General features: G+C 62.8%; 198 protein-coding genes, 2 tRNA genes and 2 pseudogenes (1 of these 202 cut by a window edge). 126 read left to right on the top strand and 76 right to left on the bottom strand.

Features of this window, described 5'->3' with window-relative positions; all coding sequences use genetic code 11:
• A protein-coding gene (locus CIT25_RS16680) for a CapA family protein (protein WP_095485643.1) crosses the window boundary here: on the bottom strand, positions 1–693 show its 5' portion. 435 nt of this gene lie to the left of the window's left edge; 693 of the gene's 1,128 nt are visible here — the first part of the coding sequence; its start codon is at positions 691–693; the stop codon falls past the left edge of the window.
• Between the two features lie 115 nt (positions 694–808).
• Between CIT25_RS16680 and CIT25_RS16685 the strand changes: the two genes are divergently transcribed.
• Positions 809–1,627 carry a phosphosulfolactate synthase gene (locus CIT25_RS16685; protein WP_095485644.1) on the top strand — a complete coding sequence of 273 codons (819 nt, stop codon included), beginning with the start codon at positions 809–811 and terminating at the stop codon, positions 1,625–1,627.
• A gap of 217 nt (positions 1,628–1,844) precedes the next feature.
• Here the strand turns inward: CIT25_RS16685 and CIT25_RS16695 are convergent, their stop codons facing one another.
• A complete protein-coding gene (locus CIT25_RS16695) occupies positions 1,845–2,741 on the bottom strand; it encodes an MBL fold metallo-hydrolase (RefSeq protein ID WP_206072955.1) in 897 nt (298 codons plus the stop codon).
• Positions 2,742–2,900: 159 nt separating this feature from the next.
• Here CIT25_RS16695 and CIT25_RS16700 point away from each other — a divergent pair, with 159 nt between their 5' ends.
• Positions 2,901–3,812, top strand: a complete 912-nt coding sequence (locus tag CIT25_RS16700; protein ID WP_095485646.1) for a LysR family transcriptional regulator — start codon at positions 2,901–2,903, stop codon at positions 3,810–3,812.
• A gap of 49 nt (positions 3,813–3,861) precedes the next feature.
• Here the strand turns inward: CIT25_RS16700 and CIT25_RS16705 are convergent, their stop codons facing one another.
• Positions 3,862–5,136, bottom strand: a complete 1,275-nt coding sequence (locus tag CIT25_RS16705; protein ID WP_245329876.1) for a hypothetical protein — start codon at positions 5,134–5,136, stop codon at positions 3,862–3,864.
• Positions 5,137–5,449: 313 nt separating this feature from the next.
• On the opposite strand from CIT25_RS16705, the gene CIT25_RS16710 reads away from it, so the two are divergent.
• Positions 5,450–5,716 carry a LysR substrate-binding domain-containing protein gene (locus CIT25_RS16710; RefSeq protein ID WP_095485648.1) on the top strand — a complete coding sequence of 89 codons (267 nt, stop codon included), beginning with the start codon at positions 5,450–5,452 and terminating at the stop codon, positions 5,714–5,716.
• A 363-nt stretch (positions 5,717–6,079) separates the two neighbouring features.
• Here the strand turns inward: CIT25_RS16710 and CIT25_RS16715 are convergent, their stop codons facing one another.
• Positions 6,080–6,622, bottom strand: a complete 543-nt coding sequence (locus tag CIT25_RS16715; RefSeq protein WP_095485649.1) for a dihydrofolate reductase family protein — start codon at positions 6,620–6,622, stop codon at positions 6,080–6,082.
• Positions 6,623–6,836: 214 nt separating this feature from the next.
• Here CIT25_RS16715 and CIT25_RS16720 point away from each other — a divergent pair, with 214 nt between their 5' ends.
• Positions 6,837–7,730, top strand: coding sequence for an HNH endonuclease (locus CIT25_RS16720; RefSeq protein ID WP_095485650.1), 894 nt, complete (start codon positions 6,837–6,839; stop codon positions 7,728–7,730).
• A 156-nt stretch (positions 7,731–7,886) separates the two neighbouring features.
• Here CIT25_RS16720 and CIT25_RS16725 read toward each other — a convergent pair whose 3' ends face one another.
• Positions 7,887–9,617: an adenylate/guanylate cyclase domain-containing protein gene (locus CIT25_RS16725; protein WP_095485651.1), complete on the bottom strand. Its 1,731-nt coding sequence runs from the start codon at positions 9,615–9,617 to the stop codon at positions 7,887–7,889.
• Between the two features lie 453 nt (positions 9,618–10,070).
• On the opposite strand from CIT25_RS16725, the gene CIT25_RS16730 reads away from it, so the two are divergent.
• The 7 genes from CIT25_RS16730 (at position 10,071) to CIT25_RS16760 (ending at position 18,574) form a co-directional block, all read left to right on the top strand.
• Entirely contained in the window at positions 10,071–11,108 is a 1,038-nt protein-coding gene (locus tag CIT25_RS16730; RefSeq protein ID WP_095485831.1) for a LacI family DNA-binding transcriptional regulator, read from the top strand.
• A 177-nt stretch (positions 11,109–11,285) separates the two neighbouring features.
• Complete coding sequence (locus CIT25_RS16735) at positions 11,286–12,527, top strand: ABC transporter substrate-binding protein (RefSeq protein WP_095485652.1); 1,242 nt, start codon at positions 11,286–11,288, stop codon at positions 12,525–12,527.
• Between the two features lie 375 nt (positions 12,528–12,902).
• Positions 12,903–13,829 (top strand): carbohydrate ABC transporter permease, encoded by a 927-nt coding sequence (locus CIT25_RS16740; RefSeq protein ID WP_095485653.1) that lies wholly within the window; start codon positions 12,903–12,905, stop codon positions 13,827–13,829.
• Entirely contained in the window at positions 13,829–14,686 is an 858-nt protein-coding gene (locus CIT25_RS16745) for a carbohydrate ABC transporter permease (protein ID WP_095485654.1), read from the top strand. The genes CIT25_RS16740 and CIT25_RS16745 overlap by 1 nt, the downstream gene beginning before the upstream one ends.
• A 24-nt stretch (positions 14,687–14,710) precedes the next feature.
• Positions 14,711–16,681, top strand: a complete 1,971-nt coding sequence (locus CIT25_RS16750; protein WP_095485655.1) for a glycoside hydrolase family 127 protein — start codon at positions 14,711–14,713, stop codon at positions 16,679–16,681.
• 110 nt (positions 16,682–16,791) lie between these two features.
• A complete protein-coding gene (locus tag CIT25_RS16755) occupies positions 16,792–17,955 on the top strand; it encodes a hypothetical protein (RefSeq protein ID WP_095485832.1) in 1,164 nt (387 codons plus the stop codon).
• A 7-nt stretch (positions 17,956–17,962) separates the two neighbouring features.
• Positions 17,963–18,574, top strand: a complete 612-nt coding sequence (locus tag CIT25_RS16760) for a hypothetical protein (RefSeq protein WP_245329877.1) — start codon at positions 17,963–17,965, stop codon at positions 18,572–18,574.
• On the opposite strand, the gene CIT25_RS16765 is transcribed toward CIT25_RS16760, so the two are convergent.
• From CIT25_RS16765 to CIT25_RS16775, 3 genes are read right to left on the bottom strand one after another with little or no spacing between them, the layout of a single operon-like run.
• Positions 18,571–19,011, bottom strand: coding sequence for a GtrA family protein (locus CIT25_RS16765; protein ID WP_245329878.1), 441 nt, complete (start codon positions 19,009–19,011; stop codon positions 18,571–18,573). The two genes, CIT25_RS16760 and CIT25_RS16765, sit on opposite strands and share 4 nt — an antisense overlap.
• Entirely contained in the window at positions 19,004–19,696 is a 693-nt protein-coding gene (locus tag CIT25_RS16770; protein ID WP_095485658.1) for a class I SAM-dependent methyltransferase, read from the bottom strand. The genes CIT25_RS16765 and CIT25_RS16770 overlap by 8 nt, the downstream gene beginning before the upstream one ends.
• Complete coding sequence (locus CIT25_RS16775) at positions 19,671–20,744, bottom strand: glycosyltransferase family 2 protein (protein ID WP_095485833.1); 1,074 nt, start codon at positions 20,742–20,744, stop codon at positions 19,671–19,673. The genes CIT25_RS16770 and CIT25_RS16775 overlap by 26 nt, the downstream gene beginning before the upstream one ends.
• Positions 20,745–21,091: 347 nt before the next feature.
• Here CIT25_RS16775 and CIT25_RS16780 point away from each other — a divergent pair, with 347 nt between their 5' ends.
• The 6 genes from CIT25_RS16780 (at position 21,092) to lpxK (ending at position 26,687) form a co-directional block, all read left to right on the top strand.
• Positions 21,092–22,435 (top strand): TldD/PmbA family protein, encoded by a 1,344-nt coding sequence (locus CIT25_RS16780; protein WP_095485659.1) that lies wholly within the window; start codon positions 21,092–21,094, stop codon positions 22,433–22,435.
• Complete coding sequence (locus tag CIT25_RS16785) at positions 22,422–23,228, top strand: 3'(2'),5'-bisphosphate nucleotidase CysQ (protein ID WP_095485660.1); 807 nt, start codon at positions 22,422–22,424, stop codon at positions 23,226–23,228. The genes CIT25_RS16780 and CIT25_RS16785 overlap by 14 nt, the downstream gene beginning before the upstream one ends.
• Before the next feature lie 76 nt (positions 23,229–23,304).
• Entirely contained in the window at positions 23,305–23,550 is a 246-nt protein-coding gene (locus CIT25_RS16790) for a DUF4170 domain-containing protein (protein ID WP_095485661.1), read from the top strand.
• A gap of 5 nt (positions 23,551–23,555) precedes the next feature.
• Positions 23,556–24,344, top strand: coding sequence for a lysophospholipid acyltransferase family protein (locus tag CIT25_RS16795; RefSeq protein WP_095485662.1), 789 nt, complete (start codon positions 23,556–23,558; stop codon positions 24,342–24,344).
• Positions 24,341–25,657: a lipid IV(A) 3-deoxy-D-manno-octulosonic acid transferase gene (gene waaA, locus CIT25_RS16800; protein WP_095485663.1), complete on the top strand. Its 1,317-nt coding sequence runs from the start codon at positions 24,341–24,343 to the stop codon at positions 25,655–25,657. The genes CIT25_RS16795 and waaA overlap by 4 nt, the downstream gene beginning before the upstream one ends.
• 1 nt (position 25,658) lies before the next feature.
• Complete coding sequence (gene lpxK, locus CIT25_RS16805; RefSeq protein WP_095485664.1) at positions 25,659–26,687, top strand: tetraacyldisaccharide 4'-kinase; 1,029 nt, start codon at positions 25,659–25,661, stop codon at positions 26,685–26,687.
• A gap of 25 nt (positions 26,688–26,712) precedes the next feature.
• Here lpxK and CIT25_RS16810 read toward each other — a convergent pair whose 3' ends face one another.
• Both CIT25_RS16810 and CIT25_RS16815 read right to left on the bottom strand, forming a co-directional pair.
• Positions 26,713–26,946 carry a DUF2093 domain-containing protein gene (locus CIT25_RS16810; RefSeq protein WP_027153867.1) on the bottom strand — a complete coding sequence of 78 codons (234 nt, stop codon included), beginning with the start codon at positions 26,944–26,946 and terminating at the stop codon, positions 26,713–26,715.
• 132 nt (positions 26,947–27,078) lie between these two features.
• A complete protein-coding gene (locus CIT25_RS16815; protein ID WP_095485665.1) occupies positions 27,079–28,005 on the bottom strand; it encodes a LysR substrate-binding domain-containing protein in 927 nt (308 codons plus the stop codon).
• A gap of 90 nt (positions 28,006–28,095) precedes the next feature.
• Here CIT25_RS16815 and CIT25_RS16820 point away from each other — a divergent pair, with 90 nt between their 5' ends.
• Complete coding sequence (locus tag CIT25_RS16820; protein ID WP_095485666.1) at positions 28,096–28,989, top strand: DMT family transporter; 894 nt, start codon at positions 28,096–28,098, stop codon at positions 28,987–28,989.
• A 70-nt stretch (positions 28,990–29,059) separates the two neighbouring features.
• On the opposite strand, the gene mutL is transcribed toward CIT25_RS16820, so the two are convergent.
• Positions 29,060–30,934: a DNA mismatch repair endonuclease MutL gene (gene mutL, locus CIT25_RS16825; protein ID WP_095485834.1), complete on the bottom strand. Its 1,875-nt coding sequence runs from the start codon at positions 30,932–30,934 to the stop codon at positions 29,060–29,062.
• Between the two features lie 84 nt (positions 30,935–31,018).
• On the bottom strand, positions 31,019–31,921 hold the full coding sequence (locus CIT25_RS16830; RefSeq protein ID WP_095485667.1) for a LysR family transcriptional regulator: 903 nt from the start codon (positions 31,919–31,921) through the stop codon (positions 31,019–31,021).
• A gap of 104 nt (positions 31,922–32,025) precedes the next feature.
• Between CIT25_RS16830 and CIT25_RS16835 the strand changes: the two genes are divergently transcribed.
• Positions 32,026–33,015, top strand: a complete 990-nt coding sequence (locus CIT25_RS16835) for a zinc-dependent alcohol dehydrogenase family protein (RefSeq protein ID WP_095485668.1) — start codon at positions 32,026–32,028, stop codon at positions 33,013–33,015.
• A 21-nt stretch (positions 33,016–33,036) separates the two neighbouring features.
• Here CIT25_RS16835 and CIT25_RS16840 read toward each other — a convergent pair whose 3' ends face one another.
• Positions 33,037–33,945: a LysR substrate-binding domain-containing protein gene (locus CIT25_RS16840; RefSeq protein WP_095485669.1), complete on the bottom strand. Its 909-nt coding sequence runs from the start codon at positions 33,943–33,945 to the stop codon at positions 33,037–33,039.
• Positions 33,946–34,036: 91 nt separating this feature from the next.
• On the opposite strand from CIT25_RS16840, the gene CIT25_RS16845 reads away from it, so the two are divergent.
• The 5 genes from CIT25_RS16845 (at position 34,037) to CIT25_RS16865 (ending at position 39,659) form a co-directional block, all read left to right on the top strand.
• Positions 34,037–35,587, top strand: a complete 1,551-nt coding sequence (locus CIT25_RS16845; protein WP_095485670.1) for a trimethylamine methyltransferase family protein — start codon at positions 34,037–34,039, stop codon at positions 35,585–35,587.
• Between the two features lie 41 nt (positions 35,588–35,628).
• The gene (locus CIT25_RS16850; RefSeq protein WP_095485835.1) at positions 35,629–37,278 is read left to right on the top strand and encodes an ABC transporter substrate-binding protein; all 1,650 of its coding nucleotides are present in this window, start codon (positions 35,629–35,631) and stop codon (positions 37,276–37,278) included.
• Positions 37,279–37,418: 140 nt separating this feature from the next.
• Positions 37,419–37,898 (top strand): DUF3828 domain-containing protein, encoded by a 480-nt coding sequence (locus tag CIT25_RS16855; RefSeq protein ID WP_095485671.1) that lies wholly within the window; start codon positions 37,419–37,421, stop codon positions 37,896–37,898.
• A 4-nt stretch (positions 37,899–37,902) separates the two neighbouring features.
• On the top strand, positions 37,903–38,463 hold the full coding sequence (locus tag CIT25_RS16860; RefSeq protein ID WP_095485672.1) for a hypothetical protein: 561 nt from the start codon (positions 37,903–37,905) through the stop codon (positions 38,461–38,463).
• 11 nt (positions 38,464–38,474) lie between these two features.
• Entirely contained in the window at positions 38,475–39,659 is a 1,185-nt protein-coding gene (locus CIT25_RS16865) for a mandelate racemase/muconate lactonizing enzyme family protein (RefSeq protein ID WP_095485673.1), read from the top strand.
• A 23-nt stretch (positions 39,660–39,682) separates the two neighbouring features.
• On the opposite strand, the gene queF is transcribed toward CIT25_RS16865, so the two are convergent.
• Positions 39,683–40,144, bottom strand: coding sequence for a preQ(1) synthase (queF, locus tag CIT25_RS16870; RefSeq protein ID WP_095485674.1), 462 nt, complete (start codon positions 40,142–40,144; stop codon positions 39,683–39,685).
• A 113-nt stretch (positions 40,145–40,257) separates the two neighbouring features.
• On the opposite strand from queF, the gene CIT25_RS16875 reads away from it, so the two are divergent.
• Positions 40,258–42,303 (top strand): oxidoreductase, encoded by a 2,046-nt coding sequence (locus CIT25_RS16875; RefSeq protein ID WP_095485675.1) that lies wholly within the window; start codon positions 40,258–40,260, stop codon positions 42,301–42,303.
• A gap of 141 nt (positions 42,304–42,444) precedes the next feature.
• Here CIT25_RS16875 and CIT25_RS16880 read toward each other — a convergent pair whose 3' ends face one another.
• Complete coding sequence (locus tag CIT25_RS16880) at positions 42,445–42,852, bottom strand: hypothetical protein (protein ID WP_095485676.1); 408 nt, start codon at positions 42,850–42,852, stop codon at positions 42,445–42,447.
• Positions 42,853–43,000: 148 nt separating this feature from the next.
• Between CIT25_RS16880 and CIT25_RS16885 the strand changes: the two genes are divergently transcribed.
• Together CIT25_RS16885 and CIT25_RS16890 are read left to right on the top strand one after the other, a co-directional pair.
• The gene (locus CIT25_RS16885; RefSeq protein ID WP_245329880.1) at positions 43,001–43,399 is read left to right on the top strand and encodes a MarR family winged helix-turn-helix transcriptional regulator; all 399 of its coding nucleotides are present in this window, start codon (positions 43,001–43,003) and stop codon (positions 43,397–43,399) included.
• Positions 43,400–43,424: 25 nt separating this feature from the next.
• Positions 43,425–43,665: pseudogene (locus tag CIT25_RS16890) on the top strand (type II toxin-antitoxin system Phd/YefM family antitoxin).
• Between the two features lie 14 nt (positions 43,666–43,679).
• On the opposite strand, the gene CIT25_RS16895 reads toward CIT25_RS16890, so the two are convergent.
• Both CIT25_RS16895 and CIT25_RS16900 read right to left on the bottom strand, forming a co-directional pair.
• Positions 43,680–44,348 (bottom strand): polysaccharide deacetylase family protein, encoded by a 669-nt coding sequence (locus tag CIT25_RS16895; protein WP_342587101.1) that lies wholly within the window; start codon positions 44,346–44,348, stop codon positions 43,680–43,682.
• A 139-nt stretch (positions 44,349–44,487) separates the two neighbouring features.
• The gene (locus CIT25_RS16900; protein WP_095485678.1) at positions 44,488–46,560 is read right to left on the bottom strand and encodes a putative bifunctional diguanylate cyclase/phosphodiesterase; all 2,073 of its coding nucleotides are present in this window, start codon (positions 46,558–46,560) and stop codon (positions 44,488–44,490) included.
• Positions 46,561–46,837: 277 nt separating this feature from the next.
• Between CIT25_RS16900 and CIT25_RS16905 the strand changes: the two genes are divergently transcribed.
• Both CIT25_RS16905 and tdh read left to right on the top strand, forming a co-directional pair.
• On the top strand, positions 46,838–48,025 hold the full coding sequence (locus CIT25_RS16905; protein WP_095485679.1) for a glycine C-acetyltransferase: 1,188 nt from the start codon (positions 46,838–46,840) through the stop codon (positions 48,023–48,025).
• A 52-nt stretch (positions 48,026–48,077) separates the two neighbouring features.
• Positions 48,078–49,112, top strand: coding sequence for an L-threonine 3-dehydrogenase (gene tdh / locus CIT25_RS16910; protein ID WP_095485680.1), 1,035 nt, complete (start codon positions 48,078–48,080; stop codon positions 49,110–49,112).
• Between the two features lie 62 nt (positions 49,113–49,174).
• Here the strand turns inward: tdh and CIT25_RS16915 are convergent, their stop codons facing one another.
• On the bottom strand, positions 49,175–49,852 hold the full coding sequence (locus CIT25_RS16915) for a suppressor of fused domain protein (RefSeq protein WP_245329881.1): 678 nt from the start codon (positions 49,850–49,852) through the stop codon (positions 49,175–49,177).
• On the bottom strand, positions 49,836–50,312 hold the full coding sequence (locus CIT25_RS16920; RefSeq protein WP_167391068.1) for a MarR family winged helix-turn-helix transcriptional regulator: 477 nt from the start codon (positions 50,310–50,312) through the stop codon (positions 49,836–49,838). The genes CIT25_RS16915 and CIT25_RS16920 overlap by 17 nt, the downstream gene beginning before the upstream one ends.
• 144 nt (positions 50,313–50,456) lie before the next feature.
• Here CIT25_RS16920 and hmgA point away from each other — a divergent pair, with 144 nt between their 5' ends.
• The 5 genes from hmgA to CIT25_RS16945 are packed head-to-tail and all read left to right on the top strand — an operon-like array spanning position 50,457 to position 54,515.
• Positions 50,457–51,770 carry a homogentisate 1,2-dioxygenase gene (gene hmgA, locus CIT25_RS16925; protein WP_095485683.1) on the top strand — a complete coding sequence of 438 codons (1,314 nt, stop codon included), beginning with the start codon at positions 50,457–50,459 and terminating at the stop codon, positions 51,768–51,770.
• Positions 51,767–52,663 (top strand): MBL fold metallo-hydrolase, encoded by an 897-nt coding sequence (locus tag CIT25_RS16930; RefSeq protein WP_095485684.1) that lies wholly within the window; start codon positions 51,767–51,769, stop codon positions 52,661–52,663. Before hmgA ends, CIT25_RS16930 begins: the two co-directional genes overlap by 4 nt.
• Positions 52,660–53,673 carry a fumarylacetoacetate hydrolase family protein gene (locus CIT25_RS16935; protein WP_095485685.1) on the top strand — a complete coding sequence of 338 codons (1,014 nt, stop codon included), beginning with the start codon at positions 52,660–52,662 and terminating at the stop codon, positions 53,671–53,673. The genes CIT25_RS16930 and CIT25_RS16935 overlap by 4 nt, the downstream gene beginning before the upstream one ends.
• 4 nt (positions 53,674–53,677) lie before the next feature.
• The gene (locus CIT25_RS16940; RefSeq protein ID WP_095485686.1) at positions 53,678–53,971 is read left to right on the top strand and encodes a hypothetical protein; all 294 of its coding nucleotides are present in this window, start codon (positions 53,678–53,680) and stop codon (positions 53,969–53,971) included.
• A gap of 4 nt (positions 53,972–53,975) precedes the next feature.
• The gene (locus tag CIT25_RS16945) at positions 53,976–54,515 is read left to right on the top strand and encodes a DinB family protein (RefSeq protein ID WP_095485687.1); all 540 of its coding nucleotides are present in this window, start codon (positions 53,976–53,978) and stop codon (positions 54,513–54,515) included.
• Here CIT25_RS16945 and CIT25_RS16950 read toward each other — a convergent pair whose 3' ends face one another.
• The 3 genes from CIT25_RS16950 to hppD all read right to left on the bottom strand — a co-directional run bounded on the left by CIT25_RS16950 (position 54,516) and on the right by hppD (position 56,300).
• On the bottom strand, positions 54,516–54,890 hold the full coding sequence (locus CIT25_RS16950; RefSeq protein ID WP_095485688.1) for a type II toxin-antitoxin system VapC family toxin: 375 nt from the start codon (positions 54,888–54,890) through the stop codon (positions 54,516–54,518).
• Positions 54,887–55,114: a type II toxin-antitoxin system Phd/YefM family antitoxin gene (locus tag CIT25_RS16955; RefSeq protein ID WP_095485689.1), complete on the bottom strand. Its 228-nt coding sequence runs from the start codon at positions 55,112–55,114 to the stop codon at positions 54,887–54,889. Before CIT25_RS16955 ends, CIT25_RS16950 begins: the two co-directional genes overlap by 4 nt.
• A gap of 70 nt (positions 55,115–55,184) precedes the next feature.
• Positions 55,185–56,300, bottom strand: coding sequence for a 4-hydroxyphenylpyruvate dioxygenase (hppD, locus tag CIT25_RS16960; protein ID WP_095485836.1), 1,116 nt, complete (start codon positions 56,298–56,300; stop codon positions 55,185–55,187).
• Positions 56,301–56,442: 142 nt separating this feature from the next.
• Between hppD and CIT25_RS16965 the strand changes: the two genes are divergently transcribed.
• On the top strand, positions 56,443–56,910 hold the full coding sequence (locus tag CIT25_RS16965; protein ID WP_095485837.1) for an Lrp/AsnC family transcriptional regulator: 468 nt from the start codon (positions 56,443–56,445) through the stop codon (positions 56,908–56,910).
• On the opposite strand, the gene CIT25_RS16970 is transcribed toward CIT25_RS16965, so the two are convergent.
• The 4 genes from CIT25_RS16970 to aztA form a co-directional block, all read right to left on the bottom strand.
• The gene (locus tag CIT25_RS16970) at positions 56,907–57,245 is read right to left on the bottom strand and encodes a protein tyrosine phosphatase family protein (RefSeq protein ID WP_095485690.1); all 339 of its coding nucleotides are present in this window, start codon (positions 57,243–57,245) and stop codon (positions 56,907–56,909) included. The genes CIT25_RS16965 and CIT25_RS16970 overlap by 4 nt on opposite strands.
• Before the next feature lie 234 nt (positions 57,246–57,479).
• Positions 57,480–58,400 carry a zinc ABC transporter substrate-binding protein AztC gene (gene aztC / locus CIT25_RS16975; RefSeq protein ID WP_095485691.1) on the bottom strand — a complete coding sequence of 307 codons (921 nt, stop codon included), beginning with the start codon at positions 58,398–58,400 and terminating at the stop codon, positions 57,480–57,482.
• A gap of 22 nt (positions 58,401–58,422) precedes the next feature.
• Positions 58,423–59,298 (bottom strand): zinc ABC transporter permease AztB, encoded by an 876-nt coding sequence (gene aztB, locus CIT25_RS16980; protein WP_095485692.1) that lies wholly within the window; start codon positions 59,296–59,298, stop codon positions 58,423–58,425.
• The gene (gene aztA, locus CIT25_RS16985) at positions 59,298–60,116 is read right to left on the bottom strand and encodes a zinc ABC transporter ATP-binding protein AztA (RefSeq protein WP_095485693.1); all 819 of its coding nucleotides are present in this window, start codon (positions 60,114–60,116) and stop codon (positions 59,298–59,300) included. Before aztA ends, aztB begins: the two co-directional genes overlap by 1 nt.
• A 216-nt stretch (positions 60,117–60,332) precedes the next feature.
• On the opposite strand from aztA, the gene CIT25_RS16990 reads away from it, so the two are divergent.
• The gene (locus CIT25_RS16990; RefSeq protein ID WP_095485694.1) at positions 60,333–60,677 is read left to right on the top strand and encodes a RidA family protein; all 345 of its coding nucleotides are present in this window, start codon (positions 60,333–60,335) and stop codon (positions 60,675–60,677) included.
• A gap of 164 nt (positions 60,678–60,841) precedes the next feature.
• On the opposite strand, the gene hutC is transcribed toward CIT25_RS16990, so the two are convergent.
• Both hutC and CIT25_RS17000 read right to left on the bottom strand, forming a co-directional pair.
• Positions 60,842–61,588, bottom strand: a complete 747-nt coding sequence (gene hutC, locus CIT25_RS16995; protein WP_095485695.1) for a histidine utilization transcriptional repressor HutC — start codon at positions 61,586–61,588, stop codon at positions 60,842–60,844.
• Entirely contained in the window at positions 61,585–62,937 is a 1,353-nt protein-coding gene (locus CIT25_RS17000) for a formimidoylglutamate deiminase (RefSeq protein ID WP_095485838.1), read from the bottom strand. Before CIT25_RS17000 ends, hutC begins: the two co-directional genes overlap by 4 nt.
• A 99-nt stretch (positions 62,938–63,036) precedes the next feature.
• Here CIT25_RS17000 and hutI point away from each other — a divergent pair, with 99 nt between their 5' ends.
• The 10 genes from hutI (at position 63,037) to CIT25_RS17055 (ending at position 83,535) form a co-directional block, all read left to right on the top strand.
• Positions 63,037–64,272, top strand: coding sequence for an imidazolonepropionase (gene hutI / locus CIT25_RS17005; protein ID WP_095485696.1), 1,236 nt, complete (start codon positions 63,037–63,039; stop codon positions 64,270–64,272).
• Positions 64,269–65,804, top strand: coding sequence for a histidine ammonia-lyase (gene hutH / locus CIT25_RS17010; RefSeq protein ID WP_095485697.1), 1,536 nt, complete (start codon positions 64,269–64,271; stop codon positions 65,802–65,804). The genes hutI and hutH overlap by 4 nt, the downstream gene beginning before the upstream one ends.
• A 220-nt stretch (positions 65,805–66,024) precedes the next feature.
• Positions 66,025–66,843, top strand: coding sequence for an N-formylglutamate deformylase (gene hutG / locus CIT25_RS17020; protein WP_095485698.1), 819 nt, complete (start codon positions 66,025–66,027; stop codon positions 66,841–66,843).
• 39 nt (positions 66,844–66,882) lie between these two features.
• On the top strand, positions 66,883–68,553 hold the full coding sequence (hutU, locus tag CIT25_RS17025; RefSeq protein ID WP_095485699.1) for a urocanate hydratase: 1,671 nt from the start codon (positions 66,883–66,885) through the stop codon (positions 68,551–68,553).
• 8 nt (positions 68,554–68,561) lie between these two features.
• Positions 68,562–69,149, top strand: a complete 588-nt coding sequence (locus CIT25_RS17030) for a HutD/Ves family protein (protein ID WP_095485700.1) — start codon at positions 68,562–68,564, stop codon at positions 69,147–69,149.
• Between the two features lie 246 nt (positions 69,150–69,395).
• Entirely contained in the window at positions 69,396–77,957 is an 8,562-nt protein-coding gene (locus tag CIT25_RS17035) for a glycoside hydrolase family 94 protein (RefSeq protein ID WP_095485701.1), read from the top strand.
• A 360-nt stretch (positions 77,958–78,317) separates the two neighbouring features.
• On the top strand, positions 78,318–80,090 hold the full coding sequence (locus CIT25_RS17040) for a glucan ABC transporter ATP-binding protein/ permease (RefSeq protein ID WP_095485702.1): 1,773 nt from the start codon (positions 78,318–78,320) through the stop codon (positions 80,088–80,090).
• Positions 80,091–80,188: 98 nt separating this feature from the next.
• Positions 80,189–80,950 carry a heme ABC transporter permease gene (locus CIT25_RS17045; protein WP_095485703.1) on the top strand — a complete coding sequence of 254 codons (762 nt, stop codon included), beginning with the start codon at positions 80,189–80,191 and terminating at the stop codon, positions 80,948–80,950.
• A gap of 216 nt (positions 80,951–81,166) precedes the next feature.
• The gene (locus CIT25_RS17050) at positions 81,167–81,847 is read left to right on the top strand and encodes an outer membrane protein (RefSeq protein ID WP_095485704.1); all 681 of its coding nucleotides are present in this window, start codon (positions 81,167–81,169) and stop codon (positions 81,845–81,847) included.
• Positions 81,848–81,903: 56 nt separating this feature from the next.
• On the top strand, positions 81,904–83,535 hold the full coding sequence (locus CIT25_RS17055; protein ID WP_095485705.1) for a tetratricopeptide repeat-containing sulfotransferase family protein: 1,632 nt from the start codon (positions 81,904–81,906) through the stop codon (positions 83,533–83,535).
• A gap of 34 nt (positions 83,536–83,569) precedes the next feature.
• Here the strand turns inward: CIT25_RS17055 and CIT25_RS17060 are convergent, their stop codons facing one another.
• Positions 83,570–84,628, bottom strand: a complete 1,059-nt coding sequence (locus CIT25_RS17060; RefSeq protein WP_095485706.1) for a D-TA family PLP-dependent enzyme — start codon at positions 84,626–84,628, stop codon at positions 83,570–83,572.
• A 138-nt stretch (positions 84,629–84,766) separates the two neighbouring features.
• Here CIT25_RS17060 and CIT25_RS17065 point away from each other — a divergent pair, with 138 nt between their 5' ends.
• Positions 84,767–85,453 carry a D-lyxose/D-mannose family sugar isomerase gene (locus tag CIT25_RS17065; RefSeq protein ID WP_095485707.1) on the top strand — a complete coding sequence of 229 codons (687 nt, stop codon included), beginning with the start codon at positions 84,767–84,769 and terminating at the stop codon, positions 85,451–85,453.
• Positions 85,454–85,494: 41 nt separating this feature from the next.
• On the opposite strand, the gene CIT25_RS17070 is transcribed toward CIT25_RS17065, so the two are convergent.
• Genes CIT25_RS17070 through CIT25_RS17090 form a run of 5 tightly spaced genes read right to left on the bottom strand, consistent with a single transcriptional unit; the run spans position 85,495 to position 90,485 of the window.
• Positions 85,495–86,805 carry an aspartate aminotransferase family protein gene (locus CIT25_RS17070; RefSeq protein ID WP_095485708.1) on the bottom strand — a complete coding sequence of 437 codons (1,311 nt, stop codon included), beginning with the start codon at positions 86,803–86,805 and terminating at the stop codon, positions 85,495–85,497.
• The gene (locus CIT25_RS17075) at positions 86,802–87,569 is read right to left on the bottom strand and encodes an N-formylglutamate amidohydrolase (RefSeq protein ID WP_095485709.1); all 768 of its coding nucleotides are present in this window, start codon (positions 87,567–87,569) and stop codon (positions 86,802–86,804) included. The genes CIT25_RS17070 and CIT25_RS17075 overlap by 4 nt, the downstream gene beginning before the upstream one ends.
• Complete coding sequence (locus tag CIT25_RS17080) at positions 87,569–88,891, bottom strand: type I glutamate--ammonia ligase (RefSeq protein WP_095485710.1); 1,323 nt, start codon at positions 88,889–88,891, stop codon at positions 87,569–87,571. Before CIT25_RS17080 ends, CIT25_RS17075 begins: the two co-directional genes overlap by 1 nt.
• Entirely contained in the window at positions 88,888–89,535 is a 648-nt protein-coding gene (locus tag CIT25_RS17085; protein ID WP_095485711.1) for a cysteine hydrolase family protein, read from the bottom strand. Before CIT25_RS17085 ends, CIT25_RS17080 begins: the two co-directional genes overlap by 4 nt.
• Complete coding sequence (locus CIT25_RS17090; protein WP_095485712.1) at positions 89,532–90,485, bottom strand: MurR/RpiR family transcriptional regulator; 954 nt, start codon at positions 90,483–90,485, stop codon at positions 89,532–89,534. Before CIT25_RS17090 ends, CIT25_RS17085 begins: the two co-directional genes overlap by 4 nt.
• A gap of 156 nt (positions 90,486–90,641) precedes the next feature.
• On the opposite strand from CIT25_RS17090, the gene CIT25_RS17095 reads away from it, so the two are divergent.
• The 9 genes from CIT25_RS17095 to CIT25_RS38460 all read left to right on the top strand — a co-directional run bounded on the left by CIT25_RS17095 (position 90,642) and on the right by CIT25_RS38460 (position 102,668).
• Complete coding sequence (locus CIT25_RS17095; RefSeq protein ID WP_095485713.1) at positions 90,642–91,808, top strand: NAD(P)/FAD-dependent oxidoreductase; 1,167 nt, start codon at positions 90,642–90,644, stop codon at positions 91,806–91,808.
• A 14-nt stretch (positions 91,809–91,822) separates the two neighbouring features.
• Positions 91,823–93,685, top strand: a complete 1,863-nt coding sequence (locus CIT25_RS17100; RefSeq protein ID WP_245329882.1) for a branched-chain amino acid ABC transporter ATP-binding protein/permease — start codon at positions 91,823–91,825, stop codon at positions 93,683–93,685.
• A gap of 32 nt (positions 93,686–93,717) precedes the next feature.
• The gene (locus CIT25_RS17105; RefSeq protein ID WP_095485715.1) at positions 93,718–94,890 is read left to right on the top strand and encodes an ABC transporter substrate-binding protein; all 1,173 of its coding nucleotides are present in this window, start codon (positions 93,718–93,720) and stop codon (positions 94,888–94,890) included.
• Between the two features lie 4 nt (positions 94,891–94,894).
• Positions 94,895–95,599: an ABC transporter ATP-binding protein gene (locus tag CIT25_RS17110; protein WP_095485716.1), complete on the top strand. Its 705-nt coding sequence runs from the start codon at positions 94,895–94,897 to the stop codon at positions 95,597–95,599.
• A 3-nt stretch (positions 95,600–95,602) separates the two neighbouring features.
• Entirely contained in the window at positions 95,603–96,484 is an 882-nt protein-coding gene (locus CIT25_RS17115; protein WP_095485717.1) for a branched-chain amino acid ABC transporter permease, read from the top strand.
• A gap of 364 nt (positions 96,485–96,848) precedes the next feature.
• The gene (locus CIT25_RS17125) at positions 96,849–97,478 is read left to right on the top strand and encodes an FMN-binding negative transcriptional regulator (RefSeq protein ID WP_095485719.1); all 630 of its coding nucleotides are present in this window, start codon (positions 96,849–96,851) and stop codon (positions 97,476–97,478) included.
• 29 nt (positions 97,479–97,507) lie between these two features.
• Complete coding sequence (locus CIT25_RS17130; protein WP_095485720.1) at positions 97,508–98,563, top strand: ornithine cyclodeaminase; 1,056 nt, start codon at positions 97,508–97,510, stop codon at positions 98,561–98,563.
• Positions 98,564–98,689: 126 nt separating this feature from the next.
• Positions 98,690–102,499, top strand: a complete 3,810-nt coding sequence (gene metH / locus CIT25_RS17135; protein WP_095485721.1) for a methionine synthase — start codon at positions 98,690–98,692, stop codon at positions 102,497–102,499.
• A complete protein-coding gene (locus tag CIT25_RS38460; RefSeq protein WP_365989408.1) occupies positions 102,486–102,668 on the top strand; it encodes an HK97 family phage prohead protease in 183 nt (60 codons plus the stop codon). The genes metH and CIT25_RS38460 overlap by 14 nt, the downstream gene beginning before the upstream one ends.
• A gap of 437 nt (positions 102,669–103,105) precedes the next feature.
• On the opposite strand, the gene CIT25_RS17140 is transcribed toward CIT25_RS38460, so the two are convergent.
• From CIT25_RS17140 to CIT25_RS17150, 3 genes are all read right to left on the bottom strand, one after another.
• The gene (locus CIT25_RS17140) at positions 103,106–103,300 is read right to left on the bottom strand and encodes a hypothetical protein (protein ID WP_245329883.1); all 195 of its coding nucleotides are present in this window, start codon (positions 103,298–103,300) and stop codon (positions 103,106–103,108) included.
• A gap of 1,060 nt (positions 103,301–104,360) precedes the next feature.
• A tRNA-Gln gene (locus CIT25_RS17145) sits at positions 104,361–104,434 on the bottom strand.
• Between the two features lie 547 nt (positions 104,435–104,981).
• Entirely contained in the window at positions 104,982–105,914 is a 933-nt protein-coding gene (locus tag CIT25_RS17150; protein WP_095485722.1) for a lysylphosphatidylglycerol synthase domain-containing protein, read from the bottom strand.
• Positions 105,915–106,416: 502 nt separating this feature from the next.
• Here CIT25_RS17150 and CIT25_RS17160 point away from each other — a divergent pair.
• The gene (locus tag CIT25_RS17160) at positions 106,417–107,796 is read left to right on the top strand and encodes a Ppx/GppA phosphatase family protein (protein WP_095485723.1); all 1,380 of its coding nucleotides are present in this window, start codon (positions 106,417–106,419) and stop codon (positions 107,794–107,796) included.
• A 306-nt stretch (positions 107,797–108,102) separates the two neighbouring features.
• Positions 108,103–108,798 carry an RlmE family RNA methyltransferase gene (locus CIT25_RS17170; protein WP_095485724.1) on the top strand — a complete coding sequence of 232 codons (696 nt, stop codon included), beginning with the start codon at positions 108,103–108,105 and terminating at the stop codon, positions 108,796–108,798.
• Between the two features lie 194 nt (positions 108,799–108,992).
• Here the strand turns inward: CIT25_RS17170 and CIT25_RS17175 are convergent, their stop codons facing one another.
• On the bottom strand, positions 108,993–110,411 hold the full coding sequence (locus CIT25_RS17175) for an MFS transporter (RefSeq protein ID WP_095485725.1): 1,419 nt from the start codon (positions 110,409–110,411) through the stop codon (positions 108,993–108,995).
• 409 nt (positions 110,412–110,820) lie between these two features.
• Between CIT25_RS17175 and guaB the strand changes: the two genes are divergently transcribed.
• Complete coding sequence (guaB, locus tag CIT25_RS17180) at positions 110,821–112,323, top strand: IMP dehydrogenase (protein WP_095485726.1); 1,503 nt, start codon at positions 110,821–110,823, stop codon at positions 112,321–112,323.
• Between the two features lie 25 nt (positions 112,324–112,348).
• Complete coding sequence (locus CIT25_RS17185; protein WP_164759332.1) at positions 112,349–112,888, top strand: hypothetical protein; 540 nt, start codon at positions 112,349–112,351, stop codon at positions 112,886–112,888.
• Between the two features lie 24 nt (positions 112,889–112,912).
• Here CIT25_RS17185 and rnd read toward each other — a convergent pair whose 3' ends face one another.
• The 3 genes from rnd to CIT25_RS17200 form a co-directional block, all read right to left on the bottom strand.
• On the bottom strand, positions 112,913–114,064 hold the full coding sequence (gene rnd / locus CIT25_RS17190; RefSeq protein ID WP_095485728.1) for a ribonuclease D: 1,152 nt from the start codon (positions 114,062–114,064) through the stop codon (positions 112,913–112,915).
• Between the two features lie 96 nt (positions 114,065–114,160).
• The gene (locus CIT25_RS17195) at positions 114,161–115,405 is read right to left on the bottom strand and encodes an MFS transporter (protein WP_095485729.1); all 1,245 of its coding nucleotides are present in this window, start codon (positions 115,403–115,405) and stop codon (positions 114,161–114,163) included.
• A 166-nt stretch (positions 115,406–115,571) separates the two neighbouring features.
• Positions 115,572–116,078 (bottom strand): DUF3280 domain-containing protein, encoded by a 507-nt coding sequence (locus CIT25_RS17200; RefSeq protein ID WP_095485730.1) that lies wholly within the window; start codon positions 116,076–116,078, stop codon positions 115,572–115,574.
• Between the two features lie 247 nt (positions 116,079–116,325).
• Here CIT25_RS17200 and CIT25_RS17205 point away from each other — a divergent pair, with 247 nt between their 5' ends.
• Positions 116,326–117,120, top strand: a complete 795-nt coding sequence (locus CIT25_RS17205) for a GNAT family N-acetyltransferase (protein ID WP_095485731.1) — start codon at positions 116,326–116,328, stop codon at positions 117,118–117,120.
• Between the two features lie 198 nt (positions 117,121–117,318).
• Positions 117,319–119,109 (top strand): aspartate--tRNA ligase, encoded by a 1,791-nt coding sequence (gene aspS / locus CIT25_RS17210; RefSeq protein WP_167391070.1) that lies wholly within the window; start codon positions 117,319–117,321, stop codon positions 119,107–119,109.
• Between the two features lie 81 nt (positions 119,110–119,190).
• On the opposite strand, the gene CIT25_RS17215 is transcribed toward aspS, so the two are convergent.
• Positions 119,191–120,381 (bottom strand): hypothetical protein, encoded by a 1,191-nt coding sequence (locus CIT25_RS17215; RefSeq protein ID WP_095485733.1) that lies wholly within the window; start codon positions 120,379–120,381, stop codon positions 119,191–119,193.
• A gap of 284 nt (positions 120,382–120,665) precedes the next feature.
• On the opposite strand from CIT25_RS17215, the gene parC reads away from it, so the two are divergent.
• Positions 120,666–122,918, top strand: coding sequence for a DNA topoisomerase IV subunit A (gene parC, locus CIT25_RS17220; RefSeq protein WP_095485734.1), 2,253 nt, complete (start codon positions 120,666–120,668; stop codon positions 122,916–122,918).
• 245 nt (positions 122,919–123,163) lie between these two features.
• Complete coding sequence (locus CIT25_RS17225; protein WP_095485735.1) at positions 123,164–124,384, top strand: AI-2E family transporter; 1,221 nt, start codon at positions 123,164–123,166, stop codon at positions 124,382–124,384.
• On the opposite strand, the gene CIT25_RS17230 is transcribed toward CIT25_RS17225, so the two are convergent.
• The 3 genes from CIT25_RS17230 to CIT25_RS17240 form a co-directional block, all read right to left on the bottom strand.
• Complete coding sequence (locus CIT25_RS17230) at positions 124,372–125,268, bottom strand: DMT family transporter (RefSeq protein ID WP_095485736.1); 897 nt, start codon at positions 125,266–125,268, stop codon at positions 124,372–124,374. The two genes, CIT25_RS17225 and CIT25_RS17230, sit on opposite strands and share 13 nt — an antisense overlap.
• A gap of 129 nt (positions 125,269–125,397) precedes the next feature.
• A complete protein-coding gene (locus tag CIT25_RS17235) occupies positions 125,398–126,162 on the bottom strand; it encodes an arginyltransferase (protein ID WP_095485737.1) in 765 nt (254 codons plus the stop codon).
• Positions 126,163–126,300: 138 nt separating this feature from the next.
• A complete protein-coding gene (locus tag CIT25_RS17240; RefSeq protein ID WP_095485738.1) occupies positions 126,301–126,771 on the bottom strand; it encodes an RDD family protein in 471 nt (156 codons plus the stop codon).
• A gap of 310 nt (positions 126,772–127,081) precedes the next feature.
• On the opposite strand from CIT25_RS17240, the gene sthA reads away from it, so the two are divergent.
• Positions 127,082–128,470, top strand: a complete 1,389-nt coding sequence (gene sthA, locus CIT25_RS17245) for a Si-specific NAD(P)(+) transhydrogenase (RefSeq protein ID WP_095485739.1) — start codon at positions 127,082–127,084, stop codon at positions 128,468–128,470.
• Positions 128,471–128,482: 12 nt separating this feature from the next.
• Here sthA and CIT25_RS17250 read toward each other — a convergent pair whose 3' ends face one another.
• Positions 128,483–129,154 carry an alpha/beta hydrolase gene (locus tag CIT25_RS17250; protein WP_095485740.1) on the bottom strand — a complete coding sequence of 224 codons (672 nt, stop codon included), beginning with the start codon at positions 129,152–129,154 and terminating at the stop codon, positions 128,483–128,485.
• Positions 129,155–129,358: 204 nt separating this feature from the next.
• Here CIT25_RS17250 and CIT25_RS17255 point away from each other — a divergent pair, with 204 nt between their 5' ends.
• Positions 129,359–130,591, top strand: coding sequence for an OpgC family protein (locus tag CIT25_RS17255; protein ID WP_095485741.1), 1,233 nt, complete (start codon positions 129,359–129,361; stop codon positions 130,589–130,591).
• A gap of 10 nt (positions 130,592–130,601) precedes the next feature.
• Here the strand turns inward: CIT25_RS17255 and CIT25_RS17260 are convergent, their stop codons facing one another.
• Positions 130,602–131,684 carry a LacI family DNA-binding transcriptional regulator gene (locus tag CIT25_RS17260; protein WP_095485742.1) on the bottom strand — a complete coding sequence of 361 codons (1,083 nt, stop codon included), beginning with the start codon at positions 131,682–131,684 and terminating at the stop codon, positions 130,602–130,604.
• Between the two features lie 145 nt (positions 131,685–131,829).
• Between CIT25_RS17260 and CIT25_RS36865 the strand changes: the two genes are divergently transcribed.
• Both CIT25_RS36865 and CIT25_RS36870 read left to right on the top strand, forming a co-directional pair.
• Positions 131,830–131,973, top strand: a complete 144-nt coding sequence (locus CIT25_RS36865) for a hypothetical protein (RefSeq protein WP_095485743.1) — start codon at positions 131,830–131,832, stop codon at positions 131,971–131,973.
• A 62-nt stretch (positions 131,974–132,035) separates the two neighbouring features.
• A complete protein-coding gene (locus CIT25_RS36870; protein WP_095485744.1) occupies positions 132,036–132,203 on the top strand; it encodes a hypothetical protein in 168 nt (55 codons plus the stop codon).
• Here the strand turns inward: CIT25_RS36870 and CIT25_RS17275 are convergent.
• Entirely contained in the window at positions 132,198–132,572 is a 375-nt protein-coding gene (locus CIT25_RS17275; RefSeq protein WP_095485745.1) for a DUF423 domain-containing protein, read from the bottom strand. The genes CIT25_RS36870 and CIT25_RS17275 overlap by 6 nt on opposite strands.
• Before the next feature lie 41 nt (positions 132,573–132,613).
• Positions 132,614–133,873, bottom strand: a complete 1,260-nt coding sequence (locus CIT25_RS17280; RefSeq protein WP_095485746.1) for a multidrug efflux MFS transporter — start codon at positions 133,871–133,873, stop codon at positions 132,614–132,616.
• A gap of 181 nt (positions 133,874–134,054) precedes the next feature.
• On the opposite strand from CIT25_RS17280, the gene CIT25_RS17285 reads away from it, so the two are divergent.
• The gene (locus CIT25_RS17285) at positions 134,055–134,720 is read left to right on the top strand and encodes a GntR family transcriptional regulator (protein ID WP_095485840.1); all 666 of its coding nucleotides are present in this window, start codon (positions 134,055–134,057) and stop codon (positions 134,718–134,720) included.
• Between the two features lie 85 nt (positions 134,721–134,805).
• Positions 134,806–135,039: a DUF982 domain-containing protein gene (locus CIT25_RS17290; protein WP_245329884.1), complete on the top strand. Its 234-nt coding sequence runs from the start codon at positions 134,806–134,808 to the stop codon at positions 135,037–135,039.
• 55 nt (positions 135,040–135,094) lie between these two features.
• Here CIT25_RS17290 and CIT25_RS17295 read toward each other — a convergent pair whose 3' ends face one another.
• Positions 135,095–135,253, bottom strand: coding sequence for a hypothetical protein (locus CIT25_RS17295; protein WP_023798419.1), 159 nt, complete (start codon positions 135,251–135,253; stop codon positions 135,095–135,097).
• A 204-nt stretch (positions 135,254–135,457) separates the two neighbouring features.
• Between CIT25_RS17295 and CIT25_RS17300 the strand changes: the two genes are divergently transcribed.
• Positions 135,458–136,429: a glycosyl transferase family 90 gene (locus CIT25_RS17300; protein WP_095485748.1), complete on the top strand. Its 972-nt coding sequence runs from the start codon at positions 135,458–135,460 to the stop codon at positions 136,427–136,429.
• 33 nt (positions 136,430–136,462) lie between these two features.
• On the opposite strand, the gene CIT25_RS17305 is transcribed toward CIT25_RS17300, so the two are convergent.
• Positions 136,463–137,506 (bottom strand): aldo/keto reductase, encoded by a 1,044-nt coding sequence (locus tag CIT25_RS17305; protein ID WP_095485841.1) that lies wholly within the window; start codon positions 137,504–137,506, stop codon positions 136,463–136,465.
• Positions 137,507–137,766: 260 nt separating this feature from the next.
• Between CIT25_RS17305 and ppk2 the strand changes: the two genes are divergently transcribed.
• Positions 137,767–138,687: a polyphosphate kinase 2 gene (ppk2, locus tag CIT25_RS17310; protein WP_095485749.1), complete on the top strand. Its 921-nt coding sequence runs from the start codon at positions 137,767–137,769 to the stop codon at positions 138,685–138,687.
• A gap of 238 nt (positions 138,688–138,925) precedes the next feature.
• Here the strand turns inward: ppk2 and CIT25_RS17320 are convergent, their stop codons facing one another.
• Positions 138,926–139,570: a dihydrofolate reductase family protein gene (locus tag CIT25_RS17320; protein ID WP_095485750.1), complete on the bottom strand. Its 645-nt coding sequence runs from the start codon at positions 139,568–139,570 to the stop codon at positions 138,926–138,928.
• A gap of 378 nt (positions 139,571–139,948) precedes the next feature.
• Between CIT25_RS17320 and CIT25_RS38465 the strand changes: the two genes are divergently transcribed.
• The gene (locus CIT25_RS38465) at positions 139,949–140,137 is read left to right on the top strand and encodes a transposase (RefSeq protein ID WP_095485842.1); all 189 of its coding nucleotides are present in this window, start codon (positions 139,949–139,951) and stop codon (positions 140,135–140,137) included.
• Positions 140,138–140,160: 23 nt separating this feature from the next.
• Here CIT25_RS38465 and CIT25_RS17330 read toward each other — a convergent pair whose 3' ends face one another.
• From CIT25_RS17330 to CIT25_RS17340, 3 genes are all read right to left on the bottom strand, one after another.
• Positions 140,161–140,634, bottom strand: a complete 474-nt coding sequence (locus tag CIT25_RS17330) for a nucleoside deaminase (RefSeq protein WP_095485751.1) — start codon at positions 140,632–140,634, stop codon at positions 140,161–140,163.
• A 193-nt stretch (positions 140,635–140,827) separates the two neighbouring features.
• On the bottom strand, positions 140,828–141,859 hold the full coding sequence (gene hemB, locus CIT25_RS17335; RefSeq protein WP_095485752.1) for a porphobilinogen synthase: 1,032 nt from the start codon (positions 141,857–141,859) through the stop codon (positions 140,828–140,830).
• Positions 141,860–141,957: 98 nt separating this feature from the next.
• Positions 141,958–142,779 carry a DUF2066 domain-containing protein gene (locus tag CIT25_RS17340; protein ID WP_095485753.1) on the bottom strand — a complete coding sequence of 274 codons (822 nt, stop codon included), beginning with the start codon at positions 142,777–142,779 and terminating at the stop codon, positions 141,958–141,960.
• A gap of 162 nt (positions 142,780–142,941) precedes the next feature.
• On the opposite strand from CIT25_RS17340, the gene CIT25_RS17345 reads away from it, so the two are divergent.
• From CIT25_RS17345 to CIT25_RS17370, 6 genes are all read left to right on the top strand, one after another.
• On the top strand, positions 142,942–143,985 hold the full coding sequence (locus CIT25_RS17345) for an enoyl-CoA hydratase/isomerase family protein (protein ID WP_095485754.1): 1,044 nt from the start codon (positions 142,942–142,944) through the stop codon (positions 143,983–143,985).
• On the top strand, positions 143,982–144,404 hold the full coding sequence (locus tag CIT25_RS17350; protein ID WP_095485755.1) for a DUF6163 family protein: 423 nt from the start codon (positions 143,982–143,984) through the stop codon (positions 144,402–144,404). Before CIT25_RS17345 ends, CIT25_RS17350 begins: the two co-directional genes overlap by 4 nt.
• Positions 144,405–144,660: 256 nt before the next feature.
• Positions 144,661–145,176 carry a transcriptional regulator LdtR gene (ldtR, locus tag CIT25_RS17355; RefSeq protein ID WP_095485756.1) on the top strand — a complete coding sequence of 172 codons (516 nt, stop codon included), beginning with the start codon at positions 144,661–144,663 and terminating at the stop codon, positions 145,174–145,176.
• A 197-nt stretch (positions 145,177–145,373) separates the two neighbouring features.
• Entirely contained in the window at positions 145,374–145,985 is a 612-nt protein-coding gene (locus tag CIT25_RS17360; RefSeq protein WP_095485757.1) for a DUF3800 domain-containing protein, read from the top strand.
• Between the two features lie 235 nt (positions 145,986–146,220).
• A complete protein-coding gene (locus tag CIT25_RS38110; protein WP_158302575.1) occupies positions 146,221–146,628 on the top strand; it encodes a protein kinase domain-containing protein in 408 nt (135 codons plus the stop codon).
• Positions 146,625–147,458, top strand: coding sequence for a protein kinase domain-containing protein (locus CIT25_RS17370; RefSeq protein ID WP_095485759.1), 834 nt, complete (start codon positions 146,625–146,627; stop codon positions 147,456–147,458). Before CIT25_RS38110 ends, CIT25_RS17370 begins: the two co-directional genes overlap by 4 nt.
• Before the next feature lie 195 nt (positions 147,459–147,653).
• On the opposite strand, the gene CIT25_RS17375 is transcribed toward CIT25_RS17370, so the two are convergent.
• Positions 147,654–148,130, bottom strand: a complete 477-nt coding sequence (locus CIT25_RS17375; RefSeq protein WP_095485760.1) for a hypothetical protein — start codon at positions 148,128–148,130, stop codon at positions 147,654–147,656.
• A 407-nt stretch (positions 148,131–148,537) separates the two neighbouring features.
• Here CIT25_RS17375 and CIT25_RS17380 point away from each other — a divergent pair, with 407 nt between their 5' ends.
• From CIT25_RS17380 to CIT25_RS17465, 16 genes are all read left to right on the top strand, one after another.
• Complete coding sequence (locus tag CIT25_RS17380; protein ID WP_095485761.1) at positions 148,538–149,791, top strand: L,D-transpeptidase family protein; 1,254 nt, start codon at positions 148,538–148,540, stop codon at positions 149,789–149,791.
• 106 nt (positions 149,792–149,897) lie between these two features.
• The gene (locus tag CIT25_RS17385; RefSeq protein ID WP_095485762.1) at positions 149,898–151,544 is read left to right on the top strand and encodes a Na+/H+ antiporter; all 1,647 of its coding nucleotides are present in this window, start codon (positions 149,898–149,900) and stop codon (positions 151,542–151,544) included.
• A 117-nt stretch (positions 151,545–151,661) separates the two neighbouring features.
• Complete coding sequence (gene glyA, locus CIT25_RS17390) at positions 151,662–152,975, top strand: serine hydroxymethyltransferase (protein WP_095485763.1); 1,314 nt, start codon at positions 151,662–151,664, stop codon at positions 152,973–152,975.
• A gap of 82 nt (positions 152,976–153,057) precedes the next feature.
• On the top strand, positions 153,058–153,642 hold the full coding sequence (locus tag CIT25_RS17395) for an invasion associated locus B family protein (protein WP_095485764.1): 585 nt from the start codon (positions 153,058–153,060) through the stop codon (positions 153,640–153,642).
• Between the two features lie 150 nt (positions 153,643–153,792).
• Positions 153,793–154,284 (top strand): transcriptional regulator NrdR, encoded by a 492-nt coding sequence (gene nrdR / locus CIT25_RS17400; protein ID WP_095485765.1) that lies wholly within the window; start codon positions 153,793–153,795, stop codon positions 154,282–154,284.
• Positions 154,285–154,286: 2 nt separating this feature from the next.
• Positions 154,287–155,417: a bifunctional diaminohydroxyphosphoribosylaminopyrimidine deaminase/5-amino-6-(5-phosphoribosylamino)uracil reductase RibD gene (ribD, locus tag CIT25_RS17405; RefSeq protein WP_095485766.1), complete on the top strand. Its 1,131-nt coding sequence runs from the start codon at positions 154,287–154,289 to the stop codon at positions 155,415–155,417.
• The gene (locus tag CIT25_RS17410) at positions 155,417–156,034 is read left to right on the top strand and encodes a riboflavin synthase (RefSeq protein ID WP_095485767.1); all 618 of its coding nucleotides are present in this window, start codon (positions 155,417–155,419) and stop codon (positions 156,032–156,034) included. Before ribD ends, CIT25_RS17410 begins: the two co-directional genes overlap by 1 nt.
• 340 nt (positions 156,035–156,374) lie before the next feature.
• Positions 156,375–156,869 (top strand): 6,7-dimethyl-8-ribityllumazine synthase, encoded by a 495-nt coding sequence (gene ribH / locus CIT25_RS17420; RefSeq protein WP_095485768.1) that lies wholly within the window; start codon positions 156,375–156,377, stop codon positions 156,867–156,869.
• Positions 156,866–157,366 carry a transcription antitermination factor NusB gene (nusB, locus tag CIT25_RS17425; RefSeq protein ID WP_095485769.1) on the top strand — a complete coding sequence of 167 codons (501 nt, stop codon included), beginning with the start codon at positions 156,866–156,868 and terminating at the stop codon, positions 157,364–157,366. The genes ribH and nusB overlap by 4 nt, the downstream gene beginning before the upstream one ends.
• Positions 157,363–158,583, top strand: a complete 1,221-nt coding sequence (locus CIT25_RS17430) for an MFS transporter (protein WP_095485770.1) — start codon at positions 157,363–157,365, stop codon at positions 158,581–158,583. The genes nusB and CIT25_RS17430 overlap by 4 nt, the downstream gene beginning before the upstream one ends.
• Positions 158,584–158,834: 251 nt before the next feature.
• Entirely contained in the window at positions 158,835–159,746 is a 912-nt protein-coding gene (gene osmF, locus CIT25_RS17435) for a glycine betaine ABC transporter substrate-binding protein OsmF (RefSeq protein WP_095485771.1), read from the top strand.
• 252 nt (positions 159,747–159,998) lie between these two features.
• Positions 159,999–161,165: an ABC transporter permease gene (locus tag CIT25_RS17445; RefSeq protein ID WP_095485773.1), complete on the top strand. Its 1,167-nt coding sequence runs from the start codon at positions 159,999–160,001 to the stop codon at positions 161,163–161,165.
• Positions 161,162–162,100, top strand: a complete 939-nt coding sequence (locus CIT25_RS17450; protein ID WP_095485774.1) for an ABC transporter ATP-binding protein — start codon at positions 161,162–161,164, stop codon at positions 162,098–162,100. The genes CIT25_RS17445 and CIT25_RS17450 overlap by 4 nt, the downstream gene beginning before the upstream one ends.
• The gene (locus CIT25_RS17455; protein WP_095485775.1) at positions 162,097–162,861 is read left to right on the top strand and encodes an ABC transporter permease; all 765 of its coding nucleotides are present in this window, start codon (positions 162,097–162,099) and stop codon (positions 162,859–162,861) included. The genes CIT25_RS17450 and CIT25_RS17455 overlap by 4 nt, the downstream gene beginning before the upstream one ends.
• 36 nt (positions 162,862–162,897) lie before the next feature.
• On the top strand, positions 162,898–163,080 hold the full coding sequence (locus CIT25_RS37525) for a DUF2165 family protein (protein ID WP_095485776.1): 183 nt from the start codon (positions 162,898–162,900) through the stop codon (positions 163,078–163,080).
• A 232-nt stretch (positions 163,081–163,312) separates the two neighbouring features.
• Positions 163,313–165,454, top strand: coding sequence for a sodium-translocating pyrophosphatase (locus CIT25_RS17465; protein ID WP_095485777.1), 2,142 nt, complete (start codon positions 163,313–163,315; stop codon positions 165,452–165,454).
• A gap of 416 nt (positions 165,455–165,870) precedes the next feature.
• On the opposite strand, the gene CIT25_RS17470 is transcribed toward CIT25_RS17465, so the two are convergent.
• Positions 165,871–166,413, bottom strand: coding sequence for an outer membrane protein assembly factor BamE (locus tag CIT25_RS17470; protein ID WP_095485778.1), 543 nt, complete (start codon positions 166,411–166,413; stop codon positions 165,871–165,873).
• A 114-nt stretch (positions 166,414–166,527) separates the two neighbouring features.
• Here CIT25_RS17470 and CIT25_RS17475 point away from each other — a divergent pair, with 114 nt between their 5' ends.
• The 7 genes from CIT25_RS17475 to CIT25_RS17505 all read left to right on the top strand — a co-directional run bounded on the left by CIT25_RS17475 (position 166,528) and on the right by CIT25_RS17505 (position 171,390).
• Positions 166,528–167,070, top strand: coding sequence for a ubiquinol-cytochrome C chaperone family protein (locus tag CIT25_RS17475; protein WP_095485779.1), 543 nt, complete (start codon positions 166,528–166,530; stop codon positions 167,068–167,070).
• A gap of 7 nt (positions 167,071–167,077) precedes the next feature.
• Entirely contained in the window at positions 167,078–167,626 is a 549-nt protein-coding gene (locus CIT25_RS17480) for a YceD family protein (protein ID WP_095485780.1), read from the top strand.
• A gap of 130 nt (positions 167,627–167,756) precedes the next feature.
• Positions 167,757–168,827 carry a phosphate acyltransferase PlsX gene (plsX, locus tag CIT25_RS17485; protein WP_095485781.1) on the top strand — a complete coding sequence of 357 codons (1,071 nt, stop codon included), beginning with the start codon at positions 167,757–167,759 and terminating at the stop codon, positions 168,825–168,827.
• A 9-nt stretch (positions 168,828–168,836) separates the two neighbouring features.
• Entirely contained in the window at positions 168,837–169,808 is a 972-nt protein-coding gene (locus tag CIT25_RS17490) for a beta-ketoacyl-ACP synthase III (RefSeq protein ID WP_095485782.1), read from the top strand.
• Between the two features lie 105 nt (positions 169,809–169,913).
• On the top strand, positions 169,914–170,237 hold the full coding sequence (locus tag CIT25_RS17495) for an integration host factor subunit alpha (protein WP_095485783.1): 324 nt from the start codon (positions 169,914–169,916) through the stop codon (positions 170,235–170,237).
• Between the two features lie 195 nt (positions 170,238–170,432).
• Entirely contained in the window at positions 170,433–170,975 is a 543-nt protein-coding gene (locus tag CIT25_RS17500; protein ID WP_095485784.1) for a MerR family transcriptional regulator, read from the top strand.
• A 76-nt stretch (positions 170,976–171,051) separates the two neighbouring features.
• On the top strand, positions 171,052–171,390 hold the full coding sequence (locus CIT25_RS17505; RefSeq protein WP_095485785.1) for a hypothetical protein: 339 nt from the start codon (positions 171,052–171,054) through the stop codon (positions 171,388–171,390).
• 55 nt (positions 171,391–171,445) lie between these two features.
• Here CIT25_RS17505 and CIT25_RS17510 read toward each other — a convergent pair whose 3' ends face one another.
• Positions 171,446–171,721, bottom strand: a complete 276-nt coding sequence (locus tag CIT25_RS17510) for a hypothetical protein (RefSeq protein WP_095485786.1) — start codon at positions 171,719–171,721, stop codon at positions 171,446–171,448.
• A gap of 282 nt (positions 171,722–172,003) precedes the next feature.
• Here CIT25_RS17510 and CIT25_RS37530 point away from each other — a divergent pair, with 282 nt between their 5' ends.
• The 3 genes from CIT25_RS37530 to CIT25_RS17525 all read left to right on the top strand — a co-directional run bounded on the left by CIT25_RS37530 (position 172,004) and on the right by CIT25_RS17525 (position 173,194).
• Entirely contained in the window at positions 172,004–172,462 is a 459-nt protein-coding gene (locus tag CIT25_RS37530; protein WP_245329885.1) for a helix-turn-helix domain-containing protein, read from the top strand.
• 180 nt (positions 172,463–172,642) lie between these two features.
• Positions 172,643–172,719, top strand: a tRNA-Pro gene (locus CIT25_RS17520).
• Between the two features lie 172 nt (positions 172,720–172,891).
• A complete protein-coding gene (locus CIT25_RS17525) occupies positions 172,892–173,194 on the top strand; it encodes a hypothetical protein (RefSeq protein WP_095485787.1) in 303 nt (100 codons plus the stop codon).
• A 262-nt stretch (positions 173,195–173,456) separates the two neighbouring features.
• Here CIT25_RS17525 and CIT25_RS17530 read toward each other — a convergent pair whose 3' ends face one another.
• From CIT25_RS17530 to CIT25_RS17550, 5 genes are all read right to left on the bottom strand, one after another.
• Positions 173,457–174,098, bottom strand: a complete 642-nt coding sequence (locus CIT25_RS17530; protein ID WP_095485788.1) for a peroxiredoxin-like family protein — start codon at positions 174,096–174,098, stop codon at positions 173,457–173,459.
• Positions 174,099–174,435: 337 nt separating this feature from the next.
• Positions 174,436–175,695 carry an O-antigen ligase family protein gene (locus CIT25_RS17535; RefSeq protein WP_095485789.1) on the bottom strand — a complete coding sequence of 420 codons (1,260 nt, stop codon included), beginning with the start codon at positions 175,693–175,695 and terminating at the stop codon, positions 174,436–174,438.
• Positions 175,692–177,227, bottom strand: coding sequence for an undecaprenyl-phosphate glucose phosphotransferase (locus tag CIT25_RS17540; protein WP_095485790.1), 1,536 nt, complete (start codon positions 177,225–177,227; stop codon positions 175,692–175,694). Before CIT25_RS17540 ends, CIT25_RS17535 begins: the two co-directional genes overlap by 4 nt.
• A gap of 91 nt (positions 177,228–177,318) precedes the next feature.
• Entirely contained in the window at positions 177,319–178,449 is a 1,131-nt protein-coding gene (locus CIT25_RS17545) for a glycosyltransferase family 4 protein (RefSeq protein WP_095485791.1), read from the bottom strand.
• A 5-nt stretch (positions 178,450–178,454) separates the two neighbouring features.
• A complete protein-coding gene (locus CIT25_RS17550; RefSeq protein ID WP_095485792.1) occupies positions 178,455–179,018 on the bottom strand; it encodes a polysaccharide biosynthesis/export family protein in 564 nt (187 codons plus the stop codon).
• Between the two features lie 359 nt (positions 179,019–179,377).
• On the opposite strand from CIT25_RS17550, the gene CIT25_RS17555 reads away from it, so the two are divergent.
• On the top strand, positions 179,378–181,570 hold the full coding sequence (locus tag CIT25_RS17555) for a GumC family protein (protein WP_095485793.1): 2,193 nt from the start codon (positions 179,378–179,380) through the stop codon (positions 181,568–181,570).
• 45 nt (positions 181,571–181,615) lie between these two features.
• On the opposite strand, the gene CIT25_RS17560 is transcribed toward CIT25_RS17555, so the two are convergent.
• Entirely contained in the window at positions 181,616–182,845 is a 1,230-nt protein-coding gene (locus tag CIT25_RS17560) for a GNAT family N-acetyltransferase (RefSeq protein WP_095485794.1), read from the bottom strand.
• 91 nt (positions 182,846–182,936) lie between these two features.
• Here CIT25_RS17560 and CIT25_RS17565 point away from each other — a divergent pair, with 91 nt between their 5' ends.
• Positions 182,937–183,992, top strand: coding sequence for a polysaccharide deacetylase family protein (locus CIT25_RS17565; RefSeq protein ID WP_095485795.1), 1,056 nt, complete (start codon positions 182,937–182,939; stop codon positions 183,990–183,992).
• 316 nt (positions 183,993–184,308) lie between these two features.
• Here the strand turns inward: CIT25_RS17565 and CIT25_RS17570 are convergent, their stop codons facing one another.
• Positions 184,309–186,132: an adenylate/guanylate cyclase domain-containing protein gene (locus CIT25_RS17570; protein ID WP_245329886.1), complete on the bottom strand. Its 1,824-nt coding sequence runs from the start codon at positions 186,130–186,132 to the stop codon at positions 184,309–184,311.
• Positions 186,133–186,615: 483 nt separating this feature from the next.
• On the opposite strand from CIT25_RS17570, the gene CIT25_RS17575 reads away from it, so the two are divergent.
• Both CIT25_RS17575 and CIT25_RS17580 read left to right on the top strand, forming a co-directional pair.
• Positions 186,616–187,212, top strand: a complete 597-nt coding sequence (locus CIT25_RS17575; RefSeq protein WP_095485796.1) for a tyrosine-type recombinase/integrase — start codon at positions 186,616–186,618, stop codon at positions 187,210–187,212.
• A gap of 256 nt (positions 187,213–187,468) precedes the next feature.
• The gene (locus tag CIT25_RS17580) at positions 187,469–188,776 is read left to right on the top strand and encodes a phosphatase PAP2 family protein (RefSeq protein WP_245329887.1); all 1,308 of its coding nucleotides are present in this window, start codon (positions 187,469–187,471) and stop codon (positions 188,774–188,776) included.
• A gap of 223 nt (positions 188,777–188,999) precedes the next feature.
• Here the strand turns inward: CIT25_RS17580 and CIT25_RS17585 are convergent, their stop codons facing one another.
• A complete protein-coding gene (locus tag CIT25_RS17585; protein WP_095485797.1) occupies positions 189,000–189,218 on the bottom strand; it encodes a DUF2842 domain-containing protein in 219 nt (72 codons plus the stop codon).
• Positions 189,219–189,370: 152 nt separating this feature from the next.
• Between CIT25_RS17585 and CIT25_RS17590 the strand changes: the two genes are divergently transcribed.
• Positions 189,371–190,462, top strand: a complete 1,092-nt coding sequence (locus CIT25_RS17590) for a COX15/CtaA family protein (RefSeq protein WP_095485798.1) — start codon at positions 189,371–189,373, stop codon at positions 190,460–190,462.
• On the opposite strand, the gene CIT25_RS17595 is transcribed toward CIT25_RS17590, so the two are convergent.
• From CIT25_RS17595 to speB, 3 genes are read right to left on the bottom strand one after another with little or no spacing between them, the layout of a single operon-like run.
• Positions 190,452–191,291, bottom strand: a complete 840-nt coding sequence (locus tag CIT25_RS17595) for an aminoglycoside phosphotransferase family protein (protein ID WP_095485799.1) — start codon at positions 191,289–191,291, stop codon at positions 190,452–190,454. The two genes, CIT25_RS17590 and CIT25_RS17595, sit on opposite strands and share 11 nt — an antisense overlap.
• Positions 191,292–192,224: an N-acetyl-gamma-glutamyl-phosphate reductase gene (argC, locus tag CIT25_RS17600; protein WP_095485800.1), complete on the bottom strand. Its 933-nt coding sequence runs from the start codon at positions 192,222–192,224 to the stop codon at positions 191,292–191,294.
• Between the two features lie 29 nt (positions 192,225–192,253).
• The gene (speB, locus tag CIT25_RS17605; protein ID WP_095485801.1) at positions 192,254–193,261 is read right to left on the bottom strand and encodes an agmatinase; all 1,008 of its coding nucleotides are present in this window, start codon (positions 193,259–193,261) and stop codon (positions 192,254–192,256) included.
• 404 nt (positions 193,262–193,665) lie between these two features.
• Here speB and CIT25_RS17610 point away from each other — a divergent pair, with 404 nt between their 5' ends.
• Positions 193,666–194,724, top strand: coding sequence for a glycerophosphodiester phosphodiesterase family protein (locus CIT25_RS17610; RefSeq protein ID WP_095485802.1), 1,059 nt, complete (start codon positions 193,666–193,668; stop codon positions 194,722–194,724).
• Positions 194,725–194,773: 49 nt separating this feature from the next.
• On the opposite strand, the gene CIT25_RS17615 is transcribed toward CIT25_RS17610, so the two are convergent.
• Entirely contained in the window at positions 194,774–195,646 is an 873-nt protein-coding gene (locus CIT25_RS17615; RefSeq protein ID WP_095485803.1) for an aldo/keto reductase family oxidoreductase, read from the bottom strand.
• 94 nt (positions 195,647–195,740) lie between these two features.
• On the opposite strand from CIT25_RS17615, the pseudogene CIT25_RS17620 reads away from it, so the two are divergent.
• Positions 195,741–196,650: pseudogene (locus CIT25_RS17620) on the top strand (LysR family transcriptional regulator).
• Between the two features lie 78 nt (positions 196,651–196,728).
• Here CIT25_RS17620 and rpsI read toward each other — a convergent pair.
• The 3 genes from rpsI to CIT25_RS17635 all read right to left on the bottom strand — a co-directional run bounded on the left by rpsI (position 196,729) and on the right by CIT25_RS17635 (position 198,375).
• Positions 196,729–197,211 carry a 30S ribosomal protein S9 gene (gene rpsI, locus CIT25_RS17625; protein ID WP_023717316.1) on the bottom strand — a complete coding sequence of 161 codons (483 nt, stop codon included), beginning with the start codon at positions 197,209–197,211 and terminating at the stop codon, positions 196,729–196,731.
• Between the two features lies 1 nt (position 197,212).
• On the bottom strand, positions 197,213–197,677 hold the full coding sequence (gene rplM, locus CIT25_RS17630; RefSeq protein WP_091591498.1) for a 50S ribosomal protein L13: 465 nt from the start codon (positions 197,675–197,677) through the stop codon (positions 197,213–197,215).
• A gap of 233 nt (positions 197,678–197,910) precedes the next feature.
• On the bottom strand, positions 197,911–198,375 hold the full coding sequence (locus CIT25_RS17635; RefSeq protein ID WP_095485804.1) for a PaaI family thioesterase: 465 nt from the start codon (positions 198,373–198,375) through the stop codon (positions 197,911–197,913).
• Positions 198,376–198,543: 168 nt separating this feature from the next.
• Here CIT25_RS17635 and CIT25_RS17640 point away from each other — a divergent pair, with 168 nt between their 5' ends.
• The 6 genes from CIT25_RS17640 (at position 198,544) to CIT25_RS17665 (ending at position 203,001) form a co-directional block, all read left to right on the top strand.
• Entirely contained in the window at positions 198,544–199,365 is an 822-nt protein-coding gene (locus CIT25_RS17640) for an enoyl-CoA hydratase (protein ID WP_095485805.1), read from the top strand.
• Positions 199,366–199,367: 2 nt separating this feature from the next.
• Positions 199,368–199,790 (top strand): VOC family protein, encoded by a 423-nt coding sequence (locus CIT25_RS17645; protein WP_095485806.1) that lies wholly within the window; start codon positions 199,368–199,370, stop codon positions 199,788–199,790.
• A gap of 10 nt (positions 199,791–199,800) precedes the next feature.
• Positions 199,801–200,583 carry an AAA family ATPase gene (locus tag CIT25_RS17650; RefSeq protein WP_095485807.1) on the top strand — a complete coding sequence of 261 codons (783 nt, stop codon included), beginning with the start codon at positions 199,801–199,803 and terminating at the stop codon, positions 200,581–200,583.
• Entirely contained in the window at positions 200,580–201,101 is a 522-nt protein-coding gene (locus tag CIT25_RS17655) for a CoA-binding protein (protein WP_095485808.1), read from the top strand. The genes CIT25_RS17650 and CIT25_RS17655 overlap by 4 nt, the downstream gene beginning before the upstream one ends.
• A gap of 247 nt (positions 201,102–201,348) precedes the next feature.
• On the top strand, positions 201,349–202,629 hold the full coding sequence (locus CIT25_RS17660) for an O-acetylhomoserine aminocarboxypropyltransferase (RefSeq protein WP_095485809.1): 1,281 nt from the start codon (positions 201,349–201,351) through the stop codon (positions 202,627–202,629).
• A gap of 21 nt (positions 202,630–202,650) precedes the next feature.
• Positions 202,651–203,001: a cupin domain-containing protein gene (locus tag CIT25_RS17665; protein ID WP_095485810.1), complete on the top strand. Its 351-nt coding sequence runs from the start codon at positions 202,651–202,653 to the stop codon at positions 202,999–203,001.
• Positions 203,002–203,018: 17 nt separating this feature from the next.
• Here the strand turns inward: CIT25_RS17665 and CIT25_RS17670 are convergent, their stop codons facing one another.
• Both CIT25_RS17670 and CIT25_RS17675 read right to left on the bottom strand, forming a co-directional pair.
• Positions 203,019–203,738 carry a transporter substrate-binding domain-containing protein gene (locus tag CIT25_RS17670; RefSeq protein WP_095485811.1) on the bottom strand — a complete coding sequence of 240 codons (720 nt, stop codon included), beginning with the start codon at positions 203,736–203,738 and terminating at the stop codon, positions 203,019–203,021.
• A 27-nt stretch (positions 203,739–203,765) separates the two neighbouring features.
• On the bottom strand, positions 203,766–205,016 hold the full coding sequence (locus CIT25_RS17675) for a cytochrome P450 (protein WP_095485812.1): 1,251 nt from the start codon (positions 205,014–205,016) through the stop codon (positions 203,766–203,768).
• A gap of 282 nt (positions 205,017–205,298) precedes the next feature.
• Between CIT25_RS17675 and CIT25_RS17680 the strand changes: the two genes are divergently transcribed.
• The 6 genes from CIT25_RS17680 (at position 205,299) to CIT25_RS17705 (ending at position 213,954) form a co-directional block, all read left to right on the top strand.
• The gene (locus CIT25_RS17680) at positions 205,299–206,402 is read left to right on the top strand and encodes an NAD(P)/FAD-dependent oxidoreductase (RefSeq protein WP_095485813.1); all 1,104 of its coding nucleotides are present in this window, start codon (positions 205,299–205,301) and stop codon (positions 206,400–206,402) included.
• Positions 206,403–206,739: 337 nt separating this feature from the next.
• A complete protein-coding gene (gene clpP, locus CIT25_RS17685; RefSeq protein WP_095485814.1) occupies positions 206,740–207,369 on the top strand; it encodes an ATP-dependent Clp endopeptidase proteolytic subunit ClpP in 630 nt (209 codons plus the stop codon).
• A 294-nt stretch (positions 207,370–207,663) separates the two neighbouring features.
• Complete coding sequence (gene clpX, locus CIT25_RS17690; RefSeq protein WP_095485846.1) at positions 207,664–208,938, top strand: ATP-dependent Clp protease ATP-binding subunit ClpX; 1,275 nt, start codon at positions 207,664–207,666, stop codon at positions 208,936–208,938.
• 287 nt (positions 208,939–209,225) lie between these two features.
• Positions 209,226–211,637, top strand: a complete 2,412-nt coding sequence (lon, locus tag CIT25_RS17695) for an endopeptidase La (protein WP_095485815.1) — start codon at positions 209,226–209,228, stop codon at positions 211,635–211,637.
• A 196-nt stretch (positions 211,638–211,833) separates the two neighbouring features.
• Positions 211,834–212,106 carry an HU family DNA-binding protein gene (locus tag CIT25_RS17700; RefSeq protein ID WP_006201846.1) on the top strand — a complete coding sequence of 91 codons (273 nt, stop codon included), beginning with the start codon at positions 211,834–211,836 and terminating at the stop codon, positions 212,104–212,106.
• A gap of 231 nt (positions 212,107–212,337) precedes the next feature.
• Complete coding sequence (locus CIT25_RS17705) at positions 212,338–213,954, top strand: glycosyltransferase family 39 protein (protein WP_095485816.1); 1,617 nt, start codon at positions 212,338–212,340, stop codon at positions 213,952–213,954.
• Between the two features lie 70 nt (positions 213,955–214,024).
• On the opposite strand, the gene CIT25_RS17710 is transcribed toward CIT25_RS17705, so the two are convergent.
• Positions 214,025–215,044 (bottom strand): aldo/keto reductase, encoded by a 1,020-nt coding sequence (locus tag CIT25_RS17710; protein WP_095485817.1) that lies wholly within the window; start codon positions 215,042–215,044, stop codon positions 214,025–214,027.
• 185 nt (positions 215,045–215,229) lie between these two features.
• On the opposite strand from CIT25_RS17710, the gene CIT25_RS36300 reads away from it, so the two are divergent.
• Complete coding sequence (locus CIT25_RS36300; RefSeq protein ID WP_158302576.1) at positions 215,230–215,370, top strand: hypothetical protein; 141 nt, start codon at positions 215,230–215,232, stop codon at positions 215,368–215,370.
• 6 nt (positions 215,371–215,376) lie between these two features.
• On the top strand, positions 215,377–216,120 hold the full coding sequence (locus CIT25_RS17715; protein WP_095485818.1) for a creatininase family protein: 744 nt from the start codon (positions 215,377–215,379) through the stop codon (positions 216,118–216,120).
• Positions 216,121–216,206 lie beyond the last annotated feature (86 nt).

The following is a 216,206-nucleotide window of genomic DNA, read 5'->3' on the forward strand; positions in this document are numbered from 1 at the left end:
GAGGTCGCCGGGCTGTTTTATGGCCTCCACGGATCGGGCGATCTGCGCGAGCGACCGGGCAGAGACATCCGCCAGCAGATTGATCCCTGGCTTGTAGGCTCCGGCTGCCCATGAAGCTGGAACGCCGCTCGTCTCGAGCGCGAAGCCGAACACGAGCACGCGGCCGCCGCCGGCCAGTTCGATGGCGGCAGGCGCCGCCGCCTCGTCCGCGTCAAGGCCGGCCCCGGCATAGGCGAGGCCGGCATGCCGGAGTGTGCCGAGGGTTTCGACGAGGCCAGGCTCATCCCAGTCGAGCACATGGTTGTTAGCGAGCACGCAGCAGCTAACCCGCGCCGCCGCCAGGCAGCCGATGTTGGCCGGGTTCATCTTGTAATTGATCCCCTTGGGCGCCAAGGACAGGCTGGTTGTGATGCTGGTCTCGAGATTGATGATGCGCGCATCGGGAGCTTCACGCTCCAATTCGCTGAGCGCATCGCCCCAGACATAGGCATCGTCGACCTTTCTCGGGATCGGGCCATTGATGCGTTCGGCAAGCTCGACATAGGTCGTCGCCGATTTGACATAGCGCTCGGACAGGTGCGGGTCGCCCGGATTGGCGAGGATCTGGTCCATCCCGCGCCCGAGCATCACGTCGCCGCACAGGAACAGTTTTGCGCTGCTTCGGGCGGCGGCATTGTTCGCGATCTGCGGCATCCCAGACCTCCTTCCCGCCAACAACCAGTGACGCCAAGGGTTCCAGCCCAATTTGCGCGGGATCGGATCGCGGGCCAAATCGCTAACGCAGGAGAACCGACCGCCGAGGCCAGAAATGCCCGACACAGCCTTCTCCTTCATCCCGCGCGCCGCACGCTCTTCCAAGCCGCGCAAGACCGGCCTGACCGAGATTCGCGGGCCTTATTACAGCGCCTATGGGCCGCGCCATCTGGCCGACGTACTGGAAATCATGGGCAACTGGATCGACGGCATCAAGTTTGCCGGCGGATCATTCGCCCTGATGCCGCCCGAAGCGGTGAAATCCATCAACAAGCTTGCGCATGATCACGATGCCTATGTGTCGACGGGCGGCTGGATCGAGAATGTCCTCCGCTTCGGCCCGGACGCCGTCGACCGCTACATCGAGGAAGCCAAGGCGCTGGGGTTCGACGTGATCGAGATCTCCACCGGCTTTATCAGCCTGCCCACGGAAGCGCTGCTGCGCCTGGTCGAAACCGTGAAAAAGGCCGGGCTCAAGGCCAAGCCGGAGCTCGGAATCCAGTTCGGGGCCGGTGGCGACACATCGGCCAAGGAGCTCGAAGCCGAAGGCACCAGGGATGTCGGCTGGCTGGTCGCACAGGCCAGGCGCGCCCTCGATGCCGGCGCCGACATCATCATGATCGAGAGTGAAGGAATCACCGAAAACGTGACCTCCTGGCGCACCGACGTGGTGGCCCGCATCATCAACGAGCTCGAGCTGGAGAAGGTGATGTTCGAAGCCGCCGACCCGGCGGTCTTCGAATGGTACGTCAAGAACTACGGCAACGAGATCAATCTGTTCGTCGACCACAGCCAGATCGTGCAGCTCGAGGCGCTACGCTCCGGCATCTGGGGAACCAAGAGCACCTGGGGGCGGATTCAGAACATTGGGTGAGGGGCGTTTGAGCGACCGCGAAGGGCAATCACTCCAGCTTTGCGCCGCCCCTCGCCCCTTGCCTTCTCCCCTTGTGGGAGAAGGTGGATCGGCGCGCAGCGTCGAGCCGGATGAGGGTTGTTGGACGGAGCGCCGTCCTTGCCAAGCTGGAGCACCCCTCATCCGACCGCTTCGCGGCCACCTTCTCCCACAAGGGGAGAAGGAAAGATTGCCGCCCTCAGCCCCACTTCATCTCGCCGGTGGCGACCTTGGAGCCGATGTCGAGCGCGACGCCCATGCCGAGGCCGGGGAAGCGGGCCTCCATGGCGCCCTTGAGCGCGGCCGCGTCCTTGGCCTTGGCCAGTTCTTCCTCGAAGGCAATGAGATACGCCTTGGTGTGCTCAACGCCCGACAGGTCGGTGGCGGCCTGCGGCGTCATGTGGCCGGGCACGACGATTTCTGGCTTGGCGGCAGCGATCTTTTCGAGATTGGCGAGCCAGGCGGCGCGCTGTTCTTTGCTCGGCGTGTCGGCGGTCCAGACATGCACGCCCGAAAAAATCATCACCCCGCCGAACACCGCATTCAGCGACGGCACCGAGAGATAGCGCCGGTTGGCGAGGCCTTCCGCGTCGACGATCTCGATGGCCTCGCCATCGACGGTGAGCGTCTTACCGTCGAACACTTCGGGGATGACGATATCGGCGAGCGCCTGCGGGCCGTTCTCCTTGAGCTGCGGCCCCCAAACGGCGATTTTCTTGTCGACGCTGCCGTTGATGGCGGCCACCGTCTCGGCTGCGGCGATCACCCGTGCCTGCGGGAAAGCCTCCTTGATCGGCTTGAGGCCGAAATAATAGTCCGGGTCGGACTGGCTGACATAGATGGTGGTCAGCGTCTTGCCGGTCGCCTTGGTCGCCTCGGCCACGGCTCGGCCGTCGGGGTAGGTGAAACCGCCGTCGATCAGCAGCGCCTCGGAGGCGCCGGTGATCAGCACGGGGGCGCGAAAGAAGCCGTTTTCCCCAGCCGGAAAATGTTTCCAGGAAAGTCCGCCAGCTGCATGGCCAAGCCCGGCGGGAGCGAAGACGGCGGCGGCGCCGGCGGCGAGGGTGGTTTTCATGATGGCTCTCCGTGTGAACATGGATGTCTCCTGGGGTTTGAAAATGCCGACTTCGGGCGGCTCCCGCGCAGCCTCGATCTTAGGAAGATGGCAAAGGTAGAATGCGTATTGAAGGCCAACAAAATAGACGTAATGTATGCCATTGCCTGACAATGAGGTCGCATTTGCCATGAGCCACGCATGAACCTGAACCGGCTGGCCTATTTCGCCGCGGTGGTCGATGCCGGCTCCTTCACGCGGGCCGCCGAGCGGCTGGGCATCACCAAGGCGGTCGTCAGCCAGCAGGTGGCGCGGCTGGAGCGCGATGTCGGAACGACGCTGCTGATCCGCACGACGCGGCGTGTCCATCCGACCGAAGCCGGCCGGACATTCCATGCCCGCTGCCTACAAGTCCTGCAGCAGGCCGAGGATGCCTTCGACGAGCTCGCGCAGGCGGCCACCGAGCCGACCGGCACACTGCGCATTGCGGCGCCCAACGACTACGGCACGTCGGCGGTGGTGCCGGTGGTCGCCGCCTTCAGCGCGCGCTATCCCGCCTGCCGGGTGGAGCTGACGCTGGGCGACGAGACGATCGACCTGGCTTCCGGCGGGATGGACGTGGCGATCCGCGTCGGCTGGCTGGCCGATTCCAGCCTGCAGGCGCGACGGATCGGCACCTTCCGGCAATTCATGGTGTGCGGCGCTGAGTTTGCCGGGCGCTTCACGGCCGGCGAACCGCAAGACCTTGCCGGGCTACCCTTCGTCGCCAACATGGTGCTGCGCGAACCGCTGCTATGGCAATTTTCGCGCGGCGACGCCGAGCATGAGGCCGTGCGCATGCAGGCAACGATCACCATCGACGCGACGCCGGCAGTGCTGGCGGCCGTCCGCGCCGGCGCCGGCCTGTCGGTGCTGCCGGATTTTTTGGTGCGGGATGAGCTGGCCGCAGGGCGGCTCGTCCACATCCTGCCCGAATGGCAGCTGCCCTCCGGCGGCATCTACACGGTCTACCCCGCCGCGCGCTTCCGGCCGCCCAAGGTGACGAGGTTTGTTGAGATGCTGATTGCGGCTGAGCAGAAGGAGGGTTTGGTCGGGGAGGGGAGCGCGCTGTGAAATGTCACGCGCGTTGTTGGAGGGATGGTCTTCGCTCAAGCCTGCCGGGTCAAATCGACTTCAGGTATTCGATCAGATCACTCTTTTCCTGATCGGTTAGGTCAAGGCTCAGATGACCGTCATAGTGCTCGACAACGTCATCGAGTGTGGCGAACCGCCCATCGTGGTAGAAACCGCCCTTGTGAATTTTCTCGATGTCCCAAAGGGCTCGCAGCGATGCCGTCCGGTAGCGCTCGTCCGGAGATCGCATCGCCTGGAAATCATCGATCCCTATCTCGTCGGCGGTATGCAGGTTCCAGCCCGGTTCCGTGAAGAGCGGTGGCACGTGGCAAGTGCCGCATTTGGCCTTGTCGTTGAAGAGAACCTCTCCTTTCTCCGCAGCGGCGCTGTCGAAGGCGCCCTCCGGCGGTTTCGGTGTCGGCAGCGAAAGTTGATAGAAATGGAGCGCCGGCAACTTGGCCGTAATCCGGTCCTGCTTGTCCTGCTTGTGGCCCTGCTTCGTTCGTGCTGCGACCGGATACTTCTCGGCGTCATCAAGGCGCGGATCGTAAAACACGCCTTTCCCGTGCATCTCGAGATTGCCCACATAAGCGTTCCAGTAGCTCACCGTGCCCCAGGCTCCGGTCCATGTGTGGTTGTTTACACCGGCCAATCCGAATGCCGCCGGATTGAGCGTGGCGGCCGTCTTGCCGTCCGGCCGGAATGCTTTGCCATCGAGGTTCAGTTCGGCATCGAACTTCCCGGGACCCCACGCCTCAACCGCCTTCTTCACCTCCGCTTCGGATATCTGCAGCATCTCGGTGAACGCCGTGAGATCAGGTGCGAGGGCAACGATCGCGCCGATATTCAGGTCACGGTTGGGCCAGCCGTCCAGCCGTTGTCCGATCCCGGGCGCATAGGCGTCATCGACGGTTGAATGGCACACCGCGCATTGGATGCCCACCGAAGTCAGCGTCTTTCCGTCCTCGGCGAAGAACCCGGTCACCCCGACAACGGCATTGGCTCTCAGCAGGACAAGCGTGCTCGCGGGATCTGCGAGGTCGACCGCGCCCTTGTTGAGCGCATCGGCCACATCCTTGGGAATGGCGTTCACATCGACCTTGAGGCCGAGTTCGAGGGCTTTCTGTGGGCTCAGGCCGGGTCCCGTGCCGCCCAGCTTCTCACCTGCGATTGCCTCGTGGAGTTTAAGTTTGCCGCCCCAGAAATCCTCGCTGCCGAAGGTGTCGAAGCGGAATGTCTCGCGACCTTCCTCGAGATATCGCTTGGCCTGCTCGGCGGCAGCGTTGTCGAAATCCTTCCCGCTTATTTTCTCTTTCGCGCTCATTTGAGCCGCGGCGGGGATCAAGCTTGAAGACAGGAGCAGAGCGAAAATTGTTGCTGTACCGTTGAAACGCAAGGGCATGTCACGTCCCTCCCAAAGACGATTGCCAATCGGCGGTCATCTTTGGTTCGCGGGCCTGAATTCCACGCGAAACGGAATGCAGCCGAAGCATTAGAACATTCTAAAACAAAAAAGGTTCCGGCGCCGATTGTCGAAAGGCTTCTCGACGATTCGTCAACCGCACGCCGGTCACCGGATGACCGCCGTGGCAGAGGTGGACCGGCATTCTCGCTTTTGACCGACGACACGGCTTTGAATGAGCCGGCTACCTATGCGCATGCAGGCCACGATCGCCATCGAAGCAACGCCGGCAGTGCTGGCGGCCGTCCGCGCCGGCGCCGGCCTGTCGGCGGATTTCCTGGTGCGGGATGAGCTGGCCTCAGGGCGGCTCGTCCACATCCTGCCCGAGTGGCGCCCTCCCTCCGGAGGCATCTACACGGTCTACCCCGCCGCGCGCTTCCGGCCGCCCAAGGTGACGAGGTTTGTCGAGATCCTGGTCGCGGCCGAGCGGGAGAAGGACTGAAGCTGGGAGGGGCGGGCGCTGTAAGGTTGGAGCGAGGCGCTGATGGCCGAAACGCTTCTCCCCCCTTGAGGGGGAGATGGCCGGCAGGCCAGAGGGGGCCGTCTCGCGTAATGCGCCAACCTCCACTGTCGCAAGAGAGGGAGGCCGCGCCCGGTCGAACCGACCCCTCATCCGGCCGCTTCGCGGCCACCTTCTCCCCGGCGGGGAGAAGAGAGAAGCGTCAGCGCTGGCTCCTCTCCCCTTGGGGAGAGGTCGGATAGTCCCGAATTGCCTTTCGCAATTCGGTTGGCAATCCGGGTGAGGGGGTACTTACCCATATGCGATAGCCCTGCTTGTGGGGGAGATTGGCTGTCATTGGCGCCATCACGACTTCGCCGTCACAGGCGCATACTCAAGCGCCACCACGCCGTTGCTGAATGGCGTGGCCGAAATCAGCGCGAGCGGCACTTGTTCGCCGGGCGGGAACAGCTTCTTGCCATGGCCGACGGCACCGGGGTAGCTGAGCAGCCTGACGCGATCGACCAGGCCATGGCGCAGCAATTCCTGCGCGACGCTGAGGCTGCCATGCACATAGATGTTGCCGCCGCTGCCTTGCTTCAGTTCCCTGACCGCTTCCGGCAGTGCGCCCGTCAGCAGCTCGGCCGGTTTCCAGTCGAGCGTCTTCAGGCTTGTCGACGCGACATATTTCGGCAGCGCGTTGAAGCGGTCGGCGAAGTCTCCGGTTTCATTGGGCCATGAGCCGGCAAAAATCTCATAGGTCGTGCGGCCCAGAAGCATGGCGCCGCTGTCGGCAAGCTCGTCCTCTTTGAATTTTTGCATTTCATCGTTCCAGGTCACGCCAGGCAATTTCTCGACCTCGGCGATGCCATCGACGCTGATGAATTCGGTGACGATAAGTTTTCTCATGGCGCTCTCCTTCTTCTGTCGGAGGACGGACGACGCGGGCCTTTTGCGACAGCTTGGTGAAAATAGCGCGGTCGCTTGTTAGCGGCTTTCCCTATTCGCCTCCAAAGGACCGATACCATGGGGAAAAGCTTCTCCGACCTGGACTAAGTTCCCAAGATCGGATTGGTGTTACATCTGAGGTAGATATTCCCAAAGAACGCATTGCAGGAAGATCATGGGATTCGGGGTCTTCATTCACCGCTCAGATTCGAGATACAACGACCGCCCCGCAGAGCAATATCAGTTTCCTCGCCCGTATCTGAGTCGCGCCGAAGCATGCGTCGGCGGCTGGATCATTTACTACGAGCCTAGCAAGGTAAACGATACCCGTGGCTATTACGCCGTAGCCAAAGTCCAACAGATCATTTCCGATCCTGTGACGCCTGATATGTACCTCGCTCTGATTGAGCCCGGCACCTATCTCGACTTCGTCAATCCTGTTCAATTTAACGGACCTAATGGTCTCGTTGAACGAGGCTTATTCAACGACCAAGGACGGATTTCCGGTCGCGCCCAAGCGGCCGTCCGCTCAATCAGTCCAGCCGATTTCAACCGCATCATCGATCTGGGCCTGGACACGAATGAGTTGTTGCTGCCGCGCGTTGATGAGGCCGGCACCGGCTTTCAGGATGAACAGGCGCCATTCGAGTTCGAGCAGAGCCGTGACCGCGTGAGCTATATCGGATCGCGAATTGTGCGGGACCGCATTTTCCGTCGCATCGTCCTGCGCGCCTATGATGAGCGCTGCGCGATCACGGGACTGAAGTTGATAAATGGCGGCGGCCGAGCAGAGGTTTCTGCCGCGCATATTCGACCGGTCGAAGCGAACGGTCCCGACGTCATCAACAATGGGATCGCGCTGTCCGGCACTGCACATTGGATGTTCGATCGCGGGTTGATCAGCCTATCCGATGACTTGGAAATCCTGATCTCGCGACAGGTCAACGACCTCGACAGCGTGCAAGCGTTCATAAACAAGACTCGCCGCGCACTTCCGCCGGGCCGACAGTTTGAACGCCCGCATCCTCATTTTTTGCAGTGGCACCGCGACCACTGTTTTAAGCAGTGAGGCGCCGCCGGCGTGGGAGCGTGTTGGTAGGTGGGTGGAACGGCCGCCTCTGGCCCTGCGCCGCCCGTCGTTCGGTCATGCCGCAAGGTCCGCATCGGGTGGGGGGCCGGTCTTTTGCCTATCCCCGATTGGATCTGGTTCGTAGTCACGGGCTGGCTACAGATGGGCAATACCGGCTTTCAGCAGTCCTTCGCGGACGTGCTGCGCATCAGCCTCCTGGGCATAGTGCAGGGTGGCGATAAATGAATCGAGGTCGAATTGGGGATCGAGCGTTCTGATCTTGGCTAGGTGCGCCGCGGCCGCGATTTCGTCGCCGAGCCAGCCGTAGCAGGCAGCGGCGAAAGCGTGCTGAACCGAGTCCATGGTTGACAGATGCATGAAAGCTTCGATCGCCTCGCCATATTGGCGCGCGGCGAAATGGGCCTTTCCCAGATGGCTCCAGAACCTCTCCGGGTGGTGCGGGTTCAACTGCATTGCCTTGCGGATCCATTCAATTCCCTCTTCCGGCCTCCCCAGCCACGTCAATAACTCGCCTTGCTGCACCACCACGAGGTCGTAATTGGGATTGAGGGCGAGGGCGCGCTCTTGATGGTAGCGCGCTGTGGTCAGCTCATTGTTGTTCACGTTCACTGCGGCGAGGATGCGGTGAACATCGGCATCGTTGTCGTCCAGCGCCAGCGCCCTGTCCAGCGCTGCCATGATGTCGTTCCAGACGGCATCCCTGTCTTCGCACCAGTTATGGACCCAGGCCTGGCCAAGGATACAGGCCCGCCAGGCATGGGCATGGGCATAATCCGGGTCGAGCGCGACGGACCTGTTTATCAAGGTTTGCGCGCGTTCATTATCCGCAATCGTGCTTCGGTGATGCAGCACCTTGGCAGCAAGCACACATTCATACGCGGCCATGTTTGCAGGTTTCGCCCGCGCGAGCTGGTCCCGCTGAGCCGCCTCGACACGACCGGGCAGCGTGGCTGCGATCGCCGCGGTCACCTCATCCTGAATCGCGAATATGTCATCCAGCTTCCGGTCATATTTGTCTGCCCAAATATGAGCGTCATTCGCCGTGTCGATGAGCTGAACCGTCACGCGCACCCTGTCGCCGATCTTGCGGACGCTTCCCTCCACCAGGTATTGGACGTCGAGTTTCTCGGCCACCTCGCGCACATTCACGGCGCGGTTCTTGTAGACGAAGCTGGAATTGCGCGAGATGACGAACAGCTCATGGTGGCGGGACAGTTCGGTGATGATGTCCTCGGTCAGTCCGTCCGCGAAAAATTCCTGCTCGGGGTCGCCGCTCATGTTGTCGAATGGCAGCACCACTATCGAAGGTTTCGAAATGGATCGCTTTGCCTCGACTTCTGGCAGGACAGCACTGTCAAACCCAATGCGATAGAGGCGAACCGGGCGGCTGATGTTCTTTAACGTCTTCTCGCCCAGGTCCTCCATGGCAATTTCGAGACGGTCGGCAATTTGGGTCGCCACCGCTGCGGTCACGCAGATACCGCCGACGTCGGCGAGTTGCTCGATGCGCGAGGCAATATTGACGCCGTCGCCGAAAATGTCGTCATCGTCGAAAATGATGTCGCCGAGATTTATGCCGATCCTGAATTCGATACGCCGTTCTTGCGGCACATCCGAATTGCGCCGTTTCATGCGCTGTTGGATTTCCACGGCGCACTTCACGGCATCGGTCACGCTCTGGAACTCAACGAGCATGCCGTCACCGGTGGTCTTGATGATCCGGCCCTTGTTCTTCGCGATGGCGGGATCGATCAGTTCTATGCGATGGGTCCGGAGGCGTGCGAGCGTGCCGGTTTCGTCGGCCTCCATTAGCCGACTGTAGCCCGCCATATCGGCAGCCAGAATTGCGGCTAGTCTCTGTTCCATCGCCTGAACCAAAAACCAAGCCTATCCTTCCTGGGCTGCCAAATCCAGCAGTTTGGGCTGGTGGCTGAATCAAGAAGTCTTCCTACCGCAGCAGTAGGAAAGGGCGGATCAGAACCTTCCGCCTTCCGCCAGGTGGCTGCGAACTCGATCGCATCAATGGCGGGAGGGATCCGCGCGGCGTCCCGGAAACGTCCGATATGAACACGGACCATAGTGGCTGCACTCGCTGACGTCTGCAAATGACGCAAAGCGATCGTGGATCACGGCACCTGGCAGAAATCTTAGACACGCCCAAAACCAAATCTATCCCTCTTGCCATCCCCACATCCTTCCCCTAATCTCCCTCTGAGAAAACCTTTTCCCAAACCGCCCGCACCGCTGACCTCACCAATCAGCGCCTCGCAGGCCAACAAGAGAAAACCTTTTCCCAACTAAGGAAATATGCCGCGCACCATGGCATCCGACGCCCAGCCAGTCTTCACCAAGCCAGTCACCCTCCGCGAGGTGGCAGCGCTCGCCGGCGTCAGCGTCGCCACGGCCTCAAAGGCGCTGAACGGGCAGGGGCGGATGACCGCCGAGACGCGCGAGCGGATTCGCGAGACGGCGCAGCGGCTAGGCTTTCGCCCGAACAGCCTGGCGCAGAGCCTGTTGCGCCGGCGCTCCTTCACCGTCGGCTTGTTGACCAACGACACCTATGGCCGGTTTTCGCTGCCGGTCATGTCGGGTATTTCGGATGCGCTGGTCGACAAGGGCGTCTCGGTGTTTCTCTGCAATGTCGAGGACGACCAGCGCCTCGGCCAGCTCCATGTCGATGCCATGCTCGACAAGCGCGTCGACGGCATCATCGCCACCGGCAAGCGCATCGATCGCCACCTGCCGGTCGACCTGTCCAATCTCGGCGTTCCCGTGATCTACGCCTTCACCCAGCCCGATCCCGACGCCATCGCTTTCGTGTCCGATGATGCCGGCGGCGCGCGCCTGGCGGTCGAGCACTTTTGGCGGCTCGGGCGCCGGCGTATCGCCCATGTCACCGGGCCGGCGAGCTTTGCGGTGGTGCATGCGCGGGCACAGGCCTATCGTGACGTGCTGACCGAAAAAGGCTTGCCGGTCATGGAACCATTGCTCGGATCGTGGTCGGAAGCGTGGGGTCACGAGGCGGTGAAGAAGCTCTTCAAGGGAAAGGGCGAAAAGCCCGATGCCGTCTTTTGCGGCAACGACCAGATCGCGCGCGGTGTCATCGACGCGCTGCGCGAGCGCGGGCTTGATGTGCCGGACGATGTCGGCGTCATCGGTTTCGACAATTGGCAGATCGTGGCCGAGGCAACCCGCCCGCCGCTGACCTCTGTCGACATGAACCTGGCGGCACTCGGGCGCGAGGCCGGTCTAACACTTCTTTCGCTCGTCGGCGGCGAACCCGCCGAGCCGGGCATCCGAAAACTGCCGTGCCGGCTGGTGGTGCGTCAGTCATGCGGCCGTCCGCCGGACGGCTGAGACTATGCATGTCGCCCAAAAGTGCGCAGCGGTTTTGGGATAACGACATGCATCAAACAGAAAATGCATGTCGCCCAAAAGTGCGCAGCGGTTTTGGGATCACGACATGCATCGAAGCGAAAAGCCGCCGCGCGGGGAGCGCGGTCGCAGGAAAACAGAACCATGAGGAGGAGAACCATGAGAACTATGATTGCCGGGCTCGCTATTGCCGCGAGCATCCTGAGCTTTCCGGCGGCCGCCGCCGAGACCGCCAACATCTGGGTTCGCGCAGACGGCTCGAACTTCATGCCGCGCATCGTCGATGCCTTCAACAAGGGGCATGAGAACCAGGTCAAGCTGGACATCATCCCCAATGCCGAGATCATCCCGAAATACGGCGCCGCCGCCGCCGGCGGCACAGCACCCGACGCGCTCTCGCTCGACCTGATCTACACGCCGTCCTTCGCTGCCGCCGGCCAGTTGGAGGACATCACCGACTGGGCGAAATCGCTGCCTTATTTCAACAGCCTGTCGCCGGCACACGTCAAAACCGGCACCTACAAGGACCGCATCTACGGGCTGCCGTTCTCCGCCGATAGTTCGGTGCTGATCTGGAACAAGAAGCTGTACAAGCAGGCAGGGCTCGACCCCGAAAAAGGCCCGACCAACTGGGCCGAGATCGAAGCCGCCGCCGAAAAGGTCAACGCGCTTGGCGGCGACATCAAGGGCTTCTATTTCTCCGGCAATTGCGGCGGCTGCAACATCTTCACCTTCACGCCGCTGATCTGGGCCTCGGGCGGTGACATCCTCACCGAGGACGGCTCGAAGGCGACGCTCGACAGCCCGCAGCTGCGCGGCGCGATCGACCTCTACCGCTCGATGGTCAAGAAGGATCTGGTGCCTTCAGGTGCGCAGACCGACACCGGCTCCAACTTCTTTGCCGCCTTCGCCGGCGGCAATATCGGCATCTCGCCGTCCGGCGCCTTCGCCATCGGCGCGCTGAACACGCAATACCCAGACATCGACTACGGCGTCACCTTCCTGCCGGGCAAGGATGGCGGCTGGTCGTCCTTTGCCGGCGGTGACAATTTCGTCGTCACCAAGGGCACCACGAAGGTCGCGGTGGTGAAGGAGTTCCTCGATTTCGCCTATTCGCTCGAAGGCCAGACCATCCTGGCGAAATACGGCAGCCTTCCCGTGCGCGGCGACATCGCCAATGAGGCGCTGAAGGACCTAGACCCGCGCTACAAGGTCGCCGCAGAGGCCATGGCCAAGGGCCGCACGCCCTATTCGGTGGTGTTCAACGATCTGATCAACTCCGCCAACGGTCCGTGGAACCAGATGGTCAACGAGGTCTTCTTCGGCGAAGACGTCGACGGCGCCATCGCCAATGCGCAGGAAACCATGCAGTCGATCATCGACTCGGCGCCGCAGCAGTAGACGCCGGCTACCTCCCCCTCGAGGGGAGGTCGGACCGCAGGTCCGGGTGGGGTCGTTGCGGCAGTGCTCGACGTTCTCTTTGCGTTGGCGCGCGTCAGAGACGACCCCACCCCCGGCCTTCGGCCGGACCCTCCCCTCGAGTGGGAGGGGGACGTAGCGCTAGTGGAAGAACAGGCATGAGTTCAATCGCAATAACCACCACCCGGCGGATGAGCGCCAGCCCCACCTCCCCCTTGAGGGGAGGTCGGACCGCAGGTCCGGGTGGGGTCGTCTGCGAAGTGCTCGACGTTCTTTTTCGTCGGCGCGCTGCACGCAGGACCCCACCCCCGGCCTTCGGCCGGACCCTCCCCTCGAGGGGGAGGGGGACGTAGAGCCATGACCACCATCGCAGCAACCTCCGCCCCAGCGCGTCGCCGCAAACTGGTCGGCGCCGGCCGTCGGCAGTGGATCGGCCTGCTCTATGTCGCGCCGGCCGTCGCCCTTGTCGTCGTCTTTTTCATCGTCCCGCTCGGCATGACGGCGTGGATGTCGCTGCACAACTGGCCGCTGATGGGCGAGCACTACTTAATTGGCCTCGATAATTACTGGGCGATCCTGCGCGATACCAGGTTCTGGAACGCGCTCAAATTCACCGGCTACTACACGGTGATCGTCACGATCGCGATCTTCGTCGTCGCCTTTCCGCTGGCGCTCTTCATCGAACGGCCGCGGCAGATGACCGGCTTCTACCGGACGTCCTTCTTCATGCCGGCCGTCATCGGTTTTGCCTCGGCCAGCCTGCTCTGGTCGTGGCTCTTGAATGTCGATTCCGGCCTGTTCAGCCCGGCCACCTTCGAGCTCGGCCTGACCGAAAAGAAGGTCAATCTGCTGGCGACCTTCCAGCCGGCCTTCTGGTCGATCATCGCCATGGTCGTCTGGAAGGTGGCGGGCTTCACCATGATCATCCTGATGACCGGCCTGCAATCCATACCGCCGGATCTGCAGGAGGCGGCGATGATCGATGGGGCAGGGCCGCTGGCGCGGTTTCGCGCCATCACCCTGCCGCTGATGCGCCGCACGCTGGCGCTGGCGCTGATTCTGTCGGTTGCCGGCTCGGTGCTCGCCTTCGACCAGTTCTACATCATCCTTCGCGGTGGGCCGCGCAACCAGACGCTGACCGCCGTCTATTGGATTTTCAACCAGTCATTCGTGTCGTTCAAGCTCGGCTATGGCGCCGCCCTGTCGATGGTCCTGCTGGTCATCCTGGTCGCGCTCAGCCTCATCCAGCTGCGGCTGCTGCGCCAACCCGAGGGAATTGACTGATGGCGCAGGCACGCAGCCGCAAACGACGCATCGGCATGCAGATTGCCGAGCACTCGACGGGCATCGTCGCCTCGTTGCTGTTCCTCGCGCCGATCGTCTGGACGGTGCTTTCGGCGTTCAAGCCGGCGCAGGAGTCGCGCCAGCCGCCGCTGCCGCCCTGGCCGACGACGGGTTTTTCGGTCGAGAACTACGCCACGCTCAACACCTTCGGCGATGGGCTGTGGCTGCCAGCGCAAAACAGCATCTATGTCTCTGTCATGACGGTGGTGCTGTCGGTGATCGTCAGCGTGCTGGCCGGCTACGGTTTCTCGCGCTTCCGCTTTCCGCTGAAGAACCTGCTCTTCGTCGTCATCCTGTCGACGATCATGATCCCGTTCCAGTCGATCCTGACGCCGATCTTCCTGGTGCTGACCAAGATCGGCCTGCACAACACGCTGACGGGACTGGTCTGCGTCTATGTCACGCTGCAGCTGCCGTTCTCGATCTTCATGATGCGCAACGCCTTCGACGCGGTTCCGCGCGAGATCGAGGAAGCCGCCCGCATGGACGGCGCCAACAACGTCACCATGCTCTTGAGGGTGATGCTGCCGCTGGTCTGGCCGGGCATCGTCACCATAGCGCTGTTCGCATTCCTCGGCGCCTGGAACGAGTTTTTGGCAGCGCTCGTGCTGATGACCGACCAGTCCAAATTCACGCTGCCGATCATGATGACGGCGCTTCAGTCCGGCCGCTTCGGCGCCATCGACTGGGGCGCGGTGCAGGCCGGCGTCACCGTTATGATGTCGCCATGCCTGGTGCTCTTCCTGTTGCTGCAGCGCTTCTACATCCGCGGCCTCATGGCAGGGGCCGTGAAGTGATCCCTATTCGAACGGAGTAAATTGATGACCGCATCGCAATCCGCTAAGCCGAAGCTCGCCTTCCGTCCGCTGCCGGTGCCACAGGTCGATATCAGGGGCTTTTGGGGCGACCGCGTCGATGCAGTCGCCACCAGGACCGCCGATATCCTCTATGACCGCTGCGTCGAGGCGCGCATGCTCGAGCAGATCGACCCGGACCGGCCATCGCCCGGCGTCGTCATTCCGTTCCACTCCCCATCGCCGGACGAGGCAGCCGCCGCCGGCAACGAGTTCACCGGCTCGACGGTGACGACGCAGATGTTCTGGGACTCCGATTGGGGCAAGACGATCGAGACCGCCGCCTATTCACTCTACCGCCGCCGCAATGACGATCTGGAGAAGAAGGTCGACGCCGTCATCGACATGTACGGAAAGCTGCAGCAGCCCGACGGTTATCTCTCCAGCTGGTACCAGCGCATCCAGCCCGGCTTGCGCTGGACCAATCTGCGCGATTGCCACGAGCTCTATTGCGCCGGCCATCTGATCGAAGGCGCGGTCGCCTACTACCAGGCCACGGGAAAACGCAAGCTGCTCGACATCATGTGCCGCTATGCCGACCACATCGCCGAGACGTTCGGTCCCGAGGCCGGCAAGAAGAAGGGCTATTGCGGCCACGAGGAGATCGAGCTGGCGCTGGTCAAGCTCGCGCGGGTCACCGGCGAGCAACGGTATATGGACCTCGCAAAGTACTTCATCGATCAGCGCGGCCTTGAGCCGCATTATTTCGACGAGGAGGCGCTGGCCCGCGGCGCGGACCCAAAAGCCTATCATTTCAAGACCTACGAATACAGCCAGTCGCACAAGCCGGTGCGCGATCAGGACAAGGTCGTCGGCCATGCGGTGCGGGCAATGTATCTCTATTCCGGCATGGCCGATATCGCGACCGAATATGGCGACGACACGCTGCGGGTGGCGCTCGACCGGCTGTGGGACGATCTCATGACCAAGAACCTCTACGTCACCGGCGGCCTCGGCCCATCGTCGCACAATGAGGGCTTTACATCAGACTACGACCTGCCCAATGAAACCGCCTATGCCGAGACCTGCGCTTCGGTCGGACTGGTGTTCTGGGCCAGCCGCATGCTCGGCATGGGCCCCGATGCCCGTTACGCCGACATGATGGAGAGGGCGCTCTACAACGGCTCGATCTCGGGCCTTTCGCTCGACGGCTCGCTGTTCTTCTACGAGAATCCGCTGGAAAGCCGGGGGAAGCACAACCGCTGGAAGTGGCATCGCTGCCCGTGCTGCCCGCCCAATATCGGGCGCATGGTGGCTTCGATCGGCAGCTATTTCTACAGCCTGTCGGACGACGCGCTGGCTGTCCACCTCTATGGAAATAGCACGGCTCGTTTCGATATCGCTGGCGGGCCGGTGACCTTGACCCAGACCAGCAATTATCCTTGGGACGGGGCAGTCTCGATCGCGATCGAGCCCGAGGCGCCGACCGAGTTCACCTTGCACCTGCGCCTGCCGGCCTGGTGCCGCAAGGCGGCGCTCAAGGTGAACGGGGAGGCAGTCGATCTGGATGATGTAACCAGCGACGGCTATGCCGCGATCCGCCGCGAGTGGCGCAAGGGCGATCAAGTCGAGCTCGGCCTCGAAATGGCGGCCGACCGGCTCTACGCCAACCCGCAGGTGCGCCAGGATATCGGCCGCGTCGCGCTAGCCCGCGGTCCGCTGATCTATTGCGTCGAGGAGACCGACAATGCCGGCCAGCTGCATCGCATCGCCTTGCCACGCACGGCAAACATCGAGGCGCGTGAGGAGCCGAACCTTCTGGGCGGCGTCGTGACACTCTCGGCAGTTGCCGAGAAAGAGGCCTCTGAAAACTGGGAAGACGGGCTCTATCGCACCGAACCGCCGGCAGTGGAGGAGACGAAAGTCAAAGCCGTTCCCTATTTCGCCTGGGACAACCGCGATCCCGGCGAGATGCTGGTTTGGCTGAGGAGTTCCTGATCCGCGACGCGGATCTTGAGCCGACGAAAGGCATTGTCTTGAATTTGCCGCCACTGCGCTAATTTAGAGGGGGAGAGTGGCGCCAGCCACTCGAATGGGTGGAGGCAGAGTTGGCGCTCGAAGATGTCGCGCGTCCGAGCGCCGGCGGTCGTTCTGTAGCCGTAGCCGTCGCGGCGGTGCCGCTCCTTTTCGTCGTCAGCGGGTTAGCCATTCGCTATGCGGCATTTGCTTCGGTATCGGACGAATCGGGTTTCGCGGCTTATGCCCGTGCGCTCTGCCGGTGGGATTGCGCCTGGTACATTGGCATCAGTGAACTAGGTTACGAACGCTTTCCTATTCCAAACCAAAGCAATGTCGGCCGCTGGGGCTTCTTTCCATTCTATCCGATGCTGGTGGCGGCGATCCGGATTGTTTTCCCTTTCCCGACGATACTGGTCGCCACCGTCACCTCCATTGTTTGCAGCTATGCCGCCTGCCTGGTGGCATGGCCGCTGCTGGAGAAGAACATGCGCGCCTACGTGCTGTATTGCGCCTTTCTGCTCAGCGGCCCGTTCTCTTTTCACTTCACGACGTTCCTGACCGAACCTCTTTTCGTGCTCCTGACCTCGTGCGTTTTTCTGGCGCTCAAGCGCTCCAGCTATCTGGCCGCGGGCGTTTTATCCGCGCTCCTGTCGGCGACGAGGCTGGTCGGGGTTCTCGTCGTATTTGCGACCGTCATTCAAATGCTCAGGGAGCACCGCGAGCACGGCGGATCGACGCTGTCCTTCCCGCGCTGGGTGCTTGGCCGGCCGGATCTGCTCGTCGCTATCCTCATCTCACCTGCCGGTTTGTTCGCTTACATCCTGTTTCTTTATCTTACGATCGGGGACGGCTTTGCGTTCTTGCATGTCCAGCGCGCATTTGGACGGGTAGCGGGCAATCCACTCGTCTTCTTATGGGACGGGCTCTCCGCCGTTCCGGCCACCGGCTGGCTGCCCACGGCGCCGCAATGGAGCGCGCTCGCCGCAATCGCCGGATTGGCGCTGTCGGCGGGCCTAGTGGCTCGCAGGCAATATGGCGCTGCGCTGTTCTGTGCGCTCTGCATCATCCTGCCATTGATCACCAACCTGGCCTCGATGGTCAGGTACGTCATTGGGCTTGCGCCTCTGACAATGTTGTTGGCCGTCCTGCTATCGGTGTCGAGGCTGACCTACCTAGCGGCTTTGGTTATTTTCCTGGGCGCCTGTTACTTCATGACTGCGGCGTGGATCGGGGGCTACCTTGCCCTGGTCTGACACGCTAGTGCCTTACAGACGCGCCGCCTGGCTCAGCGGCTACGCGTTCGCGGCGATTCTGGCCGGGTCCGAGATCGTCATCCTTGCGCTTGCTCTCAATCCGAACGTCAACGCCGACTATCGCGCCTATTACATCGATAAAACGACCACGTGCCTCAACCGCGATGCCGTCGGCAGCTACACACTTGGCGAGACGGTATCGTTCCGCAGCGACGGCGCCAAACGGGCAGCCAGCATGAAGGTCTGCGGCTGGTCGGGGTCGGCAGGCGACGGCACCCATTCGCTGGGCGAGACCTCGCGGCTTCGCCTGGAGATACCGCCGCTCGGTCACGGCTTGGCTGCCACGCTGCAAATGGCCGCCGTCATTCGGCCACCACAGATCACGCAGAGGGTGGTGATCTCGGTGAACGGGGTTCGGGCGCAGGCGGTGACGCTGTCTGGCAAAGAACCACGGATGGTTACGTTCATCATTCCACCGGCGGCTCTCGGCAAGACCGATACACTCGACATCGCCTTCGACTATCTCGACGGCATCCCGCAAACTCCGGCCGCCAGCAACATCTACAAGCGCTCCATCAAGCTGGTGTCGTTCCGGCTGGATGCTGTTGACACGGATTAGGTGGGGCGGTCGCCTTGCCGGCCGGATCTTCGCCGCGCAAAAACCCATCGGTCGAGCATGAGAAGATTGATCGCTGGAATAAGCAAGCAGGTAATCAGAACGGCAAAGATGGGCGACAGGCCGAGCTTCATGGTGAAAAGCGCCGGCACTGCGTAAGCCATGCCGAAGCCGGTCGCGGTCAGCAAGAGAAAACGCGCAGCTTCCGATCTGTGCGATCCGCTCGACATGAAAGTTACCGATTTGTGGGCGAGATAAGAAAACACGGCCGCCGCGGCGTAAGCCGCAAGCGACGCCTGGATGGGCGTGACGCCGATCCATTCCGATTTGATCAAGACGGTAGCCAGGACAGCATAAAGGATCGTCGCAGCGATGCCGACCAGCCCGAAGCGCGCCAGCAGCTTCAGCCCGGCACCGGCGGTCGAACGGCCCTTAGACATGCGCGCTGCACGCATACTGGGCCCCGAGCGGTAGAGGAGCAAGCAGGCGCTCGAGTCTTCTGGCGAAGGGCCTGGCCGAGGGCAGCAGCAGGAAATGCTCGGATCGGATATCCCGAAAACCCGTCTCCTGAAAGAGGGACCTTGCTTTGGCCGCGTTGAGCAGGACCGCGTCCTGGTCGAATGGACACCGCAACACCGCAAGACGCGTCAGCAGATTATAGGGATTGTGCTCGATGATGCAGGCGACGCCGCCCGGCCGCACGACGCGCCGCATTTCCCGGAAGAAATCGAGCCAGGAGACAGGCGGAACGTGATGGACGACGCAACTGGCGAAAGCCAGATCGAACGCGCCGTCCTCATAAGGCAGGCGCAGCGTGATGCACGCGTGATAGATCACACCTGGATTGTCCCGGCTGGCGCGCAGGATCGATTCCTCCGAGACGTCGCAGCCATCCAGGCTTTCGAACGCGCCTTCGAGATAAGGATGGAGCGAACCGACGCCGCAGCCGATATCCAGCGCCCGCACATTAGCCCCGCCCTGCCGAAGCCCTCGTTCGGCAACGAGACGCCGCAGCAGGTCGGCCTTGGCGATCAGAAAGAAGTCGTGCCTGAGGCCGGAAAACCGGATGGATCCTGCGACCGCCTCGCCATAATTTGATTTATAGCTGTCGAAGAGTTCGGCCATCAGCCGAGGCTCCATTCCTGGGTTTTCGAAGCGATCTTCGGCTCTCACCAAGAGGAGCGGCACGCATCGCCTTATCGAATCCGGTGACCCGATCGATCACGTAAAGCGGACGGCGTTTCACCTCGGCGTGGATACCGCCGACGTAAAGTCCGACCACGCCGGTCATGAAAAGATTGATGCCGCAAAGGAGCGACACGATCACCACGGTGGATGTCCAGCCGGCAATGATGCCGGTTTCAAAAATCCAGGCGAAGATGGCGTAAGCGCCGAACACTGCCGCAAGCGCGGAAATGGCCAATCCGCCCCACAGAGCCATGCGCAGCGGCTTCTCGGAGAAGCTGACGATGCCGTGAACGGCAAGGTGCATCATCTTCCAGAATGGGTATTTGGTCTGGCCCAGGGTCCGCGCCGGGCGTTCGAAAGGCACCGCCGTCTGCTTGAACCCCATCCAGGCGAACATGCCCCTGACGAAACGGTCGTGTTCGGGCATTTGCTTGAAGGTTTCCAGCGCCTTGCGGCCGACCAGGCGGAAATCGCCGACGTCGCGCGGGATGTCGACCGACGTCATTTTCTCCAGCAGGCGGTAGAAGAGACTCGCCGTAATGCGCTTGAACCAGGATTCGCCCTCACGCTTGACGCGGCGGGCATAGACGATCTCGAAACCTTCCTTCCACTTCGCCACCAGATCGAGAACCACCTCCGGCGGGTCTTGCAGGTCGGCATCCATGACGATGACTGCATCACCCGCAGCCGCGTCCATGCCGGCCGTGATCGCGATCTGGTGGCCGAAATTGCGGGAAAGCTCGATCAGCCGGAAGCGCGGCTCGACGGCGACCACGTTCCGAAGGTATTCGACGCTCCCATCAAGGCTTCCATCATCGACGAAGATCGCCTCAGCCTCTCCGTCCAACCGGCAGATCAGGGAGCTGATCCGCTCGATCAGTCGAGGCAGGACCTGCTCTTCATTGTATATGGGAAGGACCAACGAGTACCGTGGCGGCGACACGTTCACCGCAGTCCTGATGCTTTGGATCACAGAGTCTCGCATGCGGTTGAAAATGGAACGCAAGCTACAAAGTTCCCAAGGTACACAAGAAAATGCTAATTTAATGGTTCGGGTAGATGCCGATCATGCGTGGGAAAGGAGATAGGCGGCGTTACCGCGATCGACACGTCCGCATGTGATCGAGACACGACGTCAAAGGGGCTGTCGGCCGGTCCGAACCTGGCGCGAAGCAGTCTTTGAGGAACCTCTTCGGTCATGCCGCCTGAAGCCGATGTCCGCTGGCCGATCTATTCTGCTTGCCACTTCTGCCATTGCACAAGCCACATCGGAACAATAGATGGTGCGGAGCGGCCGCCACTTATGTCAGGCGGAAAAACAGGACTATGCGCATGACCGATACGCTGGACTCAGCGAAATTGACCGACCGCGTCGCGGCCCTGGTCGAAGCGGCCAAACGGGCCGGAGCCGACGCCGCAGACGCGGTTGCGGTGCGCGGCCGCTCGACTGGCGTGTCGGTGCGGCTTGGCAAGGTCGAGGGGACCGACGCGTCCGAGAGCGAGGATGTCTCGCTGCGCGTCTTCGTCGGCAAGCGGGTGGCGAGCGTCTCGGCGACCGCTGCCTCAGACCCGAAAGCGCTGGCCGAGCGCGCCGTGGCGATGGCCAAAGTGTCCCCTGAGGATCCCTATCAGGGCCTCGCCGATCCGGCCCTGCTGGTCGATAAGCCGCGCGACCTCGATTTGTTCGACGCGACGGAAGTTTCGGCCGACCAGTTGAAGGAAGCAGCGCTGGCCGCGGAAGCGGCCGCCCTTGCCGTCAAGGGCGTTACTAATTCGGCCGGCAGCGGCGCCAGTGCCGGGCTTGGCGGGTTGGTGCTCGCCACGTCCCACGGCTTTGTCGGCCACTATGTCGCGTCGCGCTTTTCGCGCTCGACCAGCGTCATCGCCGGCGAGGGCACCGGCATGGAGCGCGATTATGAATTCTCCTCGCGCCAGCATTATTCCGATCTCGACGCGCCTGAGGACATCGGCCGCAAGGCCGGCGAACGCGCCGCGCGGCGCATCGGCGCGCGCAAGGCGGCGACCGGCCCGGTCAATGTGGTGTTCGACCCGCGTGTCGCTCGCGGCATCGCCGGTCATCTCGCCGGCGCCATCAACGGCGCGTCCGTCGCGCGCAAGACCAGTTTTCTGCGCGACATGATGGGCAAGCAGGTGGCGGCGGCCGCGATCACCGTCACCGATGAGCCGCTGCGGCGCCGTGGCCAGGCGTCGCGTCCGTTTGACGGCGAAGGCATCGAGGGCGAAAGACTGCTCATGGTGGAGAAAGGCATTTTGAACCACTGGTTCCTGTCGACCTCGGTCGCGCGGGAATTGGGGCTGACCACCAACGGGCGCGGCTCACGCAACGGCTCCTCCGTCTCGCCATCGTCGACCAACCTCGCCATCGAGCCGGGCGAGCGGGCGCCCGAAGACCTCATCAAGTCGCTCAAATCAGGTTTTTACGTCACCGAAGTGTTCGGCCAGGGCGTCGATATGGTGACTGGCGAGTACAGCCGCGGCGCTTCCGGCTTCTGGATCGAGAATGGCGAGCTCGCCTATCCGGTTGCGGAAGTGACCATCGCCTCGAATTTGAAGACCATGTTCCTCAACATGGTTCCGGCGAGCGATCTCGATCGCAATTTCGGCACCGCCGCACCAACGCTGCTGATCGAAGGCATGACCCTTGCCGGAGCTTGACCAAGTCACCTCCGCCGATGCCCGCGAGGACTTGGCCCTGCTGCGCGACGCTGCCCGCGAGGCGGGCGTCATCGCCATGCGCTATTTCGGCAACAATCCGCAAGTGTGGATGAAGGGCGGCACCTCGCCGGTGAGCGAGGCCGATCACGCCGCCGACGCCTATCTGCGCGAGACCTTGCTTGCGGCACGTCCTGACTATGGCTGGCTCTCGGAGGAGACGGCCGACGATCCGGCAAGGCTTGCCGCCCGCCGCACCTTCGTCGTCGATCCAATCGACGGCACGCGCGGCTTTCTTGAAGGCCTTCGCACGTGGTGCGTCAGCGTCGCGGTGGTCGAGGACGGTCGCACGCTTGCCGGCGTGCTCGAATGTCCGGCCACGGAGGAGACCTATTGGGCGCTATCAGGTGAGGGGGCGTTCCTGAATGGCCGTCGCATTACCGTGCGCCGCCCGGCAGCGATGGTCGAAATCGGCGGGCCGAAGCCATTGGTCGGCCTGTTGCCGGCGGAATGGCAGGGCCGGCTGAACCGCGTGCCCTATATTCCCTCGCTCGCGTACCGGCTGGCGATGGTCGCCAATGGCATGCTCGACGCAACCTTCGTCAAACCCAACGCACATGACTGGGATATCGCCGCGGCGGACCTCATCTTGCGCGAGGCCGGCGGCGCATTGCTCGACCAGAAGGGCCGCGCACCGCGCTATGCCGGCGAAGTGATCAGCCACGGCGCCCTGGTTGCCGGCAGCGGCGAACTGCTCGCCGTCCTCTCCGGCATCATCGCCGGGCAGGACAGTTGAACATATCATCAATGGTTCCAAAGTCGGCGGCTTTGGTCTAGACCTGTCACAAACTCACGATATGTGAAGGACCGACATGACCGCGGAAGACGGAAAGAAGCAGCTTTTGCACCTGGTGTTCGGCGGCGAACTGAAGACGCTGGGCGGGACCGAATTCCGTGATCTCGACGCGCTCGACATCGTCGGCATCTATCCGGACTATCAATCCGCGCAGACGGCATGGAAGGCCAAGGCCCAGGCCAGCGTGGACAATGCTCATATGCGGTATTTCGTCGTTCACCTGCACCGGTTGCTCGACCCCGACACCAAGGCTGCCGATTGAAATCGATGGATCATGAAGCGGTGAAAGGATCGGCCACGAGGTCTGGAGTCAGGAGGCATCCTAGCGGCACCCCGCGGACATTCTGGCGCAAGATTCGCGAACCGCTGGCGCAATCGCGATTTGTCAAGAACGCCATCGCCAGCCTATTTGCGCAGTTCGTTCGTCTGATCCGCCTGACCAACCGCGTTGTCGACGGATCGGCGCAGATATCGGGTGGCGCTTACTCGCAATTCGAGCCGGGCATCATTGCGCTGTGGCACGGCCAGCATCTTCTGACCCCTGCCTACTACCCCAAGGGAAGGCCGCTGGTCGCCATGGTATCGCGCAGTGCCGATGCTGAGCTCAACGCGCTGATGATCGAGAAATTCGGTATCGAGGCGGTGCGCGGCTCGGGCGGACGCGAAGGCGCGAAGCATCTCGACAAGGGCGGCGCCAAGGCGCTGATTGCCCTGAAAAAGTCGCTCGCCACCGGCAAGAACGTCGCCATGATCGCTGATATTCCTCATGGCACGCCGCGCGACGCGGGGCTTGGCATCGTTCTCTTGGCGCGGCTCTCGGGCCGGCCGATCCTGCCCGCGGCAATCGCCACCAGCCGCCGTAAGGTGCTGGAGCGCAGCTGGGACAAGACCACGATCAATCTGCCGTTCGGCCGCTCGTCGATCGTCGTGGGAACGCCGGTGTTCGTTCCGGCCAATGCGGATGAGGCCGAAATGGAACGCAAGCGCCAGGAGGTCACGGCCGCGCTCAACGCCGCAACCGCCGAGGCCTATCGCCTCGTGGATGGCTCGAAATGAGCGGGCGCTGGGCGCGCACCTTCCTGACGGCGTATCGTTTCGCGGGCGCAGCCGCCTATCCGCTGATTGGTCCTTATGTTGCCTGGCGCACCTCCAGGGGCAAGGAGGACCGAATTCGCCGGCGCGAGCGCTATGGAATCGCCGGGCGCGAGCGTCCCGAAGGGCCGGTGATCTGGATCCATGCGGCGAGCGTCGGCGAGACCATCGCCGTCGTGCCGCTGGTCGAGAGCATCCTCGACTACGGCGTCAACATCGTGCTGACGACGGGCACTGTCACCTCCGCTCAGGTTGCCGACGAACGGCTCGGCGACCGCATCATCCACCAATATGTGCCGCTCGACCTCAAGCCGGCGGTCAGCCGCTTCCTCGACCATTGGCGGCCGGATCTGGCGATCATCGCCGAATCTGAGATTTGGCCGATGACCATCCTGGAGCTCGGCGCGCGCCGTGTGCCGCAAGTGCTGGTCAATGGCAGGCTATCGGACCGTTCGTTCAAATCCTGGAAGAAGCGCGCCAACATCGCCGAGGCGCTGTTCGAGAATCTCGCCCATGTCGTCGCCCAGTCGGAAATCGACGGCGAGCGCTTCCTCTCGCTTGGCGCCCGGCCGGTTACCGTATCCGGCAATCTCAAGGTCGACACGACGCCGCCGCCGGCCGATGAAAGGGCGCTGTACACGCTGAAACGCCAGATCGGCGTCCGTCCGACCTGGGCGGCAATCTCGACCCATGACGGCGAGGAAGTGGTCGCCGCCGAGGTTCACGCGATGCTGCACAAGCGTCACCACGGTCTTTTGACGATCGTCGTGCCGCGCCACCCCGATCGCGCCGAAGCGCTTGCCGCGCAGATTTCCGGGATGGGCCTGAAAGTCGCTCGGCGCAGCAAGGGCGAAAGAATCACCGCCGATACGGACATTCTGCTTGGCGACACGATCGGCGAGATGGGGCTTTATCTCAGGCTGACGGAGATTGCCTTCGTCGGCCGTTCGCTCACCTCCGAGGGCGGCCAGAATCCGCTGGAGCCGGCCATGCTCGACACCGCGGTGCTGGCCGGCCGCAATGTCCAGAATTTTCGCGAGACCTATCAGCGCCTGCTCGACAGCGGCGGTGCCAAGTTGGTGCGCGACCGCGACATGCTGGCCGGCGCCGTCAATTTCCTTTTGAGCAACGAGGTGGCTCGCCACGAAATGATGGCAGCCGGTGCGGCGACCGTCGACGAGATGCGCGGCGCGCTGGCGCTCACGTTGAAGTCGCTTGAGCCCTATATTCAGCCGTTGGTCGTCAAGTCGCGCCTCAAGGGCGCCAACGGCCGCTAAGGTGGCCAGCGAAGCGCCACCCTTCTGGTGGGAAGAACCGGACTGGCGCGCGCTGGCGCTGACGCCGCTGTCCGCGATCTATGCCCTCATTGCCGGCCGCCGCATGCGCTCGGCGGCGCGCGAAAAGGTCGAGGCGCCGGTGCTGTGTGTCGGCAACTTTACCGTCGGCGGCACCGGCAAGACGCCGGTGGCGATCGCGCTCGCCGGACAGGCCAGGCGCATGCATCTCAATCCCGGCTTCCTGTCGCGCGGCCATGGCGGCTCCTTCGCGCAGCCGCATGTCGTCGATCCGAATCACGACGCCGCCAAGCATGTCGGCGACGAGCCGCTGCTTTTGGCCGAGCACGCGCCGGTCGCGGTCACGCCGAACCGGGCCGCCGGCGCGCGTCTTCTGCTGGAAAAGCATGGCTGTGATTTCCTGATCATGGATGACGGCTTCCAGAGCGCGCGCATCCATATCGATTACGCGCTGGTCGTCGTCGACGCGCGCTACGGCGTCGGCAACGGCCGCGTCATTCCTGGCGGTCCGCTCAGGGCTGGTATCGTCGACCAGCTGGTTTTCACCAGCGCGCTGCTGAAGATGGGCGAGGGCCTTGCTGCCGATGCGGTCGTCCGCCAGGCGGCGCGCGCCGGCCGGCCGATCTTCGAGGCGCGTACACGGCCAAGCAGGACGGCGGGGCTGGTCGGCAAGCGATTTCTGGCCTTTGCCGGCATCGGTCATCCCGACAAATTCTTCGACACGGTCCGTGAGGCCGGCGGCCAAGTCGTGCTGACCCGGTCGTTTCCAGACCATCATTTCTATGGTGAGGACGAGCTTGCCGAACTGGCAACGACAGCGCGAGGTGCCGGACTTGCCCTCATCACCACCGCCAAGGACGCCGCCCGGCTGCGCCACGATGCTGCGCCTGCCGAGTTCCTCGGGCAGCTCGATGTGCTGGAAATCGACACCGTGTTCGATCCCGACCACGTGCCCGAACGCATCATCGACGAGACGCTGGATGCCTGGCGGCAGCGCAAGCTGAAGGGGTGACTTTGGAGCCGATCCGGAAGCTGGTTTAACGCCGGCTGCGCAATTCCGGATGTGCCTCGATCTCGCGGCGCAGCGAGGCCGCAGCACTCACATAGGGCTCCTGCCTGGCGACGCTCCAGTATTTGAGTTCATCGAGCGGGATGCTTTCGCCGGTGACCGCGCAACGCACGAAGGCGCCGGGGCTGGTCACCTGGAAGTCGCCGTCTAGGTAGCGGATACGGGCTTCCTTGCCGCCGGGGCCTTCGAAACGGTTCATCATGACATGGAGCCAAGGTTCATGACGATGTCATCGCCACAAATTGCCGGCAAGGTCAAGCTTGGAGCGAGACAAGATTGGGTTTAGTCGGCTCCGTTTCAGCCGAGCAAGCCGGCAAAGTGGATGCCTGGCATCCTACTGCTCAGCTACGATGAAATCCTCGATCTTTTCCGCCGCCAGCCCGGCCTGGAGCGCGATGCGCCGGGCAAGCTCGGCAGCGGCGGCGCGCGGTCGCCCCATAGGCCGGTCGAGCCAGTAGGATATCGGACTGAGAACCATGCGGTCGTCGACGGCGACGATGCGGCCTGACTTCAGTTGATGCTCGGTCATCGGTGGCCGTGCCAGCGCGATGCCGAGGCCGTGGGTGGCAGCATCGAGCACCAGATTGTAATCCTCGAAGCGCCGGTCCTGTGGGCGCGGGCGATAGTCGATGTCCTGCGCGGCAAGCCAGGCGCGCCAGGCCGAGGCGTCCGAATCGTTGATCAGCGGGAATTTGAGCATCCGGGCAGGGTCGCCACGACCGATCTCCTTGGCGAGGTCCGGCGAGGCGACGGGGAAAACGTGTTCCTCGAAAAGCTGCACCGAGACGCGGCCGGGGATACGGCCGCGGCCGCAGCGGATCGACAGATCGATGCCCTCGTCGGCAAGGTCCGCCTGGCGGATATCGACGTCGAGCACGATGCGCAGCTTGGACGGATTGTTTTCCAGCGCCGCCATGCGCGGCATCAGCCACAGCCCGCTGACCGAGGGGATCGAGGTCAGCCGCACCACGGCGGTGCCGCGCGGCTCGATCCAGCGGTCCGAATTGCTGGATATCAGCGCGAAGGCCTCAGTGGTGCGCAGATGCAGCCGGTTGCCTTCGATCGTCAGCGAGACACCGCGCGCGCCGCGATCGAACACTTTCAGCCCGAGCCAGTCCTCGAGCTTGGCGATCTGCCGGCTGACGGCGCCATGGGTGAGGTTGAGTTTTTCGGCGGCGGCCGAAAAGCTGCCCGTCCGCGCCGCGGCGTCGAAGGCGCGCAGGGTTTCGAGCGGCAGCATCGCATCTGAGCTGTGATCCATAGTCACAGCTGATCCTCGATCTGGTCGTTTGTCAACCGGCCAGGAAAGGCGTTTTGTGTGTTTGAGCATATGAAACGCGAGAGAAATGAAATGAGCGCCTGTACCGGAACGTTGAATTCGACACAGCGGATGGACACCCCGGCAGCCATTGCGGTGGCGTTGACGGTGGTCGGTTGGGCGTCCGCCTTCCCGGCGATCCGCGCGGGCCTCGCCGCCTTCGGGCCGCTGGAACTCGGCGCACTGCGCTTTGCCATCGCGGCGGTACCGGCGGCGATCTTCCTCGCCGTCAAGCGGCCGGCGCTGCCAAAGCTCCACGAGTTATGGCGCTTTGTCTTCGGCGGCGCCGTCTTCGTCGCGCTCTACACGGCAATGCTCAATTTCGGTGAGCTGACGGTTTCGGCCGGCGCGGCCGGTTTCATCATCAATGTCAGCCCGATCTTCACCGCCATCATGGCGATGGCGCTGCTCGGCGAACGCTTCTCAACCATGGCCTGGGCAGGCACAGCCATCTCCTTCGCCGGCATCGGCATCATTGCCATGGGCGAGGGGCAGGGCCTGCATTTCAACACCGGCGCGCTGCTCGTGCTGGGTTCAGCGCTGTGCTCGGCCGTCAACACCATCGTCCAGAAGCCACTGTTTGCCCGCCACCACCCGCTGACCATCGCCGCCTCCAACATGGTGCTCGGCGCGCTCTGCCTGGCGCCGTTCCTGCCGAACGCACTCTCGCAAGCAGCGGTCGCGGATACAGCCGGCCTTAGCGCCGTCATCTTTCTCGGCATAGTGCCAAGCCTCATCGCCTACGCCGCCTGGGCAACCGCACTTTCCCGGCTGCCGGCGGCGCGCGCCTCGAACTTCCTCTACCTGGTCTCGCCGGTGGCGACGCTGATCGGCTTCTTCTGGCTGGGCGAGGTGCCGACGCTGCTTGGCATTCTCGGCGGTGCACTGGCGCTCGGCGGCGTCATCGTGGTGAATTTGAAGCGCTGATTCAAAAGTTTGGAAGATTCACCTGATTCAAAAGAGCCGCTGAAGAGCGGCTCTTGTCGCATCCGCTGAGCTAGCGCCTCCCGAACAGCCGCTCGATATCAGCAAGCTTGAGCTCGATATAGGTCGGGCGGCCGTGGTTGCAGGTGCCGGAGCCCGGCGTCGCCTCCATCTGGCGCAGCAGCGCGTTCATCTCCTCGGGCTTGAGCAGGCGGCCGGAACGCACCGAGCCGTGGCAGGCCATGGTCGCGGCGATCCTGTCCAGCCGTTCCTTCAGCGTATCGACCGTGTCGTTGTCGGCGATCTCGTCGGCAAGGTCGCGCACCAGCTGCTGGACGTTGGTTTCGCCGAGCATCGACGGCGTTTCGCGCACGGCGACCGCACCCGGGCCGAAGCGCTCGACGGCGAGGCCGAAGCGGGCCAGCGTTTCGGAATGCATGGCGAGCCGCTCGGCATCCTCTTCCGGCAGGTCGACGATCTCCGGCAGCAACAGCATCTGCGACGGCACGGCGCGCGAATGCAGCGCGTTCTTCAGCGCCTCGTAGACCAGCCGCTCATGCGCTGCATGCTGGTCGACGATGACAAGCGAATCCCTGGTCTGCGCGACGATGTAGTTCTCGTGCACCTGGGCGCGTGCGGCACCCAGCACCGTGCCAAGCAGCGTCTCCGCCGTCTCAGTCTGTCCGGCACGCGCGTCGGCGCTGTGAAGCGGGCCGGCGTCGAACGCCGCTTGATCGTTTTCGCCGAAGCCGCCATTTCCTGGTTCGGTATTTTCAAACCCCATGTCCAGCGGCCGTTGCGGCGAGCGGGCCGGGTCGAAACCGGCGGAGCCGGAGGCACGGTAGGCCGCCTCGTAGCTGCGGTGGCCGTTGGCCGGTCCTGAATGGGCGTAGGACGCCGCGCCCGGCCGGAATGCCGCCATCATGCCGGCTGCCCCTGAAGTGGCGGCACGGATGCCGGCATTGGCCAATGCTTCGCGGATGGCGCCGACGATCAGCCCTCGCACCAATCCCGGATCGCGGAAGCGTACGTCGGCCTTGGCCGGATGGACATTGACGTCGACGATGGCCGGATCAAGCGTCAGGAACAGCACAGTCACCGCATGGCGATCGCGCGGCAGCACGTCGGCGAAGGCGCCACGGATGGCGCCGGCAATCAATTTATCGCGCACCGGCCGGCCATTGACATAGGCATATTGCTGCAGCGCGTTGGCGCGACTGAAGGACGGGATCGAGACGTGACCGGCCAGATGCACACCGTCGCGCACGGCGTCGATGGCGATGGCATTGGCCGGAAAGTCGGCGCCCATCACTTGCGCAACGCGGCGCAGCCGGCCTTCGGGGCTGTCGTCGGTCGCCGGCAGCTCCAGCGTCGAGCGGTCGGAACCGGCCAGCGTGAAGCGCACGGCGGGGAAGGCGATGGCAATGCGCTTGATCACGTCGCTGGTCGCCGAGCTTTCGGCGCGTTCGCCTCTCATGAATTTGAGCCGCGCCGGCGTGGCGAAGAACAGGTCGCGCACCTCGACCGTGGTGCCGCGATTGGCGGCCGCCGGCTTGACGGCGGACACGCGGCCACCCTCGATGCCGATCTCCGCGGCGCTGTCGCCGTTGGCCGTGCGCGAGCGGATCGACAGCCGCGCCACCGAACCGATCGACGGCAGCGCCTCGCCGCGAAAGCCGAGCGAGCGGATATCGTGAATGTTGTCGGCGAGCTTCGAGGTGCAATGGCGCGCGATCGCCAGCGCCAATTCCTTTTCCGGGATGCCCGAGCCGTCGTCGGTGACGCGTATCAGGTTCAGCCCGCCGCCGGCGGTGACGATCTCGACTCTGGCAGCGCCCGCGTCTAGCGCGTTTTCGACCAGTTCTTTGACCACGCTTGCCGGACGCTCGATGACTTCGCCGGCGGCGATCTGGTTGATCATCGTTTCGGAGAGCTGGCGAATGGGCATGAGGGCACTATAGGCGGATTCGCGGCCCATACGGGAGAGGTAGAATTAAGGAATCCGCGGCTTACCGCGAACGGACCGCGCTCTTCACGTCATGAGCCTGGGCAATCCAGCCGCCAGCGCGTCGACGGCAAGACGGACCTTCAGCGGCAAGTGAGGTGTCTGCAGCCATAGCGCATAGGCGTCGTAAAGAAATCCCGGCTGTTCCGGCAGCAGGGGGACAAGTGCGCCGGCCTGAATGCGCTCACGAACCAGCCAGTATGGCAGCCAGGCAAGCCCCATGCCGGCGGCCGCGACATCGGCGATCGCATCGAGGTCGTCGAGCCGCAAGCGGCTGACCGGCATGACCTCCAGTGCGGGCTGGCCATTGCGCGGAAACAGCCATGGTTGAACGACACGGCCCGAACGGCGGTAGATGATGGCCTGGTGGCTGCCGAGATCCCCTATCTGCTGTGGCCACCCGTGCATCTCGAGATAGGATGGCGACGCGCAGACGACCATGCGCTGTCGCGCGATGCGACGCGCCATCACGCCGGCCTGGTCTTCCAGATTGCCGGTCCGGATGGCAAGATCGCAGCCATCCTCTGCAAGATCGGCGAGGGGGTCGCTGAACGACAGGTCGAGTTCGAGCGAGGGATATTGCTGCGCCAGTTCCAGCAGGATCGGAGCAACACAGCGCCGGCCGAAATGCACGGGCATGATGACGCGCAGCTTTCCGCGTGGTTCGGAAAGTTGATCGGCCGCGAGCGCATCCGCGGCCTCGGCTTCAGCGATTACCAGCCGGCAGCGCTCATAATAGGCGCGCCCGAAGTCTGTCAGGCTCTGGCGGCGAGTGGTCCGGTTGATGAGGCGCACGCCCAGACGCTCCTCGAGAAACCGAACATGCTTGCCGACCATCGGTCCGGACAGGTCGAGAGCGGCAGCAGTCGCCGCGAACGAGCCCAGATCGACGGTTTTGACGAACACGGCCATGCTCGTAAGGCGATCCATATTCAAAACTCTCAGTTTCTACTGTTCTGCCTAGGCAGCAATTTATCTGCCAGGCGGCCGCTGGCATAGCCTATTCGGTTCAAATATTTTGGAGTTATGACCGGATGGCACGTGTTGTTCGTTTTCATGAGCATGGTGGTCCCGAGGTTCTGCGCATCGAGAATCTCGACATTCCCGCGCCCGGTCGGGGCGAGATCCAGATCCGGGTCAAGGCATTGGGCCTCAACCGGGCCGAGGCGCTGCTGCGTTCGGGCACTTATATCCAGACGCCGCCATTGCCTTCCGGTCTTGGCCTTGAGGCAGCGGGTGTCGTCGAAGCGGTCGGCGAAGGCGTAGACGGTTTTGCGCCAGGTGACGCCGTCAGCGTCGTGCCGCCATTGTCGATGGCCTGCTGGCCCGCCTATGGCGCGATTGCCACATATCCCGCCGAGCTCGTGGTCAAGCATCCGCCGTCGCTCAGCTGGGAAGAGGCGGCAGCCGTCTGGATGCAATATCTCACCGCCTATGGCGCACTGATCGACATTGCCAAGCTCGGCAGGGAGGACTTTGTCGTCATCACCGCAGCATCGAGCAGCGTCGGACTTGCAGCGATCCAGATTGCCAACATCGTTGGTGCGGCCCCGATCGCGGTCACGCGGACATCTGCCAAGAAGCAGGCCTTGCTCGAGTTCGGCGCAGCCCACGTCATCGCTTCAGCGAACGAAGACCTGGAGGCCCGGCTGAAGGAAATCGCCGGCCCGGACAACATCCAAGTGGTGCTCGACGCGGTCGGCGGCCCGATATTCGAGCCGCTGACGGCGGCGATGGCACGGGGCGGCATTCTCATCGAATACGGCGGCTTGAGCCGCGAGCCGACGCCGTTCCCGCTGTTCGCCGTGCTGGCCAAGACGCTGACGCTGCGCGGCTATCTCGTCCACGAACTCACTGGCGATCCAGCGAAGCTGGAGGCTGCCAAGGCGTTCATCCTCGACGGATTGATGTCGGGAGCGCTAAAGCCGGTAATCTCCAGGACCTTTCCGTTCGACCAGATCGTCGAGGCGCATCGCTTTCTCGAGTCGAACGAACAATTCGGCAAGATTGTCGTGACGGTTTGACCGGGCACTATCGGGATGGCCTCACGCCTGCGCGGCCAGCCAGTCCCGAACCTTGCGGGCATTGTCGCTGAGTTCGCGGTTCTTCGGCCAGATGATGTGGAAGCGCGTGCCGGTTCTCATCACATGGCTGGTGGCGCTCACCAGCAGGCCCGATGCCAGCAGTCGCTCGGCCAGATGCCGCCAGCCAAGCGCGATGCCTTGCCCCTCCATGACCGCCTGGATCACCAGCGCATAGTCGTTGATGCGCAAGCCTCGCCCGGCGTCGGCCTCCTTCAGGCTGGCCCCGGCGGAGTGAAACCACTCCTCCCAGCTCGCCGCCTCGCGAAACGGCTCCTCGAGATGGATGAGGCGGTGTGACGCCAATTCCTCGACGGTTTGCGGCAGGCCGAACTTCGCCGCATAGCTGGCGCCGGCAACGGGAAAGATTTCCTCGTCGGCCAGCGGCAGGCAATGATAGTCCGGCCACTCCCGTGGCTCGCCACCGCGCACAGCGAGCGGAATGCCCTCGGCGATGATGTCGAGATCGCGGTCGGCGGTCTGGATGCGCAGATCAATGCCCGGCAGTTCGTCGCGGAACTGCTGCAGGCGCGGCATCATCCAGAACGAGCCGAAGGCGGTTGACGCGGCAAGCGTCACATGGCCGCCGGTCGCCTGCTGGCGCAGGTCCTCGGCCGACTTGCGGATATGCGAGAGGCCGAGCGAGACGTCGGCGTGGAAACGCTCGCCGGCCTCGGTCAGGCTGACCTGCCGGTGGCGCCGCTGGAAGAGTTTGGCGCCGAGCTTTTCCTCCAGCCCGCGCACCGCATAGGAGACGGCGGCCTGCGTCATGCCGAGCTCGCGCCCCGCGGCGGTGAAGCTCGACAGCCGCCCGGCGGCCTCGAAGACGATCAGGCTGCCGGCCGATGGCAATAGGTGGCGCAGGCTTCGCATAAGCAGAGCTTATACAAGAGATCAGGATTTTCCAGCGTCACAGTCATATTTCGTCTCGCTAAGTTGAGTGCCTGGGGAGGATGGAGTGGTCATGAACGCACCGGCCGTTGAAGTGAGCGAACACACGAACCGCCGCAGCGGCGGCCGCCTGGGGCGCAAGGCGCTGCGGGGAACTCCCATGGCGTCATTTCCAACCTTGGTCCGTAAGATTCCGGTATACCAAATGGTCCCGGATGAGGCGGTGGAGCTGATCCACCAGGAGTCGCTCTCCATCCTCGAAGAAGTGGGATGCGAGTTCCGTGACGACGAGGCGATCGCGTTGTGGAAGGCGGCGGGCGCCGATGTCTCCGAGACACGTGTCCGCATCGACCGCGCTCTTCTAATGGAACTCGTCTCGAAGGTCCCGCCGGAATTCACGCTCAATGCGCGCAACCCCGAGCGTTCGGTGCGCGTCGGCGGAAACAACTCCATATTTGTGCCGATGTATGGGGCGCCTTACGTGCGTGACCTCGACAACAACAGGCGCTACGGCACACTCGCCGACCTCAACAATTTCCACAAGATCGCCTACATGGCGCCTGCGCTGCACTCGTCGAGCTCGGTCATCTGCGAGCCGATGGAAATTGCGGTGCCGAAGCGTCACCTCCACATCATCCATTCGGCGCTGAAGCACTCAGACAAGCCGTTCATGGGCATCGTGACCTCCAGGGAACGAGCCGAAGACACGATGGCGATGGCGGGCATCGTGTTCGGCGAGGACTATGTCCGAGACAATCCGGTGCTGGTGTCGATCACCAACTGCAACTCGCCGTTGGTCTGGGACGCCACCATGCTGGACGCGATGAAGGTCTATGCGCGCCACAACCAGCCGCTGATCCTGGCGCCCTTCGCGCTTTGCGGCGCCTCGACTTCGGCATCGGCCGTGGGAGCGGTCGCGCAGGTCAATGCGGAAGCGCTGGCAGGCATCGCCTTCACCCAGCTCCTGCGTCCGGGTTCGCCGCAGATCTACGGACAGTTCATGGTCACTGTCGACATGAAGACTGGTGCCCCCATGGGCGGCACGCCGGAGGCCGCCCAGATGATGTATCTGATGGGGGCACTGGCGCGGAAGTACCGGCTGCCCTGGCGTACGTCCGGATTCCATGTCGGGTCGAAGCTGAACGACGCCCAGGCGGGCTACGAGGCGAACATGCTGATGCATGCCGCCATCCTTGCCGGCGCCAACTACATCTGGCATTCCGCCGGCTGGCTCGAGGCCGGCCTGACCTGCGGCTATTCGAAATTTGCCACGGACTGCGAACAGCTTGTCGGCTGGTACAAGTATGCTGGCGGTCTCCCGTTCGACGATTTCAAGGAGGCGATGGCGGCGATCCGCGAGGTCGGGCCGCAGGGCCATTTCCTCGGCACCCAGCACACGCTCGACCATTTCGAGTCTGCCTTCTTCATACCGAGCATCATGGACTTCAATTCGTTCGAACAGTGGAAGGCCGAAGGGGCAAAGGACCACGATACCCGGGGGCGCGAGAAAGCGCGCAACATGCTCGCCGATTATGAGGAGCCGAAGCTCGATGAGGGCATCGCCGATGGCTTGAGAGATTTCATCGCGCAGCGCGAGGAGCGGCTGCCGGACAGCATTAGTTGATGCAACGGGCGAAGACCCAACGGGAACCACAGGGAGAAAAAATGGCACTCTTCAGAAGCAACGGTGATCGCGTGCCGAATGCGATCGAGGCGATGGGTGAGGATGTTCGCGCAGGCCGGATGGACCGGCGCGAATTTCTGGCGCTGGCAAGCGCCTTTGGGGCATCGACGGCCCTTGCCTATGGCATGATCGGCCTTGCCGTGCCTGAGCGGGCCTTGGCCGAAGAGCCGAAGAAGGGCGGGACGCTGCGCGTTTCGATGTCGGTGAAGGCACAGAAGGACCCGCGCACTTACGACTGGGTGGAGCTTGCGAACATTTCGCGCTGCTGGCTGGAGCCGCTTGTCCGCTACACGCGCGAATTCACTTTCGAGCCGGTCTTGCTCGAGAGCTGGGACGTCAACGACGACGCCACCGAATATGTGCTGCATGTGCGCAAGGGCATCACCTGGAACAACGGCGATGCTTTCAACGCCGATGACGTTGCCTACAATCTGACGCGCTGGTGCGAGAAGGAAGCCGCCGGTAATTCAATGGCCGCGCGCGTCGGTGCGCTGATCGATGCAAAAACCGGCAAGGCCAGGGAAGGGGCAATCACCAAGGTCGATGACAACACGGTCAAGCTGAAGCTGAACGAACCTGATATCTCGCTGATCCCGAACTTCACCGACTATCCGGCGCTCGTGGTCCATCGCAAATTCGATGCCGACGGCGCCGATCCAATCGCCAAGCCGATCGGCACCGGGCCTTTCGAACTCGTGTCTTATTCGGTCGGCCAGAACGCAATCGTCAAGCGTCGTGAGAATGGCAAATGGTGGGGCGGCGAAGCGCCGCTCGACAGTGTCGAATTCATCGACTACGGCACCGACTTCAACGCCTCGGTGAATGCATTCGACTCCGGCGAGATCGACGTCAATTTCGAGACACCCGCCGACTTCATCGACATCCTCGACAAGATGGGGCTGGAGAAATCGGAGGTCGCGACAGCGACGACCCTCGTTGCCCGGACCAACATCACGCACAAGCCCTACGATGACCAGCGAGTGCGCAATGCCCTGCAAATGGCCGTCGACAACAATGCCGTGCTTCAACTTGGCTACGCCGGGCGGGGCACCCCAGGTGAAAACCACCACGTCAGCCCGATCCATCCGGAATACTACCCGCTGCCCAAAAGGACGCGCGACGCGGCGGGCGCCAAGAAGCTGATGGCCGAGGCCGGACAGGCCGACTTCGAGCATGAACTGATCACCGTCGAGGACGATTGGCAAAAGAATACCGGCGACGCGATTGCCGGCCAGCTGCGCGAAGCCGGGATCAAGGTGAAACGCACGGTGCTGCCGGGGTCGACCTTCTGGAACGACTGGACGAAGTACCCCTATTCCATGACCATCTGGTACATGCGCCCGCTCGGCGTTCAGGTGCTGGCGCTCGGCTATCGCACCGGCGAGGCCTGGAACGAAACGGCGTATTCGAATCCTGATTTCGACGCCAAGCTCAAGCAGGCCCTCTCACTCATCGACGTGGAGAAGCGCCGCGAGGTCATGAAGGACGTCGAGCAGATCCTGCAGGATTCGGGCGTCATCATTCAGCCGTTCTGGCAGAAGCTGTACAGCCACATGAACAAGAAGGTGAAGAATTACGCTGTCCACCAGACTTTCGAGATGGATCTCCAGAACGTCTGGCTGGACGCCTGAGTTAACGCCCCAGGGCGCCTGAGTTAACGCCCCAGGCGCCTGAGTTAACGCTCAAGGGGAATTCATGGGCCGCAAAAAAGCCGGGATGCAGGATTCGTGGTATTGAACGGTTCCCACCACGAAAGCCTGGAGATTATCGGATGAGACTGACTGCGCTTGCCGCCGCCCTCTCGATCGCAGCGCCTGCGGCCGCTCTGGCCGGGCCGGCATCCAACGCGGTGAAGTTCTTCTACATGCCCGAGGTCAAATTCGAGGCCGACGCGCAATACCGCGACCGCTTCACCGAGCCGGTGACCAAGCTGTTCGACCTCAACGACCAGGCAAAGAAGAACAAGCCGGACGAGGTGCCTTGCATCGACTTCGCCCCCGGTCTCGACGCCCAGGATTTCGACGAGAAGACGGTCGCCAAGACGTTGAAGCTGTCTGAAGCAGTGGATGGCGATAGCGCCGAGGTGACGGCGACGTTCAACCTTTTCCCGGAAGGTGATGAATCCAAACGCGAAATGGTCTGGTCGCTCAAGAAGATCGACGGCCAGTGGAAGATCGCCGACATCACCTCGAAGACCAACGGCTGGACGCTGAGTGCGCTCGAATGCCTGGCTGGCCAGACTCCGGAGTGATGCCATGGCCCGCGCCCTGGCTCTGGCGACTGTGTGCCTGCTGGCGGCGGGGTTGAGCAGCGCCGCTGCTCAGGGCCTGTTCGGCGCGCCGCCCGCGAACGCGTCGGCCGACAATGCGGCACCTGCAACTCCGCCGGCCGCGTCTCAGCCGACTGACAGCGCCGCGGCCGCGCCGGTGCAGCCGGGTTCGCCAACGGCGGTGGTGAAGCCGTTTTACGAGCATGTCGGGCTCGAGCTCGATCCGGCCCAGCGCAGCCACTTCGCCGATCCGGCGAAGTCGGTGCTCGACAAGAGCGACGCGCTGCGGAAATCGGGGCAGGGCGAATGCCTCGATCCCAACATGGCGCTCGACAATGCGCAATACGACAAGGCCGAGATCGACAAGAGCCTGAAGACTATCGAAGCGGTCAATGGCGACGCGGCCAAGGTGGTCGTCGCCTTCGTCGTCGCCGGCAATCCGCACCGGCTGGAATGGAAACTCAAGAAGATCGACGGTGACTGGAAGGTCACGGACCTTCTGTCGGTGACCGGCGAATGGGCGCTCAGCCAATACCAGTGCGAGTGAGAAGGGAACCGATGAAGATCACCAACATCCGCGTCACCCATGTCAACGTTCCGCTAGACGCGCCGTTCTGGTGGACGGCCGGGCTTTATGGCGGCGCCTCGAAGTCGATCATCGAGGTCGAGACGGACGAAGGCGTGGTCGGACTGGGCGAGGCGCCATGGTGGCATTTCGGCGAGGTGATCAAGGCCGAGATCGCGCCGGCGCTGATCGGCGCCGATCCGCTCGACATCGCCGACTGCGAGGCGCGCTGCGTGCCGCCCTGGCAGATCACCGCCAACACCGGCGAGAATGCCGCATCCGTGGCGTTCGGAGCCGTCGAGCTGGCGCTGTGGGATATCAGAGGCAAGGTCTTCGGCATGCCGCTCTACAAGCTGCTTGGCGGCGCAGTGCGCAAGGACATTCCGTTTTCGGAGTATTTCGCCTTTCGTCCCGCACAGGACGGGGCGGGCGGCGAGATGACGCCCGACGCGATCGTCGACTATTGCCTGAAGATGCGCGAGCAGCATGGCTCGACCATCTTCGAAGGCAAGCTGATCATGGGCGATCCCGAGCTTGAGATCCGGACGGTGCGGATGTTGCGCGAGGCGCTCGGCGAGAAGGCACAGATCAAGCTCGATTCCAACATGCAGTGGTCGCTGACCACCGCGCGCTGGGTGCTGCGCGAGATCGAACCGTTCAACATCCGCAATTACGAGGATCCGGTCGCGACCTTCGAGGAGATGGCAGCGCTGCGCCAGCATTCGCGCATTCCGTTCTCCACACACATTCCCGATCTCAGACGAGCGGTCGCGCTTGGCGCGCCGGATTACTTCGTCTGCAACTTCGCAGCACTCGGCGGATTGTCGAGAACCCTGAAATTCATCGCCGCCTGTGAGGCGATGGGCAAGGGGTTCTGGTGCTACTCGAACGATCTCGGCATCATGACGTCAGCCTATCTGCATGTCGTGGCGGCGACGCCGTGGATCACCGAAGCATCGCAATCGCTGTTTGCCTGGCAGATCGGCGATGTCATCAAGGATGGTCCTTTCCGGCAGACCGGCAACACGGTGCGCGTGCCGGAGGGCGATGGACTGGGTGTCGAACTCGACCCAGCCGCGATGAAGCGCTGGGCGGGGCACTTCGCCGAGCACGGGCCCATGGGCCATTTCAGCGACCCGAACAATCCCGGCCGCTACCGGCGGCTGCCGCTCAACTGATGCGAGATCGATCGTTTCGAAACTCACCCGCGCCCGCGATAGGGTGCGACACCGGTGTCGGGCAGCCACGCGCCTTCCGGCGGCGCGCCGGTCTGCCAGAACACGTCGATGGGAATGCCGCCGCGCGGATACCAATAGCCGCCAATGCGCAACCACAGTGGTTTGGTCGCGGCGATAATGCGGCGGCCGATCATCACGGTGCACTCTTCGTGGAAGGCGCCATGGTTGCGAAACGAGGTCATGAACAGCTTGAGCGACTTCGATTCCACCAGCAGCGTGTCGGGCGCATAGTCGATGACGATATGGGCGAAATCCGGCTGGCCGGTGACCGGACAGAGCGAGGTGAATTCCGGGCAGGTGAAGCGGACGATGGCCGGCGGCCCGTCGCCGCGCGAAAATGGCACGGTTTCCAGGACTGCCGCTTCAGGGCTCCGTGGTGCCTCGACGTTGGTGCCGAGCTGAATAAGGTTCTTCGTATCGGTCATGGGCGGTTTCCTTACTGCATGTCGCCCAAAACTGCGCAGCGGTTTTAGGATAACGACATGCGAAAAACAAAAATTTGCCGCTCATTAGCACAATTTGAAACAGCAGGGCCACGATGACCAGCAACGATCCGCTTCTCCAGCCTTATCAGCTCAAACATTTGACGCTGAAGAACCGGGTCATGTCGACCAGTCACGAGCCGGCCTATTCCGAGGATGGCATGCCGAAAGAGCGCTACCGGCTCTACCACGCCGAAAAGGCCAAAGGCGGCATGGCGCTGACCATGACCGCAGGCTCGGCGATCGTCTCGCGCGACAGTCCGGCCGCGTTCGGCAATCTGCACGTCTATGACGACCGCATCGTGCCGTGGCTCACGGAACTCGCTGATGCCTGCCATGAGCATGACTGCAAGGTGATGATCCAGATCACCCATCTCGGCCGCCGTACCGGCTGGAACAAGGCCGACTGGCTGCCGGTGCTGTCGGCCTCACCGGTGCGCGAGCCGGCGCATCGCGCCTTCCCCAAGACCATCGAGGACTGGGACATGGAGCGCATCATTGCCGACTATGCCGCGGCCGCCCAGCGCTGCCAGGTCGCCGGCCTCGATGGCATCGAGTTCGAGGCCTACGGCCATCTGATGGACGGCTTTTGGTCGCCGGCCACCAACCAGCGCGATGACGATTTCGGCGGCTCGCTCGACAACCGCTTGCGCTTTACCGGCATGGTGCTCGACGCCGTGCGGGCGGCGGTCGGCGAAAGGTTCGTCGTCGGCATCCGCATGGTCGCCGACGAGGATTTCGAAAAAGGCTTGTCGAAACAGGAAGGCGTCGAGATCGCCAGGCGGCTGGCCGGCTCCGGCAAGGTTGATTTTCTCAACATCATCCGCGGCTCGATCGAAACCGATGCCGCGCTGACTAGGGTCATCCCGGTGACCGGCATGCGCGCCTCGCCGCATCTCGACTTCGCCGGCGAGGTCAGGGCGGCGACAAAATTCCCGACCTTCCATGCGGCGCGCATTTCCGATGTCGCCACCGCCCGCCATGCCATCGCCACCGGCAAGCTCGACATGGTCGGCATGACGCGCGCCCACATCGCCGATCCGCATATCGTCAGAAAGGTGATGGAGGGCCGCGAGCACGAGATCCGGCCTTGCGTCGGCGCCACCTATTGCCTCGACCGCATCTATGAGGGTGGCGAGGCGCTGTGCATCCACAATGCGGCAACCGGCCGCGAGGCTGATATTCCGCACATCATCCCGAGAACCGAGGGACCGAAACGGAAGGTGGTCGTCGTCGGCGCCGGTGCAGGCGGCCTGGAGGCGGCGCGCGTCGCGGCCGAGCGCGGGCATGAGGTCACGGTGCTGGAAGCGTCGAGCCAGGCCGGCGGCCAGGTGCGGCTGGCGACACAGAACCCGCGCCGCAAGGAGCTGATCGGCATCATCGACTGGCGGCTGGCCGAGCTCGACCGGCTCGGCGTTGAGATCCGCTACGACACCTGGGCGGAGAAGGACGACGTGCTGGCGCTGTCCCCCGACGTGGTGGTGGTCGCCACCGGCGGCCTGCCGCAGAACCCACCGCTGGTGGCAGGCGATAGCCTCGTCACTTCCAGTTGGGACATCATGGCCGGCAGCATCAAGCCGGCCGAAAACGTGCTGCTCTACGACGACAATGGCGGCCATCAGGGCATGGGCGCGGCAGAGCTGATCGCGACCGCGGGTTCGAAGCTGGAGCTTGTTTCGCCCGAGCGCTTCTTCGCCCCGGAAATGGGCGGCATGAACCACGTGCCCTATATGCGCGCCTTCCAGGAAAAGGGCGTGACCATCACCATCAACACGCGGCTGCGCTCGGTGCGGCGCGAGGGCAATCAACTGGTCGCCGAGCTTGCCTCCGACTTCGCAGACGGCTGGCGCGGCGAGCGGCGGGTCGATCAGGTGGTGGTCGAGCATGGCACGCTGCCGCTCGACGATCTCTATCTCGCACTGAAACCGCTGTCGAAAAACGGCGGCGCGGTCGACTACGAGCGGCTGGTCAGTGGTGGCGACATTTTTCCGGCACGCAATCCGCAAGGCGGTTTCGTGCTTTTCCGCATCGGCGACGCGGTCGCCTCGCGCAACATCCACGCCGCCATTTATGACGGCATCCGGTTCGGATTGCGGATCTGAGGATCGCTTTGGATTGATTGGTGGCGCGCAGCCGAACCGCCGTACGGAGAGCCACCAGGCACTTCAGTCCGATCTGCGCGCCGCGCACGCCGCCGGCTTGCGGCCGGACATCGTACGATCTTGTCAATTGCGGCTGGCCGCTCAAAACATCCTGGCGGTGGCCATGCAGAACACGGTGATGACCAGCAGCCCGCCGGCGATGCGTTCGCCTCGTGTCATCTTTGCGCGCAAATGGGTTTGCGTCGCGGCGTCGGCGCCGGCCAGTTGTCTGCTGGCGGAGCCGACGAGCGCGCCCTGAAGGCCGGCGGCAATCAGGGCTGTCACGATGCCCAGTGCCAGAACTTTCTCCATCGAGCCGAAAACGCCCTCATGGAAGAAATACCACAGCAGTATGCCGGTGAGGAACACCATGCCGGCCGCGCCCATTTGCGGCCGGAAGAATCGTTCCGCCCGGATATCTGGGTCGCGGCCAACCGCGATGGTGGTGCCGGCCCAGAACACGCCCGCCATGACGTGAAGGCCGAGGACGACGATGTAGACATATTGCATGATCGCTTTTCCTCCTGTGCCCGCCGCTGCCCCAAAGATTGGATATCAAATGATTAGATGTCAATGTATAAGACATGGGCCAGTTCCATCGACCTTTCCCTTGCTCTAGTGTCGGATCATGACGCCATTTGACCGCCCACCAGTCGGGATGAATCTTGCCCGGACCGCAAAGCTTGTCGCACAGGCCTTCGACGCCGCCTTGGTCGAGGCAGGCGGCACGCTGCCGGTCTGGGTCACTCTGTTGTCGATCAAGTCGCGCGAACTCGCAAACCAGCGCGAGCTCGCCGGCATGATCGGCATCCAAGGGGCGACGCTGACCCATCATCTGAACGCGATGGAGATGCAAGGACTGCTGACCCGGCGTCGCGATCCGGTGAACCGCCGGGTTCACCAGGTCGAGCTGACCGAGGCGGGCGAGGCGCTGTTCCTGAAATTGCGCATCGCCGCGTTCGCCTTCGACAAGCGGCTGCGGAAGGGGCTGTCCGACGACAGGCTGGCGGAGTTTGCGGAAGTGCTTGCGGCGTTGCGGGCGAATGTTGAAGGTTAGGAACGGACAGGCCTAGGACAATGCCATGCGCGAAATTCAGTTGAAGGATGCCAGTGCTGCTTTCAGCATTGGTCGATCAGGCGGTCGCGGGAGAACCCGCCATCATCATGCGACGTGGCCGCAGGCAGGCCGTGATCCTGTCATTCGAAGAATACGAACGGTTGGCGCGTATGCCGAGCTTCGGACAATTGCCGGCGACTTTTCCCGGTGATGACGACGATGTTCCGCCTCGTTCCGGCAAGCCGGCTTGCAATACTAGATCATAACGAGGAGAATCTGCTCAGCCGTCATAATCGGAGATCGCGCCGAAAGTGTAACCGCGCAGCTTCAGCGCTTTGATCAGGGCCGTCAGGTTCGCCTTGCCGTCGAACACGTTCTGGAACATCTCGTCATGCATCAGCAGGATCAGCTTGCCGGGCTTGACGAAGCGGCCGTAGCCGAACAAATGATCGATCTCGCTGACCAGATGGTCGATGGTCTGCACCGGCTCGCCGCTGTTTTCGTGAACCCATTCATGATCCCAGCCGTAGAGATAGAAGCCAGACGCGGCGACGAACTCATAGTCGGGATCCTCACGGCCCTCTTCGGCCAGTCCGAGTGAAGTGTCGTTCTTCGACATCGAGAGCAGCCTGAACACGTCGCGTCCCGGCAGCCGTGCATGGACCGACGGTTTCAGCCCCAGCGCCGCGTTGGCCTGCAGCATGTCGGCGACGACCCCTTCGGTGTCCCCATAGAAGTGCCGGTAGTGGTTGTATGCGTGGCTGTAGCTGTGGTTGCCGATCGTCACTAGCGGCATCCTCTTGGCGCGCTGCACCAGCGCCTTGTTGAGCGCGCTCGCCTGCGCATGCATGCCAACCATAAAGAGCGTCGCCGGAACCTGCTCGGCCTCGAGCACATCGAGAATGTTGTTGGTGCCGGTCAGCGGGCCATCATCGAAGGTGAGATAGATGGTGCGATCGGCGGCGCCTGCGGGAGAGCAAAAAACAGCACGATCAGCACGGCAAAGCGAAGCGGCACCAGCATCCGGAATATCCGTTTCCGATCACGACAAGCGGCCATTTCTGAGGAGGCTTGTCAAGGTTGGCGCCTTACGCCAGGCTTCCCCGTAGCACCGTCAGCCTGGCTTTCTTCGGTGCCCGCGCGACCAGCCATTCGCGTGCCTTGTCCTGCGGCATCGGGAAGGCGATGGAATAGCCCTGCACCTGGTCGCAGCCGATCGCCATCAGCGAGTCGAGCTCGGCTTCGGTTTCGGCGCCCTCGGCGACAATCGAGATGCCGAGGCCACGGGCGAGTTCGGTGATGGCTCTCACGATCTTGGTGTTGTCGCCGTTCTCATTGATGTTCTGGACGAAGCGGCGATCGATCTTCAGTCGGTCGATCTCGTTCGGGTTGACGTGGCTGAGCGACGCGTAGCCGGTGCCGAAATCGTCGAGCTCGAGATGGACGCCCGCGGCGCGAATATGCCGAAGCTTTGCCGCGATGCCGGTCTTCTCGTCGTCGAGGATGACGGATTCGACGATTTCCAGCGACAGTTTTTGTGGCGGCAGGCCGGCCTTTTCAAGCGTATCGAAGAGAAACGCGTCGAAATCGGGCTCACGCAGTTCGGAGCCGGACACGTTGACGGCGAGCCGTCCGAAGGCAACACCGGCGCGGTCCCACTCGGCCGCCTCGCTGATTGCCTTGGCGATAACGATGCGGCCGACCGCGGACATGAGGCCGCATTTCTCAGCGACGGGAATGAACTCGCCCGGTGCGATCATACCGCGCTCGGCATGTTTCCAGCGAACCAGCGCTTCGATGCCGCCGATCGTGCCGTTCGACAACGAAACCTGCGGCTGGAAGTAGACCTGGAACGCCTCCTCCGAGATTGCGATCCTGATGTCGCGCTCGAGCTGCTTGCGGTAATCGAGTTCATGCCGCAACTCCTCGGAGAAGAATGAGAGACTGCCGCCGCTTTGCTTCTTGGCGGCGTGGAGCGCGAGGTCGGCATGGACGAGCAGATCCTGCGCATTGTCGGCGTCGACCGGATAGACGGCTACGCCGGCGCTGGCGCCCGGAAGGATGGTAGTGCCCCGAAAAACGATCGGCTCGTTGATCTGCGTCAGCACGCGCCTGGCGACCATGTTGATATCCTCGGTGCCGCCGGCACCATTGAGGATCATCACGAACTCGTCGCCGCCGAGACGCACGCAGAGATCCGACGCCCGGCAGGAATCGCGCATCCGCTGCGCCGTCACCACCAGCACATAGTCGCCGGCAGCGTGGCCGAGAGTATCGTTGATCTGCTTGAATCGGTCGAGGTCGAGCTGGACCGCCGCAAGCCGTTCTCGCCGACGTTGCGCACCCTTGATCAGCGCTTCGAAATGGTCAGTCAGGAAGGTGCGGTTGTGCAGGCCGGTAAGGCCGTCATGCACGGCGATGAAGGCCATCGAATTGCGGGCATCGATCAGTTCGTGCGTCTTGCGCAGAATGGTGTTCGACATCGGCCTGAAGATGAAAAGTGCTACCAGCACGATGACGCCGATGGTGGTGTAGAACAGCGTTCGATGGAGATCGAGAAGTGTTTCCGATCGTGCGTCGGCATGGGCGCTGATGCGCTGGCCGAGTGCCGCATAGCCCGACAGGGTCGCATTGGCGATGGAAGCGTCGAGGTTGACGCGTTCGCCGCCGCCTTTGTAGCCGCCATTGTCGGCCATGCCGAATTGTGATTCAAACGCCGAAACCAGTCGTTCGCCGTTGGCGATGAGCCCGACCGAGAAGTAATCGAGATGAAACGGCTTGGTGAAAAGTACGCTTTCGACTGATTTTGGATCGAACCTTGCCGGTGACGCCGGGTCGGCGACGACCCGCTCGAGCAGAAGGTCGTAGTTCCTCTCGAACTCCGCCGTTGCCTGTTTGAACGCGGTGACCAGAGCCGGTTGTTGGTCACGCGAAGCAGCACCTGCCGCGTTGGCAAGGAAGACAATGCGTTGCGACAGCGTCTTTTGCATGCCGACAATGTCGAGCAGCGTGTCGTTGTGCCGTTGGGCAGCCATCATTTGCTGGAGAAGGATGAAGGAGGCCATCACCATGGCGGCAATGATCAGCAGCGCCAGCCAATAGCCGGCCTTGATCAACAGGACGAGCCTGCCCGAAATGGTTTGCGCCGGTTGCTGCGACATTTTCTGGGGCGGTCCCTCTCGCCGACAGATTTTTGGGTGCGAGAACCATTGGCTTGAAAATGTTAACAGCTTTGGAAGTCGACAGAGCGGCGATAGCGGTAGCGGTGGAAAGCTCGCGAAATGGTTATCGCGTTCTTTCGCGCCGCACACGCATTTGAGCATCCGCCGTTGGCGGCATTCTGGCCACTGGCCGTCGCGTCACCGAAACGGTCGCTTTTGCGGTGGATTTTTCGCCCGCGTGGGGCGACAGTCCATTCAATCTCAACAGGGCCTGGTCATGAGCGCGGCATTCCTCTCCCATATCGATAGCGAGCTTCAAGGGCTGAAATCTGCCGGCCTCTACAAATCCGAGCGGGTGATCACCTCGACGCAGTCGGCCGAGATCGAGGTGGGCGGCGAGAAGGTGCTGAATTTCTGCGCCAACAACTATCTCGGCCTCGCCGATAGTGCCGAATTGCGCGATGCGGCCAAGCAGGCACTCGACCGCTATGGTTATGGCATGGCGTCGGTGCGTTTCATCTGCGGCACGCAGGAAGAGCACAAGCAGCTCGAGGCGACGATTTCTGGCTTCCTCGGCATGGAGGACACGATCCTCTACGGCTCCTGCTTCGATGCCAATGGCGGCTTGTTCGAGACGCTGCTCGGCGAGGAGGATGCGGTCATCTCCGACGCGCTGAACCACGCCTCGATCATCGACGGCGTGCGGCTGTCAAAGGCGAAGCGCTTCCGCTACGCCAACAACGACATGGCCGATCTGGAATCGCGGCTGAAGGAGGCAATGGATTGCCGTTTTCGGCTGATCGCCACCGACGGTGTATTTTCCATGGACGGCATCATCGCCAATCTAAAGGGCGTTTGCGATCTCGCCGAGAAATACGACGCGATGGTGATGGTCGACGACAGCCATGCGGTCGGCTTCGTCGGCAAGAACGGCCGCGGCTCGGCCGAGCATTGCGGCGTCGAGGGCAGGGTGGACATCATCACCGGCACGCTCGGCAAGGCATTGGGCGGCGCATCTGGCGGCTACACATCGGGCAAGAGCCAAGTGGTCGACTGGCTGCGCCAGCGCTCGCGGCCCTATCTGTTTTCCAACACGCTGATGCCGGCGATCGCAGGCGCCTCGATCCGGGTTTTCGAACTGATCGGCAATGGCGACGCGCTGCGTCAGCGCCTCTATGCCAATGCGGCGCGCTTCCGGTCTGAAATGGGTAAGCTCGGCTTCACGTTGGCAGGCGCCGACCATCCAATCATCCCCGTCATGCTGGGCGATGCGACACTGGCGCAAGAAATGGCGGCGCGCATGCTGAAGCGCGGCATCTATGTCATCGGCTTCTCGTTTCCGGTGGTGCCGAAGGGCCAGGCGCGCATCCGCACGCAAATGTCGGCCGCCCATTCCAGCGCCGACATCGACCGCGCGGTCGAGGCGTTCGGCGCGGTCGGGCGCGAACTCGGTGTGATTTCCTGAACGGCCGGAACTGAAAAGCGATTCCGGATCAAGAGATTCAAGGGACAAAAGAATGTCGAACATGATGAAGGCGCTGGTCAAGGCCAAGGCCGAGCCGGGCATCTGGATGGAAGAGGTGCCGGTGCCGGAAATCGGCCCGAACGACGTTCTGATCAAAATCAAGAAGACCGCGATCTGCGGCACCGACGTCCACATCTACAATTGGGACCAGTGGGCGCAAAAGACCGTGCCGGTGCCGATGGTGACCGGTCACGAATTCGTCGGCACGGTCGCCGACTTCGGCGCGGCGGTGACCGAGTACAAGGTCGGCCAGCGCGTTTCGGGTGAAGGCCACATCGTCTGCGGCCATTGCCGCAACTGCCGGGCGGGCAGGGGGCATCTGTGCCGCAACACACTCGGCGTCGGTGTCAACCGGCCGGGCGCCTTCGGCGAGTATCTGGCAATCCCTCAGCACAATGTCGTGCCGATCCCCGACGACGTGCCCGACGAGATCGCCGCGATCTTCGATCCGCTCGGCAATGCGGTTCACACCGCATTGTCCTTCGATCTCGTAGGCGAGGACGTTCTGGTCACCGGCGCCGGGCCGATCGGTATTATGGGTGCGCTGGTGGCGCAGTGCGTCGGCGCGCGAAAAGTGGTCATCACCGACCTCAACCCGGTGCGGCTGGCGCTGGCGAAAAAGCTCGGCGTCCAGCATGTGGTCGACGCATCGAAGGAAAAGCTGCGCGACATCATGCCAGCTCTCGGCATGACCGAAGGTTTTGACGTCGGCCTCGAAATGTCGGGTGCGGCGCCCGCCTTCCGCGACATGATCGACACCATGAACAATGGTGGCAAGATCGCCATTTTGGGCATTGCGTCGACCGGCTTCGAGATCGACTGGAACAAGGTCATCTTCAAGATGCTGCATCTCAAGGGCATCTATGGCCGCGAGATGTTCGAGACCTGGTACAAGATGATTGCGCTGGTGCAGGGTCCGCTCGACGTCAGCGGGTTGATCACCCACCGCATCGGCATCGACGACTTCCAGACCGGGTTCGATGCGATGCGCAGCGGCAATTCGGGCAAGGTGGTGATGGACTGGTAGGCCAGCCATCTTCCGTCACCTGAATCGGGCGAAAAGCCTGAGGTTCCCCCGGTCATGCGTTCCTACACGCAGGATTTCCGTTCCGGTTTGAAGACATGTGGATAATCGTGCTCGTCGAGGATATCGAGGAACGCGTCCAATCCCTTTGTCTTGATGAAGTCCAACTCCATGCCGGAGATCAAATGGACGCAAAGGATCGCGACGTCATCGTTGTCGATGGTGAGCCCCTCCGCAATACGCTTGTCCGGCGCAATGATGGGCGTCAAGAACAGGAAAGTTCTGAATTCCGATCCCGACACAGGCGGCCATGGCATCGCAATGCGGTGGCCAAAGCCCAACCATGTATCGTCTATGAAGGGATACTCTGCCAGCCACCTTAGATTGCTCAGGATGTTCGTTTCAGGCTCGCGAACGTACCACATCAACTCAGCCCGTCGCTTGATGTCCTCGCCAGCGTTTGAAGGGACAGCCAAGCGCCGATCGCTCATGCCATTGGTCAGGAGTACAAAGCCGCCGCCCGCAGGATCGATGAGCGAGAAGTCTCGGCGAAACGCGAGAATCTCGACGCTGTCAGGCCCGTTGCCCGGGAAGATACGGTCGGGCTCACCAAGCTCTTCGATGTAGACCGATCGCCTGTGCAGGTTGTTGGAGCCACCGGATGCGGGCGGTTCACCGGCGAGAGATATCTTCGGAAGCCGAGCCATCTTCCATCCGCTCCTAATCTCAGTTTTTTCGTTCAATGTGATTAGCACCAACTTCGGCTTGTCCCAACCGGGCCTCCAGCGCCGCCACACCGCTAATAATCGCTGTCCGTTCCTCAGCGCTTAGCCTCGCCAGCAACTCCCGTTCGAACGCCTTCGCCAGCGGCACCATCTCGCGATAGGCGGCCAGCCCCGCTTTCGTCAGCGTCAAATGCTCGACGCGACGGTCGTTCTCGTCCGCTGTTCGCACCAGCCAGCGTCGCCGTTCAAGTTCTGCGACGGCGCGCGAAACCTTGGTCTTGTGCATGGCCGACTGCTCGCCAAGCTCCGTAGCGGTCATCGTGCCGTGCTGCCCGAGCCCGGCCAACGTGCGCCACTCCGGGCGCGTGAGGCCGTGACGGTCCTTGTAGACTCGCGAGAATTCGCGGCTGACGGCATCGGCGAGACGATAGAGCCGGTAGGGCAGGAAGCTTTCGAGTTCCAGGGTTTCCGGTTCCATGTTCGGCGTCCGCGCAGCATGCATTGCTGGTTGATGGTTACATTTTCAATGGTTACAAATGAAACCAGTTTGGTCAATCCAGAGCTGCCGCGTCCTCGTGGACGCGCAGAGGCCGCTCTGGCACTGTGGATTCGGGAGGAAACCATGGCCTTTTCCTACATGCCGGGGTTCGGCAACGACTTCGAAACCGAAACCCTGCCAGGTTCGCTGCCGCAAGGGCGGAATTCGCCGCAGCGACCGGCCTACGGCCTTTATGCCGAGCAATTGTCCGGCTCGCCCTTCACCGCTCCGCGCGGCACCAATGAGCGTTCCTGGCTCTATCGCATCAGGCCGAGCGTCAGGCACACCGGCCGCTTCAAGCCGGCGAGTTATCCGCTGTGGAAGAGCGCGCCCAATCTCGGCGATCACGAGCTGGCGCTTGGTCAATATCGCTGGAATCCGGTGCCAATGCCGAAGGAGCCGACCGACTTCATCGCCGGCATGCGCTCGATCACCACCGCCGGCGACGTGCTCGGCCAGACCGGCATGGCCGCCCATGTCTATGTTGCCAACCGTTCGATGGTCGACGATCATTTCTTCAACGCCGATGGTGAGTTGCTGGTCGTGCCGCAGATCGGCAGCCTACGCCTCGTTACCGAGATGGGCGTCATCGAATTGCGACCGGGCGAGATCGCGGTGCTGCCGCGCGGCCTCGTGTTCAAGGTCGAACTGGTCGATGAAACAGTGCGCGGCTATGTCTGCGAGAATTACGGCGCCAAGCTGACGCTGCCGGATCGTGGCCCGATCGGCGCCAATTGCCTGGCCAATCCGCGCGATTTCAAGACGCCTTGCGCCTGGTTCGAGGAGAAGGAAACGCCCTGCCGGCTGATCGTGAAATGGTGCGGGCAGTTTCATGTCACCGAACTCGATCATTCGCCGCTGGATGTGGTGGCGTGGCACGGCAATTATTCGCCCTATAAGTATGATCTTGCAACGTTTTCGCCGGTCGGCGCGATCCTGTTCGACCATCCCGATCCGTCGATCTTCACGGTGCTGACCGCGCCGAGCGGCGAGGAGGGCACCGCCAACATCGACTTCGTCATCTTCCCGCCGCGCTGGCTGGTGGCCGAAAACACGTTCCGCCCGCCTTGGTACCACCGCAACATCATGAGCGAGTTCATGGGCCTGATCCATGGCCAGTACGACGCCAAGGAGGAGGGGTTCGTTCCCGGCGGCATCAGCCTGCACAATCTGATGCTGGCCCACGGGCCTGACGCATCTGGCTTCGAAAAGGCCTCGCGCGCCGAGCTGAAACCGGTCAAGCTCGACAACACCATGGCCTTCATGTTCGAGACGCGATTCCCGCAGATGCTGACCCGCTACGCCGCCGAGGTTGAAACCCGGCAGGACAACTACATCGACTGCTGGGCCGATCTGAAGAAGCGCTTCAACGGCACGCCCGAGGGCGACTGGTCTTGAGCGCTGATCCAACGCGGCTGGTGCTGCTGGGCTCGAAAGGCGGCCCGGCGCTCCGGCCGGGCGGGCCGTGGCCGAGTTCATCGCTGCTGGAGATCGGCGGCCGCACCATCGTCGTCGATTGCGGGCTTGGCGTGACGCGTGGGCTGGCCGACGCCGGCACCAGCCTGAAGACGCTGGATCTGATCTTCATCACGCATCTGCATTCCGACCATGTGCTGGAACTCGGTCCGCTGATCCACACCGCCTGGACGGCGGGTCTGGCGACACCGGTCACTGTGTTCGGCCCGCCCGGCACCGGCCATTACTGGCAGCGCTTTTGCCAGGCGATGGAATTCGACATCGAGATACGCATCGCCGACGAAGGCCGGCCGGATATTCTCGACATGGTTTCGATCGTCGAGTTCGGCGAAGGCCGGGTGATGGAGGAGCGCGGCCTGAAGGTTTCAGCGCTGCGCGTCGACCACCCGCCGGTGACCGACTGCTTTGCGCTGCGTTTCGAGCATGCCGGACAATGCGTCGTGTTCTCCGCCGATACGGCATTCTTTCCGCCATTGGCCGATTTTGCCAAAGGCGCCGCCATCCTCGTCCATGAAGCAATGCTGGAAGAAGGCATCGAGCGGCTCGTCGCGAAAACCGGCAACGGCGCGCGGCTCAGAGAACATCTGCTCGCCAGTCACAGTTTTGCCGGGGAGGCGGGGCGCATCGCGACCAACGCCGGGGTCGGGCGACTGGTGCTCAACCACCTCATTCCGGCCGACGATCCCGAGATCGACGAGGCCGACTGGATCGCCGCCGTCAGGAAAACATGGGCGGGTGACTTGACGATCGCCCGCGACGGCCTTGTTGTGGCGTTAGGCGGCACCAAAGCCGCATCAGGAGAGGAAACCGCATGAAGCTTGCCACATTGAAGGACGGGTCGCGCGATGGGAAACTCGTCGTCGTCTCGCGCGACCTGACGCGGTTCACCGACGCCTCGTTTCTGGTGCCGACGCTGCAGGCGGCACTCGACGACTGGAGCCGGATCGCGCCGCATCTGGCCGCCATGGCGGAATCGCTGGAGAACAATGCGGTGCCGTCAGCGCGCTTTCACGAGCATGACGCCCATTCGCCGCTGCCGCGCGCCTATCAATGGGCAGATGGCTCGGCCTATGTGAATCATGTCGAGTTGGTGCGGAAGGCGCGTGGCGCCGAGATGCCGGCAAGCTTCTGGACCGATCCGCTGATCTATCAGGGTGGTTCCGACAGTTTCATAGCGCCACGTGATCCGATCCGGGCGACCGACGAGGCTTTTGGCGTCGACATGGAAGGGGAGATCGCCGTCATCGTCGATGATGTCCCGATTGGAGCAAGCCTGGATGAGACGCGGGCGGCGATCCGGCTGGTCATGCTGGTCAATGACGTCACGCTGCGCTCCCTAACTGCGCCAGAGCTAGCCAAGGGCTTCGGCTTCTTCCAATCAAAGCCGTCCTCGGCTTTTTCGCCCGTCGCGGTCACGCCGGACGAACTGGGCGAGGCCTGGGATGGCGGCAAGGTCAGCCTGCCGCTGCTGGTCGATCTCAACAGCAAGCCGTTTGGCCGGGCGAACGCCGGCGTGGACATGACCTTCGATTTTCCGGCGCTGATCGCGCATGCCGCGAAAACCCGGCCGCTGGCCGCCGGCACGATCATCGGTTCGGGCACGGTCTCCAACAAGCTCGACAGCGGCCCGGGCAAGCCTGTCTCGGTAAGGGGCGCCGGCTATTCCTGCATTGCCGAGTTGCGTATGATCGAGACCATCGAGGCTGGCGCGCCGAAAACGCCATTCCTTCGCTTTGGCGACACTGTGCGCATCGAGATGAAGGACAAGGCCGGCCATTCGATCTTCGGCGCGATCGAGCAGAAGGTCGAGAAATACGAGAGCTAGGACAATGACAGGCACGTCTTTCTATATGCTGTGCGGTGTCTGGGCCCCGGTCATGCTGGCGATCTTCATCCACGCGATCCGGCTGAGCTATCGCATCGAGGCGCGCTCCCCCGACCTGACCAACCGCAGCGGCTTTCCGCGCAACGCGATGATGTTCCACACCGTCACCAACATGAACGTCGCGCGGGATCAGGAGACGCAAGCCATGCGGCGGCGCATGAACCGGCTGCTGCTGATCGTTCTCGCCGGATTTGCGCTTCTCTGGGCGGGCGTGTCCTTGGTCCAGTCAGTGGAGTGAAGTCATGGACTTGCTGAACCATTTCCGCCGCATGGCAGCCAACAATCTCTGGTCGAACGACCGGCTTTATCGCGCCGTGCTGCAACTCAAACCAGGCGAATTCGAAGCCGAGCGCACCAGCTTCTTCCCATCGATCAAGGCAACGCTCAACCACATTCTGGCGGTCGATCATCTCTATCTCGATTTTCTCGAGGAGGGCGGCGTGGGTGCCGCCGCCCATGACGATTTCGTGCCCTTCGACCGAGCGCAGGCGCTGTTTGCCGCCCAAGTTGTGGCCGACCGGCGGCTGATGGCCTTTTGCGACCGTCTATCGGCCGACGATCTCGAGCGGCGCGTCATCACCGACCGGCGCGAGGACGGAAAAATACCGGAGCGCATCGGCGATCTGCTCGCCCACCTCTTCATCCACGATATCCATCATCGCGGCCAGGTGCATGCCATGCTGTCCGGCACGTCGGTGAAGCCGCCGCAGCTCGACGAGTTCTTCCTCGACTATGATCTGAAGCTGAGGAGAGCGGAGGTCGAGCGGTTGAACCTGGAATGATCAAACCAACGCAACGTCATAGGCTGAAAAATGCCGATCCGCAGTGACCAACGTCAGGCCTTCAATTTGAGCCTGTGCGATGAGCAGACGGTCGAAAGGATCGCGGTGATGGAGCGGCAAATGCTCAAGCCTCGCCGCGTGTAGTTCATTCACACTGAGGATCGGAATGCCGTTCGATCGCAAGATTTCCACTATGTTGCCTGTCAGCGTGACTTTGCCGAGCGATTTCTTGATGGCGATCTCTGCTACCGAGACGGCGCTGACGACCACATCCTCGCCCGCAAGAAAGATGTCGCGATGGTGGTCCGAAAGGCGTGAGTCTGCGTTGAGTACCCAAAGCAGAATATGAGTATCCACCAGATATTGGTGGCTCATTTAGTGTACTCGTCCCATTCGGGACCGAGTTCATCAAAATCATCCGATATTCGAATTTGGCCTTTCAGGGCCCCAAAAAGGCCCTTGCTCCCGCCAGCCCGGGCGGGCGCGCTCAAGGTCGCCACCACCTCTCCATGTCGCGTCAGATGGATCTCTTCGCCGGCCTGGGCGCGTTTCACCAACTCGGAGAGTTGGGCCTTTGCTTTTGCCATCGGAACATTCATGATCAGACCTCTTATGACCAGAATTTAGGTCATAACTGGTCAAACCACAAGGCACCCTCGGCCGAACTGGCTACGCCGCCTTGCCGTCCACCTTCAGCACACCGCGCTTGATCTGGTCCTGCTCGATCGATTCGAACAAAGCGCGGAAATTGCCTTCGCCAAAACCTTCGTCGCCCTTCCTCTGGATGAATTCGAAGAAGATCGGGCCGATCACGGTTTTTGAAAAGATCTGCAGCAGGATCTTGGTCGTGCCGCCATCGACCACGCCTTCGCCATCGATCAGGATGCCGTGCTTTTTCATGCGCTCGATCGGCTCGTCATGGCCGTGCACGCGGGCATGGGACATATCATAATAGGTTTCCGGCGGACCGGGCATGAATTTTAGCCCGTTGGCGGCCAGCCTGTCGGTGGCGCCGTAAATCTCGTCCGTGCCGACGGCGATGTGCTGGATGCCTTCGCCATTATACTTCTTCAGATATTCGGCGATCTGGCTGGTCTCGTCCTTGGATTCGTTGAGCGGGATGCGGATCTTGCCGCAGGGCGAGGTGATGGCGCGGCTGACCAGCCCGGTGATCTTGCCGTCGATGTCGAAGAAATGGATCTGCTTGAAGCCGAACAGGTCGCGGTAGAAGTCCCACCATTTGTCCATGTTGCCGCGATAGACATTGTGGGTGAGGTGGTCGAGATAATAGAAGCCGACGCCTTCCGGCTTCGGGTCGCGCGCGCCCAGCCAGTTGAACTCGGCATCATAGGCCGAGCCCTTCTCGCCATAGACCTCGATGAAATAGAGCAGCGAGCCGCCGATGCCGACGATTGCCGGCACGTCGAGCGCCTTGTCGGTGCCCTCATAGGGGGTGGCGCCTTTGGCAATGGCGTGGTCGAACGCATGCTTGGCATCGACCACTCGCCAGGCCATCGAGGCCGCGCAGGGGCCGTGCTTGTCGGCGAACTTCATTGCATGCGAGCCGGACTCGGCATTGACGACATAGTTGATGTCGCCTTGTCGCCAGACGGTGATGTCCTTGGTGCGGTGCTTGGCCACCGGCACATAACCCATGCGGGTAAAAAGCTCGGCGAGCTTTTCCGGCTCGGAATGCGCGAACTCGACGAATTCGAAGCCGTCCGTTCCGGCGGGGTTGGCCTTGCTGATCTTTGCGGGCGGCGCATCGTGCGGGAAGGGACCCATGGCATTGTCCTCCAAAAAGCTTGGCGTGGCCGGAAAGGCCATTTCGGCGCTATTATAGCGCGGAGCAGCTGCATGGTGCTTGCATTCAAACGCTTGAAATGATCAGATTATGCGGGAATTGTGCATGATCGAAGGAAACTTTATGGATGACGCGCGCGTTGATCAGTTTGACCGCAAGATAATGGCTCTACTGCAGAGCGACGCGCGGCTGACCAACAACGATCTATCGGAACGGGTGAACCTGTCGGCGTCGCAATGTTCGCGCCGCCGCCAGAGGCTGGAGGAGGACGGCTATATCAGGGGCTACAGGGCTGTGCTCGACCGCGACAAGCTCGGCTTCTCGCTGGTCAACGTCATCTCGGTGACGCTTGCCACCCACAACCGCGACAATGCACAGCGGTTCGGCGAATTGGTGGCGCGGCTGCCGGAGGTGCAGGAGGCGCACGCGCTGACCGGCGAGATGGACTACATCCTGAAAGTGGTGACGCCGGACCTGAAGTCGCTGTCGGAATTCGTCAACGGCGTGCTTCTGCCGCACGAATCCGTGCAGCATGTGAAGACGGCGATCGTGCTCGAAACGCTGAAGGAAACCGGCGCGCTGCCGATTTAACCCTTCGATTGCTGGATCAGCCCATAAAGGTTGGTGCAGCGTGCGCCGGAACGGCAATAGGCGAAGATCGGGCCTTCGAGTTCGTCGAGCGCCTCGGCTTGATCCTCGACATTCTCATGCGTGATCTGGCCGCTGATGACCGGGATGTAGCGGAAAGCGAGCCCGGCGGCTTCGACCGCCGCCTTGACACTGTCCGCCGAAGGCTGGCCGGGCTGCTCGTCATCAGGTCTGTTGCAGATGACGCTCTTGAAGCCGGCGGCCTTGATGGCGACGACTTCTTCGGGTTGGATCTGGCCGGAGACCGAATAGTCCTCGCTGATCTGACGATATTCCATGATGGCGTCCTCGCAATGTTCGATGCCTGCTGGCCAGGGGCGGAGTCTTGCCGCTCCCAGGCCTGGGCGGCAATCCGCGCAGAAAGAAATCCCTCTGCGCAGATAGACATTCTCATGCGGGAAATCCAGCCGGGCTACCTACGGCGCCGTGCGTCCTTTGGATGCGCAAAGGACGCTGTAGCACTTTGTTGCCCGCACGTGCGCAAGCCCCACCGAGCGAACGGCGTCGACCGCTCAGCTTCCGAGGATCGCGCCTTTGATCTGGGCGATGTTGTTGTGCATCAGGTCGATATAGGTCGAGGCCGGGCCGTCGGGTTGCGACAGCGCGTCCGAATAGAGCGTGCCGCCAACCTTGATGCCGGTCTCGCTGGCGATCTGCTCGATCAGCCGCGCGTTGGTGATGTTCTCGATGAAGACCGCCGCCGCCTTGTCCTGCTTCACCTGGCTGACCAGCTTGGCGACGTCGGCAGCGGAAGGCTCCGACTCGGTCGACACCCCTTCGGGGGCCAGGAAGGTGAGGCCATAGGCCTTCTCGAAATAGCCGAAGGCGTCATGCGAGGTGATGACGACGCGTTTCTCTTCCGGTATGGACTGGATTGCCGCTTTCACTTCGCCTTCGACCGCATCAAGCTTCGCTGTGTATGCGGCGGCATTGACCTTGTAGCTGTCGCAACCCTCAGCGTCGACCGTGCAGAAGGCATCGGCGATGTTTTTCACATAGATCTTGGCATTGGCGATCGACTGGAAGGCATGTGGATCGGTGTCTGCACCTTCAGCGGCGTCGGCATCGGCGAATTCGGGTTTGAAGTTGATCGGCGTGACGTCCTTGGTCAGAACGGCGATTGTCGCCTTGGTGGCGCTGGCGTCGACCAGGCGCTGCAGAAAGCCTTCGAAATGCAGGCCGTTGACCAGCACCACGTCCGCCCCAGCCATTGCCACCGCGTCCGCCGGGCTCGGCTCGTAGACATGGGCATCGCCATCCGGCCCGACGATGGTGGTCAGATTGATGCGGTCGCCGCCGACATTTTTGACGAAATCGGCGATGATGGTGAAGCTGGCGACCACTTTCAATGGCTCCGCGAGAGCCGCCGATGCACCAAAGGCGGTTAATGTTATAACGCTCATTGCCAAAGCGGCGCGGATCGATTTCAGCATGGACGGATCTCCTTTGTTGGGATCAGGCGGTTCTGTGGCGGTGATGGATGATACGGGCGCGCAGGATGCCGCGCGTGCCGAACAGGATCGAGGCGAAATAGACGACGCCTGCAGACAGGATGATCGCCGGGCCGGAAGGCAGCGACACGTGATAGGACAGAAGCAGGCCGGCGACGCAGGAGGCAAAGCCGATCAGCACCGCCAGCGCGCACATCGGCTCGACGCGCATGGTCCAGAAGCGGGCGGCGGCTGCAGGCAGCATCATCAGCCCGACCGACAGCAAAGTGCCGAGCGCCTGGAAGCCGCCGACAAGGTTGAGCACGACGAGGCCGAGGAAGATGAAATGCACCGGGCTGCCCAGCCGGCTGACTGAGCGCAGGAACAGTGGATCGAGGCATTCGGCGACCAGTGCCCGCCAGAAGATGGCGAGGCTGACCAGCGTGACCACGACGATGCCGCCGATCAGTGTCAGCGCTTCATTGTTGAGTGCCAGAACGGTTCCGAACAGCACATGCATGAGATCGACGCTGGAGCCGCGGATCGACACCATCAGCACGCCGATAGCCAGAGAAATCAGGTAGAAGGCCGCCATCGAGGCGTCCTCGCGCTGGATGGTGAAGCGCGAGACGGCGCCGGCGCCGAGTGCGACGATGATGCCGGCGATCAGGCCGCCGATGGTCATCGGCAGGATCTCCAGACCATAGAACAGGAAACCGGCCGCAGCGCCCGGCAGGATAGCGTGGGCCATGGCGTCGCCGGAAAGGCTCATGCGCCGCAGCATCAGGAACACGCCGACCGGGCAGGCGCCCAGCGACAGCATCAGCGATCCGACAAGCGCCCGCTGCATGAAGGCGAAATCGGCGAACGGAGCGATGAGAAGACCGTAGAGCGTGTCCATCATGCCGCCCTCGGCCCGGAACCGTGATTATGATCGTGCTGATGGTCGTGCCCAGGGTCATGAGCGTGATCACCGTGCTCATGGTTGTCGGGCTCGCACCAGGGCGCGTTCTCCTCCCAGGCTTCGTGGAAGCGGCGCGCGCGCAACAGGTTTTCCGGCCGCAGCGTTTCCTTGGTCTCGCCCCAGGCGATCGGCTGGCGTGCCAGCAGCAGCGTCTCGGGGAAATTCTGCCGCACCAGATCCAGATCGTGGACGACGACCATGATGGTGCGCTCCTCGCCATGCCAGCGCTTGATCATCGCGATCAGATCGCCGACCGTCTTGGTGTCGACGGCGTTGAACGGCTCGTCCAGCAGGATGAGGTCGGCATCCTGCAGCAGAACGCGGGCAAATAGCGTGCGCTGCAGCTGGCCGCCCGACAGCGTGTCGATCGGGCGCTTCTCGAAGCCGCCGAGGCCGACGGCCATCAGCGCCTGGCTGACCGAATCGTGATCTTCCTTGGTATGACGGCCGAGCAGCCCGCGCCGTGGCCACAGCCCGAGCGAAACCAGGTCGACAACCCTGGCCGGAAACGAGCGGTCGAGCTCCGACTGCTGCGGCAGATAGGCGGCGCGCACGCCGGGCTCGCGGACAACCGTGCCGGCCATCGGCTTCAACACGCCGACGATACCCTTCATCAGGGTCGACTTACCCGAGCCATTGGCGCCGACGACGGCGGTCAGCGATCCCCGGCGGATCGTGCCGTCGAGATGATGGATCGCCGGATGGCTGTTGTAGCCCAGCGTCAGGTCGCGGAAGGTCAGGCAGGTTTTGGTCATGTGACGATCCGTGGGGGCACGACTGGTACGGCGGCGGCGATTGGATATGTGATGTTATTACATTAGTCAACAAGTCAATCGGGCGGAATTGCGGCGACCGAGGCAATTTGCCCTGTGCTCTTTGGCGGTTGGCTCAAGAGGATTCGCTCGTGCAACCTTGCCCCCGGCGAACCGCGACTCTAAAGAGGCGCGACCCACAAAGGAAGGAAACGTCCCATGAGCATTCGTCGCATCGATGTAGGTCCGCGCATGAGCCAGATCGTCATCCACGGCAACACCGTCTATCTGGCCGGTCAGGTCGGCCAGCCGGGCGGAAACGTCGGCGCCCAGACACGTGACATTCTGGCGGCCATCGACGAATTGCTGGCCAAGGCCGGCACCGACAAGACCAAGATCCTGCAGGCGATCATCTGGCTGGCCGACATGAGCACCTTCGCCGAGATGAACGCGGAATGGGACAAGTGGGTGCCGCAGGGCCACACCCCGGCCCGCGCTACCGGCGAGGCCAAGCTTGCCGGACCGGAATATCTGGTCGAGATCATTGTTACCGCTGCGATTTGAGGCAGAGCGCTTTACCCTCCCCCTTGAGGAGAGGGTCGGCGAGTAGTCGGAGCGAAGCGTAGATTGCGAGACGGGTGGGGTCGGTGGGTTGCACCGACCCCACCCCGCGTCACAAAGTGCCGCCATGCGGCATTTGCTCCGCGACCCTCCCCTCGAGGGGGAAGCTAGCCCTGCGAGGGCGTGAACCGTGCGACCAGCGCGTGGCTCTCGGCCGCATAGGTGAACCGGACATGGGTGACCGGGTGCTCGGCGCTCCATGTCCGTCGCTCGACCACCAGGCACGGCGCACCGGGCTCGATGTCGAGCGCGGCCGCAATGTGCCTGTCGGCGGCGACTGCGCGAATGCGGTGCTCGGCGGCACTCCACGGCACGCGGGCAATCAGCCACGGCCCGGGCGCGATGGCATGAAATTCCTCGTCGGCGGCCTCGGCCACGGCGGCCAGGTTGATCAGCCGCTGTTCGTGGGCAAACGGCCGTTTGCCGGCGAAATGCCGGCATTCCAGCGCGAGCACCGGCCCGTTGGAGTCAAGTTCCAGCAAGGCGCGATCCTCCGCGCTGCTGCGCCTTTTATGTCGCGCCACACGCTCGTAGCGATAGGGCAGGCCGAGCGCCTCGACCTCGATCCTGATATCGTGGATTTCCAGTACCGCGGCTTGTGACTGCGGCCGCCGGACAAAGCTGCCGGAGCGGCGACGGCGCTCGATCAGCCCGGCCTTGGCAAGCTGCGACAGCGCCTTGTTGACCGTCATGCGCGAACATTTGTACTCGGCCGTCAGCTCGTGCTCGAACGGAATGCGGTGGCCGGGCGCCCAGGCGCCGGACAGGATCCGTTCGCTGATGTCGGACAGGATGCGCTGATGCAGCGAGACAGACTCGCCGACGTCCACATCCACTGCCTCGATTGTGCTCATGCCGAAAGCGCCGTCATCACCTTGCGAAAACGCTCGGCAATGGCATCGCGCCTTGCATGCCTGCCGCCGCTGACCAGTTTCTTGCCATGCACCCAGGCGCAATCGACCTTGGCGCCGTTGGCGAAGATCCAGGCGTCGAGCAGCGCATCGCCCGTCTTGCCGGCCAGCGAAGGGTGCTTGCCATCGAGCGAGACGAAATCGGCTGAGGCACCAGCGGCGATCCGCGAGGGGCCAGCACCAAGGGCGGCACTGCCGCCGTCGAGCGCTGCATCGAACAGCGCGCGGCCGGTCGAGCCGCCGGCGACCGCAAGCACATTGCGGGCGTGATGGGCGAGGCGCTGCGAGTATTCAAGCTGTCGCAATTCGTCCGGCAGGCCGATCAGCACGTTGGAATCGGAGCCGATGCCGAAGCGGCCGCCATGTCGTTTGAATAAGGGTGCAGCAAAGGTGCCATCGCCGAGATTGGCCTCGGTGATTGGGCAGAGACCGGCGATTGCCCCGCTTTTCGCCATGCCAATCGTTTCCACATCGGTCATGTGGGTGGCATGGATCAGGCACCAGCGCTCATCGACCTTGGCGTTGGCGAGCAGCCATTCGACCGGTCGCGCCCCCGACCAGGCAAGGCAGTCCTCGACCTCCTTCACTTGCTCGGCGATATGGATGTGGATCGGTCCGCCGGGCACCATTGCCGCGATGTTTTCCAATTCTTCCGGTGTCACGGCGCGCAGACTGTGTGGTGCGACGCCAACGACGCCTTGATTCAAGGCGCGAACGGATTCGCGGCATTTCTCAACAAGCCGCGAGAACCGATTCACATCGTTGATGAATCGCCGCTGGCCTTCATTCGGCGTAGCGCCGCCGAAAGAGGAATGCGCATAGAACACCGGCAGCAGCGTCAGCCCAATGCCGGTGTCAGCAGCAGCGGAAGTGATGCGTTCGGCCATTTCGGCGATGTTGGCATAGGGCTGGCCGTCACGATCGTGGTGGAGATAGTGAAACTCGCCGACGCGCGAAAAGCCGGCCTCCAGCATCTCGACATAGAGCTGCGCGGCGACCGCCTCGACCTGATCCGGCGTCATCGACAGCGCGAAACGATACATCACCTCGCGCCAGCTCCAGAAACTGTCGGCTGAAGGGCCACGCAGCTCGGCAAGGCCGGCCATGCCGCGCTGAAAGGCGTGGCTATGCAGGTTCGGCATGCCTGGCAGCAGGATGGCATGGCGTTCGTCGCCGGGCCGAGATGTGGTGTTCGGCTCGACCGTGGCGATGCGGCCATCACTGACGATGATCCGGGCATTGGAATGCCAGCCGTCGGGCAGAAGCACCTGTTCTGCAAAGATCGCCGTCACGTTTTTCTCCAAAATCCCATTTGGCAGTATGATCATAGCACTTGCAGCGCCTTTCAATATGTATATACATAATCGCCATCGATTGAAACGGAAAAGATCATGGCTGGAGAGAGCAAAAGCCGGGCAGGGGAGGTTCGCCTCTGGCGCAATGCGCGTCTGGCGACCATGGTTGAAAGTGCTACCGGACTGGGCATCGTCGAACACGGCGCGATCGCAGCACGCGATGGCCTGATCGTCTATGCCGGCCCGGAGGCCGACATGCCGGCAGCACTTTTCCAAGACTCCGAGATTGTCGATTGCGAAGGCCGCTGGATCACGCCCGGCCTGATCGATTGCCACACCCATCTGGTCCATGCCGGCAACCGCGCCAACGAATTCGAGATGCGTCTGGCCGGCGCCACCTATGAAGAGGTCACCAAGGCCGGTGGCGGCATCGTCTCGTCGGTCAGGGCGCTGCGCGCTGCCAGGGAGGACGAGCTGGTCGCCCAGTCGCTGCCGCGCCTCGATGCGCTGATCGCCGAAGGCGTCACCACCATCGAGATCAAATCGGGCTATGGCCTCGATCTCGAAAACGAGAAGAAATCGCTGCGCGCCGCGCGGCTCCTGGGCGAACATCGTCCGGTAACGGTGAGGACGAGCTTCCTCGGCGCCCATGCCCTGCCGCCCGAAGCGAAAGGCGACAAGGAAGCTTTTATCGATCTGGTCGCAAAGGAGATTTTGCCGGCGGTTGCTGCCGAGGGCCTGGCCGACGCGGTCGATGGTTTTTGCGAAGGCATTGCCTTTTCGCCCGAGCAGATTTCTCGTGTGTTCGACGCGGCGAAAGCAGCAGGCCTGCCGGTCAAGCTCCATGCCGACCAGCTGTCCAATCTGCACGGCGCCGAACTCGCGGCACGCTATGGCGCCCTGTCGGCCGACCACCTCGAATACACCGACGACGCGGGTGCGGCGGCGATGGCGAAGGTAGGAACCGTGGCGACGATCCTGCCCGGCGCCTATTATTTCATACGTGAGACCAAGAAGCCGCCGATCGGTCTGTTTCGCCAGCACGGCGTCAGGATGGCGGTCGCCACTGATTGCAATCCCGGCACCTCGCCGCTGACTTCGCTGCTGCTGACCATGAACATGGCGGCGACTTTATTTGGCCTGACCGTCGACGAATGCCTGGCCGGTGTCACCCGTGAGGCCGCCCGCGCGCTCGGACTTCTCGGACAAACCGGCACGCTGGAGGTCGGAAAATCGGCCGACCTGGCGATCTGGGATATTGGGCGCCCGGCCGAGCTCGTCTACCGCATGGGCTTCAACCCGCTGCATGCCCGCATCTGGAGAGGACAATGAGCCAACTCAAACTCAAGCCGGGCAACACAACCCTGGCCGACTGGCGCGAAATCTATCGTGGCGCCGTGCCGAAGCTAGACGCTGCCTGCCGACCGAAGATCAAGGCCAGCGCCGAAGCGGTTGCGCGGATCGTCGCCAAGGGTGAGCCGGTGTATGGCATCAACACCGGTTTCGGCAAATTGGCCAGCGTCCGCATTCCCGCCGCCGACCTCGAGACCCTTCAGCGCAACATCGTGCTGTCGCATGCCGCCGGTGTCGGCGAGCCGATGCCGGTTGCTGTTTGCCGGCTGATGATGGCGCTGAAGCTGGCCAGCCTGGCCCAGGGTGCCTCGGGCGTGCGGCCGCAGACTGTCGAACTGTTGGAAGCGATGCTGGCCAATGACGTCATTCCGGTGGTTCCGGCGCAAGGCTCCGTCGGCGCCTCCGGCGATCTCGCGCCGCTGTCGCACATGACGGCTGTCATGATCGGCGTCGGCGAGTGTTTCACCCCGCATGGCCGCTTCCCGGCCAAGGTCGCTTTCGTCTCGCACGGACTGGAGCCGGTGACACTCGCCGCCAAGGAAGGCCTGGCGCTGCTCAACGGCACGCAGTTCTCGACTGCCTATGCGCTGGCCGCCCTGTTCGATGCCGAAGTTCTCTATCAATCGGCGCTGGTTGCCGGCGCGCTGTCGACCGATGCTGCGAAAGGCTCCGACGCCCCATTCGATCCACGCATCCATCTCTTGAGAAAGCATCCTGGCCAGATCGAGACGGCGGAAGCGCTGCGCAATTTGATGGCCGGCAGTGCCATCCGTGAATCGCACCGGCTCGGCGACGAGCGCGTGCAGGATCCGTACTGCCTGCGGTGCCAGCCTCAGGTAATGGGTGCTGCGCTTAGCGTGCTGCGCCAGGCCGCCGACACGCTGGGCACCGAGGCCAACGGCGTCACCGACAATCCGCTGATCTTCGCCGAGGACGACACCGCACTTTCCGGCGGCAATTTCCACGCCGAGCCGGTGGCCTTCGCCGCCGACATGATCGCGCTCGCCGTCTGCGAGATCGGCTCGCTGTCGGAACGTCGCATTGCCATGCTGGTCGATCCGGCACTGTCGGGCATGCCGGCCTTCCTGACGCCGAGGCCCGGTTTGAATTCCGGCTTCATGATCCCGCAGGTGACGGCGGCAGCACTCGTCTCGGAAAACAAGCAGAAGGCCTATCCGGCTAGCGTCGATTCGATCCCGACCTCGGCCAACCAGGAAGACCACGTCTCGATGGCAGCACACGGCGCGCGCCGGCTGATCGGCATGGTCGAGAATGCGACGGCCGTCATCGGCATCGAATTGCTGGCCGCCGCGCAAGGTTGCGATTTTCATGCACCGCTGGCGTCGAGCGCAGAACTCGAGGCAGTGCGCAGGCTGGTCAGGGCTGAGGTGCCGCATCTCGACAATGACCGGCATTTTCACCCCGACATGGAAAAGGCCATCGCCATGGTGCGCAGCGGCGCGGCAGTGAAGGCGGCGGGCAAGGTGGCGCTGCCGGGAATTGCGTCATGAGAGCGCACACCTCGATAGGTCGCGATCCTTCGCGCCCCTCTCTGTCCTGCCGGACATCTCCCCCACTTGGGGGGAGATCGGATGTCACGCCGGCTTTCGCCAATCGCCAAGGTTGCAGGGTTGAGCGGGGCGCCAAAGCTGCCAATCTCCCCCCAAGTGGGGGAGATGTCCGGCAGGACAGAAGGGGGCGCCGTAGAGCTCCAACCCGCGGAGATCTCTCATGACCGCAGCCTCCTGGCTCACAGTCACTCAGGGCACGGCACCCCTGCTGGTCTCGATCCCGCACACCGGCATCGATCTCGCCGGTCTTGAGAACCGGCTGGTGTCGCCCTGGCTCGGCCGCCGCGACGCCGACTGGTGGATCGACAAGCTCTATGATTTCGCCGAAAGCCTCGGCGCGACGGTGGTGCACACGGCGATCTCGCGCACCGTCATCGACGTCAATCGCGACCCGTCGGGCGCCTCACTCTATCCCGGCCAGGCGACGACAGGTCTCTGCCCGACCGAGACCTTCGATGGCGATCCGCTCTATCGCGCCGGGGAAGAGCCGGGACCATCGGAGGTCGACGAGCGCCGCGAAAAATACTTTGTGCCTTACCATGCCGCCTTGCAGGCCGAGATCGACAGGCTGCGCGCCTTGCACCAGAAGGTCGTCCTCTATGACTGCCACTCGATCCGCTCGGTGCTGCCACGCCTGTTCGAGGGAACGCTGCCGGTGTTCAATCTCGGCACCAATGACGGCAAAAGCGCCGACCCGGCCTTGCAGGCAATGGTCGGCCAGATCCTAGCCGAAACCGGCGAGACCTTTGTCATCAACGGCCGCTTCAAGGGCGGCTGGATCACACGCCATTTCGGCCAGCCGCAAAACGGAGTTTATGCGCTGCAGATGGAGCTCTCCAACCGCGGCTATATGCGCGAGCCCGAAGGCAAGGGTGCGCCGGACAATTGGCCGGTATCCTACGATGCCGATTTTGCCGCGCCGATCCGCGTCACGCTGAAAAAGATCCTCGAAAACGCGATTGTCTGGGCACACGGCTGAACGCGCAACGCCGCATCTCATTCGAAAGGGACTGACGCCATGACCGATCCTCGCCACAACATCCGCGAAGTCCGCAGCCCGCGCGGCAGCGAGCTCAACGCCCGCTCATGGCTGACGGAAGCGCCGTTGCGCATGCTGATGAACAATCTCGATCCCGACGTCGCCGAAAACCCCAACGAACTGGTCGTCTATGGCGGCATTGGCCGAGCAGCGCGCACCTGGAACGATTTCGATCGCATCGTCGCCTCTCTGAAGACGCTTGGAGATGACGAGACGCTCCTGGTGCAGTCCGGCAAGCCGGTCGGCGTGTTTCGGACGCACACCGATGCGCCGCGCGTGCTGATCGCCAATTCGAACCTCGTGCCACACTGGGCGACCTGGGAGAAATTCAACGAACTCGATAAGAAGGGCCTGATGATGTACGGCCAGATGACGGCCGGCTCGTGGATTTACATCGGCACGCAAGGCATCGTGCAGGGCACCTACGAGACCTTCGTCGAGGCCGGCCGCCAACATTATGGCGGCAATCTCAGGGGCAAATGGATCCTGACCGGCGGGCTCGGCGGCATGGGCGGCGCCCAGCCGCTGGCCGCGGTCATGGCAGGCGCCTGCTGCCTGGCTATCGAATGCGATCCCGACCGCATCGATTTCAGGCTGCGCACCCGCTATGTCGACGAACGCGCCGACACGCTCGACGAGGCGCTGGAAAAGATCGAGCGCTGGACCAGGGCCGGCGAGGCGAAATCAGTCGGCCTGGTCGGCAACACCGCCGACATCGTGCCGGAACTGGTGCGGCGCGGCGTGCGCCCCGACTTGGTCACCGACCAGACGTCGGCGCATGATCCGCTCAACGGCTATCTGCCCAAGGGCTGGTCGCTCGCCGAATGGCGCGAGAAGCGCACCAGCGACCCGAAGGCGGTCGAAAAGGCAGCGCGCGCGTCGATGCGCGAGCATGTCGAGGCGATGGTGGCGTTCTGGAACGCCGGCGTGCCGACGCTCGACTATGGCAACAACATCCGTCAGGTGGCGAAGGAGGAAGGGCTCGAGAACGCTTTTGCTTTCCCGGGTTTCGTGCCGGCCTACATCCGACCGCTGTTTTGCCGCGGCATCGGCCCGTTCCGCTGGGCAGCCCTCTCAGGCGATCCCGAGGACATCTACAAGACCGATGCCAAGGTCCGCGAGCTGACACCTGGCAACACCCATCTGCACAACTGGCTCGACATGGCGCGCGAGCGCATCGCGTTCCAGGGTCTGCCGGCGCGCATCTGCTGGGTCGGTCTCGGCGACCGCCACCGGCTCGGCCTCGCCTTCAACGAGATGGTGGCGAAGGGCGAGCTCAAGGCGCCGGTGGTCATTGGCCGCGATCATCTCGATTCCGGCTCGGTTGCCTCGCCGAACCGCGAGACGGAATCGATGAAGGATGGCTCGGACGCCGTATCCGACTGGCCGCTGCTCAATGCGTTGCTCAACACCGCCTCCGGCGCAACCTGGGTGTCGCTGCATCATGGCGGCGGCGTCGGCATGGGCTTTTCGCAACATGCCGGCATGGTCATCGTCGCCGACGGCACACGCGAAGCGGCCAAACGCCTTGAGCGCGTGTTGTGGAACGACCCGGCGACCGGCGTCATGCGCCACGCCGATGCCGGCTATGACGTCGCCATCGACTGCGCCAGGGAGCACCAACTTAACCTGCCAGGCATCCTCGGCTGAGCCGCGCCTTGCGCATCCTCCGAGCAGCCGAATACCGGTCTATGCCCTGGAAGAACGGCGGCGGGGTGACGACGGAGATCGCCGTCTCGCCCGCAGGTGCTGCGCTCGATGATTTCGACTGGCGCGTCTCAATGGCGCGCGTCGAAAGCGGCGGGCCATTCTCCGCGTTTGCCGGAGTGGACCGAACCTTGGCCGTGCTGGAAGGTGAGGGGATTATCCTTGATATCGCCGGTCGCCCGGCGGCCACGGTGACCAAGGTTTCCGCCCCGCTTTCCTTTCCGGCCGATGTACCGACGCAAGCGGCGCTGATCGCCGGCCCGATCACCGATCTCAACGTCATGACGCGGCGCGGACGGATGACCCACACTGTCGAGCGCGTGGTGATTTCGGCCCCGACGGACATCCACTCAGCGGCCGATGCGACCCTCATCCTGTGTTTTGACGGCGAGATCACAATGGCCGGCGCGGCGCCTGTCCGCATCGGACCGCGCGACACGCTGTTGCTCAGTCCGGACGCCCTGAAACGGCGCCTGGAGCCTGCCCGAACGGCGACGCTGTTCGTGATCCGCATCGATCGCGTTGCTGCAAACGATTAACGCCTGTTTCGAAACATGATCGCAGCACCGGCGAAATATACCGTAAGCTCAAGTCCACATCACGAAAAAGCCCGAATCCTTCCGTCGATCAAGTCCCGACGGGAGCGAAGGGGTGAACGTCTGAAAGTTGTGGTGCGAAAACAAACTTTCGGCCCGTGTTTCGATGCAACCAATTGCATTTGAATCGGTTTTAGGGACATTGCCGTGGCGGTGACGCCGCTATGCGTCCCCCATACGGAATTTTCAATGAATATCCAGACGAACCCCACCCAAATGGAAAAGACGAGCGCGAGCTTCCCGGCCATCACCGAAGAGCCGATACGCTCCAATTTCCTGCCGGAAGAGCGCCTGCGCACGCTGGGTACAAGCCTCGCCGAGGGTGACGTCAAGGATCTGTTCGGCCTGGAGCCGTTCGATTTCCAGCCACGCGTCCGCGACAGCGCCAGCAAGATCCTCGAAGTCTACCGCTCGACCAATGCCGCGCAGGCGAGGGGCGAGACGATCACGCCGGCGGCGCAATGGTTGCTCGACAACAACTATCTGGTCGAGGAAACCATCTTCCAGGTCAAACGCGACCTGCCGCGCCGTTTCTATCGGCAGTTGCCGACCCTGAAGCTGTCCGACGGCGCCAGCGTGCCGCGCGCCCTTGCGCTGGCCTGGACGTACGTCGCCCATTCGGACAGTTCCGTCTCGGCGACCATGTTCAAGGCGATCGTCGAAGGCTTTCAGTCCGTCGAGCCGCTGAAAATCGGCGAACTCTGGGCGCTGCCATCGCTGCTGCGCTTCGTTCTGATCGAAAATCTTCGCCGGATCGCGGTCCGGGTCAATCGTACCCGGCAGATGCGCCAGATTGCCAACGAGGTTGCCGATCGCGTGCTGGCGATCGACGACAACGCCGACCGTCAGGCGATCCTGTCGAACTACGTAGCCCATGCGCAGGACACCACCTTCGCCACCCAACTGCTCTACCGCCTGCGCGACGGGTCGCAGAATGCCGGCAGGGCGCTGGAATGGCTGGAGGGCGAGCTTGAAGAGTCCGGCTCCGATGCCGAGGAAATCATCATCAGCGAGCATCGCACGCTGTCTGGTGGCAATGTAACCACCGGTAACATCATCCGCGGCCTCAGACTCATCAACGATATCGACTGGACGGTTTGGTTCGAAGGCGTCAGCCGCATCGACACCTTGCTGCGCGAGCGCACCGATTTCGCCGCGCTCGATTTCTTCTCGCGCGACCAGTACCGGACCGCGATCGAGGAATTGGCGCGCCGCTCCGATCGTTCCGAATTCCGCGTCGCCGAAAAGGCGATCGAACTTGCCGGCCACGCCGCTGTCGCCGATACTTCCGGCACCGGTCCGACCGCTCACACCGACGTCGGGTTCTTCCTGGTCGGCCCGCGCCGGCTGGAACTGGAAAAGGCGATCGGCTATCGGCCGACCGTCAGCGTCACGACCAAACGGGCGTTCCGCAAAACCGGATGGTTGGGCATTGTCGTGCCGGTGTTCGCGCTGACCGTCCTGCTTCTGCTCGTCTCCGGCAATGCCCTTGCCAATCTCGGCCTGTCCGTGCCGTCGATCGCCTTGATGCTGGCGCTGTTTGCCGTGCCGGCCAGCGAAGGCGCGCTTGCCTTCTTCAACACTGTCGTATCGTTGTTCCTCAAGCCGACGCGCCTCGTCGGCTACGACTACAGACGCGGCATGCCGCCCGAGGCGCGCACGCTGGTGGTGGTGCCGTCGCTGATCGGCTCGCGCGACGACGTCGAGGAAAACATCCGCAACATCGAAGTGCATCACCTGGCCAACACGGCGGACGAAATCCATTTCGCTCTGCTTTCTGACTGGCCGGACTCGAAGACCGAAATCGATGCCGCGGATATTGAGATCCTCCAATATGCTCGCGACGAGATCGCGCGGTTGAACGCCCGCTATCCCAGCGAAGGCGCGCCGCGTTTCTACGTCCTGCACCGCCGGCGGCTCTACAATGAATCCCAGGGCGCCTGGATGGGCTGGGAACGCAAGCGCGGCAAGCTGCACGAACTGAATCTTCTGCTGCGCGGTGACAGCGACACCACCTTCCTGCCGCTGGATGTGCCGTTGCCGGAAAACGTCATCCATGTGATGACGTTGGACGCCGACACACGCACCACCCGCGATGCCGTCGCCAGTTTGGTTGGCAAGCTTTGCCATCCGCTCAACCGCCCGCATTTCGATGTCACAAAGCGCCTTGTCACCGTCGGCTACACCATCCTGCAGCCGCGCATCACCGCATCATTGACCAGCGGCGACGACGCATCCTTCTTCCAGCGGGTCTTTTCCGCCAATCGCGGCCTCGATCCTTACGTCTTTGCCGTCTCGGACATCTACCAGGATGTCTTCGGCGACGGCTCCTTCACCGGCAAGGGCCTCTATCATGTCGACGCCTTCGAAGCGGCGCTGAAGGGCCGCATCGACGAAAACACCATCCTCAGCCACGATCTGCTCGAAGGGGCATTGGCCCGCGCGGCGCTGGTCACGGACGTCGAACTGGTCGAGGACTATCCGACCCGCTATTCGGTCGACGCATCGCGCCACCATCGTTGGGCACGCGGCGACTGGCAGCTTCTGGGCTTTCTTCTCGATCCGAGCTCTGGCGTGCCGGCGCTGTCGCGCTGGAAGATGGTCGACAATCTGCGCCGCTCGCTGACGCCGATCTTCTGGGTGATGGCGGCGATCGCCGGCTGGACGCTGCTGCCCTTCACACAGGCCGCGCAATGGCAGGCGCTGCTGATCCTCACATTGTTCATGGCGCCAACGTTCGACATCATCCACGCCATCCTGCCGAAAAGCGGCGACCAGACACCGCGCGGCCATTTCTCGGCACTGGCACGCGATGTTGTCTTCGGCACCGCCCTGGTGGCTCTGAAGATCGTGCTGATGGCGCATCTGGCCTGGATGATGGGCGACGCTATCATTCGCACGCTCTACCGCTTGTTCGTCAGTCGGCAGAACCTGCTCGAATGGCGCACGGCCTCGCAGGCGCACAAGAACGGCGACAATGATCTCGGCTCCTACTACGGCATGATGTATGGCGCGGTGATTATCGGCGTCGTCGGCCTTGCAATTCCCGTTCTGGCCGATTCCACCGGAGCTTTCGTCGCTTTCTTCTTCGCGCTGTTCTGGATCGGCTCGCCGGCCTTCGCCTTCTGGATCAGCCGCTCGGCCGAAACCGAGGATCGCTTGCGCATATCGGCGGCCGACATCCATGCGCTGCGCACGGTCGCGCGGCGCACATGGCACTATTTCGAGACTTTCGTGACGGCCGAGCATCACAATCTGCCGCCCGACAATTTCCAGGAAAGTCCGGCGCCCGTCGTTGCGCCCCGCACCTCGCCGACCAATATCGGGGTTTATCTCCTGTCGGTGATTTCGGCGCGCGATTTCGGCTGGATAAGCCTGTCCGACGCCACCACCCGCATCGACGCCACGATGTCGACCATCGAGAGCATGCCGCGTGAACGCGGCCATCTCTTCAACTGGTATGACACGACGACGCTGAAGCCGCTCTATCCGCTCTACATTTCCGCCGTCGATAGCGGCAATCTCGCCGGCCATCTGGTGGCGGTGGCAGCAGCCTGCGCCGAATGGGCGGAAGCGCCTGCGGTCCACCTTCAGGGCGATTTCGAAGGCATCCTCGATACGGTGACGATCCTCGACGAAAGCCTGGCGGAGTTGCCTGACGACCGCCGTCAGTTGCGGCCGTTGCGCCAACGGCTCGCCGATCGCCTCGACGGCATGCGGCGGGCGGTCGAATCGATCAAGGCACAGCCCGAGATGGCATCGATCCGCACCATCAACCTGGCCGTTCTGGCCGGCGAGATCCGCAAGCTCGCCATCGCCATCCATACCGAGGCCGCATCGACACAGAGCGACACCATCGCCGACTGGGCGGCAAGGCTGGAAGCCACCTGCGAGGCGCATGTTCATGACGCGCATAGCGACGACAATGCCGTCGAAGCCTTGCGGGCCAAGCTTCTTTCGTTGCGCGAGCGCACGCGCCGCTTCGCCTTCGAGATGGATTTCTCCTTCCTCATGCGGAAGGAACGCAAGCTCCTGTCGATCGGCTACCGGGTCGAGGAGCATCAGCTCGACGAAAGCTGCTACGACCTCCTGGCTTCCGAGGCGCGGCTGACCAGCCTGTTCGCCATCGCCAAGGGCGATCTGCCGACCGAGCACTGGTTCCACCTCGGCCGGCCGATCGTCGAGATCGGGTTCAAGGGCGCGCTGATGTCCTGGTCCGGCTCGATGTTCGAGTATCTGATGCCGCCGCTGGTGATGAAGGAGCCGCAAGGCTCGATCCTCAACCAGACCAGCAAGCTTATCATCAAGCGCCAGATCCAGTACGGCCGCTCGAAGAACGTGCCCTGGGGGATTTCGGAAGCGGCCTACAACGCCCGCGACCGCGAGCTGACTTACCAGTACACCAATTTCGGCGTGCCTGGGCTCGGCCTGAAGCGAGGTCTTGGCCAGAACACGGTGATTGCGCCTTATGCGACCGTGCTGGCGGCGCAGTTCACCCCGCGTGAATCGGTGCAGAACCTGGCCAGGCTGAGGCAGCTCGGCGCCCTTGGCCGGCACGGCTTCTACGATGCGGTCGATTTCACGCCGCAGCGCGTGCCGGAGGGCACCGATCATGTCGTCGTGCTGAACTACATGGCCCACCATTCCGGCATGTCGATCGCCGCCGTTGCCGACGCCATCTTCGAAGGACGCCTGCGCGATCGCTTCCACAGCGATCCGGTGATCGAGTCGGCCGAGTTGCTGCTGCAGGAAAGGGCGCCGCGCGACATCCCGACCGCCACCGTCAGGACCGAGGCCGACGAACGGTCGAAGGACGAAACGGAAGTCGAGAGCCCCGATACGCGCATCGTGCTCAACCCGCTCAAGGCGCTGCGTTCGACCAGCGTCATGTCCAATGGCCGCTACTCGGTCATGGTCACCGCGACCGGCTCTGGCTATAGCCGCTGGGGCGAGCTTGCGATCACGCGCTGGCAGCCGGACCCGACCGAGGATCGGCTTGGCTCTTATATCTTCCTGCGCGACGCCGGCACCGGCGACTGGTGGTCGGCCACCGCCGAGCCGAAGCGTGCCACCGGCGAAGAGGTGCAGACGCTTTTTTCGGATGACAAGGCGAGCTTTGTCAAATCGGTGGGATCACTGCGTTCGGAGGTCGAATGCATCGTCATCTCGGAAGGAAACGGCGAAGGCCGGCGGGTGACGCTTTACAATGACGGCCCGGTCGACCGGCATATCGAGGTGACCTCCTTTGCCGAACTGGTGCTGGGCTCAGAGGCATCCGATAACGCGCATCCGGCCTTCTCGAAAATGTTCGTGGAAACCGAGATCGCTGCGAATAACGGGGCGATCTTCGCCACAAGACGCAAGCGGGAAACGGACGAGCCTGACGTCACCCTGGCGCATTTCGTCACCGACCCGTCTGGGTCGACGCGCGACGCCGAGGCCGAAACCGACCGGCGCGCCTTCATCGGCCGCGGCCGCACCATCGTCGAGGCTGCCGCCTTCGATCTCGGCGCCAAGCTTGGCGGCCATTCTGGCTTCACGCTGGATCCGGTCGCAGCGCTTCGCCGACAGGTGCGCGTGCCGGCCAACAAGAAGATCTCGCTGACCTTCTGGACTGCCGTTGGCGCCAACCGTGCCGAACTCGAAGACGCCATTGCGCGGCTCGATCATCCGGAAGCCTTCGCCCGCCAGGCGATGCTCGCCTGGACCCGCTCGCAGGTGCAGACCCGTCATCTCGGTCTCAGCCTTGCCGATGCCGCCAATGTGCAGAATCTGGCGCGCTATCTGATCTATCCTGATCCGTTCCTGCGCCTTCCGGCCGAATCGATCGCTTCCGGGCTCGGTAAGCAGTCCGGCCTGTGGCCGACCAGCATATCCGGCGATTTTCCGATTTTCCTGGTCAGGATCGGCGATGTCGCCGACCTCGAAATCGTCGCCCAGGCGCTCCGCTTCCAGGAATATATGCGCGCCCGCGGCATGATGATCGACTTTGTCGTCGTCAACGAGCAGGCTTCATCCTACGTGCAGGACCTGCAACGGGCGGTCGAGACGCTGTGCGAAAACAGCCGCCTGCGCGGCAAGGAGCTTGGACCCCGCCAGCACATCTTCGCGGTGCGCCGCGACCTGATGGACGAGACGACCTACAAGACGCTGCTCGCCGTCGCCCGCGTCGTCCTGCACACGCGCAACGGCACCATCTTCGATCAAATCGAGCGCGCCGAGGCCGCTGCGCTGCAAGCGCGGGACGCCTTGCAACCGGCGGATGCAGCAGCGCTTCGTGAACCGTCTTCGCCGGCCCCGCAGGCGTGGGCTGCCCAAGCCTCGATCGAAGGCCGTGCCGACGGCAGCGGGCTCAGCCAGTGGAACGGTTTTGGCGGTTTCGAGGGCGACGGACGCCACTATGTCGTGCGCCTTGCAGGGCGGCTCACGACGCCGCAGCCCTGGATCAACGTCATTTCCAACACCTCGTTCGGTTTCCATGTTTCGGCTGAAGGCGCTGCATTCACCTGGAGCCGAAACAGCCGCGATTATCAACTGACGCCGTGGGCGAACGACCCGGTCACCAACCGGCCCGGCGAGGGCATCTATATTTACGATCATGCCAGCGGCCGGGCGTTCTCGCCGTTGGCCGCCGTGGTGCGCGATCCTGCCATGACCTACGAAACATGGCACGGGCAGGGTTTTTCGACCTTCCGTTCGACGCGCGGGCCGCTGTCGATGGATCTTACCCATGTGGTCGATCCTGTCGATCCGGTGAAAGTCTCCCGATTGCGAATCCAGAATTCCGGTTCGGTGCCGGCGCGCCTGCGCGTCTATGCCTATGCGGAATGGGTCCTTGGCAGCCATCGTTCGCGCACGGCGGCGACCATCGTTCCGTCCAGGGATGCTGAGACGGGCGCGTTGCTGGCGCAAAATCCCTACGGACTCGACTTCAGCGAGCGGGTCGCCTTCCTGGCCGCCGACAGCGCGGCTCATTCGGTGACGGCCGACCGCGGTGAGTTCATCGGCCGGCACGGCACCAGCGAACTTCCGCATGCCGTGCTCAACGGCGCCAGCCTATCGGGCCGCGTCGAGGCCGGCGATGATCCTTGTGCTGCAATTGCGCGCGACATCGACATCCCTGCCGGCGGCGACGTGACGCTGCTCTGGCTGCTCGGCGATGCAGCTTCTGCCGAGGAAGCCAGCGCCCTGGTGCAGCACCATAGCAGCAAAGATTTCGATCAGCGGCTGGCTGACAATGAACGCACGTGGCGAGGGTTTCTCGACACCATCCAGGTCGAGACGCCGGACAAGGCGCTCGACGCCATGGTCAACCACTGGCTGCCCTATCAGAGCCTTGCCTGCCGCATCCGCGCCCGCTCCGCCTTTTACCAGGCGAGCGGCGCCTTTGGCTTCCGTGATCAGTTGCAGGACACGCTGGCCCTGCTTGTCCATGATCCGAAACTGGCGCGCGACCAGATACTCAACGCGGCGCGGCGGCAATTCCCCGAAGGCGATGTGCAGCACTGGTGGCTGCCGCGCACCGAGGCAGGCGTCCGCACTATGATTTCCGACGACGTGGTCTGGCTCGCCCATGCCACGGCACGCTACTTGCTGGTGACCGGCGACACCGCGATCCTCAGGGAACAATTGCCCTTCATCGACGGGCCGCCGCTGGAAGAAGGCGAGCATGATGCCTTCTTCACCCCGGAGATATCGAAGAAGACCGCTTCACTCTATGATCATTGCGCGCGTGCACTCGACCTTGCCATCAAGCGCAGCAGCCCCGCCGGACTGCCGCTGATCCTCGGTGGCGACTGGAACGACGGCATGAACCGTGTCGGCGAGCACGGCAAGGGCGAGAGCGTCTGGCTGGGCTGGTTCCTGCTGAAGACGCTGGGCGACTTTGCGCCTGTCGCCAAGTCGGAAGGCGACACCAAGCGCGCGCAAGCCTGGACAAAACACGCCGACGTGCTGAAGCGAGCGCTGGAAAGCACGGCCTGGGATGGTGAATGGTATCGTCGTGGCAGCTTCGACGACGGCACGCCGCTGGGGTCGCGCGGTTCACAGGAGTGCAAGATCGACTCGATTGCCCAGTCGTGGAGTGTGCTGTCGGGCGAGGGCGATCCAGCGCGGTCGACGACGGCGATGCAGCAGGCGATGAAGATGCTTGTCGACGACGAGCTCAAGATCGTCAAGCTTTTCACCCCGCCCTTCTCCAAGACGGAAAAGGACCCGGGCTACATCAAGAGCTACCCGCCGGGTGTCCGTGAAAACGGTGGCCAGTACACCCATGCGGCGTCATGGTTCGTCATTGCGCTCGCCGAAATGGGGCGCACCGATGATGCCTACCGTTGTTTCTCGATGCTCAACCCGGTCAACCACGCGCTCGACGAGGCCGCTGCCGAGCATTACCGCGTCGAGCCTTACGTGGTCGCCGCCGATGTCTATGCCGGGCAAGGCAAGGGCGGCCGCGGCGGCTGGACCTGGTATACCGGCTCGGCCGGCTGGCTTTATCGCGCGGCGGTCGAAGGCATCCTCGGCATTGAGCGCAGGGGAGCGCGCATCCAGTTCAAGCCGAAACTCCCCAGCCATTGGGAGGGTTATGCGGCAACCCTCAAGGTGCTTGGGGCCGAGCTCAGGGTTCGCGTTGTCCGTGACGCCAAGGTCAAAGCCATCTCTCTTGAGATAGATGGTAAAAAGACGAAGGCTTCGTCTTTCGAACCGAAAGCCGGCGACAAGGCCGAAGTGGTCGTCAGGATACCGGCGTAGTTTCAAGGATTTGGAGCGTCTTTACACATCTTGGGGACGCGCGTTGTTTAAGGATGTTCTAGCAATTCTACCGCGCGTCAGCTTTCCGAAAAGCCGATGCAGGCTTTAGAAACTCATACATAACCATTTGCTGATTAAAATTGCGGCAGTGCTTGCGGCCTGCCATGATTTTGCCGTAAGGCTGACATTTTACCTTTTTTCTCAAACTGTTAGGTGATCACGACAGATTTCGCAGCGTCGCCATCTTTTGTTCGCGAATTGGGAACTGAAGGGGTACACGAGCATTGTTTCGCGACACGTCAACGGGTACGAGTCAGAAAATGATGCAGTGCACAATAACAATTTGCCGGAGTAGCTGAAGTGTCCCTTCTGCAAATCTACTGGAGAGCGCTCGGTTATCTCGCTGCCGACAGGAAACGCGTGGCGTTTATCTGCGGGGCGAACATCGCGCTTGCCATTATCGCCATCCTTGAGCCGATCATGTTCGGACGGGTGATCGATGCTATTTCGGACGGCGGCTCGGTCTTTTCGACGCTCGGCGTGTGGGCCGGTATCGGCGTCTTCAACGTCGTCGCCTTCGTTCTGGTGGCGCGCGGCGCGGACCGCTTTGCCCATGCACGGCGCAGCGAGGTCCTTTGCCAGTCATTCGAGCGCGTGATCACCATGCCGCTTGCTTGGCATCATCAGCGCGGCACCTCCAATTCCCTGCATACGCTTCTGCGCGCGGTCGAGACCTTGTTCAGCCTCTGGCTCGAGTTCATGAGGCAGCATTTGTCCACTGTTGTCGCGCTGGTTCTGCTGGTGCCGACGGCGATCAGCATGGATATTCGCATGTCGATGGTCCTGCTGGCGCTGGGTGCGCTCTACGTCGGAATCGGGCGGCTGGTGATGCGTCGTACCAAGGAAGGCCAAGCGTCCGTGGAGCGGCACTTTCACAAGGTGTTCGCGCATGTGAGCGACTCGGTCAGCAATGTCGCCGTGCTGCAGAGCTACAATCGCATCGGCCACGAAACCGACGCCTTGAAGCGTTATGTCAAGAATCTGCTTGATGCCCAATATCCGGTGCTTGACTGGTGGGCATTGGCCAACGCCCTGCATCGCCTGTCGTCGACCATTTCGATGATGGTCGTGCTGTTGATCGGCTCCTATCTGGTCATGCATGGCCAATTGCGTATCGGTGACGTCATAGCCTTTACCGGCTTTGCCACGCTGCTGATTGCCCGGCTCGACCAGATGTCGGCCTTCGCCAATCAGATTTCGGAAGCCAGGGCCAAGCTCGAGGAATTTTATCGCCTTGAGGACTCCGCGGCCGACGCCGCCGAGCCGGACGGGTTGCGTGACCTCGGCAACGTCACTGGTCATGTGCGTTTTGAAAACGTCAGCTTCGAATTCGCCAATTCGGGCCAGGGCGTGAACGACGTATCGTTCGAAGTTCACGCCGGCCAGACCGTGGCCATCGTCGGTCCGACGGGCGCAGGCAAGACCACGCTCATAAATCTTTTGCAGCGCGTCTTTGCGCCGTCCAGCGGCCGCATCCTGATCGATGGCATCGACACCCGCACGGTGACCCGCAAGTCGCTGCGCCACTCGATCGCCACGGTGTTCCAGGATGCGGGCCTGCTCAACCGCTCGATCGAGGACAATATCCGCGTCGGGCGCGCCGAGGCGACCTATGATGAGGTCCACGCTGCCGCCAATGCCGCTGCCGCGCAGGATTTCATCCTGTCGAAGAGCAATGGCTATGACACGGTCGTCGGCGAACGCGGCGGACAGCTTTCGGGCGGCGAGCGCCAGCGTATCGCGATCGCACGCGCCGTGCTGAAGGATTCGCCCATCCTGGTGCTCGACGAAGCGACCAGCGCGCTCGATGTCGAGACGGAAGACCGCGTCAAGGAAGCGATTGACGAATTGCGGCGCGGCCGCACCACCTTCATCATTGCCCACCGCCTGACCACCGTTCGCGATGCCGATCTGGTCGTGTTCATGGACAAGGGCAAGGTGGTCGAACTGGGTGGCTTCGCCGAACTGTCGATGCGCAATGGCCGCTTCGCCAGCCTGCTGCGCGCCGGCGGCTTGCTCAACGACGAGGAAGTCCGCCGCCTCAGCCGGACCATCACGGACGAGGCCGCCTGAGTTCTATCCCTTCTCCCACCTGTGGGAGAAGGGAAAGCCCCGCCTGCGACACCACCGCTCGATTGCCCCAAACGCGTCGCCGGTTTATGTAAAGCCGCATGAGTGACCTGACTTCACGCCTCAGCGGCTGGATGGATTTCGCCAACCCGACGCGCTTTGTCGGTTTGGCCGACAGGGTAGTGCCATGGCTGGCGACCATCGCCACACTCCTCCTGACCGCCGGACTCTATATGAGCTTCACGGCGCCGGAGGATTTCCAGCAAGGCATCACCGTGCGCATCATGTATATCCATGTGCCCTTCGCCTGGCTGGCCATGATGTGTTTCACGCTGATGGCGGTTTCCGCGTTGGGCACGCTGGTATGGCGCCATCCGCTGGCCGATGTCGCGCTGAAGTCGGCGGCACCCATCGGCGCCGTCTTTACAGCGCTCGCGCTGATCACCGGTTCGATCTGGGGCAAGCCGATGTGGGGCACCTGGTGGGTGTGGGATGCGCGGCTGACCTCGGTCTTCGTGCTGTTTCTGATGTATCTCGGCATCATCGCGCTGACGCGGGCACTCGACGATGCGGCGCGCGCCGCCTGGGCCGCCGCAATCATCACCCTGGTCGGCTTCATCAACATCCCGATCATCAAATTCTCGGTCGACTGGTGGAACACGCTGCATCAGCCGGCTTCGGTGTTCCGGCTCGGCGGGCCGACCATCGATCCCAGCCTGTTGCGGCCGTTGCTGGTGATGGCTCTGGGTTTTACCGTGCTGTTCTTCGCGCTGCATCTGATGGCGATGCGCACGGAAATCCGACGTCGCCGTGTCATTTCCATGCGCCGCGTTGCGGCCCGGCAGGCCGATAAACACCATTAGAGGCGCCTGACTTGGCCGTCATTTCACTCTAATTCGCCGACAACCACGTGTCTGCCGTCAACATTGTCTGTGACTGGCCGAAGTAGGCATGTTGCAATGCTGCAACAGCGATCTCTATAACCTCGATCCCACCCCGTTTTCACTGTTGACAGCTAAGCCATGCACCGGAAGTGATGCATTATATTTGCCTGTTAATTGTCGTGGGGGATTTTGTCGATGAAAGTGCGTCTGCTTGCCGGTGTCTCCGCAATAGCCTTGACGCTTGGCTGGAACTCAGCCAATGCCGCCGACGCGGCGGTCGAAGTTCCGGCGGCCCAGGATCTCTGGTATGTCACACTGTTTGGTGGCGCCAGCTTTCCGAATGACGTGAAAACGCATTCCGACACCTACAACAATGACTTTTCGATGGACTTCGACACCGGCTTCGTGATCGGCGGCGTCGTCGGTAAGCGGCTCAACGATGTGTTCCGCGTCGAAGGCGAACTGTCCTATGCGCGATACAAGGCGAGTACGTATGACGAGGGTATCTTTCACGGGTATCCGGCTGACGGCGATTTGTCCGCCACCTATCTGCTCGCTAACGTCTGGGCCGACGTTGCTCATTTTGGAGATGCCAAGCTCTATGTCGGCGGCGGCATCGGCGCCGCCTATGTGACCGCCGACACAACCTGGGGCGGTCACGAATATGGATACGGATCTGGTGGGTGGGGTTTTGCCGGCCAGGTGGGAGCCGGCGTCACTTACGCGCTGGCGCAGAATATCGACCTCGATTTCGGCTACAGGTTCAAGGCCGTCTCCGCCGTCGACTTCGATTCCTCCCGCGAAGGCGATGCTGTATTCTCGGACGGGAAGTTGAATTCCCACAATCTGCAGCTCGGCGTTACATTCAAATTCTGATTGCTTCGAATTCTTGCTGAAGGCTGACTGCCGTTGCAGGCGATTGGGGGTGAAGCATGCCGCTCTTGCCACGCCGGCAGCCTGTCGGTCTACCGGCCATGGTCCAGGACTTTCTCCCGGCCGCCGGCGAGTCGGCGCCGGAGACGTTGCAGCGCGGTATCGACCTGCAGCGCCGTAAGCGCTTTCGCGAAGCCGAGTTCTGCTATCAGACCGTGCTTCGCCGGCAGCCCAAAAATGCCATGGCGCTCAATCTGATGGGTACGCTGGCGATCGAGGCCCAACGAATTGAGACGGCCATCGACTTTATGAAGCGTGCGGTCAAGCTCGAACCGGGCAACGCCATTTTCCGCAACAATCTCGGCAACGCCTACAACCTGGTCGGCAACATCGAGCAGGCGCGCAAACAGCTGAAAAAAGCGATCGAGCTCGACGGGCGGCTTGTCGAGGCCTTATGCAATCTCGGCAAATCCTACCGGAGCCAGCTCGAGGGCGACATCGCCGAGGGTTTCTATCGCCGTGCACTGGCGGTCGACGGCCAGTCGCTGACAGCGCTTGTCGGCATGGGCGAGTTGCTCACCGACATGGGCCGGCAAGCCGAGGCGGTCGAATGCTTTGGCCGCGCCATCGCCATCGACAAGGCGAATGTCGAGGCGCTGTCCGGGCTGGCGCTCGCGCGTCGGGCCGTCAAGGGCGATCCAGCTCTGGCTTTGGTGCGGGGCCGCCTCGAACTGCCGATGACCACCGATCGCGAGCGGGTTATCCTGCATCACGCCGCCGGAAAAATCCTCAACGACCAGCGCGAGTATCGCCTGGCTATCCACCATTTCGCCCGGGCCAAGGCAATCTCCGGCAATGATTTCGACATTGCCCTGCACACGCGGCTCTATGACAGTTTCATCGAGACTTTCGACGCCGGTTTTTTCGAAGCGCGGCCAAAATTCGGCAATCCGTCCGAACGGCCGGTCTTCATTGTCGGTATGCCACGTTCAGGAACGACGTTGACCGAGCAAATATGCGCCAGCCATCACGATATCCATGGTGCCGGTGAACTGCCGACCATCCGTTCATTGGCCGGCGAACTTGGATTCGACCAGCTTGATCCGGCGATTTTCGCCAAGGCCATGGCGGCGCTCACACCGGCGAAGGCGAGGGAGCTTGGCTCGAAATATCTCGACCATCTCAACAAGCGCAACGGCAAGGCGGCGTGTGTCGTCGACAAGATGCCGCATAATTTCGAGCTGCTGGCTTTCATCAGCCTGATTTTGCCGAATGCCCGCATCGTCCACTGCAGGCGTGACCCGATGGACAATTGCACGTCCTGTTTCATGCACAATTTCTCCGATACCCACGGCTACAATGCCGATCTGACCAAGCTTGGGCAGTATTACCGGCAATATGATCGCCTGATGCGCCATTGGGCCAAGGTCGTGCCGCTTGCCATCCATGACATGCCCTACGAAAAAACGGTGGCTGATTTCGAGACCCAAGCCCGCGGATTGATCGGATTCCTTGCCGTCGAATGGGACGATGCGTGTCTTCGTTTCCACGAAACCGAGCGCACGGTGCGCACGCCGAGCCGCTGGCAGGTACGCCAGCCGATCTATTCGTCCTCGGTCGAGCGCTGGAAACTGTACGGCGATGCCCTCGATCCGCTGAGGGCTGCGCTGGGTCCGCTTGTCCAACCCTGATCCAAACGGTCGTTCGGTCCGAACGGCCTCGATCTCAGCTCATGCGGCCGCGTGCCGCCACCGGCAGCGTCTCCAGCACCCGTTCTCCGTCGACCAGATGCACCTCGTCGAACAGGTTGGTGACCACACAGCAATGGTCGGGCACGACGCGCACGCGCTCGCCGATACGCAGCCTGGCGTCGCCGGAAAGCGTGATGTTGCCGTGCTCCTCGCTGAGGCCGGTGACGGTGGCGCCCGGAACGCCGAGCAATTCGCCGAAATCAGGCAGCCCCAGTGTGTCGCTGGACAAGGCTTTGCTGCCGGCATCGAGGATGGCCCGTGTCGGCGTCGGATGGCTGACCACCGTCGACAGCACCGTCAGCGCGCAATCGTCGAGGCTTCCGACGCCTTTGGCGACCTGGTAGCGGTCGAGATAGATGTAGGTGCCGGGGCGGTACTCGGTGACGACGGAAGCCTCGCTTGAGCGCCACATATCCGGCGTGCCGCCGCTGGAGATGCGTTCGCAGGCAAGACCGGATGCAGCGAGCGCCTGGCGTGCATCGGCGAGCCATGCCTCAGCCTCGGCAGCGCGGCCTGCCGCGGGATAGGTCATAAGCCCGCCGAAGGCGAGCCCCTTGGCCTTGTCGATCTCTCTGGCCAATGCGACCGCCTCGCTGGCCGACTGGACGCCGCAGCGGCCCATGCCGGTATCGCATTCCACCAGCACCTGTAGCGGCTGGCCTGGATCGGTGAAGGTGGCGGCGAGACCCCCGAGCGTTTCCATGCTGTCTGATGTCACCGACAGCGTCACACGGCCGTGCAGCGCCTTGAGGCGCTCCAGCTTGGCCTTGCCCAGAATGTTGTAAGGGAGAAAAATGTCGGTGAGGCCGGCATCGGCCATCACCTCGGCCTCACCGATCTTCTGGCAGGTGATGCCAACCGCACCCGCTGCGATCTGCTTCTTTGCCCAGTAAGGCAGTTTGTGGGTCTTGATGTGCGGCCTGAGCTTCAGACCGTGCCGGTCGGCATGGGCCTGCGCCCGCGCGATGTTGGCTTCGGCGCGGGCGGCGTCGATCAGGATTGCCGGTGTATCGAGGTCATCTATGCTGCGCATGGATTATCACCCTGGGGATTTGCCTGGACTTATGGCCTTGATCGGCCCGGATGTCATGAGGCCAGCATGCGCTTTACGTCGACACCGGAGCGGTGTTCGGTTATGCGCTGTAGGCCCGCCTGAAGAAGGATCACGATCATGAAACGTTCAACCGTCAACGACATCATCCGCGATGCCGATGCCTTCATCCGCTCGTTCGGCTACATCATGCCGCCCTTCGCCTATTGGTCGCCGGAAGAGATGAAGGCGCGTCGGCAGGATTCGTCGGCCATCTTCTCCTCCCGGCTTGGCTGGGACATCACCGATTATGGCCAGGGCAAGTTCAACGAACTCGGCCTCTTCCTGTTCACCGTTCGCAACGGCCGCTATGAGGACATGAAGAAGGGCATGGGCATGCTCTATGCCGAAAAGATCATGATCTCGCGCAAGGATCAGCTGTCGCCGATGCACCGCCACAACATCAAGGCCGAAGACATCATCAACCGTGGTGGCGGCAGGCTGGTGCTGGAACTGTTCATGCATGATCGCGATGGCGGCATTGATCCGAAGGCCGAGGTATCGGTGCCTGTCGACGGAACCATCCACAGGCTGCCGGCGGGCGGGCTCCTGAAGCTCGACCCAGGCCAGAGCGTCACGCTTCTGCCGGGCGTCTGGCACGCCTTCTGGGCCGAGGGCAAGGATGTGCTGATCGGCGAGGTGTCGACCGTCAACGACGATCTTACCGACAATGTCTTCCGCGAACCGATCGGCCGCTTCGCAGACATCGACGAGGATGTCGCGCCGCTGCACCTCTTGGTGTCCGACTACGAGAAGTGGGTAGGGTAGCTTTTCCCAATGGCGGGCGCCGCCCTTCATCTGGCCCCCGCCTACCACATCATGAAGGAAGCGACGTCCGCGTCGGAGACCTTGCCTGCCATCACGTCGGCGATCGCCTGGTCGACGATGGCCACGCCCTCAGCCACCTCGTGCTCGGTCAGCGTCAGCGGCGGCATGAATTCGAGCACATTGGCCTTCAGCCCGACATAGGTGAAGGCCGCACCCAGTTCGTAGCCGCGATAGATGATCTTGGCCGTCGTCGTCGCCGCGACCGGCTCGCGTGTCTTGCGGTCCTTGACCAGATCGACACCGACGGCAAGGCCACGCCCGCGCACGTTGCCGATGATCTCGTGTTTTGCGCCGAGCGCCCGCAGCGCATCTGTAAACAGCGTGCCGACGCGCGCCGAGCGTTCGACCAGGCCTTCGCTGTCGATTGTTTTCAGCACAGCGTTGCCGGCGGACGTCGCCACGGGATTGCCGGCGGTCGTCTGCAGCGCGAAGGCCGGCGCGTGATCCATGATCTCCTTCGGGCCGACAACGGCCGAAAGCGGCAGGCCGCCGCCGATACCCTTGCCGAATACGACGAGATCGGGCGTCAGACCTTCGTGCTGGAAACAGTGCATCATGCCGCTGCGGGCCAGCCCAACCTTGACCTCGTCGACGACTATTCTGATGCCGTGCCTGCGGCAACGCTCTTGCAACGCTTTGAGGAAGCCGGGCGGCGGCACGATCAGCCCGCCATCCGACATCAGTGGCTCGATGAATACGGCAGCCACCTGATGCGGCGGGCAGGTGGTCTCGAACTGGTAGTCGAGGAGAGCAAGAACAGCCTCGGCGCTGAACTGCGGCCGGTACGGATCGGGGTAGGGGAGCAAAAGCACCCCTGGCCTCGGCAGCGTGTGGGTCATGGCGGTATGGCCGCTGATGCCCATCGAGCCGGAGAGATTGCCGTGATAGGAGCCGATGAAGGAGATGAAGCGCGAGCGGCCTGTCGCGGCCTGCAGAACGCGCACGGCGCAGTCATTGGCGTCCGACCCGGAATGGCCGAACCAGACGCGCCGTTCGCCGTTGCCCGGTGTGATCGCCAGCAGCCGCTCGGCCAGCGAAACTGCTGGTTCGTTCGGGTAGAGCAGGAGACTGGCGCCCGCCATGTCGCGGATCGACGCTTCGACCGCGGCGACGATGGCCGGATGGCCGTAACCGAGGATTGCCGGACCGGCCGAGCCGGACAGGTCGAGCAGCGAGCGGCCGCCTTCCTCGATCAGCCGATTGCCCTGGCCGCCGACGACGCTCAGCGGCGAGAAACGCAGCTTGCCGATTTGGGCGATGGTTGCCGCGTCGCGCTCGCGCAGATTGCTCATGACGCCTTCTCCTTCTGCTGCGCGGGCAAGGCGGCGGCCAGACGGTTCGCCCACGCCTCGATGCCGGAGCGGCTCGACAACAGATCCTGCCGGATCTCTATGAGAACGGCGGGAATACCGCGATCGTCGCCATGGATGGGCACCGCGTAGTCGGCGTCGCGGCTGATCACGTAAGGCACGTTCGCCCCGACATTGAGCGCGCCGTCGACACCTAGGCCGGCGAGGATCGCTTCGCCGAAATCGCCGGCGCGATCGTAAAGCACGCCGGCATGCCAAGGCCGGGAAATCCCGAGGAAGACCGGCGTGAAGCTGTGGATCGTCGCGATCCGCGTCGGCCTGCCGTCCTTCGCCCGGCGGTCGAGATGGGCGGCCACCTGGTCATGGAAAGGCGCGAACATGATTTCGGCGCGCCGTGCCCGCTCGGACGGATCGAGCCCGATATTGCCGGGAATGTCGGTGTCTTCGGAGAGCACAGGAATGCTGCCGCTCGTGCCCAGCGGCCGGTTGAGATCGATTAGCAGCCGCGAATAGCCGCTGAGGAAGGCAGGCGCATCGAGCAGCACCGACAGACGGCGCGTCACTTCGGCGGCGCCGATATCCCAGGCGATGTGACGTTGCAAATGGCTGATATCGAGCCCGAGCTGTCCATATTCCGCCGGAATGTGGTTGGATGCATGCTCGCACAACAGCACGATGTCGGAGCGGCCATTTTCGTTGAGCACGTCGACGGCAGCCGGCCACCCAGTTGCAAGCTGCGCAGCCATCAATAAAGCGTCCGGTAGAGGTCGCAGACAGCCACCGGATCGAGACCGGCAAGGCGCTCGGTCTCATGCCGCTTGAGGCCGACGAAGGTCTCGATGAAGACAGGCGCGAACCATCCGGTTACGGTGCTGTCGGCGGCGAGCGCGTCGAGCGCCGCCGGCAGGGTTTCCGGCAGGCGTATGAGGCCAAGCTTCTTGCGCTCCGCCTCGCTCATCAGCGTCGGGTCGCCGGTGACCAGCGGCGGCGTCGGCAGCTTTGCTTTCAGCCCTTCCAGTCCCGCGCGCACGATGGCCGCCAGTGACAGATAGGGATTGCCGGTGGCGTCGGCGGCCCGGTATTCGATGTTGTATTGCCGCGCCGGGTCGCGCCCGCCGATCGTCACCGTCGGGCAGATGCGCAAGGACGCCTCACGGTCGCGATCGGCAAGCCAGGTGTAGGACGAGCTCCAGCTATGCGGCTTCAGCCGGTAGTAGGATGACACGCTCGCCGCCGTCATCGCGGTGATACCAGGCAGATGGCGAAGCACCCCGGCACAGAAGGCGCCGGCCTGGCTGGAAAGGCCGCCCGGTCGTGCTGGGTCGTAGGTCGCCGGCTTGCCGGCCGCATCGACGAAGCTGAAATGGATGTGGACGCCGTTGCCGACGGCGTCGGGAGCGGCTTTCGGCGTGAAGCTGGCGCGCCAGCCGGCACTGCGCGCGACTTCGCGGGTGATTTCTCGGATGGCGACAGCGCGGTCGGCCGCGGCAAGCGCATCGGTTGGCTCGTGCGTCACCTCGAATTGGTCGGTGCCGAATTCGGCGATGACCACTTCGGGCGCGACGCCCGCTTCTTCCAGCGCCGCCATCAAATTGGGAGCAAACGGGTCGGCGCGGCGTAGCGCGGCGAACGACATAGAATGAGCTGGCGCGAAGTCGGCGTCGGCGATATGGAATTCATGCTCGAAGGCGGCGACGACGGAAAGCCCGGTTGCGGCCTTCAACTCCGCCAGCGCATCTATGAGCATGGTGCGTGTGCAGCCGACCCATGGGCTGCCGTCGAGTTCGACGATGTTGCCGGCGACCATATCGAAGGCTGTCGCCGATCCGGTCAGCACTGTCCGAAAACGGGCGTTGAGGTCAGGCACCAGCCGCACATCGCCGGAGGAGCCCCAGGGATTGGGATCGACGATGGAATTGAACGGCGTCAGCGACAGATTGGCCTGCAGCCAGCCGACGCCGGTGGCGGCGATCTTCTGCAGCTTGCTTTCGACGACCGAGCGGCCGCGCGTGATGGCGGAGAGATCGGTGGTGACGACGGCAACGAGCGGTTCGACGGTCGATGTCATGCAGGTTTTCCCAAGGCTTCGAAGCGGGCGGCTATGGTGGCGGTATCAGTGACCCAGCAATAGCCGCCAAACGCCTTGAGGGCACCATCATGGCGCTCCTGCGTGGCGGCCGCGCAGGCATCAGACACGCAGGTGACGAGGTAGCCGCGATCGGCGGCGTCGCGCACCGCCATGTCGACGCACTGGTCGGTCATGATGCCGGCAACGATCAGGTAACGCACGCCGAGGTTCTTCAAGACATAATCGATGTTGGTCGAGTTGAAGACGCCAGACGACGTCTTCGGCAGCATGATCTCGTCGCCGACCGGCGCCAGCGACGACACTGGCAGGCCTTCCGGCCGGCTGGGCGCGATATGGATCGGCGTCAGCTTGTGGTCGAGCGAGCAGTCGCGGCCGTCTTCCGTCAAGCTCTGGATGATGGTGTGGATCACCTCGACGCCATTGGCGCGGGCGGCCGCCAGCAGGCGTTCCTGGTTGGGGATCGTCTGCGACGCCGTCTGCCGGTAGAAATAGTGGTCAGGGCCGCGCTCCGGATGCGCCGGATCGGCGCCGGGCTCCAGCCAAACACGTTGCATGTCGACCAGAAGCAGCGCGGTTTCGCCGGCCCGGAAGGGCTCGTTTCGTTTTGGCAATGCCTGCGTCATGCTTTCTGGTCCTGCTTCACTGATTTGGATTGGACTGATTTAGGTTGGGCTGATTTGGGCCCGGGCATCCTGCGTGTCCCGGTTTCTTCGGGGCCGGCACTGTCGAGGGTCACGGCATTCGCATGCCGCACCTCCTCCAACTTTTCGATGCGTTCGCGGGCGCCATCGCTTAGCGTGGACACGATATCGGCGACCAGCGCCTCCATCTGCGCAATCGCCGGCGCCAGCGTGTCGTATGGGGAGGCGACTTCCAGCGGGCTGACGATGGTGACCTCGGCGAGATCGGCGATCGGCGACAGCCATTGATCGGTGAACAGCACGATGCGCACGTCGCGCGCCGCCGCCTGCCGGGTGTAGTCGATGACGTCGAACTGGTAGCGGCGATAATCGAAAACGACCAGCACGTCGCGGCGGCCAAGATCGGCCAGCGTGTCGAAGGCCTGTGCCGACAACGTGCCGAGGTCGCGCACACCCGGCCTGAATTGCAGCATGTAGCCGGCGAACATGCTGGCGATATGGCGGCTGAAACGGCCGCCGAGCATGACCGCCTCGCCCTTGGCTTCCATCAGCAAACGGGCGGCGCGCTCGTAACTCTGCAACGGCGTCAGGCTGACCGATTTCTCGAGCGCAGCACCGACCGAGCCGAGATAGGCGAGGATGGCGCTATCTTCCGCGCCTGTCGGCCGCTTGGCTTCCATCATAAGCAGGGGTGAATGCAGCCTGGCCTCGACTTCGGCCAGAAGCTTCGCCTGGAAGTCCGGAAAGCCATCATAGCCGAGCTTCACCACCAGCCTGACCACGGTCGGGTCGCTGACGCCGGCACGCCGGGCCAGTGACGAAGCGGTGCCGAGGCCGGAGGTCGGATAGTCGGTCAGAAGCAGCCGGACGATCTTTTCCTCCGACGGCGTCAGCGCAAAATCCCCGCGCATCAGAACATCGCGTATCGACATTGGCCTCCCCAAAATCGGTGTTGGGCTTACCTGCCTCGTTGTGTCGAGTTTATTACAGAGATTTTAATTTCGGTCAACAATGAAGAGATATTGACATAACCGGACGACTGGTCTTAGCTTTGTCGGAAAGCAGCCAAGAGACTGTGGGGAACAGCCATGCGGACTGGAAGCGACGTCATCGTCGTCGGCGCGGGTATCGTTGGATCGAGCGCGACCTATCATCTGGCCGCGTCCGGTGTCGAGGTGACGCTTGTCGAGCAGACGCACCCCGCCGGCGGGCCGTCCGGCAAGTCCTCGGCGCTGCTGCATGCCTTCTATTTGATGCCGGAACTGTCGCAGCTTGCCATTCGTGGCCGCGAGATCCTTGTGTCCTTGCCGGAGATATCAGGCGAGGGCTCCTTCGTCACCGAGATCGGCATGATGTGGGTCTGCGGCAACGACAATGAAGCGAGCTGGAAGGCCGCCGCCGAACGCATTCGCGGCGAGGGCGCATTGATCGAGACGCTGTCGCCACAGGCCTTCGCCAATGCCGCGCCCGGCTTTGCGCTGAACAATGTGGCGCTGGCGCTATGGGAGCCCGAGTACGGCTATGCCGACGCCTTCGGCGCAACCAATGCAATTGCCCGCGCCGCCAAGGCACGCGGTGCCAGGATCATGCAGAACAGCCTCGTCGAACGGCTTGTGAAAGAGGGCGACCGCATCAGCGGCGTCGCGCTCGCCGATGGAACGGTGCTGAAGGCCGATGCCGTGGTGCTCGCCGCCGGGCCATGGACGCGCCGGCTGCTGGCGACGGTCGGCCTCGATCTGCCTCTGCATGTCGAGCGCCACCCGATGGCCGTGCTCGACGCCGCCGGCAAGGCGCGCCAGGTCATGCCTTTCGCTTGGTGCGACGACATCTCCTGTAACTATGCGCGGCCCGACAATGACGGCGTCATTCTTGCCGGCACCTGGGCCGGCGGCGGCACCGGCTTGCGTCATGAGCACGCAGGCCGTCCGCGTTTCGTCGATAACCCCGACGACTACATGGAAGGCGTCGAGGAATCAGAATCGGTCGAGATCCTCGAGACCTTCGCGACGCGCGTGCCGGCGATGGCCGATCTTGGCATCCGCCCCGGCTATGCCGGGCTTTACGACATGAGCCCCGACGACCTGCCGGTGATCGGCGCCATGCCTGGCATCGACGGACTTTTCGTTTCGGCCGGCTCCTCGGGCCACGGCTTCAAGACCGGCCCGGCGGTCGGCGAAGCGGTGGCAAGACTGGTCACCGAAGGCGCCCAGCCGATCCTGGCACCGTTTTCGCCCAGCCGCTTCAAGGCCGCCTGATGGCGTCGGCGGCGATGAGCGAGGGCAGGGCGCGGTCGTTGATGCCGGCCGCGTTTCGCAACGCCTCAGCCGATGCGCTTTGCATGGTGGCGGTGCTGCTGCTGGCGGGGCTCATTGTCTTCTTCTTCGGCGGCGCCGCCATGCAGCGCGTCGTCACCTATGCCGCGATCATGCTGACGGCGGTGCTCGGGCTGCAGATATTCTCCGGCAACAGCGGCATCGTCTCCTTCGGCCACGCCGCCTTTGTCGGTCTCGGCGCCTATGCCACCGGCATCCTGACCATGCCGGCGGCGCTGCAGCGCACCGCGTTGCGCGACCTGCCGCAGTTTCTCGCTGGCTATGAACTCTCCTTCTTCGCCGCGCTCGCCGTCGTGCTGATCCTTGCGATCGTCATCGGCCTGCTGACCGGCACGCCTCTGCTCAGGCTGTCCGGATCGAGCGCTTCCATCGCCACGCTCGCCATGCTGATCATCGTCTACACGCTACTGGTTGCCGGACGCGAGATCACCCGCGGCAGCCAGCCCTTTTACGGCGTGCCGCGCGAGGTCGGTCTGTGGACCGCTATCGGCGTCGCTTCGGTGGCGCTGGTCGTGGCGAGGCTGTTCCGCGAGACTGCCTTCGGCCTTGCCACCCGCGCCGCCGCCAATGACGAGCGCGGTGCCGCCGCCGTCGGCGTCGATCAGCGCACCTCGCGGCTGGCCGCTTGGGTGGTGGGCGCGGTCGCCGCCATGGCCGCGGGCGCCATGATGGCGCAGTTCCTTGGCGCCTTTTCGCCGCGCGACTTCTATTTCGACCTCGGCTTCACCTTGCTGGCCATGCTGATCGTCGGTGGCATGAGCTCCTCGCTCGGCGCCTTTGCCGGCGTCGTCGTCACCATCGTCGTTATCGAGGTGGTGCGTCGCTTCGAAGGCGGCGGCGAGGTGTTCGGCCTGCATCTGCCGGTGCTGTTCGGCCTGACCCAGGGCGTGCTCGCCATCGCCATGATCCTGGTCATCTGGCGGCGGCCGACTGGCCTGTTCGGCGAGCGCGAATTGAACCTTTTGCGCCGGCCCGCCCGCCAAGTCGCGACTATCCCGGCTGCGCCGCTGCTGCATGCCGAGCGCGACCGGCTCACCGCCGATCATCTGTCGCGGCGCTATGCCGGCGTCGTCGCCGTCGACGACGTCACGCTCGCCTTCGACACCGATAGCATCACCGGCATCATCGGCCCGAACGGCGCCGGCAAGACGACGCTGCTCAACATGCTGGCCGGCGACGTCGAGCCGAGCGCCGGCAGCGTGTCGATCGGCGGTTCGGTGAGGCGGGCCTCGGCTTTCCGCTTCGCCCGCTCCGGCGTTGCCCGCACTTTCCAGAACATCCGCGTCTTCCCGCAAATGACTGTACTGGAAAATGTCGTGGTCGCCGCCCGCTCGGTCGAGCCCGATCTTGCCAGTGCCGAGGCGGCGGCAATGCGCGAGCTTTCCCGCATGGGCCTGGAGAAATTTGCCGATCAGCCCGCCGCCGGGCTCGCCTATGGCCAGCGCCGCCGGCTGGAGGTGGCGCGGGCGCTGGCGCTGAAACCGCGCTTCCTGCTGCTCGACGAGCCCGCCGCCGGCATGAACGCGGTCGAAACTGGCGAGCTGGTTTCCATCCTCTCGGCCGTCCGCACCGAGCGGCGCATCGGTGTCGTCCTGATCGAGCACGACATGCGGCTGGTGATGAACCTGTGCGAACGCATCGTCGTCATCGACCATGGCCGCGTCATCGCCGACGGCACGCCCGCCGAAGTGCAAAAGAACCCTGCCGTCATCGCCGCCTATCTCGGCAGCCGCACCGCCCGCGCCAAGACGGGACAAGAAACGCCCGCCAACGAAACACCTGCAAGTGAAACCGCATAGCCAACGATAACAAATCCAGAAGGAGAACCGACATGCCAAAGCTTTATCGCCTTCACCGCGCCGCCCTCTATGCAGCGGTGTTCGGCACGACCGTCGCCGTCGTTTCCACTGCTTCCGCCGAAGAGATCATCATTGGCGCCGCGACCGCGCAGACCGGCGGCCTTGCTCCCTACGACCAGCCGGCACTTGCCGGTCTGCGCATGGCGCTCGACGAACTCAACGCCAAGGGCGGTCTCGCAGGCAAATACACCGTCAAGCTGATCATCAAGGACACCCGCTCCGACACGGCGCAGACCGCCACCGTCGCCCAGGAACTGATCGACGCCGGCGCCAAGATCATGATCACGCCGTGTGACGCCGACCCCTCGATCTCGGCCGGCCAGCTCACCCAGCCGCTCGGCATTCCGACATTGACGCTGTGCGGCTCCGCCCCGGTGCTCACCGCCGCGGTCGGCGACGTCATGTTCGGCACCTATCCGGCCGACAATGTGCAGGCGACCGCGGTCGCCGACTTCGCCGTCGCCGAAGGCAAGAAGAAGGTCTTTCTCTTGACCTCGCCGGATTCCACCTACACGGCCAACCTGCCCGAATATTTCGGCAAGGTGTTTGAAAAGAAGGGCGGCGCTGTCGTCGGCCGCGGTACTTTCACCATGGGCCAGCCGGACTTCTCTGCCGAGATCACCAACATCAAGAGCCTCGCCGACCAGCCGGACCTGATCATGACGGCCGCCTACGAGCCTGATTTCCCGGCCTTCATCCAGCAATTGCGCGGCGCCGGCGTCACCATTCCGGTCTATGGCGCCGATGCCATCGGCACACCGACCATCAAGGGATTGGGCAAGCTGGTCGACGGCGTCGTCTACACGGCGGCCGGCTATGCCGAGCCGGGCAGCAAGCTGGAGGCCTTCAACGCCGCCTTCGCCAAATATGCCGGCCACGCGCCGGAATCGACCTATGAGGTGAATGGCTACGAGATCGGGCTGATCCTCGACCAGGCGGTCAAAACGGCCGGCTCCGATGATCCCAAGGCGATCCGCGACGCCATTGCCGGCCTCAAGGACTTTGACGGCATCACCGGCAAGATCACCTATGCCGGCACCGACCGCATGCCGCTGAGGCCCGTGGCGCTGATGCGCTATGAGGGCGGCGAGGGCAAGCACATCCAGACCATGATCCCCGACGCCGCCGACGTGCCGGCGCCGTGACATCATGCTGAGCGTCGAAGCCCTGAAAATACGTTACGGCGAAGTCGAGGCGGTGCGCCGCGTCGATCTCGCCGTCGACAGCGGCGAGATCATCGCGCTGGTCGGCGCCAATGGCGCCGGCAAGAGCTCGACGCTTGGCGCCATCGCCGGGCTGGTGCCTGCTGTATCAGGCAAAGTGGTCTTCGACGGCGTCGACATCACCGGCCTGGCGCCGGAGGCGATCGCCCGCAAGGGTGTGTCGCTGGTGCCGGAGGGCCGGCGCATCTTCGCTGGCCTGACCGTGGCCGACAATCTGCGTCTCGGCGGCGCGATGCACCTGCCGGCGACGGAGGCGAGGGCGCGCGAAGAGGAGATGCTGGAGCTGTTTCCGATTCTGCGGCGCTACCATCGCGTCAAGGGTGGCAATCTCTCCGGCGGCGAGCAGCAGATGCTGGCCATCGCCCGGGCATTGATGGGCAAACCGCGCATGGTGCTGCTCGACGAGCCGTCGCTCGGCCTTGCCCCGCAGCTGATCGACACCGTCTTCGACCTGATCGCCGAATTGCGCCGCAACGGCCTGACCATCCTTCTGGTCGAGCAGAACGTGGCGCTGGCGCTGGAGATCGCCGACCGCGCCATCGTGCTTGCCAATGGCGAGGTGGTGCTGTCGGGCACCGCGAAGGAGCTCGCCACCTCGGACCTTGTCCGCCAAGCCTATCTCGGAGCCTGAACCATGATCGCGCAGCAGATCATCAATGCGGTGAGCCTCGGCGGCGTCTATGCGCTGCTGGCACTGGGGCTGGCGATCGTCTTTTCCATCGTCGGCCTGATCAACTTCGCCCATGGCGAGCTGATGACACTGTCGGGCTATGCCTTGCTTGCCGCGCTGGTTTTCGGTCTGCCGTTTCCGGCGGCGGTGCTCGTCGCCGTGTCCTGCGGCGCGCTCGCGGCAGTTGCCATGGAACGCGTCGCCTTCCGGCCGATGCGCGGCGCCAGCGTCACCAGCCTGCTTCTGACCAGCTTCGCCGTTTCGAGCCTGCTGAAGGTCGTCTTCCAGAACGGCATCTCGGCCCGGCCGCAGGCCGTCGCCATGCCCAGCTGGATGACCGGCGCCTTCTCGTTCGGCGATTTCACCATCGGCGTCGGCCCGAGCATCTCCATCGTCGTCTCGGCATTGGCCCTGATTGCGCTGGAACTCTTCCTGCGCCGCACCGTGACCGGCACGGCGATGCGCGCCGCGGCCGAGGATTTCAATGTCGTCCGGCTGATGGGCATCCCGGCCAGCCGCATCATCGCCACCGCCTTCCTGCTCTCCGGCCTGCTGGCCGGGCTGGCGGCGATGCTGTGGGTGGCGCAGCGCGCTTCCGTCGATCCGCTGATGGGGTTCACCCCGGTGCTGAAGGCCTTCATCGCCGCGGTCGTCGGTGGGCTGGGCAGCCTGCCGGGCGCGGTCGCCGGCGGCTTCCTGCTCGGCATCATCGAAGTGCTGCTGCAGGCGACGCTGCCGGCAGCGGTCGCACCTTATCGCGACGCCATCGTGCTCTCCGGCGTCATCGCCGTGCTGCTGGTGCGGCCGCAAGGCCTGATCCCGGCGGTTCGCGTGCAGAGAAGCTAGTTCCTTAGTGCAAAAGTTCTGAAAGGTCGGATAGTGCTTACGTTGGCAGATCGCAAGCCTTGGAGATTGGCTGAAAACACCCATCGCTTCGTCATCCTGGGGCGGAGCAAGGAGCGAAGCGACGCGGCGCAGACCCCAGGATCCATGCCGCGACTTCAGAGCGCTGCTACGGTGCAGAATTCTGCTCCGCGGCGCCCTTCGGCCAAGATTACGGCATGGATCCCAGGGTCTCCGCGACGGAGCTCCGCTCCTGCTTCGCCCAGGGATGACGAAGTTGGAGAAGCCTCGGCCAATCCCGAACGTTGCAGATGGCCAGCACGGCAGCGACTGTCAAGATCACTCATGTCGAGGAACTAGCCCCATAATGTACACCAAGCCCGAATTCGCGCCGCTCTCGCAGGACGACGTCTTCGGCCTGATCGAGGCGGCGGCCTTCGCCACGGTGGTGACGTCAGGGCCGGAGGGACTCGTCGCCTCGCATCTGCCTATCGTGCTCGACCGAAAGCGGGGAGCGAACGGCACGCTGGTGTCGCATCTGGCCCGGCAGAACCCGCACAGCGCGTTGATTGCGGAGGGCCGGGAGACGATCGCAATCTTCCACGGGCCGCATGGCTATATCTCGCCGTCCTGGTATCCGCGCAACCCGGTGCGCGACAGCGCGCCGACCTGGAACTTCGCCGTCGTCCATTGCCACGGCCGGCCGGCGCCACTCGACGATCACGCCACCGCCCGGCACCTCTTGCGGCTTGTCGACGTGCTGGAAAAGGGCCGCGCCGACCGCTGGCGCATGCGCGAGCTCGGGCCGGGCGGCATGGAGCGGCGCATACCGCACATCCTTGGCTTCGACCTGCCGATCGAACGGCTCGAGGCCAAGTTCAAGATGGGGCAGGACGAGCGGCTCTACGACACCAATGCCGCGATCGGCACGCTGGAGCGGAGCGATCCGGCACTGGCGACGATGATGAAGGCGCACAACGCGCATCGCAAGGACTGACCGTCGCAGCAATGCGGGCAAGGACAAAAATGATCCCCAATCTCAACATCGTCCCTTTCGTCAGCGTCGACCACATGATGAAGCTGGTGCTGAAGATCGGGGTCGAGCGTTTCCTCACCGAGCTCGCCTTCTACATCGAGGATGATTTCCGCCGCTGGGAAGCCTTCGACAAGTCGCCGCGCGTCGCCTCGCACAGCGCCGAGGGCGTCATCGAGCTGATGCCGACCAGCGACGGCGAGGTCTATGGCTTCAAATATGTCAACGGCCATCCCAAGAACATGCGCGAGGGCCGCCAGACCGTGACCGCCTTCGGGATGCTGGCCGACGTCCACAATGGCTACCCCGTGCTGCTGTCGGAAATGACCATCCTGACCGCGCTGCGCACCGCGGCGATGTCGGCGCTCGCGGCCAAGCATCTGGCGCCACCCGGCGCTGACTGCATGGCGCTGATTGGCAATGGCGCCCAGGCGGAATTCCAGGCCCTGGCCTTCAAGGCCTTGCTGGGTGTGCGCAAGCTGCGCTTCTTCGACATCGACCGCTCGGCGACGGAAAAGTGCATCCGCAATCTCGATGGTTTTGGCTTCGAAATGGTCGCCTGCCGCTCTACCGAAGAGGCCGTCGAGGGGGCTGAGATCATCACTACCGTCACCGCCGACAAGCAGTACGCCACCATCCTCACCGACAACATGGTCGGCTCGGGCGTGCACATCAATGCGGTTGGCGGCGATTGTCCGGGGAAGACTGAACTGCATCGCGATATCCTGCTGCGCTCCGACATCTTCGTCGAATACCCGCCGCAGACCCGCATCGAGGGCGAGATCCAGCAGCTTGCTCCGGACCATCCCGTGACCGAGCTGTGGCAGGTCATCACCGGCGTCGTACAAGGCCGGCGCGACCCGGCCCAGATCACGCTGTTCGATTCGGTCGGCTTCGCCATCGAGGATTTCTCGGCGCTGCGCTATGTCAGGGACCAGCTGCGATTAACCGGCCTCTACCAGGAACTCGACATGCTGGCCGACCCGGACGAGCCACGCGACCTGTTCGGCATGCTGCTAAGAGCGGCAGTGGTGGCGAAGGCGGGTTAGGCGGCGGTGTAGCGCCGGCAGGCAGTACCCCTAGCGACAGGGGTGACAGCAGCAGCCGAATAGCGTATATTGACATAAAGATGTCTTTATGTGACTTAGGCGCGACTGTCGCCCCGAGGACGAAATATGTCGCAAAACCCATCATCGTTGGATGATTTATTCGGCCCCGTCGCGGCCAAGCCCGACGGTTCGGAAGTGCTTGCAGCACTGACGGCGGCGGCGCGCGAACGCATCCTCATCCTCGACGGCGCCATGGGCACGCAGATCCAGGGCCTCGGCTTCGATGAGAATCATTTCCGTGGCGACAAATTCGCGGAGTGCGCCTGCCATCAGCAAGGCAACAACGACCTTTTGATCCTGACGCAGCCCAAGGCGATCGAGGAGATCCACTATCGCTACGCCATCGCCGGGGCGGATATCCTTGAAACCAACACCTTCTCCTCGACCGCCATCGCCCAGGCGGATTACGGCATGGAGGACGCGGTCTACGCGCTGAACCGCGATGGTGCGCGGCTGGTGCGCAGGGCAGCGGTGAGGGCACAGCAGGAGGACGGCAAGCGTCGCTACGTCGCCGGTGCGCTGGGACCGACCAACCGCACCGCCTCGATGTCGCCGGATGTCAACAATCCCGGCTACCGCGCCGTGACGTTCGACGAATTGCGCCTTGCCTATGGCGAGCAGCTGCGCGGTCTCATCGACGGCGGCGCCGACATCATCCTGATCGAGACCATTTTTGATACGCTGAACGCCAAGGCGGCGATCTTCGCCTGCAACGAGATATTCATCGAGAAGGACGTGCATCTGCCGGTGATGATATCAGGCACGATCACCGACCTGTCCGGCCGCACGCTGTCCGGCCAGACGCCGACGGCTTTCTGGCACTCGGTCCGTCACGCCAACCCGTTCACGATAGGCCTTAATTGCGCGCTGGGCGCCAAAGCCATGCGCGCGCATCTGGACGAAATATCAGGCGTCGCCGACACCTTTGTCTGTGCCTATCCCAATGCCGGCCTGCCCAATGAATTCGGCCGTTATGACGAGAGCCCGGAATTCATGGCCGCGCAGATCGAGGATTTTGCGCGCGACGGATTGGTCAACATCGTCGGCGGCTGTTGCGGCTCGACGCCGGACCACATCCGCGCCATCGCACAGGCGGTGAAGAAATACCCGCCGCGCGCTGTTCCCGTCATCGAACCGAAGATGCGCCTGTCGGGGCTCGAGCCGTTCACGCTGACCGACGAAATTCCGTTCGTGAATGTCGGCGAGCGGACCAACGTCACCGGCTCGGCGAAATTCAGGAAGCTGATCACGGCCGGCGACTATGCTGCCGCGCTCGACGTCGCGCGCGACCAGGTCGCCAACGGCGCGCAGATCATCGACATCAACATGGACGAAGGCCTGATCGATTCGCAGAGGGCGATGGTCGAATATCTCAACCTGATTGCCGCCGAGCCGGATATCGCCCGCGTTCCCGTGATGATCGACAGCTCCAAATGGGAGATCATCGAAGCCGGCCTGAAATGCGTGCAGGGCAAGCCGCTGGTCAACTCCATCTCGATGAAGGAGGGCGAGGAAGCCTTTCTGCACCATGCGAAGCTCGTCCGCGCGTATGGCGCGGCGGTGGTCGTCATGGCCTTCGACGAGGACGGCCAGGCCGACACCAAGGCGCGCAAGGTCGAAATCTGCACCCGCGCCTACAAGCTTTTGACCGAGCAGGCCGGATTCCCGCCCGAGGACATCGTTTTCGATCCGAACATCTTCGCCATCGCCACCGGCATCGACGAGCACAACAATTACGGCGTCGACTTCATCGAAGCCGCACGGCAGATCACCGCGACGCTTCCCCATGTCCATATATCGGGCGGCGTGTCGAACCTCTCCTTCTCGTTTCGCGGCAACGAGCCGGTGCGCGAGGCCATGCATGCCGTGTTCCTCTACCATGCCATCCAGGCGGGCATGGACATGGGCATCGTCAATGCCGGGCAGCTTGCCGTCTACGACACCATCGATCCGGACCTGCGCGAAGCCTGCGAGGACGTCGTCAACAATCGTCAGCCGAAGGGCGGCGGCACCGCGACCGAACGCATGCTGGAACTCGCCGAACGTTTCAAGGGCACGGCGGGCAAGGAGGCGCAGGAACGCGATCTCGCATGGCGTGACTGGCCCGTCGAGCAGCGCATTTCGCACGCGCTGGTCAACGGCATCACCGAATTCATCGACCAGGACACCGACGAAGCGCGCTTTGCCGTCGAGCGCCCGCTGCATGTCATCGAAGGTCCGCTGATGGCAGGAATGAATGTCGTCGGCGATCTGTTCGGCGCGGGAAAAATGTTCCTGCCGCAAGTGGTGAAGTCCGCCCGCGTCATGAAGCAGGCGGTGGCGGGCCTGCTGCCGCACATGGAGGCGGAGAAGCTGGCGAACGCCGCCAATGGCGTCGAGACCGGCGAGCGCCAGACCGCCGGAAAGATCCTGATGGCGACGGTGAAGGGCGATGTCCACGACATCGGCAAGAACATCGTCGGCGTGGTTCTGGCCTGCAACAATTACGAGATCATCGACCTCGGCGTCATGGTGCCGGCGGCGAAGATCCTGCAGACGGCGCGCGAGCGGCAGGTCGACATTATCGGCCTGTCCGGCCTGATCACGCCCTCGCTCGACGAGATGGCGCACATGGCCGCCGAGATGGAGCGCGAAGGCTTTGACATTCCGCTGTTGATCGGTGGCGCGACGACCAGCCGCGTGCACACGGCGGTAAAGATCCATCCGCGCTATGCCAGGGGCCAGACGGTCTACGTCACCGATGCCAGCCGCGCGGTCGGCGTGGTGTCGGCGCTTTTGTCGAACGAGACCAAGGGCGGTTATGTCGACAATGTTCGTGCCGAATACAAGAAGGTAGCCGATGCGCATGCGCGCAGCGAAGCCGACAAGCAGCGCCTGCCGCTCGCCAAGGCGCGGGCCAATGCCCACAGGATCGACTGGTCGGCCTACGAGCCGCCGAAGCCTTCCTTCCTCGGCCTGAAAGTCTTCGAAGGCTGGGACCTGGCCGAGCTCGCGCGCTATATCGACTGGACGCCATTCTTCCAGACCTGGGAGCTGAAGGGGCGCTATCCAAAAATCCTCGACGACGAGGCTCAAGGGCCGGCGGCACGCCAGCTTTTCGAGGACGCCCAGGCGATGCTGAAAAAGATCATCGCGGAAAAATGGTTCGCGCCGAAGGGCGTGATCGGCTTCTGGCCGGCGAATACCGTCGGCGACGATATCAGGCTGTTCACGGACGATAAGCGATCGCAGGAGCTGGCGACCTTCTTCACGCTGCGCCAGCAACTAACCAAGCGCGACGGCAAGGCGAACGTCGCGCTGTCGGATTTCGTTGCGCCTGCCGACAGCGGCAAGGCCGACTATCTCGGTGGCTTCATCGTCACCGCTGGCATCGAGGAAGCGGTGATCGCCGAGCGCTTCGAGCGGGCGAACGACGACTACTCGTCGATCATGGTCAAGGCGCTGGCCGACCGTTTCGCCGAAGCCTTCGCCGAGCGCCTGCACGAGCGAGTGCGCAAGGACTTCTGGGCCTATGCACCGGACGAGGCTCTGGCGCCGGACGCGCTGATCGGCGAACCCTATCGCGGCATCCGCCCGGCGCCCGGCTATCCGGCGCAGCCCGATCACACGGAGAAAGCGACGCTGTTTCGCCTGCTCGACGGCGAGCGCAATGCCGGCGTCAGCCTGACCGAAAGCTTTGCGATGTGGCCGGGCTCCTCCGTGTCCGGCATCTACCTGTCGCATCCCGAGAGCTATTATTTCGGGGTGGCCAAGGTCGAACGCGACCAGGTCGAGGATTATGCGCGGCGCAAGGGCATGGCGCTTGCCGAGGTCGAGCGCTGGCTCGGTCCGATCCTCAACTATGTGCCGGCGCAGGGGCTGGATGCGGCCGCGTGAGCATAGTCGCAGACGGCCCTTGGGCTGGTTCGACGTCGAGACGCCAACCGGCTTGTCGTTTGGATTCATGGCCAGGGCCGAGGATTGGACAGAAACCTCAGGGCTGCCGCTTAGAACGCTGACCGGCATCGATCTGTTGGAGGTAGCGCTTACCGGCTTCCCAGCCTAACAAGCGACAGCGCAGCCTTGCGGCCTTTCGCCGTAGCAATGCTGCAACGAAGGTGCGCATGAAGATGGAGCTAGATCAGCGTGTGCGTGGTGTCCATTGATCGCATCGTCTTAGCTCCAGATGAACGCGAGGACGAAACCGGCAATAGCAATTGCCGAGATGACATTGGGCCATACGGCATCGTGGGCCGGTTTGGCTGGCTTGTACCTGTGCCCCGTGCGGGGCAGCAGGTCCGGATCGTAGCGCACGTGGCGCTTAAGATAGTATTTGATTGGCCGTTTCATCGCGGGCCTTGACCACCAGCGAGCTTAAGAGGAGGCGCTGTGCTGGCTGACCAAAAACTTGCGCTCAAGGCAACGGAATAGCATCATTCGAACGAACACTGTTCGTCATGACGAGTAGGGAAGTGAATGCGGTCGGCGCCGCTTTCAAAAAATCTAACCGCGCGTTCTGGCTTTCGGTTCTGGCGCGCTTTCCGACGGATTTTCAGTCAACTTTTCAGATCGCCGATCCCTTGCCAACAGGGACTTCTTTTTTCTCGCCGGCAGCTCATCACCCTCAGCGGTCGCGCGGCCATGCTTCGCGGCAATCGCATAGTCGGCTCTGTTCGTTCGATAGTCTTTTTTTTGCACAGCTATCTCCCGATTCAGAAGATTAACGCGGCATAGCGCCAGGCAGTTCCGAAGGTCGCTAATGTACAGCGACAGCACGCTTCGCTCTGGGGCGGCCCAGCGGCTTGGTTAGGGGGTGAGGCCGCTGGGCCTGACCAGCGAGTCTTCGGGGCGCGCGCTCGACTGGCTGTTTAATATTTTAGCTAAATCTAATGTAATCGAAACATGCGAACGAAGTACGCGGCGGCAATGGTCGACGTTCGGTGAGGAGACCCGCGCTAGCCCTTCAGCCTCATGCCCGGCCCGCCTCGAAATTACAAGCACAATCAGCAAGTAGGCGGTTTCGCATATCACGACTAGACTTTTAAGGCGAAAATGCCTTATGATTTCAATATCTTACAAGATATTGCTCTTGCGTCAGCTTCGATTCTCCGCCATGCTTTCTGGCGAGGGAAGGGTCACATGGGTCGACGCGGCGGCGGACCAGACCTTGGCCGGGGTGGCATAGCTATGTCCAAGGTCGAGACCTAAAAGCTTGCCGGCGATTTCCAGGTCGTCTCACACCACCGGCTGCCGGTGCCACTTCCGGCTTGGCTTTGTGAGAGCCGCAACCTGGAGACTTGCAAATGAACTTCCACGTAAACGCTGCCGGCATCGACGCCGACTGGCAATTCGAACTAGGGCATGGATCACACACCGCGACCAGCCCATGCCGTCGCTGGTGCTGTCTCGAGCGAAAGCCGGAAAGCTAGGAGATGTTTACGGCGTGCGCTCATTCGCAACCGTGGATCCGAATAGAGACAGGATGATATTGGGTAGTCTCAAGCCGATCGATGACGCGGCTTGGGCGGTTTGCTTGTTAACACCGGAATGGGCCGCCGAACTTGCGGCCTAGCTGGTGCGCGAAGCACCGGCAAACGACAAAACCCCGCTCCGACGGGAGTTTTTCATGTCGCCATGTTGCTATTGGCAGCCTCCGCTCATTACCAAGCCTTACAAATCAATGGCTTATGTTGCTGCCAATTCCAGCGCTAGCAACATGGTTTTTGGCGATTTAGGCAGCTAAGTGCTTGATTTTGTTTGGCTGGGGAACCTGGATTCGAACCAGGACTAACGGAGTCAGAGTCCGTGGGTCTACCGTTAACCTATTCCCCAGCAGGCGCGGTTGAAGAAAACCGCGCGGGCAGGGCGGCGATGGCGCCGCGCGTGCCTTGTAGCCGCCGCCGGAAAATAGTCAAGCCTGTGCCATGCTTCATTTGGGGCAATCGCGTCAGGTTTTTGATGCGTCCCTTACCCTTACACATTCCTCGACGAGACAGTGAAGCCACTGCATCGCTGCGTTCTTCGGCCACTGTAACGGCATGGATCCTAGGGTCTGCGCGACGTCGCTTCGCTCCTGCTTCGCCCTAGGATGACGAAAGGAGTGTAGTTTCGGCCAATCTCCAAGGTTGGAGATTTGCCATTAGCGTCAGCTTGGTTTGCGACCGGTGCTAATTTTCAACATTTGCGACTAGCCGTAAGCCAACACGCCTTCGTCATCCTAGGGCGGAGCAGGAGCGAAGCGACGTCGCGGAGACCCTAGGATCCATGCCGTTACCTCTGAGCGCTGCAGCGTAGAACGGCAGGGCCGCGCCTCACTCAGCGGCGCGGCCCTTCTTCCCCATTCTTCGCGCATCACCGTCTGAAACGATTGCCCGGCCTCTCACTTCCCACCCCGCCCGAGCTGCGAATGCTCGAAGAACAGCACGACGCCGAGCGCGATCACCAGCGGGATGATCAGGTAGAACAGCCGAAACACCAGCAGCGCGGCCAGCACGCCGACCGGGTCCATGTGCGACAGGCCGGCGAGGAAGACGACCTCGAACACGCCGAGCCCGCCCGGCGCATGCGAGATCTGCGCGATCGAGAACGACACCAGGAAGACGCCGAGCACGACGAAATAGCCGGGATTGCCTGATACGGGCAGGGCGAAGAAGATGATCGCCGCCGCTGCCAGAAGCTCGATCGGGCCGATCAGCAATTGCCGCGCGACGATCGGCAGGGCCGGATAATGGACCTGGAAGCTGCCGATCTTCAGCGGCCTGAGATGCAGCCAGCTGCCGAAGACATAGGCCGCCACCAGCAGCAGCATGATGATGCCCGCGGCAATCGTCAGGCCATGGTGCGGCGCGCCGGAAAACCGGTCGATAATCTCCGGCTCGAAGACCAGAACGAGGCCGGAGACGAGGATCGTCGACAGCACGAAGGTGATCCAGCAGATCGCTACCAGGACGCCGACATCCTGCCCGGTCAGCCCCCTTGTGCCATAGGCGCGATAGCGGATCACGGCGCCGGAGAACACCGAGCCGCCGATATTGTGCGACAGCGCGTAGGTGGTGAAGGAGCACAGGGTGACGAACAGCCAGGAGACTCGTCTGCCGATATGCAGGAGCGCTATGTGGTCGTAGCCGGCCAGCGACGCATAGGCGATGACCGAGCTCAGCGCGGCGAGCACCCAGCCGCGGGCAGGGATGGCGACGATGCCGTCCCAGACATCGTCGAGCGAAATGCCGCGCAATTCGTGCAGCAGCAGCCACAGCGAGAAGACGACCGCCGCAATGCCGACGACCGGCCAGAAATAGCGCCTCCAATTCATGACGTGACGATCATGCGTTGCAGCCCCGTTGCCCCTTTTTCGGTTCGCGTCGGGAAAACTGTCCGCGATTCCGAATGTTCCATCCCCGTCATTTAAGAAATGCCTTATCGAAGCCGGCTATTCAACCGGCAAGGCGTGTAGCGGAGGGAGAAGGAAAGCCTGGCGATCCTTCGCGCCCCCCTCTGTCCTGCCGGACATCTCCCCCACTTGTGGGGAGATTGGCCGCCACCGCCACTTTCGCCAATCCCCACCGTTGCAGAAATGGGCGGAGCGCCGAAGCTGCCAATCTCCCTCCTTGTGGGGGAGATGTCCGGCAGGACAGAGGGGGGCGCTGTCCCGCCATCATCGGGCCGAGCGGAGCGGCGAGACAATGTCACCCAAAATTCGCCCCCTGCGCTCTTGGTGATCCGGGCCGGCGCTGCTAGTCTGGCGGCAACTTAGAACACATGACAGCGCCTGCTGCGTCCGGTCTCCGGTTCGCGCGGCGCCGGAAGGAACTGAAGTGGAAGACCACGACACCGGCGCTGGCGCGCCGGATGTGGGCGTGTCCAGGGCTACGCCGCCGCCATCAGGCCAGGCAAGCCCATCCGCCGGCCGGCAGAATGGCCGCCCGGTGCAGCCTTGGTCCGGTCATGGACAGGCAGGCGACGCGCCCCAGCATCAGAATGGCCAGCAGAAGGCCAAGACCAGGAAGCGACGCAAACGCCGGCGCGGCCGCAAGGTTTTTGTGCGCGATGACGCTCAGCTCGCCGCGGCCGGACTGTCGGCGCCCGCCGCCACCGGCGCTCCAACAAGCCGTCCGCTCGAGGCGATCGTCGTGCCTTCGCCCTCAGCTGCGCCGAGCAGGCCGGAGCAGGATGTTCGCCGCCCGCCGGTGCAGGAACTGCCGGTGTTTGCCGCACTTGACCTCGGCACCAACAATTGCCGGCTGCTGGTGGCGGTGCCGACGCGGCATGGCCAGTTCCGCGTCATCGACGCTTTCTCGCGCATCGTCAGGCTTGGCGAGGGCCTCACCGCCAATGGCCGGCTAGGGCAGCCCGCGATGGACCGTGCGGTCGAGGCGCTGAAGATCTGCGGCGACAAATTGCGCAGCCGCAAGATCAGGAAGGCCCGGCTGATCGCCACCGAAGCCTGCCGCACCGCCGCGAACGGCGCCGAGTTCCTCGACCGCGTCGAGCGCGAGGCGGGTTTGAAGCTCGAGATCATCGACCGCCAGACCGAGGCGCGGCTGGCTGTGTCTGGCTGCGGCTCGCTGGTCGACCGCGACACGCAAGGCGTCGTCCTGTTCGACATCGGCGGCGGCTCCTCGGAAATCGCGCTGATCGATCTCACCGGCCACCGCTCGCCGAGGCTCGCCAACCATATCGTCTCCTGGACGTCGCTGCCGGTCGGAGTGGTTTCGCTGGCCGAGCGCTTCGGCGGCCGCACTGTCACCCGCGAGATCTTTGCCGCCATGGTCGAGGATGTGGCTGTGCGCCTGCACGCCTTTGACGGGCGCGACCGGCTGAGCCATGTACTCGCCAGCCCGAAATTCCATCTGCTCGGCACCTCGGGCACGGTGACGACGCTGGCCGGCGTCCACCTCGACCTCGAACGCTACGACCGCCGCCGGGTCGACGGGCTGTGGATGGACCGCGACAGCGTCGACCGCATGGTCGAAAAACTGGTCGGCTGGGACTTTCAGCAGCGCGTCGCCAACCCTTGCATCGGCGCCGATCGCGCCGATCTGGTGCTGGCCGGCTGCGCCATCCTGGAAGCGATCCGCGCGGTATGGCCGTCGGAAAGGCTGCGCGTTGCCGACCGCGGCTTGCGTGAAGGCATATTGAGCGAATTGATGGCCGACGACGGTGTCTGGCGCAACAGTGGACGTGGCAGCGCATGATCCCGAACCGAAGGACCGCGTCAGCGAAAAGTGGCAACCGGTTTTCTCGGACCCAAGCGGAAGCATTGCTTAGGTGAACAGTCGACCCCCACTCCGTCGAGCTTCGCTCGACACCTCTCCCCCGATCGACGGGGTAGAGGAAGGGCGCGAGCTTATGCAGGCTGGCGCCCTTCCTCTCCCTCCGGAGGGGGGAGAGGTGGCGCTGCGAAGCAGCGACGGAGTGGGGGAAGCCGTTCACGAAACGCGCAGCCGCCGAAAAACGGCCGCAACTCGGCGAGCGAGAAAACTCAAACAAGAAATCAAGCAATGACCAAGAAACCGGAAAAACCAGGCTCTGCCAGCATTCGCGTGCTGAAGACGCGGATCAAGAAGAAGAGCGGCCTGAAGGAATCGTCACGCCGCTGGCTGCAGCGCCACATCAACGATCCCTATGTCCAACGCTCCAAGGCCGACGGCTACCGCTCGCGTGCGGCCTACAAGCTGATCGAGATCGACGACAAGCACCATCTGCTCAAGCCCGGCATGAAGGTCATCGACCTTGGCGCGGCACCCGGCGGCTGGTGCCAGGTCGCCGCCGCGCGCACGAAATCGACGGCCGAACATCCGCATGTCGTCGGCATCGACTATCTCGAGATGGATGCGGTGCCCGGCGCGCCGGTGCTGTTGATGGATTTTCTCGATCCGCAGGCGCCCGAAAAGCTCGCCGAAACGCTGGGCGGCCGACCGGACATCGTTTTGTCCGACATGGCGGCGCCGACCACCGGGCATAAAAGGACCGATCACATCCGCACCATGTATCTGTGCGAAGTGGCTGCCGATTTCGCGCTGTCGGTGCTCAAGCCGGGCGGTCATTTTCTCGCCAAGACTTTTCAGGGCGGCGCCGAGAACGAATTGCTCGCCAGGCTCAAGCAGAATTTCCGCTCGGTCCATCACGTCAAGCCGCCGGCCTCGCGGGATGAATCCGTGGAGCTTTATCTGCTGGCGAAGGATTTTAAGGGATAGGGGCTTTTCCTTCTCCCCTTGTGGGAGAAGGTGGCCTCGCGAAGCGAGGTCGGATGAGGGGTGTTCCAGCTTGGCGCAAACTCTCGTATACATCGGCAAAATCGCCAACGCCGCATTCCGTCCAGCACCCCTCAACCGTCTCGGCGCTGCGCGCCGATCCACCTTCTCCCACAAGGGGAGAAGGGAAGGAGTTCTCAACTCCCCGGTGGGCCCACCTCCAGCGCCTTCGGCGCTGTCAGCCCGCCATATCCCGACACCGCGTTGCCGGCGTCCGGCGCCAGCCGCATGAATGACAGGGATGCGGCCGCCGATACGGCCGCGACGATGAAGAACGCGACGTGGAAGTCGCTTAGCGTCAGCGGCCCGCCATGGATTGTCGTCGACACTTCCAGGATGCCGCCGGCCAGCGCCACGCCAAGCGCGATCGACAGTTGCTGGAACACCGCGGCGATCGGCGTTGCCCTGCTGGTGTCGGCGGCCGAAATCTCGGCATAGGCAAGCGCGTTGATGCCGGTGAAGAACATCGAGCGGATGAAGCCGCCGACGAGCAGGGCGGCGAGGATCAGCAGATAGGGCGTTTCCGGCGTGAGCAAGCCGTTGATGGCGATCGACGCCGCCGCGATCAGCGAGCCGAAGATCAGCACACGGCGGAACCCGGCAACCCTGAAGATCAGCGCCGTGACGAATTTCATGCCGATGGCGACGATCGCCGCCACGAAGGTGATCATTCCCGATTGGAACGGCGTCAGCCCGAAGCCGATCTGGAACATCAGCGGCAAAAGGAAAGGCACGGCGCCGATGCCGATGCGGAACAGTCCGCCGCCGAGGACCGAGGAGCGGAACACCTGGTTGCGAAACAGATCGAGCGCCAGCAGCGGATTCCTGGCGTGGCGCGCATGCAGGAGGTAAAGCACCGCTGCTACCAGCCCGACCGCCACGGTGAGAAAGCCGGCAATCGGCGGCAAAGCGGGCAGGCTGACCACCGACAGGCCGAACACGATGCCCGATGCCGCCAGCCCGCTCAGCACGAAGCCGACGAAATCGAGCGGCGGCGTCTGCGCCGATTCGGTTTTCGGCAGGAAGCGGGTGGCGAGCCAGATGCCGATCAGCCCGATAGGCACATTGATCAGGAATATCCAGTGCCAGGTGAAATAGGTGGTGATGAAACCGCCGACCGGCGGCCCGACGAGCGGCCCGACCAACGCGGGAATGCTCAGCCAGGACATCGCGGCGACGAGCTCGCTTTTCGGCGTGGCGCGCACCAGCACAAGGCGTCCCACCGGCGTCATCATGGCGCCGCCAATGCCTTGCAGGAAGCGCGAAACCACGAAAGCCGGCAGCGAATTGGATACGGCGCAAGCGATCGAACCGACGATGAACACGGCGATTGCCGCGCGAAACACGTTCTTGGCGCCGAAGCGGTCGGCCATCCAGCCGCTGATCGGAATAAAGACCGCCAGAGAGACAAGATAGGCGGTCAGCGCCAGCTTGAGCGCGACCGGACTGGTCTGCAGGTCGACGGCGATCGCCGGCAGCGACGTCGCGATCACGGTCGAATCCATGTTTTCCATGAAAAGAGCGACCGCCAGGATAAGCGGAATGGTGCGGTTCATGGAACGCGTCCGGATTGAATGTTCACCGCCGATTGCTTGCCGGTCCCTCGGGGGCAAAGGAGTGGGCAGGCAGGGCGGTTACCACGGCATAGGTCGGCTGTCGCCTTACTTTGCCGTCACATTTGTGCGACCAGGGCAGCGGTGCCAGTCCGGAGCCCTGCGGAGAATGGCGCCGAAACAAAAAACCCGCCTCGGCGGCGGGTCGCTGGCGCAAATCAGCACCATGAATAAATTCCTAGCATAGTTGCCGTCACAAAGCAAGGGTCACGAGCCCGCATACGTGCACAAGCAATCGGCTTTTCATCGGCGACGGGACGTGTTACGAGCCAGCGCCAATCCTGAAAGGGAAGAAGACGAGTCGGCGCTGTCCATCCGGTCCAGCGCTTTTCATGCATTCCGAGGGCTGGCCATGGCAAAAATTATCGAAACGTCCACGGGCGCGTTGGCGCTGACCTTTGACGACGTGCTGCTTCAGCCGGGTCATTCCGAAGTCATGCCCGGCGAGACCGATATCCGCACCCGCATCGCCGGCGACATCGACCTGAACGTGCCGATCCTTTCCGCCGCCATGGATACCGTCACCGAGGCGCGCCTTGCCATCGCCATGGCCCAGGCCGGCGGCATCGGCGTCATCCACCGCAATTTCTCGCCGGCCGAGCAGGCCGAGCAGGTGCGGCAAGTGAAGAAATTCGAATCCGGCATGGTCGTGAACCCCGTCACCATCGGCCCCGAGGCGACGCTCGCCGATGCGCTGGGCCTGATGCGCACCTACAGCATCTCGGGCATTCCCGTGGTCGAGAATGGCGGCGCTGGCGGGCATACGGTCGGACGGCTGGTCGGCATCCTGACCAACCGCGACGTGCGCTTCGCCTCCGATCCGGCCCAGAAAGTTTACGAATTGATGACCCGTGAGAACCTGATCACGGTCAAGGAGAACGTCGATCAGGACGAAGCCAAGCGGCTCCTGCACCAGCACCGCATCGAGAAGCTGGTCGTGGTCGACAGCGACGGCAATTGCGTCGGGCTGATCACCGTCAAGGACATCGAGAAGTCGCAGCTCAATCCGCACGCCACCAAGGACGTGCAAGGACGCTTGCGCGCGGCGGCCGCCACCAGCGTCGGCGATGACGGTTTTGAGCGCGCCGAGCGCCTCATCGATGCCGGCGTCGACCTTCTGGTGATCGATACCGCGCATGGCCACTCGCAACGTGTCCTGGATGCGGTGACGCGGGCCAAGAAGCTGTCCAATTCGGTCCGCATCCTGGCCGGCAACGTCGCCACCGCAGAAGGCACGCTGGCGCTGATCGATGCCGGCGCCGACGCCGTCAAGGTCGGCATCGGGCCGGGTTCCATCTGCACCACCCGCATCGTCGCCGGCGTCGGCGTGCCGCAGCTTTCGGCGATCATGTCGGCGGTCGAGACGGCGCAGAAATCGGGCGTCTCGGTCATTGCCGATGGCGGCATCAAATATTCCGGCGATCTCGCCAAGGCGCTCGCCGCCGGCGCCAGTGCCGCCATGATCGGCTCGCTGCTGGCCGGCACCGACGAGAGCCCAGGCGAGGTCTACCTGCACCAGGGCCGCTCGTTCAAAGCCTATCGCGGCATGGGCTCGGTCGGCGCCATGGCCCGCGGCTCAGCCGACCGCTATTTCCAGGCCGAGGTGCGTGACACGCTGAAACTGGTGCCGGAAGGCATCGAAGGGCAGGTGCCTTACAAAGGACCTGTGTCCGGCGTTCTGCACCAGCTTGCGGGCGGCCTGAAAGCCGCTATGGGTTATGTCGGCGGGCGCGACCTTGCCGATTTCCGCGACCGCGCCACCTTTGTACGCATATCCAACGCCGGACTTCGTGAAAGCCACGCCCATGACGTCACGATTACCCGCGAAAGCCCGAATTATCCCGGCGGAGCCTGACCAGCTTGCGCGAAGCCTGACGGCAATGATGCTGCGGCTGTCCCGCCACGCCGCCGCACTCTGTTTCGTCTGCGTGGCGGTTTTCGTCGCCATGACGGCGATGGAGTTCCTGTATTTCCGCCAGTTGAGCGGTGGCCTGCCGTCGCTCGATTTGCGCTGGACCGGTTTCACCCCGGATGAAGGCATGGCCTGGCTGACGGCGCTCGGCCGGCGCGGCAGCGAGATCATCCTGGTCTGGCATTATCTGACCTTCGACCTCTTGTTCCCGGCGCTGCTGTCGCTGACGCTGGTCAGCCTGATCCTGGCCACGGGGCGGCGGCTGAAGAATTTCCGGGCGCTGTCCGCGCAGCTCCAGTCGCTGTTCGCACTTGTCCTGGTGCTGCCCTACACGCTTGCCGATTATGCGCAGAACTTCGCGGTGGCCCGCCTGCTCTCAGATTTCCTGTCGGCCAATCCGGATTCGCTGTCCTTCGCCTCGGCGCTGATCGTCACCAAATTCGCGCTTCTGGCGATGCCGGTGATCGTCATCGCGGTTTTCCACCTGGCCGGTCAGAGAAAGCGCTGAGCTTAGGGCCAGACAGGCTCAAGACTACAAATCGAACAGCGCGATCTTGCGCTTGTCGAACTTGATCGCGATCTCGCCGCGCACCAGTTTGAGCGCGGCCTCGCCGAACACGGCGCGCCGCCAGCCTTGCAAGGCCGGCACGTCGGCGGCCTCGCCCTCGGCGGCGATGCGGTCGATGTCGTCGCTGGAGGCCAGCACCTTCGAAGCGACGCCCTCCTTTTCAGCGACGATCCGCAACAGCACTTTCAGCAGTTCCGCGGCGGCATTGGAGCCTTCGGGCGGCTGAAAACTCTTCGGCAGCTTCGGCATGTCTTCCCTGGGCAAGGCAAGCGCGGTGTTGACCGCGCCAAGCAGCGCCGTTGCCGTCACCGAGCGTTCCCAGCCTTTCGGCGTGGTGCGCAGCTTGGCGAGTGCTGCCGCATCGCGCGGCGCCTGCTGCGCCACCTCGTAGATGGCGTCGTCCTTGAGCACCCGGCCGCGCGGCACGTCGCGTTCGCGCGCCTCGCGTTCGCGCCATGCGGCCACCGCTTGCACGATCGCCAGCTCCTGCGGCTTGCGCAGCCGCATCTTCAGCCGTTTCCAGGCGTCCTCCGGGTGCGGATCGTAGGTCTCGCGCGCGGTCAGAACTTCCATCTCCTCGTTCAGCCAATGGGCGCGGTTCTCGCGCACCAGCTCGGCGCTGAGGTGCTGGTAGACCTCGATCAAATGGGTGACGTCGGCAAGCGCGTAGTCGAGCTGCTTCTCGGAAAGCGGCCGGTGGCGCCAGTCAGTGAAACGTGAGGACTTGTCGAGCCGGGCGCCGGTTATCTTCTGGACGAGCTGGTCATAGGAGACGCTGTCGCCGAAGCCGCAAACCATCGCCGCCACCTGGGTGTCGAACACCGGATGCGGGACCAGATCGCCGAGATGAACGATGATTTCGATGTCCTGGCGCGCCGCATGGAAGACTTTGACGACGGCCTCGTTGGCCATCAGCCTGAAGAACGGCTTCAGGTCGATGTCGGGTGACAGCGGATCGATCAGCGCCGTCACGCCGGGCGCCGCCATCTGGATCAGGCAGAGGATCGGCCAAAAGGTCGTCTCGCGAATGAATTCGGTGTCGACGGTGACGAAATCCGACTTTTCGAACGCGGCAACAGCGGTCTCGAGTTCTTCTTGGGTGGTGATGACGTGCATCAAATCGCTTTTGGCAAAGGGTAAGGTCTCCTTCAATTTCAGCCGCGCGGGCTTTCGTCAAGCGGCAGCCCCGGGTTCAAGACGTATGGGCCGTCATCATTGCTTCGCAGGCCCATCGGAATCATCATTGCGCTTGGCCAGCCGGGCGAAGACCGTCGATGTGCGCAAAAGGCCGATGAAACGGCTGCGATGGCCGGCCGGCACGCCGGATCGCACCTGCATCCGGTACAGGATGACGACGACAAAGATGGCGTAGACGGTCGCGGTGAACACGAACAGCGCGCTTGGCCCGAAATACTGCATCGCCGTCGAGGCGGCAAACGGCCCGCCAATGGCGCCGAAGGAATAGAACAGCATCAGCGCCGCGTTGATCAGCACGAACTCGCCCTTGTCGGCGCGGTCGTTGGAGTGCGCCGCCGATAGCGAGTAGAGCGGCATGGCGAAGCAGCCGAAGATGAAGACGATCACGAAGTTGAGGGACGGGTCGCTGCGCGCCCAGAACACCAGTGCCAGCGATGCCAGCAGCGCGCAACACGTCGTCATCAGCAGCACGGAACGCCGGTCCCAGCGGTCGGACAGATAGCCGAGCGGGTACTGGATGATGGCGCCGCCGAAAATGCCGACGCTGACGAAGGTGACGACGTCGGTGACCGACATGCCGATCTGTTCGGCATAAACCGGCGACAATGTGCGAAAGGCGCTGTTGGTGACACCGACGGCGATGCAGCCGACGCAGCCGAGCGGCGAAATCCGCCAGACGCGGGCCAGGTCGAGCTTGACGTCTTCCGGCGGAGTCGGGTTGGAGCGGTCGCCGAGCGACACCGGCACCAGCGAGAGCGTGATCATGATCGACATGATGGCGAAGATGGCGAAACCGCCGGCGCCGAAGATCGGGATCAGGAACTGTGCGCCTGTGACCGAACCGATGTCGACCATCCGGTAGATGGCCAGCACCCGAGCGCGGTCCCTATTGGCGACCCCGGAATTGAGCCAGGCTTCCATGATGGTGAACAGGCCGGCGAAGCAGAACCCGCCGGCAAAGCGCACTGCGCACCACATAACCGGATCGACGACCAGCACCAAAAGCAATGTTCCCGCCGAAGCGATCGCCGCCAGCGCGGAGAAGGCGCGCACATGGCCGACGGCCTTCATGATGTGGGTTACGGCGAGGCAGCCGAGCAGGAAGCCGGCGAAATAGAACGTGCCCATCAGGCCGATGGTCGAGGCCGAAAACCCCTCCTGCGCGCCGCGCAACGCGATCAAGGTGCTCTGCAGTCCATTGCCGCCGAGCAGGATGCCGGCGGCAATAAGGAGTGGGATCAGCGGGCGCATGGAGGACATGAAGGAAGGCCTGTCGTTGATCCTTCTTGAACCATCGCCTGCGCCAATGCCAGCGGCAATTCCCGGCGATTAGCGGGCCAGCACCGGCAATCAGTATCTCAACTAGAATTTTGGCTTTGGGAGCGGTCTTTCGCACTCCCGACGGCGCACTGGGGTGGCTGTCCGCCTACCGCAGGATTCTGTTTGTCATCAGCCATCTCACGGAGCGGGGCCACGCGTAGTTCGGACCCATGCGAAGATCGGTAAAGCCTTGCAAAACAGCTTTCCCGGTTTCAGCGTCGAGGATGCGAATGAACATAGTATGCTCTGTTCGGTTGACGCGCGTCACGACGCCGAGCAAGGCAAGAGACGCGCCGTGCTCTTTAGCAATTTTGCCTTCACAGCCCCCGCAGTTGCGTAAGCCGTGCGGCGCACCCGCCTGCTCATCCCTCGCTGGCACATCAACGACTGTAAAACGTCCAGACTTGGAGAGCATGTCCTTCGCCATTTGTGCCGACTCGGACAGATAGCGCCTATCGTGTTCATCCGGGGGGATTATTCCTGCCCCAGCGCTCTTGTCCTCCAATTCGAAAGGAAACACCTCGATTGACATCGGCTTTGTCTGCTGAGCGTGCGCAAATGTGCAGGTGCCGACAAGCAGTGTCATCAGGACAGTCAATGTGCGAATGCGCATGGTAGTCCTCACATCAATGGACGGCCATTGTACACGGCTTGATCACCCTAATCACGATCAAAGCAGAAGATAGCAGTCGCCTTCCGTCAGCCGCGGCGCGTAGTCCGCTTCGGAACGGGCGATGCCGAAAATCTCCTGCGCGCCGCGCCATACCCTGAAGGAGCCGGGCTGGTTCCAGCGGGAACCAGCTTGGCTGTATTCTATCGTGCTTGCTATACTCCATCGGGCACGTCACAGGGGGCTTCCCATGTCAGGCTATTTCGGCACAGAGGTTCAGCAACGCCTGCAAGCTCAGGCTGAGGCGAGTGTCGACTTCATCAATGTGACCCCCGGCGCGTGCCAGACCGGGCGCACTATGGGGTGCGATGATCCCGACCGGTTCGGGTGGGAGCTGATCGACAAGATCCTCAATCGCGACGGCATCTGCGGCTTTCGTATGATACCAGCAAGCAAGGCGGATGAGCTCAAGTCGAGATTGGCCAAGGGGGGCTTCCGCTTCGATACCTGGGACGTTTTCTTGGCCGACCAGGCAAGTGCCCTGGCGGCGTCTGAGGCAATTATCGATCAGGGACTGCCCGACGGACTTCTCGATCAAGACAAGCCGACCGAGCCGGATGATGAGTATACGGCTCGCATCCAGGCGTTCATGGCGGCGTCGGGCGTAGTGCCATTTTCGGGGTCGCTGCTGGCCGGAACGGTGGGACCGGCGACGACAGTAGTGGTGGGCGACAAGACGGGTACCGTCGCGGCAACCGCGCATGGCTACTTGGCTCACAATTCCTACAGCACCTATCACCGATATGCGTGGGGTGGACTGGTTGCGGTCGCGCAATCGCAGAGGGGCCGAGGGCTCGGCAACCACATCAACGCTCGCATGATCGTCAGTGTGTTTCGCGATCTGCATGCGACGCACATCTATGAGCTCGTATCAGCCTCGAACGTACCGTCCCGGCGAATGGTGGAATCATGCGGGCTTCGTCGCGATCCCGCTGTTGTGTGTGGGGTTGCTACGCCTGGCGATAGTGCGCGCTTCACCCGCTGACCGCCATGGGCGGTCGATGTTGGATCGCAGCTTATTCCGAGCGATGATCGCGTAGGGCGAGAGCCGAAGTCCAACCTGAGATGCTGCCCTAGCGCCGTCTGCCTTGACAAAGGCGGCCTCTCATGTGCTTTTCGCGCAAATTTTCGGGCCAGGCCATCATGCCTTGGCCGCAATCAACATCCGGACTTACCAATGACAATGCATCGTTACCGCAGCCATACCTGTGCCCAGTTGAGGAAGAGCGACGTCGGCTCTTCCGTTCGCCTGTCTGGTTGGGTGCATCGCGTTCGCGACCATGGCGGCCTCCTCTTCATCGATTTGCGCGACCACTATGGCCTGACCCAGATCGTCGCCGATCCGGATTCGCCGGCCTTCAAGATTGCCGAGACCGTGCGCGGCGAATGGGTCGTCCGCGTCGACGGCGAGGTCAAGGCGCGTCTGGCAGAGACCGCCAACGCCAATTTGCCGACCGGCGAGATCGAGGTTTTCGCGCGCGAGATCGAAGTGCTGTCGGCGGCCAAGGAATTGCCGCTGCCGGTGTTCGGCGAGCCGGACTATCCCGAGGACATCCGCCTCAAATACCGCTTCCTCGACCTGCGTCGCGACACGCTGCACAAGAACATCGTGGCGCGCACGAAAATCATTGCCGAGATGCGCAAGCGCATGGGCGAGGTCGGCTTCACCGAATTCTCGACACCGATCCTGACCGCTTCATCGCCCGAAGGGGCGCGCGACTTCCTGGTGCCGTCGCGCATCCATCCCGGCACTTTCTACGCGCTGCCGCAGGCGCCGCAGATATACAAGCAATTGATCATGGTGTCGGGCTTCGACCGTTACTTCCAGATCGCGCCCTGCTTCCGCGACGAGGACCCGCGCGCCGACCGCCTGCCGGGCGAGTTCTACCAGCTCGACCTGGAAATGAGCTTCGTCGAGCAGGACGATATCCTGGCGACCATGGAGCCGGTGATGCGCGGCGTGTTCGAGGCCTTTGCCGCCGGCAAGCCGGTGACGCAGGAATTTCCGCGCATCGCCTATGACGTCGCCATGCGCAAATACGGCACCGACAAGCCGGACCTGCGCAACCCGATCGAGATGCAGGCCGTCTCCGATCATTTCCGCGATTCCGGTTTCAAGGTATTCGCCAACATCCTCGCCAACGACCCGAAGGCCGAAGTCTGGGCCATTCCGGCCAAGACCGGCGGCTCGCGCGCCTTCTGCGACCGCATGAATTCCTGGGCGCAGGGCGAGGGCCAGCCGGGCCTCGGCTACATCTTCTGGCGCAAGGAAGGTGAAAAGCTCGAGGGCGCAGGTCCGCTCGCCAAGAACATCGGCGAGGGGCGCACCGAGGCGATCCGCCAGCAACTCGGCCTTGCCGATGGCGACGCTGCCTTCTTCGTCGCAGGCGACCCCAAAAAGTTCGTCTCGTTCGCGGGCGCCGCACGCACCCGCGCCGGCGAGGAGCTGAACCTTGTCGACCGCGACCGTTTCGAATTGTGCTGGATCGTCGACTTTCCCTTCTTCGAATGGAACGAAGACGAGAAAAAGATCGATTTCGCCCACAATCCGTTTTCCATGCCGCAAGGCGGCATCGATGCGCTCAACGGCGAGGATCTGCTCGGCATCAAGGCGTTCCAGTATGACATGGTCTGCAATGGTTTCGAGATCGCCTCCGGCGGCATCCGCAACCACCTGCCGGAAACCATGGTCAAGGCGTTCGAGACTGTCGGGCTGGATCGCGAGACGGTTGAGGAGCGCTTCGGCGGCCTCTATCGCGCCTTCCAGTATGGCGCGCCGCCGCATGGCGGCATGGCGGCCGGCATCGATCGCGTCGTCATGCTGCTGGTCGGCGCCAAGAACCTGCGCGAAGTGACCATGTTCCCGATGAACCAGCAGGCCTATGACCTGTTGATGAGCGCGCCGGCGGAAGCCAGCCCGCAGCAGCTTCGCGAATTGTCGCTGCGCGTCGCGGTGACCAAGAAAGAGGTTTAAGAACCTCCCGCAACCGATTCTGTTGATTCACAAAAAAGCCCGGCATCGCGCCGGGCTTTTCGCTTCAAGGGACCGCTTCGGTCAGTCCTCGTTCGCCTTGACCGTCACGCCAAGCGTCTTCGTCAGATCCACCGGGTTGGACATGGCGCCTGCCATGATCAGCGCGAACGGCACCGCCGCCGGCGGCTCGGCCAAGATTTCGAGGCTCTGCGGATCGTCGAGATATTTGCCGACTGCAGCCGACACCTGCGCCGTCAATTCCGGATTATTGAGCTGTGCCATGCCGAAAGGCACGATCGCCTTGGCCTGGTTAGCGATATCCTTGCCGGACATGCCTTGCTGCTTGCCGACATAGTCCAGCACCTTGTTGGTCAGCGAATCGTCGTCGAAGCGGATCGAAGCGCTGTTGAACGAAAGCTGCTGCAAGACGCCGAGCATGGCCATGCCTTGCGCCGAATTGTCGGCGCCTTCGGGCTGGGCCGCCATCTTCTTCTGCGCCTCCTGCAGCGATTTGATGACGTCAAGCGTGTAGCCGCCGAGACCGAAGGTCATGCCGAGCGTTCCGGCATTGTCGACGGAGATGTCGTATTTCGACAGCTCCATCTTGCCGTCCGAAGGCTGCCAGGTGCCCGCCATTTCAAGGTTTCCGGTGATGTTCTGGTAACCGAGCGCGTTGATCACGTCCTTGGACTTCGGATCCTCGATCAGCGTCAGGTCGGCATTGAACTTCTCCGTCGTGCCGGAAAATTCCATCGCCTTGCCGTCGGCCGGCGGCGTGATCTCGATGGCAAGCCCGTCCATCGAGAAGGCGGTCTTGTCGGCAACCTTGACAGTCATGTTGTCGAGCTCTGCCGATTTGTACATCATCAGCGAGCCCAGCGGGCCCGTGGTGCCGTCGGCCGGAACCGTCATGTCGTGGATGATGAACGGGCTGAGGTTGAGCGTGACGCCGTCCTCGCTGTGCTGGAACGCCGCAGTCGAGACCGTTTCGATTTCATAACCGCCATTGGCTTCGGTCACGCCTTCAAGCGTGACGTCGCCAAGCTTGAGCGCTTCCTTTTCGGCCGCCGGTTTGACGGCGACGCCTTGCAGCACCATGCTGGAGGCATCGCCCGTCACCCCGGTCCATGAGATGTCGACGCCCTGGGCGGCGAGAGCTGCCTTCAGCCGGTCGGCGACCGCAGCATCCTGCGCGAAGGCCGCGTTCAGCGGCAGCGTCAGCAGGAAGGTCGAAAAAGCGAGCTTGTTGAGTGTCGAGCGTCTGATCGTCATCGCGGTTCCCTGAGCGTGTCCTGAGATTATTTTCAATTCTTTGCGCCGTCACCCTTCCGTGACGAACTGGACGGGAAAAAGGCGTTCTCCCGCACAATGGTCGAAAACCATGGCGAAAGGCAAATTCGATCCATCGCGCCCCCGATCCATCGCGCTTGCCATAGAGGGGGGATGTAACCAATTGATGTTGGTCGTTGCTGGAGTGCGTTCAGTTCGTGTTGCAGAAGGCGCCTCACATCCAAGCGCCTCTTGCCGCGAATCACCCGCTCGGCTAGTCCCAGCCCATGGGAAAAAGGCTTTTACCGCCTGGCGATGGCGGTGGCGACAACATCGAGCCGGTCGATCTGAAGAAAGCGCTGGAAGAGCGCTATCTCGCCTATGCGCTGTCGACCATCATGCACCGGGCGCTGCCGGATGTGCGCGATGGGCTGAAGCCGGTCCATCGCCGCATCATGCATGCCATGCGGCTGCTCAGGCTCAACCCCGACCAGGGCTTCGCCAAATGCGCCCGCATCGTCGGCGAGGTGATGGGCAAGTTCCATCCGCATGGCGACCAGTCGATCTACGACGCGCTGGTGCGGCTGGCGCAGGATTTCTCGATGCGTTATCCCCTGGTCGACGGCCAGGGCAATTTCGGCAATATCGACGGCGATAACGCCGCCGCCATGCGCTACACCGAAGCGCGCATGACCGATGTGGCGACCGAGCTGCTGTCCGGCATCACCGAGGATGCGGTCGACTACCGGCCGACCTACAATGAGGAGGACGAGGAGCCGGTCGTGCTGCCCGGCGCCTTTCCGAACCTGTTGGCCAACGGCTCGTCCGGAATTGCAGTCGGCATGGCGACTTCGATCCCGCCGCACAATGCCGCGGAGCTCTGCGACGCCGCGCTTCATCTGATCGAGCATCCCGATGCGCCGGTGACGACGCTGATGGACTTCGTTCAAGGACCGGATTTCCCGACCGGTGGCATCATCGTCGACAGCCGTGCCTCGATCCTCGAAGCCTACGAAACCGGTCGCGGTGGTTTCCGCGTCAGGGCGAAATGGAGCCAGGAGGACCAGGGCAGGGGCACCTGGAGCATCGTCGTCACGGAAATCCCCTACGGAGTCCAGAAGGCGCGGCTGATCGAAAAGATCGCCGAGCTTTTGATGGCGCGCAAATTGCCGCTGCTCGAGGACATCCGCGACGAGAGCGCCGAAGACGTCCGCGTCGTGCTGGTGCCGAAGAGCCGTTCGGTCGATCCCGGCATCCTGATGGAATCGCTGTTCAAGCTGACCGAGCTTGAAAGCCGCTTTCCGCTCAACATGAACGTCCTGTCGCGCGGCAAGATACCCAACGTGCTGTCGCTGAAGGGCGTGCTCAAGGAATGGCTGGATCACCGCCGCGAGGTGCTGATCCGCCGCTCCAGGCATCGCCTCGGCGAGATCGAAAGGCGGCTGGAGATACTCGCCGGCTATCTGATCGCCTATCTCAACATCGACGAGGTGATCAGGATCATCCGCGAGGAGGACGAACCCAAGCAAGTGATGATGGCGCGCTGGTCGCTTACCGACAACCAGGCCGAAGCCATCCTCAACATGCGGCTCAGGGCCCTGCGCAAGCTCGAGGAATTCGAGATCCGCAAGGAATTCGACGGCCTCACCACCGAGAAGAAGCAGATCGAGGCGCTGCTTGCGTCCGACGCCAGGCAGTGGTCGACGATCAAGTGGGAAGTCTCCAGCATCCGCGAGAAATTTGGACCGGAGACCGAGCTCGGCAAGCGCCGGACCCAGTTCGCCGACGCGCCCGAACATGACCTGACCGACATCGCCCATGCCATGATCGAGCGCGAGCCGGTCACCGTGGTCGTTTCGGAAAAGGGCTGGCTCAGGGCGATGAAAGGTCACCTGACCGACCATTCGTTGCTGACCTTCAAGGAGGGCGACAGCCTCAAGCTCGCCTTCCACGCCCAGACCACCGACAAGGTGCTGGTCTTCACCACCGGCGGCAAGTTCTACACGATCGGCGCCGACCGGCTGCCGGGTGGGCGCGGCCATGGCGAACCGATCCGCATCATCGTCGACATGGACAACGACCAGGACATCGTCACCGCCTTTGTCCATGATCCCAAGCGCAAGCTGCTCTTGGTGTCGCATGACGCCAATGGCTTCATCGTGTCGGAAGAAGAGGTCGTCGCCAACACCCGCAAGGGCAAGCAGGTGATGAACGTCAAGGCGCCCGACGAGGCCCAGCGTTGCGTGACCGTCGCCGGCGACCATCTCGCCATCGTCGGCGAGAACCGCAAGATGCTGGTCTTCCCGCTCGCCGAGATCCCTGAGATGGGTCGCGGCAAGGGCGTCCGCCTGCAGAAATACAAGGATGGCGGCGTCCTCGACCTCAAGACCTTCACGCTCGAAAGCGGTCTCTCCTGGCAGGATTCGGCCGACCGCACCTTCGTCAAGTCGCGTGAAGAGCTGATCGAATGGATCGGTGCTCGAGCCTCGGCCGGACGCATGGTGCCGAAGGGATTCCCGAGGACGGGGAAATTCGGGTAGCTGCTAATCTCCCCCCTCGAGGGGGAGATGTCGCCGAAGGCGACAGAGGGGGTCGGCACGTCCTGACGCGACCTCTTATTGTGGACTGAGGACGCCGGCGCTTTATGCGCGGCGACCCCCTCTGGCCTGCCGGCCATCTCCCCCTCAAGGGGGGAGATATCTAGACATTTGGAATGTCGTCACGATTGCTGCACTATGTCAGTGCATAAGTATCGCTACATGAGCCGTTTGGGAGAAATGGGCATTTGAAGGAAGCTAGAATTCGGAAACCGGAAGGCCAGCAGCGCCTGTTTGGCCTGTCGACGCCGCTCAGATCCGCCGTCATTCCGCCGCTGTCGGCGGCGCGCTGGCTCCTGGTGCTGATCGTCGCTGCCGGGGTCTATTTCTTTCATGGTTTCCTGGTCCCGGTACTGGCCGCGCTTGTCATTGCCTTTGCCAGTTGGCCGCTCTATCGGCGGTTGCTCGCTGGTGTCGGCGGCAACCGCACGATCGCCGCGACATTGGCGATCCTGTTCATCCTCACCTTCCTGGTGGTGCCGATCGCGTTCGCCGGCGCCTACGCCACCAACGAAGTCCGCGAATGGGTCGGCTGGGCGATCGAGACCAACCGCGAAGGCGCGGTGACGCCGCACTGGATCGCCACGCTGCCCGTGGTAGGCGAGTGGCTGAACGAGCAGTGGACGCGCAATCTCGGCCATCCCGGCGGCATCGGCGAACTGATCCAGCTGATCAGCGGCGCCAACATCGGCAGCATCTACCGCGGCGTGCTGGCTGCCGGCGGCAGCGCCTTCGGCCTTCTGCTGGCGCTGCTGTTCATGATGATCGCGCTGTTCTTCGCCTATCGCGACGGCGAGCATTTTGCCGGGCAGATCGACCGTCTCGGCGAACGCATCCTGCCGACCAGATGGGAGCGGATTTCGCGTGTCGTGCCGGCGACGATTTCCTCGACAGTGACCGGCATGACCATTATCGCCATCGGCGAAGGGGTGGTGCTGGGCGTGGCCTACTGGCTGGCCGGCGTGCCGTCGCCGGTGACGCTCGGCGCCCTGACCGGCATCATGGCGCTGATCCCCGGCGGCGCACCGCTGTCCTTCACGCTTGTCTCGATCTATCTCGCCGCCAGCGGCTCGCCGATGGCCGGGTTGGCGCTGTTCATCTGGGGGAGCGTCGAACTGTTCATCGTCGACAAGACATTGCGCCCTAAACTGGTCGGCGGCCCGATAAAGCTGCCGTTCCTGCCGACCTTTTTCGGCCTGATCGGCGGCGTCAAGACGATGGGCTTTCTCGGCCTGTTCATCGGCCCGGTGCTGATGGCATTGCTGGTCGCGATCTGGCGCGAATGGCTGCGCGAGGTGGAATTGGCCGACGAGCTTGCCCCCGCAGCGCCGGACGACCTGGAAGGTGCTCCGCCGCAGATCGATATCGTCGCGGAGCACGCCGCCGCGAGGAAGAGTCAGGCCGGGTGACTGACCGCAAGGGTGGCGCGGCGCCTGCGCCCCTCATGCAGCTGCCATAGCGAATGGGCGACCAGCGTGACGATGAGGATCGCGCCGCCGATCAGGCTGTTGCGCGACGGCGCTTCGGCAAAGATCATCCACATCCAGACCGGCGCCAGCACGGTTTCAAGCAGATAGAACATCGCCACCTCCGGTCCCGAAACATATTTCGGTCCGTTGGCGAGGCAGAAGAACGAGATCGGCATGATGACGGCGCCGTTGAAGATGATCCACCACGGCGCGTTCACCTGAAGGCCTTCGCCTGAGACCATGAACACCGCGACGGCCAGGGGCAGGATCACGCCGATCAGCGATGTGAACCCCATGTCCTTGCCGCTGGCGCGCGAGATGGTGATGGCCAGGGCGATGAAGAAAGCCGAGCACAGCGCCATGAGATCGCCGAACAGGTGCCCGGTGCCGATCGAATCGCCGACGATGATCGCGACGCCGAGGATCATGACCAGCATCGCGACCACGGTGACCAGTCGCGGCCGCTCCTTCAGAAACACCCAGGACAGCAGTGCCGCGAACACGGTGTTGAAGGCCAGGATGAAGACCAGATTGGCGGTCGTGGTGTAATAGATGCTGGTGACGAAGGTGACCGAGGTCAGTCCGTAGCATATTGCGACAACGAGCCCCGACCAGCCGGGGATGAGCTGCGGCGCGTTCCGGCTCAGCGAGCGCCAGACAGCCCAGATGACCAGCGCCGCGACCAAGGTGGTGCCGGTGCGCAGCAGGAGGATCGTCCATGCGCCGCCGTCGGCCAGGCGGATCAGTGGAATGTCGACGGTCAGCGTCAGGCCGCCAATGGCGGTGATGAGAAGGCCCTTCTGGTGATCGTTGTGGGACGACATGCGGCAATTCTCGCAATGAATGTGGAGGCAGGCGCAAAATTGGCCCAGCGTCTGTCCTTCCAGCCAAGCGGCCGAAAACCAGCAGCATCCTCCTTGAACAGTTTTAAGGATGATTGGCGGAAGGGCGGATCAGCGCGAAACCGCTTCGTGGTCGTAGCGTTCCCAGCCTTTGGGGCCGAGATGCTCCTGCGGCATGAAGCGCATCTTATAGTTCATCTTGCGCGAGCCGTTGACCCAGTAGCCGAGATAGACATGGGGCAAGCCCATCGCCCTGGCGCGGGCGATGTGATCGAGGATCATGAAGGTGCCGAGCGAGCGGTCCTCGAAGTCGGGATTGAAGTAGGAATAGACCATCGACAGGCCGTCGGCCATCTTGTCGGTGAGCGCTACCGCGATCAGCTCGCCCTGGCCCTTGCCGGTAATAAAGCTGTCGGGGCCGCGGCGCCGGTACTCGATGACCTTGGTGTCGACATGGGTGTCCTCGACCATCATGGCGTAGTCGAGCACCGTCATGTCGGACATGCCGCCGCGGCGATGGCGGGCATCGAGATAGCTGCGGAACAGCGAATACTGCTCGGTGGATGGTTGCGCGTCGTGCATGGCGCCGATGAGGTCTGAATTGTGCTGTATCACCCGCCTCATGTTGCGGCTGGCGGTGAATTCCTGGGCCAGGATGCGCACCGAAACGCAGGCACGGCAGGTCTCGCAGGCCGGCCGGTAGGCGATGTTCTGCGATCGCCGGAAGCCGCCTTGCGTCAACAGGTCGTTCATCTCCGACGCCTTGTCGCCGACCAGATGCGTGAACACCTTGCGCTCGAACTGGCCCTCAAGATACGGGCACGGCGACGGCGCGGTCAGGAAGAACTGTGGCGACTGGGTTGGATGCTGCGTCATCGAACCTTGGAAACACTCCTGCGAATCATCATACCTTTGGCGCGCGCAGCGAAAAATTCAACAGGATTGTGAAAGCGCGCCGAGCGGACGCCTTCACTTTGCACATAAACGCTCGCGGGAGACTCGCGAAAGCTGTCCTCAGCGGTCACTGCGGCTGACCACCGTGCCCAACAGCAGGTCGTGCAGCGTGCGCTTGCGGTCGGCAAACAGCGATACCAGAAGGACCAGCGGCGTCAGGATGACGTTGCCGGCCCAGAACAGCACCGAATGCACCACCGCCGTCAGCCCATCAATGCGGGTGCCGTCGAGGCGGTCGAGCCGGATGCCCATCATCTTCATGCCTGTCGTGGCCTGGTCGGTGCTGCCGAGCGTGTTCCAGATGTAGAGGATGGCGACGGCCGGCACGAGGACGGAAAACAGCATCCAGCCGAGGCCGAGCGTCAAGATCCCGAGGAAGAACACCAGGATCGCGAACGGAATGGTGAGCAGCGCGACGATGCAATAGTCGATGATGAAGGCGAGGACGCGCCGCGTGCGCACGCCGTCATAGGCCCTGATATCATCGAGCCTGGTGGTGATGATTTCGCCGTCGAGAACGCGCGCGTTCATGTCATTTCCTCGTAATCAGGCCCGGGATAGGGTGCGGGCCGCCTGGTGTTGAAATGGTGAAGTCTCGCGACGGAATCAAGATCGAGCCGTTTTCAGCCTGCGACCGGAAGCAGCGCCGAACCTAATGCATGTCGCGCAAAAAGTGCGCAGCGGTTTTGCGATAACGACATGCATAGAAACAAGGGCTTAAAGCGCGTCGCATGAATCCGTTCGAACGCGAGCGCTTTAGCTTGGATCGGTTGAATTTGCCGCGCGGATGGCGTTAGTTTGCTGCGGCGCAACATATCAGGCGGGCAAGGGACGGGGCGACATGGACTATGACATGCTGGTCATTGGCAGCGGCCCTTCCGGGCGCCGTGCCGCGGTGCAGTCGGCCAAGCTTGGGAAATCCGTTCTGGTGGTCGACAGGGGACGGCGTCTTGGCGGTGTTTCCGTGCACACCGGCACCATCCCGTCGAAGACGCTGCGGGAAACTGTGCTCAACCTCTCCGGTTGGCGCGAGCGCGGCTTCTATGGGCGCGGCTACCGGGTCAAGCAGGACATTTCGGTCGGCGACCTGATCGAGCGCCTGCACAAGACACTCGATCATGAAGTCGAGGTGCTGCAGCACCAATTCATGCGCAATACGGTCAAGAGCGCACGCGCCGGGGTCAAATTCCTCGGTCCCAACAGAGCGAGCCTGACGACGGAAACCGGCGACTATAGCGAAGTCGGTTTTGCGCATGCGCTGATCGCGGTCGGCACCCGCCCGCACCGGCCGCGCGACGTGCCCTTCGACAAGACCCGTATCTTCGACAGCGACGAGATGCTGGAGCTCGAGCGCCTGCCGCGCACATTGACGGTGATCGGCGCCGGCGTCATTGGCGTCGAGTACGCGACGATCTTTTCGGCGCTCGACGTGCCGGTGACGCTGGTCGAGCCGCGCAACACCATCCTTGATTTCGTCGACCGCGAGATCGTCGACGATTTCATCCATCAGATGCGCGACCGCGGCATGACCATCCGGCTGGGCAGTGCGATCAAGGAGATCGCCTCGAAACCCGACTATGCCGAGGTGACGCTTGCCGACGGCCGCACCATACGCTCGGAGATGGTGCTTTATGCCGCGGGGCGCACCGGCAACGTCGGCGCGCTCGGCCTGGACGTGGTCGGCATCGAGGCCGATTCCCGGGGCCGCATCAAGGTCGATCCGCAGACCTTCCGGACCAGCGCGCCGAACATCTATGCCGCCGGCGACGTCATCGGCTTTCCGAGCCTCGCCTCCACCTCGATGGAACAGGGCAGGGTGGCCGCCTGCCATGCCTTCGGCGTGCCCTTGCCGCCGCCGCCGGAAACCTTTCCCTACGGTATCTACGCGGTGCCGGAAATCTCGACCGTCGGCCAGTCCGAGGAGCAGGTGCGCGAGAGCGGCGGCGCATATGAGGTCGGCGTGGCGCGTTTCCGCGAGACCTCGCGCGGCCATATCATGGGCGTGAACACCGGCTTCCTGAAGCTTCTGTTCTCAATCGAAACACGCCGGCTGCTCGGCGCGCATATCGTCGGCGAGGGCGCGACCGAACTCATTCACATTGGCCAGGCGGTGATCAATCTCGGTGGCACCGTCGATTTCTTCGTCAACAACACCTTCAACTATCCGACGCTGGCCGAAGCCTACAAGATCGCCGGGCTGGATGCCTGGAACCGCATGGGGCGAGCGTAAAACCTTGGCTCATCAGTTCGCCTGCGCGACGGCGATTGCCAGGCCCGCCAGCCATTGCCTGACGATTTCAGCATCCCGATCGCCGATTTCATGGCTGGAGGCGATGGTGGGGGCCTCGACCTCGGCACCATGTGATTCGAGCAATGCGACCAACGCCGGCGCGAAGGGCGCGTAGGTGAGGTCGGCGGCACCTGCGATGATCAGCACGCGCGCTTTGGACAAGTCGGCTGGTGGAACGTCGTCGAGCACCGGCATCGGGCGCAGCAATGCTGCCCGTTCGATGAGGCCGGAATGCAGCAGCATCACGCTCGAAACCAGATTGGCGCCGTTCGAATAGCCGAGAAAAATCGTTCGGGAGAGATCGAGACCGTGGCGCTTCGCGGCCTCGGTGACGAAGCCCGCGAAAGCGTCCGCCTCGGTGCGGATGCTCTCCTGTTCGAAGCGCGTCGGCGTGACCCTCGCGAACCAGCGGAAACCGTCCTCCTGGGCGATGTGTCCACGGACCGCCACCAGCACGGCGCGCGGTGAGATTTGCCGCGCCAGCGCCACCAGCGTCGTCTCGTCGACACCGGATCCATGCAGCAGGAAAAGGCATTCGCCGCTCGAATCAACGGGTCGATAGAGCCGGTAGAAAAAGGCCAGATCGCGCCGCAAAATGCCATCTTCCGGAGGTTTTTCCGCCATAGTTCATCCCTTTGATTTCGTGATGGTTTTGTTCTTTTGCCGGCTTCAAAACGTAATATTTTCGGGCTCCTTCAAAGTTGATTGAACCGGGCGCATTTCAGTCCGTTTCTTTGCCGATATGCTCCAGCGGGAGGAATCGAAGCGGTGCGTCCGGCGGTCGCATCGATTGCCGGCATGAACAACCAGCTTTGAGGCCTTTTATCGATGACCGTGCCAAATTCACCGGATCGCGCTAAGCGTATCCGGGATATGCGTATCCCGGATACGCGTATCCAGGAGCGCGATACGCGTATTGACGTGTTCCGCGCTCTCGCTCTGCTGATCATATTTGTCGACCATGTCCCGGGGACGGTTTTCGAAACCCTGACCTACAAGAATTTCGGCTTTTCGGATGCTGCGGAGGCTTTCGTGCTGATCTCCGGCATGTCCGTCGCGCTCGCCTACGGCTCAAAATTCGAGCCCGGAAACCGGCTCATGGCGACACTGAAATTGTGGCGCCGCGCCGGTGTGCTCTATGTCGCCCACATCGTCACGACGATGGCGGTGGTGGCGATCTTCTGCGCGGCGGCGGTGTTCGCGAAGCGGCCGGACATGCTGATGCTGATCAACATCGAGCCATTGATCAGGGATCCGCAGCAAGCGCTGATCGGCATCGCCACGCTTGGCCATCAGCTCGGCTACAACAATATCCTGCCGGTCTATGCGGTGCTGCTGCTGATGGCGCCAATCTTGCTGCTGTTCATCAGCCACAGGCCTTTGGCGGCGCTGGCGATATCCGGAATTCTGTGGCTGGTTGCCGGGATCTACCAGATCGCCCCGCCGAACTATCCGGAGCCCGGCTTCTGGTTCCTCAATCCGCTGTCGTGGCAGTTCCTCTTCAACATCGGCCTGGCAAGCATGCTGCATATCAGGCGCGGCGGCACCATTCCGGTCAATCGCTGGCTGGTCGGCGCCTCGGCGATCTATGTCGCGGCGGCATTGGTCTGGGTGCACAGCCCGCTATGGGGGCAGGTGTCGTGGCTGAACCTGCCCGTGGTGCTGACCGGCTTCGACAAGACGTTCCTGTCGCTGCCGAGGCTGCTGCACATCCTGGCGGTAACCTACCTGATCGTGGCGTTTCCTTCCGTCTCGAACCTGTTCCGCACCGGCCGCGACCATCCGCTCGCCATATTGGGCAAACGATCGCTGCCGGTTTTCATCGCCGGCACGGTGCTCGCCATGGCGGCGCAGGTGATGAAGCTGATCAACCCGGGCGGCTTTGCCTACGACAGCTTGCTGATCGCCGCCGGCATCGCCATGCAGTTCGCGCTCGCCTATTACCTTGAATGGCTGTCGGGTATTGGACAATCCGGAAGGAGCAAGCCAGCCCGTAGCGAGGCGCCGCCTGTCCATACGTCCTTCGGTGGGGGAGCGATGGCGACAGGCATCAATCGATAGGCGTCCGGGCTCAAGCTGTTTTGGGCGGCGGCCCGGAAGATGCCCTGACGACAAGCTCGACGCCGAGCGTCTCGCGCCGCACCGTGCCGTCGAAATCGAGGATCATTCGTGCCGCCCGGCGGCCAATCTCGGCGATCGGCTGGGCGATCGTGGTGAGCGCAGGAATGGAAAGTGCGGCTTCAGGCACGCCGTCGAAGCCGACGACCGAGACGTCGCCGGGAACCGCGATGCCCCGCGCGGTCAGCCATTCGATCGCGACCATGGCCATCCGGTCCGACATCGCCAGGATTGCGGTCGGCGGCTCGCCGCCTGCGAAGATCGCCTCGAGACCAGCCCTAGTGCTGGCTTCGTCGTTTTCGGTCTCGTATACCGGAATCCCGGCGGTATCGACGCCGAACCGGGAAAGCGCCTCGAAATAGCCGACGAGGCGATCGCGTGTGCCGGTATAGGCGGCCGTCCGGATCTGCTCCGGCGAGACGAGACCGGTGCTGTCGTCGGCGAAAGGCAGCGCCAGAACGGCGAAGCGCCGGTGGCCAAGCTCGGCGAGATGCTGCGCTGCCAGGCGGGCGCCGGCGACATTGTCGACGCCGATCGCCGAGACCGTGTCATCCTCCGAGCCGAGTTCGAGCGCGACGAAGGGGAGCTTTCGTTCACGCGTCAGCTCGACGAGGCGCGGACCTCCCTCGATGCAGAACAGGATGAAGCCGTCGACCAGCGCGCTCTGGATGTTCCAGGCAAGTTTCTCCTCATTGCCGGCCGATACCAGCGCGATACCGGCGCCGGTGGCGTCACATGCCTCGGAAATCCCGGCCATCATCGTGCGGGCAAAGGGATCGTCGAAGAAATAGGACAGCGGTTCGGTCGTTGCGACGCCGATCGCGTTGACCTTGCCGGCGCGCAGCAGCCGGCCCTTGGGATCCGGACCCGCATAGCCCATCGCCTCGGCCGCTGCCTTGACCCGTTCGCGGACTTCCTCGCGCACGATCTCGGGACGGCTGAACACGTTGGAGGCGGTGCCATGCGAAACCCCGGCGGCCTTGGCGATGTCGGCCAGCCGGATGGGTCTTGTATTGCCTTCGGTGGATGACGCCATTTTTTTTTGCCTCCAGGCAGCTACCTAGCACCTTTGTTGGATCGATTCAAATTTTTGCTTGACATTGGCGCGGGCGGGTATATTTTTGAATCGATCCAAACGTTGCGCTAACCGTCGATTGGATCGATTCAGGAAGGAGAGTGCCATGCACCCCGTGAATTATCTGTTCGAAGACATCTACCGCAACGACTGGAGCAACACCTCGAATGCGATGACCAGGACACGTCGCGGCAGCGCCGGCCCATGGATCCGCGACCTGCGTTTTCTCGTGGAGCGCAAGCGGAGCTGATCGGCAGCGCTTTTTCGTGCCTGTCGATTGGATCGATTCAAATTGGAAAAGGGAGCCTTGCCATGCATCCGATCAAGCACCTGTTCGAAGATATCTATCGCAACTATTGGGGCATCTCGCCGGCCACGGATCGGCCGGAGCGGCGCCGCCTGACCAAGCCGGCCGCACGCAATCGCGACCTGCCGGTCCGGCCCGAACGCCGGCAGGATTTGCCATCGTCTGACTCATGAGCGCGGGCGCACCAGCGCCGAGGCCGCAATCGCCAGCCAGCCGGCGATGAGCAAGGTGCCGCCGATCGGCGCCGACATCGGAAAAAGCCGCGAGCCGAGGAAGTCACGGGCGAGGAGATCGCCGCAGAACAATACAAGCCCGACGAGAAGGATGAGGCTTGCGATTCGCAGGATACGGTTTGCGCCGACGAGACCGATTGCAAGAAAGACCGGCGCATGCATGAGCAGGAAGGACGCAACCGTTCCGACGAAAGCGCCGCCCAGATGCGCCGCCGCGGCGGACAGCGCCACGCCGGCCGCGCCGCACAGGCCGCCGACGAAGACGAGGATGCGGCCGCTGCCGCTTATTGGTTGCTCGGCCGTGCTCATGTCTCTGGTCTCCGTGGAGTAATGATGGCCCGCAAACGGTGTCACGACTTTCCAGCCTGCACCAGCATGTCGCGCGCGCGGCGCGACTGGACCAGCCAGTTATACACCGCTCCGCCCGCCAGCAGCACGGACGTGCCGAGAAACACCGCGCGCATGCCGAAATGACCGCCGACGAAGCCGCCGAGCAGCGGCCCGGCGACCTGTCCGACATATTGCGCCGAAATCGATAGGCCGAGCACATTGCCGCCGACGCCGTCCGGAACATTGTGCCGGATGACGCTGGTGATGCAGGGCAGGAGACCGCCAAGCGCTAGCCCCATCAGGAAACGCAGGCCGACGAGCTGCCAGCCCTGCGTGACGAAGGCTTGCGGGATCAGCAGCAGCGCCGAGACGGCAAGCGCCCCGATGATGACGTTCCAGTGGCCGACGCGGTCGGCGAGCTTGCCGAGACGCGAGGCCGACAGGATGGCGCCGAGTGCCGCCGCCGACATGACGACGCCGGAGGTCAGCGTTAGCAGGCTTTGGTCCTCGATGAGCTGCTGGACGTAGACCGTGATGATCGGCTCGATCGACATCGTGGCGAAACTCAACAGCATGCCGGTCACCAGCATGGCGACGACGGGGCGCTTGTCCTCGATTTGCGACCAGCCGCCTTTCTGCTTCTCAGTCGATGCTGCCTTGTCGGCTGTCGGGCGAGGATTCTCCTTGATGAGAAAAGTCGTTGCCAGGAACGCCAGGAAAATGACGCCGCCGGCGAGCAGGAAGGTGGCGCGGATGCCGATCAGGGGCGGCAGCGCACCGCCGAGCAGCGGGCCGACGAGAGCGCCGGCGGTGATTCCGGCCGACAGCACGCCGAGCGCCCAGCCGGACCGGTCCTTCGGCGTCTGCATAGCCACCAGGATGGTCGAGCCTGAGGAATAGCCGCCGGCGAAGCCGATCAGCAGGCGCAGCAGCACCAATTGCCAGACAGTTTCCACCATGCCGGTCAGCGACATGCAGACGGCCATGCCGAAACTGGCGCGCACCAGCATCAGCTTGCGACCGTAGCGGTCGCCCAGCCGTCCCCACAGCGGCGCCACCAGCGCGGCGGCGAAGAAAGTGGCGCCATAGGCGACGCCGGACCACTGCACAATAGCTGCGTGCCCCTCGGCGCCCAGCTGCTCGACATAGAGCGGCAGGAAAGGCAACAGCAGCGTCATCGCGACAAGCGTGCTGAACGAGCCGGCAAAGCACACGGCGAGATTGCGCCGCCAGTGGATGTTGTGGGTGCCTTGCTGGGCAGGGATGCTGTGTTGCGGCATGTCATGTCCTATCCGGGAAGCCAGTCGACGACTTGCTGCGGATACCATTTTGGGATACCAAGCTGGTATCCGTCATGGACGCAAGCCCGGCCGCTGTCAATGCGGCCCTCTCAAACGTGACCGGCAAACGATGGTAGGCGAGCCGATCGCCAGCAAAAACGGCCAGAAATCGGAAACCGCAATGTCGCAGATGCAGAATGTCGAAATTGGGCTTCGCGAGATGATCCTCGGCCTCGAGGTCGGTCCGGGCGAGCGGCTGACGGAACGCTGGATCGAAAGCCGCTTCGGCGCCTCGCGCACGCCGGTCAGGGCAGCATTGCTGCGGCTCGAGACGGAAGGCCTGGTCTGCCGCGACGGGCGTGGCTGGACGGTTTCACCCATCAATCTCGCCGAGCTCGAGCAGATCGCCGTCTACCGCGAGACGGTCGAGGTCGCGGCGGTCAAGCTGACTTGTGCCTTGGAGGACAGGAGCGCTGTCGACGTCATCGAGGCGATGCTGGACTCCTGCGACGCCGGCACCCCGCGCGAGGAATGGCACCGCGTCGGCATGGATTTTCACATCGAGCTGGCACGCCTGTCCGGCAATGAGTTCCTGTTCAGGGCGGTCCGTGATGCCATGACGCGCCTGTCGCGCGCCCGCTGGCTGGAGGTGCGCGACGAGGCGGCACTCGGCCGCGCCTGGGCCGAGCACCATGCCATTCTGGCAGCGGTGCGGGCTGGCGAAGCCGATGAGGCGGCACGTCGGCTTTCGGCCCATATCGTCGGCAGCCGCGACCGGCTGGTGACATCGCTGCACAACGACCGGCGCGGCCTGCGTGCCAGGGGATTTGCCGTCGTCGCGGCCTGATTGCCGAGGCAACCACTTTCGCCCTCGCTTCGCGGGCGCCGATGGCGTAAGAGCGGCGATGGAAAACAACCGATTTGAAACACCCGTGACCGTCAAGTCGGGCGCGGAGGGAACCACTCAGCTCTTGCGTACGGCCCGCGAGGCTTCCGATTACCTCCTCAACAACTGGCCCGGCAAGCGCAGTCCAAAGCATCGCGAAGCGCTGCAGGCCTGCCATGATGCGTTGGCCGGCGACAAACCGGCCATGATCGCGAGGCGCGCCTTCATAGCCGCCGCGCGCGAAGTGAACGTTTTCGTCAGCGACAAGGCGCCGGCCTGAAGACGCAGCGGGATTCCTAGGCCAAATCCGATCCGCCTCGCGGGCCGGATGCGTTTTACTCTGCCGTTTCCGTTTCGGTCTCGGAGGTGGTCTCGTCCTCGGGCTTCGAACGTTCCTTGGCTGCGACCTTGGCCGCCTGCTTTTCCGCCTTCTTGGCGGCCTTCTGCCGGTCGCGTTCCTTGCGTTCTTGGCCGTAATTCGGTGCTCGCGCCATATCTCTTCCTTTCGCAATGCTGAAGGTTGTTAGCCCTGCCTAGGAGCATTGGGCTGCAAACACAACACCGCAAAGGCCGATCGGCTCCATACATAGCCGGCAAGCCGGCTGCACGCGGTTCCGGGCTTGCAAGATGGCTGGCACAATGGTGTAGGAGAGACCGGGGTACAAATAACAAGCTCACCTGTTTTTACCAAGTGACCGATGGCCACGCTTCAAAGAAACGCACAGAAGCTATTCTACTATGCGCGCAATGCCATGCGCGATATCGCGCCGCAGGCGCTGTTCCGCCGCAGGCTCGCCGGGCTGCTCGATCGGGCCAGGCTTTCGGACGGGTCGATCCGCGCGCGTCTCAACTATTACAACAGGCTGCAGGACGCTTTCGCGCCGAGCGCCGATGCCGTGCCGGTCAGCCGGCTGCCGACAGACCGGAGCATGTATTACTACGACCTGAAGGAATTCACCCGCTATTTCGATCCCGATTTGCGCATCGACCTCGAATTCGGCGACGTCATCGAGGTGCCTGCGATGCCGTCGATCGTCAAGGATCGGCCGATCGCCGGCGACAACAGGAACGGGGTCCTGTTCAAGCTCAACAAGTTCCGCCACTTCCACATGCCCGCCGACGATGTTGCCTTCGCGGACAAGCTTCCGGTCGCCGTCTGGCGCGGCGAGCTCAACAATCCGATACGGACCTTGCTTCTGGAGGCCGCGCGCGATCTGCCCTTTTGCGATGTCGGCACGCCCAAACCGACGGCAGCGCCGGAATATCGCAAGCCTTATCTGAGCATCGATCAGCAGCGGCGCTACCGCTACATCATTTCGCTCGAGGGCAACGATGTGGCGACCAACCTCAAATGGATCATGAGTTCGAATTCGCTGTGCCTGATGCCGCCGCCGACATACGAGACATGGTTCGGCGAAAGCGAACTCGTGGCTGGTGTCCACTATGTGCCGCTCGAACCGGATTTCTCGGACCTCGCCGAGCGGGTGCAGCACCTCGAGAAGCATCCGCCTGAGGCCGAACGCATCGTTGCCGCGGCCAACGCCTATTGCCGCAAGTTCGCCGATGAGCGGGCCGAGCAGGCGATCTGCTTGCTCGTGCTCTACAAATATTTCGTGCTCAGCGGCCAGATCGAGCCCGACCCGGAGGTCTGGCGTTTTATCTCGGGCTAGCCCGCGGCGATCTTCGACCTGATCCGGACCCTGTCAGATAGCATCCCGGTCGAGGACCAGATCGGCCGGACCGAACCGGTCTTTTGCGGTGAACTGCTGGTGCCAATAGGGGTAGAGAACAGGAGGCCTGCTCACAGCGTCCAGGCGTGCGCGCTCATCGCTGGTCAGAGCTAGGCTGGCGGCAGAGATATTGTCCTTGAACTGCGCTTCGGTCCGGCCGCCGATCACCAGCGAGCTGATGGCCGGCCGGCCGAGCAGCCAGGCAAGCGCCACCTGCGCTGCCGACACGCCATGGTTCTTGCCGATATTGGCAAGCACGTCGACGATCCGCCACAGCCGGTCCTCGTCGCGGATCGGCGGTTCCTTCCAGCCGCTGAGCTGACGGGAGGTGGCCTGATCGCGGTGATATTTGCCGGACAGCAATCCACCGGCAAGCGGGCTCCACACCAGCACGCCAAGCCCCTGGTCGACCGAGATCGGCAACAATTCATATTCGGCTTCGCGCGCTTCCAGCGTGTAGTGGATCTGCTGGGTGACGAAGCGCGGCTGGTGCTGGCGATCGCTGATCCCCAGTGCCTTCATCACTTGCCAGCCGGAATAGTTGGAACAGCCGACATAGCGGACCTTGCCCTGGCTGACGAGCGTGTCGAGCGCGGCGATGGTTTCCTCGAGCGGCGTCGTGCCGTCCCATTCGTGCAGGAAATAGATGTCGATGACATCGGTCCTGAGGCGCTTCAGGCTTTTCTCGCACTCGCGGATCAGATGGTAGCGCGACAGCCCTTCGTCGTTGGGGCCATCGCCGATCCGCATGCGCGCCTTGGAGGCGATCAGCACATCGCCCTTGCGTTTGCCGCCGAGCGCTTCGCCGATGATCTCCTCCGAAAGCCCGTTCGAATAGACATTGGCGGTGTCGATGAGATTGATGCCGGAATCGATGCAGAGGTCGATCATCCGGCGCGCCTCGTCGAGATCGGTCTTGCCGACCGCCGAAAATGCGCCGGCGCCGCCAAAAGTCATGGTGCCCATGGTGAGCGTCGAAACCTTCAGCCCGGAACGGCCGAGAGTGCGGTTCTCCATGTCAGATCCTCGCAATTGCGTTGAGAAGGCGGTGCTTCGAAGGCTGCCCGAAGGAGCCTGGCATTTGTAGGACAAGTCGCGCGGCTTGTCGCCCATCCCATGGAGGGCGGATCGATCACATCTTACGGATTTGGGTGACCGGCGCACGAGCCGGCTGCAATAAAACCGTCATTGCCGGCCTGTATGCAAGTCGGCTCAAGGTGTTCGATCTCGGCCGGCAGGCCGGACGCCGACACGGGCGTGCACGCGGAGCAGCATAAATGACCGAAGCAAAACAGAATTCTCCTGCCAGGGATTGGCTGGAAGCGGAGCTAGCCGACACGCTCGACGAAGACTACGAGCTGGAAATGTCGGAACCCGCGCTGTCGCTGGAAATCGCCAAGATCTACAAGAACGCGCATCCGCCCTCGATGGATCGCATGCAGTATTTTCGCGACCTGATCACGCTGCAATCCGAATTGATCAAGCTGCAGTCCTGGGTGGCTTACCACAAGAAGAAGCTGGTGGTGGTTTTCGAGGGCCGCGACTCGGCCGGCAAGGGTGGCGTCATCAAGCGCATCACCCAGCGGCTCAATCCGCGCATCTGCCGCGTCGTAGCACTGCCGGCACCGACCGAGCGCGAGAAATCGCAATGGTATTTCCAGCGCTACGTCCCGCATCTGCCGGCAGGCGGCGAGATCGTGCTGTTCGACCGCTCATGGTACAACCGCTCCGGCGTCGAAAGGGTGATGGGATTTGCCGAACCGGATCAGGTCGAGGAGTTCTTCCGCGACGTGCCGGAGTTCGAGCGCATGCTCGTCCGTTCCGGCGTCACGCTGGTCAAATACTGGTTCTCCATCACCGACGAGGAGCAGCAGATGCGCTTCCAGATGCGCATCCATGATCCGATGAAGCAGTGGAAGCTCTCGCCGATGGACCTGCAGTCGCGCGTGCGCTGGGAGCAGTACACCAAGGCCAAGGAAGAAACGTTCGCCCGCACCAACATTCCCGAAGCTCCTTGGTTCATCGTCGAGGGTAACGACAAGAAGCGGGCGCGGCTGAACTGCATCGATCATCTCCTCAAGCAGATGCCTTATGAGGAGGTGCCGCACGAAGAGATCACGCTGCCCGACCGCGTCTTCAATCCCGAATACGAGCGCCAGGTGCTGCCGCGTGAGCTGTATGTGCCGGAGAAGTATTGATCATCTGGGACTGCTAAAGACCCGGACGGGCGGCATTCCTTCGCGCCCCCCTCTGTCCTGCCGGACATCTCCCCCACGAGGGGGGAGATTGGCAGCGTCGCCGACGGTGCCAATCTTGCAACGCTGATGATTGGCGAAAGCCGGCGCGACATCCGATCTCCCCCCGTGTGGGGGAGATGTCCGGCAGGACAGAGGGGGCGCGAAGGATCGCGGCGCAGAGGGCTGCGCCTCAGTGAGACTACGCGCGCTTGATGATGACGTGCGTGGCATTCGGCGTCGCGACCTGCTCGCTGCACCGGTAGCCGAGCTTGAGCATGTCGATGCCGGCAAAAAGGTTCTCGCCGGAGCCGAGCAGCATCGGCGATATCGCCAGATGCATGTCGTCGATGAGCTTTTCCCTGAGATATTGCCGGATCGTGGCGACACCACCGCCGAGCCGGACATCCTTGCCATCAGCCGCTGCTTTCGCCTTTTCCAGCGCTGAGTGGATACCGTCGGTCACAAAATAGAAGGTCGTGCCGCCCGCCATGACGATGGGATTCCGCGGATGGTGGGTGAGCACGAAGACCGGCACATGGTAGGGTGGATTGTCTCCCCACCAGCCTTTCCAGCTTTCATCCGGCCACTCGCCGCGGATCGGCCCGAACATGTTGCGGCCCATTATCCACGCCCCAACATTTTCGAAGCTGCGCGCCACGAACCCGTCGTCCGTGTCTGTGGTCCCGCGATCGTCGCCAGACATGTTGCGGAAGGTCCGGGTGCCGAACATCCAGTTGTGCAGGGCTTCCCCACCTACGCCCAGCGGCTCTTTCAGGTCCTGGTCGGGACCGGCGCCATAGCCGTCGATTGACAGGGTGAAAGCGTTGACGCGAAGCTTGGACATGAGTACCTCCCTCGAGACCAGTTGTGAAATGCAAGCAGTTGTTTTTAGCTATACTGATTGCATTTTGCAAGCGGTATTTTAAAATCTCCGCCGAGCGATGAGCGGCTTGTTTGGGCCAGCCGCGTCAGGACCGCAGCCAAGACGGGTGGTTGCAGCAGCAGTTGCTTGCGCCGCGATGCCTCGAGGATGCGTTTACGTCATCAAGCATGGCCTGCAATGGAAGGATGCGCTGCAGGCCTACGGGGGCAGATGAGCGGCCACAAAGGGGCACGCATGGTTCTCGATGCCCTGCCGCCCTGCCAAAGCCCTGATTGCGGATCGCGGTTATGACAGCGCCATTTCGCGAGGCTTTGTGGAACAAAGGCATCGAGCCTTAGCATCCCGTCGAGCCGAAGTCGGAAAGTCCCATATCCCTACGACAGGGCACTCTATCGCCAGCGCCACAAGGTCGAGAACCTCTTCGCCAAGCTCAGAGACCGGCGGCGCATTGCAACCCGATACGACCGATGCGCGCATACCTTCTTCTCGGCGATCTGCATCGCCGCAACCGTCATCTTCTCGCTCTAATCAGAGCGTCCTGAGCCGAGGCTCTAAGCCTTGCCCAGATGCTTTGGCCAGAATTCCTGGTGGACTTCGGCGGCTTCGTCTTCGAGGTTCGTCGGGCCAACCACAGTGACGATGCGCGCGCCGGTCTGCAACACCGCCCGGCTCGGCACGTTCAACCCGATCCCAGCGATCTCGCCCAGCCGCGCTTCGGAGCACGCAAACACCATACGCCCGACGCCCGACCAGTAAATCGCCCCGGAGCACATCGCGCACGGCTCGGTGCTGGTGTAGAGCGTGCAGTCAGCGAGAAAAGCAGCGTCGTAGTGCTGCGCCGCTAGTTTAACCAGGTTCATCTCGGCGTGGTTCGTCATATCGTGGCCGGTGAAGACGCTGTTTTCGGCGCGCAGGATTACTTCGCCGTCCTTCACCAGCACCGAGCCAAACGGTTCGTCGCCGCGTTCCATTGCGGATTTCGAGAGCGCAATTGCCTCGCGTAAAAACGGCTCGTGGCTTTCCATCAGAGTCTCCCAAAAAGCTAGAGTGGGATGATTGTCTTGAATCGGAGGGATTTCCAAGGGCTGCAGATCAGATTCAGTTAGGCGATCTGCATCGCCGCAACCGTCATCTTCTGGCTATGCGCACGGCCGACTGTTTGATCTCGGCCTTCAACATAGGATGAAGGCTGTCGCGTGTGGTGATGATTGCGAGTACCTACCCCTTCAGCATCGCCGCCACTTCGGGCGCGAAATAGGTGAGGATCCCGTCGCAGCCGGCGCGCTTGAAGGCGAGGAGCGATTCCAGCATCGCCTTGTCGCCGTCGATCCAGCCATTGGCGGCAGCCGCCTTGATCATCGAATATTCGCCCGACACCTGATAGGCGAAGGTCGGCATCCGGAATTCGTCCTTCAGCCTGCGAATGATGTCGAGATAGGGCAGGCCGGGCTTGACCATCAGCATGTCGGCGCCCTCGGCGAGATCCTGCTCGGCCTCGCGCACGGCCTCGTCGGAATTGGCGTGATCGAGATAATAGGTCTTCTTGTCGCCCTTGAGCAGGCCGGCGGTGCCGACCGCCTCGCGATAGGGTCCGTAGAAGGCGGAGGCGAATTTCGTCGCGTAGGACATGATCGCCACATCCTGAAAACCATTGGCGTCGAGCGCATCGCGGATGGCGCCGATGCGGCCATCCATCATGTCGGAGGGCGCGATGATGTCGGCGCCGGCCGCCGCCTGGATGACGGCCGCCGCCGTCACCTGTTCCACCGTCTCATCGTTGACGATGATGCCGTCGCGCAAGATGCCGTCATGGCCGTGCGAGGTGAAGGGATCGAGCGCCGCGTCGGTGATGATGCCGATTTCGGGCACCGCGTGCTTGATGGCGCGCGTAGCGCGGTTGATGACGTTTTCCGGATCGAGGATGTGCGAGCCGGTCTGGTCGCGCAGGCCGAGCTCGACATTGGGGAAGGTTGCGATCGCCGGAATGCCGAGCTTTGCCGCGCGCTCGGCCTCCTTGACGGCAAGGTCGAGCGACAGGCGGAAGACGCCGGGCATGGCGGCGATCGGTTCGCGGATATTTTTCCCATCGACGACGAAGATCGGCCAGATCAGGTCGTCGACGGAGAGCCGGTTCTCCTGCACAAGGCGGCGCGACCAGTCGGCCTTGCGCATGCGGCGCAAACGGCGGCTGCCGGTGATCTCGTCGACGCTGCGCGCGCCGGCAGGCTTTGCTGGGGTGAATTTGTTCATCGCCAAAACTCCGGATCGGCGGCTTTTACCACGAGCCTCCGCCGCTGACCAATGCGACACGATTGTGCCAGGCTGGCATCGCCTGGATATCGGTATACCTAATCCGGCTGACCGTTGCCGGACAGGACCTGCACCGCACCCCGCATGGCGACGCGGAACGCCTCGTCGAAACTGACGCCGCGCACTTGCCAGTGATAGGTCTTGCCGCCCGTGGCAAGCCGCCAGTCGGCGATCCAGCCCAATTCTTTGTCGCTCCAGACGATGCTACCGGCAAGCGCCTGGTCGGCGCCGACCTGTTTGGCGGCCTTATCCAGAGCCGCCATGTCCGTCTCGTGCAGCGCCTTGTCGTCAAGCCCGGATTCGGAGAGGTGTGACGCCTCGGGAAATGCGATCCGCATCGCCAGCGGGTCGGCAGCATTCACGAATGATTCGCGCATCGGTGCGCCGCGCTCATCGTCTGCGGTCAGCGCGAAATGCCTGGCGCCTCGCTCCGTTGCCAGAAAGATCGCCAGCTGCGGCCGCTCGGCAAGCCACGGCCGGCTGCCGAGCGATGCCAGCACCGGGTCGATCACGGCGGGTTTGTAGAGGCAAGTAAGATCGTGCGGCCGGTCATGCGTGCCCTGTTCGTCGTGGATCGGAATGCCTTCCATCCGGTCGCGGTAGCGGAATTCGGCAACGAAGCTGCCAGCCTTGTCGCGCAGTGCCGCCATCTCAGGCTTTTTCGGCAGCCGCTGATCGCCGGAGACCCTGACCAGAACCGCATCCAGGCAAGCCTTAAAACCGATCTGGCGGTTCTGCTCGCCTTGGCCGGTCACGATGGTCCGCGCGCTATAAAGGTCGTCATTGGCGGATGCAGGATGGGCAGTCGCGCATACCATCAGGCCGATCGCCGCAAGGGCAAGACGCAAAAATCCAGGCATGGTTCAACGTCCGGTTGGAAAGCCCGTCATCAAGATAGTCAATTCTAGCATCGGGCGCCGGCGGCGACCAAGGCGGCAGGATTGCACCGTTGGCATTGACGCACCCATGCGCCACGCTTTAGCACTTCAGTCCCGGCGGCGCGGGGGAGGGATTCTATCGCGATGGATTTTGGCGGCGGCGACGAGATCCGCTTCGAACGATTGGGCAAGGCTGGCGTCGTCACGCTGACGCGGCCGCAGGCGCTCAATGCCGTCACCCATCGCATGGTCAAGGCGCTCGACAAGGCGCTGCGCGCCTGGGAGCGGGATCATGAAATCGATGTCGTCGTCGTCAAGGCCGAGGGCAGGGCGTTTTCGGCCGGCGGCGACATCCTCCACGTCTACGAGGCCGGCCGGGCGGGAAAGCCGCCGGTCGATTTCTTCGCCGACGAATACCGGCTGAACGCCCGCATCGCGCGGTTCAAGAAACCCTATGTCGCGCTGATCGACGGCATCGTCATGGGCGGCGGCGTCGGCATCTCGTTTCACGGCTCGCAGCGCGTGATGACCGAGAACGCTCAATTCGCCATGCCGGAAGTCGGCATCGGCTTTTTCCCAGATGTCGGCGCCAGTCATCTCCTGCCGGACCTTGGCGGCAGCTTCGGCATGTATCTGGCCCTGACCGGAAACCGCATCCGCTATGGCGATGCTTTGTGGTCGGGCCTGGCGACGCATACGATCAAGGCGGAGGATCAGGCCGGCTTTCTCGATCGGCTGGCGGCGAGCGGCGATCCGGAATCGGTGCTGCGCGGTTTCTTCGTCCCGGCGCGGCGCGAGACGGACAGGCCGACGCTGGAAGCGATCGCCCGCCATTTCGCGCAACCGTCGCTGGGTGACGTCATCGGTAGCCTGGAACGAGCTGCTCAAACCGATGCGTTCGCGGCCAAGACGCTGGCGACGATCCGCACCCGCTCGCCGACTAGCCTGCATGTCGCCTGGCGTGAGATCAGCGCCGGGCTGACGCTGTCGATGGACGAGTGCATGCGTATGGAGTTCCGTATCCTCAACCGCATGCTTGCCGGCCATGATTTCTACGAAGGCATTCGCGCCGCTATCATCGACAAGGGCTCGACACCGCTCTGGCGGCCGGCAGGCATCGATATGATCAGCGCTGCCGATGTCGACGCCTATTTCGCGCCGCTCGGCGAACGGGAACTCGAACTGTGAGCGACGCCACGTCGAGACGCGTCGTGCTCCAGCCCTCGACGATCGAGATCATCTTCGCCTGGTTCCAGCGCGTCGTATCCGGCTACTGCCTGTTGTTCGGGATTTTGTACTGGATCCGGCTGATCGGCTTCTACCCCGGCCCGTTGTGGCGCTTCGACCTGATGCCGGTGCATTGGCAGGTGGCGGCGGTGATGCTCGCCGTCTTCTTTCCCTTCGCTGCCGCCGGCCTGTGGATGCTGGCCTCCTGGGGGCCGGTGATCTGGGTGATCTGCGCGGTGACCGAGACCGTCATGTATGCCGGCTTTCCCGAGCTCTTCGGCCACCGCCTGCTGATCGTCGCCTCGCATGCGGCGGTGGCGCTGCTCTACATCGTCTTTCGCGTGGTGATCTGGATGCAGAAGCGCCAGACCCGGCAATAGAGCATCGGACCGATGCTCAACAAGAATAGCGCCGCGCGTCCCATTGGACGCTCAAATTTCCGCCCGGAACCATTGGCTAAATCTTTAGGTTAATCATCCTTGTTCGGGTGACCCTTCGTTAAGCCTCTTTCGAAACCTCTTACCGGTAAGCTCTTGTTAGCCCTAGCGTTTAAGTCGAATTTTATGAGTATTCGATAGTGTCGCGATCAAGGTGAAAAACAAAAAATCACCAGGCGACAAACGAGAGGCAAAGGCAATGATCAATTCCCGTCCGGCGGCGAAGACCGCCAACGTATCCGATGACCGCCGCGAGGCGATCCGTTCGCTGTACATGGAATCGCTGCAGCTGGTGGAGCGCCTGCACCGCCGTCTGCTTGACGTGATCAAGGACGAATTCGACCGCAACGGCCGTTCCGACATCAACGCCATCCAGGCGCTGCTGCTCTTCAACATCGGCAATTCGGAGCTGACCGCCGGCGAGCTGCGCTCGCGCGGCTACTATCTCGGCTCGAACGTCTCCTACAATCTGAAGAAGCTGGTCGATCTCGGCTTCATCAACCACCAGCGCTCGCGCATCGATCGCCGTTCGGTGCGGGTCTCGCTGACGCCGAAGGGCAGCGAGGTGGCGGAAGTCGTCGGCGGCCTCTACGAGCGCCATGTCGGCTCGATCGAGCAGGTCGGCGGCATCAACACGGAAGAATTCAAGCAGATGAACCGCGCCCTGCAGCGGTTGGATCGCTTCTGGAACGATACGATTGCGTATCGGATGTGATTACGAAATGGCACGCAGGGGTATGAAGGTGCTGTAGGGCGCCCCTCGCGCGTGCCATTTGCATGCCACGACACCGTCTGTAATAGTCTCGCCCCACTTGGCGGGCTAGGCAAATGTACGTCGCATATTTCGACGAGGTTAAGCCGAACGAAAAGGAAGGCCAGCACCGATAGATCGTCGGTGGTATTGTCGTGGCCATGAGCAGCATCGCCGCGATCGAGGCCCAGTTGACCGAGCTGTCCCTGGAGGTCTTCGGCACCTCCGACCTCACCGCCGACACGGAATTCCACAGCACCTTCATTTACAGCAAGAAGGGCGGCTTCAAAACAATGGAGCCGGAGAAGCGGCTTTACGTTTTCGAACGCCTCGGCCAGATTTTGTCAGACAGGGAGGCCATCAAGAAGGTCTATGCCTGCATCAACACCGACAAGCTCTACGCTGGCACTAATGCCGCCGAACACGCGTTCATGCACTTCGTTGAGCGTGTGGACAACGTGATAGGCAAGGGCGGCTCCGCAATCCTGATAGGCGATCTTGACGACCAGCAGGCCAGAAACATGGTCTCAGAATTCTCCCGCTATCGGACGCGGGGTACAAATTCGAAGTACGGAAAGCTCATCACTCGGATCGTGGATTCTGTGCACTTCTGCCGGTCGCACCACTCCCGAATGATCCAATTGGCGGATGCCTACGTCTTCACCGTCAGCAACGGGTACACCAAGCGAACGGGTTGGTTTGCAGACGGATACCGGAAGGCGATGGCTGGTGCGGATTTGTGGCCGGATGGCTATAAGGAATGGCCGAAATAGATGCGCTGGGCGACGACGGTGGACGGATGGAGTTCGCGTGAGCGAAGAGTATGGCCTTCCTGAAGCTTTGGCGACAAATGGCCTGAGTTCTGCAACTATTCGCTAGCAGGCTACCGAAAGGCCCATCCGGAAGAGACCAATCTGGCCGACGATGATTTCGAATAGATAATTCATTGGACAACCGCGGTTGTCGCTAGCTTGGGCCTTTTGGACCTATTATTTTCTGGGCATGAGAATGCTTAAACGCCAAATAGCTGTTCAAACAACTTTCGGCGATTACACGCTCACCGAGACCCTCGGAGAGGGCGGTGCTGGGCGGGTATATGGTGGCGTTGACGAAAGCGGCAATGCAATAGCACTAAAGCTGCTGATCAACGTCACCACAGACAAACGCCGACGCTTCAGGAACGAGACAGCTTTTCTGGCGAAAAACACCCATCGCAATATCGTAAGCGTTATTGATTATGGGATGGGGACCGACGCGCACCTAAAAGGTCCATTCTATGTCATGCACCGCTACACGAGCAGTCTTCGGGAGCGGATGTCACCAAGTGTCAATCCTGCTCAGATCGTCGCACTGTTTTCTCAAATGCTGGATGGTGTTGAAGCTGCCCATATGCTCGGGCAACGCATCGAGACTTGAAGCCAGAGAACTTCCTATTTGACGCAGGCACCGGTCGGCTTGCGGTCGCGGATTTCGGCATCGCGAGCTTCACCTCCCAAGAGCTTTTGACGCTGGTCGAAACGAGCCCGCAGCAAAGGCTGGCCAACTTCAATTATGCCGCGCCGGAGCAGCGTCGCCGTGGAGCCGCAGTAGACGGCAGGGCAGACATCTATGCTCTAGGCCTTATGCTAAATGAGCTTTTTACGGGTGAGGTACCGCACGGCACTAACTACAAGCTCATCGGAGATGCATCGGCCGAGTACGCTTTCATGGACCCAATCGTGGCCAAGATGACCACGCAAAACCCTGACAGCCGGCCGAGTTCCATTGCCGTTGTAAAGGACCTTATCGAACAGAACCGACAGCTTGAGTTAAGTCGGCAGCGCCTCAGCGAGATTGCCAACACCGTTGTCTATGAGGGTGAGGTGACCGACCCACTTGCCCACGAGCCGCCGAAGCTCGTAGGCGCTACATGGGATGACGGCCTGCTACGCTTAACTCTTGATCGCCCTGTTCACCAAAAGTGGGTGAGCGCGCTTCAAAACATGGGCAACTATAGTTCGGTGATGGGACATGGCCCACACACGTTTCAGTTTTCTGGCCAAATGGTAACGACAAGTATGCCCGCACACAGCGTTCAACATGCCGTCGACCATTTTAAGACTTGGCTGCCCAATACCACCAAAACTCTCCACTACAACCTTTTGGCCGAGGCTAAGCGGAAGGCTTCCGAGGAGCGTGCGCGCTTGGAGCAAGCAAGACAGCAGGAAGAAACACGAATGAAGGTGAATTCTGCCATTCGCATTTAAGTGTGGAGCTTGGATGGCGTTTGGTTCTTCCCAAATATAGGTCTTGAACGGCTACCCTGTTTGTCCCAGGATGAACTGCATCGCCAAACTTTATGGTAGCGTTCTGGTGGAGCCACAGGGACAAGCACTAAGCCACGCGTTGCACACCGCCCTTTACTCTCGCCGCCCGCCGCGACGCCAGCGAGGTTGACGCCTTCACAATCCGTAATGAGCCATAACCCTTTCAGCCTCTCGGCGATGTTCGAAATTTGATTGGTAGAAATGGATTTCTGTCTGGTACGCGGGCCATTGCCCAGTGCGATGACGGAGCAAGTAGACAACTTCCGCCTCGATAGTCTCGATGTCACTCCCGCTCCGCATTCCTGCGTCGCGCCGTCTAACAGGGTCTACGTCAGCCCAAACATCGAGGTCGACCGCTGAACCTTCGTGTCTAAAGCGATAGCCGTAAAAGCCATTTTCGCCTGATGCCTTCCAGCCATCGCGCATTCTGGCGCCCATCGACCTGATGGTTGCACCAACGTAGATGGGAACCCCGTCTCGCGAAAAGATGTATAGCTTTGGATTTGCGCCAGAGGCGTTGCCGGCGAAGCGCGGCGTTCCGCGCTCGCATATGATCGAAGGTTTTTGAGGCGTGTAGACCACTTTGTATCGTAATGGCCCCTGCAAATTCATGCCTTCCTCCAATTCGGAGCAACCAATAGCATACGCGTTTCGCGCCCCCAACGACACGATCGCTTACCGGATACAAGGGATCCGACCGCTCGGGAGCTTGAAGCCGCGCCGAAGAAGCGCGGCCGGAAACAGCCAAGACCGGTGCCGAAAAGCACCGGTCTTTCCGTTTCATGAGGCCTGCCGATCCAAATCGCAGTCAGGGCCACGTTGCCGCCATATTCCCGGTGAAAGCGAGAATGCGGGTGATGTTGCGGCAAAGGCCAAGCATCTCCCTGAACGCGCGCCGCCCCCGTCACGTTCTCACGACCGAAGGGGCCATGGTTGGCTAATTGTTAACATTGCCAACTCTAGAGTACGGGCGGGATCGCCCGGTGAAGAGAATTGTTACAAGACTGTCTGGAGCGTACATGAGAACCAGTCGCCGTTTCTTCCTTTCCGGAGCCTCCGCGTTGGCAGCGACGATGCTTGCCGGTGGCGCCAGCGCGCAGGACGTGATCGGGGATATCCTGAAATCCTCGGGCCGCGGCAACTGGGACGACCAGTTCGACGCCCGCGCCAGCCAGGGCGGCAAGGTGGCTTCGACGCTGCCGATCGTCAGCCCGCAGACCGTTTCCTTTACCGAGCAGGCGATAGCGCAGTATCAGAATATCGTCGCGCAGGGCGGCTGGGAGCCGGTCCCGGACACCAAGAAATTGCAGCTCGGCGTCATCGACCCCGACGTGGTACCGTTGCGCAGGCGCTTGATGGTTTCGGGCGACCTGGCGCAGAGCGCCGGCCTGTCAGAGGCCTTCGATTCCTATGTCGATGCCGCGGTCAAGCGCTTCCAGGCGCGCCATGGCCTGCCTTCCGACGGGACCTTGGGCCAATATACCTATGCGGCGATGAATGTTTCGGCGCAGGTCCGGCTTGGCCAGTTGCAGACCAATCTGCAGCGGCTGCACGAGCGCGCCGGCACGCTGGGCAACCGTTATGTATTGGTCGACATCCCGGGCGCCCAGATCGAGGCGGTCGAGAACGACCGCGTCGTGCTGCGCCACACCGCCGTTGTCGGCAAGATCGACCGCCAGACGCCGATCGTCGATTCCAAGATCAACGAGATCATCGTCAATCCCTACTGGAACGCGCCGGTCTCGATCGTGCGCAAGGACATCATTCCGCTGATGCGGAAGGACCCCAACTATCTCAAGGACAGCAAAATCCGTCTGTTCGCACCGGATGGCAGCGAGGTCGATCCGCTGACCGTGGACTGGTCGACCGACGACGCCGAGAAATACCGCTTCCGCCAGGATCCGGGCGCCGGCAATGCGATGGCCTCGGTCAAGATCAATTTCCCGAGCCCGGACGGCGTCTACATGCACGACACGCCGCAACAGAGCCTGTTCGGCAAGATGATGCGCTTCGATTCCTCGGGCTGCGTGCGCGTCCAGAACGTGCGCGATCTCGTCACCTGGATATTGCGCGACACGCCGGGCTGGAACCGCCAGCATTTCGAGGCATCGATCAAGAGCGGCGAGAACATCCCGGTGCAGGTCAACAATCCGGTGCCGGTCTATTTCCTCTACATCTCGGCCTGGTCGACGGGGCCTGGTGTCGTGCAGTTCCGCGACGACATCTACGGGCTCGATGGAGCCAACGAGCTGCAGATCACCTCTGCGCTGTAAGCGACTGATCTTTTTACTGAAAGGCCGCCGCTGAGGGCGGCCTTTTTGTATCCGGCTGGAGGGCGCGCTTTGCGCCGGTCCGGAAAGCGCCGTTCGGTACAGGGCCATGCAAGTTGCCGTCTTCATCCTGGTCGTGCTCGGCTTCGTCGCCGTTTCCGGTGCGCTAGTCCGGCTGGTGCGGGTGCCGTTGCCGGTGCTGCAGATTGCCATAGGTGCTGCACTCGCTTGGCCGGTGCGCGGCATCCATGTCGAGATCGATCCCGAGCTGTTCCTGCTGGTGTTCATCCCGCCGCTTTTGTTCGGCGACGCCGTTGGCGTGCCCAAGCGCGAACTGCTGGCGCTGCGCGGCCCGATCCTCGACCTTGCCATCGGGCTCGTCTTCTTCACCATCGTCGGCTTCGGCTATGCCTTGCATTGGCTGGTGCCGAGCATCCCGCTGGTCGTCGCCTTCGCGCTCGCAGCGGTGCTGTCGCCGACCGACGCGGTAGCCGTCTCCTCGATCGTCGACCGGAACGTGGTGCCGGCGCGGCTGATGCATATTCTGGAAGGCGAGTCGCTGCTCAACGACGCGTCTGGCCTCGTCATGTTCCGCTTCGCCGTGGCAGCAGCGCTGACCGGCAGCTTTTCCTTCGCCGCCGCTTCGCTGAGTTTCTTCTACGCCGTTGCTGCCGGCATCCTGGCCGGCGTGGTGGCGGTGTTCGCCGCCGCCAAGGCGCTGCAATTGCTTAACCGCATCGGCGGTGTGCCAGCCGAGGCACAGGTGCTGGTGATGATCCTGATCCCCTTCATTGCCTATCTCGGCGCCGAGCATGCCGGCGCGTCCGGAATCCTGGCCGCCGTCACCGCCGGTGTGCTCACCAGTGGGTCCGGCATATTCCGCTATCTCGGGGTATCGGCGCGCATGCAGACCATATCGCTGTGGACGACGCTGTCCTTCGTCTTCAACGGTGCGCTGTTCATCCTGCTCGGCCTGCAGCTTCCCGACATCATCCGCCATGTGCCGCCTGAGCTGAGCAGCCGGCATTGGCTGATCGAGCCGATCCTGACTGTGCTGATCCTTACCCTATGCCTGATCGCGCTGCGCTTCCTGTGGATCTGGGTCGGTGACATCGCGGCACGCCTTGCCGCGCGATTTGGCAAGCGCAAGGCCGAGACGTTCGGCCTGCGCGTGCGGCTCGCCGGCTCGGTGGCGGGCGTGCGCGGCGCCATCACGCTGGCCGGCATCCTGTCGCTGCCGCTCGCCATGCCGGACGGCTCGCCGTTTCCGGCGCGCGATGTGGTGATCTTCCTCGCCGCGGGCGTCATCATCTGTTCGCTTGTCATCGCCAGCCTTGCCTTGCCGAAGATAGCGCGCGGGCTGGTCGAGCCGGGCGAGCATCCCGGTGCTGCCGAGGAACGCCTGGCGCGTGTCGGCGCGGCCAAGGCGGCGATCGCCCGCATCGAGAGCATCGCGGGGACACAAGACGGGGACGAAGGCGAGGTGCCCGGTGCCCGGCTTGCCGCTGCCGACAGCATCGTCGCCGGTTATCGGCGTCGCATCGCCGCCTCCGACGAGGCCGATGAAGCCCGCACCGAGGCCCGCGAAGCCGGACGGCTCGAGCTCGAAATGAGGCTTGCCGGCATCGAGGCCGAGCGCGCGGCCGTGCGCGCCATGTTTCGCAGCCGTGAGATCAACGACCATACGATGCAGGCGCTGTTGACCGAGATCACGCTTACCGAAGCCTTGCTGAAGGGCCGTCAGGCGAGGAAATAGCCGGCTCTTCGCCTTGCTGCCGCAATCCGGCCAGCAAATTTCGCGCCTCAAACGTGGCGGGGCGGAAGCAACTGTGTTAATGGCGCGGCAGACCCCCGGACGACAAGGATCTCAAGCATGGCAACAGCAGCGGCAGTGTCGAACAAATTCGAATCCTTCTTCGAAACCACGCTTGCCGATGCCGATCCGGAGATTTTCGGCGCGATCCGCAATGAACTTGGCCGCCAGCGCCACGAGATCGAGCTGATCGCTTCGGAAAACATCGTCTCCCGCGCCGTGCTGGAGGCGCAAGGGTCGATCATGACCAACAAGTATGCTGAGGGCTATCCGGGCAAGCGCTACTATGGCGGCTGCCAATTCGTCGACGTGGCCGAGGAACTGGCCATCGAGCGCGCGAAAAAACTCTTCGGCTGCAACTTCGCCAACGTCCAGCCGAATTCCGGCAGCCAGATGAATCAGGCGGTGTTCCTGGCGCTGCTGCAGCCCGGCGACACCTTCATGGGCCTCGACCTCAATTCCGGTGGGCACCTGACGCATGGCTCGCCGGTCAACATGAGTGGCAAATGGTTCAAGGTCGTTTCCTACGGCGTGCGCAGGGACGATCACCTGCTCGACATGGATGCGATCGAGAAGACCGCGCAGGAGACCAAGCCGAAGCTGATCCTGGCCGGCGGCACCGCCTATTCGCGCGTCTGGGACTGGAAGCGCTTTCGCGAGATCGCCGACTCGATCGGTGCCTATCTGATGGTCGACATGGCGCATATCGCCGGCCTGGTCGCCGGCGGCGTGCATCCATCGCCGCTGCCATATGCCCATGTGGTGACCACAACCACGCACAAGTCGCTGCGCGGCCCGCGCGGCGGCATGATCCTGTGCAATGACGAGGACATCGCCAAGAAGATGAATTCGGCCGTGTTTCCGGGCCTGCAGGGTGGTCCGCTGATGCATGTCATAGCTGCTAAGGCGGTAGCCTTCGGCGAAGCGCTGAAGCCAAGCTTCAGACTCTATGCCGAGAGCGTCGCCGCCAATGCCAAGGCGCTCGCCTCCAGCCTGCAGGAAACCGGCCTCGACATCGTTTCCGGCGGCACCGACAACCATCTGATGCTAGTCGACCTGCGTCCCAAGAACGCCACCGGCAAGCGCGCCGAGGCAGCGCTTGGCCGCGCCAACATCACCTGCAACAAGAACGGCATTCCTTTCGATCCCGAAAAGCCGTTTGTCACCTCGGGTGTGCGCCTCGGCACGCCGGCCGGCACCACGCGCGGTTTCGGCCAGGCCGAGTTTCGCGAGATCGGCAAGCTGATCGCCGAGGTGCTGGACGGGCTCAAGGCCGCAAATTCCGACGAGGGCAATGCGGCCGTCGAGGCCGCGGTGAAGGCGAAGGTGGCCGCGTTGACGGACCGCTTTCCGCTCTATCCATATCTCGGCTGAGCCCACGCAAACTGTCATCCCTTATCGGCCGTAGGAGAAGCACCGTTCCAGCGGGGACGGAGTCCGGACAGGAGCCCTGACGATGATGCAGATTTTCCGTGTCGCTGGTTTTGGCGCGTTTGGCGTGTTGGCGACATTGACCACCTTGCCGCTGTCCGCCGCCTTGGCACAGTCCGCGCCCACCCCGGCCGCACCTAAGACGGAAACCTTCGGCAAATGGTCCACCACCGTGGACGAGATCGATACCGGTGAGGATCTGCGCAAAACCTGCGTCGCCTCGACCGCCTTTCTCGACGCGAGCGGTACCAGCGGCACCCTCACACTCGCTATCTCGAACGGTGATGCACTGCCGCCCGATGGCTATCCGACCCTTGTCGTCGCCATGAAAAACAAGGACTTGCCGACTGGCGAGAACATTCCGGCGGTGTTCGGCGACAGCAACGGCAAGGTCAAGGCGACCGTCAATGCCCTTGCCGGCGGGAAGTGGATGTTGAACAACAAGACCGAGGTCAGTCTGGCGCTGCTGCGGGCCATGCGCCGCGCCAGCTCACTCGATGTCACCTTCGGCGACACGCCAGTCGCGACTGTATCGATGGACGGCTTCACCAAGGCCTATCGCAGCCTCGGCGTATCCTGTGGATTCCCGACCGGCGATGTCGCGCCGTAATCGGCCGGCGTTGCCGTCTGGCATGATGCTGGCAATTTTCCTCGCGCCTCGCTATCTCTGAGGCGCGAGAGGCCATCCCCGGTGCTTTGCCATCCCGACAAAAACCTCTAAGCCTTTCGCTCCACGAGAATCGCGAACAAAAGGCTCTCCATGCGCTGTCCCTACTGCCAGTCCGAAGATACGCAGGTGAAGGATTCGCGCCCCGCCGAAGATGGCGCGGCGATCCGCAGGCGGCGCGTCTGCCCCGATTGCGGCGGTCGCTTCACCACCTTCGAGCGTGTGCAGTTGCGCGACCTCGTGGTGGTGAAGAAGTCCGGACGCAAGGTGCCCTTCGACCGCGACAAGCTGCTGCGCTCGGTCGAGATCGCGGTGCGCAAGCGCAATGTCGATCCCGAGCGCATCGACCGCGCGGTGACCGGCATCGTGCGCCAGCTCGAAAGCTCGGGTGAGACTGAAGTCGCCTCGGGCGAGGTCGGCCGCCTGGTGATGGAGGCGCTGAAGTCGCTCGACGATGTCGCTTATGTGCGCTTCGCCTCGGTCTATCGCAATTTCCGCGAGGCCAAGGATTTCCACGACGTGCTGGGCGAACTGAAGGGTGACGAGCTCAAGGGTGACGAGCTCAAGGAAGAGGACGCCGGCTGAGCATGGCAAGGCCCGGGCGCAGTCAAGCCGAACAAGAGGTTCTTGATCGCCGCTTCATGGCGGCGGCACTCAGGCTGTCGCGGAAAAACGCCGGGCGGACCTCGACCAACCCTTCGGTCGGCACGCTGATCGTGCGCGACGACGGCACCGGGCCGATGATCGTCGGCACCGGTGTCACTGCTGTCGGTGGCCGGCCGCATGCCGAAACGGAAGCTCTGGCCGAGGCCGGCGAGCTGGCCCGCGGTGCCACCGCCTATGTCACCCTGGAGCCCTGCGCCCACCATGGCCGCACGCCGCCTTGCGCCAATGCGCTGCTCAATGCCGGAGTCACGCGGGTGGTTGGGGCTGCGAGCGACCCCGATCCACGCGTGTCCGGCAATGGCTATGCGATCCTGCGTGCCACCGGTGTCGAAGTGGTCGAAAAGGTGCTGGTGGCAGAAGCCGCCGAGCAAATGGCCGGCTATCTCACTCGATCTCTCAAGAAGCGTCCGGAAGTGATTCTGAAACTTGCACTTTCCAGCGACGGCAAGATCGGCATGGAAGGCGAGGGGCAGGTCTCGATCACCGGCGACATCGCTCGGCGCGAAGTCTATCTGATGCGGGCCGAAGCCGACGGCATACTGATCGGCATCGGCACGGCGCTGGAGGACGATCCGGCGCTGACGGTGCGGTTGCCGGGGCTGGAAAACCGTTCGCCGGCGCGCATCGTGCTCGATCGCCAGATCAGGCTGCCGGAGACGTCGAAACTGGTAGCCGGCGTCGACCGGGTTCCGCTCTATGTCGCCGCCTGTGCTGAAGCCGATCCGCACCGGCGGGCCGCGCTCGAACGCGTCGGCGTGCGCTTCATCGGCACTGAGACGTATGAAGGCGATATTGCGCTGCCGGAGCTGCTCGAGGACCTGGCCGCGCTCGGCATGGCGAGCGTGCTGGTCGAGGGCGGCGCCAAGGTGGCCAGGGCCTTCCTCGCCGAAGGGCTGGTCGACCGCATCGTGCTGTTCCAGGGGCCGGAGCCGATTGGCAAGGGCGGCATTGCATCGCCCATCGACGCCAGCCATATCCCGGCAGGATTTCGCAAATTGCGCGACATGCGTTTCGGCGAAGACAGTTACGCCGAGTGGATAAGGGATTTCTGATGTTTACCGGGATTGTCACCGATGTCGGCACCGTCGCTGCCGTCAAGCCACTGAGGGAAGGGGTCGGCTTGCGTATAGACACCGCCTATGACCCTGAAACAATCGCCATTGGGGCTTCGATTTCTTGCGGCGGCGTCTGCCTGACCGTGACGGCGCTGCCGGAAAGCGGCGCCAATGCGCGCTGGTTCGAGGTTGAGGCCTGGGAAGAGGCGCTCCGGCTGACGACAGCGGCTGACTGGAAATCCGGCGCCAGGATCAATCTTGAGCGAGCGCTGAAGATCGGTGACGAACTCGGCGGCCATATCGTGTCAGGCCATGTCGACGGCATGGCCGAGATCGTGGCGCGCGAGGAGGAAGGCGACGCCGTGCGCTTCACGCTGGAAGCACCGCGCGACCTGGCCAAGTTCATCGCCCCGAAAGGCTCCGTCGCGCTCGACGGCACGTCGCTCACCGTCAACAAGGTCGAAGGCACACGCTTCGACGTGCTGCTGATCCATCACTCGCTGACGGTGACCACCTGGGGCGAACGCCAGGTCGGCGACCCGGTCAACCTCGAGATCGACACCATGGCCCGCTATGCGGCGCGGCTAGTGGAGGCGGCGAAAGAGGGGCTTTAGAAATTTCTTCGCAACCCCGAGCGATAGCGGTAGACAGTCGTCAGGAGAACGGAACGGCTATGACTTCGCTTGAATGCCGACCTTTGCAGCTATCTGATCGGGACCGCCAGGTTTTCGTGGATGCTCTTCTCAAGCCGCAGCCGGTGAACGATCGTTTGCGCGACACGGTGCGCAGATATCGGCGGGCTACTTGCTCTCGGGAGGCGGGCTCTGAATTTGTCGGGCCGAAAGACTTGCCTCCGGCACGGCAGGAATAGCCGAGCGCCTAGCAACATTCCAACATCTTCGCTTGCGATCAAACCGGCTTCGGCCTAAGTCACCGGCGATCCCGGAGACATCTATGGCTGGCACATCCCAACACGGCAAAGCGTTCATTCGCCCGAAGAAGAAGGCCCACCTTCTTGTCATCGAGGCGCGCTTCCATGACGATCTTGCCGACGCGCTGCTCGAAGGCGCGACAACCGCGCTCGATGAAGCGGGCGCGACATACGATGTCGTCACCGTTCCGGGCTCGCTCGAGATTCCCGCGGTGATTTCTTTCGCGCTCGACGGCGCCGCCGAAGGCGGGCCAAGCTATGACGGTTTTGTCGCCCTCGGCACCATCGTGCGTGGTGATACCTATCATTTCGACATCGTCGCCAATGAATCGAGCCGAGCCCTGATGGACCTGTCCGTGCAGGAAGCGGTCTGCATCGGCAACGGCATCCTGACCACAGAAAATGACGAACAGGCCTGGACGCGGGCCAAACGCTCGGAAGGCGACAAGGGCGGCTTTGCCGCGCGTGCGGCGCTGACTATGATTGCCCTCAAGCAACAGTTGGGAGAGCGATCGTGAGCGAACCCGCATCACCCGGCCAGCCCGCGGCACGCCACGCCAACAAGCGCGGTGCTGCCCGTCTAGCCGCCGTGCAGGCGCTCTACCAGATGGATGTGGCCGGCAGCGGCGTCTTCGAGATCACCGCCGAATACGAGGCGTTCAGGCTCGGCAAGGAAGTCGACGGCGCCCTCTATCGCGAGGCGGACGCACAATGGTTTCGCGCCATCCTCGCCGGCGTCGTCGAGAACCAGAAAACCATCGATCCGATCATCCGCCAGGCGCTGACCGAGGACTGGCCATTGTCCAGGCTCGATTCGACGCTGCGCGCCATATTGCGCGCCGGCGTCTACGAGCTGATGAAGCGAGAGGACGTGCCGGTGGCTGTCATCGTTTCGGAATATGTCGATATCGCCAAGGCGTTTTACGAAGAAGACGAGCCGAAGCTGGTCAACGCGGTGCTCGATCGCGTGTCGCGCCGCGTGCGCGGCGAGGGGCGTGGCAAGGACGCTTCATGACGGCCATTGCTATCGCCGAGGCTGGTAGGGAAGCGCGTCGAACCGCGTTCATCCTTGCGGCCTCGCAGGCCATCATCGGCTCGGCCGCGCCTATCGCCATTTCCCTGGGTGCGTTGGCCGGACAACATCTGCTCGATGCGGACAAGTCGCTGGCGACGGCGCCGGTCACGGGCTTCAATGTCGGCGTGGCGCTCGGTTCCCTGCCGGCGGCAGCCATCATCCGCTGGCTCGGCCAGCGCGACGGTTTCATGGCCGGCACGATTATCACTGCGCTGGGTGGACTGGTCGCCACACTGGCGCTGTTCCACCCCAACTTCTGGCTGTTCGCCTTCGGACTGGCTGTGATCGGGGTGGGCGGTGCCTTCGTCCAGCAGTTCCGTTTCGCTGCCGCCGACAATGCGACGCCGGAGTTCAAGGCGCGCGCTATCTCCTTCGTGCTGGCCGGCGGCGTCGTCACCGCCATACTCGGGCCGCAGATCGTCATCTTCACCCGCGATCTGTTCTCGCCGGTGATGTTTGCCGGCTCGTTTGCATCCATCCTGGTGCTGGCCGCGGTCGGCGCCGCCATTCTCTCTTTGCTGCGCATTCCGGCCAAGGCAACTGGCAAAGTGGAGATCGCCGACAGCGACGCGCGGCCGCTCTCCGAGATCGTCACCAGGCCGCGTTTCGTTGCGGCGCTGTTTTGTGCCGTCGGCAGCTACGCACTGATGAGCTTCGTCATGACCGGCGCGCCGCTGGCCATGGTCGGCTGCGGCCTGTCGACGGACGATGCCACGCTCGGTATTTCCTGGCATGTCATGGCGATGTTTGCGCCGAGCTTCTTCACCGGGTCGCTGATCCACCGCTTCGGCGCCGAGCGGATCGTGGCGGCCGGACTGGTGTTGCTAATCGGCTGCGCCGTGGTGGCGCTGTCGGGCTTGGCGCTGTGGCAGTTCTGGACGGCGCTGATCCTGCTCGGCCTCGGCTGGAATTTCGGCTTCATCGGCGCCACCGCCATGGTGGCCGACAGCTATCGGCCGTCCGAGAAAGGCAAGGTCCAGGGTTTTCACGACTTCGTCCTGTTCGGCTCCGTCGCCTTTGCTTCGCTGATGTCGGGTGCGGTCTACAATGCCTGGGGCTGGGAAATGCTCAACTGGATCATCTTCCCTGTCGTCGTGCTGTGCTTCGTGGCTCTGGGCGCATTGAAGATGACGAGCGCGCGGCAGACCAGCGCATGACCCCGAACCGAAGGTTCGGAAAGGATCATGCGCAAAATCAAAAGTGCTACAGCGTCCTTGCGCGTCCAAACGGACGCGCGGCGCTGTAGTGACATGACGCTGTCGGGACGAGGCAGCAGCGGATTCACCCGCATCCGAACAAAATTATTGCGCCCATCCCCCCTCTTATGAAACCGTGTACCCCGACGGGGCATTGAAGCCATGCTCATATGCGGCAGCCGTAATCCGGTTCTCAGCAAGGGATTTGTGAAATGTTTTCAGTCAAGGTTCTGGCCGGCGCGGCACTGGCGCTCGGCATCACCGCGGCCTCGGCGAGCGCTCAAGTGGTCGTGTCGTCGAAGATCGACACCGAAGGCGGCGTGCTCGGCAACATCATCCAGCTGGTGCTGAACGCCAACAACATCCAGACCACCGACCGCATCCAGCTCGGCGGCACCCCTGTGGTGCGCAAGGCGATCACCGCCGGCGAGATCGACATCTATCCGGAATACACCGGCAACGCCGCCTTCTTCTTCGAAAAGGCCGACGATCCCGTGTGGAAGGATGCGGCGAAAGCCTATGAGACGGCCAAGAAGCTCGACTACGATGCCAACAAGATCGTCTGGCTGTCGCCGTCGCCGGCCAACAACACCTGGGCGATCGCACTGCGCAAGGATGTCTCCGAGACCAACAAGCTGGCGACGCTGTCCGACTTCGGCAAATATGTCTCCGGCGGCGGCCAGGTGGTGCTGGCGGCCTCGGCCGAGTTCGTCAATTCGGCCGCCGCGCTGCCGGCGTTCCAGACCACCTATGGCTTCACCCTGAAGCCGGACCAGCTGATCACGCTGTCCGGCGGCGATACGGCGGCGACCATCGCCGCTGCGGCGAACCAGACCAACGGTGCCAACGCCGCCATGGTCTACGGCACCGATGGCGGCATCGCGCCGTCCGGCCTGGTCGTGCTCGAAGACGATAAGGGCGTGCAGCCGGTCTACCAGCCGGCGCCGATCATCCGCGAGGCGGTGCTGAAGGAGCATCCTGAGATCGAGACGCTGCTGAAGCCGGTCTTCGCCAAGCTCGATCTCGTCACCCTGCAGGAACTGAACGGCCGCGTGCAGGTCGGCGGCGAGCCGGCCAAGGGCGTCGCCGAAGATTTTTTGAAGAAGAACGGGTTTCTGAAGTAGTCAGCCCGTTTGGAAAATGACGCCGGTGCGAGGCGCCCCCCTCTGGCCTGCCGGCCATCTCCCCCACACGGGGGGAGATTGGATGCACGCTCGGCTTCCGCCAATCGCCAACGGGGAAGATGGATCGGCGGCAATGAAGCTGCCGATCTCCCCCCAAGTGGGGGAGATGTCCGGCAGGACAGAGGGGGGCGCGACGGAGCACGACGGTCCTGACGTCAGGTCCTCAAGTCGCCGCCATCGCATAGGTACGTCATGACCATCCGCTTCGACAAGCTCGGCGTGGTCATCGCCGTGATCGTTGCCTATGCTGCTTTCGCGGCGCCCTTCGCCACCTTCCGCGCCAACCGCATCGTGCCAGGCGAGGCACGCTCGATCCTCGACGCTCTGCCTGCGGTGACAGGCCCGCTGCTGCTGGCAATCGTGCTTATCGCGGCGCTCATCGCGCTGTTGAAGACACCGCTGATCCTGCGCCTTGCCGCAAGTGTGGCCGCGCTTGCAGCACTGGCGCTGCTGATCGGGGTCGCCGGCAGCTTCCTGACGCCTGAGGGCAACACCTTTGCCCGCATCTCGCCGGCCTCGGGTTTCTGGCTGCTCATCTTCGCCTTTACGCTTTTGCTCGCCGATGTGCTGACAAGGCTGAACCTGTCGCCAGGGGCGCGGATCGGCGTGCTCGTCGTCGCGACAGCGGCGATCGGCCTGCTGCTGGTCTCGGGAAGCTGGAACAGCCTGTCGATCCTCAAGGAATATGCCAACCGTGCCGACAGTTTCTGGGCGGAAGGCTCCAAGCATGTGACGCTGGCGCTGGGGTCGCTGGCGGCGGCGGTGATCGCAGGCCTGCCGCTCGGCATTCTCTGCCACCGCGTCGAGAAATTGCGGGCCGGCGTGCTCAACGTGCTGAACATCATCCAGACCATTCCCTCGATCGCGCTGTTCGGCCTGCTGATCGCGCCGCTCGGCTGGGTCGCGACGCATGTGCCCGGCGCTGCCTCCCTCGGCATTCGCGGCATCGGCACCGCGCCCGCCTTCGTCGCCCTGTTCCTCTATTCGCTGCTGCCGGTGGTGGCCAACACCGTGGTCGGTCTTGCCGGCGTGCCGCGCGCCGCCAACGACGCCGCGCGCGGCATGGGCATGACCGAGCGCCAGCGCCTGTTCGGCGTCGAATTTCCGCTGGCTTTCCCGGTGATCCTCACCGGCATCCGCATCGTGCTGGTCCAGAACATCGGCCTTGCCACCATTGCCGCGCTGATCGGCGGCGGCGGCTTTGGCGTGTTCGTGTTCCAGGGCGTTGGCCAGACGGCGATGGACCTGGTGCTGCTCGGCGCCATACCGACGGTGGCGCTCGCCTTTGCCGCCGCCATCATCCTCGACGCGGTGATCGAGATGACCTCCACCAAGAGACGCGAGGCACAACCGGCGTGATCGAGATCGAAGGCATTACCAAGCGCTATGATGCGACAACGGTGGTCGACGACGTGTCGATGGTGATCGAGCCGCGCACCATCGCCGTCATCGTCGGCACTTCCGGTTCCGGCAAGACGACGCTGCTTCGCATGATCAACCGGCTGGTCGAGCCGACCGCGGGCGTGATCAAGCTCGACGGCGCCGACAACCGCTCGCTGCCCGGCTATGAGCTGCGCCGCAGCATCGGCTACGCCATCCAGGGCCACGGGCTGTTTCCGCATCGCACGGTGGCGCAGAACATCGCCACCGTGCCGGTGCTGCTCGGCTGGGACAAGGCCCGCATCAAGGCCCGTGTCGACGAGTTGATGACGCTCTACCAGCTCGATCCCCAGGCGTTCGGGCCACGTTATCCGCACGAGCTCTCCGGCGGTCAGCAGCAGCGCGTCGGCGTCGCCCGCGCCCTTGCCGCGGAGCCTAACGTGCTGTTGATGGACGAGCCGTTCGGCGCGCTCGACCCGATCATCCGCAACAAGGCGCAGGAGGATCTTCTGGCGATCCAGAAGCGCTTCGGCACCACCATCATCCTCGTCACCCATGACATGGAAGAGGCGGTGCATATGGGCGACAAGATCGCGGTGATGGATGCCGGCAAGCTGGTGCAATATGCCAAGCCCGCCGAGATCCTGGCGAGGCCGGCCAGCGCTTTCGTCGAGAGCTTGGTCGGTGCCAGCGAAAAACCGTTCAGGCTGCTGTCGCTCGGCCGCGTGCGCGACGCCGTCGAGAAGGGCGGCGCCGAGGGCGAGGCGATCCCCGGCGACGCCAGCCAGCGCGATGCGCTGGCTGAGCTCCTCTGGTCGGGCCGCCCGGCGCTGCCGGTGAAAGGCGCCGACGGCAAGCCGCTCGGCCGCGTGACGGTGGACGGATTGGTGAAGCGCGCGGCGAGGCCGGCATGAAAGAGGCTGGCTTAAAAGCTTGGCTTCCATCGCTGCTCAGGCTTGTCCTGGTGGTCTTGCTCATTGCCTTCGTGACCAATCCCGATTGGTTCGAGCCGCTGCTGAAGCCGCTTACCGAGAACAACGCGCCAGTGATCTACAACCAGGGAAGCCTGCTGTCGCTGACGCTGCTGCATCTGAGGACCGTGCTGATCGCCACGGTGGCCGCGACCATCGTTGCTGTGGCGCTCGCCATCCTGGTCACCAGGCCAGCCGGCGTCGAATTCCTGCCGCTGTCGCGCAGCCTGGTCAATATCGGCCAGACCTTTCCGCCGGTGGCGGTGCTGGCGCTTGCCGTGCCGGCCGTCGGCTTCGGCGAGAAGCCGACGCTGATCGCGCTGTTTCTCTACGGCCTGCTGCCGATCTTCGAGAACGCGCTGACCGGGCTGACGACGCTGCCTGTCAACGTGGTCGAGGCGGCGCGCGGCGCCGGCATGACCGGCTGGCAAAGGCTGGTCAAGGTCGAGCTGCCGCTCAGCGCGCCGATCATTCTCGGCGGCATCCGGCTGTCGGTGGTCATCAGCCTCGCCACCGCGACAATCGGCTCGACCGTGGCGGCCAGGACGCTGGGCGAGGTGATCATCGCCGGTCTGTTGTCGAACAACCTCGCCTTCATCCTGCAAGGCGGCCTGATCGTCGCCGCCCTTGCTGTGCTGATCTATGACGGGCTGTCGGCGATCGAGCGCTACACCGCGCGCCGCATGGGGCAGGGGACGGCGTAGCGCCTTGGGCGAAGTTCGTTCGCCCGAACGCGCCGGGTGATCGAGCGTCACCTCGAGCGTGGTGCCCGTCTCGCCCGCAATCCAGCGGCGGCGGACGATGGCGAAATCATACTGTCCAGCGTCTGGAACGGCCAGCAGAAGGCTTTCATGTTCTACATGACCATGCTGGCGGTGCTGATCTTCGTCGTCCAGCCGGACGGCGACCTGCGCAAAGGCTGACGACCGCCAGCCGTTTTCAATCGATCTAATCGGGCGGCGGCGCCGGCGGGCGTGTCGCCGCCCATAGCTTTTGGGCGAAAGCCGGGCAAAAACCGAACAATATCTTGACGTTCACTGCCCTGTTTCGCATAAGCCGGTGCGAAGGGAGCGGATTCCGCGCGCGGAATCCGCTCCCTGTCTCAACGGCCCAGGGAGGGGTTCTTTTGGGTCATCAATCGAGGAAAATCCGGCAATGACCATAATTTCAGCTGTCATCGCCTGCGGTCTGCTTTCAGTCCTTTACGCCATCTGGGCGACACGTTCGGTCCTCGCGGCCGATCAGGGCAATGCACGCATGCAGGAAATTTCCGCGGCCATCCGCGAAGGCGCCCAGGCCTATCTGGCGCGCCAGTACACCACCATCGCCATCGTCGGTGTCGTGGTCCTGCTGCTCGCCTGGTGGCTGCTTTCGATCACCGCCGCCATCGGCTTCCTGATCGGCGCCGTCCTGTCGGGCGCCGCTGGCTTCATCGGCATGCACGTCTCGGTGCGCGCCAATGTGCGCACCGCGCAGGCGGCTTCCAACAGCCTCGCTGCCGGCCTCGAGATCGCCTTCAAGTCGGGCGCCATCACCGGCATGCTGGTCGCGGGCCTAGCGCTGCTCGGCGTCTCGATCTACTACCTGATCCTCACCCACTTCATGGGCCTTCAGCCCAACGACCGTGTCGTCATCGACTCGCTGGTTTCGCTCGGCTTCGGCGCCTCGCTGATCTCGATCTTCGCCCGTCTCGGCGGCGGCATCTTCACCAAGGGCGCCGACGTCGGCGGCGATCTCGTCGGCAAAGTCGAAGCCGGCATTCCCGAAGACGATCCGCGCAATCCGGCCACCATCGCCGACAACGTCGGCGATAATGTCGGCGACTGCGCCGGCATGGCCGCCGACCTGTTCGAGACCTATGCGGTGACGGTGGTCGCCACCATGGTACTCGCCGCAATCTTCTTCGGCGGCACCGCCGTACTCGGCGCCACGATGCTCTATCCGCTGGCCATCTGCGGCGCCTGCATCCTGACTTCCATCGTCGGCACTTTCTTCGTCAAGCTCGGCTCCAACGGCTCGATCATGGGCGCGCTCTACAAGGGCCTGATCGTCACCGGCCTGCTGTCCATTATCGGCCTCGGCGTCGCCACCTCGGTAACACTGGGCTGGGGCGAGATCGGCACGGTCGCCGGCATGGCCATCACCGGCAGGAACCTGTTCATCTGCGGCCTGATCGGCCTTCTGGTGACCGGCCTCATCGTGGTGATCACCGAATACTACACCGGCACCGACAAGCGCCCGGTGAACTCCATTGCCCAGGCTTCGGTCACCGGTCACGGCACCAACGTCATCCAGGGCCTTGCGGTCTCGCTGGAATCGACGGCGCTTCCGGCGATCGTCATCGTCGGCGGCATCATATCGACCTACCAGCTCGCCGGCCTCTACGGCACGGCGATCGCGGTCACCACGATGCTCGGCCTCGCCGGCATGATCGTCGCGCTCGACGCCTTCGGCCCGGTCACCGACAATGCCGGCGGCATTGCCGAGATGGCCGGCTTGCCCAAGGAAGTGCGCCAATCCACCGATGCGCTCGACGCTGTCGGCAACACCACCAAGGCGGTGACCAAGGGGTACGCCATCGGTTCGGCCGGTCTCGGCGCGCTGGTGCTGTTCGCGGCCTACTCTAATGACCTGAAGTTCTTTGCCGCCAATGGCGACAAATATCCTTACTTCCAGGGCATGGGCGAAGTCTCCTTCGACCTCTCCAACCCTTACGTCGTCGCCGGCCTGATCTTCGGCGGCCTAATCCCCTATCTGTTCGGCGGCATCGCCATGACGGCGGTCGGCCGCGCGGCAGGCGCCATCGTCGAGGAGGTGCGCAAGCAGTTCCGCGAGGATCCGGGCATCATGGCCGGCACGTCGAAGCCGAACTATGCGCGTGCGGTCGACCTTCTGACCAAGGCGGCGATCCGGGAAATGATCATTCCGTCGCTGCTGCCGGTGCTCGCGCCGCTGGTCGTCTATTTCGGCGTGCTGCTGATCTCGGGCTCGAAGGCGTCCGCCTTTGCAGCGCTCGGCGCCTCGCTGCTCGGCGTCATCGTCAACGGGCTGTTCGTCGCCATCTCGATGACCTCTGGCGGCGGCGCCTGGGACAATGCGAAAAAATCGTTCGAGGACGGCTTCACCGACAAGAACGGCGTCAAGCATCTCAAGGGCTCCGAGGCGCACAAGGCCTCGGTGACCGGCGATACGGTCGGCGATCCTTACAAGGACACCGCCGGCCCGGCGGTCAACCCGGCGATCAAGATCACCAACATCGTCGCCCTGCTGCTGCTGGCGGTGCTCGCGCACGGCTGAGGCCGCTCAGAGCAATTCCAGGAAAAGTGTGAAGCGGTTTTCCGTCCGGAATTGCGCAAAAACAAAGAGATAGAGCGGTTCGGCGTTTCCGTGAAACGATGAACCGCTCTAGCCCCAGGGCCGAAATCCAGACCGAACCCGCGGGAGCGATCCCGCGGGTTTTTCATTTTTGAATGTTTCGCGTGGCCTGCGACAATGGCTGCTGCCTCAAAACGAAAACCCGCAGGATCGCTCCCGNAGACCGAACCCGCGGGAGCGATCCCGCGGGTTTTTCATTTTTGAATGTTTCGCGTGGCCTGCGACAATGGCTGCTGCCTCAAAACGAAAACCCGCAGGATCGCTCCCGCGGGTTTTCGGTCGCCTGAGATGTTGCTGCTTCCAAGGAAGCAAAAGAGAGGAAGAAAGGCCGAAAGGAATCAGCCGCCGGGCATGCCGCCGCTACCGCCGGGTAGGCCGGGCGCCAGCTTGCTGGCGCCGTTGATGATCTGGCTGAGGAAGTTCTGGTCCTTGCCGCCGGTCGGCGTGGTCCGCGAGATGAAGTCGAACACCTTGCCGTCCTTCAAGCCGTAATTGGCGATCTGGGTAACGCGCCCGTCCTCGCCGAAATAGACGGCCAGCACCTTCTGGTCGACCAGCCTCGGCTTGTCGAAGGCGACGTAACGCTTGCGCGTCTGTGAGATGTAGTAGAAGGCCTCGTTGTCGAAAGTCGCCTTCGTCGATGGCGTGCCGAGCGCCAGAAGCACCTGTTCGCGGCTTGAGCCGACCGGCACCAGGTCGATCGCCTGCTGGTCGATGACGTAGCCCTGCGTCAGCGTCTCGCTCGGATTGAGATCACCGATCATCTTCGACGAGTTGCAGGCGGAAAGCGCCGAAGCGACCACCAGCAGCGAGATCGCGCCGGCGGACCTTGACAAAGCGGGCCTGGGCAGAAAAGTCGACTTGAATTTCAGCGCGCGCAACTACAACTCCATTAGCTGGCCGCAACTTGCGCTGGGCCGCAAAACCGGTAAACCAGCTTGCTCGCCGATGCAACAAGGCCAATTCAACAAACGGTCCCCGGGAGACCACCCTCAATGTTCCAGCGCCTTTTTGGTCGCGAACGTCACGCCAACCGCGCTATCACCGAGGCGCTTTACGCACAAATCGTGGCAGCGGCGCGGCAAACCGTGTTTTATTCCGACTGGAATGTACCGGACACGCCGCTTGGCCGCTTCGAGATGCTGTCGCTGCACATGTTCCTGTTTCAGCACCGGCTGCGCGGCGAGGGCGGCGTTGCCGGGGAGGTCGCGCAGGTGCTGATCGACGAGTTCTTCATGGATGTCGAGCATTCGCTGCGGGAACTGGGCGTCGGCGACGTCGGTGTGCCGAAGCGCATGAAGAAACTGGCGAAGATGTTCTACGGCCGCACCGCCGCTTATGACGATGCGCTGGAGCGAAATGACCACGACGCACTTTCTATTGCCCTTGCCCGCAATGTCAGGCCCGATGCCGGCGCCTGGCCGCAAGCAACGGATCTGGCCGGCTACGTCGCCGATGTCTCCAGGCGACTCGCGGAACAGCCGACCGAATCGATTGTTTCCGGCACGGTGGCATTCCCCGTCCCCAAGACTATCTAAGGAAAAGATGAAACACGCCGATTCCCAGAGCCCTGTGTCCTTCGTGGCCAATGTCGCTCGGCTGCCGCAAAAGGGGCTGCCGGTGGTGATCGAGGCCGACGCCGCGCAACGCGCCGCGCTGGCGGGCGAGCACGAGTTGCTCTCGGTCGAGAACTACCACGCCGAACTCCTGGTGACGCCATGGAAGCGCAACGGCGTCAAGGTTAGCGGCCGCGTCGAGGCCGACATCACCCAGGCCTGCATCGTCACCCTCGACCCGGTCGCGGCGCATATCGACGAGGCGGTCGACGGGTTGTTTCTGCCGGAGCAGTCCAAGCTCGGGCGGCAGGGTTTCGAGGGCGGCGGCGAGATACTGCTCGATGCCGAAGGGCCGGACAGCCCGGAGACGTTTTCCGGCAATACGATTGATGTCGGGGCGCTTGCCGAGCAGTTCTTTGGACTGGCGATCGATCCCTATCCGCGCAAGCAAGGCGTTTCGATGGAGGCTGCCGACGATGCCGGGACTGAGGAAAGCGAATTCCAGCAAAAGCTGCGTTCCCTGCTGGGAAAATCCTGAAAAGCCGACCCAATCGGAGAAAGCCGGTTGTGCGGCAGCCCAAAAACGCTATTTTCGCCGAACCTTCGCGAGCCCCAAACCATTGCCAGCGCCAGGCGCTCGCTCAAGCAAACTGTGAGATGAATACCGCGTGATCAGGATTTCCATCGATGCCATGGGCGGCGATCACGGACCAAGCGTGGTCATCCCGGCGCTCATGACGGTCGCGACCCGGCGTCCCGACATCCGTTTCGTCATCTATGGTCGCGAGGAGGCGGTGCGCCCCGAGCTCGCAAAATTCCCCAAGCTGGCGGAAGTGAGCGAGTTCATCCATTGCGAGATAGCAGTCAGGATGGACGACAAGCCGAGCCAGGCGCTGCGCCATGGCCGCTGGAAGTCGTCGATGTGGAAAGCCGTCGAGGCGGTCAAGGCAGGCACCGCCGACGCCTGCATCTCGGCCGGCAACACCGGCGCGTTGATGGCGATGTCGAGGTTCTGCCTTCGCACCATGGCGACCATCGACCGCCCGGCGATCGCGGCGCTCTGGCCGACATTGCGCGGCGAAAGCGTGGTGCTGGATGTCGGCGCCACCATCGGCGCGGATGCGCATCAACTGGTTGATTTTGCCATTCTGGGCACCGGCATGGCGCGCTCGGTTTTCGGCATCGAACGGCCGAGCGTCGGCCTGCTCAATGTCGGCGTCGAGGAGATCAAGGGCCAGGAAGAGGTCAAGGAGGCGGGCCGCATGTTGCGCGAAGCCAACATGGCCTCGATGAACTACCATGGCTTCGTCGAGGGCGACGACATCGGCAAGGGCACGGTCGACGTGGTCGTCACCGAAGGATTTGCCGGCAATATCGCGCTGAAGACGGCGGAAGGAACGGTACGACAGATCGCCGGTTACCTGCGCGCGGCGATGAACCGGACGCTGATGGCTAGGATTGGCTATATGTTCGCCAAGGGCGCCTTCGATCGCCTGCGCGAGAAGATGGATGTCGGCCGCTCCAATGGCGGTGTTTTCCTGGGGCTGAACGGCATCGTGGTGAAAAGCCATGGCGGGGCCGATTCGGACGGCTTTGCGGCGGCGATCGAGCTTGGCTACGACATGGTGCGCAACAATCTGCTCGATCGCATCGAAGCCGACCTCGACCTGTTCCATGCGCGCAATCCGCATGCCCAGACATCTAGGAAATCCGACGTCGTTGCCGACGCAGAGGAATAGGAAAGAGCCTTGATCAGATCAGTCGTGCGCGGCACAGGCGCCGCGCTGCCCCGCCGCATTATGAAGAATGCCGATTTCGAAGGCATGGTCGAGACGTCTGACGAATGGATCGCCCAGCGCACCGGCATCCGCCAGCGCCATATCGCGGCCGACGACGAGACGACGGCTTCACTGGGCGAGGCGGCGGCGCGCGCGGCGCTGGCCAATGCCGGCCTGACGCCAGCCGATATCGACTTGATCGTGCTGGCGACGTCGACGCCCAACAACACCTTTCCGGCGACCGCTGTCGAGATCCAGAACCGGCTCGGCATGCATCACGGCTTCGCCTTCGACATGCAGGCGGTATGCTCGGGCTTCGTCTACGCGGTGACGACCGCCGACCTCTATATCCGTGGCGGCCTGGCAAAACGCGTGCTGGTGATCGGCTCGGAAACCTTCTCGCGCATCCTCGACTGGAGCGACCGCTCGACCTGCGTCCTGTTCGGCGACGGCGCCGGCGCGATGGTGCTGGAAGCAGGAGAGGGGGCGGGCAGCATTGCTGACCACGGCGTGCTGGCGGCCAGCCTGCGCTCCGACGGGGCCCACAAGGACAAGCTGTTCGTCGACGGTGGACCATCGACCACCGGAACGGTGGGCCATCTCAGGATGGAGGGCCGCGAGGTGTTCAAGCACGCGGTCGGCATGATCACCGACGTCATCGAGGCGACGTTCGCACAGGCCGGCATCACCGCTGAGGATCTCGACTGGTTCGTGCCGCATCAGGCCAACAAACGAATTATCGACGCTTCCGCCAAAAAGCTCGGGATAGCAGAGCAAAAGGTGGTGGTCACGGTCGATCTGCACGGCAACACCTCGGCTGCTTCCGTGCCGCTGGCTCTGTCGGTGGCCGTCGCCGACGGCCGCATCAAGAAGGGTGACCTGGTGCTGATCGAGGCGATGGGCGGAGGCTTCACCTGGGGCGCGGTTTTGGTTCGCTGGTAAGTTTGCCGAACTGACAGGTTCGGTCCTTGACCTTGCCGGATCAATTACTTAGGCTCTATCTTTGCTTGTATCGATTTATATTTTTGAGCTGATGGGACGGTTCGCATGGGGGGAAAGACACTTACGCGCGCCGATCTTGCTGAAGCCGTTTATCGCAAGGTCGGCTTGTCGCGTACTGAATCGGCCGAGCTCGTCGAAGCGGTTCTGGATGAGATTTGCGAAGCGATCGTTCGCGGTGAGACGGTGAAATTGTCGTCGTTCGCGACGTTCCATGTCCGCTCCAAGAACGAGCGCATCGGGCGCAATCCCAAAACCGGCGAGGAAGTGCCAATCCTGCCGCGCCGCGTGATGACCTTCAAATCATCGAATGTGCTGAAGAACCGCATCCTGCGCGCCCATCAGAACAGCAAGGCCAAGGGCAGCAAATAGCGCCTGCGCTTCAAAGCCCGGTTGAAAACGATCGCCCGCTTTTACGCCGGGCTTGAATATTGTTTCATAAACCGCTGAAATAAGGCCCGATTCGGCAGAACAAGCCGGATTGGAATGGTTCTTTGTTGAGCATGATCTTGCCCGAAAACCGATTCCCACCTTTCGGGATCATGCTCCAGCGTGAGGATTTCGCCCATGGACAAGAGCCCCGATGCTTTCCGCACCATCAGTGAGGTCGCAGAAGATCTCGACCTGCCGCAGCACGTGCTGCGTTTCTGGGAAACGCGTTTCAACCAGATCAAGCCGATGAAACGCGGCGGCGGCCGCCGCTACTACCGGCCGCAGGATGTCGAACTGATCAAGGGCATCCGCCATATGCTCTACGACCAGGGCTATACGATCAAGGGCGTGCAGAAGCTGCTGCGCGAGAACGGAAACCACTTCCTGGTCGCTATCGGCAATGGCGACATGGCGGCCGTCGAGGCGATCTCGCAACGCCGGCAGGCCGATGCGGTGCCGCTGACGCCGGCGGCCCAGCCGCGCGGCGCCGATGATGAGATGCTGGTCGGCGAGCCCAAGGTGAAACCCAGCCGGCGCTTTTTCGGCCTGGGCAAAACCGACGACGAAGGTCCGGTGCAGCCGGGCACGTCGAAACTCTCGCGCGACAATCGCGCTTTGCTGCAGGAAGCACTGTTCGACCTTCTGGAGTGCAAGCGCCTGCTCGATCAGGTGCGCTAAGAGCCGATCGATCGCCGGCAAAACCGGAACTGCTTCCGGAATCATGCGTTCCTCCCGGAAAGGAAGGAAGCATATCATGGTATCATTTTCGACCCTCTCCGACATCGACCTTGAAAAGCAGGTCGCGGCCCTCTCCAGGGAACTGGCGGCGCTGAGGAAAGCCGTGTCCAGGCGGGGCGGCGCCTACTACGAGGACGGGCGTGACACAGCGTCGGACTATTATTCGGATCTTGCCGAGCGCTTCAGCGAGGCGCTGCCTGTGATCAGGAGGCAAAGCAGGGTGATAGAAAAGACAGCCCGCGAGCACCCGGCGACAGCGGCCGCTGTCGGGCTGGTTGTGGTCGGCCTCGTTGCCAGCCTGCTCCTCAGCCGACAGCAGAAAACGTCGCGAGCGACGTCGAGATCGGCACGTTGAGGCAAAAGAAAGTGGCGGCCATCCCGCGGACAGCCGCCACTTTCGTCGAGGTGGATCAGCGGGCGAGCTTGAGCCTGTTGTTCGGGCTGACCTGGGCGGTCTGGCTGCATTTGCCGTAGACAGTGCCGTTGGAATCGGTGGCATCCGTGTATGTGCCCTTGCAGTCGAGCTGCAGCACCAGGCAATGACCCGCGCCCTTACAAACCGCGCCGCCGCCGCTCGGATGCGTGCCGTCGGCGAAGGCCGAGCTCGGAACGGAAATCGAGCTGAAGGCCGAGACGACGATGGCAGCGGCGAGCGACAGGCGCTTGAAGTTCGAGATATTGGTCATTTGAGCATTTCCTTCTCTTGGATCGAGGATCGCCGTCCTGGCGTCCTTCCGGTTGGGGACCGCCTTTCTTGGCGTCCATACCGTCTTGGTGCGGCTCGGAGAGGAAAGGTTCACGCGTCAGTTCAAAAAAATGGCAGCTGCTGACGCGTTCTGCGCTTGGGTCAAGCTCCCGCCTCTGTTTCGATCCTTCCAAAACGACTGGCGTGCCGGCGACAGTCACCTAACGAGCGAGCGGCTTAGTCGAAGAATTCGACGATCGGCCAGTCGAAGAACCTGATCGGGATGGCGCCCCGCGCCGGCGCCGCTGAGACTGATGCCAGGGCCGCGCCGGTCCGGCATCACGATGCCGTGACGGTTCCTTTGGTGCTTGGCAAATCGTTAATGACCGGGCATTGTCGCGGCCGTCCCAGGCAACATCATTATTTGATCAAACTCTTTCAGACCACGGAGTTGCCAATGTCCCAAATAGCAAAAAAAGAACCCTTCTCCGAACTGGCGGCAATCGAAGCTACGCCTGATCACAGCGCCCTCAGAACCATCCGGGAAACCAGGGGATACAGCATGGAAGAGCTGTCTCTGACGTGCGGCCTGGCGGTCGATGAGATCGCGGACATCGAGAACGGCAAGAATGCCGATCCATCGAAGCTTCGACGAATAGCCTCTGCGCTTAGGCTTCCGGAAAACGCGCTGATCAATACAGCCGTGCTGACACAATCCGCGGAAAGTCGACCCGCCTCATAGCAGCGACGCCAGAGCATCAAACCATACGAGCAAACGAGCGTGATTCTGGATTTGAAGATCCTGAGTGCTGACGACATGCAACAGAGCAGGAACTTCAAATCCATCGCGCCGGGCATCGGCGTGACGGCCGCCGAATTCGGTTGACCCGAACCGGGTTATCACGATACATCGCGACCGGTCCGGAGTGTAGCGCAGCCCGGTAGCGCACTTGACTGGGGGTCAAGGGGTCGTCGGTTCGAATCCGGCCACTCCGACCAATAAGCCCTTGAAAGATAAGGCTTATTTGAAATCCGGGAAACTAACCAAGACGCGAAAACGGAAAAATGGGCCCACTCTGGGTCCAGCACGGCAAGCCGCAAAGGCCAAATAGCCGCAGGCGCCAATTGGGGTCATGGTGACGATTCGGCCTCGCCGTGGCATCCTTGCGCCATGTCGACGCAAGCTCGCCTCCGCCCCGCCCCCGTCCCGAACCCGTTTTACAGCCCCGCCCATCGCGAGGACGCCAGCAACCCGCGCACGATCGCGGCCGCCGTCAATGTCCGCGAATCGGCAATCACGACGCTGGCCGTTCGCGGCGCGCTCGATGCGGCTCAGGTCGCGGCGGCCGAGCGGTTCCGAGCATTGTGGGAGGCCATGGGCGGCGCGGGCGTCTCCTCGATCGATCCGGGCCGCATCGTCGTCGATGGCGGCAAGGTGCCGGACGGGATTAGCCAGCGCCAGATCGCGGCCTGATGCTAAACTACCGCTTAGGGTGGAAACTTGCCGTATGCGCGCCTGTCGGAACGACGTGATTGCGGCAAGGAGCGGACGTCGCCCCGCCTATGCGGCTTGCTCACTCTAGCGTCGGGGCGGTCCGCAGACCGTTGAATCGAATCGCTACGAAGCCCACGGGCAGACCTTAGCCTCCTGCGCTGAGCATTTCGATGATTGTTAAATCCAAACACAGGACGGTGGCCGTCGAGCGAGTTTTCAGCAGCCCATTTCCGCAACCCTATTAATGTGCAACTTGGGAAGCTGCCGACATCAATTCCTCGGGATTCAGCGCTCTGAAGGTGTTGAGGCCATCCTCCAGAACTTCAGTGAAGTTCCAGCGTACGATGCCCGCCCGGTCGATTAGGAACTGACCGACAAGCTGCGCCTGGCTGGAAGCCATCGCCTGCTGATCGACTTCCGTAATCTCATATCCTTCCTTCTTGTTAAGAAATTCATTCATTGCCATGACGTCCATAGGCTCGGGCAACTCGCCCGGGAGATGGAACGGTATCGCCATGACCTTGTCCATCCCGACCTCGCGCAAGCCGAAAGCACGGTGCGAGGCTCGCTCCGGGTCGGATGCGGCGAGAAGATCGGGTGCCGGGTGGTAACGGAAATAGAGCCGCGCCCGCTCGACCGGCGTATTGACCACAGCCAGGCATTCGACGCCTTTCTCACGCAGGGCCGGCTTGAGTTGCGCCATCGCCGCGACATGGCGCCGGCAGAACGGACAGTGCAGGCCTCGGAACAAACCGATCAACAACGGGCTACGGCCTCGAAAATCATCGAGCGCGATCTTGCCTTCGCGTGAGATCGCATTGAGCACAACATTCGGTGCCCGGTCGCCCGGCTGCAGCGGGCGGTCAACACTACTCGTGGACATGGACAACCTCCTCGCCCCGGGGTCAGTCAGGGAAAGCAGCACACCCAGCGTTTCGGAGGCGATCAAGTGCTGGGGCGAAAGCTTCCTGTGCCAAGGCAATAGCTTTCGACCTCTGCCATATTGCCGAGGTCGAGATTACGCGCGTTGTAAGCCCATCATAACACGAAAAAGCATCTGCGGGTGCCGCCAAATGTGGTGAATTACCTTACGCGAGCGCACTCCCGAATGCTCTTGCGCTGAAGGTCAGGTTCCCGACCTCGATTTGGAGGTTCGGGTCGTCGGTTCGAATCCGGCCACTCCGACCATTTCAAAACTTAGACTTGTCCCCAGAAATCGATCATGTCCCAGCCGCTGGCACAGGCAGCTCCACCGGCCGCAACTGCCGCTGATGGCGGTACTCGAGCGCGATGGCGCCCCAGATTAGTCCCAGCAGCAGATAGACGTGGCGCCAGTGATCGATGTCGATGAAGGTGCCCAGGCCGATATTGCCGATGAAGGCAACATAGGCGCACAGAAGATAGGGCTGCCACGCCCTGTCGCGCAGGAGAATGCGGAAGCCAGCCGCTATCGTCCAGCAGGTCAGAGTCAGGAACGATACAAAGCCGAGCCAGCCATAGTCCATCAGCATCTTCAGCCAGATGTCGTGCGTGTCCTCGCCGAAAATCGTGCCGAAGACGAGCGGGCCGATGCCGAGCGGATGCTCCAGCGCCATCTGGAAACCCATCGTGTAGCGCGCGAAACGGCCGAGGCGGGCGGTATCGTAGCTCTGTTCCAGTTGGGCGCGGCTGGAAAACATTTCCGAAACACCCGGCAGCTGCAGGATGACGAGCATCGCGATCACCAGCAGCGAGATGGCGGCGATGGTCATGACGACGACGCGCAACCGGAACATACCGCTGGCGCTCTGCAGGAACAGTGCGCCGGTGAGCAGGATTGCCGAGACGCCGAACATGCCCCAGGCACCGCGCGAGAAGGAGAAGAAAATGCCGGCCGTTATGATCAGCAGCGGCACCGCCAGCAAGGGCATGCGTGAGACGGGGCCCGTCAGCATGAGATAGAGCAGATAGATGCCGGGTAGCACCAGGAACGGCCCGAACACGTTCGGATCCTGGAAGGCGCCGGTGGCGCGGTCGTATTTGGTGAATATCTCCGCCCCTGGGAAGGCATGGAAATAGCCTGCTATGCCGAGCAGAGAGGTCAGCGCCGCCGATATCACATAGGCCAGGAAGATCGACCGGTAGAGACTGGGCTGGACCGATGTCACCGAGGCGACGAACACCGCGGTGAAGGCAAGGAACAGCGACACTGAGAGATAGAGCGGGGCGCCGGTAATATCCGACATCTGGGTCATCGAGATCATGCCGCCAATGTTCATGATCACCAGCAGCACCAGCAGCGGCGCTGCCGCGCGCGATATGCGCAGGCCGAACAAGGCCCACACCACGATCAGCCCGGCCATGTAGATGTCGTATGGGGCAGGCTCGGCAATGACGAAGCCGGACAGGAAGACGCCTAGGAAAACCGCGCCCGACGCAATCAGCGCAATCAGCTTGGCATTGACTGCGGCCGGCGGCAGTTCATGCGTGACGGCGCTCAATAAGCATTTTCCGTGTTGAGCAGCCGGATCGGTGTCAGGAACAGGATCCTCAGGTCGAACAGCAGCGACCAGTTCTCGATATAATAGAGGTCATACTCCGTCCGCATGCGGATCTTCTCATTGGTGTCCATCTCGCCGCGCCAGCCATTGATCTGCGCCCAGCCGGTGACGCCGGGCTTGACCTTGTGGCGTGCGAAATAGCCGTCGACCACCTCATTGTAGAGAAGGTTGTGCGACTGGGCGGCAATGGCGTGCGGGCGCGGCCCGACCAGCGACAGCGAACCGAAAAGCGAATTGAAGAACTGCGGCAGCTCGTCGATCGAGGTCTTGCGGATGAAGCGGCCGACGCGGGTGACGCGCGGGTCGTTCTTGGTCACCGTCTGCTTGGCCGTCGGGTCCGCCTTGTCGGTATACATCGAACGGAACTTGTAAACCTCGACGATCTCGTTGTTGAAGCCATGCCGCTTCTGGTGGAACAGCACCGGTCCCTTGCTGTCGAGCTTGATGGCGATCGCGGTCACCAGCATGACCGGAGAGAACACGATGATGCCGATGATCGAGAAGACGATGTCGAAGGCGCGCTTGGCGACCGAATCCCAGTCGTTGATCGGCTTGTCGAAGATATCGAGCATCGGCACGGAGCCGATGTAGGAATAGGCGCGCGGCCGGAACTGCAGCGCGTTCGAATGCGCCGAGAGCCGGATATCGACCGGCAGCACCCACAGCTTCTTCAAAAGCTGCAGGACGCGCGATTCGGCGGTCAGCGGCAGCGACACGATCAGCATGTCGATGCGGGCGATGCGGGCGAACTCGATGAGCTCGGAAACGGTGCCGAGCTTTGGGTAGCCGGCGACGATGGGTGGCGAGCGCTTGTCGCCGCGGTCGTCGAAGATGCCGCAGATGCGGATGTCGTTGTAGGGCTGCCTTTCGACGGAGCGGATCAGGACTTCCGCCGCCGTGCCGCCGCCGACGATGACGGCGCGGCGCTCCATGCGCCCGTCGCGCGCCCAGCGCCGGATAAGCTTCGACATCAGCAGCCTGAGCCCGAAGATCAGCAAGAAGCCGACGACGAACCAGGTGCCGAAAAACAGGCGCGAATAGTCTTCCGACGTTTTCATGACGAATGCCGTGAGCGCCATCAAGGCGAATGTCCCCGCCCAGACCAGCAGGAGACGGCCGAAATTGGCGATCGGGCGCATCAGCGAGACGATCTGGTAGCAGTCGGTGACGTCGAGCAGCACCACGGCAAGGAACGAGGCGGCGGCGATCGTCAGCGGATATTGCCAGGCGAGATGGCTGAAGAAGCCGACATAGTAGAAATAGACGCAGAGACCCGACAGGAACAGCAGCGCGAATTCGACCAGTCGCAAGACGCCGCTGACCATGATCGGCGACATGGTATCGCGCCTGTATTGCGACGCGACCTGACGGGCGACGTCGTTCATCCCGCCAAGGCTATCGCCATTCGCCGGGCCGTCGAATTTACGCACCGCGTCTATCGAAAAGCGGCGTGCGGGATCGATCTCGTTCATGGGTGCATCCGCAAAGCTTCCCTCAGGTGAATAGCAAAAGAGAGCTAAGAAACCCTTGAAACAACAGGTGGCTTTGGAGAAGCTTTTAGGGCTAACGCTTGAGCGCGGCGAAATAGGCCGTCTCAATCGCGGCTGCCATCACGTCGGCGCCGAATCGCGCCTTGAGGTCGGCGGTGTCGGGCATCAGGGCGCCATAGGCTTTGGGGTCGGCCAGCGCCGCGCTCATCTTGTCGCCGAGCTCGCGCGGGTCGGGCCGGATCAGGGCAGGGGAACCGGCGCCAAGGATTTCCGGGATGCCGCCGACGGCGGTGGCGATCATCGATTTGCCGGCGGCGAGCGTCTCCAGCACGATATAGGGCATGGCTTCCGCGCGCGAGGGAACGACAACCAGTTCGGCCAGCGCGAAGGCTTTGCGCGCCGGCATCGGCGGCAGGAAGCGCACATGGCCTTCGAGCCCGAGCCGCTTCACCTGCGCATGGTAGCGCGGCAGGTCGTCGCCGTCGCCGACCATCACCGCTTTCAACGGGCGGCCAAGCCGCGTTGCGGCAAGAACCAGCGCATCGATGAAGATGTCCGGTCCCTTGAGGTCGCGCATCATGCCGATATAGAGGACATCGGCCGCATTCTGCTCAGTCCGCACCGGCTCGAACTCGGCGGCGCGCAAGCCGTTGTGGACAAGGTTGTTCGGTGTGGGCGGCTCGCCGACCTTCCTGCGATAAGTCTGTCTTTCATAGTCGGAGACAAACAGAAGATAGTCGGTGAAGCGCGCCATGAACCGTTCGAGCGCGAAGAACAGCTTCCCCGCGACGGTGGTCTCGTCATAGTGAAGAGAGCCGCCGTGGGGCGAATAAACGCGGGCTACGCGAGACCTTGATACCCGCAACAATGAGCCGAACAGGCGGGCATAGGCGCCACCCTTGGCGCCGTGCCCGTGGAGCACGTCCGGCCGCAATTCCTTGATAATCCCAAAGGTGCGCCAGGCCGAGGCGAGGTCGCCCGGCCCGACATGCCGCTGCATCGGTGTGCGATGGATGCCGAGCGCCATTCTGCCTTTCATTTGTTCGAACAGGTGTTCCTCGAAATCGCCGCCCGTCGTCGAATCGCAGACGATGCCGACCAAATGCCCGGCGGCGACCTGCGCCTCGGTCAGGTCGCGCACATGACGAAAAATCCCTCCGACAGGTGAGCGAAAGCAGTGGACGATCCTGAGTGTGTCCGCCACGTGGTCTAGAACAGGCGTTCGCGAACGTAGACCGTGTCACCGGGCAGAAGCGGGTCGGAGGTGGCCACGCGACCGGTCATGACCTTGCCGTTGATGTCGCGGGTGATGTCGACGCTTTCCTGGTTGGCGCGCGGGCTGAAACCGCCGGCGATAGCGATCGCCTTTTGCACGGTCAGGCCGGGAACATAGGAGTATTGGCCCGCGGCACCGACTTCGCCCATGATGAAGATCGGCCGGTAGCGGTCTATCTCGACCGAAACGTCCGGATCGCGTAAATAACCCTGGCGCAATTTGTCGGCGATCTCGCCTTCGAGCTGCTGTGCGGTGTGGCCGCGCGCCGGCACGGCGCCGACGAGCGGGATCGACAGGTAGCCGGATTGGTCGACGCTGTAGACGTTGGTCAATCCTTCCTGCTCGAACACGGTGACGCGGACCCGGTCGCCGGCGCCGAGGCGATAGGGCTGGTCGAGCATTTTATGAAAGGCGGCCGGCGCCGGCCGGTAGCTGGAGCAGCCGGCAAGCAACGACACGGCGAGCAGCGCGTGGAAGAGGGAAGCAGTGCTTTTCATGACCGGACACGTACCTTCGACTGGCCGCTGTTACGCCGCGGCAAACTTTGGGAGTCGAGGTCCGTTATCATCCCGTTAGGGTTAATGGCCGGTAAAGGCGCGCAGCGGAAGCGGCGGCATCCGACAAAAGACGACCGGTTTCGATGCTTTTATTGCCGCTTGCGAGTAAAACCTAACAGATGCTTACCGCGATATTAACGGCTGAGTTACCATAGTTGTTTACCGTGCATCCTGACCAATGCATGTCGCCCAAAAGTGCGCAGCGGTTTTGGGACAACGACATGCATGAAAACAATAGCTTAAAGCGCGTCACCTGACCTGTTCAAACGCGACGCGCTTTAAGTACCGGAGCAGGATGCATGTCCGTTCAATCCGCGGCCGCAGATGTCGACGTCGATCTTAGGCAGCTCTTCGCAAGCCTGGCGAGGAACTGGCTGCGCATTCTTGTCGTGGCGCTTGTAGTAACCGGCCTGGCGCTCGCGCTCGCCTGGCTCGCCACGCCGCATTACACGGCCGAAACACGGCTTTTGATCGAAACGCGCGAATCCGTCTACACGCGCCCCGACGGCACCAACAACGACGACAGGCCGATTCTCGACGAGGAAGGCGTGACCAGTCAGGTCGAGGTCATTTCCTCGACCGACATCCTCAAGCAGGTGGCGCAGAAGCTCAATTTATCGCGGCTTGCCGAGTTCGACGAGGCGGCTGACATGCCGGTGTTGAGTCGTCTGCTCGTCATTGCCGGCCTGAAAAGCGACCCCAACGAGATTCCGCCGGAAGAACGCGTGCTGAAGACCATGCGCGAGAAGCTCAACGTCTATCGTGTTGAAAAATCGCGCGTTATCGTCATCGAATTCTCCTCGGAAAACCCCAGGCTTGCCGCCGAAATTCCGAACGCCATCGCCGACGCCTACATCTCCGTCCAGGGCAATGCCAAGACCGAATCGAATTCCGCTGCAACCGATTGGCTGGCGCCTGAGATCGCCGACCTGTCAAAGCGGGTGAAGGATGCCGAGGGCAAGGTGGCAAGCTACCGCGCCCAGTCCGATCTTTTGATGGGCGGCAACAATTCGGTGCTCGCCACGCAACAGCTTTCCGAACTGTCCAGCGAACTGTCGCGGGTGCGCGCCAATCGCGCCTCGGCGGAAGCGACTGCCGACGGCGTGCGCAGGGCGCTGCAGAATGGCGGCTCGCTGGATGCGGTGCCGGAGGTGCTGTCTTCCGAACTCATCCAGCGTCTGCGCGAGCGGCAGGTCGAGCTCAAGACCAATATCGCCGACCTTTCCACCTCCTTGCTCGACAATCATCCACGTATCCGGGCGCTGAGGTCGCAGCTTGCCGATCTCGATCGCCAGATCCGCAACGAGGCGGAAAAGATCATGAGAGGGCTGATGACGCAGGCGCAGACCGCCCAGGCCCGCGAAAATCAGCTTGTCGCCGACGTCAACACCCTGAAGGCCGCATCGGCGCGCGCCGGCGACCAGCAGGTCGAACTGGACGCGCTGCAGCGCGAAGCGACCGCCCAGCGCCAGTTGCTCGAATCCTACCTGACCCGCTACCGCGAGGCATCCTCGCGCAAGGACAGCAACTATCTTCCGGTCGATGCGCGTGTCTTTTCCCGCGCGGTGGCGCCGTCCGAGCCCTATTTCCCAAAAATCCTGCCGATCGCCGGTGCAGCCTTCGTCGGCTCGTTGCTGCTCATGGCGATCGTGACGCTTCTGCAAGAGCTGTTTTCGGGTCGCGCCATGCGGCCGGCCGCCGGCGCCCGCTTCGAGCGGATCGAGCAGGTCGCGATGCCCGTTGCTAGGCAGGAGCCGGCCGACATCGAAGAAGGCGATATCGAAGAGGTCGAGGACCGGGCGGCGGAAGCGGAGGCAGAGCCGGAAGCGGTTGCCGCAGTGCAAGCAACGGCCCCAGCAACTGGCGAGGTCGTCGAGCCGGCGCGCCCCACTCTTGGCGAAGTCGAGATCGACAAGGCGGTGGAGAAACTGATCTCAAGCGGTGCTGCACGCGCCATATTCGTGTCGCCGGAAGGCGACGAGGCGGCCGCCTCGGCGGTGCTGGTGGCGCGAGAGGTTTCCGACGCCGGCCTGCGTGTGCTCCTGCTCGATCTTACCGCTTCGGGCGCCGCCTCGCGGCCGATGCTGGACAGCGGGCTTTTCCCGGGCATCACCAATCTGCTCGCCTCGGAAGCGCAATTCAGCGACGTGATCCATCCCGATCTCTATTCGGACTGCCACGTCATTCCCGTCGGCACTGCCGATCCGGTCCGCGCAATGCGCGCCGCCGACCGGCTGCCGATCATCATGCAGTCGCTGACCACCGCCTACGATCTGGTCGTGGTCGAATGCGGACCCACCGACGCGCAAGGCATCGGCCGCCTTGTCGGCGAGGGCACCGAGGTCTTCCTGTCGATGCTGGAGCCGGACGACGAGGTTACGCATGCCGCGGTCGAGCTGATCGAGAGCGGCTATCCCGACCTGACGCTGGTGACGCCGGTCGGCCATGCGACGCCAGGGACGCCGGTGCCGGGACGGCGCTCCGCCGCCTGAGACGGTTCGATAGTTTTCCCGAAGTCCCCGAAATCCCGGCAGCGATCAGCTGTCGTCTTCGCCAGCGGCAGGTGCTGCGTGCCCGGCCGTCTTGCGGCGCAGCACCTTGGTCAGCTTCCAGATCGTCGGACTGTTCTTGACGAAGGCTTTCAGGCGCGCGCCTTGCTGTAGGATAAGCGCCAGCGCGCGGCCCTTCAACGTCAGCGGGACCAGGACCTCGAAATGCTGGGTCTCGATATCGCACCACAGCCGTTTGTAGGGTTCGTCGCCGACCGAGAAATCATAGACATCGAGCCCCCTCTCGCAGGCCTCCTGGATGTTGTCGAAGAACAGGAAGTCTCCGGGGCTGGTATGGGCGAGGTCGTCGTCGGCGATCGCCCCGAATTCGCAGATCAGGCGTTTTCCCGAGCGGCTCGATCCGGTGACCGCGCGAAGCTTGCTGGCGACCTCGATGCCGTGCAGCACGAAGGACGGCTTGTCGTCGGAAAGCGCTTCGACGAACAACGCGCGGAAGAAAGCACGAACCTCCGGCTCGCCGAAGACGTTGGCGATGCCCATCTTGCGGAAGCGGAACTCCTTCATCTCGAAAAACGCATCGAGCAGTCTGTTCACCTCGTCCGCTGTCCGGGCCTCGATGCGGCGGTGGCTGCCGACGGCCTCGAACTTGCGCGTCTGCGAGCGGTGCTTCTTGCGCTTGCGCTTGCCGCTCGCGCGGGAGAGCAGTGCATCGAAACCTCCCGCCAAGTCGACGGCCAGCGACAGGTTCGGGCTCGGAAAATTGGGCAGCGAGGCAAGCGGATTGGCAATGCCTTCGAGATCTGGCAGCAGCCGCTCCAGTGCGACGAGGTCGATGTCCGGCCGCGCCTTGGCGACCGCCGCCAGCATAGAGCGGATTGCCGCGCCGTCTGTCTTGGTCAGCCAAGACGGGTCGGCGGCGGCGAAATTGCCGTTGGCATGGCGGCCGCCCATGAAACGGGCGACGCGGAATGGACCGCTGCTGGTGACTTCCAGCGCCAACGAAAAAACCGGCCGGCCTTCAGCGCTCAGCGTCGCCAAAACGCTGTCCGCCTCGGCATGTTTGGCCCAGTTCAGGATCCAGGCCGGGCTCTGCGCCGGCGCGAACAGCGCCGAACGGCAGAACTCGGCATAAGCTGCAAATGCTATGCTGTCGGCGACCGAGACCGACAGGCCGGCATGATCCGCCGGCAACGCGCGCGGCGCCGCCTCCACTGCTTCGAGCCGATTGCCATCAAATGACGCGGTGGCGTCAACCATACCTCAATCCTTTAAGGCGTATTCACCGCGATTGGGGGCTCGCGTAGGCGCATTCCCTGCTGGGATGAGCCTAGGCGCAAAAGGTGAACGAATGATCGACGGAGGCGAGGCAATCCGGAAACTGGCGCTCAACGTCGTCCGCTATACCGGTCTTGCCCCGCTGGCCAAGCCGTTTGTCGGCGGCATCGGCGCCATCCTGATGCTGCACCGGGTCACCGCCACGCCGGAAAAGCCTGGCAGCGTCAACCGGCATCTCTACATTGCGCCTGAGTTCCTCGATGCCGTGATCGCCGACATGAAGGCGAACGGCTATACATTCGTCACGCTGGACGAGGCGGTCGAGCGCATCAAGGCCGGCGGCAAGGGCGGCCAGTTCGCGGCGATCACCGCCGACGACGCCTACCGCGACAACATGACCGAGGCGCTGCCGGTGCTGGAAAAGCACGGTGCGCCGGTCGCCATCTACGTCGCTCCGGGGCTGATAAACGGCGCCGCCGATCTATGGTGGGAGGTGGTCGAGGACATCGTCAGCGCGCGGGACCGGTTGCTCCTGACAACGCCGAACGGTCCGGTGACGATCGACTGCTCGACCCCAGGCAAGAAACTCCAGGCCTTTGCCCGCCTGCACGACTATCTGACGCTGGAGGTCCGCGAGGAGGACCAGCGCGCGGTGCTGCGCGAATTGGCGCGGTCGAACGGTATCGAGTTGGACGCACGCCAGGGCATGTTGATGAACTGGGACGAGATCCGCGCCATGGCCGGGCATCCGCTGGTGACGATCGGCGCGCATACGGTCAATCATCGCAATCTGAAGCGGCTTTCCGAAGCCGATGCGCGCCACGAGGTTGACGATGTCAGGCGCATATTACAAGCCGAACTCGGCGAGGCGCCGCGCCATTTCGCTTATCCCTATGGCTATGCCAGCGCCGTCGGCGGCCGCGAAGTCGGCTTTGCCCGCGACGCCGGCTATGCCTCGGCGGTGACGACCCGCCACGGCGTGCTGCGTGCCGAACATGCCGGCTTCCTGCAAGCGCTGCCGCGCATTTCGGTCAACGGTCGCTATCAGAGCGTTCCCCATATCCGCACGATGCTGTCGGGCGTGACGACGCCGCTGGCCAACGCCGGCAAGATGCTCGTCACCATCTAATGGTGAAAGTCTGACACTTGGTACCGGTGGACGGCAAGAACCGACCCCTTGCGGGCCATCCCTGATGGCAGGTCAAGGGAACGTCGTGACCTGAAGGCGACATTTGTCTGGACCGTCGTTAGGTCTCGTCAGGCTGGAAACCGGAAGTTCGACGCGAACCCAACAGAGAGCTCGCCGGCTGTTCACGGCTGCTCTACGCGCTCAGTCCTCGGACAAGCCGGCCAGAGAACTATCCTTCCAGAAGCGACGCGGGATCAAGGGACGTCGCCTGGCCGGACGTGACGCGCAGGAGAGGGCATCTTTGCAAACGTGACGATCACTCCGGCACGCCGGCAATACCCAGCGCCTCGACGTAGCGCTCGGCGAACACCTTGTCTCGCCACGGGTTGATCTGCCTCTGCAGGCCGAGCGTGTAGGTCGGGAACGCCTCCATCAGCCGCCGCGCCGCCGCCTGCGCCTCGTCCAGCCGATTGAGTTTGACCAGCGCCATGATCACCACCCGGTGCGAGGAGCCGTAATTCGGCATCTCGCGCAGCGCTCGTTCTCCCCAAGCCAGCGCTTCCTCGTAGCGTTCGAGCATCAGGTAGCTCATCCCGATGCCGGAGAGCGCGATGCCCTTCTCGGGGTCGACCGGGCTCAGCCGCATTGCCCTGTGGAAGTGCTCGATCGCGACGAGGGGGCGGCCGGAATGGGCGTTCACCCAGCCGCTGCCCGTATAGCCCTGCGCCGAATTGGGGTTGAGGAGCAGGGACCGTTCGATCGTGTCCAGCGCCGTCTCGTAATCCTTGGCGCTGTAGGCGATCACCTGCGCGGCGAAACGCAAGCTTGTCGGGTCGTCTCGCGCGTCGGCCAGCACCTCGCGGGCCATGCGCACGGCGACGCGGAAATCGTCGGGCTCGTGCCAGCACTGACTCACGGACAGGCTGCGGATATAGGCACCGAGTGCCTTCGCCAGGGTGAAGCCTGGGTCGATGCTGAGCGCCTCGTTGGTGAGCCGGCGCACGTCGGCAAAGCCTTCGCGCGTCATGCTGTAGAAGCGCGGCAGCGCGCGAAGGTAGAGGTCGTAGGCGCTGATGTAGTCGGTCGGCTTCATGCGCGCCTGCTTTATCTCCTCCAGCCGGATGCTCGGCTCGACTGCGCCGACGACGCTCTCGGTCACCTTGTCCTGCAGGTCGAAGATGTCGCTCACGTCGCCCTCGAAGCGGTCGGCCCAGACATGGTGTCCGCTGATCGCGTCCACCAGTTGCCCGCTGATGCGCACCCGCGATCCTGCTCTGCGGATGCTACCTTCGAGCACGTAGCGGACGCCCAGCTCACGCCCGACCTGGCGCAGGTCCACCGCTCGGCCCTTGTAGGTGAAGGACGAGTTGCGGGCGATCACGAAGAACGAGTTCACCCGGCTCAATCCCGTGATGATGTCCTCCACCAGCCCGTCGGCGAAGTATTCCTGGTCGGGGTCGCCGCTCATGTTGGTGAAAGGCAGAACTGCGATCGAGGGTTTCGTGGGCAGGGGAGGCGGTGCAGCCACCGAGGCGCTGGCGTCGGTCTCGACGCGATAGGCGCGCACAGGCCGCTCGATGTTCTTGAGGCGCAGGTCGCCGAGCAGCGTGAAGCCGCCGTCGAGCTTGCCTTGAAGGTGGTCGTAGGCGGTGCCCGAGACGACCACGGCGCCGGGATCGGCGATGCTTTCGAGGCGGGCGGCGATGTTGACACCGTCGCCGTAGAGGTCGCCGTCCTCCTCGCAGACCACGTCGCCGAGATTGACGCCGATGCGGAAGCGTATCCGCTCTTCCTCGGGCGTCTCCGCCTCGTGTTCTGCCAAAGCCTGCTGGATCGCTATCGCCGAGGTCACCGCGTTGACGACACTCGCGAACTCACACAGAATGCCGTCGCCAGTGAGCTTGACGATCCGGCCCTGATGCTCGGAGACCAGCGGTTCGAGGAGGTCCTTGCGGTATGTCTTGAGCCGCTCGAGTGTGCCGCGCTCGTCGCGCTCCATCAGGCGCGAATAGCCGACCACGTCGCAAGCCAGGATCGCTGCGAGGCGGCGCTGCGCGGTCATTGCACCGCCCGGCCAGGCGCGTGCACGCGGGCTGCCTTGCGCCCATGCCCCGCCAACTTCCAGACGTCCAACGTGCATGGTATCCATCTCTCCCAGCCGCTGCCCATCGCCGATTCAGAACGGGGAACGCAGCTTGACCTTGCCTTCACGAGATTTCGCTATCCCGCTTGCGAGGCGTGGAGCGATCCAGTCACCGCGCTAACAGCCAACCGGCGACACGCCCACGCAGCCTCTGGGGACGCTGACACGCCACTCCCAGAAGGCCGGAGATATTTGCTGCCCTTGGTAACCGGTTGACGCCACCGTGGCGGTGCTTTTGTCACCGCGATGTAACAGCGAGATGCCCTACGAGCGCGCGCATCAGGCATCACACCAGACGTTCGCGCTTAGAGGTGCTGAGGTCGGAAAGTGGCGCGACTCTACCCATCGAGCACTGCGTCGACCGGGCTGACATCCGGCAACCTTGTGCGATCGAATCCTCGAAGACAACGCCCTTTAGCCGCTACAATTCGCGGCTCGCGTCGGGCGCTGCGGTGCGGAGGGCGGCAAGGGAGAAGGACCATGCCCAGTTGCTACCGGGGCCACATCGTTGGCCAAAAGCCTCCTCTGAAGCCGCGTGAGGTCTGGAGTATCCGGACACGACTTCAGGTGTCGGGCGCTGAACGGGATCTAGCGCTCTTCAATCTCGCCATCGACAGCAAGCTTCGAGGTTGCGAGCTGGTGGCCGTCACTGTCGGAGACATAGCCCTTTCCGGCAGCGTCCGCGATCGGGCGGTGATTGTTCAGAGGAAGACCGGGCGACCTGTGCAATTCGAGATCACGGAGCAGACCAGAGCCGCAGTCGGTGCATGGATAGCCCGTCGCCACCTCACCGAAAGCGAGTTCCTGTTTCCCAGTCGCGTGCGAGTTAAGCCGCATATGTCGACAAGGCAGTACGGGCGGATCGTCGAGAAGTGGGTATCCAGCATTGGGCTCGAACCAAAGCGACACGGAACGCATTCAATGAGACGCACGAAGGCTTCACTGATCTACAAGAAGACCGGCAACATTCGTGCGGTTCAGCTGCTGCTCGGTCATACCAAGCTGGAGAGCACCGTGCGCTACCTCGGCACAGAAGTAGATGACGCTTTGGCGATCTCTGAACAGATCGAACTGTAAAGCCATGCGGAGCGGCGCTATCATCCAAAGTGTCGCTCCGTGACCCGAGCCTGACCTTTCCGTCGCGGGCGTAAAGGTCCGCAGCGGGCGGAAAAGATGACGATCAACCTTCGGTCGCGACGTTCAAAAACGCGCCTGTATTCGCTTTGGTTGGGGGCGCCTTTGTGTATAATTAGATACCGCTAAAATAACAACGCGACGAGAGCCGGCAAAACTGATAGGTACTTGGGCTGGGGTCAGGAACCGGAGACCCAACATGCTCAGAGCCCTAGGCAAGGCGTGCGCGGTAATCCTTTTGTCAGGAAACTGCGCTTTCGGCCAATCGGATTCGATAGAGCCGGAGGCTGGAACTTGGAAGACGTGGGTGATCACGTCAGGAAAGGATCTCCGCGTACCGCCGCCACCGGACGATTCCGCAACTGAACTGAAGCAGCTCCGCGATCTTGTCGCAAAGAACGATGCGCAGACTGCCGCCGGGATCACGTTCTGGGATGCCGGATCGCCCGGCTATCGATGGATCGAACTGGTCAATAACCGCCTTCTCGAAAACCAGCAGATTCCCAATGCACACCGCGTCTACACCTATATGTATTTCCACAATCGCCCACGCCCGAGCGAGGCGGACACGACGCTGCCGACTGCGCTGCCGACGCCTCGCAGTCCATCCTATCCCTCTGAACATGCGGCAGCTGCCGGAGCCGCCGCGGCGGTTCTTTCCCATTTCTTTCCCGACGAGGCGTCGTCGTTCCAGTCAATGGCGGAAGAAGCGGCGCAGTCTCGTGTCCTTGCCGGTGTCCAATTCCCAAGCGACTCTTCCGCCGGCCTGGAATTGGGGCGACGCGTGGCAGAGCAGGTGATTGCACGGGCAAAGGCCGATGGCTCCGACGCCGTTTGGACCGGTACGGTGCCGACCGGGCCGTGCATGTGGGTCGGAGACAAACCGGGTAATGCAACCATGCCGAACTGGAAGCCGATATTGCTGAAGGCAGCCAATGAATTCAGGCCACCGGCTCCACCCGACTGTGCGTCGGAGACGGTGAAGGCCGAGGTTGATTCAGTTCTACAGTTCGAGCGGAAATTTCCAACCAACTACAAAGCGTTCTACTGGCAAAGTCCATCCGGCCTGTTCACCGACTGGTATGACTATGCCAGCAAATGGATGTCCGAGGACAAGACGGATTCGAACCCCCCGCGCGCCGCACGGGCTTACGCGTTGCTTGCAACGGTCCACTACGACGCCTTCATTGCAAGCAACGACGGGAAGTACGCGTATTGGTACCTGCGGCCCAACATGCTTGACCGGAGCATCACTCCCCTGTTTGCGGTGCCGGGCCATCCCAGTTATCCGTCGAACCACTCCACGCTCTCGACTGCCCGATGCGAGGTCCTTGCGTACCTGTTCCCCGGCCATGCGGAATTTATTCGTGCGGTCGGCAAGGAGGCGGGCGATTCCCGCATCTGGGCTGGCATCCACTACGAAATGGACAACACGGCAGGCGTCGCGCTCGGTAAAGCCGTCGCGGGCAAATTCATCGAAAGGGCAAGAACGGACGGTGCAGACTAGCGAAGGGGCAGACAGCCAAGATGCGGCAACTGCCCAGCTAACCACACGGCCAAATGTCCGTTGTAGCATTGGAAGCCAGAGTTTGACCGAGCGCCCCGAAATGTCCGCTCATGGCGCTGCCTGCGCGTTCCGATCGGCGACACGGAAGGCAGAAAACCACCCTGAGCTGCCCTACACGTCGGGTAGCAAGCGTCAGGCTTTCACCATCTAACGGCGGCGAGCCTCAATTCTTCGGCCGCGGCGGCTCCAGGATCAGCCATTTGATGATGCCCATAGCCGGCAGCACCCAGAGCATGCCGCTGAGCAGGAAGAACAGGAAATGCGCCCACGGTCCCGATTCTGCCAGTTGGGCAACCGCCACGATCGATGCGACCAGCGCATAGACGATAACCAGCGCCACCAGCAGGACTGTTCCGATCAGCTTCTTCAGGCGAATGGGCATTTCGCGATCCCGTTAATCCTTATCGCTTAGGCCCAACAAAAGAGACACGCAACCCGCAAGAAGCAGCGCGACGGCGTGCCGCGCTGTCCGGTCTTGCCAGCAGGGTCGCGATGGTTCACCAATCCGCGACTGCAACCTGCCGGGACAAGCCTATGGCTGCCATATCAGCTGCCGCGCCTTTCGTGGCCCGCGACCGCGACCTGCGCAACCGGGCGCTGGTGCGCGGCTGGCTCTACGTCGTGCTTCTGGTGCTGTTTGTCCTGGTCCTGGTCGGCGGCGCCACCAGGCTCACTGAGTCCGGCCTGTCGATCACCGAATGGAAGCCGATCCACGGCATCATCCCGCCACTCAACGACGCCGAATGGCAGGAGGAGTTCCAGCGTTACCAGCAGATCCCGCAATATGCCGAGCTCAACAAGGGTATGAGCATCGAAGCGTTCAAGTCGATCTTCTGGTGGGAATGGGTGCACCGGATCCTGGCGCGCGGTGTCGGCCTGGTTTTCGCCGTGCCGCTGGTGTTTTTCTGGGCGACGCGCCGCATCGAACGCGGCCTGGGGCCGAAACTTATCGGGATTCTTCTTCTCGGCGGCCTGCAGGGCGCGATCGGCTGGTGGATGGTGGCGTCCGGGCTGGTCGAGCGGGTCTCCGTCAGCCAGTACCGGCTGGCGACGCATCTGACGCTGGCTGCACTGATCTTCACCGCGACCATGGTGGTGGCTCGCGGGCTCGCGCCTCATTCAGAGCCCGCCGCCGACCGTTCGACGCAGCGTCTGGCCGGCTTTCTGGTGTTGCTGGCGCTGATCCAGATCTATCTCGGCGGGCTGGTCGCCGGGCTCGATGCCGGCCTGAGCTACAACACCTGGCCGCTGATGGACGGCAAGCTCATCCCCGGTGATCTGCTGATCCTAGAGCCGGCATGGCGCAACTTCTTCGAGAGCCCGAAGACGGTCCAGTTCATCCACCGGCTCGGCGCCTACACGATCTTCGTAGCAGCACTTTGGCACATGATCGCGACGCACCGCCGCCTGCCTGAAACGACGCATGCGCGTCGCGCGACGCTGCTGTTTCTGCTGGTGCTGGCGCAGGCCTTGATCGGCATCGGCACGCTGATGATGCACGTGCCGCTGCACATGGCGCTGACGCATCAGGCCTTCGCGCTTGTCCTGCTTGGTTTTGCAGCAGCGCATTGGCGCGGTACCAAGGGCGCCTATCCGCTGCCCAACCGGATCGCCATCAGAGGCTGAGCCGCACCGTCCTGATCGCCGTGGCAATGGACAATTCGCGGCTTTCCTCGATCGCGTTGCGGTCCTCATGATGCCATGACGCCGACAGGCAGCCATAGGCGATGGCATGATCCAGAATTGCGGCCGGCGTCTGGCCGAGCGTCGTGGCGAAGATCTCGGCCATGTGGGCAATCCGCCGGGGATCGCGGCAAAGGTCGTCGCGGTCGAGCGGATTGTAGAACATGTTCGCCGCATCGAAGCCGGGATCGCCGAGAACGCCCTTCGGGTCGATCGCCAGCCAGCCGCGCGGCCCGTGCATGATGTTGTCGTGATGCAGGTCGCCATGCAGCGGCAGCACGTCGACAGGATCGGCCAACAGCCGTTCCGCGGTCGCAGCCGCTTCGACATAGAGGCTCTTTTCGCCATCGTCGCGATCCGTCTTCGCCTTGTTGAACAGACTGGAAAACCGTGCCCGCAGCGGCTGAAGATCCGGTGGGGCAGGGTGGTCAGATGGCGAGAACAGTCTTGCCATTACTTCAGCCGCGATTGCGGTGGCGGCACTATCTCCCTGCTCCGCGAGAACCTGTGACAGCAAGGTCTCGCCGGCATATTCGAGCAGCATGCAGTGGCCGTCGCAGCCTAGCAGTCGCACCGCGCCTTCGCCGCGCCGCCAGGCGAGGAAATGCTCGCCGCGCAACTCGTCTTTGACGTCATCGAAAGGTTTGAGCGCCTTGACGATCGCCGGCGAGCCGTCCGCGCGAAAAACCTTCCAGATGCGGCTGCTGAAGGTTTCGGCAATCAGTTCTGGCGCATTGACGTTCCAGCGTGTTGGAAATGCCGGAGCGTCCATTCAGTGCTTGAGGCCGAGCATCAGATCCATGTTCTGCACGGCAGCACCCGAGGCGCCCTTGCCGAGATTGTCGTACACGGCGAGCAGCAGCGCCTGGGCCCTGTCGTCGTTGGCGAAGACATAGAGCTTCATCCGGTTGGTGCCGTTGTAGATTTCGGGATCGATCTCCGGCACGCGCTCCAGTTGCTCATAGGGCGCTACCTCGACCACGCCGCCATCGATGGCGGCGAAATGGTCGGCGATCGCCGCATGAAGCTCGGCGCCAGTCGGCACATAGTCGAGGCCGCCGAGCTGCAGCGGCACCACCGTGATCATGCCTTGCGCGAAATTGCCGACCGCCGGCTGCATGATCGGGTCATGCGACAGTTTCGCATAGGTCCTGAGCTCCGGCACATGCTTGTGCTGGAGGGTCAGCCCGTAGGGCAGGAATTCCGACGCATCCTCGCCCTTGGCGACATAGTCCTCGATCATCGGCCGGCCGCCGCCCGAATAACCCGAAATGCCGTTGACGGTGACCGGGAAATCCGGCGGCAACAGCCCGGCCGCCACCAGCGGCCTGAGCGTCGCGATCGGCCCTTGCGGCCAGCAGCCCGGATTGGCGACGCGCTTTGCCCTGGCGATTGTCTTCGCCTGATCCTTGTCCATTTCGGCGAAACCGTATTCCCAACCTTCGGCGACGCGATGCGCGGTCGAGGCATCGATGACCCTGGTGGTGTCGTTGGTGATCAGCGAGACGCTTTCTTTCGCGGCTGCGTCCGGCAGGCACAGGATCGCGACATCGGCAGCGTTGAGGAACTCGGCTCTAGCTGCCGCTTCCTTGCGTCGCTCGGTCGGAATGGAGATGATCTCCAGGTCGCCGCGCTCGGCAAGCAGCGCCCTGATCTGGAGACCGGTGGTGCCGTGCTCGCCGTCGATGAAGATTTTCGGTTTCATTGCCTGCCTGAATTCCTGTTATCTCAAAGTTATATGCCACTTGCCTGGTTCAACGCGGCAACGACGTGATTGCCGCTGTTCAGCTCTTCGAGCCGGGCTTTTCGTTCCGCCAGGAGCCCGAGATAGTGCATGGCCACCGTCGACCCCGCAATTGCCGTTATATCGGCGTGATCATAGGCCGGCGCAACCTCCACGACGTCGGCGCCGACGATATCGACCTGATTGATCTGGCGCAGCACCGACAGGATTTTTGCCGAGGACGGCCCGCCGGCGACCGGTGTGCCGGTGCCGGGCGCGAAGGCCGGGTCCAGGCAATCGATATCGAAGGTGACATAGGCCTTCTTGCCGCCAGTGCGGTCGACGATGGCATAGGCGATATCGGACGCGCGCATTTCCTCGACTTCGTGGCCATACAGGATCTTGATGCCGAAGGTATCAGGCGCATGGGTGCGGATGCCGATCTGGATCGAACGGTCGGGGTCGATAATGCCCTCCTTGACCGCACGGCCGACGAAGGAGCCGTGATCGATGCGCTTGCCATCGTCCGGCCAGGTGTCCTGGTGGGCGTCGAACTGCACCAGGGCCAGCGGTCCGTGGATGGCGGCATGCGCCTTGAGCAGCGGCCAGGTGACGAAATGGTCGCCGCCGAGCGAAAGCAGGAAGGCGCCGGATTTCAGGATCTTTGCCGCCTCGCGCTCGATCGTCCCTGGCGTCTTCTGGTGGTTGCCGCTGTCGAGCAGGCAATCGCCATAGTCGACCACGGCGAGATGTTCGAACAGCTCGCGCGAAAATGGATATTGCGGATCGTTGTCGAGGATGGTCGAGGCGCGGCGAATCGCCTGCGGCCCGAAGCGCGCACCCGGCCGGTTGGTGACGGCGGCGTCGAAGGGGATGCCCCACACCACGGCGTCCGCGCCCTTCACGTCCTTCGTGTATTTGCGCCGCATGAACGACAGCGCGCCGGCATAGGTCGGCTCGAAGGACGCGCCCGTCTTGGCCCGGGCGGTGAAGGCGTGGTCGATGTTGCTGTTCGGCATGAAGCGATCTCCTGTGCGTCGAGGCGCAACCTTATTGGACATAATTCTCAGAAATGCGACCCCTTCCGGGGCCATGGTCATTCGAGCCCGGTCACAAATTCTTGCTTGCCAGGTGAGCCTGCATGGCTGGCGCGGGAATTGTCTAGCTAAGCATGAATGCAACCGAAAGTAGCCAGCCTCCCATCGTCGGACGGTGTCGGCCACACCGACCGCGACAGCGGCGGCATCGATCTCGGCAACCTGATTGCCGGCGACCTGCTGATTGCGGTTATGATTCGAGGTCGCAGAACGGCCGCTTCGACCGACATTGACCGGACTTTCCCGCATTTGCGAAGCCGGCTTCGTTCACGGGGCTGTCACGTGAGTCGCTTAACCGGGTCTCCATCCGGTACGGAGCGATTCTCATGCGAACGACCTGGCTGAACCTTCTGCTTTCCGTCGCCTTGGCGCTCTTCACAGGCTCGGCATCGGCAGGCGAAACACGCGCCAGACAGATTCTCGACCGTTTCGAACACGCCAACCAGTGGCGCGACCACGTCATGGTGGCGGCACACCGCGCCGGCAGCATGCAGGCCCGCAAGACGCTCTATGCGGAGAACTCGATCGCCGCCGTCGAGGCATCGATCGCGCTTGGTGCCGAAATCGTCGAGGTCGACGTCAGGCGCTCGAAGGACGACCAGTTCGTCGTCATGCATGACAGCTGGCTCGACCGCACGACGAATTGCAGGGGCGAGGTGGTCAAGCGCACGCTGGCCGAGCTCAAAACCTGCAGACTGGTGATCGAGGGCACCGGCGCCGTCACCGAAGAGCCAGTTTCGACGCTGCATGAGATGCTGATGGCGACCAAGGACAGGATCCTCATCAACATCGACAACAAGCTCGATGTCGATAGTCTGGCCGGCATGATCGCGGTCGCGCGCGATCTAGGCATGGCCGAACAGGTGATCGTCAAGGAGAACCTGTGGAATCCGGCCAGGATCACCACTGTCAAGGCCGCCATGGGCGCGATCGGCAGTGGTTTCCAGTTCATGCCGATTATCGCCGACGACGCGGTTCGCGACGCCGGCTTCGCCGAGAAAGTCAGCGGGACCTTTTCGCCACGCGCGGTCGAGATGATCAACTGGCGCGCGGGGTCGGAGACGCTGACCGAGACCGGTGGCCCGCTGTTCAGCCCCCGCATGCGCGCAGCGGCGATAAGGGGCGACTGGCACATCTGGGCCAACACCTACGCCATCGTCAACAAGCCGGGCGGCTTCCTTGCCGGCGGTCGCGGCGACGAGTTGGCGGTGCTCGCCAGCCTGCCGCGCGAGACGTACGGCTTCTGGGCCGAGCGCGGCGCCACCATCATCCAGACCGACGAGCCGAAAGCGGCGATAGACTGGCTGGCGGCGAATGGCTACCGCGTGCCTTATCCCGATGAGGCGCGGTCAGCGGAGCCGGCGAACACCGCTAGCATCAACTAGACTGGATCGAAGCGGGCAAGGAGCCGCTTGGATGGTCACCAGCCCGCCGTCAGGCAGCCATCGCCACGCCGTCCAGCTCGCTCACGGCGTCCTCTGGTAGATCGAGTTCGGCTGCGGCGAGATTCTCCCTGAGATGCGCGACCGACGAGGTGCCTGGAATCAAAAGAATATTCGGCGCGCGACGGAGCAGCCAAGCGAGCGCGACCTGCATCGGCGTGGCGCCCAGGCGCTGAGCGACGCCGGATAGGGTAGACGACTGCAGCGGGTTGAAGCCGCCGAGAGGAAAGAACGGCACGTACGCGATGCCGTCACGAGCAAGTTCATCGATCAAGACATCGTCGCCCCTGTAGGCCAGATTGTATTGGTTCTGCACGCAAACGATTTTGGCGATCCGCCGCGCCTCTTCGATCTGTGCTGACGTGACATTGCTTAGCCCGATATGACGCACCAGGCCCTGTCGCTGCAGCTCGGCCAGCATAGTGAGCGGCGCCTCGATCGACCCTTCGGCGGGGCCATGCGCGTCGAACATGATCCTGAGGTTGACCACATCCAGCACGTCGAGCCCGAGATTGCGCAGATTGTCGTGCACCGCCTCCGTCAGCGCTTCGGGCGAGAAGGCCGGAAGCCACGAGCCATCCGCGCTGCGCCGCGCACCGATCTTGGTGACGATCGTCAGGTTGTCGGAATAGGGCGCGAGCGCCTCACGGATGAGTAGGTTGGTGACGTGCGGGCCATAAAAGTCGCTGGTGTCGATGTGGTTCACCCCGCGCGCAACGGCTTCGAGCAGCACAGCCAAGGCTGCGTCGTGATCCTTGGGCGGACCGAACACGCCGGGTCCTGCGAGCTGCATGGCGCCGTAGCCGAGCCGCTTCACGGTGCGGTCGCCGAGAGTGAATGAGCCGGACTGGTCGATGCTGGACATGGTCTATCTCCGTTCAAGATGACGCTGACATAGGCGCTGTCCGATCTCACGATAATTGGCTACATTCCGCACGGGCTGTACGGAATATCGAACAATGAAGATCGATCTCGGAGATCTGAACGCCTTCGTGGCCGTGGCGCGGGCCAAGGGTTTTCGCGAGGGCGCCCGTGCCAGCGGCGGCAGTGCGTCGGGCTTGAGCGAGGCGGTGCGCCGCCTCGAGACGCAGCTCGGTTGTCAGGCTGCTCAACAGGACGACCCGCAGCGTCGTCCTGACTGAAGCGGGTGCGAGCTTGCTGGCCCGGCTCGGCCCAGCCTTGACCGAGGTCGAGACAGCACTTGACGTTGTCAACGGCTTCCGCGATCGGCCGGCAGGTACATTGCGCCTCAACGTGCCGGTCAGCGCGGCGCGGCTGGTGCTGCCCGGTATCGTCCCTCGTTTCCTCGCCGCGTATCCCGGCATCCGGCTTGAGGTGATCGCCGAGGAGAGCTTTGTCGACGTGCTGGCGGCCGGCTGCGACGCCGGCATCCGTTACGACGAGCGGTTGGAACAAGACATGATCGCGGTGCCGATCGGACCGCGGGTGCAGCGCTTCGCCACCGCCGCCAGCCCTACCTACCTTGATCGCCATGGCCGGCCGCAACACCCGCGCGACCTGCTCGGTCACGCCTGCCTGCGTGGCCGCTTCGCCAGCGGTGCGCTGCCGCCGTGGGAGTTCGAACGCGACGGCGAGGTGGTGCGGGTCGATCCGACGGGGCCGCTTCTCGTGACCTTGGGCGGAGCGGCCGATCTCGCCGTCGATGCGGCCATCGCCGGCACCGGCATTGTCAGCCTCTTCGAGGATTGGCTTCGCCCTTACTTCGAGAGCGGTGCGCTCGAACCCGTCCTCGAACCTTGGTGGCAGAGCTTCCCCGGGCCGTTCCTCTATTACCCCGGCCGGCGTCTCGTGCCGGCGCCGTTGCGGGCGTTCATCGACTTCATCAAAGTACCGGCTGATCGGCCTTGAATTTGGGCCAGGTTAGTAATCGCCAAAGAAAAGGCCGCCCGGAGGCGGCCCTTTCGAATGTCTGAAGCTGCGCAGCGCTTAGCGCTTCGAGAACTGGAAGGAGCGGCGGGCCTTCGCCTTGCCGTACTTCTTGCGCTCGACGACGCGGCTGTCGCGGGTCAGGAAGCCGCCCTTCTTGAGCACGGCGCGCAGCGCCGGCTCGTAGTAGGTCAGCGCCTTGGAGATGCCGTGGCGCACGGCGCCGGCCTGGCCGGAAAGCCCGCCGCCGATGACTGTGGCGACGATGTCGTACTGGCCGGCGCGGTTGGCGGCGATGATCGGCTGGTTGAGGATCATCTGCAGGACCGGGCGCGCGAAATATTCGGCGAACACCTTGTCGTTGACGACGATCTTGCCGGAGCCGGGCTTCACCCAGACGCGCGCGATGGCGTTCTTGCGCTTGCCGGTGGCATAGGCGCGGCCCGACTTGTCGAGCTTCTGGACATGGACGGGTGCAGCCGGCTGCGTGTTGGTGTTGCCGGTGGCAGTTCCGAGTTCTGCGAGCGAGGAAAGCTCAGCCATTTTACGAAACCTTCTTGTTCTTGGCGTTCAGCTTGGCCACGTCGAGCGTGACGGGCTGCTGGGCGACATGCGGATGTTCCGTGCCTGCATAGACGCGGAGATTCTTCATCTGGCGACGGCCAAGCGGGCCACGCGGGATCATGCGTTCGACGGCCTTCTCGACGACACGCTCGGGGAAGCGGCCCTCGAGCAGCTGGCGCGCGGTGCGCTCCTTGATGCCGCCGGGGTGGCCGGTGTGCCAGTAATAAACCTTGTCGGTGAATTTCTTGCCGGTGAACACCACCTTGTCGGCATTGATGACGATGACGTTGTCGCCGTCGTCGACATGCGGGGTGAAGGTGGGCTTGTGTTTGCCGCGAAGATGATTGGCGATGACAGTGGCGAGACGGCCGACGACGAGACCCTCGGCGTCGATCAGCACCCACTTCTTCACCACATCCGCAGGCTTCTGCGAAAAGGTTGTCATGGATTTGTTGCTTTCGGTTCGGACCTTCCCCCATTCACGAACGAAAAGGGAAGGCGTTTCTTGTTGCTTGGATTGACGCAGGGCGCTCGCCCGCCGCCAATAACAAAACGGCGGCCTTTGGCGGGTCGCTGTTCCGTGAGGGCTTATAGGCGAGCCCGGTTATGGCGTCAAGGCTGGTGAAAAGCCAGATGGCTTGCAAAACGAAGCAAAAACAATGGGTTAGGTAAAAGGTACTATTTTACCACATCGCTAATCCGCCTCGGCGGGATCGAATAGGTCCCCGTGGCGTGCGCTACCGTGTGTCCGTCCGGTCCGGCGACGATGTCGATATCGAACACCATCAGGCTCTTGCCCAGCTTCAGGATGCGGCAATGGCCGTCGATCGGCCCGGCCTCGGCCTTGCGGACAAAATTGATGTTGAGGTTGGTGGTGACCGAAAGCGCATCTGGCCCGGCATGCGAAAGCACGCAGACATAGCCGCCTATGTCGGCCAGCGTGAACAGCGACGGGCCCGACACGGTTCCGCCGGGGCGCAAATGCCGCTCGTCGGCATTGAGCCGCACCGTGCAGCCGCCCGGAAACACGTCGATCGCCTCGTAGAAGGTGAACTGGTCGTTGAGCTGTGGGTAGACGGTTGCCATCAGCGCATTGATTTCAGCCGCCGTCAGCACCGGTTTGAGATTGTCTTGGGCGGGCATAAGCGGTTTCCTATATGGAGCCGGTAGGGGCTCAGGTGGAACGCCTGGGCCAATTGTCGGGTTTGAGAAAACACGTCTCAAGGCTGTTCTTCAATCGGCAGCGTGCTAGTTCTTTTGTTCCATGGCCCACAAATCCGATGCCGCTGGCCAATGAAGAGGTTAGAGAACATGGCCGAAATCGTCGCCATCAAGCCGGCTGTTGCCGAAGGTCCTGTCGTCGCGAGACTGGACAAGGGCGTGCTGCGCCTCACGCTCGCCAATCCGCCGGCCAATGCGCTGTCGCTGGCGGTGATGGCGGCGCTGACGGCGGAACTCGACCGCGCGAAATCAGACAGATCCGTCCGCGCCATTATCCTGGCAGCGGCCGGAAAAGTGTTCTGCGCCGGACACGACCTCAAGGAAATGACCGCGCGCCGCACTGATGCCGATCGCGGCAAGGCATTCTTCGAGGAGACATTTTCCGCTTGTGCGGAACTGATGCAGGCGATCGTGCGCCATCCCAGGCCGGTGATCGCCGAGGTCGATGGCCTGGCGACGGCGGCCGGGGCGCAACTGGTGGCGAGTTGCGATCTGGCGATCGCCTCGCATGAGGCGACCTTCTGCACGCCGGGCGTCAATATCGGCCTGTTCTGCTCGACGCCGATGGTGGCGCTGTCACGCAACGTCTCGCGCAAGCACGCGATGGAGATGCTTTTGACCGGCGAGACGATCGATGCGGCGACGGCCAAGGAATTCGGCCTGGTTAATCGCGTCGTGCCGCGCGAATATCTGAATCAGATTGTCACCAAATACGCGCAAACCATTGCTGCGAAATCGTCTTTGGTCGTGAAGACCGGCAAGGAAGCCTTTTACGCGCAGGCCGAGATGGGGCTGGCCGAGGCCTATGTCTACACCGGCCGAGTCATGGTCGACAACATGCTGGCACGCGACGCGGAAGAGGGGATTGGCGCCTTCATAGGCAAGCGCAAGCCGGAATGGACGGACGATTAGAGATGGAACCCCGCATCTCCATCATCACAATCGCAGTCGACGATCTCGACCGCGCCACACGCTTCTACGAGGCGATGGGCCTGACCCGCCATGCCGGGATCACCGACGGCGTGGCCTTCTTCCAGATGGGCGGCGTCATTCTCGGCCTGTTCCCGCGCGCAAGCGCCGAAGAGGATTCGGGCATCACCTTCGGCACGGCGCCGTCGGCGGTCTATCTCGCCTACAACACCCGCTCCGACACGGAAGTCGACGACGTGCTTGCGATGGCCGAGAAGGCCGGCGGTCGTATCGTCAAGCCGGCCGGCCGCGCCTTCTGGGGCGGCTGGTATGGCTATTTCGCCGACTCGGAAGGGCATGTCTGGGAAGTGGCGCACAATCCGGCTTTTCCGATCGCGGAAGACGGAACGATCTCGCTGCCGGGCTGATCGCTGCCGCATGGCTCCCCGCAAGCAACTGACGCGACTGAAGGCTCCCTATCTCAAGCGCATCCTGATAGAGCCGGCGCGGGTCGCAGATTGGGAAAAATACCCCTGGAACCTGCCGATCTTCCGCAGCCACGATTTCGAGCTCGAATTCACCACGCCGATCACCATCATCGTCGGCGAGAACGGCACCGGCAAATCCACGCTGCTCGAGGCGATCGGCGCGCTGGCCGGATACGACGAGGCCGGCGGCGGCAAGGGCTACATGCCCATCGACCATTCAGCTGCCATCGATACGAGCGGCGCCGCACTGGCTAAGACGCTGCGCGGTCACTGGCTGCCGAAAGTCACCGCCGGCTGGTTCTTTCGCGCTGAATCCTTTTACTCCGTCGCCCGTTATCTCGATCAGGCGGCACTCGAAGATCCGTTCAAGCCACCTCCGCCCGATTTCCTGTCCTGGTCGCATGGCGAGGGCTTCATCCGTTTCTTCGAGGAGCGCTGCCGCCGGCAAGGCATCTACATCCTCGACGAGCCCGAAAGCGCGCTTTCGCCGACGCGCCAGATCGAGCTTCTCAAGATGCTGCGGCGGATGGACCAATCCGGCACGGCGCAAGTGATCATGGCGACGCATTCGCCGCTGCTGATGGCCTGTCCCGGCGCGCGGCTGTTCCGCATCAGCCGGTTCGGCCTCGACCCGACCGATTTCAGCGATACCGATCATTTTCGGATGATGCGCAGTTTCTGCAACGATCCGGATGGTTTTCTCGCCGAAGCTCTGTATGAGGACGAGGCATGAACCACGACGCCTACGACAATGCCTATATCGCCGGCATCCTCAATTCGGTGAAGACCATCGCCATGGTCGGCGCGTCCGCCAATGATGTGCGGCCGAGCTACTTCGTGCTGAAATATCTGCTCGCCAAAGGGTTTTCGGTGTTTCCGATCAACCCGGGACAGGCCGGCAAGGAAATCCTCGGCCGAACGGTCTATGCTAGGCTCGCCGATCTCCCCGAGCCCGTCGACATGGTCGACATCTTTCGCGCTTCCGCGGCAGTGCCGGGCGTCGTCGACGAGGTCCTGCGGCTCGATCCGTTGCCGAAAGTCGTCTGGATGCAGCTCGGCGTGCGCCACGACGTGGCGGCCGCGCGCGCCGAGGCCGCCGGCATCAAGGTGGTGATGAACCGCTGCCCCAAGATCGAGTATGGCAAGCTGTCGGGTGAAATCGGCTGGACCGGCGTCAACTCCGGCGTGCTGTCGTCGAAGAAGCCGCTGATGCGGCCGGGATTCCAGAGCTTCGGCGTTCGCCAGAAGTAGACCATGATCCCGAAAAGTGGAAACCGGTTTTCGGAAAAGATCATGGTCAAACAAGAAAGATAGAGCCCCATCCCGATCCTATCGGGTTGGATCAGGCTCGAGACGGAAATTTATTCCGGTAATCGGAACATTTTCTCGCGCCTCGATCACAGAACGTGCGTCGAAGGGCATTTTCTTCTTTGCATTCGTGACCGGGCTTCGCCAAGAATGCCCGGCGATTTTCAGAAGGTTCAAAGGGAGGTATTCGATGACCCGCACGCCCGGTTTCAACACGCTCGCCGTCCATGCCGGCGCCAAGCCCGATCCGGCGACCGGCGCGCGTGCCACGCCGATCTACCAGACGACCTCCTTTGTCTTCGACGATGCCGACCATGCCGCCTCGCTTTTCGGGCTAAAAGCCTTCGGCAACATCTACACCCGCATCATGAACCCGACCCAGGCGGTGCTGGAAGAGCGTATCGCGGCGCTCGAAGGCGGCACGGCAGGGCTGGCCGTGGCGTCGGGTCATGCCGCGCAGGTGCTTGTCTTCCACAATCTGATGCAGCCCGGCGACAATTTCGTCGCCGCGACAAGGCTTTACGGCGGCTCGATCAACCAGTTCGGCCACGCCTTCAAGAATTTCGGCTGGCAGGTGCGCTGGGCCGACACCAACGACATATCGACCTTCGAAAGCCAGATCGATGAAAAGACCAAGGCGATCTTCATCGAGAGCCTGGCCAATCCGGGCGGTGTCTTCGTCGACATCGAGAAGATCGGCGACATCGCCCGCAAGCACGGCCTGCCGCTGATCGTCGACAACACGCTGGCCTCGCCCTATCTGGTGCGGCCGATCGAGCATGGCGCCGACATCGTCGTGCATTCGCTGACCAAGTTCATCGGCGGCCATGGCAATTCGATCGGCGGCGCCATTGTCGACGGCGGCACCTTCGACTGGTCGAAATCAGGCAAATATCCGATGCTGTCGGAGCCGCGCCCCGAATATGGCGGCCTCGTCCTGCACGAAACCTTCGGCAACTTCGCTTTCGCCATTGCCGCGCGCGTGCTTGGCCTGCGCGACATGGGTCCGGCGATCTCACCCTTCAATGCGTTCCTGATCCTGACCGGCCTGGAAACCCTGCCGCTCAGGATGCAGCGCCATTGCGACAATGCGGTCACTGTCGCCGCCTGGCTGTCCAACCACCCCAAGGTCGCCTGGGTCTCCTATCCCGGCCTGCCCAGCGACAAGAATAATGCGTTACAGAAAAAATACTCGCCGCTTGGCGCCGGTGCGGTGTTCACCTTCGGCCTGAAGGGCGGCTATGCGGCGGGCATCAAATTCGTCGAGGCGCTCGAACTGTTCTCGCACCTCGCCAATGTCGGCGACACCAAGTCGCTGGTCATCCACCCGGCATCGACCACGCATCGGCAATTGTCGGACGAGCAGAAAGTTACGGCTGGCGCTGGGCCAGATACGGTCAGGCTCTCGGTCGGCATCGAGGATGTCAACGACATCGTCGCCGATCTGGAACAGGCTCTCGCCAAGGTTTGATCCCCACTGGAAGGAGATTCGATGACCGAGCCGAAATTTCTCTCCGTCAATGTCGAAAGTGTCGAGCCGGAACTTGGCGCGCCGGCGCCGGGTCGCCTGATCTCGGGCGATCCGAAGTTTCGCACCTGGAATGTCGAGGAACGCGACGGCGGGCTCTATGCCGGCATCTGGGAGGCGACGCCGGGCAAATGGCGCATCGAGTATGACGAGTGGGAGTTCTGCCACATCCTGTCGGGCGTTTCAGTGATCGCCGAGGAGGGCGGCGAGGCGCGCACCGTCAGGGCCGGCGACAGCTTCGTGCTCAGGCCGGGTTTTAGAGGAAGCTGGGAAGTGCTTGAAATGACGCGCAAGGAGTATGTGATCAAGCTTTGATCACTTGCATGGCGCTTTCACAAAAGCCGATCGATATCACCGTCGGAAAATCCGTATTCGGCCATCATGTCCCGGTGCCAGGGACTTCCCAGCAAATCGTCCAGGCATGAATCGATGCGCTGGCGCAGGATCGCATTGTCTTTGGCGAGAGCGAAAGCGCCGGCGGCTGGCTGTTTTTCGGCTGCCGGAACGTCGATGACCGCAAGAGGCGCGTTGAAATGCTGAGCCAGATAGCCTCGATGCGCCATGGCGACACTTGCATAGGCATGCACCGCACCGGCACCGACAGCATCGGCCGCGCCCGCTTGCGTGGCGAATATTCTTATCCGCTCGGGCGGAACGCCATTTTGCAAAGCCGTCTGATGTTGGACCTGGCCCGATATGACGGCGATCAACGCCGCCTCATCTGCGGCGATGGATCGATAGCCCTTGAATTCGCGCGGATTGCCTTTCGCGACGAGCAACCCGTCCTGCAAGACCCAAATCGGTCGCGTGAAGTCGACGGATTTCTTGCGTTCGTCCGAAACGAACAGACCGGTGGTCATATCCCACTCGCCCTTGGCCAGTCCGGGAAGCAGCTTGGCGAACTCGGTCTCGATTGGCAAAAAGGTCCCTAGCCCCAATATTTCGCAAACCTTCTGCGCGAGCTTGACGTCGCAGCCGAAGACATCTCCGGAAGCATCGGTGAAGCAGAACGGAGGCTCCTGCAAAAAAGCGAATTTCATCTTTTCAGTCATGCGATCTCAGCCTTAGGTCCGCTGTTCTCAAAAACGCACGGCGAGCGCTTCCAACCCGTGGAAATGATAGGAGTCGCGGAAGCGCGGCTGTTCGGCAAGATGCAGCCGCGGTAGGCGCTGGAACAGGGTTTTCAGCGACACCTGCAATTCGAGCCGGGCGAGCGGCGCGCCGATGCAGAAATGGATGCCGGCGCCGAACGAGACGTTCTTCTGGTCCGCGCGATCCGGCCTGAAGGCGAGAGGTTCGGCAAAGGCCGCCGGGTCGTGATTGGCCATGCCGAGCAGCAGGCCGATCGTCTCGCCCGGCCGCACGAGAATGCCCGGAGCGACCTCGATCTCTTCATAGGCATAACGCGTGAACATGTGCAGCGGCGCGTCGAAGCGCAGGCATTCCTCGACCGTGGCGGCGGTCGCTTCCGGCGAGGTGAAGAAGCGGCGCGGGTCGCCGCCTTGCGCGAGGATCGAGCGCACCGCATTGCCGGTCTGGTGGACGGTCGCCTCGTGGCCGGCGTTGAGCAGCAGGATGGCCGAGGACACCAGTTCGTCCTCGGAGAGTTTTTGGCCATCGTCTTGCGCCGAGATCAGCAGCGACAACAGATCGTCGCCGGGGTTTTTGCGCCGCTCGGCAACATAGCCGCGCAGGAAATCCGAAAAATCCCGCGCTGCGCGATTGGCCGTCTCTTCCGTTTCGCGCGTACGGCCATGCATGTACATGGCGACCATCTGATGCGACCAGTCGAGCAGTTGCGGTCCCATCTCGACCGGCACGCCGAGCATTTCGGCAATGATGGTGATCGGCAGTGGCGACGCGAAAGCCGGCAGCAGATCGACCTGGTCCGGTTCGAAACGGTCGATAAGCTCGTTGGCGAGCGACTCGACACGCGGCCGAAGCCGCTCGACCTGACGCGAGACGAAGGCGCGGTTGACCAGCGTTCTGAGCCTGGTGTGAACAGGTGGTTCCAGCTCCAGCATCGAATTGGCCTCGATGCCGTCGAAGGCGCTGAGATGCGTGCGGTCCTGGTCGATGCTGCTTCTGTCGGGGATGCCGGCCGGGTTCTGACGACCGAAGCGGCGGTCGCGCAGCAGCCGGTTGACGTCGTCGAAGCCGCCGAAGCACCAAAAGCCGAACTCCTCCCAGAAGAAGGCGTTCGATGCGCCATGCATGAAGGCATAGGCCTCGTATGGGTTCTGGAAAAAAGCCGGCTCGTGCGGATCCATCCGCACACGGCGGGTGGCTGGATCGAAGGAAAGGTAGGGCGGCGGCGTCAAGTCGGACATACCAGACCATTAGCGCATGACCCCGAAAACCGGAATCGGTTTTCGCTGGGGATCATGCGCAGATTCAAAGTCTTGGAGCGTCCTTTGCGCGTCGAGCGACGCGCGGCGCTCCAAGGCTTGCCAGCTTGATGCCAGACCGTATGTTGGGCGCCCGATAGTCCGATGCATGTCGCCCAAAAGCCTGCCCTCGGGTTTGACCCGAGGGTGCGCGGCGGTTTTGGGACAACGACATGCACAAAAGCGCGTTGAGCCAGCCGACACGGCTGCGGAAAGACTGACTTGATGAATGTGATCGTGGTTGGCGCAGGCATTGCAGGGCTTTCGACGGCCTGGTCGCTGGTCAAGACCGGGCACCGGGTCACGATCGTCGAGCAGGGAGCGATTCCCAATCCGCTTGCCGCCTCGGGCGACCATCACCGCATCATCCGGCGCGCCTATGGTGCAGCGGCGGGCTATGGCCGGCTGATCACCGAAGCCTATGAGGCCTGGGACGAGATGTGGGCCGATCTCGGCGAAAACCATCTCGATCCGCGCGGCTTCATCTGCATTTCGCGCGACGAGGGTGACGACGCCGAGCAGATGCGCGACGGGCTGGCGGCCGGCGATTTTCCCTTCGAGATGATCGAGCCGGGCGAGGCCGTTGCGCGCTGGCCGTTCCTCGAGAGCGGAAGTTTTCGCTACGCTTTCTTCTCGCCGGAGGGCGGCGCACTGCATTGCCGCAAGATCGCGGCGGGACTCGCCAATTGGCTGCGGGCCAACGGCGCCAACGTCTATGAAAACAGCAAGGTGACGACGATCGACGCTGAGGCCGGCCACATCGTGCTTGAAAGCGGCGAGACGATGCAAGCCGACCGCATCGTCATCGCCGCCGGCGCCTGGGTGCTAAAACTGTTTCCGGAACTAGACGGCGAACTGAAGACCTGGCGCACCGCGCTTGCCTATGTCGAGCCGCCGGCGGACCTGAAAGCGGCGTGGCAAGGGGCCCCGGTCATCCTCGATGTCGGCGGTGCTGTCGATGGCTACGTGATCCCGCCCTCCGGCGGCGCCGGCATGAAATTCGGCTCCGGCCTGCACAGGGTGCCGACCAGCGACGCCGACTGGAACCGCCAGCCGGTGGCGGGCGAGGGCGAGGCGATCCGCAACCTGTTTTCGCCGCCGATCGCCCGTATCGAGGAGTATAGGGTGACCGAAGTCGTCACCTGCGCCTACACTTTCACCGCCGACGAAAAATTCCTGGCGCATGAGAAGGGCAGATGCCTTGTTGTCTCGGCCTGCTCCGGCCACGGCTACAAGTTCGGCGCGGCTGTCGGCAGGCGCGTCGCAGCGACCATCGGCAATGGCGACGTCGCCGGTTTAAAGGCGTGGCTGCGAGCCGAGGTGGTCTGATCATGGCACGCCGCTGTTGAACCTTCAGAGCAAGCTCAACGTTGAATTGTAGGGGAAGCCGTATCGCGGGAAAGCAGTTTCGAGACATTTCGTTAAGCGACGCGGTTAGGAAAGTGCTACGCGGCGGCGCCGCTTCAAGAGCAGCAGAAGGCTGCCGGCGCAGCTTCGGGCGAATGCTGCGCAGAAAGCTTGATTCGACTTAACCGGATGGCTAGGAGAGGCGGCCTTGCGCTAGGGTGAGCCGACATCCTATTTACAGGACAACGATCCAGAACCGATTCTGCCCGACTTGCTAATCTCCCGGCGCCGGAATCCCACCTTTGAAAAGGGATAGTCCATGAAGAACCCCGTCGAAACCTACATGAACCTCGTTCCGATGGTGGTCGAACAGACCAATCGCGGCGAGCGGGCCTACGACATTTTCTCGCGGCTGCTGAAAGAGCGCATCATTTTCATCACCGGCCCGGTCGAGGACGGCATGGCGACGCTGGTCTGCGCGCAGCTCCTGTTCCTCGAAGCGGAGAATCCGAAGAAGGAAATCAACCTCTACATCAATTCGCCTGGCGGCGTCGTCACGTCCGGCATGGCGATCTACGACACCATGCAGTTCATCAAGCCGGCGGTGGCGACGCTGTGCATCGGCCAAGCGGCCTCGATGGGCTCGCTGCTCTTGACCGCAGGCGAGAAGGGCATGCGCTTCGCCACGCCGAACGCCCGCATCATGGTCCACCAGCCTTCCGGAGGCTTCCAGGGCCAGGCTTCCGACATCGAGCGCCACGCCCAGGACATCATCAAGCTGAAGCGTCGTCTCAACGAAGTCTATGTCAAGCACACCGGCAAGAGCTATGACGAAATTGAAAAGACGCTCGACCGCGACCACTTCATGACCGCCGACGAGGCGAAGGATTTCGGCCTCATAGACAAGGTCATTTCGTCGCGCGAGCCGGCTGAGGTTGCCGCCGCATAAGCTTGGTGGCAGCTGGATGGTGGGAAAACACGCTTTTGACGCCGCTTGCGGCATTTCGGCCACAATTGGCTGTTCCCTCGACGGGAGCAATTGCCTACGTTAAGCCTATGTTGATTTTCGACGGCTTAGCTTTGTGCGGGGTTGGTGCGAATCATTGCGACGTTTTCTGATATGTGTTTCGTATGGAATGCGTTGCGGGAGCCGGGACACTGGCGGCGGCGATTTCCCGCGATAGATTTGAATATGCGCCCTTTCAACCAGACCATCGGCGGGCGGCTATGAAAGGACATGAAAATGAGCAAGGTCGGCAGCAACGGCGGTGATTCCAAGAACACGCTTTATTGCTCGTTTTGCGGCAAAAGCCAGCACGAAGTGCGCAAGCTGATCGCCGGCCCGACGGTGTTCATCTGCGACGAATGCGTCGAGCTCTGCATGGACATCATCCGCGAGGAGAACAAGACCTCGATGGTGAAGTCGCGCGAGGGCGTGCCGACCCCGCAGGAGATCCTCAAGGTTCTCGATGACTACGTCATCGGTCAGCCCTACGCCAAGCGCGTGCTGTCGGTGGCCGTCCACAACCACTACAAGCGTCTCGCGCATGCCGGCAAGAACAACGACGTCGAGCTGGCGAAGTCCAACATTTTGCTGATCGGCCCGACCGGTTGCGGCAAGACGCTGCTTGCGCAGACGCTGGCCCGCATCATCGACGTTCCCTTCACCATGGCCGATGCGACGACGCTGACTGAGGCCGGCTATGTCGGCGAGGATGTCGAGAACATCATCCTGAAGCTCTTGCAGTCGGCCGACTACAATGTCGAGCGCGCCCAGCGCGGCATCGTCTACATCGACGAGATCGACAAGATCTCGCGCAAGTCGGACAATCCTTCGATCACCCGCGACGTGTCGGGCGAGGGCGTCCAGCAGGCGCTGTTGAAGATCATGGAAGGCACGGTCGCCTCCGTGCCGCCTCAGGGCGGCAGGAAGCATCCGCAGCAGGAGTTCCTGCAGGTCGACACCGCCAACATCCTGTTCATCTGCGGCGGCGCCTTCGCCGGCCTGGACAAGATCATTTCGGATCGCGGCCGCAAGACCTCGATCGGCTTCGGCGCCACGGTCGCTTCGCCCGAGGATCGCCGCACCGGCGACGTTTTCCGCCTGGTCGAGCCTGAGGATCTGTTGAAGTTCGGCCTCATTCCCGAGTTCGTCGGCCGTCTGCCGGTCCTGGCGACGCTGGAGGACCTCGACGAGCCGGCGCTGATACAGATCCTAACCGAGCCGAAGAACGCGCTCGTCAAGCAGTATCAGCGGCTGTTCGAGATGGAGAATGTCGACCTGACCTTCCATGAGAATGCGCTGTCGGCGATCGCCAAGCGCGCCATCGAGCGCAAGACCGGCGCGCGCGGCCTGCGCTCGATAATGGAAGCGATCCTGCTCGATACGATGTTCGAGCTGCCGGCGCTGGAAGGCGTGCGCGAAGTGGTAATTTCGGAAGAGGTGGTGTCCGGCAACGCCAGGCCGCTCTACATCTATTCCGAGCAGAAGGAAAAGAAGGGCAACGTCAGCGCCTGACGTGAGCCTGCACAATGGATTTTTTTGAAACGGCGCCGCGAGGCGCCGTTTTTGCTATTGCGGTCGGGCCGACTTGTGATGAACGGATTGTGACAGATTGGATGAACGGTTTCGTGTTGACCCTTGATCTTTGCCCCCCGTGCCTCCAACTAACTGAGGAAGGCCGGGGTGCCGAATTCTGTGCTGTAAAACTCCCGTCACAAACGGTGGTAGGCGGAACGATCCTCGGTCGTTAATATGAGATTCGCGGTTGGCCGATTGGAAGCCGCGACATGAAAGGTTGGACAATGGCCAAAATATCCAAGGCTCCCAGCGACGGCGTCTTCGCAGTCCTCCCACTGCGCGACATCGTGGTGTTCCCGCACATGATCGTTCCGCTCTTCGTCGGGCGTGAAAAGTCGATCAAGGCGCTGGAAGAGGTGATGGGTCAGGAAAAGCAGATCCTGCTTGCGACCCAGATGAATGCCGCCGACGACGATCCCGAGTCCGATGCGATCTTCGACATCGGCACGCTCGCCAATGTGCTGCAATTGCTGAAGTTGCCGGACGGCACCGTGAAGGTGCTGGTCGAAGGCGCCTCGCGCGCGAAAATCGTTTCGTTCACCGACCGTCCCGACTTCCACGAGGCCCGCGCCGCGGCGCTGGTCGAACCGGAGGAGGAAGAGGTCGAGGTCGAGGCGCTGGCCCGTTCCGTCGTCACCGACTTCGAGAACTACGTCAAGCTGAACAAGAAGATCTCGCCCGAAGTGGTGGGTGCCGCCAGCCAGATCGACGACTATTCCAAGCTCGCCGATACGGTTGCCTCGCATCTTGCCATCAAGATCCCCGAAAAGCAGGAGATGCTGGCCACGCTTTCGGTCAAGGAGCGGCTGGAAAAGGCGATGGGCTTCATGGAAGCCGAAATCTCCGTCCTGCAGGTTGAGAAGCGCATCCGTTCGCGCGTCAAGCGCCAGATGGAGAAGACCCAGCGCGAATACTACCTCAACGAGCAGATGAAGGCGATCCAGAAGGAGCTCGGCGAGGGTGAGGACGGCCGCGACGAGGCCGCCGAGATCGAGGCGCGCATCAAGAAGACCAAGCTCTCCAAGGAGGCCCGCGAAAAGGCGGAGGCCGAACTGAAGAAGCTGCGGACGATGTCGCCGATGTCGGCTGAATCGACCGTCGTGCGCAACTATCTCGACTGGATCCTTTCGATACCGTGGGGCAAGAACTCCAAGGTCAAGCAGGACCTGTCCTTCGCGCAGAATGTGCTCGACACCGACCATTTCGGCCTCGACAAAGTCAAGGACCGCATCGTCGAATATCTCGCCGTGCAGAGCCGCCAGAAGAAGCTGAAGGGACCGATCCTGTGCCTCGTCGGACCTCCCGGCGTTGGCAAGACCTCGCTCGGCAAGTCGATCGCCAAGGCGACCGGCCGCGAGTTCATCCGCATGGCGCTGGGCGGCGTGCGCGATGAGGCCGAAATCCGCGGTCACCGGCGCACCTATATCGGCTCGATGCCCGGCAAGGTCATCCAGTCGATGAAGAAGGCGAAGAAGTCCAACCCGCTCTTCCTGCTCGACGAGATCGACAAGATGGGCCAGGATTTCCGCGGCGATCCGTCATCGGCTTTGCTCGAGGTGCTCGACCCTGAGCAGAACTCGACGTTCATGGACCATTACCTCGAGGTTGAATACGACCTGTCGAGCGTGATGTTCGTGACGACCGCGAACACATTGAACATCCCTGCGCCCTTGATGGACCGCATGGAGATCATCCGTATCGCCGGCTACACCGAGGACGAGAAGATCGAGATCGCCAAGCGCCACCTGATGCCTAAGGTGATCCGCGATCACGCGCTGCAACCGAAGGAGTTTTCCGTCGGCGAGGACGCGATCCGCGGCATCATCCAGACCTACACCCGTGAGGCGGGCGTCAGGAGCCTGGAGCGCGAGCTGATGAAGCTCGGCCGCAAGGCGGTGACCGAGATCCTGAAGACGAAGAAGAAGACGATCGACATCACGGCAGACAATCTTGCCGATTATCTTGGTGTCGCGCGCTTCCGCTTCGGTCAGGTCGAGGCCGACGATCAGGTCGGCGTCGTCACCGGGCTCGCCTGGACGGAAGTCGGCGGCGAGTTGCTGACGATCGAAGGCGTCATGATGCCCGGCAAGGGCCGCATGACGGTGACCGGCAATCTGCGCGACGTGATGAAGGAATCGATCTCGGCGGCGGCCTCCTATGTCCGCTCGCGGGCTATCGATTTCGGCGTCGAGCCGCCGCTGTTCGACAAGCGCGACATCCACGTCCACGTGCCCGAGGGCGCAACGCCCAAGGACGGACCGTCGGCGGGTGTGGCGATGGCGACGGCGATCGTCTCGGTGCTGACCGGCATCCCGGTCAGGGCCGATGTGGCGATGACCGGCGAGATCACGCTGCGCGGCAGGGTGCTGCCGATCGGCGGGCTCAAGGAGAAGCTGCTTGCAGCACTTCGCGGCGGCATCAAGAAGGTGCTGATCCCGGAAGACAACGCCAAGGATCTAGCGGAGATTCCGGACAACGTGAAGAACGGCATGGAGATCATTCCGGTCGCGCGGGTCGGCGAAGTGTTGCGCCATGCGCTGGTGCGTATGCCGGAGCCGATCGAGTGGGTCGAGCCGGTCAATGCGCCGGCTGCGGTGGATGCCGGAGACGACGCCAGCAAGTCGCTGGCTCATTAGATCTTGCTAAAGTTGCAATGCACAAACAGAGAGCCGGGCCTTGAGCCCGGCTTTTTCATGTGAAAAACCCCGGAATTCCGGGGTTTTTTCGATTTTTTTCACGCTTTTCGACTTGGTTGCGGAAGCGCTTCTTTCTAAAGTCCGTTTCCTGCCGGATGAGTCGTACGTTCCGGTTTTCTCATGGAAGGGAATTTTTATGAACAAGAACGAACTGGTGTCCGCTGTCGCCGATGCCGCGAGTATTTCGAAGGGTGACGCGCAGTCGGCGGTTGATGCGGTGTTTTCCGTGATCACCGGCGAACTGAAGAAGGGCGGCGATGTCCGGCTTGTCGGCTTCGGAAATTTCACCGTGTCAAAACGCGCCGCGTCGACCGGCCGCAACCCGCAGACCGGTGCGGAAGTGAAGATTCCGGCGCGCACCGTGCCGAAGTTTTCGGCCGGCAAGGGCCTCAAGGACGCAGTAAACTAAGCGCCTTCTTACCCTTTTCAGAGATCAGAAAAGCCGGGCATGCCCGGCTTTTCTTTTGCGTCCGATTAAAGTGTCGGACCAAAGGTGAATGGTTCCGGAGCCGGCAATGGGAGTATCGCGCCGACGCCTAATGCATGTCGCGCAAAAGTGCGCAGCGGTTTTGCGATAACGATATGCATAGAAACAAGGGTTTAAAGCGCGTCGCATGAATCCGTTCGAACGCGACGCGCTTTGGGGCAACCCGGCCAGCAATTGTCCTCTGCTCCCCAGTCGTGTAACGCCGTTCCTCCGGCACGAAGGGACGACCACATCTTGCAGAAGGTAGAAGAACTGATTGATTGGCTTGCCGATGACAAGGTCGGCCGGCTTTATGTCGCGGTGCTCGTCATCGCTCTTTATTTCGCCTTCCAAACCGCGACGCTGTCGCTGCTTGGCCTTTGGGCAGGCAACGGCGTGAACATCGACGATGCCGAGCAACTGATCTATCTGCCGCATCTCGCCGCCGGCTATGGTGGTTCACAGCCACCGCTCTACAACTGGATTGCCTGGACAATAAGCCAAGGGTTCGGGACGAGCATCGTCAGCCTCAAGCTCGTCAGATATGTCCTGCTTTTCGTCGGCTTTGCCGCCAGCCATGCTGCGATGCGCAGGCTTGGCTATAAGCAGGTCACTGCCGCCGCCGCTATGTTCGGACTAATGACGGTGCCGCTGCTATTTTGGGAAGCGCAACACAGCTTGACGCATTCGGTAGCCGCCTTCGCCTTTTGCGCGGTCACGCTGCTCGCCTTCGCCCATCTCGTCCATGTCCGGACGCCGCTGGCCTATGCGAGCTTCGGCCTGGCGGCCGCACTGGCCACGCTCGCCAAGTTCAATGATGTCCTCATGCTGGCAGCGCTGCTCTCGGCGGCGATGACTGTGCGCGCCTATCGACCAGCGCTGGTTTCACCATGGATACTGCTCAGCATGGCGGTCTTCGTGCTTGTTCTGACCCCGACGACAGTTTGGAGCTACTACCATTCGGACGCAATTTTCGCCCGTATATCCAAGTTTGGCATAGCCGATGATGACGACGGAATGATCGGCATCCGCGGCGAGGGGTTGTTCAAAATCATATATGCCACCGCGTCATTCAGCATCGTGACTCTAGTCATCTACGTCCTCGGCTTCGTTTGGAAACGGAGTTTCCCCCGACGGCAGGACGCCTTCAATGCACCGCGGGACAAGTTGCTTGAGCGTGCATTGCTGATAGGCCTTCTTGCTGTGCTGCTGCTGGTGCTGGCAAGCGGTAGCACGTCGTTGCGCAACCGCTGGCTGCTGCCGGTTCTTTTCCTGCTGCCGCTCTATCTTGCCGCACGCATGGAAAAGCTGGGCGAGTTCGGCCGAGAGGTTCAGCGCTTCGTGATCGCCTTGGCTGTCGTTACAGCTCTGCTTGTGACACCGTTCACTTGGTATGCGCAACTGATGGGCGGGGAAGGCAAATCTCGCACCGCAAGGCTGGACTTCAAAGAACTCTATCACGACCTGCGGGCCACCGGGCCGGTGCGCACGATCCTCGGCAATTCCTCTTGGGTCGGAAATTTCCGTCTTGCTGAGGGCGACCTCGTGCTGCTCAATCCCGAAGTTCCGGAGCTGAAAGAGCTACTCCAGGACCCTGCGGTGTTGATGTGGCTGGACGAAAACCGGCCCGATCCGGCATTAGTAGAGATCTTGCGGCAAGCAGACTACGAACTCAGCAGCCAAACCGGCACGCTGATCGGGAAAGAGCTGTTCGGATCCGTGTCGGGCAGGCGCATCTATTTCGCCCGCCTGCACAAGCGCGGTTCGGCAGGCAAAAGCGTCCAAGATTGAATGCAGTCAGGGATTTGCCGCTTGTACCCAAGCGAGGCCGCAGGTGTCGAGCCGATGAAAGCAGGCGGCTTTATGCCGTCGGCGCATCGGCGCGCATCAGCCCTTCCTTCTTGAGGTCGGCCCAGAGTGCCGAAGGCAGCTTCGCGTCGAGCAGCGAGCGGTTGCTTTCGACCTCGCTCGGCCGCTGGCCGCCGGGGATCACCGACACGACCGAAGGGTGCAGCAGCGGAAATTGCAGTGCCGCCTCGATCAGGCGCACGCCGTGGCGTTTGCAGACGGCCTCGATGCGCGTGACGCGGTCGAGAATGTCCTGCGGCGCCTCGGAATAATTGTAGTAGGCGCCGGGCTTCGGTCCGGTTGCCAGGATCCCGGAATTATACGGCCCGCCGAGAACGATGCCGATGCCGCGCTTCTGGCATAGCGGCAGGAAGGATTGCAGCGCTTCCTGCTCCAGCAGCGTATAACGCCCGGCAAGCAGGAAAAGGTCGAAGTCGCCACGTTCGGCAAGTGTCTGGGCAACCGGCCATTCGTTGATGCCGCCGCCGAACGCCCTGATAACGCCCTGGTCGCGCAGGGCCAGCAGCCCGTAATAGCCCGAGCGCATGAACTCCTCGATGCGTTGGTCCGAGGCCTCCTTGCTGCCATGGGTGAAGATGTCGACGTCATGCACGAAAAGGATGTCGATGCGATCGACGCCCAGACGTTCGAGCGACGCTTCGAAGGAGCGCATGACGCCGTCATAGCTGTAGTCGTAGACCTCGCGGCGCGACGGCGTGTCGAAGAATTTGCCGATGCCGGTGCGCTGCTCCGGCGGGCAGGCGCGCATGATGCGGCCGACCTTGGTCGACAGCACATAGTCGTCGCGCTTTTTCGAACGCAGGAACGGATTGAGCCGCGTTTCCGACAGGCCGAGCCCGTAGAGCGGCGCGGTGTCGTAGTAGCGGCAGCCGACCTGCCATGCCGCTTCCAGCGTGGCATTGGCATCGTCGTCGGAGACGACGCGGTAGAGGTTGCCGAGCGGCGCCGTGCCGAAGCCGAGCTCCGTGAAACTGACGCCGTTGCCGATGCGGTCGAAATGCCGTGTCTTCATGTCCTGCTATTTCCTCACCTACGCAATTGCCGTGACACTATCACGCCTGTGGCACTTCAAAAGCACTTCGGGCCGTTGGACACGGAATTTCACGGTGATAGCATGAGCAAAAACAAGCTGTTCGGAGGAAACGTGCCCAATACGTTCAGGCAGGTTTGGGGTCCCGGCAAATTGGTGGAACCGTCATGACCAATGCCGACAAAAACCTGTTCAGAATGGGCGAGGGTAGCGCCGCAAGACTTGCCGATTTCACCTTGCCTGTCCCGGCTCAGAATGGTCAGCGACCAGGGGCGGCGAAGCGCGCCCACCACGCCAACATGGAGTAAGCGCTCATGCGCTACGAGCTGATGCTGCCGCACCAGATCCGCGAGGCGATCGCCGAGAACTGGCCGGTCGTGCTCCCGCTCGGCGTGCTCGAATACCATGGCGAGCATATGGCCGTCGGCATGGACACACTGGCGGTCGTCAAGATGCTGGAACTGTTCGAAAGGGAAACCGACATCGTCATCCTTCCGCCCTTCTACTACGGCGCGGCAAGCTACGCCGTGGCGGAACCGGAGGGCAATGGCTCGGTGCAAGTCGGCGGCAATGCGTTGGCTCCTTTCGGCGAAGAGCTGTTCTACAGTCTGCTGCGCATCGGTTTTCGCAACATCCACGCCATCATCCACCACCAGACCGAGAACTTTGCCGCCGGCATGCCGACCGATCTCGCCTTTAAGACCGCTGGCCGCCAGGCGATCTTCCGCTTCATCGAGAAGGAACGCGGCGAGGGCTGGTGGGGCTCGGAGACGATGGCCGGCTACTATGCTGAACATGCCGAGGGCGGCAATTTTTTCAACTGGGTGCGGGTGCATCCGTTGATGCCGGCGGCGATGAACGGCCAGTATCCGTTCGATCATGCCGGCATTGGCGAGACGTCGCTGATGCTGGCGCTGTGCCCGGAAGCGGTGGACGCCGGCCGCTTCGCCGACAACAAGAGCTGGTACACGGCGAGCGCCGCCGACGCCTCGGTGGAACTGGGGCAGCAGGGCGTTACGATGATCCTCGAGCATTTGCGGGCGATGTTGACGGCCTAGCGCGGTTCTTCCTTCTCCCCTTGTGAGACCTTTGCACAGAAGCCGAACGGTGATTCTGTGGTGAAGGTTGGAGCAGGGAGATTCGG

It is taken from the genome of Mesorhizobium mediterraneum (assembly GCF_002284565.1).
In the GTDB taxonomy this organism is placed as follows: domain Bacteria; phylum Pseudomonadota; class Alphaproteobacteria; order Rhizobiales; family Rhizobiaceae; genus Mesorhizobium; species Mesorhizobium mediterraneum.

Excerpts from the sequence above, each read along its gene's own strand:
- CIT25_RS17085 (WP_095485711.1), bottom strand. The coding sequence starts at position 89,535 with ATGACGCAGGCATTGCCAAAACGAAACGAGCCCTTCCGGGCCGGCGAA.
- CIT25_RS16850 (WP_095485835.1), top strand. The coding sequence starts at position 35,629 with ATGGCACTCTTCAGAAGCAACGGTGATCGCGTGCCGAATGCGATCGAG.
- CIT25_RS17205 (WP_095485731.1), top strand. The coding sequence starts at position 116,326 with ATGTCAGGCTATTTCGGCACAGAGGTTCAGCAACGCCTGCAAGCTCAG.
- CIT25_RS16900 (WP_095485678.1), bottom strand. The coding sequence starts at position 46,560 with ATGTCGCAGCAACCGGCGCAAACCATTTCGGGCAGGCTCGTCCTGTTG.
- parC (WP_095485734.1), top strand. The coding sequence starts at position 120,666 with ATGGGAAAAAGGCTTTTACCGCCTGGCGATGGCGGTGGCGACAACATC.
- CIT25_RS16775 (WP_095485833.1), bottom strand. The coding sequence starts at position 20,744 with ATGCGAGACTCTGTGATCCAAAGCATCAGGACTGCGGTGAACGTGTCG.
- hutI (WP_095485696.1), top strand. The coding sequence starts at position 63,037 with ATGGCTGGAGAGAGCAAAAGCCGGGCAGGGGAGGTTCGCCTCTGGCGC.
- CIT25_RS17500 (WP_095485784.1), top strand. The coding sequence starts at position 170,433 with ATGGACAAGAGCCCCGATGCTTTCCGCACCATCAGTGAGGTCGCAGAA.
- CIT25_RS17560 (WP_095485794.1), bottom strand. The coding sequence starts at position 182,845 with ATGGTTGACGCCACCGCGTCATTTGATGGCAATCGGCTCGAAGCAGTG.
- CIT25_RS17305 (WP_095485841.1), bottom strand. The coding sequence starts at position 137,506 with ATGGAGAACCGCACTCTCGGCCGTTCCGGGCTGAAGGTTTCGACGCTC.
- CIT25_RS16795 (WP_095485662.1), top strand. The coding sequence starts at position 23,556 with ATGGATCATGAAGCGGTGAAAGGATCGGCCACGAGGTCTGGAGTCAGG.
- CIT25_RS17660 (WP_095485809.1), top strand. The coding sequence starts at position 201,349 with ATGACCCGCACGCCCGGTTTCAACACGCTCGCCGTCCATGCCGGCGCC.
- rnd (WP_095485728.1), bottom strand. The coding sequence starts at position 114,064 with ATGCACGTCATCACCACCCAAGAAGAACTCGAGACCGCTGTTGCCGCG.
- guaB (WP_095485726.1), top strand. The coding sequence starts at position 110,821 with ATGGCAAAAATTATCGAAACGTCCACGGGCGCGTTGGCGCTGACCTTT.
- CIT25_RS17540 (WP_095485790.1), bottom strand. The coding sequence starts at position 177,227 with ATGAACGAGATCGATCCCGCACGCCGCTTTTCGATAGACGCGGTGCGT.
- CIT25_RS17510 (WP_095485786.1), bottom strand. The coding sequence starts at position 171,721 with ATGACCAATATCTCGAACTTCAAGCGCCTGTCGCTCGCCGCTGCCATC.
- CIT25_RS17550 (WP_095485792.1), bottom strand. The coding sequence starts at position 179,018 with ATGAAAAGCACTGCTTCCCTCTTCCACGCGCTGCTCGCCGTGTCGTTG.
- CIT25_RS17300 (WP_095485748.1), top strand. The coding sequence starts at position 135,458 with ATGGCCACGCTTCAAAGAAACGCACAGAAGCTATTCTACTATGCGCGC.
- CIT25_RS17715 (WP_095485818.1), top strand. The coding sequence starts at position 215,377 with ATGCGCTACGAGCTGATGCTGCCGCACCAGATCCGCGAGGCGATCGCC.
- CIT25_RS17045 (WP_095485703.1), top strand. The coding sequence starts at position 80,189 with ATGAGTGACCTGACTTCACGCCTCAGCGGCTGGATGGATTTCGCCAAC.
- CIT25_RS16695 (WP_206072955.1), bottom strand. The coding sequence starts at position 2,741 with ATGTTCACACGGAGAGCCATCATGAAAACCACCCTCGCCGCCGGCGCC.
- CIT25_RS16770 (WP_095485658.1), bottom strand. The coding sequence starts at position 19,696 with ATGGCCGAACTCTTCGACAGCTATAAATCAAATTATGGCGAGGCGGTC.
- CIT25_RS16720 (WP_095485650.1), top strand. The coding sequence starts at position 6,837 with ATGGGATTCGGGGTCTTCATTCACCGCTCAGATTCGAGATACAACGAC.
- CIT25_RS17615 (WP_095485803.1), bottom strand. The coding sequence starts at position 195,646 with ATGTCCAGCATCGACCAGTCCGGCTCATTCACTCTCGGCGACCGCACC.
- glyA (WP_095485763.1), top strand. The coding sequence starts at position 151,662 with ATGGCAACAGCAGCGGCAGTGTCGAACAAATTCGAATCCTTCTTCGAA.
- osmF (WP_095485771.1), top strand. The coding sequence starts at position 158,835 with ATGTTTTCAGTCAAGGTTCTGGCCGGCGCGGCACTGGCGCTCGGCATC.
- CIT25_RS17175 (WP_095485725.1), bottom strand. The coding sequence starts at position 110,411 with ATGAACCGCACCATTCCGCTTATCCTGGCGGTCGCTCTTTTCATGGAA.
- CIT25_RS17035 (WP_095485701.1), top strand. The coding sequence starts at position 69,396 with ATGAATATCCAGACGAACCCCACCCAAATGGAAAAGACGAGCGCGAGC.
- CIT25_RS16820 (WP_095485666.1), top strand. The coding sequence starts at position 28,096 with ATGAGCGCCTGTACCGGAACGTTGAATTCGACACAGCGGATGGACACC.
- CIT25_RS17105 (WP_095485715.1), top strand. The coding sequence starts at position 93,718 with ATGCCAAAGCTTTATCGCCTTCACCGCGCCGCCCTCTATGCAGCGGTG.
- CIT25_RS16700 (WP_095485646.1), top strand. The coding sequence starts at position 2,901 with ATGAACCTGAACCGGCTGGCCTATTTCGCCGCGGTGGTCGATGCCGGC.
- CIT25_RS17465 (WP_095485777.1), top strand. The coding sequence starts at position 163,313 with ATGACCATAATTTCAGCTGTCATCGCCTGCGGTCTGCTTTCAGTCCTT.
- CIT25_RS16945 (WP_095485687.1), top strand. The coding sequence starts at position 53,976 with ATGGACTTGCTGAACCATTTCCGCCGCATGGCAGCCAACAATCTCTGG.
- CIT25_RS16790 (WP_095485661.1), top strand. The coding sequence starts at position 23,305 with ATGACCGCGGAAGACGGAAAGAAGCAGCTTTTGCACCTGGTGTTCGGC.
- CIT25_RS16745 (WP_095485654.1), top strand. The coding sequence starts at position 13,829 with ATGGCGCAGGCACGCAGCCGCAAACGACGCATCGGCATGCAGATTGCC.
- CIT25_RS16970 (WP_095485690.1), bottom strand. The coding sequence starts at position 57,245 with ATGGAATATCGTCAGATCAGCGAGGACTATTCGGTCTCCGGCCAGATC.
- clpX (WP_095485846.1), top strand. The coding sequence starts at position 207,664 with ATGAGCAAGGTCGGCAGCAACGGCGGTGATTCCAAGAACACGCTTTAT.
- CIT25_RS17610 (WP_095485802.1), top strand. The coding sequence starts at position 193,666 with ATGCGAACGACCTGGCTGAACCTTCTGCTTTCCGTCGCCTTGGCGCTC.
- CIT25_RS17445 (WP_095485773.1), top strand. The coding sequence starts at position 159,999 with ATGACCATCCGCTTCGACAAGCTCGGCGTGGTCATCGCCGTGATCGTT.
- CIT25_RS36870 (WP_095485744.1), top strand. The coding sequence starts at position 132,036 with ATGCATCCGATCAAGCACCTGTTCGAAGATATCTATCGCAACTATTGG.
- hutC (WP_095485695.1), bottom strand. The coding sequence starts at position 61,588 with ATGAGCACAATCGAGGCAGTGGATGTGGACGTCGGCGAGTCTGTCTCG.
- CIT25_RS17285 (WP_095485840.1), top strand. The coding sequence starts at position 134,055 with ATGTCGCAGATGCAGAATGTCGAAATTGGGCTTCGCGAGATGATCCTC.
- CIT25_RS16845 (WP_095485670.1), top strand. The coding sequence starts at position 34,037 with ATGAACGCACCGGCCGTTGAAGTGAGCGAACACACGAACCGCCGCAGC.
- CIT25_RS17375 (WP_095485760.1), bottom strand. The coding sequence starts at position 148,130 with ATGAATTTGCAGGGGCCATTACGATACAAAGTGGTCTACACGCCTCAA.
- CIT25_RS17575 (WP_095485796.1), top strand. The coding sequence starts at position 186,616 with ATGCCCAGTTGCTACCGGGGCCACATCGTTGGCCAAAAGCCTCCTCTG.
- CIT25_RS17115 (WP_095485717.1), top strand. The coding sequence starts at position 95,603 with ATGATCGCGCAGCAGATCATCAATGCGGTGAGCCTCGGCGGCGTCTAT.
- CIT25_RS17635 (WP_095485804.1), bottom strand. The coding sequence starts at position 198,375 with ATGCCCGCCCAAGACAATCTCAAACCGGTGCTGACGGCGGCTGAAATC.
- CIT25_RS17075 (WP_095485709.1), bottom strand. The coding sequence starts at position 87,569 with ATGGCTGCGCAGCTTGCAACTGGGTGGCCGGCTGCCGTCGACGTGCTC.
- CIT25_RS17395 (WP_095485764.1), top strand. The coding sequence starts at position 153,058 with ATGATGCAGATTTTCCGTGTCGCTGGTTTTGGCGCGTTTGGCGTGTTG.
- CIT25_RS17055 (WP_095485705.1), top strand. The coding sequence starts at position 81,904 with ATGCCGCTCTTGCCACGCCGGCAGCCTGTCGGTCTACCGGCCATGGTC.
- CIT25_RS16730 (WP_095485831.1), top strand. The coding sequence starts at position 10,071 with ATGGCATCCGACGCCCAGCCAGTCTTCACCAAGCCAGTCACCCTCCGC.
- CIT25_RS16830 (WP_095485667.1), bottom strand. The coding sequence starts at position 31,921 with ATGGATCGCCTTACGAGCATGGCCGTGTTCGTCAAAACCGTCGATCTG.
- CIT25_RS17235 (WP_095485737.1), bottom strand. The coding sequence starts at position 126,162 with ATGACGCAGCATCCAACCCAGTCGCCACAGTTCTTCCTGACCGCGCCG.
- CIT25_RS16880 (WP_095485676.1), bottom strand. The coding sequence starts at position 42,852 with ATGCAATATGTCTACATCGTCGTCCTCGGCCTTCACGTCATGGCGGGC.
- aztB (WP_095485692.1), bottom strand. The coding sequence starts at position 59,298 with ATGGACACGCTCTACGGTCTTCTCATCGCTCCGTTCGCCGATTTCGCC.
- CIT25_RS16810 (WP_027153867.1), bottom strand. The coding sequence starts at position 26,946 with ATGATGAACCGTTTCGAAGGCCCCGGCGGCAAGGAAGCCCGTATCCGC.
- CIT25_RS38110 (WP_158302575.1), top strand. The coding sequence starts at position 146,221 with ATGCTTAAACGCCAAATAGCTGTTCAAACAACTTTCGGCGATTACACG.
- CIT25_RS17090 (WP_095485712.1), bottom strand. The coding sequence starts at position 90,485 with ATGTCGATACGCGATGTTCTGATGCGCGGGGATTTTGCGCTGACGCCG.
- CIT25_RS17650 (WP_095485807.1), top strand. The coding sequence starts at position 199,801 with ATGGCTCCCCGCAAGCAACTGACGCGACTGAAGGCTCCCTATCTCAAG.
- CIT25_RS17665 (WP_095485810.1), top strand. The coding sequence starts at position 202,651 with ATGACCGAGCCGAAATTTCTCTCCGTCAATGTCGAAAGTGTCGAGCCG.
- ldtR (WP_095485756.1), top strand. The coding sequence starts at position 144,661 with ATGATCAATTCCCGTCCGGCGGCGAAGACCGCCAACGTATCCGATGAC.
- rpsI (WP_023717316.1), bottom strand. The coding sequence starts at position 197,211 with ATGGCTGAGCTTTCCTCGCTCGCAGAACTCGGAACTGCCACCGGCAAC.
- CIT25_RS17080 (WP_095485710.1), bottom strand. The coding sequence starts at position 88,891 with ATGACATCGACCGTCGAACCGCTCGTTGCCGTCGTCACCACCGATCTC.
- queF (WP_095485674.1), bottom strand. The coding sequence starts at position 40,144 with ATGACCGATACGAAGAACCTTATTCAGCTCGGCACCAACGTCGAGGCA.
- CIT25_RS17130 (WP_095485720.1), top strand. The coding sequence starts at position 97,508 with ATGATCCCCAATCTCAACATCGTCCCTTTCGTCAGCGTCGACCACATG.
- nrdR (WP_095485765.1), top strand. The coding sequence starts at position 153,793 with ATGCGCTGTCCCTACTGCCAGTCCGAAGATACGCAGGTGAAGGATTCG.
- CIT25_RS17195 (WP_095485729.1), bottom strand. The coding sequence starts at position 115,405 with ATGTCCTCCATGCGCCCGCTGATCCCACTCCTTATTGCCGCCGGCATC.
- ppk2 (WP_095485749.1), top strand. The coding sequence starts at position 137,767 with ATGACCGAAGCAAAACAGAATTCTCCTGCCAGGGATTGGCTGGAAGCG.
- CIT25_RS16950 (WP_095485688.1), bottom strand. The coding sequence starts at position 54,890 with ATGAGCCACCAATATCTGGTGGATACTCATATTCTGCTTTGGGTACTC.
- CIT25_RS16905 (WP_095485679.1), top strand. The coding sequence starts at position 46,838 with ATGAGCGCGGCATTCCTCTCCCATATCGATAGCGAGCTTCAAGGGCTG.
- CIT25_RS16940 (WP_095485686.1), top strand. The coding sequence starts at position 53,678 with ATGACAGGCACGTCTTTCTATATGCTGTGCGGTGTCTGGGCCCCGGTC.
- CIT25_RS17640 (WP_095485805.1), top strand. The coding sequence starts at position 198,544 with ATGGCCGAAATCGTCGCCATCAAGCCGGCTGTTGCCGAAGGTCCTGTC.
- aztC (WP_095485691.1), bottom strand. The coding sequence starts at position 58,400 with ATGCTGAAATCGATCCGCGCCGCTTTGGCAATGAGCGTTATAACATTA.
- CIT25_RS17125 (WP_095485719.1), top strand. The coding sequence starts at position 96,849 with ATGTACACCAAGCCCGAATTCGCGCCGCTCTCGCAGGACGACGTCTTC.
- CIT25_RS16885 (WP_245329880.1), top strand. The coding sequence starts at position 43,001 with ATGAATCTTGCCCGGACCGCAAAGCTTGTCGCACAGGCCTTCGACGCC.
- CIT25_RS17680 (WP_095485813.1), top strand. The coding sequence starts at position 205,299 with ATGAATGTGATCGTGGTTGGCGCAGGCATTGCAGGGCTTTCGACGGCC.
- speB (WP_095485801.1), bottom strand. The coding sequence starts at position 193,261 with ATGCCGAACAGCAACATCGACCACGCCTTCACCGCCCGGGCCAAGACG.
- CIT25_RS16780 (WP_095485659.1), top strand. The coding sequence starts at position 21,092 with ATGACCGATACGCTGGACTCAGCGAAATTGACCGACCGCGTCGCGGCC.
- CIT25_RS17275 (WP_095485745.1), bottom strand. The coding sequence starts at position 132,572 with ATGAGCACGGCCGAGCAACCAATAAGCGGCAGCGGCCGCATCCTCGTC.
- CIT25_RS17565 (WP_095485795.1), top strand. The coding sequence starts at position 182,937 with ATGATCGACGGAGGCGAGGCAATCCGGAAACTGGCGCTCAACGTCGTC.
- CIT25_RS17455 (WP_095485775.1), top strand. The coding sequence starts at position 162,097 with ATGAAAGAGGCTGGCTTAAAAGCTTGGCTTCCATCGCTGCTCAGGCTT.
- CIT25_RS16835 (WP_095485668.1), top strand. The coding sequence starts at position 32,026 with ATGGCACGTGTTGTTCGTTTTCATGAGCATGGTGGTCCCGAGGTTCTG.
- CIT25_RS17330 (WP_095485751.1), bottom strand. The coding sequence starts at position 140,634 with ATGGAAAGCCACGAGCCGTTTTTACGCGAGGCAATTGCGCTCTCGAAA.
- CIT25_RS17320 (WP_095485750.1), bottom strand. The coding sequence starts at position 139,570 with ATGTCCAAGCTTCGCGTCAACGCTTTCACCCTGTCAATCGACGGCTAT.
- CIT25_RS17295 (WP_023798419.1), bottom strand. The coding sequence starts at position 135,253 with ATGGCGCGAGCACCGAATTACGGCCAAGAACGCAAGGAACGCGACCGG.
- CIT25_RS17240 (WP_095485738.1), bottom strand. The coding sequence starts at position 126,771 with ATGAACGCGCGCGTTCTCGACGGCGAAATCATCACCACCAGGCTCGAT.
- hmgA (WP_095485683.1), top strand. The coding sequence starts at position 50,457 with ATGGCCTTTTCCTACATGCCGGGGTTCGGCAACGACTTCGAAACCGAA.
- ribH (WP_095485768.1), top strand. The coding sequence starts at position 156,375 with ATGGCTGGCACATCCCAACACGGCAAAGCGTTCATTCGCCCGAAGAAG.
- CIT25_RS17095 (WP_095485713.1), top strand. The coding sequence starts at position 90,642 with ATGCGGACTGGAAGCGACGTCATCGTCGTCGGCGCGGGTATCGTTGGA.
- CIT25_RS36300 (WP_158302576.1), top strand. The coding sequence starts at position 215,230 with ATGACCAATGCCGACAAAAACCTGTTCAGAATGGGCGAGGGTAGCGCC.
- CIT25_RS17060 (WP_095485706.1), bottom strand. The coding sequence starts at position 84,628 with ATGCGCAGCATAGATGACCTCGATACACCGGCAATCCTGATCGACGCC.
- CIT25_RS16740 (WP_095485653.1), top strand. The coding sequence starts at position 12,903 with ATGACCACCATCGCAGCAACCTCCGCCCCAGCGCGTCGCCGCAAACTG.
- ribD (WP_095485766.1), top strand. The coding sequence starts at position 154,287 with ATGGCAAGGCCCGGGCGCAGTCAAGCCGAACAAGAGGTTCTTGATCGC.
- clpP (WP_095485814.1), top strand. The coding sequence starts at position 206,740 with ATGAAGAACCCCGTCGAAACCTACATGAACCTCGTTCCGATGGTGGTC.
- CIT25_RS16735 (WP_095485652.1), top strand. The coding sequence starts at position 11,286 with ATGAGAACTATGATTGCCGGGCTCGCTATTGCCGCGAGCATCCTGAGC.
- CIT25_RS16710 (WP_095485648.1), top strand. The coding sequence starts at position 5,450 with ATGAGCCGGCTACCTATGCGCATGCAGGCCACGATCGCCATCGAAGCA.
- CIT25_RS17340 (WP_095485753.1), bottom strand. The coding sequence starts at position 142,779 with ATGCCTGGATTTTTGCGTCTTGCCCTTGCGGCGATCGGCCTGATGGTA.
- hemB (WP_095485752.1), bottom strand. The coding sequence starts at position 141,859 with ATGAACAAATTCACCCCAGCAAAGCCTGCCGGCGCGCGCAGCGTCGAC.
- CIT25_RS16875 (WP_095485675.1), top strand. The coding sequence starts at position 40,258 with ATGACCAGCAACGATCCGCTTCTCCAGCCTTATCAGCTCAAACATTTG.
- aspS (WP_167391070.1), top strand. The coding sequence starts at position 117,319 with ATGCATCGTTACCGCAGCCATACCTGTGCCCAGTTGAGGAAGAGCGAC.
- hutH (WP_095485697.1), top strand. The coding sequence starts at position 64,269 with ATGAGCCAACTCAAACTCAAGCCGGGCAACACAACCCTGGCCGACTGG.
- CIT25_RS16750 (WP_095485655.1), top strand. The coding sequence starts at position 14,711 with ATGACCGCATCGCAATCCGCTAAGCCGAAGCTCGCCTTCCGTCCGCTG.
- CIT25_RS17260 (WP_095485742.1), bottom strand. The coding sequence starts at position 131,684 with ATGGCGTCATCCACCGAAGGCAATACAAGACCCATCCGGCTGGCCGAC.
- CIT25_RS16855 (WP_095485671.1), top strand. The coding sequence starts at position 37,419 with ATGAGACTGACTGCGCTTGCCGCCGCCCTCTCGATCGCAGCGCCTGCG.
- CIT25_RS17525 (WP_095485787.1), top strand. The coding sequence starts at position 172,892 with ATGTCGACGCAAGCTCGCCTCCGCCCCGCCCCCGTCCCGAACCCGTTT.
- CIT25_RS17580 (WP_245329887.1), top strand. The coding sequence starts at position 187,469 with ATGCTCAGAGCCCTAGGCAAGGCGTGCGCGGTAATCCTTTTGTCAGGA.
- CIT25_RS17675 (WP_095485812.1), bottom strand. The coding sequence starts at position 205,016 with ATGTCCGACTTGACGCCGCCGCCCTACCTTTCCTTCGATCCAGCCACC.
- CIT25_RS16955 (WP_095485689.1), bottom strand. The coding sequence starts at position 55,114 with ATGAATGTTCCGATGGCAAAAGCAAAGGCCCAACTCTCCGAGTTGGTG.
- CIT25_RS17585 (WP_095485797.1), bottom strand. The coding sequence starts at position 189,218 with ATGCCCATTCGCCTGAAGAAGCTGATCGGAACAGTCCTGCTGGTGGCG.
- CIT25_RS16965 (WP_095485837.1), top strand. The coding sequence starts at position 56,443 with ATGGATGACGCGCGCGTTGATCAGTTTGACCGCAAGATAATGGCTCTA.
- sthA (WP_095485739.1), top strand. The coding sequence starts at position 127,082 with ATGGACTATGACATGCTGGTCATTGGCAGCGGCCCTTCCGGGCGCCGT.
- CIT25_RS17100 (WP_245329882.1), top strand. The coding sequence starts at position 91,823 with ATGAGCGAGGGCAGGGCGCGGTCGTTGATGCCGGCCGCGTTTCGCAAC.
- CIT25_RS17505 (WP_095485785.1), top strand. The coding sequence starts at position 171,052 with ATGGTATCATTTTCGACCCTCTCCGACATCGACCTTGAAAAGCAGGTC.
- CIT25_RS17070 (WP_095485708.1), bottom strand. The coding sequence starts at position 86,805 with ATGAGCAATCTGCGCGAGCGCGACGCGGCAACCATCGCCCAAATCGGC.
- CIT25_RS17185 (WP_164759332.1), top strand. The coding sequence starts at position 112,349 with ATGATGCTGCGGCTGTCCCGCCACGCCGCCGCACTCTGTTTCGTCTGC.
- CIT25_RS16705 (WP_245329876.1), bottom strand. The coding sequence starts at position 5,136 with ATGAGCGCGAAAGAGAAAATAAGCGGGAAGGATTTCGACAACGCTGCC.
- CIT25_RS17570 (WP_245329886.1), bottom strand. The coding sequence starts at position 186,132 with ATGCACGTTGGACGTCTGGAAGTTGGCGGGGCATGGGCGCAAGGCAGC.
- hutU (WP_095485699.1), top strand. The coding sequence starts at position 66,883 with ATGACCGATCCTCGCCACAACATCCGCGAAGTCCGCAGCCCGCGCGGC.
- CIT25_RS17495 (WP_095485783.1), top strand. The coding sequence starts at position 169,914 with ATGGGGGGAAAGACACTTACGCGCGCCGATCTTGCTGAAGCCGTTTAT.
- CIT25_RS17710 (WP_095485817.1), bottom strand. The coding sequence starts at position 215,044 with ATGAAGACACGGCATTTCGACCGCATCGGCAACGGCGTCAGTTTCACG.
- CIT25_RS17530 (WP_095485788.1), bottom strand. The coding sequence starts at position 174,098 with ATGTCCACGAGTAGTGTTGACCGCCCGCTGCAGCCGGGCGACCGGGCA.
- CIT25_RS17345 (WP_095485754.1), top strand. The coding sequence starts at position 142,942 with ATGGATTTTGGCGGCGGCGACGAGATCCGCTTCGAACGATTGGGCAAG.
- CIT25_RS17280 (WP_095485746.1), bottom strand. The coding sequence starts at position 133,873 with ATGCCGCAACACAGCATCCCTGCCCAGCAAGGCACCCACAACATCCAC.
- CIT25_RS17700 (WP_006201846.1), top strand. The coding sequence starts at position 211,834 with ATGAACAAGAACGAACTGGTGTCCGCTGTCGCCGATGCCGCGAGTATT.
- CIT25_RS17480 (WP_095485780.1), top strand. The coding sequence starts at position 167,078 with ATGAAACACGCCGATTCCCAGAGCCCTGTGTCCTTCGTGGCCAATGTC.
- CIT25_RS17430 (WP_095485770.1), top strand. The coding sequence starts at position 157,363 with ATGACGGCCATTGCTATCGCCGAGGCTGGTAGGGAAGCGCGTCGAACC.
- CIT25_RS17050 (WP_095485704.1), top strand. The coding sequence starts at position 81,167 with ATGAAAGTGCGTCTGCTTGCCGGTGTCTCCGCAATAGCCTTGACGCTT.
- hutG (WP_095485698.1), top strand. The coding sequence starts at position 66,025 with ATGACCGCAGCCTCCTGGCTCACAGTCACTCAGGGCACGGCACCCCTG.
- CIT25_RS17250 (WP_095485740.1), bottom strand. The coding sequence starts at position 129,154 with ATGGCGGAAAAACCTCCGGAAGATGGCATTTTGCGGCGCGATCTGGCC.
- CIT25_RS16765 (WP_245329878.1), bottom strand. The coding sequence starts at position 19,011 with ATGTCTAAGGGCCGTTCGACCGCCGGTGCCGGGCTGAAGCTGCTGGCG.
- CIT25_RS17655 (WP_095485808.1), top strand. The coding sequence starts at position 200,580 with ATGAACCACGACGCCTACGACAATGCCTATATCGCCGGCATCCTCAAT.
- mutL (WP_095485834.1), bottom strand. The coding sequence starts at position 30,934 with ATGCCCATTCGCCAGCTCTCCGAAACGATGATCAACCAGATCGCCGCC.
- CIT25_RS16935 (WP_095485685.1), top strand. The coding sequence starts at position 52,660 with ATGAAGCTTGCCACATTGAAGGACGGGTCGCGCGATGGGAAACTCGTC.
- lon (WP_095485815.1), top strand. The coding sequence starts at position 209,226 with ATGGCCAAAATATCCAAGGCTCCCAGCGACGGCGTCTTCGCAGTCCTC.
- CIT25_RS17230 (WP_095485736.1), bottom strand. The coding sequence starts at position 125,268 with ATGTCGTCCCACAACGATCACCAGAAGGGCCTTCTCATCACCGCCATT.
- CIT25_RS37530 (WP_245329885.1), top strand. The coding sequence starts at position 172,004 with ATGGCGCCCCGCGCCGGCGCCGCTGAGACTGATGCCAGGGCCGCGCCG.
- CIT25_RS17065 (WP_095485707.1), top strand. The coding sequence starts at position 84,767 with ATGAAACGTTCAACCGTCAACGACATCATCCGCGATGCCGATGCCTTC.
- CIT25_RS17255 (WP_095485741.1), top strand. The coding sequence starts at position 129,359 with ATGACCGTGCCAAATTCACCGGATCGCGCTAAGCGTATCCGGGATATG.
- rplM (WP_091591498.1), bottom strand. The coding sequence starts at position 197,677 with ATGACAACCTTTTCGCAGAAGCCTGCGGATGTGGTGAAGAAGTGGGTG.
- CIT25_RS16815 (WP_095485665.1), bottom strand. The coding sequence starts at position 28,005 with ATGGATCACAGCTCAGATGCGATGCTGCCGCTCGAAACCCTGCGCGCC.
- CIT25_RS16840 (WP_095485669.1), bottom strand. The coding sequence starts at position 33,945 with ATGCGAAGCCTGCGCCACCTATTGCCATCGGCCGGCAGCCTGATCGTC.
- CIT25_RS16715 (WP_095485649.1), bottom strand. The coding sequence starts at position 6,622 with ATGAGAAAACTTATCGTCACCGAATTCATCAGCGTCGATGGCATCGCC.
- CIT25_RS17170 (WP_095485724.1), top strand. The coding sequence starts at position 108,103 with ATGACCAAGAAACCGGAAAAACCAGGCTCTGCCAGCATTCGCGTGCTG.
- CIT25_RS17380 (WP_095485761.1), top strand. The coding sequence starts at position 148,538 with ATGAGAACCAGTCGCCGTTTCTTCCTTTCCGGAGCCTCCGCGTTGGCA.
- CIT25_RS17645 (WP_095485806.1), top strand. The coding sequence starts at position 199,368 with ATGGAACCCCGCATCTCCATCATCACAATCGCAGTCGACGATCTCGAC.
- argC (WP_095485800.1), bottom strand. The coding sequence starts at position 192,224 with ATGAAACCGAAAATCTTCATCGACGGCGAGCACGGCACCACCGGTCTC.
- CIT25_RS16990 (WP_095485694.1), top strand. The coding sequence starts at position 60,333 with ATGAGCATTCGTCGCATCGATGTAGGTCCGCGCATGAGCCAGATCGTC.
- CIT25_RS17670 (WP_095485811.1), bottom strand. The coding sequence starts at position 203,738 with ATGACTGAAAAGATGAAATTCGCTTTTTTGCAGGAGCCTCCGTTCTGC.
- CIT25_RS16860 (WP_095485672.1), top strand. The coding sequence starts at position 37,903 with ATGGCCCGCGCCCTGGCTCTGGCGACTGTGTGCCTGCTGGCGGCGGGG.
- CIT25_RS17200 (WP_095485730.1), bottom strand. The coding sequence starts at position 116,078 with ATGCGCATTCGCACATTGACTGTCCTGATGACACTGCTTGTCGGCACC.
- CIT25_RS16865 (WP_095485673.1), top strand. The coding sequence starts at position 38,475 with ATGAAGATCACCAACATCCGCGTCACCCATGTCAACGTTCCGCTAGAC.
- CIT25_RS17590 (WP_095485798.1), top strand. The coding sequence starts at position 189,371 with ATGGCTGCCATATCAGCTGCCGCGCCTTTCGTGGCCCGCGACCGCGAC.
- metH (WP_095485721.1), top strand. The coding sequence starts at position 98,690 with ATGTCGCAAAACCCATCATCGTTGGATGATTTATTCGGCCCCGTCGCG.
- CIT25_RS17410 (WP_095485767.1), top strand. The coding sequence starts at position 155,417 with ATGTTTACCGGGATTGTCACCGATGTCGGCACCGTCGCTGCCGTCAAG.
- CIT25_RS17360 (WP_095485757.1), top strand. The coding sequence starts at position 145,374 with ATGAGCAGCATCGCCGCGATCGAGGCCCAGTTGACCGAGCTGTCCCTG.
- CIT25_RS17150 (WP_095485722.1), bottom strand. The coding sequence starts at position 105,914 with ATGAATTGGAGGCGCTATTTCTGGCCGGTCGTCGGCATTGCGGCGGTC.
- aztA (WP_095485693.1), bottom strand. The coding sequence starts at position 60,116 with ATGACCAAAACCTGCCTGACCTTCCGCGACCTGACGCTGGGCTACAAC.
- CIT25_RS17110 (WP_095485716.1), top strand. The coding sequence starts at position 94,895 with ATGCTGAGCGTCGAAGCCCTGAAAATACGTTACGGCGAAGTCGAGGCG.
- CIT25_RS36865 (WP_095485743.1), top strand. The coding sequence starts at position 131,830 with ATGCACCCCGTGAATTATCTGTTCGAAGACATCTACCGCAACGACTGG.
- waaA (WP_095485663.1), top strand. The coding sequence starts at position 24,341 with ATGAGCGGGCGCTGGGCGCGCACCTTCCTGACGGCGTATCGTTTCGCG.
- CIT25_RS17475 (WP_095485779.1), top strand. The coding sequence starts at position 166,528 with ATGTTCCAGCGCCTTTTTGGTCGCGAACGTCACGCCAACCGCGCTATC.
- CIT25_RS17215 (WP_095485733.1), bottom strand. The coding sequence starts at position 120,381 with ATGACGATCAGACGCTCGACACTCAACAAGCTCGCTTTTTCGACCTTC.
- CIT25_RS17595 (WP_095485799.1), bottom strand. The coding sequence starts at position 191,291 with ATGGACGCTCCGGCATTTCCAACACGCTGGAACGTCAATGCGCCAGAA.
- CIT25_RS17555 (WP_095485793.1), top strand. The coding sequence starts at position 179,378 with ATGTCCGTTCAATCCGCGGCCGCAGATGTCGACGTCGATCTTAGGCAG.
- hppD (WP_095485836.1), bottom strand. The coding sequence starts at position 56,300 with ATGGGTCCCTTCCCGCACGATGCGCCGCCCGCAAAGATCAGCAAGGCC.
- CIT25_RS17385 (WP_095485762.1), top strand. The coding sequence starts at position 149,898 with ATGCAAGTTGCCGTCTTCATCCTGGTCGTGCTCGGCTTCGTCGCCGTT.
- tdh (WP_095485680.1), top strand. The coding sequence starts at position 48,078 with ATGTCGAACATGATGAAGGCGCTGGTCAAGGCCAAGGCCGAGCCGGGC.
- CIT25_RS38460 (WP_365989408.1), top strand. The coding sequence starts at position 102,486 with ATGCGGCCGCGTGAGCATAGTCGCAGACGGCCCTTGGGCTGGTTCGAC.
- CIT25_RS16725 (WP_095485651.1), bottom strand. The coding sequence starts at position 9,617 with ATGGAACAGAGACTAGCCGCAATTCTGGCTGCCGATATGGCGGGCTAC.
- CIT25_RS16685 (WP_095485644.1), top strand. The coding sequence starts at position 809 with ATGCCCGACACAGCCTTCTCCTTCATCCCGCGCGCCGCACGCTCTTCC.
- CIT25_RS16920 (WP_167391068.1), bottom strand. The coding sequence starts at position 50,312 with ATGGAACCGGAAACCCTGGAACTCGAAAGCTTCCTGCCCTACCGGCTC.